Source organism: Paraburkholderia fungorum (genome assembly GCF_900099835.1).
In the GTDB taxonomy this organism is placed as follows: Bacteria; Pseudomonadota; Gammaproteobacteria; order Burkholderiales; family Burkholderiaceae; genus Paraburkholderia; species Paraburkholderia fungorum_A.
Window position 1 is genome coordinate 1,609,606 of sequence record NZ_FNKP01000002.1, and the last position, 230,686, is coordinate 1,840,291.

The 230,686-nt window shown below is 60.4% G+C and carries 189 protein-coding genes, 1 pseudogene and 1 riboswitch (2 of these 191 running past the window's edge); of the genes and pseudogenes, 89 read left to right on the forward strand and 101 right to left on the reverse strand.

The genetic code is table 11. The features are described from left to right. Positions 1–1,265, reverse strand: the 5' portion of a protein-coding gene (locus BLS41_RS23090) for an HNH endonuclease (RefSeq protein WP_143026349.1). Its footprint begins 580 nt before the window's first position; the window shows 1,265 of its 1,845 coding nt (coding positions 1–1,265); it begins with the start codon at positions 1,263–1,265; its stop codon lies off the left edge, out of view. Positions 1,266–1,287: 22 nt separating this feature from the next. Between BLS41_RS23090 and BLS41_RS23095 the strand changes: the two genes are divergently transcribed. From BLS41_RS23095 to BLS41_RS23125, 8 genes are all read left to right on the forward strand, one after another. Then, positions 1,288–3,060 carry a hypothetical protein gene (locus BLS41_RS23095; protein ID WP_143026350.1) on the forward strand — a complete coding sequence of 591 codons (1,773 nt, stop codon included), beginning with the start codon at positions 1,288–1,290 and terminating at the stop codon, positions 3,058–3,060. A gap of 739 nt (positions 3,061–3,799) precedes the next feature. After that, positions 3,800–3,928: a hypothetical protein gene (locus BLS41_RS39995; protein ID WP_290439532.1), complete on the forward strand. Its 129-nt coding sequence runs from the start codon at positions 3,800–3,802 to the stop codon at positions 3,926–3,928. Positions 3,929–3,934: 6 nt separating this feature from the next. After that, complete coding sequence (locus BLS41_RS23100; protein WP_074769042.1) at positions 3,935–4,921, forward strand: hypothetical protein; 987 nt, start codon at positions 3,935–3,937, stop codon at positions 4,919–4,921. A gap of 445 nt (positions 4,922–5,366) precedes the next feature. Continuing rightward, positions 5,367–5,735 carry a hypothetical protein gene (locus BLS41_RS23105; RefSeq protein ID WP_143026351.1) on the forward strand — a complete coding sequence of 123 codons (369 nt, stop codon included), beginning with the start codon at positions 5,367–5,369 and terminating at the stop codon, positions 5,733–5,735. A 644-nt stretch (positions 5,736–6,379) separates the two neighbouring features. Next, complete coding sequence (locus tag BLS41_RS23110; protein WP_171910294.1) at positions 6,380–7,792, forward strand: site-specific integrase; 1,413 nt, start codon at positions 6,380–6,382, stop codon at positions 7,790–7,792. Then, positions 7,779–9,638 carry a hypothetical protein gene (locus BLS41_RS38570; RefSeq protein ID WP_143026352.1) on the forward strand — a complete coding sequence of 620 codons (1,860 nt, stop codon included), beginning with the start codon at positions 7,779–7,781 and terminating at the stop codon, positions 9,636–9,638. The genes BLS41_RS23110 and BLS41_RS38570 overlap by 14 nt, the downstream gene beginning before the upstream one ends. Then, positions 9,635–11,545: a tyrosine-type recombinase/integrase gene (locus BLS41_RS23120; protein WP_074769048.1), complete on the forward strand. Its 1,911-nt coding sequence runs from the start codon at positions 9,635–9,637 to the stop codon at positions 11,543–11,545. Before BLS41_RS38570 ends, BLS41_RS23120 begins: the two co-directional genes overlap by 4 nt. Beyond that, positions 11,542–11,901 (forward strand): hypothetical protein, encoded by a 360-nt coding sequence (locus BLS41_RS23125; protein WP_074769050.1) that lies wholly within the window; start codon positions 11,542–11,544, stop codon positions 11,899–11,901. Before BLS41_RS23120 ends, BLS41_RS23125 begins: the two co-directional genes overlap by 4 nt. Before the next feature lie 266 nt (positions 11,902–12,167). Here BLS41_RS23125 and BLS41_RS23130 read toward each other — a convergent pair. Further along, positions 12,168–12,998: pseudogene (locus tag BLS41_RS23130) on the reverse strand (malate/lactate/ureidoglycolate dehydrogenase); the annotation flags it as partial. 84 nt (positions 12,999–13,082) lie between these two features. After that, positions 13,083–14,546, reverse strand: a complete 1,464-nt coding sequence (locus BLS41_RS23135; protein WP_074769052.1) for a M20 family metallopeptidase — start codon at positions 14,544–14,546, stop codon at positions 13,083–13,085. A gap of 219 nt (positions 14,547–14,765) precedes the next feature. On the opposite strand from BLS41_RS23135, the gene BLS41_RS23140 reads away from it, so the two are divergent. After that, entirely contained in the window at positions 14,766–15,077 is a 312-nt protein-coding gene (locus BLS41_RS23140) for a superinfection immunity protein (protein ID WP_074769054.1), read from the forward strand. A gap of 153 nt (positions 15,078–15,230) precedes the next feature. Here BLS41_RS23140 and BLS41_RS23145 read toward each other — a convergent pair whose 3' ends face one another. The 4 genes from BLS41_RS23145 to BLS41_RS23160 all read right to left on the reverse strand — a co-directional run bounded on the left by BLS41_RS23145 (position 15,231) and on the right by BLS41_RS23160 (position 18,883). Further along, complete coding sequence (locus tag BLS41_RS23145; protein WP_074769056.1) at positions 15,231–15,503, reverse strand: YodC family protein; 273 nt, start codon at positions 15,501–15,503, stop codon at positions 15,231–15,233. A gap of 478 nt (positions 15,504–15,981) precedes the next feature. Beyond that, positions 15,982–17,538: an MFS transporter gene (locus tag BLS41_RS23150; protein ID WP_074769058.1), complete on the reverse strand. Its 1,557-nt coding sequence runs from the start codon at positions 17,536–17,538 to the stop codon at positions 15,982–15,984. Positions 17,539–17,569: 31 nt separating this feature from the next. Next, positions 17,570–18,208 (reverse strand): TetR/AcrR family transcriptional regulator, encoded by a 639-nt coding sequence (locus tag BLS41_RS23155; RefSeq protein ID WP_074769060.1) that lies wholly within the window; start codon positions 18,206–18,208, stop codon positions 17,570–17,572. Between the two features lie 249 nt (positions 18,209–18,457). Continuing rightward, positions 18,458–18,883 (reverse strand): OsmC family protein, encoded by a 426-nt coding sequence (locus BLS41_RS23160; protein ID WP_074769062.1) that lies wholly within the window; start codon positions 18,881–18,883, stop codon positions 18,458–18,460. Positions 18,884–19,237: 354 nt separating this feature from the next. Here BLS41_RS23160 and BLS41_RS23165 point away from each other — a divergent pair, with 354 nt between their 5' ends. Then, positions 19,238–19,546, forward strand: a complete 309-nt coding sequence (locus BLS41_RS23165; RefSeq protein WP_074771132.1) for a DUF4148 domain-containing protein — start codon at positions 19,238–19,240, stop codon at positions 19,544–19,546. A 278-nt stretch (positions 19,547–19,824) separates the two neighbouring features. On the opposite strand, the gene BLS41_RS23170 is transcribed toward BLS41_RS23165, so the two are convergent. From BLS41_RS23170 to BLS41_RS23190, 5 genes are all read right to left on the reverse strand, one after another. Next, positions 19,825–20,379: a carboxymuconolactone decarboxylase family protein gene (locus tag BLS41_RS23170; RefSeq protein ID WP_074771133.1), complete on the reverse strand. Its 555-nt coding sequence runs from the start codon at positions 20,377–20,379 to the stop codon at positions 19,825–19,827. Between the two features lie 49 nt (positions 20,380–20,428). Then, the gene (locus BLS41_RS23175; protein WP_074769064.1) at positions 20,429–21,757 is read right to left on the reverse strand and encodes an aspartate aminotransferase family protein; all 1,329 of its coding nucleotides are present in this window, start codon (positions 21,755–21,757) and stop codon (positions 20,429–20,431) included. 13 nt (positions 21,758–21,770) lie between these two features. Continuing rightward, positions 21,771–22,838 (reverse strand): C45 family autoproteolytic acyltransferase/hydrolase, encoded by a 1,068-nt coding sequence (locus tag BLS41_RS23180; RefSeq protein ID WP_171910295.1) that lies wholly within the window; start codon positions 22,836–22,838, stop codon positions 21,771–21,773. Between the two features lie 134 nt (positions 22,839–22,972). Beyond that, positions 22,973–23,827, reverse strand: coding sequence for a MurR/RpiR family transcriptional regulator (locus tag BLS41_RS23185; RefSeq protein ID WP_074769066.1), 855 nt, complete (start codon positions 23,825–23,827; stop codon positions 22,973–22,975). A gap of 744 nt (positions 23,828–24,571) precedes the next feature. Continuing rightward, positions 24,572–25,198, reverse strand: coding sequence for a TetR/AcrR family transcriptional regulator (locus BLS41_RS23190; RefSeq protein WP_074769068.1), 627 nt, complete (start codon positions 25,196–25,198; stop codon positions 24,572–24,574). 342 nt (positions 25,199–25,540) lie between these two features. Between BLS41_RS23190 and BLS41_RS23195 the strand changes: the two genes are divergently transcribed. Continuing rightward, positions 25,541–26,716: an MFS transporter gene (locus BLS41_RS23195; RefSeq protein WP_083380127.1), complete on the forward strand. Its 1,176-nt coding sequence runs from the start codon at positions 25,541–25,543 to the stop codon at positions 26,714–26,716. Between the two features lie 247 nt (positions 26,717–26,963). After that, positions 26,964–27,311 carry a hypothetical protein gene (locus BLS41_RS38575; protein WP_143026353.1) on the forward strand — a complete coding sequence of 116 codons (348 nt, stop codon included), beginning with the start codon at positions 26,964–26,966 and terminating at the stop codon, positions 27,309–27,311. A gap of 131 nt (positions 27,312–27,442) precedes the next feature. On the opposite strand, the gene BLS41_RS23205 is transcribed toward BLS41_RS38575, so the two are convergent. From BLS41_RS23205 to BLS41_RS23215, 3 genes are all read right to left on the reverse strand, one after another. After that, the gene (locus BLS41_RS23205; protein ID WP_074769074.1) at positions 27,443–28,282 is read right to left on the reverse strand and encodes a phytanoyl-CoA dioxygenase family protein; all 840 of its coding nucleotides are present in this window, start codon (positions 28,280–28,282) and stop codon (positions 27,443–27,445) included. 36 nt (positions 28,283–28,318) lie between these two features. Beyond that, positions 28,319–29,095, reverse strand: a complete 777-nt coding sequence (locus BLS41_RS23210; protein WP_074769076.1) for an ABC transporter substrate-binding protein — start codon at positions 29,093–29,095, stop codon at positions 28,319–28,321. A gap of 101 nt (positions 29,096–29,196) precedes the next feature. After that, positions 29,197–30,360 (reverse strand): M20 aminoacylase family protein, encoded by a 1,164-nt coding sequence (locus BLS41_RS23215; protein ID WP_074769078.1) that lies wholly within the window; start codon positions 30,358–30,360, stop codon positions 29,197–29,199. Between the two features lie 202 nt (positions 30,361–30,562). Here BLS41_RS23215 and BLS41_RS23220 point away from each other — a divergent pair, with 202 nt between their 5' ends. Next, positions 30,563–31,513, forward strand: coding sequence for a LysR family transcriptional regulator (locus tag BLS41_RS23220; protein ID WP_074769080.1), 951 nt, complete (start codon positions 30,563–30,565; stop codon positions 31,511–31,513). A gap of 255 nt (positions 31,514–31,768) precedes the next feature. Here the strand turns inward: BLS41_RS23220 and BLS41_RS38580 are convergent, their stop codons facing one another. Next, positions 31,769–31,948 (reverse strand): hypothetical protein, encoded by a 180-nt coding sequence (locus BLS41_RS38580; protein WP_143026354.1) that lies wholly within the window; start codon positions 31,946–31,948, stop codon positions 31,769–31,771. A gap of 354 nt (positions 31,949–32,302) precedes the next feature. On the opposite strand from BLS41_RS38580, the gene BLS41_RS23225 reads away from it, so the two are divergent. Both BLS41_RS23225 and BLS41_RS23230 read left to right on the forward strand, forming a co-directional pair. After that, on the forward strand, positions 32,303–32,716 hold the full coding sequence (locus BLS41_RS23225; RefSeq protein WP_074769082.1) for an ester cyclase: 414 nt from the start codon (positions 32,303–32,305) through the stop codon (positions 32,714–32,716). Beyond that, positions 32,713–33,174 carry a MarR family winged helix-turn-helix transcriptional regulator gene (locus tag BLS41_RS23230; RefSeq protein WP_253189739.1) on the forward strand — a complete coding sequence of 154 codons (462 nt, stop codon included), beginning with the start codon at positions 32,713–32,715 and terminating at the stop codon, positions 33,172–33,174. The genes BLS41_RS23225 and BLS41_RS23230 overlap by 4 nt, the downstream gene beginning before the upstream one ends. Positions 33,175–33,570: 396 nt before the next feature. On the opposite strand, the gene BLS41_RS23235 is transcribed toward BLS41_RS23230, so the two are convergent. Continuing rightward, on the reverse strand, positions 33,571–34,590 hold the full coding sequence (locus BLS41_RS23235) for a MurR/RpiR family transcriptional regulator (protein ID WP_253189740.1): 1,020 nt from the start codon (positions 34,588–34,590) through the stop codon (positions 33,571–33,573). 144 nt (positions 34,591–34,734) lie between these two features. Between BLS41_RS23235 and BLS41_RS23240 the strand changes: the two genes are divergently transcribed. The 13 genes from BLS41_RS23240 (at position 34,735) to BLS41_RS23300 (ending at position 46,837) form a co-directional block, all read left to right on the forward strand. Continuing rightward, positions 34,735–35,583, forward strand: a complete 849-nt coding sequence (locus tag BLS41_RS23240; RefSeq protein WP_074769088.1) for a transporter substrate-binding domain-containing protein — start codon at positions 34,735–34,737, stop codon at positions 35,581–35,583. Between the two features lie 15 nt (positions 35,584–35,598). After that, positions 35,599–36,213, forward strand: a complete 615-nt coding sequence (locus tag BLS41_RS23245) for a DUF1989 domain-containing protein (RefSeq protein ID WP_074769090.1) — start codon at positions 35,599–35,601, stop codon at positions 36,211–36,213. Further along, positions 36,129–36,872, forward strand: coding sequence for an urea carboxylase-associated family protein (locus BLS41_RS23250; protein WP_253189741.1), 744 nt, complete (start codon positions 36,129–36,131; stop codon positions 36,870–36,872). The genes BLS41_RS23245 and BLS41_RS23250 overlap by 85 nt, the downstream gene beginning before the upstream one ends. 18 nt (positions 36,873–36,890) lie before the next feature. Then, positions 36,891–37,586, forward strand: coding sequence for an amino acid ABC transporter permease (locus BLS41_RS23255; protein WP_074769094.1), 696 nt, complete (start codon positions 36,891–36,893; stop codon positions 37,584–37,586). After that, positions 37,583–38,257 (forward strand): amino acid ABC transporter permease, encoded by a 675-nt coding sequence (locus BLS41_RS23260; RefSeq protein WP_074769096.1) that lies wholly within the window; start codon positions 37,583–37,585, stop codon positions 38,255–38,257. The genes BLS41_RS23255 and BLS41_RS23260 overlap by 4 nt, the downstream gene beginning before the upstream one ends. Before the next feature lie 5 nt (positions 38,258–38,262). After that, entirely contained in the window at positions 38,263–39,066 is an 804-nt protein-coding gene (locus BLS41_RS23265; RefSeq protein ID WP_074769098.1) for an amino acid ABC transporter ATP-binding protein, read from the forward strand. Then, positions 39,063–39,731 (forward strand): DUF1989 domain-containing protein, encoded by a 669-nt coding sequence (locus BLS41_RS23270; RefSeq protein WP_074769099.1) that lies wholly within the window; start codon positions 39,063–39,065, stop codon positions 39,729–39,731. The genes BLS41_RS23265 and BLS41_RS23270 overlap by 4 nt, the downstream gene beginning before the upstream one ends. Positions 39,732–39,771: 40 nt before the next feature. Beyond that, on the forward strand, positions 39,772–40,776 hold the full coding sequence (gene alc, locus BLS41_RS23275) for an allantoicase (RefSeq protein ID WP_074769101.1): 1,005 nt from the start codon (positions 39,772–39,774) through the stop codon (positions 40,774–40,776). Between the two features lie 520 nt (positions 40,777–41,296). Continuing rightward, positions 41,297–42,601, forward strand: a complete 1,305-nt coding sequence (locus tag BLS41_RS23280) for an MFS transporter (RefSeq protein ID WP_074769103.1) — start codon at positions 41,297–41,299, stop codon at positions 42,599–42,601. Positions 42,602–42,751: 150 nt separating this feature from the next. Then, positions 42,752–43,966: a porin gene (locus BLS41_RS23285; RefSeq protein ID WP_074769105.1), complete on the forward strand. Its 1,215-nt coding sequence runs from the start codon at positions 42,752–42,754 to the stop codon at positions 43,964–43,966. A gap of 54 nt (positions 43,967–44,020) precedes the next feature. After that, positions 44,021–45,448 (forward strand): M20 family metallopeptidase, encoded by a 1,428-nt coding sequence (locus BLS41_RS23290; RefSeq protein WP_074769107.1) that lies wholly within the window; start codon positions 44,021–44,023, stop codon positions 45,446–45,448. A gap of 42 nt (positions 45,449–45,490) precedes the next feature. Then, positions 45,491–45,805, forward strand: coding sequence for an MlrC C-terminal domain-containing protein (locus BLS41_RS23295; protein WP_290439538.1), 315 nt, complete (start codon positions 45,491–45,493; stop codon positions 45,803–45,805). A 72-nt stretch (positions 45,806–45,877) separates the two neighbouring features. Beyond that, positions 45,878–46,837, forward strand: a complete 960-nt coding sequence (locus BLS41_RS23300) for a LysR family transcriptional regulator (RefSeq protein ID WP_074769111.1) — start codon at positions 45,878–45,880, stop codon at positions 46,835–46,837. A 230-nt stretch (positions 46,838–47,067) separates the two neighbouring features. Here BLS41_RS23300 and BLS41_RS23305 read toward each other — a convergent pair whose 3' ends face one another. Continuing rightward, entirely contained in the window at positions 47,068–48,276 is a 1,209-nt protein-coding gene (locus BLS41_RS23305; RefSeq protein ID WP_074769113.1) for a D-amino acid dehydrogenase, read from the reverse strand. Positions 48,277–48,452: 176 nt separating this feature from the next. Further along, a riboswitch (glycine riboswitch) is annotated at positions 48,453–48,545 on the reverse strand. 704 nt (positions 48,546–49,249) lie between these two features. On the opposite strand from BLS41_RS23305, the gene BLS41_RS23310 reads away from it, so the two are divergent. The 4 genes from BLS41_RS23310 (at position 49,250) to BLS41_RS23325 (ending at position 52,702) form a co-directional block, all read left to right on the forward strand. After that, positions 49,250–50,662, forward strand: coding sequence for a DUF3300 domain-containing protein (locus tag BLS41_RS23310; protein WP_074769115.1), 1,413 nt, complete (start codon positions 49,250–49,252; stop codon positions 50,660–50,662). A 12-nt stretch (positions 50,663–50,674) separates the two neighbouring features. Then, a complete protein-coding gene (locus BLS41_RS23315) occupies positions 50,675–51,592 on the forward strand; it encodes a DUF2950 domain-containing protein (protein ID WP_074769116.1) in 918 nt (305 codons plus the stop codon). Further along, complete coding sequence (locus BLS41_RS23320) at positions 51,589–51,930, forward strand: hypothetical protein (protein WP_074769118.1); 342 nt, start codon at positions 51,589–51,591, stop codon at positions 51,928–51,930. The genes BLS41_RS23315 and BLS41_RS23320 overlap by 4 nt, the downstream gene beginning before the upstream one ends. A gap of 130 nt (positions 51,931–52,060) precedes the next feature. Beyond that, the gene (locus BLS41_RS23325) at positions 52,061–52,702 is read left to right on the forward strand and encodes a hypothetical protein (protein WP_074769120.1); all 642 of its coding nucleotides are present in this window, start codon (positions 52,061–52,063) and stop codon (positions 52,700–52,702) included. A 116-nt stretch (positions 52,703–52,818) separates the two neighbouring features. Here BLS41_RS23325 and BLS41_RS23330 read toward each other — a convergent pair whose 3' ends face one another. From BLS41_RS23330 to BLS41_RS23350, 5 genes are all read right to left on the reverse strand, one after another. Then, a complete protein-coding gene (locus BLS41_RS23330; protein ID WP_074769122.1) occupies positions 52,819–53,406 on the reverse strand; it encodes a BPSL1445 family SYLF domain-containing lipoprotein in 588 nt (195 codons plus the stop codon). A gap of 203 nt (positions 53,407–53,609) precedes the next feature. Then, complete coding sequence (locus BLS41_RS23335; protein WP_074769124.1) at positions 53,610–53,801, reverse strand: DUF2964 family protein; 192 nt, start codon at positions 53,799–53,801, stop codon at positions 53,610–53,612. Between the two features lie 23 nt (positions 53,802–53,824). Beyond that, the gene (locus tag BLS41_RS23340) at positions 53,825–55,480 is read right to left on the reverse strand and encodes a bifunctional aspartate transaminase/aspartate 4-decarboxylase (RefSeq protein WP_074769126.1); all 1,656 of its coding nucleotides are present in this window, start codon (positions 55,478–55,480) and stop codon (positions 53,825–53,827) included. A gap of 57 nt (positions 55,481–55,537) precedes the next feature. Then, on the reverse strand, positions 55,538–57,283 hold the full coding sequence (gene aspT, locus BLS41_RS23345) for an aspartate-alanine antiporter (RefSeq protein ID WP_074769128.1): 1,746 nt from the start codon (positions 57,281–57,283) through the stop codon (positions 55,538–55,540). A 251-nt stretch (positions 57,284–57,534) separates the two neighbouring features. Further along, a complete protein-coding gene (locus BLS41_RS23350) occupies positions 57,535–57,933 on the reverse strand; it encodes a hypothetical protein (RefSeq protein WP_253189742.1) in 399 nt (132 codons plus the stop codon). A gap of 670 nt (positions 57,934–58,603) precedes the next feature. Between BLS41_RS23350 and BLS41_RS23355 the strand changes: the two genes are divergently transcribed. Next, on the forward strand, positions 58,604–59,029 hold the full coding sequence (locus BLS41_RS23355) for a glycine zipper family protein (protein ID WP_074771136.1): 426 nt from the start codon (positions 58,604–58,606) through the stop codon (positions 59,027–59,029). Positions 59,030–59,063: 34 nt separating this feature from the next. Continuing rightward, positions 59,064–59,660 (forward strand): hypothetical protein, encoded by a 597-nt coding sequence (locus BLS41_RS23360; RefSeq protein ID WP_074769130.1) that lies wholly within the window; start codon positions 59,064–59,066, stop codon positions 59,658–59,660. Positions 59,661–59,728: 68 nt separating this feature from the next. Here the strand turns inward: BLS41_RS23360 and BLS41_RS23365 are convergent, their stop codons facing one another. The 14 genes from BLS41_RS23365 to BLS41_RS23430 form a co-directional block, all read right to left on the reverse strand. Beyond that, complete coding sequence (locus tag BLS41_RS23365; protein WP_074769132.1) at positions 59,729–59,986, reverse strand: hypothetical protein; 258 nt, start codon at positions 59,984–59,986, stop codon at positions 59,729–59,731. Positions 59,987–60,192: 206 nt separating this feature from the next. Continuing rightward, complete coding sequence (locus tag BLS41_RS23370; protein ID WP_074769134.1) at positions 60,193–60,780, reverse strand: PqiC family protein; 588 nt, start codon at positions 60,778–60,780, stop codon at positions 60,193–60,195. Continuing rightward, positions 60,777–62,408: a PqiB family protein gene (locus BLS41_RS23375; protein ID WP_074769136.1), complete on the reverse strand. Its 1,632-nt coding sequence runs from the start codon at positions 62,406–62,408 to the stop codon at positions 60,777–60,779. Before BLS41_RS23375 ends, BLS41_RS23370 begins: the two co-directional genes overlap by 4 nt. Beyond that, positions 62,392–63,675, reverse strand: coding sequence for a paraquat-inducible protein A (locus tag BLS41_RS23380; RefSeq protein ID WP_074769138.1), 1,284 nt, complete (start codon positions 63,673–63,675; stop codon positions 62,392–62,394). Before BLS41_RS23380 ends, BLS41_RS23375 begins: the two co-directional genes overlap by 17 nt. Beyond that, positions 63,672–65,207, reverse strand: coding sequence for an efflux transporter outer membrane subunit (locus tag BLS41_RS23385; protein ID WP_083380056.1), 1,536 nt, complete (start codon positions 65,205–65,207; stop codon positions 63,672–63,674). Before BLS41_RS23385 ends, BLS41_RS23380 begins: the two co-directional genes overlap by 4 nt. Positions 65,208–65,209: 2 nt before the next feature. Then, the gene (locus BLS41_RS23390; RefSeq protein WP_074769140.1) at positions 65,210–68,401 is read right to left on the reverse strand and encodes an efflux RND transporter permease subunit; all 3,192 of its coding nucleotides are present in this window, start codon (positions 68,399–68,401) and stop codon (positions 65,210–65,212) included. Between the two features lie 13 nt (positions 68,402–68,414). Beyond that, a complete protein-coding gene (locus BLS41_RS23395) occupies positions 68,415–69,695 on the reverse strand; it encodes an efflux RND transporter periplasmic adaptor subunit (protein ID WP_083380057.1) in 1,281 nt (426 codons plus the stop codon). A gap of 254 nt (positions 69,696–69,949) precedes the next feature. Further along, complete coding sequence (locus tag BLS41_RS23400) at positions 69,950–70,336, reverse strand: response regulator transcription factor (RefSeq protein ID WP_074769144.1); 387 nt, start codon at positions 70,334–70,336, stop codon at positions 69,950–69,952. A 192-nt stretch (positions 70,337–70,528) separates the two neighbouring features. Beyond that, complete coding sequence (locus tag BLS41_RS23405) at positions 70,529–71,152, reverse strand: response regulator transcription factor (RefSeq protein WP_074769146.1); 624 nt, start codon at positions 71,150–71,152, stop codon at positions 70,529–70,531. Next, complete coding sequence (locus BLS41_RS23410; protein WP_074769148.1) at positions 71,149–72,375, reverse strand: PAS domain-containing sensor histidine kinase; 1,227 nt, start codon at positions 72,373–72,375, stop codon at positions 71,149–71,151. The genes BLS41_RS23405 and BLS41_RS23410 overlap by 4 nt, the downstream gene beginning before the upstream one ends. A 1,319-nt stretch (positions 72,376–73,694) precedes the next feature. Then, the gene (locus BLS41_RS23415; protein WP_083380058.1) at positions 73,695–76,037 is read right to left on the reverse strand and encodes a mechanosensitive ion channel family protein; all 2,343 of its coding nucleotides are present in this window, start codon (positions 76,035–76,037) and stop codon (positions 73,695–73,697) included. A gap of 93 nt (positions 76,038–76,130) precedes the next feature. Beyond that, positions 76,131–77,831, reverse strand: coding sequence for an aspartate-alanine antiporter (aspT, locus tag BLS41_RS23420; RefSeq protein WP_366486654.1), 1,701 nt, complete (start codon positions 77,829–77,831; stop codon positions 76,131–76,133). Between the two features lie 232 nt (positions 77,832–78,063). After that, positions 78,064–80,712: an aminotransferase class I/II-fold pyridoxal phosphate-dependent enzyme gene (locus tag BLS41_RS23425; protein ID WP_253189812.1), complete on the reverse strand. Its 2,649-nt coding sequence runs from the start codon at positions 80,710–80,712 to the stop codon at positions 78,064–78,066. 345 nt (positions 80,713–81,057) lie between these two features. After that, positions 81,058–82,161 (reverse strand): AI-2E family transporter, encoded by a 1,104-nt coding sequence (locus BLS41_RS23430; protein ID WP_074769152.1) that lies wholly within the window; start codon positions 82,159–82,161, stop codon positions 81,058–81,060. 357 nt (positions 82,162–82,518) lie between these two features. Here BLS41_RS23430 and BLS41_RS23435 point away from each other — a divergent pair, with 357 nt between their 5' ends. Next, entirely contained in the window at positions 82,519–83,022 is a 504-nt protein-coding gene (locus tag BLS41_RS23435; protein WP_074769154.1) for a hypothetical protein, read from the forward strand. A 165-nt stretch (positions 83,023–83,187) separates the two neighbouring features. Here the strand turns inward: BLS41_RS23435 and BLS41_RS23440 are convergent, their stop codons facing one another. Next, positions 83,188–84,780: a PqiB family protein gene (locus tag BLS41_RS23440; protein WP_074771140.1), complete on the reverse strand. Its 1,593-nt coding sequence runs from the start codon at positions 84,778–84,780 to the stop codon at positions 83,188–83,190. 28 nt (positions 84,781–84,808) lie between these two features. Beyond that, on the reverse strand, positions 84,809–86,104 hold the full coding sequence (locus BLS41_RS23445) for a paraquat-inducible protein A (protein WP_074769156.1): 1,296 nt from the start codon (positions 86,102–86,104) through the stop codon (positions 84,809–84,811). A gap of 322 nt (positions 86,105–86,426) precedes the next feature. Between BLS41_RS23445 and BLS41_RS23450 the strand changes: the two genes are divergently transcribed. Next, positions 86,427–87,089, forward strand: coding sequence for a DUF3313 domain-containing protein (locus BLS41_RS23450; protein WP_074769157.1), 663 nt, complete (start codon positions 86,427–86,429; stop codon positions 87,087–87,089). A gap of 357 nt (positions 87,090–87,446) precedes the next feature. Continuing rightward, on the forward strand, positions 87,447–88,025 hold the full coding sequence (locus BLS41_RS23455; protein WP_074769159.1) for a TetR/AcrR family transcriptional regulator: 579 nt from the start codon (positions 87,447–87,449) through the stop codon (positions 88,023–88,025). 146 nt (positions 88,026–88,171) lie between these two features. Here BLS41_RS23455 and BLS41_RS23460 read toward each other — a convergent pair whose 3' ends face one another. Next, entirely contained in the window at positions 88,172–91,351 is a 3,180-nt protein-coding gene (locus BLS41_RS23460) for a bifunctional diguanylate cyclase/phosphodiesterase (protein WP_074769161.1), read from the reverse strand. A 551-nt stretch (positions 91,352–91,902) separates the two neighbouring features. Between BLS41_RS23460 and BLS41_RS23465 the strand changes: the two genes are divergently transcribed. From BLS41_RS23465 to BLS41_RS23495, 7 genes are all read left to right on the forward strand, one after another. After that, positions 91,903–93,120: a hypothetical protein gene (locus BLS41_RS23465; protein WP_083380060.1), complete on the forward strand. Its 1,218-nt coding sequence runs from the start codon at positions 91,903–91,905 to the stop codon at positions 93,118–93,120. A gap of 455 nt (positions 93,121–93,575) precedes the next feature. After that, on the forward strand, positions 93,576–95,459 hold the full coding sequence (locus BLS41_RS23470) for a sensor histidine kinase (RefSeq protein WP_171910297.1): 1,884 nt from the start codon (positions 93,576–93,578) through the stop codon (positions 95,457–95,459). Continuing rightward, positions 95,456–96,151: a response regulator transcription factor gene (locus tag BLS41_RS23475; RefSeq protein ID WP_074769165.1), complete on the forward strand. Its 696-nt coding sequence runs from the start codon at positions 95,456–95,458 to the stop codon at positions 96,149–96,151. Before BLS41_RS23470 ends, BLS41_RS23475 begins: the two co-directional genes overlap by 4 nt. A 107-nt stretch (positions 96,152–96,258) precedes the next feature. Beyond that, positions 96,259–97,245 (forward strand): formylglycine-generating enzyme family protein, encoded by a 987-nt coding sequence (locus tag BLS41_RS23480; RefSeq protein WP_171910298.1) that lies wholly within the window; start codon positions 96,259–96,261, stop codon positions 97,243–97,245. A gap of 96 nt (positions 97,246–97,341) precedes the next feature. Then, a complete protein-coding gene (locus BLS41_RS23485) occupies positions 97,342–98,853 on the forward strand; it encodes an arylsulfatase (protein ID WP_074769169.1) in 1,512 nt (503 codons plus the stop codon). 94 nt (positions 98,854–98,947) lie between these two features. Further along, a complete protein-coding gene (locus tag BLS41_RS23490; RefSeq protein WP_083380062.1) occupies positions 98,948–99,811 on the forward strand; it encodes a bile acid:sodium symporter family protein in 864 nt (287 codons plus the stop codon). Between the two features lie 10 nt (positions 99,812–99,821). Next, a complete protein-coding gene (locus tag BLS41_RS23495) occupies positions 99,822–100,283 on the forward strand; it encodes a YidH family protein (protein ID WP_074769171.1) in 462 nt (153 codons plus the stop codon). Positions 100,284–100,417: 134 nt separating this feature from the next. Here BLS41_RS23495 and BLS41_RS23500 read toward each other — a convergent pair whose 3' ends face one another. Then, on the reverse strand, positions 100,418–101,341 hold the full coding sequence (locus tag BLS41_RS23500; RefSeq protein WP_253189743.1) for a hypothetical protein: 924 nt from the start codon (positions 101,339–101,341) through the stop codon (positions 100,418–100,420). A 519-nt stretch (positions 101,342–101,860) separates the two neighbouring features. Here BLS41_RS23500 and BLS41_RS23505 point away from each other — a divergent pair. The 6 genes from BLS41_RS23505 to BLS41_RS23530 all read left to right on the forward strand — a co-directional run bounded on the left by BLS41_RS23505 (position 101,861) and on the right by BLS41_RS23530 (position 117,686). Further along, positions 101,861–102,628: a bestrophin-like domain gene (locus BLS41_RS23505; RefSeq protein ID WP_074769173.1), complete on the forward strand. Its 768-nt coding sequence runs from the start codon at positions 101,861–101,863 to the stop codon at positions 102,626–102,628. 185 nt (positions 102,629–102,813) lie between these two features. Next, on the forward strand, positions 102,814–103,176 hold the full coding sequence (locus BLS41_RS23510) for a response regulator transcription factor (protein ID WP_074769175.1): 363 nt from the start codon (positions 102,814–102,816) through the stop codon (positions 103,174–103,176). Positions 103,177–103,285: 109 nt separating this feature from the next. Continuing rightward, the gene (locus tag BLS41_RS23515; protein WP_074769177.1) at positions 103,286–104,698 is read left to right on the forward strand and encodes a DUF2252 domain-containing protein; all 1,413 of its coding nucleotides are present in this window, start codon (positions 103,286–103,288) and stop codon (positions 104,696–104,698) included. A gap of 82 nt (positions 104,699–104,780) precedes the next feature. Next, positions 104,781–105,956, forward strand: coding sequence for a transporter substrate-binding domain-containing protein (locus BLS41_RS23520; protein WP_074769179.1), 1,176 nt, complete (start codon positions 104,781–104,783; stop codon positions 105,954–105,956). A gap of 388 nt (positions 105,957–106,344) precedes the next feature. Continuing rightward, positions 106,345–115,911, forward strand: a complete 9,567-nt coding sequence (locus BLS41_RS23525) for a YDG domain-containing protein (RefSeq protein ID WP_171910299.1) — start codon at positions 106,345–106,347, stop codon at positions 115,909–115,911. A gap of 119 nt (positions 115,912–116,030) precedes the next feature. Then, positions 116,031–117,686, forward strand: a complete 1,656-nt coding sequence (locus BLS41_RS23530) for a ShlB/FhaC/HecB family hemolysin secretion/activation protein (protein WP_253189744.1) — start codon at positions 116,031–116,033, stop codon at positions 117,684–117,686. On the opposite strand, the gene BLS41_RS23535 is transcribed toward BLS41_RS23530, so the two are convergent. Next, positions 117,683–118,648, reverse strand: a complete 966-nt coding sequence (locus BLS41_RS23535; RefSeq protein WP_074769183.1) for a LysR substrate-binding domain-containing protein — start codon at positions 118,646–118,648, stop codon at positions 117,683–117,685. The two genes, BLS41_RS23530 and BLS41_RS23535, sit on opposite strands and share 4 nt — an antisense overlap. A 106-nt stretch (positions 118,649–118,754) precedes the next feature. Between BLS41_RS23535 and BLS41_RS23540 the strand changes: the two genes are divergently transcribed. After that, positions 118,755–119,789: an aldo/keto reductase gene (locus BLS41_RS23540; RefSeq protein ID WP_074769185.1), complete on the forward strand. Its 1,035-nt coding sequence runs from the start codon at positions 118,755–118,757 to the stop codon at positions 119,787–119,789. 1 nt (position 119,790) lies between these two features. After that, positions 119,791–120,222, forward strand: a complete 432-nt coding sequence (locus tag BLS41_RS23545) for an SRPBCC family protein (protein ID WP_074769187.1) — start codon at positions 119,791–119,793, stop codon at positions 120,220–120,222. 84 nt (positions 120,223–120,306) lie between these two features. On the opposite strand, the gene BLS41_RS23550 is transcribed toward BLS41_RS23545, so the two are convergent. Beyond that, on the reverse strand, positions 120,307–122,589 hold the full coding sequence (locus BLS41_RS23550; RefSeq protein WP_074769189.1) for an amylo-alpha-1,6-glucosidase: 2,283 nt from the start codon (positions 122,587–122,589) through the stop codon (positions 120,307–120,309). Positions 122,590–122,932: 343 nt separating this feature from the next. Beyond that, positions 122,933–124,231, reverse strand: coding sequence for a citrate synthase (gene gltA / locus BLS41_RS23555; RefSeq protein WP_074769191.1), 1,299 nt, complete (start codon positions 124,229–124,231; stop codon positions 122,933–122,935). A 428-nt stretch (positions 124,232–124,659) separates the two neighbouring features. On the opposite strand from gltA, the gene BLS41_RS23560 reads away from it, so the two are divergent. Continuing rightward, the gene (locus BLS41_RS23560) at positions 124,660–125,061 is read left to right on the forward strand and encodes a hypothetical protein (protein ID WP_074771145.1); all 402 of its coding nucleotides are present in this window, start codon (positions 124,660–124,662) and stop codon (positions 125,059–125,061) included. Positions 125,062–125,291: 230 nt separating this feature from the next. On the opposite strand, the gene BLS41_RS23565 is transcribed toward BLS41_RS23560, so the two are convergent. The 3 genes from BLS41_RS23565 to BLS41_RS23575 all read right to left on the reverse strand — a co-directional run bounded on the left by BLS41_RS23565 (position 125,292) and on the right by BLS41_RS23575 (position 128,285). Continuing rightward, positions 125,292–126,155, reverse strand: coding sequence for an alpha/beta fold hydrolase (locus tag BLS41_RS23565; protein ID WP_436972021.1), 864 nt, complete (start codon positions 126,153–126,155; stop codon positions 125,292–125,294). 229 nt (positions 126,156–126,384) lie between these two features. After that, entirely contained in the window at positions 126,385–127,437 is a 1,053-nt protein-coding gene (locus BLS41_RS23570; RefSeq protein WP_074769193.1) for a rod shape-determining protein, read from the reverse strand. A 188-nt stretch (positions 127,438–127,625) separates the two neighbouring features. Continuing rightward, positions 127,626–128,285, reverse strand: coding sequence for an alpha/beta hydrolase (locus BLS41_RS23575; RefSeq protein WP_074769195.1), 660 nt, complete (start codon positions 128,283–128,285; stop codon positions 127,626–127,628). A 343-nt stretch (positions 128,286–128,628) separates the two neighbouring features. Between BLS41_RS23575 and BLS41_RS23585 the strand changes: the two genes are divergently transcribed. After that, complete coding sequence (locus BLS41_RS23585; protein WP_074769199.1) at positions 128,629–130,215, forward strand: DHA2 family efflux MFS transporter permease subunit; 1,587 nt, start codon at positions 128,629–128,631, stop codon at positions 130,213–130,215. A gap of 64 nt (positions 130,216–130,279) precedes the next feature. Here BLS41_RS23585 and BLS41_RS23590 read toward each other — a convergent pair whose 3' ends face one another. The 4 genes from BLS41_RS23590 to BLS41_RS23605 all read right to left on the reverse strand — a co-directional run bounded on the left by BLS41_RS23590 (position 130,280) and on the right by BLS41_RS23605 (position 133,696). Continuing rightward, positions 130,280–131,032 carry an AraC family transcriptional regulator gene (locus BLS41_RS23590; RefSeq protein WP_074771147.1) on the reverse strand — a complete coding sequence of 251 codons (753 nt, stop codon included), beginning with the start codon at positions 131,030–131,032 and terminating at the stop codon, positions 130,280–130,282. A 479-nt stretch (positions 131,033–131,511) separates the two neighbouring features. Then, positions 131,512–132,252, reverse strand: a complete 741-nt coding sequence (locus BLS41_RS23595) for an SDR family oxidoreductase (protein ID WP_074769201.1) — start codon at positions 132,250–132,252, stop codon at positions 131,512–131,514. Between the two features lie 35 nt (positions 132,253–132,287). Next, positions 132,288–133,271 carry an aldo/keto reductase gene (locus tag BLS41_RS23600; RefSeq protein ID WP_074769203.1) on the reverse strand — a complete coding sequence of 328 codons (984 nt, stop codon included), beginning with the start codon at positions 133,269–133,271 and terminating at the stop codon, positions 132,288–132,290. After that, a complete protein-coding gene (locus BLS41_RS23605) occupies positions 133,268–133,696 on the reverse strand; it encodes a (R)-mandelonitrile lyase (protein WP_074769205.1) in 429 nt (142 codons plus the stop codon). Before BLS41_RS23605 ends, BLS41_RS23600 begins: the two co-directional genes overlap by 4 nt. 100 nt (positions 133,697–133,796) lie before the next feature. Between BLS41_RS23605 and BLS41_RS23610 the strand changes: the two genes are divergently transcribed. Continuing rightward, positions 133,797–134,711, forward strand: a complete 915-nt coding sequence (locus tag BLS41_RS23610; protein ID WP_074769207.1) for a LysR family transcriptional regulator — start codon at positions 133,797–133,799, stop codon at positions 134,709–134,711. 133 nt (positions 134,712–134,844) lie between these two features. After that, positions 134,845–137,049, forward strand: coding sequence for an OsmC domain/YcaO domain-containing protein (locus BLS41_RS23615; protein WP_074769209.1), 2,205 nt, complete (start codon positions 134,845–134,847; stop codon positions 137,047–137,049). 255 nt (positions 137,050–137,304) lie between these two features. On the opposite strand, the gene BLS41_RS23620 is transcribed toward BLS41_RS23615, so the two are convergent. The 4 genes from BLS41_RS23620 to BLS41_RS23635 form a co-directional block, all read right to left on the reverse strand. Further along, positions 137,305–138,186, reverse strand: coding sequence for an NmrA family NAD(P)-binding protein (locus BLS41_RS23620; protein ID WP_074769211.1), 882 nt, complete (start codon positions 138,184–138,186; stop codon positions 137,305–137,307). Between the two features lie 157 nt (positions 138,187–138,343). After that, positions 138,344–139,192 carry an NAD(P)-dependent oxidoreductase gene (locus BLS41_RS23625; protein WP_074769213.1) on the reverse strand — a complete coding sequence of 283 codons (849 nt, stop codon included), beginning with the start codon at positions 139,190–139,192 and terminating at the stop codon, positions 138,344–138,346. Between the two features lie 30 nt (positions 139,193–139,222). Beyond that, positions 139,223–140,218: an alpha/beta hydrolase gene (locus tag BLS41_RS23630; RefSeq protein ID WP_216350617.1), complete on the reverse strand. Its 996-nt coding sequence runs from the start codon at positions 140,216–140,218 to the stop codon at positions 139,223–139,225. Positions 140,219–140,276: 58 nt separating this feature from the next. Beyond that, positions 140,277–140,702: an EthD family reductase gene (locus tag BLS41_RS23635; protein WP_253189745.1), complete on the reverse strand. Its 426-nt coding sequence runs from the start codon at positions 140,700–140,702 to the stop codon at positions 140,277–140,279. Positions 140,703–140,764: 62 nt separating this feature from the next. Between BLS41_RS23635 and BLS41_RS23640 the strand changes: the two genes are divergently transcribed. Beyond that, complete coding sequence (locus BLS41_RS23640; RefSeq protein WP_074769219.1) at positions 140,765–141,616, forward strand: LysR family transcriptional regulator; 852 nt, start codon at positions 140,765–140,767, stop codon at positions 141,614–141,616. A gap of 260 nt (positions 141,617–141,876) precedes the next feature. Here the strand turns inward: BLS41_RS23640 and BLS41_RS23645 are convergent, their stop codons facing one another. From BLS41_RS23645 to BLS41_RS23660, 4 genes are all read right to left on the reverse strand, one after another. After that, positions 141,877–142,302 (reverse strand): RidA family protein, encoded by a 426-nt coding sequence (locus BLS41_RS23645; protein WP_074769221.1) that lies wholly within the window; start codon positions 142,300–142,302, stop codon positions 141,877–141,879. Positions 142,303–142,522: 220 nt separating this feature from the next. Further along, on the reverse strand, positions 142,523–143,104 hold the full coding sequence (locus tag BLS41_RS23650) for a VOC family protein (RefSeq protein ID WP_216350618.1): 582 nt from the start codon (positions 143,102–143,104) through the stop codon (positions 142,523–142,525). 216 nt (positions 143,105–143,320) lie between these two features. Next, positions 143,321–143,719 carry a nuclear transport factor 2 family protein gene (locus BLS41_RS23655; RefSeq protein ID WP_074769225.1) on the reverse strand — a complete coding sequence of 133 codons (399 nt, stop codon included), beginning with the start codon at positions 143,717–143,719 and terminating at the stop codon, positions 143,321–143,323. A 140-nt stretch (positions 143,720–143,859) separates the two neighbouring features. After that, complete coding sequence (locus BLS41_RS23660) at positions 143,860–144,615, reverse strand: SDR family NAD(P)-dependent oxidoreductase (RefSeq protein WP_074769227.1); 756 nt, start codon at positions 144,613–144,615, stop codon at positions 143,860–143,862. A 141-nt stretch (positions 144,616–144,756) separates the two neighbouring features. Here BLS41_RS23660 and BLS41_RS23665 point away from each other — a divergent pair, with 141 nt between their 5' ends. The 3 genes from BLS41_RS23665 (at position 144,757) to BLS41_RS23675 (ending at position 150,734) form a co-directional block, all read left to right on the forward strand. After that, complete coding sequence (locus BLS41_RS23665; RefSeq protein ID WP_074769229.1) at positions 144,757–145,689, forward strand: LysR family transcriptional regulator; 933 nt, start codon at positions 144,757–144,759, stop codon at positions 145,687–145,689. Positions 145,690–146,181: 492 nt separating this feature from the next. Beyond that, a complete protein-coding gene (locus tag BLS41_RS23670; protein ID WP_074769231.1) occupies positions 146,182–147,720 on the forward strand; it encodes a winged helix-turn-helix domain-containing protein in 1,539 nt (512 codons plus the stop codon). Between the two features lie 422 nt (positions 147,721–148,142). Then, positions 148,143–150,734 (forward strand): ATP-binding protein, encoded by a 2,592-nt coding sequence (locus BLS41_RS23675; RefSeq protein ID WP_074769233.1) that lies wholly within the window; start codon positions 148,143–148,145, stop codon positions 150,732–150,734. Positions 150,735–150,746: 12 nt separating this feature from the next. On the opposite strand, the gene BLS41_RS23680 is transcribed toward BLS41_RS23675, so the two are convergent. Continuing rightward, a complete protein-coding gene (locus BLS41_RS23680; RefSeq protein ID WP_253189746.1) occupies positions 150,747–151,424 on the reverse strand; it encodes a P-loop NTPase family protein in 678 nt (225 codons plus the stop codon). A 398-nt stretch (positions 151,425–151,822) separates the two neighbouring features. Here BLS41_RS23680 and BLS41_RS23685 point away from each other — a divergent pair, with 398 nt between their 5' ends. The 7 genes from BLS41_RS23685 (at position 151,823) to BLS41_RS23720 (ending at position 161,204) form a co-directional block, all read left to right on the forward strand. Next, positions 151,823–152,578, forward strand: coding sequence for an SDR family NAD(P)-dependent oxidoreductase (locus tag BLS41_RS23685; protein ID WP_074769237.1), 756 nt, complete (start codon positions 151,823–151,825; stop codon positions 152,576–152,578). Then, the gene (locus BLS41_RS23690; RefSeq protein WP_436972022.1) at positions 152,579–153,271 is read left to right on the forward strand and encodes an NADPH-dependent F420 reductase; all 693 of its coding nucleotides are present in this window, start codon (positions 152,579–152,581) and stop codon (positions 153,269–153,271) included. A gap of 320 nt (positions 153,272–153,591) precedes the next feature. Next, positions 153,592–154,605 carry an alpha/beta fold hydrolase gene (locus tag BLS41_RS23695; RefSeq protein ID WP_083380064.1) on the forward strand — a complete coding sequence of 338 codons (1,014 nt, stop codon included), beginning with the start codon at positions 153,592–153,594 and terminating at the stop codon, positions 154,603–154,605. Positions 154,606–155,837: 1,232 nt separating this feature from the next. Continuing rightward, positions 155,838–156,893 carry a PadR family transcriptional regulator gene (locus BLS41_RS39665; RefSeq protein ID WP_253189747.1) on the forward strand — a complete coding sequence of 352 codons (1,056 nt, stop codon included), beginning with the start codon at positions 155,838–155,840 and terminating at the stop codon, positions 156,891–156,893. Between the two features lie 180 nt (positions 156,894–157,073). After that, positions 157,074–157,898 (forward strand): siderophore-interacting protein, encoded by an 825-nt coding sequence (locus BLS41_RS23705; protein ID WP_074769241.1) that lies wholly within the window; start codon positions 157,074–157,076, stop codon positions 157,896–157,898. A gap of 490 nt (positions 157,899–158,388) precedes the next feature. Then, positions 158,389–159,348 carry an oxidoreductase gene (locus BLS41_RS23715; protein ID WP_074769245.1) on the forward strand — a complete coding sequence of 320 codons (960 nt, stop codon included), beginning with the start codon at positions 158,389–158,391 and terminating at the stop codon, positions 159,346–159,348. A 215-nt stretch (positions 159,349–159,563) separates the two neighbouring features. Beyond that, complete coding sequence (locus BLS41_RS23720) at positions 159,564–161,204, forward strand: class I SAM-dependent methyltransferase (RefSeq protein ID WP_253189748.1); 1,641 nt, start codon at positions 159,564–159,566, stop codon at positions 161,202–161,204. Positions 161,205–161,709: 505 nt separating this feature from the next. Here BLS41_RS23720 and BLS41_RS23725 read toward each other — a convergent pair. Then, on the reverse strand, positions 161,710–162,444 hold the full coding sequence (locus BLS41_RS23725; RefSeq protein WP_253189749.1) for a hypothetical protein: 735 nt from the start codon (positions 162,442–162,444) through the stop codon (positions 161,710–161,712). A gap of 624 nt (positions 162,445–163,068) precedes the next feature. On the opposite strand from BLS41_RS23725, the gene BLS41_RS23730 reads away from it, so the two are divergent. Then, on the forward strand, positions 163,069–164,577 hold the full coding sequence (locus BLS41_RS23730; RefSeq protein WP_074769249.1) for a DUF1254 domain-containing protein: 1,509 nt from the start codon (positions 163,069–163,071) through the stop codon (positions 164,575–164,577). Positions 164,578–164,742: 165 nt separating this feature from the next. Beyond that, entirely contained in the window at positions 164,743–165,522 is a 780-nt protein-coding gene (locus tag BLS41_RS23735) for a hypothetical protein (RefSeq protein ID WP_074769251.1), read from the forward strand. A gap of 229 nt (positions 165,523–165,751) precedes the next feature. Here BLS41_RS23735 and BLS41_RS23740 read toward each other — a convergent pair whose 3' ends face one another. Next, positions 165,752–166,504 (reverse strand): transporter substrate-binding domain-containing protein, encoded by a 753-nt coding sequence (locus BLS41_RS23740; RefSeq protein WP_074771150.1) that lies wholly within the window; start codon positions 166,502–166,504, stop codon positions 165,752–165,754. Between the two features lie 290 nt (positions 166,505–166,794). Here BLS41_RS23740 and BLS41_RS23745 point away from each other — a divergent pair, with 290 nt between their 5' ends. Beyond that, the gene (locus BLS41_RS23745) at positions 166,795–167,847 is read left to right on the forward strand and encodes an AI-2E family transporter (protein ID WP_074769253.1); all 1,053 of its coding nucleotides are present in this window, start codon (positions 166,795–166,797) and stop codon (positions 167,845–167,847) included. Between the two features lie 263 nt (positions 167,848–168,110). Here BLS41_RS23745 and BLS41_RS23750 read toward each other — a convergent pair whose 3' ends face one another. The 17 genes from BLS41_RS23750 to BLS41_RS23825 form a co-directional block, all read right to left on the reverse strand. Beyond that, positions 168,111–168,965, reverse strand: coding sequence for an alpha/beta hydrolase family protein (locus BLS41_RS23750; protein WP_074771151.1), 855 nt, complete (start codon positions 168,963–168,965; stop codon positions 168,111–168,113). Between the two features lie 23 nt (positions 168,966–168,988). Continuing rightward, positions 168,989–170,179 carry a glycosyl transferase family 8 gene (locus BLS41_RS23755; RefSeq protein WP_074769255.1) on the reverse strand — a complete coding sequence of 397 codons (1,191 nt, stop codon included), beginning with the start codon at positions 170,177–170,179 and terminating at the stop codon, positions 168,989–168,991. Next, positions 170,176–172,296: a tetratricopeptide repeat-containing sulfotransferase family protein gene (locus BLS41_RS23760; protein ID WP_074769257.1), complete on the reverse strand. Its 2,121-nt coding sequence runs from the start codon at positions 172,294–172,296 to the stop codon at positions 170,176–170,178. Before BLS41_RS23760 ends, BLS41_RS23755 begins: the two co-directional genes overlap by 4 nt. A gap of 103 nt (positions 172,297–172,399) precedes the next feature. After that, the gene (locus BLS41_RS23765) at positions 172,400–176,125 is read right to left on the reverse strand and encodes an autotransporter domain-containing protein (RefSeq protein ID WP_074769259.1); all 3,726 of its coding nucleotides are present in this window, start codon (positions 176,123–176,125) and stop codon (positions 172,400–172,402) included. 561 nt (positions 176,126–176,686) lie between these two features. After that, positions 176,687–177,211 carry a hypothetical protein gene (locus BLS41_RS23770; RefSeq protein ID WP_074769261.1) on the reverse strand — a complete coding sequence of 175 codons (525 nt, stop codon included), beginning with the start codon at positions 177,209–177,211 and terminating at the stop codon, positions 176,687–176,689. Between the two features lie 9 nt (positions 177,212–177,220). Then, a complete protein-coding gene (locus BLS41_RS39670) occupies positions 177,221–177,925 on the reverse strand; it encodes an alkyl sulfatase C-terminal domain-containing protein (protein ID WP_366486886.1) in 705 nt (234 codons plus the stop codon). 54 nt (positions 177,926–177,979) lie between these two features. Continuing rightward, positions 177,980–179,215 carry an alkyl/aryl-sulfatase gene (locus BLS41_RS39675; protein WP_253189751.1) on the reverse strand — a complete coding sequence of 412 codons (1,236 nt, stop codon included), beginning with the start codon at positions 179,213–179,215 and terminating at the stop codon, positions 177,980–177,982. Between the two features lie 503 nt (positions 179,216–179,718). Next, on the reverse strand, positions 179,719–181,383 hold the full coding sequence (locus BLS41_RS23780; protein WP_074769263.1) for an ABC-F family ATP-binding cassette domain-containing protein: 1,665 nt from the start codon (positions 181,381–181,383) through the stop codon (positions 179,719–179,721). A gap of 496 nt (positions 181,384–181,879) precedes the next feature. Further along, positions 181,880–182,578, reverse strand: a complete 699-nt coding sequence (locus BLS41_RS23785; protein ID WP_074769265.1) for a glutathione S-transferase family protein — start codon at positions 182,576–182,578, stop codon at positions 181,880–181,882. 59 nt (positions 182,579–182,637) lie between these two features. Further along, positions 182,638–183,723, reverse strand: a complete 1,086-nt coding sequence (locus tag BLS41_RS23790; RefSeq protein ID WP_074769267.1) for an AI-2E family transporter — start codon at positions 183,721–183,723, stop codon at positions 182,638–182,640. A gap of 148 nt (positions 183,724–183,871) precedes the next feature. After that, positions 183,872–184,114, reverse strand: coding sequence for a CsbD family protein (locus BLS41_RS23795; protein ID WP_074769269.1), 243 nt, complete (start codon positions 184,112–184,114; stop codon positions 183,872–183,874). Positions 184,115–184,189: 75 nt separating this feature from the next. Then, positions 184,190–184,372: a CsbD family protein gene (locus tag BLS41_RS23800; RefSeq protein WP_074769271.1), complete on the reverse strand. Its 183-nt coding sequence runs from the start codon at positions 184,370–184,372 to the stop codon at positions 184,190–184,192. A gap of 612 nt (positions 184,373–184,984) precedes the next feature. Then, the gene (locus BLS41_RS23805) at positions 184,985–186,142 is read right to left on the reverse strand and encodes an enoyl-CoA hydratase/isomerase family protein (protein ID WP_074769273.1); all 1,158 of its coding nucleotides are present in this window, start codon (positions 186,140–186,142) and stop codon (positions 184,985–184,987) included. Positions 186,143–186,185: 43 nt separating this feature from the next. Further along, positions 186,186–187,097, reverse strand: coding sequence for a 3-hydroxyisobutyrate dehydrogenase (mmsB, locus tag BLS41_RS23810; protein WP_074769275.1), 912 nt, complete (start codon positions 187,095–187,097; stop codon positions 186,186–186,188). A gap of 38 nt (positions 187,098–187,135) precedes the next feature. Next, positions 187,136–188,686 (reverse strand): CoA-acylating methylmalonate-semialdehyde dehydrogenase, encoded by a 1,551-nt coding sequence (locus BLS41_RS23815; RefSeq protein WP_074769277.1) that lies wholly within the window; start codon positions 188,684–188,686, stop codon positions 187,136–187,138. Positions 188,687–188,740: 54 nt separating this feature from the next. Next, positions 188,741–190,432, reverse strand: coding sequence for an AMP-binding protein (locus BLS41_RS23820; RefSeq protein ID WP_074769279.1), 1,692 nt, complete (start codon positions 190,430–190,432; stop codon positions 188,741–188,743). Between the two features lie 283 nt (positions 190,433–190,715). Beyond that, the gene (locus BLS41_RS23825) at positions 190,716–191,849 is read right to left on the reverse strand and encodes an acyl-CoA dehydrogenase family protein (RefSeq protein WP_074769281.1); all 1,134 of its coding nucleotides are present in this window, start codon (positions 191,847–191,849) and stop codon (positions 190,716–190,718) included. A gap of 284 nt (positions 191,850–192,133) precedes the next feature. Between BLS41_RS23825 and BLS41_RS23830 the strand changes: the two genes are divergently transcribed. The 7 genes from BLS41_RS23830 to BLS41_RS23860 all read left to right on the forward strand — a co-directional run bounded on the left by BLS41_RS23830 (position 192,134) and on the right by BLS41_RS23860 (position 199,432). Further along, positions 192,134–193,234, forward strand: coding sequence for an AraC family transcriptional regulator (locus BLS41_RS23830; RefSeq protein WP_083380065.1), 1,101 nt, complete (start codon positions 192,134–192,136; stop codon positions 193,232–193,234). Between the two features lie 80 nt (positions 193,235–193,314). Further along, positions 193,315–195,039, forward strand: coding sequence for an NfeD family protein (locus BLS41_RS23835; protein WP_083380066.1), 1,725 nt, complete (start codon positions 193,315–193,317; stop codon positions 195,037–195,039). Continuing rightward, on the forward strand, positions 195,036–195,809 hold the full coding sequence (locus BLS41_RS23840) for a slipin family protein (protein WP_074769283.1): 774 nt from the start codon (positions 195,036–195,038) through the stop codon (positions 195,807–195,809). The genes BLS41_RS23835 and BLS41_RS23840 overlap by 4 nt, the downstream gene beginning before the upstream one ends. 127 nt (positions 195,810–195,936) lie before the next feature. Then, a complete protein-coding gene (locus BLS41_RS23845) occupies positions 195,937–196,197 on the forward strand; it encodes a DUF4148 domain-containing protein (protein ID WP_074769285.1) in 261 nt (86 codons plus the stop codon). A gap of 495 nt (positions 196,198–196,692) precedes the next feature. Then, positions 196,693–197,190, forward strand: a complete 498-nt coding sequence (locus BLS41_RS23850) for a YaiI/YqxD family protein (protein ID WP_074769287.1) — start codon at positions 196,693–196,695, stop codon at positions 197,188–197,190. A gap of 267 nt (positions 197,191–197,457) precedes the next feature. After that, positions 197,458–198,759 (forward strand): NCS2 family permease, encoded by a 1,302-nt coding sequence (locus BLS41_RS23855; RefSeq protein ID WP_074769289.1) that lies wholly within the window; start codon positions 197,458–197,460, stop codon positions 198,757–198,759. 142 nt (positions 198,760–198,901) lie between these two features. Continuing rightward, positions 198,902–199,432: a cytochrome b gene (locus BLS41_RS23860; protein ID WP_074769291.1), complete on the forward strand. Its 531-nt coding sequence runs from the start codon at positions 198,902–198,904 to the stop codon at positions 199,430–199,432. 263 nt (positions 199,433–199,695) lie between these two features. Here the strand turns inward: BLS41_RS23860 and BLS41_RS23865 are convergent, their stop codons facing one another. Further along, positions 199,696–199,986, reverse strand: a complete 291-nt coding sequence (locus BLS41_RS23865) for a DUF1488 family protein (protein ID WP_074287282.1) — start codon at positions 199,984–199,986, stop codon at positions 199,696–199,698. 402 nt (positions 199,987–200,388) lie between these two features. Between BLS41_RS23865 and BLS41_RS23870 the strand changes: the two genes are divergently transcribed. Then, positions 200,389–202,389 carry a sigma-54-dependent Fis family transcriptional regulator gene (locus BLS41_RS23870; RefSeq protein ID WP_074769293.1) on the forward strand — a complete coding sequence of 667 codons (2,001 nt, stop codon included), beginning with the start codon at positions 200,389–200,391 and terminating at the stop codon, positions 202,387–202,389. Positions 202,390–202,698: 309 nt separating this feature from the next. After that, positions 202,699–203,010: a 2Fe-2S iron-sulfur cluster-binding protein gene (locus tag BLS41_RS23875; protein ID WP_074769295.1), complete on the forward strand. Its 312-nt coding sequence runs from the start codon at positions 202,699–202,701 to the stop codon at positions 203,008–203,010. A gap of 76 nt (positions 203,011–203,086) precedes the next feature. Here the strand turns inward: BLS41_RS23875 and BLS41_RS23880 are convergent, their stop codons facing one another. From BLS41_RS23880 to BLS41_RS23890, 3 genes are all read right to left on the reverse strand, one after another. After that, the gene (locus BLS41_RS23880; RefSeq protein WP_074769297.1) at positions 203,087–203,281 is read right to left on the reverse strand and encodes a YqaE/Pmp3 family membrane protein; all 195 of its coding nucleotides are present in this window, start codon (positions 203,279–203,281) and stop codon (positions 203,087–203,089) included. A gap of 120 nt (positions 203,282–203,401) precedes the next feature. Then, positions 203,402–203,593: a DUF1653 domain-containing protein gene (locus tag BLS41_RS23885; protein WP_074769299.1), complete on the reverse strand. Its 192-nt coding sequence runs from the start codon at positions 203,591–203,593 to the stop codon at positions 203,402–203,404. A 53-nt stretch (positions 203,594–203,646) separates the two neighbouring features. Further along, positions 203,647–204,291 carry a helix-turn-helix transcriptional regulator gene (locus BLS41_RS23890; protein WP_074769301.1) on the reverse strand — a complete coding sequence of 215 codons (645 nt, stop codon included), beginning with the start codon at positions 204,289–204,291 and terminating at the stop codon, positions 203,647–203,649. 200 nt (positions 204,292–204,491) lie between these two features. Here BLS41_RS23890 and BLS41_RS23895 point away from each other — a divergent pair, with 200 nt between their 5' ends. The 3 genes from BLS41_RS23895 to infA all read left to right on the forward strand — a co-directional run bounded on the left by BLS41_RS23895 (position 204,492) and on the right by infA (position 206,014). Next, positions 204,492–204,710 (forward strand): hypothetical protein, encoded by a 219-nt coding sequence (locus tag BLS41_RS23895; RefSeq protein ID WP_074769303.1) that lies wholly within the window; start codon positions 204,492–204,494, stop codon positions 204,708–204,710. 613 nt (positions 204,711–205,323) lie between these two features. Continuing rightward, a complete protein-coding gene (locus tag BLS41_RS23900; protein WP_035557986.1) occupies positions 205,324–205,605 on the forward strand; it encodes a hypothetical protein in 282 nt (93 codons plus the stop codon). A gap of 133 nt (positions 205,606–205,738) precedes the next feature. Then, on the forward strand, positions 205,739–206,014 hold the full coding sequence (gene infA, locus BLS41_RS23905) for a translation initiation factor IF-1 (RefSeq protein ID WP_074769306.1): 276 nt from the start codon (positions 205,739–205,741) through the stop codon (positions 206,012–206,014). A gap of 346 nt (positions 206,015–206,360) precedes the next feature. Here the strand turns inward: infA and BLS41_RS23910 are convergent, their stop codons facing one another. Then, positions 206,361–207,104, reverse strand: coding sequence for a GntR family transcriptional regulator (locus BLS41_RS23910; protein WP_074771152.1), 744 nt, complete (start codon positions 207,102–207,104; stop codon positions 206,361–206,363). A gap of 296 nt (positions 207,105–207,400) precedes the next feature. On the opposite strand from BLS41_RS23910, the gene BLS41_RS23915 reads away from it, so the two are divergent. The 3 genes from BLS41_RS23915 to BLS41_RS23925 all read left to right on the forward strand — a co-directional run bounded on the left by BLS41_RS23915 (position 207,401) and on the right by BLS41_RS23925 (position 210,580). Then, a complete protein-coding gene (locus BLS41_RS23915) occupies positions 207,401–208,666 on the forward strand; it encodes a cyanate transporter (RefSeq protein WP_074769308.1) in 1,266 nt (421 codons plus the stop codon). 179 nt (positions 208,667–208,845) lie between these two features. Next, entirely contained in the window at positions 208,846–209,421 is a 576-nt protein-coding gene (locus BLS41_RS23920; RefSeq protein WP_074769310.1) for an ANTAR domain-containing response regulator, read from the forward strand. Between the two features lie 10 nt (positions 209,422–209,431). Then, entirely contained in the window at positions 209,432–210,580 is a 1,149-nt protein-coding gene (locus tag BLS41_RS23925) for a CmpA/NrtA family ABC transporter substrate-binding protein (RefSeq protein WP_074769312.1), read from the forward strand. 60 nt (positions 210,581–210,640) lie between these two features. On the opposite strand, the gene rhaS is transcribed toward BLS41_RS23925, so the two are convergent. The 6 genes from rhaS to rhaM form a co-directional block, all read right to left on the reverse strand. Continuing rightward, the gene (gene rhaS / locus BLS41_RS23930; RefSeq protein ID WP_074769314.1) at positions 210,641–211,648 is read right to left on the reverse strand and encodes a rhamnose ABC transporter substrate-binding protein; all 1,008 of its coding nucleotides are present in this window, start codon (positions 211,646–211,648) and stop codon (positions 210,641–210,643) included. Positions 211,649–211,737: 89 nt separating this feature from the next. Further along, positions 211,738–212,754, reverse strand: a complete 1,017-nt coding sequence (locus BLS41_RS23935; RefSeq protein ID WP_074769316.1) for an ABC transporter permease — start codon at positions 212,752–212,754, stop codon at positions 211,738–211,740. Beyond that, the gene (locus tag BLS41_RS23940; protein ID WP_074769318.1) at positions 212,747–213,805 is read right to left on the reverse strand and encodes an ABC transporter permease; all 1,059 of its coding nucleotides are present in this window, start codon (positions 213,803–213,805) and stop codon (positions 212,747–212,749) included. Before BLS41_RS23940 ends, BLS41_RS23935 begins: the two co-directional genes overlap by 8 nt. After that, the gene (locus BLS41_RS23945) at positions 213,802–215,331 is read right to left on the reverse strand and encodes a sugar ABC transporter ATP-binding protein (RefSeq protein WP_074769320.1); all 1,530 of its coding nucleotides are present in this window, start codon (positions 215,329–215,331) and stop codon (positions 213,802–213,804) included. Before BLS41_RS23945 ends, BLS41_RS23940 begins: the two co-directional genes overlap by 4 nt. Positions 215,332–215,394: 63 nt before the next feature. Beyond that, positions 215,395–216,288, reverse strand: a complete 894-nt coding sequence (locus BLS41_RS23950; RefSeq protein WP_074769322.1) for an amidohydrolase family protein — start codon at positions 216,286–216,288, stop codon at positions 215,395–215,397. An 80-nt stretch (positions 216,289–216,368) separates the two neighbouring features. After that, positions 216,369–216,692, reverse strand: coding sequence for an L-rhamnose mutarotase (gene rhaM, locus BLS41_RS23955; protein WP_074769324.1), 324 nt, complete (start codon positions 216,690–216,692; stop codon positions 216,369–216,371). 138 nt (positions 216,693–216,830) lie between these two features. Here rhaM and BLS41_RS23960 point away from each other — a divergent pair, with 138 nt between their 5' ends. Continuing rightward, the gene (locus tag BLS41_RS23960) at positions 216,831–217,829 is read left to right on the forward strand and encodes a LysR family transcriptional regulator (protein WP_074769326.1); all 999 of its coding nucleotides are present in this window, start codon (positions 216,831–216,833) and stop codon (positions 217,827–217,829) included. Positions 217,830–217,844: 15 nt separating this feature from the next. On the opposite strand, the gene BLS41_RS23965 is transcribed toward BLS41_RS23960, so the two are convergent. From BLS41_RS23965 to BLS41_RS23975, 3 genes are all read right to left on the reverse strand, one after another. Beyond that, positions 217,845–218,627, reverse strand: coding sequence for an L-rhamnose 1-dehydrogenase Lra1 (locus tag BLS41_RS23965; RefSeq protein ID WP_074769328.1), 783 nt, complete (start codon positions 218,625–218,627; stop codon positions 217,845–217,847). Positions 218,628–218,703: 76 nt separating this feature from the next. Further along, positions 218,704–219,882 (reverse strand): L-rhamnonate dehydratase, encoded by a 1,179-nt coding sequence (gene rhmD, locus BLS41_RS23970; RefSeq protein WP_074769330.1) that lies wholly within the window; start codon positions 219,880–219,882, stop codon positions 218,704–218,706. Positions 219,883–220,173: 291 nt separating this feature from the next. After that, entirely contained in the window at positions 220,174–220,926 is a 753-nt protein-coding gene (locus tag BLS41_RS23975) for an SDR family NAD(P)-dependent oxidoreductase (protein WP_074769332.1), read from the reverse strand. A gap of 296 nt (positions 220,927–221,222) precedes the next feature. On the opposite strand from BLS41_RS23975, the gene BLS41_RS23980 reads away from it, so the two are divergent. Then, the gene (locus BLS41_RS23980; protein WP_074769334.1) at positions 221,223–221,612 is read left to right on the forward strand and encodes a response regulator; all 390 of its coding nucleotides are present in this window, start codon (positions 221,223–221,225) and stop codon (positions 221,610–221,612) included. Between the two features lie 28 nt (positions 221,613–221,640). On the opposite strand, the gene BLS41_RS23985 is transcribed toward BLS41_RS23980, so the two are convergent. The 6 genes from BLS41_RS23985 to BLS41_RS24010 form a co-directional block, all read right to left on the reverse strand. Then, complete coding sequence (locus tag BLS41_RS23985) at positions 221,641–222,711, reverse strand: DUF1254 domain-containing protein (RefSeq protein ID WP_074769336.1); 1,071 nt, start codon at positions 222,709–222,711, stop codon at positions 221,641–221,643. Between the two features lie 14 nt (positions 222,712–222,725). After that, the gene (locus tag BLS41_RS23990; protein ID WP_074769338.1) at positions 222,726–222,959 is read right to left on the reverse strand and encodes a DUF2964 family protein; all 234 of its coding nucleotides are present in this window, start codon (positions 222,957–222,959) and stop codon (positions 222,726–222,728) included. 83 nt (positions 222,960–223,042) lie between these two features. Continuing rightward, entirely contained in the window at positions 223,043–223,654 is a 612-nt protein-coding gene (locus tag BLS41_RS23995) for a copper-binding protein (RefSeq protein WP_074769340.1), read from the reverse strand. 41 nt (positions 223,655–223,695) lie between these two features. Next, positions 223,696–224,118 (reverse strand): hypothetical protein, encoded by a 423-nt coding sequence (locus BLS41_RS24000; protein ID WP_074769342.1) that lies wholly within the window; start codon positions 224,116–224,118, stop codon positions 223,696–223,698. A 157-nt stretch (positions 224,119–224,275) separates the two neighbouring features. Further along, positions 224,276–225,238 carry a SphA family protein gene (locus BLS41_RS24005; protein ID WP_253189752.1) on the reverse strand — a complete coding sequence of 321 codons (963 nt, stop codon included), beginning with the start codon at positions 225,236–225,238 and terminating at the stop codon, positions 224,276–224,278. 110 nt (positions 225,239–225,348) lie between these two features. Beyond that, positions 225,349–226,782 carry a DUF1254 domain-containing protein gene (locus BLS41_RS24010; RefSeq protein ID WP_253189753.1) on the reverse strand — a complete coding sequence of 478 codons (1,434 nt, stop codon included), beginning with the start codon at positions 226,780–226,782 and terminating at the stop codon, positions 225,349–225,351. An 886-nt stretch (positions 226,783–227,668) separates the two neighbouring features. On the opposite strand from BLS41_RS24010, the gene BLS41_RS24015 reads away from it, so the two are divergent. Then, entirely contained in the window at positions 227,669–228,073 is a 405-nt protein-coding gene (locus tag BLS41_RS24015; RefSeq protein ID WP_074769344.1) for a helix-turn-helix domain-containing protein, read from the forward strand. A 33-nt stretch (positions 228,074–228,106) separates the two neighbouring features. Here the strand turns inward: BLS41_RS24015 and BLS41_RS24020 are convergent, their stop codons facing one another. Both BLS41_RS24020 and BLS41_RS24025 read right to left on the reverse strand, forming a co-directional pair. Beyond that, positions 228,107–228,616, reverse strand: coding sequence for a low affinity iron permease family protein (locus BLS41_RS24020; protein WP_074769346.1), 510 nt, complete (start codon positions 228,614–228,616; stop codon positions 228,107–228,109). 104 nt (positions 228,617–228,720) lie between these two features. Further along, entirely contained in the window at positions 228,721–229,998 is a 1,278-nt protein-coding gene (locus BLS41_RS24025) for an MFS transporter (protein ID WP_074769348.1), read from the reverse strand. Between the two features lie 427 nt (positions 229,999–230,425). On the opposite strand from BLS41_RS24025, the gene BLS41_RS24030 reads away from it, so the two are divergent. Further along, positions 230,426–230,686: the 5' portion of a hypothetical protein gene (locus BLS41_RS24030; protein ID WP_074769350.1), read on the forward strand. It continues 21 nt past the right edge of the window; the window shows 261 of its 282 coding nt (coding positions 1–261); its start codon is at positions 230,426–230,428; the stop codon falls past the right edge of the window.

Genomic DNA, 230,686 nt, shown 5'->3' on the forward strand with positions numbered 1-230,686 from the left:
TGTCCTGCCAACACCAGCACCGACATCAGATGGAGCGGGAATACCGAAACTACTTCCGCCTGCGCACCGCCATATGTAGCACCTGTAAGACGTGCTCGTAACGCCGGGATGTCCATGCGCGCCCACTGGTCAAACTGCGTCTCCCAAAAATGCGGCGACGAGCCATCTCCCATCTCGTTGCCGTTGTAGGCAAACCAGAATGGCTTCCCGCCTGCCGGCCGCAGCTTTGCAGCGCGCATCGCTTCCTCGGCCCGACGCTGGTCAAAGACCACCGACTGATTGAGGATGTTTCCGCCGACCACAATCATGTACGACGAGGGAAAGCGAAGACTGCGAAACAGGCTGGCAACCTGTTCGACGTTGGCTGCGCGCATCCCATTCAACGTATCGACGGAATACTCGTCGGGAGATACACGGTCGATGAGGCGATGACACTTGTCGCACAGAAGCATCACGTTCTCGGCCGTGTCGAATAACCGCCCCGACAACTTTGCATGACCACGCGGCCCGTCCACCGACGATGCGATGATGTGCGCGAAGTAGCTGAAGTTGCCTAGCGTATCCGTGTTTGCGTCCAGCCAGAGATTCTCACCGCACCCCTCAAACTGACAATGCCAGCCGGCCTCCGCCCCGACGCGCTTGCGCGTATCCGCCGAAATCTCCCCTGTCCTGCCCCGGTCCTGCGCCTTCGGCCTCTTGAAGCCCGTCAATATGTCGCGGCGCTCCGTCCACCGCGACACGTCCCCTTTCCGATAGACAGTTGCGCTCGCAGCGGCATCGAGTCCAGTTTCCAATGAATCAACTTCGAGCCATTTGAAGTTCTTCATGGCCCCCTCAACTACTGCACGGGACTGGTCTCCGAAATCTCCGCTTGCCTCGAATCGCCATTCAGCGTTCTGCTCACGCTGCGACGCAACGGCTACCCGCTGCTTGTCTGCAATCAAGACAACCGGATTCCCTCTCCGGAGGATTCCGCGGAGCGCCAAAGCTAACTCGCCGTCCGAAATACCGCGGATTATCTCGGCATTCGAATCCGCTTCAGAAACGGTGTTTTCAAGGTCGCCCATAGACGCAACAGGTTGTGTCATATTCAAAATATAGTGCAATAAAACACAAGATATAGTAATTTTACAAAATGCGCAATCTGTGAACATTCTGTTTAAGAAATCGGACTGAAGGCGCAGAGGCGGAGTAAATCTCCGTCTTAAAAAATTTTCTAAAAACTCGTTTAGCAAACGTTTGCTATTCGTCAAAAAAGCTTCCACATCGTTACTCGAGGATGTATTGATGCGTTTTGAATGGACAAAAAACTCGGGGCGCTCTGAACTGATTGAAGGTATTCCAGATAGGGAGTTCCCGATTGCAGTTCGCGGCTATGGCGGCATGTTGCCAACCCTGCGCGGCGGGACTACGCGGAAGGTTTTCGTATCTTTTCAGAATCTGGATGAGCCGGACACGCCACCGTTCCACGAGGAAGTGTCATTCAGCCACCTTCGCGCGCTGCGCGTCGGCACGGTCTGGCAGAAGCGGCGCTACGTCGGAGAAGTGCAGTATCAGGAGCTGGGTCCCACGGAGGTCAATTTCACACGTGGCGAATGGCGGCTGATATCACCGATAACGGAAGTGCAGGCAGGGCGTCCGGCTCCATTCAACGGCCAGTACCGAGCGTCGCGCCAGAGCGAAGATAAAGAGCGAAGCTGGATGCTCGAATTTGGGCTACCAGGGAATCGCACTCTCCTCGTCCCGTGCCTGGAGTTCCTGCTTCGCTGTTACGGAATCTCGGAGGCTATCCCGCGTGCGTTGTGCAGCATGCCGTGGAGCGACGCGATGAAGCAGTTTCTAACGAGCCTGACGCCTGAGGTGAATGCGGAGGACAAGCTCATTATCCGGCTCACGGAGCGCGCGCAAGACGGCGACCGAAACTTCCTTGCACACGTACTTCACACTGAACTAGGACGGCAGGTAACGCAGGATATTTCCGAGCAATGTCTGATGGAGGGGAAAAATGAAGACCTCATTTTCCCTCGCGTGCAGCCTTGGTTTGAGGGCAAGCTGCCGGTCGCAGCCCAAGGAGTCTGGGTGCGGCCCGGACAAACTTTTCTGGCGCTTCGCATCGAGCTACGTGGTCATCCGAAATGTAAAGGCATCGTTTGCTACAAAACCAGAAAAAACGAGGTCGTTCGAAGGTCGGACGACCAGACCGACGAGCATGCGCGTGAGGGCAGCAGGAGCTACGCATTGTCACCGGAAGCGAACTTAAAAGTTCACGTTCCTGGCGTCGAGCATAGCTACGGCAACCTGCATGTCGAAAGCCGAGAAAGACGGGGTGTCCACTTCCCATTTGGGCCAGAGCCTGACATTACGAACATCTTTGAATCTAAGCCGAGCGTTATCGTCCCACCCGGAGGCGTAGATGCGCCGGGCATCAACATCAATGGTCAAGATGCGACGGATGCTCCAGTCGCGCATCGTATCGTGGTGGCTGACGGGACGCTGCTTGAAATGTGGCGCGCGCTCCAGGTTTTAAAGACTCAGCACTCCAAGCACATACACAGCCTCAAGTGGCTTCACGCTACCCGGGGTTTCGTCGACGACGAGACCCCAGAGCTTATCGCGCTGCGCGAGTTTAAGGAGCATGACCAGGTCAAACCAGAAATACGCAACTGGGTAACGCGCAATGCCAAGACCGAGACACCGCGGGGTGTCCTCGTGCTGCGCATAGTTGCTTCGGTTCCCAAGACCAAAGAAAGGAGGACTGTTTACGTCCTCGAAATCGAGCGGCGGCTTAAACGGAGCAAGGTCGGTAAGAAGACAATAAGCGAAGAAGCGGATAGCTACCGCGGCCTATCGGCAGTGCTGGCTCCGGCAACTGACTTCGATGATTGGCTGCAGAAAACCCTGTCGATGATTCGCCAACTTGCTGGCCATGTAGTCGAACTCGAATCGACACATCCAGACCTCATCGAAGCCTTCAAGCACAGTCAGTCCAAGTCAGAGACTACTACCCCATTTCGGTCAGCGGCTCTCCTTGCTTTGAAGAAGGGGGGAGTCGAACTGTAATCGTTCGTGCTCGTCGCCAGAGGGCGAGCACGCGCGACCCATCCCTCCACAACTGAACGGCGGCTATGAGCGGTCGAGTGTGTACTCAGCTGAGTCTCATCTCGATGAAAACCGTCAAATCGGACATTCTGCTCGGCGAACTCATGAACTCTTCTCATAGGGGTATGCGGGTGCGGCACCTTTTTTGGACACCACGTTAAGAAGTACACTGCCTCATCCTAATACCCCTCCAAGGCCTTCGGCAGCGGTCAGCGGATGCGTCTCGTGGATACTCCGGCGCAAACTTTGAATTCGCTCATCGGCAACCGGTCCGAGCATTCTTTGGGACGCGCCCAACGCTACCCCTACGGACCGTAACGCGATTATGCAAACCACGTCATTGTTCGAAGTTCGGACACGGTGGTGCCGCTCCGAAAAACGCGAATCTTGACCGCTTGCATATACGCAATAGTCACTACCGACGAAACGTTCTCATTGTCCCGGCCACGTTGCGTCGTTGTTCGGTTCGACCTACGGTTAATAAACGTCTCCTCCATATCTCCCCGATATGGATTTAGCCCACCCACCCTGCGGGCTTTTTTTTTAATGTTCCTCGAAGAACGGTTGCGGTTACCGCCCCTTCAGAAACGCCCTACGTCTCAACTTCCACTTGTCGCTTCCAATGTGCCGAAGGGTCGGAGCAAGTGCTCTTTTACATCGCCAATATGTGCGGCGGCCCACATATGAAGAAGCACGAGGCATGGAAGAAAAATCAGCCGTCGTCTTTAATTCACTCGACCAGCACGCTTATTTCTCGTTGGTCGCTGCTATCTCATCCGCGCTTGAGCACCGCCGCACGGCGTTCGTGGCGAGCCTGTCTGGAGACTGAACCATCATGCCAACCATGCTGGATTACTTCGCGCCGTCTCTGGCCAGCTTCGAGGTGCAGCGAGCACAGGTCGCACCGATGCTCGCGGGACTGCGATTTGTAAACTCGATGCTCGATTTTGCGTTCTATGACGTACCGATGTTCAAACGGGTCTTGGAAAAGGACGGCGTTGAAATTGAGTGGACCGACGGCGCAACTGGCGCACCGGTGCAACCGCTGACAGACCTCAGCGCTCTGATGAACCCCGAAGGTTCCATTCTTGTCATTGACGCGGCTAACAGCCCTCATATCCGGCGTTTCAGCGATGTTGAAACCTTCCTCGAAGCGAGCACTGGAGGTGTCAGCCTAATCGACGCAATCTCAGTGAGCGGTGTTGGCAGCTCTGCACTTGGCTCGGCCGCGCTTGCATGGAACGCTTCCACTGCGCTGGAAAAACCGGTTGCAGCTATCGTTCCCGGTTACGGACTCGCTGATGTCATCCAGCAAGCGCTCGGCGGGTGGTTTGGATTCGAGATGTACAGCTACTGGATAAAGCAGCCCGTGCAAAACGTGCTTGCGCAGATAGCGCCGGGTGCTGCGTCGGTCGGACGCAATCTTCTCGCAACCACTCCAGGTCATGCCGAGGCACCCGGTACACAGGTACCGGTCTTTCGCCATGGCAGTGGTTCCTCCGACGTCCTGCACGCGATTCTTGAAGCCACCGACAACGTGACGACTCTGCTCGGCCATAGCAAAGGCGCGCTTGTCATCCAGAATGCGATTGCGGACATTCCCGCTGCCCACTTATCGCGTCTTCATGTCATGACCTTTGGTTGTGTAATCCCCGAAGATGCTGCAATTAAGCGCTATGACCAGTTCCTTGGGACGTTCGACGCACTTGGATTTTTGAATTCAGGTGGAAATTGGCCCGAACACAGTGTGTCGACATGGCACAGCACCAACACGGTCTCGCATCTCTCGATGCGCGTTTCGACTTTGGCAAAACACTGCTAGCAAGAGCCATTTTCTGCTTGAACGTAACGCCTTCGAATGAAGAGAGGTCGGAATGCCATTGAATCAACTCATAGAATCCGGCAATCCGATTTCGCCGCTGCCCGATGTTCAACGCACGACGTTCTCGCTCGATGTTCTGGGGAGGTTCGTTTCTAGTATTCGTAGCTGCGATTGAATCGCTCGTGCAAAAATTCCTCGACACTCCCCCGGGGGTGGGTAGACGTTGACCAGCGGAAAAGCAAGCCAATTAACGATGCGTTAAAAAACGCCACCACGGATGTCTCAAGTGCTGCAGGGGAAGCCATCCTTAGCGGCGTACACGTAGCGATGAAGGTTTCAGGAATTCTCTCTTGCGCATGTCGGTGACAAATTCTTTCGTGATGATGCGCAAAATCTATTTGCCATCCTAGGAAACGTGACTTGGCCATTGCGCTGAAGAGCGTGTATGAAAACTCGCTCGAGATATATCCATACGTTAAAGTCCGTTCCTCGATTGCTCGCGCCTCCCCGTTTCCTCACGGAAGTAATGCACATCGACGGCACTCCACGCCTAACGTTCGAAGGCTTAGCGAGGGGCGCGCGCTCGGTCATTCTCGAGTTCATCCGTAGAGCGCCGACCAGCAAGCGTGAAGAATTCGATTACACCAACGATTATCCAAATCTGCTGAGAATGCCGTTGGCGCCGAACATGTGGATACGAAATCCAGAGGTTCTCACAACCGACACGACCCATTTGTACCTCAACGGATTTTTCATCGAACGCGAACAACAGCGGTTACATCCCACAACGCCCATCACCGGTCCTCAAAAGTAACCGAGAAAATTGGGCAGTTGTCGCCAGTCCGCGCGATGCCGAAAACAATGCTTGCCATTAGTGACACTGCACTACTGGTTCGCTCAATGGCTAGCGGATGCAGAAAGGTCTGACGCTATAGCAAAAGCTCGGTAGATAACCTGTTCTCAAACTCCCCCTGCTTTGCACTGCTCTCAAGAACGACTCCTTGTGACCGCGCTTAAACAAGAGAATGAGAAGTCACACATGCGCTAGGTAGCGTGAAACCGAGTACCTTGATGCGCCGATTTTTTCTCGAGAGTTCGCACTATAGCGAAGTGATATCAAGCCGGATACCAGCAGGGAGACCGGAACGCAAAACGCAAAGTTCGCACATCGGTCGAGAACTTAACTCACCACAGTCTCAACATTAAACTAAATAAACTATCTCTTTAAATTCAATGCTCTAACTCTATTCACCGGGATTTATTGTGTTACAAAAATAGAACACTCTCACCCCGCTTATTTATTGTGTTACAACAAATCAACTCGCATAAATTCGCATGTGCAAGTCAGTTTTAGTGGACATTTTTAAACTCTTGTTTATCCTATATTTCTATTAAATTGGATTAACGGTTATTCAGATGCCAAATACAGCGAGAAAGACAGTGCTGAGTGAGTTCGTAATGACAACGGTAGCTGAGGAGACAAGCGCTGGGGCAGCTTGCGTGTCTCTTGCACTAGGTCAAGGAGCACGCGAACGGTACTACACAACCCCTGACATAGAGTACATGGAGCAGTGTGGATATGACGCGCTTCTTCATTTTCCAGCGGTATTTTGCGGCGATGGCTCACTTTGGGCAGAAGCAACCATGTGGATAGTCGACTTGGTCGGGGACGCGACTAATCCGAACATGCTTACATATTCAAATGTGGCTGACGACCTCGCTGCCTATAGGCGATTTCTTGAAGAGATGGATATCGACTGGCTCGCATTCGGGAAAATGAAGCAACGTCGCCCGACGTACAGATACAAGGCATGGCTTACGACATCGGCGCGGGGACGCATCATCTCTGTCAGCATCGCGAAACGACGAATGTCTACCGTTGTCCGATTTTACCGATGGTTGTTCGACGACTTAGGCTTCAGGCCCGAGAATCAGATGTGGATTGAATCACCCAGTCAAGTCCGCCGAGAAAATGAATCTGGCTACAACTGGAGCTATCCTATTCGAACCACCGATTTATCAATAGACGTCCCTGCCTCTGTCGACCCATTTGACACACGCATCCTTGATGGGCAGAAACTTCGAGCTCTCCCCCACAACGAACAGGTACATCTAGTCGAATCATTAATTTGCCTAAGAAATACAGAAATGAGCCTTATCTTTATCCTCGCACTACATACAGGTGCAAGGATTCAGACCATCCTGACAATGCGCGTGTCGCATTTCGAAACCGCGCCAGAGCTATTTGCGGGTGATGACATCCGCCTTAAAGCTGGACTAGGTACATCGATTGATACGAAGAAAGAAAAGCGAGGCACGATTCACTTGCCTCTTTGGCTATACGAGACGTTGCACACCTATGCGCTCAGCGAGCGCGCTCGCAAGCGCAGAAGCCGTGCGACCGATGGTGACCATAGCGAGCAACTTCTATTTCTTAGCCGAAGCGGAACGATGTTTTATCAACCACGAAACACAAGACATCGCTCCATCAGTCCACATACAGTCCGACATTTAAAAACGGGACAAGCGGTACGGCAATTCATTAAGGAAAAGCTCTTACCCGAGATGAGAAAACGTCTCTGCGACGACAGCTATACGTTCAAATTTCATGACCTCAGAGCAACATTCGGCCGAAATTTTCTGGAGGCATTACAACCTGCAATCCAGAGAGGTGAAACATCCCAATCCACAGTATTAGACTTCTTGCGACAGTTGCTGTGGCACTCGAGCGTCACTATCACGGTTCGATACCTTAAAGGGAGCACAGGCGCCGCGGCTCTGAAAGCAGCACAGGAAGGCTGGAATCAAGAACTCAACAACCTGGCAAAACAGGCCTTCAATTCTTCCGTAGCTAACGATGCCAATTCTTGAAGATATTGATATGCCCTTAGCAAAAGGAACTATCCTTTTGCATCCTGAGAGAGCCTTGCTAGTCTTTGAAGGCATAAATCACCGAATTTTCATTGGACAACTTTGCTATCTGGCTCGAAATACATCTTCACCAGCACGAAAAAAACAGACATTTGATGAAGATAGCTTAAGCCAAGAGCGAATCACTGCCGTTCGACGAATTATTTGCATACTCAGCGATGAACTCGAAATCAACTATCTACGGCCAATTACCGTACGGAATCACGCACAGAAAATCATCGAATTCTTGAATTGGTCTGATAACAATGAAAAATCTTCAGTGCTTTGTGACGAGGCCGAAACAGAAGTAGCTCTATCAATCTACTTCAAATTACTGAATAGAGAAGTCAAGGTAGGACTAAGAAAAACAAATGGCACATCAGATACACAAAGCACTCTCAAGAATTTTTTTACTCTATTTTTCGAAAATGAAGATTTCGGCGCCGACTTGCAGCCAACAAAGAGAGACGCTCGCGACACAAAAAACTCTGAGATTCCTAGAGCACATGACCAGGGCATTGTAATTTATTGGTGTCAGACATGGTATAAAGTCATCACGGATTTATTGCTCGAATTCAAATCATATCCAATTTCAATCAAAAGCGCTCCGGGTCACCCCGACATTGTCATACATCCGCTCTATTATAATGAGGATGCCAATATAGTTAGCGGATGGGATTTTAAGAAATGTGAAGTAAAAAGTATTAAAACGCTGACCCTAGAGTACGAAGAAAATCAGGGATTTAACCCTCTCCTTCAAGCGAAAAACAGTCGGGCATCCGCCATCGCGATGCTTAGAGAGGCAAACAGCAATAGAAATTCTTCAATTCGGATGTTCCATTCCGCCATCGCGATATACTGCTTTGCGGCGTTGTTTTTTATAGAGCTTGCGATGAATCTTGCGCAGTTCCTTGAGCTTCCATGGAGCAATGAATTAGAGACCAATATAGATTCTGGTCAGATATTGAAACAGTCACTCCGCCGCATAAAATATCGAGCAAAAGGTCGACTGGTTAGCTTTGATGTTTCATTGCAATTCATCCCTTCTCTGAAATTATTCCTTAAACTTCGAAAATACATCCTCGGCGGAAAAAAATTTCCATACCTTCTTGTGATGCTAGGCCGAGATAACAGGCCGACCAAGCTCAACCGGGATATGTTCAAGATGTTGGAGCAACGCCTACGCGAGTTCGGTATTACGTTGCCCCATATAACATCTAGGCAGTGGCGAGCCACAAAAACCCATTGGGTTGCTCGTAATTATGGAATTCCAGTGGCCGTCGATATGGCACAGCACTCGCTCGCAGTGGCGCTGAAGAGCTACTCAAGTGGTACCGATACCGAGCACAAATCCGAGATGGGGGTTCTTTACGATGCTATTGACCAAATCATTACTCGACCAAGATACAGCGAAACCGGCGGCAAGGAAAATGGCATAGGTATTTGTAAAAGTTTCAAACAACCCGAGAAAATAATTGACAACCCGCCGGTCACGCCAGATTGCAACTCAACAGAAGGATGTTTGTTTTGCAACAAACATCGTGCTTTTTCCGATGAAGTCGATATACGGAAAATTTTAAGTTGCAGATTTTGCGTTCGGTTAGTCAGCAACAGAGTTCGCTCGATGGAGCACTATGAGGAAACTTATAGCCCAATTATACGACGGCTTGATTTTCTCATCGAGGAACTGCGGAAGCGCGAACCTGCACTTGTTGCAAAAGTGCAGGAAGAAGTGGAGACGACGGGAGAGTTGGACCCTTTTTGGAGTAACAAACTAGAAATGCTCATTGAACTAGGACTAGCATGAAAAATAATACAATCAACAAAAACATATTGCGCACGCCATCTGCGAGCGATGAGAGCTGGCGAAAAATTTCAGATGAATCCTGTGCAACAATTGACGAAAAAGGTCGTCCGAGGTCATTATTTGGCGAATCAATTTGGAACATCGAAGCATATGGAAACTACCGGGCGATTAGTTTTTTATATTTTACTCAACTTACACCGCTCGGCACAGATGATTCGATTTATCGCGCATCCGCGATTCAAGTTAAACAAGTAATGTTTTTCTTGATTAACGACAATGGCCCGAGCGGCGTGGCCCCAAGTACGCTTCGTGAGAAGTTAGGCGCAATCAGAGATTTTTGCATTTTTTCTGCTTTTCGTGGACAAACTCTGTATGAAGCGATGGGTGATATTGACTCAATAAAAGATTTTGCATCAATCCCGGGAGTCGAAAACAAATGCAGCAGATTGCATAAAATATTTAAAGATTTATCAATCTTAGGGAAGGACCACACTGGCGTTGAAATACCATTCAAACAAGCGCAAAAAATTTTTGTTAATAAAATAAATCAGAAAAAGGAATCCCGACAATTCGCGGTTATCCCCACCAGAATATACAGCAAGATTCTTTCGATTTGCAATATAGAGTTAGATATCATTGAAGCGGCTGCATCCGACTTGGTTTCACAAATCAAACATGTTCGGTTAAATAAACAACCAAATTCCCTAGCGTCAGACGTACTGGTCGAGCTTTTCAATTATCATCAACAACCAATTACAACGAAGGGTTTATTTAGGGTTATAGGGGAAGTAAAAAATGTTCTGCAGATTTTGATTTTGGCTTACACAGGCATGCGCCACGATGAGGTCGACAGTCTTCCTTACGATTGTCTGAAAGTTGAGCCCCTCGATGGCGTCGTTCATTACATCGTTGAGGGCGTTAGCTCAAAAACTAAAGGCCGGAACATCCGCCGCGCCCGTTGGGTCACCAGTCGCTCAGGCGCTCGCGCAATAACAATCGCGAAGCTCATTTCGTCTGAAACTCACAGTCATTTTGGAAGTACCAAATTCTCTGATTCCATTGACGGTTCACACCTTCTTTTCTGTCGCTCTGGTCTATCTCGTTCAACCTATTTCGCCAATTTACCTCAGACTGGAATTGACCGTTATCTCGACGCACTATGCGCGCGCGCCGAGCTTGTCATCACGAAGGAAGATGTCATCGAACTTAAGCGTATCGATTTCTTTCGTGCATGGGATTCTGAAAAGGAGTTTTCCGTTGGAGCAGCGTGGCCCTTCACAAGGCATCAACTGCGACGCACACTTGCGGTGTATGCCCACCGAAGTGGACTGGTCACGCTCGATACATTGAAGCGCCAATTGCACCATCTAACAAATGAGATGGCGATGTATTACACCAACGGCTCGGCTTTCGCCGAAAATTTCATCGGTGAAATTGAGGACCATTTCGCCTTCGAATGGCGAAGCGCACTGGCAGGAGCACAGTTTCTCGGTTACACGATAAACGTTCTACAGTCAGAAGAGAAACTGTCTGGTGGACATGCGAAATGGGTTCAAAGTAACGCGGTAAAAACCTCACCTGTCTCGGTTTATTCGAGGGAAGAGGCACGACGGATGTTTAAGGAGGGATTGCTTGCTCATCAAGATACACCTCTAGGCGGATGTGCGAGCACCACTCCCTGCAAGATGCCACCGCTAGAGTGGTTACAGCTCGAATGCCTAAAGAAAGATTGCAAGCACCTCATTATTCACCTCTCTCGCTTGCAGCGCGTTGCGAAAGCACAAAAAGCGCGTGTAGAAGCGCTGCTCAAACATTCACCCGACTCCGTCGAGTACCGAATTGAATCCGAAACGCTTGAGACACTCCTCAACGTCGAAGCAAAAATTCTTTCGGAGGGGCAAGCATGAGGTCCTCACTTGACGACTACTTCGCCGCGCTCGACCGGCTTAGGGCACGGAAGGCAAAGATAAACAACGACACGGTCGCCATCGAGGCCGGGCGCAAGAAGGGAAGTATCAAAAAATCGCGCCCGCAGTTCGCCGCCTTGATTTCAGCCATAGAACAGGCTAACCAAGAGATGCAGTTGGTCAATGATGATGGGGCTATGCGACTTGAGGAGCTGAAGGGGAAAATCGAAGAACTGCGCCTACGCTACGAGGCAGCAATCTCGCGCGAAATATCGCTACTACGACAGGTTCGAGAGCTAAAAACAGAACTCGTCAATCTAAGAGGCGGGAGCGTTGTTCCGATTCGCAGTAGATGACTACGAACATTGGCATACTTCGAAAGTGCAGTTCTCTCTGCGCAGAGGGGCCCGCGAACCACTGGGTAACGCGACACTGGTAGTGAAGCTCAATGATGTATCACTACGAGGCCGGGATAGCAAAATAGTGCATCTTTTTGAATGGACATGCCGTGCGTGCTTACGTCCATTTTTTGTGCCAAACAGGTGGACAACTCCAAAAACCTAACTCATTGATATGCAAGAAATTCCAACTGTCCATTTCGTACGTACTTGTGCATAAACGAACAGTTGATGATCGCGTTCGTCGTGCCCAACGTGGTCGCGTGAGTCGTGAAGCCGCCCGACAACGCACCCGCAAAAATCTCGCACATCGCCGCGAGGCCGAATCCCTTGTGACCGCCGAACGGCGTCAGCGAACCGAACGGCGCTTCGTGCATGACTTTCGGATCGCGGGTCGGCATGCCTTCGTGATCGATCAGCGAGCCGGGGGGCACCTCTCTGTGCTGGTTGTACGCGACCCGCGTCTTGCCGTAGGCGACCGTGCTGGTCGCAAAGTCGAGCACGAGCGGCGGCTTTCCGGGGCGCGGATAAGCCGCGCAAAACGGATTCGTGCCGATGCGCCGGTCCACGCCGCCGAACGGCGCAACCAGCGGATCGCCCGCCACGTTGACGAAGTGAAACGACACGAGACCGGCGCGCGCACACTGCTCGGCCCAATGCCCGATACGGCCGATGTGATGCGAGCCGCGCAAGCCGACCGCGCAAATACCGAGCCGTTTCGCGCGCTCGATGCCCTGCTCCATCGCCTCGAACGCGACCACCTGACCGAAGCCCTTGCCGCCTTCGACGCTCAGCACCGCACCTGCGTCTTTCACGACCTCGGCATGCAGGTTCAGTTTCAACTCGCCGTCGGCCAGCGACGCGACATAGCGCGGCGTCATGCCCACGCCGTGCGAGTCGTGACCGGTCAGATTCGCCGCCACCAGATGATCCGCGACCAGCGCCGCCTCGCGCGGCGTGCTGCCCGCCTTCTCCCAGATCGCCTCGATATAGGCGTGCAGTCGATCGGCTGGAATCCGGGGCGTGGCGGGCTGAGCAGTCGCGCGGGTGGTCATTCGGTCGGTCATTCGGCGTGTTGAAGTTGGCGTGTCAGTTGAAGTTGCGGACGGGAAACAAAACCGCCTCGCGACTTCAAAAACTCACGGCGCGGCGGCGATCACCTCGGCCACCGCTGCCGTCAGCTTCTTGCCGTACGGCACGTGCAGGAACTCGTTCGGCCCGTGCGCGTTCGACTTCGGCCCAAGCACGCCGCACACCATGAATTGCGACTTCGGGAAGCCCGCCTTCAACACGTTCATCAACGGGATCGTGCCGCCCTGGCCCATGTAGGCGACGTCCGCGCCGTAGTGCTGGCGCGACGCGTCGTTCAGCGCGGTGGCGAGCCACGGCGCGAGGTCAGGCGCGCTCCAGCCGCTGGCCGCGCCCGCGTCGGGCCTGAACGTCACCTTCGCGTTGTACGGCGGATCGACTTCGAGCAGCGCCTTCAGTTCGGCGACGGCCTTCTCCGCTTCGATCGTCGGCGGCAGACGCAGCGACAGCTTGAACGCGGTACGCGGACGCAACACGTTGCCCGCATCGGCGAGCGCGGGCAAACCCGCCGCCCCCGTCACCGACAACGACGGGCGCCACGTCGAATTCAGCAGCGCCTCTTTCGGATCGGTCGTGGTGGGCAGGACCTGACGGCCATCCTGACCGCACGCCCACGGCAGTTTCTTCCAGACGTCGTCGCCGAGAATCTGCGCGGTGGCTTCCGCTTCACGCAGACGATCGGCGGGGATCGGGCAATGAAAACCCTTCGGCAACAACGTGCCGTTCGCGGCGTCTTCGAGACGATCGAACAGTTGACGCATGATGCGGAAGCTCGACGGCGCAATACCGCCATAGCCGCCCGAGTGAATGCCTTCGTCGAGCACGTGAACTTCGAGATCGCCGGCGACCAGGCCGCGCAGCGACGTGGTGAGCCACAGTTGATCGTAATTGCCCGCGCCCGAATCGAGACACACGACGAGGCCGACGTTGCCGAGCCGTTCGCGCAACACGTCGACGTAGGGCAGCAAGTCGTAGCTGCCCGACTCTTCGCAGGTTTCGATCAGACCGACGCAGCGCGGACGCTCGACACCTTGTGCGTCCAGCGCCGCGAGCGCGGTGATGCTCGCGTAGATTGCGTAGCCGTCGTCCGCGCCGCCGCGGCCGTACAGCTTGTCGTTTTCGAGCTTCGGCGTCCACGGGCCGAGGTCGTTGCGCCAGCCGTCGAATTCCGGCTGCTTGTCGAGGTGACCGTACAGCACGATCGTTTCGTCGCTACCCGAACGCGTGGCGGGCGTTTCGAAAAAGATCACCGGCGTGCGGCCCGGCAAACGAATGACTTCGAGCTTCAGACCGCGCACGGATTGCTGTTCGGCCCATTGCGCGGCGTCGGTGATCACGCGCTCAAGGTAGCCATGCTTGACCCACTCGGGATCGAACGCCGGGCTCTTGGCCGGCACCGCGATGTAGTCCGTCAGCGCGGGCACGATCTCGTCGTTCCACTTGCGGTCTACGAATTCGCGTAGCTTGTCCGGATTGATGCGCTGGGCCTGCTGGGTCGTATCGTCGGAGATCATGATGGCGTCCGTGGGGGGATCTGGTCAGTCGAAACGATCATGATAGTCTGGATGCGGGATCGGCTGAACCCCCTGTCATATATCAGGGCTGGCGGAGGGGCTGCTGGCTTGGGATAGCGTGCGCGGCGGCGGTGCCTGACAATGCGCCCTTCGGCGCCGCGCAATTGACACCGGTTCGCGCGACAATCGGAGCATCTTTCACACATCGGGAGCGGTTTCATGAGCGGCAACATCATCGTTCAGGCTATCGCCGCCGTGCTCGCGCTAACGCTGTATTTTCTGCCGGCCATACTCGCCGACCGTCGCAAGCGCCATGACGTGCTGACGCTGGCGCTGTTCAACGCGTGTCTCGGCTGGACCGTGTTCGGCTGGCTGCTCGCGCTCTACTGGTCGCTGCAACCGAATCCGCCGAAGAACGTCGCGGGCGAAGTCGTACAGACGCGGAAAATCGTGCGGATGCGGGCGTTTTCGTCCGCCTTGATGGCGCGCGTGCAACGTCGCGAGGCGACGCGGGACCATCCGGAAAATTAAGCGAGTTGCGGCGGGCGCAGCATGGGGCAAGCAGCAAACGGCATGCGGCAAAACACGCGCAAAAAAAAGCCGGCCGAGTAACCGGCCGGCCAGGACAAAGATCGGGTTTAATCGTGTTGCGCGAATTATCGGACCACTTCGCCGTACAAGCTGTCAGGCAGCCCGGCCTACGCGATTCCACAGCACGGAACCAGCCGGAATGGACCGGGGCTCAGCGCGCATGTTGGCGGGCGCGAACATCTCGCGGCGCAGTTCGCCGTGTTCGTCGAACCACTCGCAAATCAGCCAGTCGCCGGGATTGAGCGCAACCGGACCTGCATAGGTCACGGTCATGCGCGGGCCTCCTTCCTTCAACGTAACGACGTCGCCGACGTTAAAGCGTGCGGCTGGCGGTGTCTCGAATGCGTCAATGGTAGCGGTCAGCATAATTACCCCCTACGGAACCGTTGAGCTTTATTAAGTCATTGCACCGGGTTTCTCGACTCTAGCCCTACTGAAGGAAAACTCTAAAAGTTCGCCAAGATTAACAATTGAATTTATTCGCAGCAAGTGCTTTTTATAGATACCGTTTTCAGATTCACGGGAATAACGATCCAGCCGAAGCTGCACGAGTTGAAACCAGGAAAATCCCTGAATAATCCGCCAGATGCGGCTGTGTGCGGCACCGCACGACCGTCAAGCCTGCCGTATGCACGCTGTCGCCCAACGTGGAAAGCGCGCCCGGTTTCTTCATATCCAAACTCCCGGAAAACCGTAGGGTTTATTCCCGACCATCTAAAATTGAAACTTACCTATGAACAGCCGACTCATCGGTAAATACGTGGCGCTTAATTATGTTTTTGTTTAAACCGGATAATATTTTCCGCAATGCAACCACTGAAAACGATTACGGTCCGGTTATTTTTCAAACGGCTTGCGTGGCGCGACGCAACACAAATTGCTGATGCCGAACCAGTAGCACGCTCAAACCAATACATATAAACATCAGCAACGCGTTGATTGCGAGGCTCACCTGAAAGCCGTGGGCATACGCCGCAGGCGCGGTGCTGCCGCCAATTGCGCCGAAGAACGCGCCGCTGATCGCCGCCGTGCCGAACGCCGAGCCGATCTGCAAGGTCGACGACACCACGCCCGAGGCCAGCCCCGCCTTTTCCGGCACGACTTCCAGCAAGACGATGCGCATGATCGACGGCAGCAGCAGGCCATGGCCGACGCCTGCGCACAACAGCCCGCAGTAAAACAGCAGGTCCGGCGACACGGTCTGGGTCGAGGCCCAGCCGGTCACGGCGAAGCCGACTGTCATCATCGAGAAGCCCAGCGTCAGGACGTGGCTGCCAATCCGTTTGACCACCGCCGGCGATGTCAGCGGCCCGAGCACAAAACCGATCGCAAACGGCATGATCGCGATACCTGACGCAAGCGGCGTCCAGTGCAGACCGGTCTGCAGGAAAATCCCATAGGTCAGGAAAAACGCGCTGTTGCAGTAAAACAGGAACGCGAGCACAAGACCCAACGCGAAGGCCCGGTTGCGAAACAATTGCAGATCGACCAGCGGATGACCACCGCCGCGTTCGACCCGACGCTCGGTCGCCACGAACAGCGCGAGCACAGGCACCGCGAGTGCGAACATCACGAAGGTCCACGTCGGCCAGCCGGCTTCGCGGCCGTGCGTCATCGGATAGATGACGAGCAGCAATACCGCCGACAGCAACGCCACGCCTTTCAGATCCACGCCCGTGCTTGTCGCGGGCTGGTTCTCCGGCACGAACTTCCATGTACCGATGAACGCCGCGATGCCGATCGGGATGTTGATCAGGAAGATGATCCGCCAGTCGAGGCCGAACGGGTGGTACGTGATCAACGCGCCGCCGCCGAGTTGACCGACGATCGACGACAAGCCGAACACGAAGCCATACAGGCTCATCACTTTGGTTTGCTGATGCAGCGGCACCACCGCGCGGATGGTCGCGAGCACCTGCGGCGCCATCACGGCGGCCGCGATGCCCTGCACGATCCGCGAAATCACCAGCATGTGGCCGCTGGTCGCGAAACCGCACAGCGCCGACGCAACCACGAACGCCGCCATGCCGGTCATGAACATGCGGCGCCGGCCGAACAGATCGCCGAGGCGCCCGCCGGTGATCAGCAGCACCGCATAGGCCGATGCGTACGCGGACACCACGAGTTGCAATTGCGCGTCGGTGGCGTTCAGGCCGGTGTGAATCGAAGGCAGCGCGAGGTTGACGATGAAGTAATCGAGCGGCGCGAGGAATGCGCCGACGAACAGTACGGCAAGCGCGAGCCCTTGCCGCTCGAAGCGAGGCACGGCCCTTTCCACGTGCTTTTCCGCCGATCGCGCCATGCCCGCAGCGACCGCGCCCGGACAGGTCGCCACGCCTGCCGTCGCGTCGGCGGGTCCAACGAATGCCGCCGCAGCGGACTTGAGGGATTCGTCTTTCATGACCGATCGTTCAAAAATTCGACAAAAAAATTTAGACGAGGGCGCGCATTGCGACGTCGACTATTCCGATTAACGCATCTTCCTTGTGGGCGACCCGCCCTAACACGCGCAGACCCTGCATCACGCACAGCAGGAAATCGCCGACCGCTTTTTCGTCGAGCGTCGAATTGAATGCGCCGCTCGCCTGCCCGCGTATCACCGATGCCGCGAGCAACGTGGCCATGCGACGCTGGATCGCGGCGACGCGCGTGCGTAATTCTTCGTCGCCGGGCTGCATTTCCAGCGTGGTATTCGTGATGAAACAGCTACGCTCGCCGGTCAGCGCGCAAGCGACTTTCGCGTAGTGCAGCAAGGCGTTTCGTAGCGACTCTTCGGCCGGCACCGGCGCGTTCAGCCGTTCGGCCAGGCGCGCGACCGAACCTTCCGCATAGTGATCCAGCGCGGCGAGCATGATGCCGTGTTTGTCGCCGAATACGCCGTACAGGCTGCCGCGCAACAGGCCGGTGGCTTTGCACAGGTCGTCGATCGACGTGGCGTGGTAGCCATGGTTCCAGAACACCTGGCTCGCGCTGGTCAATACCGTGGCGGTATCGAACTCGCGCGGGCGCCCACGGGAACACACGTCACCCGCTTTCTTGGTGGATTGTTTTGGATTGCCAGTTTGCTTCATGTGACGGATATTATGACTAACCGTTCAAGAAAGCAAGGGCGGGTGTTTGATACGGTGCCCGCGAGGAAGTGTGGCCGTTGCGTAAACCGTTGATTGTCGGCCCGAAACAAATGGCTCACGCCGATCCATTTGTTTGCCGACGACACGCCCCGTCCAGGCGTCCGCTAATGCAGCCAGCTGAAATAAAAACCGGCGACGGAGATAACCCCGCCGCCGGCTTCATCAAACTTGCGTCAACTCAAAAGCGCCTCAGGTTTCGAGTTTCGCATCCATCGTGATCGTCGCGTTGAGCACCTTCGACACCGGACAACCCGCTTTCGCGTCCGCGGTGGCTTTTTCAAAAGCCGCCTTGTCGCCGCCCGGAATTTTCACTGCCACGTCGAGATGCACCGCCGTGATCGAAAAGCCGCCGCCGTCCTTGTCGAGCGTGACGGTTGCGGTCGTGCCGATACGCTCCGGCGTGATGCCGGCCTTGCCCAATTCCGCCGACAACGCCATCGAGAAACAGCCCGCATGCGCAGCCGCAATCAGCTCTTCCGGATTCGTGCCGATGCCGTCCGCGAAGCGGGTCGAGAACGAGTACTGGGTTTCCTTGAGGACCCCGCTGTCGGTGGAAATCGAGCCCTTGCCGTCCTGCAGGCCGCCTTGCCAGACTGCTGATGCCTTGCGCTTCATCGCTCTCTCCTGTTAATGCCCTGCTTCGCGCGCAGCACGACGACGAAATGACACCCACTGCAACAGCCACGCCCCGGATGGTTTGCGGTTGGGTATCGGTCGCGAGTTCCTGCGCGGCGCCGCAGATGCGGGCGTGGACCGAACTCCATCATAGGCGCTTCCCCATGCTGGCGTGATGACGGTGAGTCAAACGTCGGCAAGGAAAATTACCCAAATCGATTAAACCTGAAAACGTAACAATCATTTCGAAAAAAGTTGCTTTATACCTTACCTTACAGAAAATAAACTGAATTCATCGGATCGGGAAACGTGATTCAAACCGGTTCCATCAACAATCTAATTCTGGAGGTCATCATGAAATCGCTTATTTCAGCCGTTCTGGTTGCATCGGCTCTGGTCGTTCCGGCTATCTCGTTTGCGCAGCAGGCCAACGCGCCGCTGACTCGCGCTCAGGTGCGCGCCGAAATCGTTACCGCGCAAAAAGCGGGCCTCCTGTATCAGAACGACACGCAATATCCGAAGGCCGTCCTGCAAAACGGCGCAGCGGTGCTTGCTTCGGCACAGGGTTCGCAGGATGTGGGCGGCGTGAACGCGGGTTCGTCGGAATCGGGCGCGTCGGCTTCGGTGCAACACGGTCCGCTGTCGATTTATCGCGGTCACTGATGCGCGCCGTGGCCTGGTAAGTGACAGGTCAGCCGCGCGGTTGCGGCTAGAGTGGACGGGTCGCTGAAGATGGTTGAAGCGGGTGATGTCACTACTGCACCCTGAAGCGCTCCGGTTGCCGAGTTTTTCGCAACCGGGGCGCTTTTATTTTGCGCACTGCGTATCTGCGCGTTGGGTCGATAACCCGGTGTCGCAGCGAAGTAGAAATAACGGCGCGGTTTGAAAGAACTCCATCCAGATCGGACGCAATGCCCGACACGGCACTCCCGCGCGTCCGGTCATTCGGTGAATGGCAAACTCTGCTGCCCGATGGCCCGCATGTCGAACACGTTCAACGTCATCGCCACCAGCGCGTAGTAGCCCAGCAGGCCGACCAGGTTGATCACCACCTGATGCCCGAAACGATCTACAGCCTTCGCATACGTCGCGTCCGACACGCGTTTCGTGTCATACAGTTCGCTTGCGAAATCGTGGATCAATGCGTCGTCGGCATCTGCGAAAGTGGGACGGTGCCCCTGACGGATCGCCTCCGCGTCCTCTTTCGCGACACCGGCCTCGAGTGCGATCGGATAGTGAATGTGCCATTCCGCCTGCGCCTGCCAGCGCGCCGCCGTCACCAGAATCGCCAGTTCCGACAGACGCAGCGGCAAGCCGGTCCGATAGCGGCAAAACGCGCCGAGACGCTGTGCCTGCTGCGCCAGCTCCGGGCTATGAATCCAGCCGAGAAACGGCCCATTCAGATTGCCGCGCGGACCGGACAGAATTTCGTCCAGCACGGCCTGCTGTTCGGGCGTGGCGTTGGAGATGTCGAAGTGAGGCAAACGCGGGGTCATGATCGTGCTCCTGCTCGCGATAAACGATGTGTTCAGATTAACCGGCTGCTCAAAGGCCAGCCAGCGCACCGTCGATTGCATCGGCAAGCCGGCTGACAATCTCGTCGATATCGCGCGCGGTGCAGATGAACGGCGGCGCCAGCAGTACGTGATCGCCGACCTTGCCATCGACGGTGCCGCCCATCGGATACACCATCAGGCCGCGCGCGAACGCTTCACGGCGAATCGCCGCATGCAGTTTCAGACCCGCGTCGAACGGGGTTTTGCTCGCACGGTCCCTGACCAGTTCGACGCCGACGAACAGCCCGCGCCCACGCACATCGCCGATATGCGGATGCTGCGCGTAATGCTCGCGCAGTCGTCCGCGCAACTGCTCGCCGCGTGCCTGCACGTTTGCCAGCAGTTTCTCTTCATCGATCACGCGCTGCACTTCAAGCGCCGCCGCGCAGGCGGTAGCGTGGCCGATATACGTATGTCCGTGCTGAAAAAATCCGGATCCGCCGACGATCGCCCGATAGATCCGGTCGCTCACCAGCGTCGCGCCGATCGGCTGATAACCCGCGCCGAGCCCCTTCGCGATGGTCAGGATATCGGGCGCCACGCCGTCTTCTTCGCACGCGAACAGATAGCCGGTGCGGCCCATGCCCGACATGATTTCATCGAGAATCAGCAGCACACCGTAGCGGTCGCACACCGCGCGAATCTTGCGGAAATACTCGCGCACCGGCGGCACCGCGCCGGCCGTCGCACCGACCACCGTTTCCGCGACGAACGCCGCGACCGTGTCCGCGCCGAGTTCGAGAATCTTCTGCTCGAGTTCATCGGCGAGACGCTGTGCGAACGTCTCTTCGGTTTCGTCGGCGCGTTGCTCGCGATACGCGTAACACGGGCTCACGTGATGCGCTTCGATCAGGATCGGCAGAAACGGCTCGCGACGCCATGCGTTGCCGCCGATCGCCAGCGCTCCCAGCGTATTGCCGTGATAGCTCTGCCGACGCGCGATAAAGTGCCGGCGCTGCGTTTGCCCCGTCTCGACGAAATACTGGCGCGCGAGCTTCAGCGCGGCCTCGATCGCTTCCGATCCGCCCGACACGAAGTACACATGCTCCAGCCCTTGCGGCGCGCGCGAAACCAGATAGTCGGCGAGTTCCTCGGCGGGTTCGGTCGTGAAAAACGAAGTGTGCGCGTACGGCAGCTGTTGCGCCTGCCGTTTGATCGCGTCGATCACGCGCTGGTTGCTGTGGCCGAGACACGAAACGGCCGCGCCGCCGGATGCGTCGATGTAACGCTTGCCGGTCGAGTCGACGATTTCGATGCCGTCGCCTGCAACGGCCACAGGCAACGTCTGCTTCGGCGAACGATGAAAAACAGTGGACATGATGGGCTATTCCTTATTGTTTCGGGTCGCGCTCAGGCCGGGCAATGAAGGTGTCGAACGCACATTGCTGCTGGCGGAATATTTTCATCGACACCCCTGCTTCGCCAATCTCGAAGAGCGCGGTGGCGAGCGTGTTTTCGTCGTCGGGATCGAGCGGATCGTCGCGGTAGATTGGCAAGCCCGTTGGCGCGCGATCGTGCAGCACGTCGAGCAATGCCGCAGGTTGCAACGGCGTGGCGAGCGCGAGCGCTGGCAGCAATGCCTCCACTCGCAATTGCCGGTCACGCGACGAATCCGTGACGATTTGCGCTTCCGCTTCGCAGCCGGGATGAATCATGTGATTCGCGTGACCGGAGAGCCGCGAGACGCGCTGCACCGAACACCGCTGCGTGGTCGCTTCGACGCTGAACAAACGCGCGTCGCCCGCACGACCTAGCGTGTGATGAAAACCACTCGCTGACGGCACTGTACGCAGGATTTGCAATGCTTCGTCGAGCGAGGCTGCGTCGAGCACGGCGCGCGCGAGGATCATCCTGGGCACGCCGACACGTGGCGTGCGGATACGCAGATTGTTGATCGCCTGCGCGATACCGGCGCGATTGGCGGCAAAGGTGTGACCCGGCAACGAACCGGGATAGTAGAAACTGACGAACCCGGGTTTACCGACAGGCTGCACGTCGACCATCGCACAGCGCTCGCGCAGAAACGGATCGCCGTCTTCGTTGTGCGCGATGAAAAGTGCGGTAGCGTTGGTTTCAGCCGCCGCCAGTGTCGTGCAGCCGTCCGGCGCGTTGTGGATCAACTCGCCACGGCAATTCCACAAAAACACATCTTCCGCCGACCACTCCAGACCTGCCGCCATGCCGTCGAGTTCGGCCAGTAAGGCTGGAAAATGCGCATGTGCCGCCTCGCGCATTTTCTGCACGAAAGGATTGCCGCGCCAACACCGCACCGCGCGCCACGCGCTGCTTTGCTCCATGTAATCGGCGAATACCGGCCGCGCGATTTCACCGAGCCGGTAGCCGATTTCATACGGCTCGCCGCTCACCTGAAAAAGATTCAAATCCTGCTTCGACGTCACGACTCGCACCCAATCAACAATCGGTACATATTTATACGTCAAAACAACATTTGTTGTCAAATCACGTGACGCGACTCCAGACGATGACACCGCTGATTTCAAGCGGTATCGTCTGAAGGTCTAGACGGAAAAACTCAAGGCACGTACGCGCCCTTCGCGTGCAACGACTGTTCGGCAATGGCAAGCTGTTCGACCGCGCCCGCGCCTTCGAGCGCAAGCAGATGCGCGACCAGCGATTCGGCGATCGCGGTTGCCGCCACCAGCGACGGAAAAAACGAAGGACTCTCGTGCGAGAAGATCAACACTTTGTCGGCGTTCAGCGCGATCGGGGAGACCGCGCTATCCGTGATCGCGATCAGCTTGCTGCCCTTTTCAAGCGCGGCCTCGGCGACCCGCGCCGCTTCGACTGAATATGGCGCGAAGCTGACAACAATTGTTGCGCTGTCTCGTTCGACAGTGCGCAGTTGCATTTCGAGCGTACCAGCCTCGCCGTTGAGCAGCGACACCGATGGCCGGAACAGCCGGTAGCCGTACACGAGGCCGAAAGCCACCGCATAACACGACCGGAACCCGGCCACGTGCACGTGCGACGCGCGCCGCAACAGACGCGCGGCTTCGACGATCACGCGACCATTGTGCGCGGCCGTGACATCGAGATTATGTTGCTGCGCAACGAGCAGATCGTTCGCCAATGCGTCTTTCGATTTGACCAGCGAACGCGCGCGGCTCGTAAGCGGTTCGGGCCGCGTACGCACGCGCGCGACGAACAGGTTGCGCAACTCGTTCCAGCCGGGAAAACCCAGTTGCTGGGACAGACGCACCAGCGAAGCCGGTTGCACCTGGGCGCGCTCGGCGACCTTGCGCATGGACGAGACCGCGACCTCGTCGGGATGATCGAGCAGGAAACCCGCTCCCATCTGGAACTGCGGACTCAGTTCGGCAAAACGTGCCCGGATCAGGGCGGCGAGCTGGTCAAAACTGTCTGGCATGCGATGGTCCGGACGAGCCGTCGATATGGATGACAACAAATGTTACCACCGGGTCTGGTGGGGTCAACAGGTGGGAAAAACGCTGGTGGTGAGAGGTAAACGAAAGCTGGTTTGCGACAAACAAAGTTGATCTTGCCTTTTGATGCAATTAAAACTGGTCTGGCAACTCGCCTGCAGATCACAGCTCCTTGTGCGATAAGGTATTCGAGCCAACTCTATTCTGCGTTGCGGATGCGTTTTCTAGCGTTGAAAAACCTACGAGCGTCTTTTGGAGGGCGGCCATTGCCGACGGCTGCCTTCCGAGAAAGGTACGGCGTAGAGAGTGCTTTGCCAACATTCGTCGCTCAAGTGCGGTCGATATCGGCTTTCCGCAATGGCGAATGGGTCTGTGGGCAAGTTCGCGCCCCTCGACTGGAACGTACAACGGTCATTGGACCGTCCAGTTCTGTTTGAAACCAGTCCGTTGCTCAACCAGTACATATAGGCCGAAGCGGACACTGGGAACGGCAGGCGGCTACGTCGGCAGTGTGGCTGAAGGCAGTCGGTGGCATGGTCCGGTCAGGCAGCCAAATTGCCGCTATTCCAATGAATGAACTCACCCTTCCGACCCAACCGAGCCACTCGGCAATGAAACTTTCTACTGTCTCTTCCTAACGCATAACGGTCAGATCAAGATCTTCGCAAACGGCAGCGACGCTCGTTAGCATTGTCAACAAGCGGTCGGTAGAGTGCAGCTAGAGTCATCTACCGACTAGTCTGTTTGGTTTTCGACGTATCCCACAGCAACATGACCTGAGTGATTGAAGCATCCATGACGGTGTTGCGAATACCGTCGCGGGCCAAGGTGGAAAGTCCTAGCAGGAACGAGTCGAAAACGGCCACCAACGCTCGAGCATCAATATCGGCGCGCAACTCGCCACTGTCGACACCCCGTTGCACACACAAGGTGAAGCCCGCTCGTGTCCGCGCCCGTGAGCGTTTCAACGGCGCGGTCACGTCTGCGTTTTCTTCGGTTGGAGCGCTCATGACGGCGAGCCCGACCATACAGCCCTTCGGATGTCCTGGCTCGCACTGCATCTTCGCAGACCTGCGCAATGCCGTTTCGATGGCATCACGAGGCGCCAGATTGGTGTCCCATAGGCATTCCGTGACCCGCGCATAGGTAGACAGGTAAAGCGTCGTACATTCCTGAAACAGCGCCTCCTTGGAGCGGAACGCCGCGTAAAAGCTCGGTGCGGAGATCCCATTGCTGATTCCAGCCTTCAACTGACTCAACGACGTCGATTCGTAGCCGTTCTGCCAAAAAATGTGCAGCGCCTGCTCGACCGCCTTGTCTCGGTCGAACGTTCGTGGGCGTCCCATCGTCGACATGTCGAACTCCAGCAAATCTCGAAGATTTATATACTAAACGATACATAAGTTGTTGACAACTTTGCTTTCGGACAAGTAATGTACCGATCGATACATATTATGACGATCGTCATAAGCTCGTTGCAGCGAGCAACGGCGGTCTCCTGCTTCTCGGTTTTAGCTTGTCTGCAAAGAAAACTTTTCGTCCATATATGTACCGAACGGTATATATATGGACGGTATTGAGGGCTGAACTCACGAAGCTCTTTCATCATTGAGAAAAACATTGTGACGACTCTGATTTCAAAGACTGCCACGACTTCGAAAGACCGTTTGCCCATCACTGCGCTCCTCGCGCTGGCAATGACCGGCTTCATCTGCATCATCACCGAAACCTTGCCGGCAGGACTGCTGCCGCAAATAGCGGCCGGCCTCGGCATTTCAACCTCGCTGGCTGGCCAGACTGTCACGGCGTATGCCGTGGGTTCCCTGCTTGCAGCCATCCCCCTGACCATCGTCACGCAAGGCTGGCGACGACGCAACGTGCTACTACTGACTATCCTGGGTTTCCTTGTATTTAACTCGATCACGGCAGTATCGTCGAACTATTGGCTAACGCTTGCGGCGAGGTTTTTCGCTGGCGTGGCAGCGGGACTGGCGTGGAGTCTGCTGGCCGGTTACGCCCGCCGAATGGTACCGGTGTCCCAGCAAGGCAAGGCGTTGGCCGTGGCGATGATCGGCACGCCGATCGCGTTGTCGCTAGGCGTTCCGCTTGGAACATGGTTAGGCACTGCCATTAGCTGGCGCAGTGCATTCGCCGTCATATCGGCGTTGACGTTGGTGTTGATCGTATGGGTACTTGCGAGGGTACCGGATTATCCAGGGCAGGCTGGTCATGAGCGGCAGTCGCTGCGCAGCGTGTTCACGACACCGGGTGTGCGGCCCGTGCTCGGCGTCGTAGTCACCTGGATGCTGGCGCACAACATCCTTTACACCTACATCGCACCGTTCGTCGCGCAGGCTGGACTTGCCACGCATGTGGACGTGGTGCTACTGATCTTCGGTCTGGCTGCACTATTGGCCATCGGCGGCGCTGGCCGCCTTGTCGATCACCATCTCCGCGTCGCCGTGTTAGCCAGTCTGGCGGTCTTCGCCGTCGTGTCGCTGATGTTCGTCTGGTTGGCACGCGTACCTGGCGCCGTGTACGCCGACGTGATCGTGTGGGGCCTGACATTCGGCGGTGCGGCAACGCTTCTGCAAACCGCGCTGGCTGATGCCGCAGGTGATGGCGCCGATGTGGCATTGTCCATGAACGTGGTGGCCTGGAACGGTGCTATTGCTGGTGGCGGCCTGGTGGGCGGCATGCTGCTGGATGCGTGGGGTGCACAATCTTTTCCGCCGACTGTAGTGCTTCTGCTTGCAAGCGGACTTGCAACCGCCTGGCTGTCGCGAGCGCACGGCTTTAAGGCTGGATCGCGCCACGCACACCTGAAAACACCAGCGCCGTCAAATAAACCACATCGACGAGTCAATCAATGAAATCTTCGTCGCTCTGCAAATCCCTCATTTCACTTCGTGGCTGAGAAAGCTGAAGCGCCGCGGCCGTGATCACTGATTGTGGGATGAACGTGCAGTTACCTGAACGAGTCCGCAACCAATTTTCTGAATTCAACCAGAAGCGTTGACCAACGTTGGCGTTCGTCACTCTTTCCGACCGACATTGGTCAAGGCGTAAGGATCGAGCATTTGCATCGCGGTGCATCGGTAGCAAAAAACGGATCGACCGATGTCGTCGTGTAGTGGCGAACGACCGTTGCCAAGCGGAAGCCTACGTCTGGATGTCGAATCTTCAGGTTCAGCGAATGTCGCAAAGTGGCCGACAGATATCGGATTTTTGACCGCTGGCAAGCTGGCAAGCTGGCAGGCTGCAGCAACGTTGCGGGAGCCTGCGATGAAGCCGGACACAACTCTGGCGAGTCTGAACATGCGTGAACTGGACATGCTGAAGGTCATTCAGGCTTCAACGAAGGTCGCTAATTCATCTGCATACCGATCGCCCATGGTGTTTGGCTCGGAGGATGATGCTTCTCGCTCCCTGAACCAGGCGGAACCGGAAATAGATGTCGCGACGTAGCTTCTATGCCGCGGGATCGCTCCGCCGGATCCGTTCTGAACCGGGACGAGACCCACCCACGCAGCAAATGCGCGACGTGACCAAGAGGAGCTCAGCGTTACCCGCGAAATTCAGAGCTACTGTGCCTTCTTCTAGCCTCTCCGGGACCAAACCACCGGAAACAAAGGACTTTCCATCTGTGCCCCTTCTCGCAGGGTTTCGACGAGGCCAGGAAACTCCGGCGATGTGCGCCATTTCCGCGGTGCATGACGGATATCGTCGCCAATGAAGCGGACCGAAAACGCGCGGCGCCGCGACGCCCCGCCGACGCCGCCCGACGCGTGCAGCGTCAGCATGTTGAAGCACACCATATCGCCGGGTTCGAGCGCCCAGCCGATGATCGGAAACGCGTCCCGATTTGCTTCGATATCCGGGAGGTCGGCGAGGCTTCCTTCCGGAAACCACTTCGCCTGATTGTCCATGAACGTGCGCGGCATCAACCAGGGCCCGAGATGCGAACCTGCGACAAATTCGAGCCGCGACGCGTGCGCGACCGGATCCACTGGAATCCACATGCTGACGTTGTCGCCGCCGCTGATGTTGTAGTACGGCTGGTCCTGATGCCAGGGTGTACGTTGCCGCGTGTTCGGTTCCTTCACCAGCAGATGATCGTGATATAGACGCACCGTTTCGCTGCCCGTCAATGCGGCGGCGACCGCGGGCGCGGCCGAGTCGAAAATGAAGCGGCGGTATGCATCGATTTCCGACCAGTTGCAGAAATCTTCGAAGAACCAGCCGGGGTCGTCGGGACGGCTTGCCACTTTCGCACGCGGACTCGGCGAAGCGATATTGCGCTCAATGCCGGCGCGCAACAGCTCGATCTCGTCGGCATTGAATATCTGCCTGACACACACTGCGCCATCGCGACGAAAATCGTCGATCAGCTGCGGCGTGACCGCGCGCGCGATGCGCTCGTTCAAAGACTCAGCCATTGTTTTTCTCCTCCTGAAATAACGTGGCCCAGCGGTTCAATCGCCGAAGATATTGAAATTGAAGTATTTCGCGGCGACTTTCTGATAAACGCCGTCCTGCCGGATCGCCACGATCGACTGATTGATCTGCGTCTCGAGTGCAGTATCGCCCTTGCGCAAGCCGATCGCGACATCGCCCGCCACACGGCTGTCGCTAACCGGCTTGCCGACGAGCGCGAAGCCCGCGCCACGCGGAGTCTTCAGAAAACCGAAATCCGCCTGCACGGCTGCCTGGAACGCCGCATCGATCCGGTGCGTCACCAGATCCTGATAGATCTGATCCTGCGTCTGATACGCGACCACCGTCACGTTTTTAGGCGCCCATTCGGCGTTCGCATAACTTTCCTGCGTCGAGCCCTGCACCACGCCCACGCGTTTGCCTTGCAGCGCCTGCGCCGTCGGCTGAAGACTCGAACCCGCAACGGCAATCAGCGCCGAGCTGCTCATGTACAGGCGATCGCTGAAGTCGATCTGCTGACGGCGCGTCGGTGTTGCCGACATCGCCGACAGGATCGCGTCGAACTTGCGAGCCTTCAGCGCGGGAATCATGCCGTCGAAATTCTGCTCGATCCATACGCACTTCTTGTGCAATTGCGCGCACAACGCGTTGCCGAGATCGATATCGAAGCCGACATACGATCCGTCCGGCGCTTTCGATTCGAACGGCGGATAACTCGGATCGACGCCGAAGCGCAGCGTTTGCGGATCTTGCGCATGCGCGGCGAACGACGCCATTGTCAGCGCGCAGAGGGTTGAGTAGATCGCTTTTTTCATGGCATTCCCGGTGGGGTCGTGTCGAAAGTAAATGGGCATCCATTTGCCTGCGGCGCCGGATGGCAATCAGCGCAACAAACTGGACAATGCAGGCATGCGGCTCAGACGAGAAAGTGCTCGACCAGTTCGACCCAGTAGCGTGCGCCGGTCATCAGAATGCTGTCGTTGAAATCGTATCCCGCGTTATGAAGCATGCAACTGCGTTCGCCTTCGCCGTTGCCGATGATCAGATAACAGCCTGGGCATTGCTGAAGGAACCACGCAAAATCTTCGCTGCCGGTGAACGGCTCTACATCGTTAAGCACAGCGTCGGCGCCGAACGCTTCGAGCGCGACATCATGAGCGAAACGTGTCATGTCCGCGTCGTTGACGAGCAGCGGATAACTACGCTCGTAGTTCAGCTCGGCGTGCGCGCCGTACACGGCGGCCTGCGCATGAATCACTTCGATAATGCGGCGCTCCAGCGTTTCGCGCACCTCCGCGCGCAATGCGCGCACGGAAATCTTCATATGCGCTTCGCCAGGAATCACGTTCGACACTTCGCCCGCGTGAATCGAGCCGACCGTGATCACCGCCATGTCGAGTGGCGCGACGTTGCGCGACACGATGGTCTGCAACGCGAATACGATCGCCGCACACACCACGACAGGATCGACGCTCTTGTGCGGCATCGCGCCGTGACCGCCGTGCCCCGTCACGCGCACCGTCACCTGATCCGCCGACGCCATGAACGGCCCGGCGCGAAAACCAAGCTTGCCGGCCGGGAATCCCGGCATGTTGTGCATCGCGAACACTGCGTCGCACGGATGCTGTTTCAGCACGCCCTCTTCCAGCATGCGGCGCGCGCCCGCCAGTCCTTCTTCCGCGGGCTGAAAAATCAGGTTCAGCGTGCCGTTGAAGTTGCGCGTTTGCGCCAGATGCGCGGCGGCGGCAAGCAGCATCGCAGTATGGCCGTCGTGACCGCATGCGTGCATCTTGCCGGGATGCACACTGGCGTACGGCAAACCGGTTTTCTCGGTGACCGGCAGCGCGTCCATGTCGGCGCGCAATCCGATATTGCGAGCGCCATCGCCTGCCTTCAGCGTGCCGACGAGACCGGTCGCGCCAAATCCGCGTTCGACGCTGTAGCCCCATTGCGTGAGGCGCTCCGCGATCAGATCGCTGGTCATGAACTCTTCGTAGCCGAGTTCGGGATGCGCATGGATCCGCTGGCGCAGCGCAATCATCTCGTCGCCGCGGGCGAGAATATCGGGAGTAGAGGTCATTCGCGCTGGGTCGCCTTGTTTCGAAAAGTGAACACGTAGCGCTAACGTAGCCTGTCAGAAAAAGGACCGGGAGAGCTAGAATCGTGAACGCGTCAACCAAAAGTGAACACTTCGTCGCCGAAGGTTCGGCGTGCGGCGTCCCGCCTGCGCGCCCGGGCGTGCAGGTCGTCTGGCTGCCGCCGGATCCTGTTCAAGGAAAAGCATGAAACTGCACCACCTGCGAACCCTCGTCGCGATCGCCGAAGCTGGCGGCGTGCGCGGCGCGGCGCGCGCGTTGAACGCGTCGCCGGCTGCGATCACCAAGAATCTGCGGCAGCTCGAAGAGAGCGTGCAGATGTCGCTGGTTACCCGGACTTCGTCCGGTGTGACGCTCACTGAGAGTGGCCAGACGTTGCTGGTTCATGCGCGGCTGATGGTCGGTCAGCTCGCGCGTGCGCAGGAAGCAATGGATACGTTGCGCGGTGTCACGCACGGCAAACTCACGATCGCGGTGACGCCATGGATCGCGATGACGTTCCTGCCAGACGCCGTGACGCGCTTCTGCGAGCGTATGCCGAACATCCGCCTCGAATTTTTCGAGGGATTGCTGTCCAATGCGAATCCGCGTTTGCGCGACGGCAGCCTCGATCTGTTCATTGGCCGCCCGACGCCGGGCGCATCGGGCACGGAATTCGACTGTCGCCTGCTGTTTTCGTCGACATGTGCGTTGGTCACACGCGACCGGCATCCGCTCGCGAACGCCCGCTCGCTCGCTGATCTGGTCGATCTCGACTGGCTGTTGACGTGGGATCCGGAGACCGACACGCCCGGCTCCAACTCGATGTTCCACCGCTACAACGTCGCGACGCCGCGCAAGATTCACGTCACACATTCGTTGTCCATCGCGCTGTCGTTGCTCAGGAAAACGGATATGGTCAGCGTGTTTCCGTGGCCGCTGGTCGAGGTGACAGCGGCTCGCGAAGGACTGTGCGCAATCCCGCTGAGAGAGGACGTCGAAGACGCGATGGTTGGTGTGATTTACCGTAGCGGCCATCCGCTGAGCGCCGCGTCGACGTGCTTTCTGAATTGCATGATCGAGACGATTCGAGAGGGCGTCGCATCGACATCATCGGAGACGCAGCACGTTCTGCGATCGGTGGAATTGTTGATCTGATTTCGACCTGGCCTTGCCGACCCAAGTCTTTGACACGTGTGCAGTTGCTGCGTCACAGCGTCGATGCAAGGTCGCGGATCGACTCGCGCAGGACAAGTCCGGTGACGTGGCGATGCATACCCCTGGTTCGCGTTCACGTCGGCAGCCGCCTTACTGCCCCAGGTAGGACTGAGCCGGGTTTGTCAGACGTCCTGCGGCGCCGACCGGATCTCGCAGTCAAATAAGCGGGCATGTCTACACGCTTACAGGTGTTGATCATTTGAGAAATTGCGAATGGGTCTTGTCGACGGCGGATTCAACAGGTCGATGCAACATCTGAAATCTGCGTGAGCAGCGGAGAGGTTGCAAATCAACCATCGGGCCTTCTGGGGCAGGATGTCCCCGGCGGCTTCGAATTGCAGCCACTGCCACGTGCGCGTCGATCATTTTCTTCATGGCCCATTCCTGCCGATCAGGGATGAACGCCGCCGGCCAGGCCTGCCGTTCAGGCCTCGCCACCGTGAGACAGTTTCCGACTTCTTTTCAGCGGTTCAGCCAGCCGTGATATCGAATGTCTCGCTTATAGCCGACAAATGAGAACTCAAGAGCCAAGTCGACCTGTTAAAGCACTGATCGGAACGCTCGACTGCAACAGCAAACTCCTCTCATCAGACGTCAACAAGTAGTCCGGTCAGTCATACAGATCAAGCTACGGCACTTAGCTTCTTGAAATATACAGCATTGCTGTATATTATCGTCACGCGCTCTCCTGCGGGAGTCGACGAATTTTCAAGGTAGTTAAGGACTGGCATGTACACCAACGACCCCAAAGCTGTTGTCAAGCGATTCAATTACGAAGTAATCCGCGACGGCAATCGAGAAAGCTTCGAAGCACTCATGGCACCCGACTTCGTCAACTGGTCTGCGCCAAGTGAGGCGACGCGAGGCGCCGAAACCATGTGGGCGACATTTGCTTCGGTGTTGCGCCCAGCAATCGCGGGCCTGGAGGTCCACATCCATGAGCAACTTTGCGACGGCGATAAGGTCACGACGCGAAAGTCGATCTCCGGCAAGCATGTTGGGACGCTGCTTGGCGCGGCGGCCACCGGCGAAAATATTTCCATCGACGTAATCGATATCGTCCGTATTCGGGACGGACAATACGTCGAACATTGGGGCGTGAATACGCTTGCAGCTGTCGTTGCGCGACTTCACAAACAGTGAGTGCACCCAACATGAGTCGAAGTGACGTCTCAACCGCCCGCGCCGATGACCCCGCATTCCTGGGCGAGTCAATTCGCGATGTCGTGAGCCGCCTCGTTAAGGTTGTCCGCGCGCAAAGTGGCACGCACTCGAACGCGCAGAACGAGACACTTTCGCTGCTGGAGCGGTCCGGCCCTGTCAGTATTTCAGCCTTGGCCGTGGCGAGGTCGGTGACACATCAAACGATGCGGCTGGTCGTCATGAAACTGGTCGAACAAGGGGTGGTAATCCTGCAACAGGACGCTGAAGACCGCCGCGCTTACGTCGTGGACCTGACCGACCAGGGACGCGCACAGATTGCGCATGACCGGTCTGCACGTTCGCAATGGCTGACAGAGCAACTGATAAAAAAGACGAGTCGTGAAGAGCGCGCGGCATTGGCAGTTGCCGTTCGAACCCTTCACAAGCTGGTTGACTGATCCGACCTCGCGGCGACTCCGTTGGAGCTAACCCGAAGTTGCCGGAGAGTTGGAAACAGGAGATGACAAGGAAGGTTGCTAGCAGCGATGACCGGTAGGTCGATACGGCAACCAGGATAGTCCGTCTGGCAGGGCGAAGAAATCATCCAGCGATTCAAAGGGACGCCGATGCACATTTGAGCTATAAAACGACAAGACGTCCTCCATATTTCGTAGAGCTTGTCGAGACTCGCGAGCCATTACCTCGATTGGATTGCAGGTCGGATCGCGGAAAAACATGGTTGCCCATTAATCTGGCTTGCCATCGAAACGTATCGTGGGTCATGTTCAGACGCGCGAGGCTCGACTCGCTCAAGATGAGCAATGTCGGCTCGCACGAGTGCCGACGCTCTCTCACTAGTCGAGCTCTCTCAAACTATCGTGCATGATCTCGATACGCTGCAAGTGATTACTGCCGTGCTCGAGCAGTCGCTGCGCAACCAGCGAGCAGATCAGATTCACGACTGCCGTCAGACCAATCAGGCTATCGAACAGCATCAGGCCGTCGGTCTGGCATCGGATAACCCATCGCGCCAGTTTCGCCGGTTTTCCCGCAATCACGTCGGACATGTAAAGGATGGGAACGCCCGCCTGCGCCAGCGCCGTAGCGATATGGCCGACAGCGGGCACCCGTCTACGTAAGCCGACCAGAACAACGATATCTTTTTCGCCCAGATCGGCCAGATACTCTCCGACCGTGTCACCTGGCGCGGGCAGAAGAACGACATCTGAGCGTACCTGGATCAGCTCGCGCCGGATCATCGTCGCCACCGTATAGCTGTGACGGTAGCCGATGACAACCACCCGCCGTGCGTGCGCCAGCGCATCGACTACCTCGCTCACTACCTGTGTATCGAGCGATCGGTACGTGTTGGCCAGGTTTTCAACTTCGTGTTGCAGATGCGCCTGAATCAGTTCATCGAGCGTGCTGTCTGCGCTTTTCCGGCCACGCCCCTGCAAGTACAGCGGCGAACCGCCGACCTGCGCCGCACGGGCAATCGCGCGGGCGTCGTCGTAGGACGCGTACCCCAGCTTCTGGAAAAAACGGGTAGCGGTCGCCTTCGACACCTGTGCACTCGTCGCGAGTTCGGTTGCCGTCTGCATCGCCAGTTGACCAGGTGCACTCAGGATCACGTCAGCAAGACGCTGATCGATTTCAGACAGCTCGTCGTAGCTCTCCGCGATACGACTTTCGACTGACTGCGCAACGCGCTCATCTTTTTTTGATTGGGCTTTCGGCATTCTGGCTATGAACAGGTTAGCGCGCGGAATCGGTGAGCAAGCAGCACCGGGATAGTGCGCACAGCGTGAAGTTGCACACATCGAGTGCAACTCGATGATTAATTTCCGGGATTCATTATAGATCGGTTGCTGCAAACGTGAAACTCATGTTTCTTAATTCACCTTTTAGAAACGTGTGTTTATAAGTAAAAACAGATGAAACACGCGTTTCACGACATCGACTGGTATGGATCATGCATTACGTCCTGCATCATCCATCTGTCAACGGGAGTTCCATCGATGTCGAAGCGCCGCCTCTCCATTACCCACCTCGCAGCGTTGTTGTCGTTTTGCACGTTGATCCACTCCGCCACCGCTAGCGCGGACACCCTCGACGACATCAAGAGCCGCGGCACGATGACCGTCGGCATAGACCCGACTTTTGCGCCGTATGAATACACCGATGCCAATAACAACATCGTCGGTTTCGATCCCGCGATTCTTGCGGCGGTCGCGAAACACCTGGGCGTCAAGATCGAATATCAACGCATGGCATTCAGCGGCATCATTCCCGGACTGCTTGCGCATTCATTCGATATCGAGGGCTCGGCGCTGAACGTCACCGCAGAACGTGCGAAACGTCTCGCATACGTCGTGCCAACCAGCAAGACCGTCAACGGCGCACTCGTGCGCGCGGATTTCAAGAAGATCCCGGCGAATCCCACTATCGAATCGCTTGCGGGCCTGACTGCCGCAGTGAAAAGTGCAAGCGCCCCCGAAAAGATCCTCACGCAGTTCAACGAAACATTAAAGGCCAAGGGCCTCGCACCGATCACGTTGATCAGCGTGGACAGCGTCGATCAGACAGTCGCTGCATTGATGACTCGCCGCGCCGATTTCGTATTCGACGATATGACCGTGCTTGCGGGTGTGGTCAAGCAGAACCCTGGCAAACTCAAATCGACTGGCGAACTCGGCCCGGCGCAATGGATCGCATGGGCGACCCGTCCTGACGATGCTCGTCTGAACAAGGCCATCAGCGACCAGATAATCGCAATGAAGAAATCTGGCGAACTCGCACAGTTGCAAAAGGCCAATCTCGGTGTGAGCTTCAATACGCCGACCTCCGACTTCATCCCCCAGCAATAAGCGTCGGCAAATCAAATGAAAGATCAAGCTCAGACTCTCACCGTCAAGGCCGGACATGGCCGGACATTTGAAGTAAAGGCGGGCCAACGCCTGACGATCATCGATGTCGAAGGGCAACAGGCAGCCGATTTCGTTGCAGTCGTTTCATCGAATCATGCCGAGAAACTTTCTCCGACCCATACCCGACGACAACTTGAAACGCTCTTTTTCAATGTGGGCGATGCGCTGTATTCGTCGCTGGGACGGCCGCTGTTGCGGGTCGTCGTGGATACCGTCGGCGTTCACGATGCCAATGTTCCCGCCTGTGACGATACGCGCTTCACGGTCGACTTCAATGTGACGGGCCATCGCAATTGCCTCGACAACATGCATGCGGGCCTTGCGTTGTACGGGCTTTCGCCATTCGACGTGCCCGAGCCGTTCAATCTTTTTCAGAACGGCCCGGTCACCGCCGACTGCCGGATGCAGGTGACTGATCCAACGAGCAAAGCTGGCGATCACATCACATTCGATGTCCTGGAAGACCTGGTGTGTGCAGTGTCGTCGTGTCCACAGGACATTATTCCCGGCAACGGGCTGAAAGTGACCGATATCGCCATCTCCATTCTGCCTTCGGCAGGCACCGCCTGATCAAACCTGAAAAGAACTCGACTATGTTGCTTCTTAAAGAATCGCCTTCACGTGCGGCGCTTGCGCCGCAAACCATCATCGTGCCTGCTGGCGAAAGCCGCGCCATTGAAGTTAAAGCCGGCCAGATCCTTCGCATAGAAGCAAAAGAAGCGGGTGCGGTCGCCTCGATGTTCGGCTTCAGCCGCACCAGCGACGACATCTATATGTCGGTCCATCACACCCGCGTCTTCAGCAATTCTTATGTGCTGGCAGCAGGCATGCGGATCGTTAGCAACCGCCGACGCGCGATGATGGTGTTGGGTAAGGACTCGTGTGGCAAGCACGATCTGCTTTTGCCCGCATCCACGACTGCGTTCCTCATCGAACAAGGCTATACCGGACAGACCGGATGCGTTGAGTCAGTCAGCGAGGTGATCAGTGCACTCGGGCTGAAGCCGCCGAAGATGCCCGATCCGATCAATCTGTTCATGCATGTCGCGCTCCATCGGGACGGACGTATCGAACCACTACCCAATGCTACGCGCGCGGGCGATTTCGTCGCATGCCGCGTCGTGACGGATATGGTGTTCATCGTGTCGGCGTGCTGCACCGGAATCGCTGGCAACGATAAACCCGGCGAGCTGGAACTGTCGTCCGCAGAAGAACTCGACGAACTCTAATTCTGGGAAAACGCCGCGATGGGCTTCGACCCGCAAGTGATCCATAGCCTGCCTACGCTGGTCGACGGCTGGCTGATAACCGTGGAACTGACACTACTCGGCGCGACCGGCAGTGTCGTGTTCGGGCATCTCGCACTGGCGATGCAACTGACACGCGTCGCGCCATTGCGCTGGATCGCTCGCCTCTACATCAGTTTCATGCGTGGCACGCCAGCGCTCGTCCAGTTGTTCGTGCTGTTCTTCGCACTACCGCTGATCGGTCTGGGCGGCCGCCCGATGCTGGCCGCCGCGCTCGCACTCGGGCTGAACAGCGGCGCCTACACGGCTGAAATATTGCGAGGCAACATGCGCGTGATTACGACTGGGCAGTATGAGGCCGCAATTGCGCTCGGTATGCCTCGCTGGCGTATTGCAGCACGAATTGCGTTGCCGCAGATGTTAAAGGCGAGTCTGCCTGCGTTGATCAACGAGTTCACCATTCTGCTGAAGACGACGCCGCTCGCGTCGGTAGTCGCTGTGACGGAACTGACGTATGCCGGACAAATGGTAATCGCGCGGACCTATACGTCCACGCAGGTCATGCTGCTGGTCAGCGTGGGATATCTGGCTGTCGCATTGCCGGTTATCTACGCTGCACGGCACGTACAACAGCGGTCGCGGCCACGCGTGCCGGTAGTTAGCCGCGCGGTCACTCTCACCGGGGAAGCGCGATGACGTTCGATCTCGGTGTTCTATCCGGCTACTGGCAGACGTTAGCGAGCGGATTCGCCAGTACTGTCTGGCTGTGCATTGCCGGTGCGGCGATGGCGGGCGCGCTCGGCATCTTGCTGACGATCGGTCAACGTCGTGGATCTCCGTGGATCGTTTCGCTCATCCGAGCCTATACGGCACTCACGCTCGGCTTACCGCTACTCGTGCTGCTCTACGTGATGTTCTTCGTCCTGCCGGATTTCGGCGTGCTCCTGCCTGCTCCGCTAGTTGGCACGGTGACTCTCGCGATCTATTACGGCCCCTATGTTGCCGAAGTCATTCACGCTGCTGTCGCCGCCGTACCCGCGGGCACCATCGAAGCAGGTACCGCGATCGGCATGTCGCCGGCAAGAATCGCGCGACGCATTATCGCGCCTCAGGCGTTGCCGTTGCTGCTCCCTACGATGACCGGATTGCTGATCGGCCTGATCAAGGATTCTGCGCTGCTATCTGTGATCTCTGTGCATGAGTTCATGTTCGCCGCGAAGGGCGTCGTGTCGGACACGTACGCGCCACTCGAAGTCTATTTCGTCGTAGCGATGGTTTACTGGGCCGCGACATCGATCATTTATTTTCTGACCCGTTTCTGGGAACGCCGGCTCGGCAGTGCCCTGCGGGTTTCCTTGCCCAGGTGATCCGCATGAAATCTGTTCCTGCTTCCCCGGCCGTTGCGATCAAGGCAGCCGGTATCGTTAAATCATTCGGGACGAACCGTATTCTCGACGGAGTCGATCTGAACATCGCTCAAGGCGAAACGGTCTGCGTACTCGGACCGTCCGGCTCGGGAAAATCGACGCTGCTACGTTGTCTGAACTGGCTGTCGCCGCCCGACGAAGGTGCGATCTGGATCGGCGATGAACGGGTCGGCGTGCGCGAGAACGCAAGCGGCTCGACGAGCCCCCGCCCCGACCGTGAGATAAGCGCGCAGCGCAGCCGGATTGGCATGGTATTTCAGAGCTTCAATCTATGGCCGCACATGACGGCGCTGGAGAATGTGATGGAAGGATTGTTGTCGGTGAAACGTATGAGCCGTCTTGCCGCCAGCGATGTTGCAATCGAAGCGCTGCGGCAAGTAGGTTTGGGCGGCAAACACACTTCGATGCCCGCAAATCTCTCGGGCGGTCAGCAGCAGCGCGTGGGGATCGCGCGCACGCTGGCGATGGCACCGGAAGTGATTCTTTTCGACGAACCGACAAGCGCACTCGACCCCGAACTGGTTAGCGAAGTGCTCGCGGTCATGCGCGGCCTCGCCGCAAAGAATACGACGATGATCGTCGTCACCCACGAGATCGGCTTCGCGCGCGATGTCGCCGACCGGGTGATCTTTATGGACGGTGGACGCATCATCGAACAAGGACCGCCCACCCACGTTCTCGATGCGCCCGCGTCCCCTCGTCTGCAGCAATTTCTCCACCGCTTCAACATGGAATCGAAACACTCATGAGCGACACGAATCAAACCACCTTGACCGTTCCCGCCGGCCACGGCAAAGCAGTTCGACTGCGTGCTGGCCAGGCAGTCAGCGTAATCAACTCGTTCGGCACCCAGGTAGTCGATTGCTGGGCCTGGAATGCGTATGACCTGAACGAATATATGTGCATGGAAGCGACGCGCGTCTGGAATCAGCGACTCAATCCGGTCATCGGTGATAGCTTCGTCACTAATCAGCGCCATCCGATCCTGACCGTCGTTGAAGATACGACACCCGGCGTGCACGACACGTTCATGGCGGCATGCGATCGCAAACGTTATGAACTGCTTGGCGTGCGCGGCTATCACCGCAATTGCTGCGACAACATGTTCGAAGGGATGTTCGAACTTGGCGTCACGCCGCCGAGACAGAACCTTGCATCGTTCAATATCTTCATGAATATTCGGGTGCAGCCCGACGGCATCACGCTGCATACGCTACCCACTGTTACGAAGCCCGGCGAGTTCATCACGTTGCGCGCTGAAATGGATTGCTTCGTTGCGTTCTCGGCCTGTCCGCAGGACATCGTCAAGATTCAGGGACAAGGCGATAACACACCGAAATCAGTGGAAATCGCCGTACTCGATAAAGTCGAGTCTGAATTGCGAGGCACACAATCCTGGGTTCCGGCCGCCTGATTTTTTGCCTCTCAAGAATACTTATATCGAGTTTCAAACCATGGCTAATTCCAATCTCACGTCGAATGCACCCGCATTTTCGCGGACGGCGATCAATCTCGCCGATCCTCGACTCGGTGCCCGGACGGTGCTGAGCAGCGACGATTTCTTTGCGCCTATGTCACGGATGCTGGACCCGGAACCCGCCGTGTTTATTGCCGGGAAGTATGACGAAAACGGTAAATGGATGGACGGCTGGGAATCACGTCGCAAACGGGTGACGGGCCATGATTTTTGCGTAGTCAAGCTGGGGGTGGCGGGTCAATTGTTCGGCGTGGATATCGACACGAGTCACTTCACCGGCAATTTCCCGCCGGCAGCGTCAATCGAGGCGTGTCAATCGGATGACGACATACCCGGGCCGCAGACCAGGTGGGTGGAAGTACTGCCCGCCGTTGCGCTCAATGGAAATGCTCATCACTTTCATGCGATTGAAGAAAGCGACGTATATACCCATATCCGGCTCAATATTTATCCGGACGGCGGGGTCGCGCGTCTGCGTGTCTATGGACGTCCGCGTCGAGATGTGTCACGCGATTCAGATGTCGATCTCGCGTCTGCGATGAACGGCGCTCGGGTCGTCACGGCTAATAACGAGCACTACGGTTATGCATCAAACCTCCTGCTGCCAACCCGTGCGGCGAATATCGGCGAAGGTTGGGAAACGCGCCGTCGCCGGGAGCCTGGTGCTGACTGGTGCATCATCGAACTGGCGGTTCCTGGCGAGATTCACACAGTTGAAGTTGATACCGCGCATTTTAAGGGCAACTACGCTGATCGCTGTTCGCTGCAGGGTGCAATCGTCAAATCAAGCACTGACGAATCGCTTGTTACTCAATCGATGTTCTGGCCTGTTTTGATGAGCGAGAAAAAGCTCGACATGGATCGTTTGCACGCGTTCACGCCCGAACTGGTCGAGCCGGTCACTCATGTGCGGTTCAACATATTGCCGGACGGAGGCGTGTCGCGACTTCGGCTACGTGGTCGGCCATCCTGTTCCGCTTGAATACTATCCAGGACTTATTGGGTATAGATCAGAGACCATCTGAAGAAATCCACTGCCTGAAACTCCTCTATTCAAGCGGCCAAAAGATTGTTAGCCAGAATCCCTGAGGCTAACAATGCGCCACCCGCGGTATCGGCCGATACCGCGGCGTTCTGATTATCAAATGGGGCTGGTCTGCGGACTTTACACTACCTCAACTGCCCCGCCCCCAGCCTGATGTGCCTGCTCCCGTCGGGACGTGCCTGGTCTGGTAGGCCGTCACGACGCCGGGCGAGAATTAACCCAAGTCCAGCGGCGCATGCCATAGCGGTTGCTGAAACGTCCTGAGCCAGGGATTGGATCTGCAACGGAGCGTGGCATGGCCGGACTGCATACAAAAATTTATCACCCCAAAAATAAGTGAATAGCGTCGGCTTTTTGTCCCGGAAATACTGGCTTCAACTCAAGCCGATGCCGGTTCCCTGCGTTATGAATCGCTGCTGTGCTTGCCATCAAACCGTCGCCCTCCCCCGGAATTTCGATGAGCAATGTCACCCTGCAATCCGCCGACACGTCCATTGGCGTTCACCGTAGCCGGTCAAATTCCCAGTTCCGCACCATCGCGGCATGCTCGATTGGCAATGCGCTCGAAATGTACGACTTTACGGTCTACAGCTTCTTCGCGATGCTGATCGGCAAGCTGTTCTTCCCCGTCAGTAGCGCCTATGGCTCCCTGCTGCTGGCGGTTGGCACGTTCGGCATCGGCTTCGTGATGCGGCCGCTCGGCGCGATGGTGATCGGCAGTTTCGCCGACCGGCGCGGCCGCAAGGCAGCGATGACGCTGACGATCTCGCTGATGGTGTGCGGCACGCTCTGCATCGCCTTTGCGCCGACCTACGCCACGGCCGGAACTCTGGGCACCCTCGCCATCGTGTTCGGCCGCGTTTTGCAGGGCTTTTCGCTCGGCGGAGAAATCGGCGCATCGACCTCGATGTTGATGGAGTCCGGAAGTTTCGGCAGCCGCGGTTTCCGGATCGGCTGGCAAGGGGCGAGCCAGGGGTTCGCCGCCCTGCTGGGCGCGCTGAGCGGCGCCGTGCTGTATGCAAGCCTGTCGCAAGCGGCACTCGAATCCTGGGGCTGGCGACTGCCGTTTCTGCTCGGATTGCTGATCGCGCCCGTGGGTCTTTATATCCGCGCTCATCTCGACGAAACACTGGACGGGGAAGCCGCGGAGGCTCATCCGTTAGCGACGGTGTTCTCCGAGCACGGCAGCAAGATCGTGCGTGGCGTGCTGTCTATCGTCGCGGGAACGGTTGGCATGTACCTCGTCGTGTTCTTCATGCCGACCTACCTGGTGCGCGTGTTGCACCTTCCCACCTCGCTCTCGCTGATGGCAGGATGCGTGTCGGGCGCGACAATGACGGTCATGTGCCTTGTTTCGGGGTTGATCGCCGATCGAACCGTATCGCGCAAACCTCTCGCGATTGCGTCCGTTGCACTGACGACGCTGCTCATCTATCCCGTGATCTGGGCAATGAACATGTATCCCAGTGTGCCGCTGGCCCTCGTCATGATCGCGCTGGTCACCGCCGTGAGCAGCTTCGGCAGCGCACCCATGTTGCTGTTGCTGATGGAAATGTTTCCGGCCAGCGTGCGGGCGAGCGGACTGTCTGTGATCTACAGCATCGGCGTTGCGCTGTTTGGCGGATCCGCCCAGTTCATCGTGACCTGGCTTCTCGCTAAGACCGGCAATCCGATGTCGCTGGCGCTCTACATGGTCGCCTGTGGGATCGTCACGGTCTGCGCAATGTCCAGCCTGCCTGAACCGCGCAAACGCGCCTCATAAAACAGGCCAGCCGGCCCACAACCAGTCCGCCGGCTGCCTCCCCGCTATTCATCACTCTGACTGAATCGATTTCGCGCTCGAAAGAGACGCGAGGGAGCGGCTCGCCCGTTCACCAGCGCATTTATCAAAACACGCAAGTGGAGATCTGCAATGAGAAAGACGTTGAGTGCGCTCGTCGCCTCGGTAGGCACGCTGGCTTATGCCGGAGCTTTCGCGGAAGTGTCGCCGGGCGCGCCGCCCGATGCAGCGGCTGCCGCCTATGCGACCACCTCGCAAATGCAGTCGATCTTCCAGTACTGGGGATCGGGCCTGGGGCCGCAAACCCTGGGAGTGGCTTCGGAGCGCACCTTCGTGACGCTATACGGCACCGTGGATATGGGTGTCAACTACACGAAGGACGGTCCCTACAGCATCACGCGAGTGCAATCGGGCGGCGCGTTGACATCGAAATTCGGCTTGTACGGCCAGGAGTATCTGGGTAACCAGTGGACCGTGTTCTTCCGGCTCGAAAATGGCTTTCTGGGTAACACCGGCGCGGTTCAGGACTCGACATCTCTTTTCAACCGCGCCTCCTACATCGGGATCCAGAACCGCATGTACGGGCAACTGACGCTCGGCCGTCAATATACGTCCGGCGGCGCTGCCGCGCTTGGTGCAGACCCGTTCCTCGGCGTCGCGCACGAATCGGTCTACACGTACTTTCTCGGCACGTCGGATCTGGGGCTTGGTGCAAACAGCAGCGCGCTGGGACGTCTGCCCAACACGGTGCGCTATATCTCGCCGCGATTCGGTCCATTCGGCTTCGACCTGAGCTACTCGCTCAAAGGCGATCAATCGATAGGTCCCGCCGTCAGTCAACGTTCAGCGATGGTTTCCTACGTCGACAAACGCGCGGTACTGTCGGTCGCTGTCGGGCAAAGCTGGTGCGACCCGTCGATCTCCGGCAGTTGTATCGGCGACGCGACTATCGCCCCGGGCAAACGCACCGACACCTATCTCGCTTCGCTGCTCTACGACGTCGGCCCATTCATCGCCCAGGGCGCCTACATCCGGTACGTACCGCAGGCCGCGGATAGCGCGATCGCCAGTACCTATCTGCTGGGCCTGCAAAAGTGGTGGCGGGGTAATTTGCTACGGGCTTCGGTTGCGTATCGCGACACGACGAAATCGCAGGATTACGCGTACGGCACGACCCTCGGCATCGATCACTTCCTGTCGAAACGAACCTCGGTGTATGCACGGGTCGGTCTCATGCGCAACGGCCCGAATTCCAGCGTCACCTACAACTACGACAGCGGCTCGCCGACGCCTGCGGCAGGACGCACCATTTCGAGCGTCACGCTGGGTATCAATCACCAATTCTGAGCGGGTGCGCGGCTCCGTCGCGTCACCATTTTTTCCTTCACTGAGGAGACATCCGTGTCGATCGAACTGGTTCAAGACTTTATCGAAAGCAGCAAAGACAAATACATCCGGCTATCGGACGAAATCTGGCAGTACGCGGAGTTGGGCTACACCGAACAGAAATCCACCGCTGCGCACATCGCCTTTCTGAAAGCCGCGGGATTTACGGTACGCGAGGGTGTGGCCGGTATTCCGACGGCGTTCGTCGCGGAAGCCGGCTCCGGTGGCCCGGTGATCGGCATCCTCGGCGAGTTCGATGCCCTGTCCGGGCTGAGTCAGGAGAGCCTCGCACTTAACTGCTGTCCGTCGACCGAGATCTCGAATGGCAACGGCCACGGTTGCGGCCACCATCTGCTCGGCACCAGCGCTCATCTCGCGGCAGTCGCGGTCAAGAATGCGCTGGAACGCAATGGAATCGAAGGTACGGTGCGCTTCTACGGTTGTCCCGCCGAAGAAGGCGGCTGGGGTAAAACCTTCATGACCCGCGCAGGTCTGTTCGACGATGTGTCGGCCGCGATCACCTGGCACCCCGGCGTCGCGAACACGATCATGAACCTGGAGAGCCTCGCGGTTAAACAGGCGTACTTTCGCTTCAAGGGCGTGGCGGCACATGCAGGCGCGTCGCCGCATCTTGGCCGCAGCGCGCTCGACGCGCTCGAACTGATGAACATCGGCACCAACTTTCTGCGCGAACACATGATCCCGGACGCGCGCGTGCATTACGCCATCACCGACGCCGGGGGGATTGCGCCGAACGTCGTGCAGCCGAATGCGGCGGCGCTGTACATGATCCGCGCTCCGCGCAATCGCGACGCGAGCGAACTGTACGAGCGAATCTGCAATATCGCGCGCGGTGCGGCGCTGATGACCGATTGCGAACTGGAGATCGAGGTTCACTCGGCGTGTTCCAATCTGTTGCGCAACACCACGCTGAACGAATTGATGCAGGCGAAACTCAAGCAGTTCGGTGCGCCGCAGTATGACAGCGAGGAGTTGCAGTTCGCCGAGTCGATGCATCGTACGACACGCCCGGAGGAGATCGAGATGGCCGGCCGGATGCTGGCCTCGGCGTGGCGCCAGCCAAAAGCGTTGTTCGACGGTGTCGATGAGCTTTACAACGACCGGCCGTCGAAAATGCATGGTTCGACGGATGTCGGCGATGTGAGCTGGGTCACGCCGACCGTGCAGTGCATGACGGCGTGCTTCGCTTTTGGGACGTCACCGCATTCGTGGCAGTGGGTCTCGCAAGGCAAAAGTGCACTGGCGCACAAGGGGATGACGCTGGCCGCGAAAACGATGGCCGCCACCGCACTCGAGCTATACACGAACCCTCTGCTGCTCGCGGCCGCGCGCACTGAGCTGATGGAGCGTCTGGCCGAAGAGCCGTATGTGTGCCCGATCCCGGCAGAGGTGCAACCGCCGATTCCCGGACGTGCCGCCTGATTTTGTCCGGCTGTCAAACCTCCCTCAATTTATCGGCGGAGTATCAGGCTCGGCGGCAAATGCGGGCCCACGTCGGCGGACCCGCTCGATCTCGACGTGGAGGTCATGGGCGTGGTGCATGATCACACCGGCGGAGCATGGGGAGGCCGAATTCCGATGGGATTGTCCGTGTGGCTGCGCACCGGCGGCATCGATATTGCGGTGTGCTCGATCCGCACGCAGCTAATCGAACGCGATTCGCTGACAGGGCTGGGCATCGATCTCGACGGCAAGCGCCTCATCGTCGTGAATCCATGGGCGGAAGACGGCACGCCGCCCACCATTCTGTTCGGAGGCAAGACGGTGACGGCGAACTGACACCTGTTGCTCTGCACGGTCGTATTTTGTCCCGCTAAGCTATGCCCTTGGCAATGAGAATAGAGGGCGCTTGTGAAGTTGAGACAACTCGATTCGCTGCGTGCGGTCGCCGAGGCCGGCAGTCTTCATGAAGCCGCCCGGCGCCTGTTCCTGACGCAACCGGCAATCAGCCGCTCCATCCGCGAGCTGGAAGTCGAACTGGGCATGCAATTGCTCACCCGATCGGCGAATGGCGCCACGTTGACGCCATTCGCCCACCAGGTGCTGAAACGCGCGCTCGTCGTCCAGCGGGAAATCGGTCGCATCGCGGAAGATGCGCAGACAGCGCGTGGGGAACTCGGTGGCCGCCTGACGCTCGCGATCACCCCTCCTGCCTCTACCCGTGCGCTCGCCGACTCCCTGCTCGAACTCACGACCGCGCGCCCGGACGTCAAACTCGAAGTGATCGAATGGCGTGGCGCAAACATCTCGGACGGACTGCGAAACGGCACGATCGATGTAGCGATTTTCACGCAATATGGCGAACCTAAAAACGCGGCGTTCGAATGGACCAGGCTGTACGAGCTCGACGTGCAATTGACGATTGGGGCTTCATACCTGGGTAGCGAGTCTTTATCGATCGAGCAGATTCACGCGCTCCCGTGGCTTTTGCTCGATTCCCCGACCGATGAATCGAGCTTCGTAGCAACGCTATTCGGCGAGTACGGTATGCCGCCGCCGGAGCGGATAACGCGGTGTTCCTCGATGAACCTATACCTCGAACTGTCGATGCAGATGCAGGCGGTCGCGGTCTTTACGTCGCTGGCGACGCCGCTGCTATCGCAGCGTGCAAACGAGGGCATGCTCAAACTACTGCGGCTGACCGAGCCGACGCCGAAGGTCGGCATGTACCTCGCCTACTCCAGCGAGGAACTGCTGACCGCGACCGCCGAGGATTTCATCCGGCGCCTGCGCGCCAAGCTCGATGGCCGCGACGCGGGCCGCTTGCCGGCTGGCATTCCGTACGACGACAACCGGGTTAGCGCTCGCTAGTCACGAGATTGCCGTCATTTGCAGAGCGGCCGACAAGAACGTTGGCGCGCGGATGAGGCCATCTCGCACGATGCACAGGACATATGCCACGAGGCGATACCGCAGCACGCGCGGTATCGCCCAATCGACAGCGAGCGGCGATCATCGCATCACCGGCGGTAACGCCGCCCGATGGTGGCGCCACGCCGACCGACAACGTAGCCGGCCACACGACTCAGCGGCGCGACCCTCTATACCGCGCTTGCGACGACCTGTGCCGTGGCGGCTGACAAGGTCCACCCCAGATGCCCGTGCCCGGTGTTATAGAACACGCCAGGCCGTTTGCCTCGTCCCACCTTGGGCAACATGCTCGGCATCATCGGCCGCAGACCTGCCCACGGAATGACGCGCGAAGTCGACACCTCGGGAAAATGCCGACGCGTCCAGTCCACCAGCGGAGCAATCCGGTCCGAACGAATGTCGCGGTTAAAGCCGTTGATTTCAGCCGTACCGGCCACCCGAAAACGATCCGCACCGAGCCGGCTCGTGACGATCTTCGCGCTATCGTCGAGCAGACTCACCCATGGCGCGCGCTGCTGACTCGTCTCGTCGTCGAGACAGACGGTGATCGAGTAGCCCTTCACCGGGTAGATATTCACGTGGTCGCCCAGCATCGACGCAAACTCGCGGCTCCTCACACCCGCGCACACCACGATCCGTTCGAACGTGAAGCACTGTGACTCGCCTTCGAGATTGACCATTAGCGAGAAGCGTCTGTCAGCGGCTGGCTCGATCGACGTGATCTCCGCGTCGTAGTGAAATTCGACGCCCTTCCGCGCGCATGCTTCAGCAAGGCCGCGCGTGAATTTGTGAATATCACCGGTCGAATCAGACGGGGTAAAGAAGCCACCGAAGAAGTCGCCATGCAGCGTAGGTTCGATTCGTTGCAGTTCACTTGCGCTCACCGCGCTGCGGTCGAGTCCACCTTCGCGCAGCATTTCGTTGACCTTGCTGGCGGCGTCGAATTCCTTTTGCGTCTTGTAGATATGCAGAATGCCGCGCCGCTCCAGATCGAAGTCGATGCCTTCTTTTTCGGCGATCGAAAACAGATGCTCTCGTGCGGCGATCGCGAGCCGTACGGTTTCGACCGTGTTGGCGCGGTAATGCGGAATCTGCCGCAGGAACTCGCCCATCCACGAATACTTGTGCCATGTGGGCGTGGGGTTGAGCAATAGCGGCGCGTCGCGCGTAAGCATCCAGCGCAGCCCTTTCATGACGGTGGCGGCACTGTTCCAGACTTCCGCATTACTCGCAGACAACTGACCGCCATTCGCGAACGAAGTCTCCATCGCCGCATAGCGATGGCGTTCGAATACGGTGACGTGGTGGCCGAGTTGCGCGAGGGCGTGAGCCGTGGTGACGCCGGTAATGCCGGCGCCGATGATGGCGATTCGTGACATGACATGGTCCAGAGTAGTTGAGCATCACCGGTGTCGATTTCATATCGAAACCGGCGCTGATGCCCCATCTGTCCATGTACCTGAGAGTTTCTTCCCAGCGTTTTTTCGACGGCATGCGAGCCGTGGAAGCCGGGAATCCCCTTCGGTGGGCGCGCATAGCGCCGCTCTCCAGATGTTCTCGCGGTGCGGTCCTTTTGCCTGAGAGTTTCCGGGGCGGTTGCTCCGTCGGCGTCGTCACGGCCTCTGACGATCTCTCCCGCACTGCATGACTGAACGGTTCGACAATACCGGGTCAAATTTTTTACCGCAAGTATTTCGTGTATCGCAATGCGTGCGCGGTGCTCATGTCTGCGCATTGAAATCACCGGATCGCCAACCGGTATTCTCAAGATTGATCGATCGCGTTTCCAGGATTGGCGTGAGTACACCCTTCAATGTCGAGGCGATGGTCGTCACCTCGCGATGCGCACTGAGTCATCATTCTTTCATGGGTTCACTCCAAATTTACACCCTTAAGTGGGTCAGTTCTGCGTGAACATCAACGGTCCGACTTGCTGGAGGAAGAGCCTCAGCGTCGACGACAGTTATCGGAAGGATTGCAGTCACTTGAGTGACTTCGTGTCGTCAATGCTGAATGGCGGAAATTGGCCGACTGCTATACGACCAAAGGCTCATTGTGACCAGGTGAATCGAGGTCCAATAATAAAAAAAGCAGTGAGACCAGTAAGCCAGAGTTCGACTCTGCATCGCGACGGCGTTCATTAGCGAATGAACTGAAAACCGGCTCCTGCCGAGGGCGACAGTTTGCTTCGTTTACTGCCCCATTTCGCTTGCTGCCCTGCAACGCGTCATCGCTTTCTGATCGTGTTGCCTCGAGTATGAGTCTGGACAAATGCGGTCACCAGTCTCTGACAAACCCGCCTACAAAAATCCGCATACCGTCTGACAGTGTGTTCAGTTGGGAGAACCAGCCATGTATCGGTGGACCAAGAGACTGGTGCGAGCGCTCTGCCTGGCGCTCGCCGCGATACCGATGATGGGTTCGATCGATGCAGTCGCCCAGGACCAGGCGGCGAAACCCACATTTAAACCCGAGGAAATCGAAGCACTGGTTGCACCGATCGCCCTTTATCCTGACTCCGTGCTGTCGCAGGTACTGATGGCCTCGACTTATCCGCTGGAGATCGTGCACGCCGCGCGCTGGGTCAAGGCCAATCCGAAACTCAAGGGCGATGAGGCGGTGAAAGCGGTACAGGACCAGTCGTGGGATGTCAGTGTGAAATCACTGGTCGCATTTCCGCAGGTGCTCGAACCGATGAACGACAAACTCGACTGGACCCAGAAGCTTGGCGACGCATTCCTCGCCCAGGAGAAGGATGTCCTCGCTGCCGTGCAGCGCTTGCGCGCGCGGGCGCAGGAATCGGGCAACCTGAAGTCCAATGAGCAACAGAACGTCAGCGTCGAGCCAGCGCCGGCGGGCGCCCAGGCAACGCAGACGATCGTGAAGATCGAACCGGCGAATCCGCAAGTCATCTACGTGCCGGCCTACAACCCGACTGTCGTGTACGGCACATGGAGCTATCCAAGCTATCCGCCCTACTACTGGCCGCCGGCACCCGCCTATTACCCCGGGGCCGCGCTCGCCACGGGCCTCGCATGGGGCGTCGGACTGGCCGCCGCAGGCGCCATCTTCGGCAACTGCAACTGGGGCGGCGGAGACGTCAATATCAACGTCAACAAGGCCGCCAATATCGATCGAAATTTCGATCGCAGCAAGGTTCAGGGCGGCAAGTGGCAGCATGATGCAAGCCATCGCCAGGGGGTTGCCTATCGCGACAATGCGTCTCGTGAAAAATATTCGAGAAACGTCTCCGGCTCCGATGCACGGGGTGATTTCCGTGGTCGAAATGGCGACGCGGGTGATCGGGGTGATCGCGGTAACGCAGGCAATCGCGGAAACGGACGCGATAACGGTGGCGTGGGCGATCGCAACAATGGCGGCGCAGGCGATCGCAACGGCGGCCGGGGTAACGCCGGGGTCAGCGACCGCGCGAGTACACGAAACAACGCAGGCGGAGCCAACCGCAACGGTGGCGCAAACCAGGCCGGCATAGCTGACCGGGCCGGTGGCGGCAACGCAGCCGGCAACGGAAACCGGGCCGGCGCAGCCAACAATGCCAGCGTCGGCAATCGCGCCGCAGCGTCCGCACGGCCCAGTACCGGAGGCGGCAACCGCGACGGAGCCTTCCAGGGTGTCGGCGGCGGTGGCCGTTCACAGCAGGACTTCAACCGCGGCCGATCCAGCGCGCAGTCGTCGAATTTCAGCCGTCCGAGTGGCGGCGGTGGCATGCGGGCGGGCGGCGGTGGCGGACGCGGCAGGCGCTAAGGAGACACCAGCATGAAGTCATTACTACGATCTCTGGCGGCCCGCCTGATCTCGCTCGGCGCCGGGGCCGCGCTTGTTCTGACGCTCTGCGTCGGCGCACCCGGTACGGCCTACGCGCAGAAGCACTTCGAATCGCCCCAGGAAGCGATGACCGCATTTGGTAACGCGGTCGCCGGTAGCGACGAAGCAGGCCTGAAGGTCTTGCTCGGCGACCGGTTTCGCGACCTCATTCCGCCAGTCGGTTCAGACATTCGCAGCCGCTTCCTGACCGCCTGGGAGGACTCGCACACGATTCAGACTGTCGACGACGACCATGCCGACATCGCCGTCGGCAAAGATGGTTGGACACTCCCCATTCCTTTGGTGAAATCGGCGCAAGGCTGGCATTTCGACACGCGCGCCGGCGTCGAGGAAATGCGCCTGCGCCGCATTGGGCGCAACGAGCTGGCCGTCATCCAGACGATGCTGGCCGTCTACGATGCGCAGCGCGAATACGCGCAGGTGGATCACGACGGCAGCGGCGTCCTCGCTTATGCCAGGAAGTTATCGAGCTCGCCCGGCAAACGGGACGGCCTCTACTGGCCCACCGGCCCGGACGATCCGCCAAGCCCGTTAGGGGTCGCATTCGCCAGCGCGGGCTCGCGTCAGGCCGATCACGCCGGCTACTACGGCTACCACTTCAAGCTGCTTACCTCGCAAGGCCCACACGCCCCCGGAGGCGCGTACGACTATGTCGTGAACGGCAAGCTGTTTGGCGGTTTCGCCGTCGTCGCGTGGCCCGTTCGTTACGCGGATACCGGCATCAAGAGCTTCATGGTCAGTCACGATGGACAGGTCTACGAGCGGGACCTCGGACCCGACGGTGCAGCGAAGGCAGAGGCCATGCAATCCTTCGATCCCGGTCCGGGCTGGGTAAAGGTTTCACCTTGACGCGCGCCCTGCTCGCCGTCGCATGTAGCGCCCAGTTCGTTTTGTCGGCCTGCGCTGACTACGCCGCACCCGCCGGCACCGTGGTCATGACACCGGCCAGCTTTGATCGCTCGTTTTCCGCTGCGGCCGGGGCCATGCGTGACGAGGGGCTGGCCATCACGGTCCAGGATCCGGCGCGCGGCGTGGTGGTGGGCAACAGCAACGGCAGCGTCGTGATGGCCAGCATCAGTCAGCAGGCCGATGGCAGCGTGCAGGTGCGCTTCGACGCCAGTGACTCACGCGACCCGGTCCTGCTGCAGCGCATCTCACGAAATTACGATCGGCGGATGGGTCGATGAGTGCGCGGCGTCTCGACGCGCCAGAGGAGTAACCGCCCCCTTAGCCTGCGAATACTGGTCCAGCGAGTCGCGCCCCATGAAGCCCGACTCATTCCTCGCGCAGTCAATCCCCAAAAAATGAGGAGCAACCATGCAGCGCGAAGTTCTGCTTGATCCGATCGATCGGGTATCCGAAATACTGTTTGGTCTGATCATGGCAGTCACGATCGTCGGCTCCGCGTCGATCGCCTCCACGTCGGCGACGCCTGGGCGAGTCGCGACCGTTGCGGCGCTGGGCTGCAACATCGCGTGGGGCCTTGTGGATGCGGTGATGTACCTGTTACGCACGGCGACGGAGCGATCGCGTCTGCGGAACCTGGGCTATCAGGTCATCCAGTCCGACAAGGAAGCCGCACGCGATATCATCAAAACAACCCTGCCCGACTATGTACGCGCGATCGTCGGCGAAACAGAGATTGAAGTCATGCGCAGCCGGATCCACACCCTGCCGCCCAGTGGCCGCCGCACGCTCGAACCACGGGACTTTCTTGAAGCTCTGGGCATCTTCCTGCTGGTGGTCATCGCCACCTTCCCCGTCGTCCTGCCCTTTCTGATGCTGCGCTCCACGCCGCTGGCACTGCTCTCATCGCGTGTGATCGCGATCAGCATGCTGTTCATTCTCGGCTTCGCACTGGGACGGTACGCGGGTTATCGCGCCCCGCTATACACAGGACTGGCGATGGCCGCTCTCGGCATTGCGCTGGTTGCGGCGGTCATTGCGCTCGGCGGATAGTGCGAACGTGGTGGCAGCACACGGACACCAACACACGGGCGCTGCGCACTTTACGTGCGGTGCAGCGCGCCCTCCCGGAGTCGAACACCAGCGCATGACCGAAAGACCGCCCTCACTCACAAATTCATCCGCGTCACCTTGGTGCCGTTGAGCGACGCGTCGGCCATCAGCCCGGTATTCGTCAGCACGAGGGCGACGACCTGAGAGGATGCCGACGTGCTGTCGATCGTACCGTTCGCGCCGACCTTGATGACCGACACGGCGGCGTCCCCGCCAACCGACCACCCGGCGGCGTTACGGAACGAATCGAGCTTGTCACGCGTCATGAACATGAAAATGATGGCCGTCGACTGCGCTCCTGCCTGAAATCCAAAAGAAGCCGCCGCCGTGCTGTAGTAGCCGACTGTCGCGCCGCCCACACGTAACGCGCCTTCGCCATACGCCGCCCCGACGATGAAGGCCGCCTTCTTCACATCCGGAAACACCAGAATGCCCTGGGCCTTCGCCGCGAGTTCGTGAGAACCCTGGACCGTCGAGAAAAGCCGGCTGAGCGTGCCGTCGACACTCGCGTCGATCGCCTGACGCTTCGACGCATCGGTTTGAGCGCTGTCGCCGCTGCCCGACGTCGTGGTGCAACCGGCGAGCATCAATCCGCCAGCGATGCCGGCCACCGCTGCCTCAATGACGAAATTCCTTCTGTTCACGATCCACCTCCAGTGAGTTTCCGAGGTGCGTCCCCGGGTGAGCAAGTCTTGCGGTTGCCTCGTTCGATCCGTGTTCGGACTGAGCGGCCATCGCTGTGGGCGATACGGCGAGCCGCATCGCGTCGTGCCGCAACGGAGTGATTCAACGGAACCGCACGTCGCCGAAGCCGATGCGTACGTCTGGGTTGCCACATATCCCCGGCTCACTTGCCGCCTTCTTTCCCTGGCCTGAGAAAGAACACGAAACCGGCGATGCCGATTACCATCGCAAACACACCGAATTCGACGAGCTTCGGCCGTTCGTACAACAGCCCGCGGATCGACGAGGCAAGTCCTCCCAGCGTCACGAACACGGCAATCGCCGCCAGCACGATCCTGCCTTCCACGCGGGCCATAACGGGTTCTCCTGCCTCACACGCTACAGGACCCGGTTCTTGTCCAGCTTCTTGCCGGTCGCCGCGTTGTAGCGTTCGACATAGTCGGACAGCAGCGAGCGAATCGCGCGGCCGATCTTCCGGTAATCCGATTCGTTCAGATTGGCGAGCGACACCCGCCCGGACGGATGCGGCGTGCCGAAACCACGTCCCGGTAACAGCACCACGCGCGCTTCTCTGGCGAGCCTGAAAAGCAGTTCGGCCGGCTCGGTGTGCTTCAGCAGCCATTCGACGAAATCGCGGCCATAGGCGCGTTCGCCAAGAAATTCCATGTCGAGAATCGTGTAGTAATCGACCTGATTCACGTCATCGTCGTCGAACGAAATGCCGATTTCTTCATAGAGCGCACGCTTGCGGTTGCGAATCAGCTTCTTCAGCGCGCGCTTGTACGCGTCGGGCGTATCCATCAACGAAAACAGCGAGAACAGCACCATCTGCACCTGCTGCGGCGTCGACAGACCCGCTGTGTGATTCAGTGCGACGGTGCGGCTGTCTGCCACCAATCGGTCGATGAACTTGAGCTTGTCCGGTTCGGTCGTGATCGATTCATAGTGGTGATGCAACTGCTTTTTCGCGTCTTTCGGCAACTCGCCGATCAACCTGTCCAGCACGTTGTCGCGATGAGTGGCGATTGCGCCGAGCCGCCAGCCCGTTGCGCCGAAGTACTTCGAATACGAGTACACGAGAATGGTGTTCTTCGGCGCCAGCGCGAACAGCGAAACGAAGTCGTCGGCGAACGTGCCGTAGACGTCGTCGGTCAGGAGAATCAGGTCCGGCCGCTCTTTAACGATACTGGCAATGTAGTCGAGACTTTCGTCGCTGATTCGAACCGACGGCGGATTGCTCGGATTGACCAGGAAGAACGCTTTCACCGCAGGATCGCGCAGCTTGTCGAGTTCCTTGTTCGAGTACTGCCAGTTTTTCTCGACGCCCGCATTCAGTTCGACGACTTTCAACTGATAGTCGTTCAGGCGCGGTATCTCGATGTACGGTGTGAAGATCGGCATGCCGAGCGCAATCGTGTCGCCCGGTTTGATCAGGAAGTTCTCGCGCATCGTGTTGAAGATGTACGTCATCGCGGCGGTGCCCCCTTCGACCGCGAACACGTCGAACTCGCCAACGAACGGATGATTGCCGATCATTTCGCGGCGCAGATACTGCCCGACGATGAGTTCAGAGAACTTCAACATCCGGTCCGGCACCGGGTAGTTCGATGCCAGAATGCCCTCGCACATCTCGTAGAGAAAATCGTCGGCCGAAAGACCGAGTTGATCGCGCACATAGGACACAGCGCTCGCGAGAAAGTCGACGCCCGGCACCCCTTTATTGCCGCGCAAAAACAGTTCGAAGCGCTCGATCAGTCCGTCGCGCCGGGGGAAGCCGCCAAGGCCCTCAGGCATATACGCGAACGACCGCTCCGCCTCCTGCATCGCAAACAGGCCGAGTTGCCAGAATCCGTGGCGCGGTATGGTGGCGAGGAAGTTCGGATTACCGCGACCGGCGTTGAGCATGGAAAAGTTCGCGGCCCGCTCCACCGCGCCGCCGCCCGCGGCCTTGATCAATTCGTCTTTCAACTCGAACGGACTCAGCGCCGCGAGGCTCGCGGCATGTTCCGATTCCGATTTATCCCGCTTGGCCATGTGCTCTCTCCAGTGTGAAGTTGACCGGTAACGCGCGGTCGATTGCAAAGCGCCGGACTAGGCCAGAATCATCACGATCACCATGCCCCAGATCGTGAGGAGCGTATTGCCGACTGCGTACGTGACGGTGTATCCCAACCCGGGTATCTGGCTTTCTGCCGCGTCGCAGACCATGCCCAATGCAGCGGTGGTGGTTCTTGCGCCCGCGCACACACCGAGCAGGATGGCCGGATGAAACTTGAATACATAACGCCCGATGAACATGCCGAGAATCAGCGGAAGCGTGGTAGCCACGATGCCCCAGATAAACAGACCGACCCCAAGACGCTGCAGCCCCGCGACGAATCCAGGCCCCGCCGTCAGACCGACAACTGCAATGAACACGTTCAGACCGACCGAGTTCATGAACCACACAGTCGGTTCCGGGATCCGGCCGAACGTGGGGCGGATAGCTCTCAGCCAGCCGAAGATCAGACCGGCGATCAACGCGCCGCCCGCTGTCGACAGCGTGATCGGAATGCCCGCGACGTTGATCACAATGGCACCGATCATCGCGCCGACGGTGATCGCGAGACTCACGAAAGCCACATCCGTTGCGCTGGTCGGACGGTCCAGCACACCCATTACTTTCGCGGCTGCGCTGGTGTCCTGAGTTCGTCCGACGATCGTGATCGTGTCGCCGCGATGCAGCTTCGTGCTGGGCAGAACGGGAATCTGTGTTTCCGTCGGTCCGCGCTTGATTTTTCGAAGGAAGACGCCGCGCGACAGCGGCATTGCAGCCAGTTCGACCAAGGTCTTGCCGTCCACTTCCTTGCTGGTGACGTAGACGTCCACGCCTTCTGCGGGTACGGCGAGCAGTTCGGGGTCGTCCACTTCCACGGCCTTGACCTCGCGAACCGTGCCGGATTGATCGCCGGTAGCGGGCACTGTTCTGCCAGCGGCGCCGAGCACGGAAACCAGCTGGTCGCGAGGACCGGCGATCGCCACCACGTCGTCGGCTTGCAGTACCTGGTCGAGCGTGGCGTCCTGGATCGTGCTGCCGCGTCGGATCCGTTCAATGAACAGTCGGTTGCCTGCGGGCTGAAGCGCTTCCACCTGGCTCACGTTCAGGCCGCAAACCGGGGCGTCCGGCAGCACGCGATACGCGCGTAGTTCATACCGGTGCCATGCCTGGTCTGCACCGCCCATCTCCTTCGTGGCGCCGAGACTTGCTTCGTATTCCTTGCAGGCGGCCACCAGGTCGATGCGCAGCAGTCTCGGCCCGAGCGTCGCGAGAATCAGCGCCGAGCCGACCGTGCCGAAAATGTACGAGATGGCGTAGGCGGTCGGCATCGCATCGAGCATGGCTTTGGTCTGGTCTGCCGGTAGTCCGAGCCGGTTGATGGCATCCGTCGCGAGTCCCATTGAAGCCGAAATGGTTTGCGAACCCGCGAACAGTCCCGCTGCCGAGCCGAGATCGTAGCCGGCCACCTTCGCCGCCAGAATCGCTGCCCCCAACGACAGCACGCATTGCACGACGGCGAACAGCGCTTGCGGCAAGCCGTCCTTGGCGATGCCGCGGACAAATTGCGGCCCCACGCCATAGCCGACGGCGAAAAGAAAAATCAGGAAGAAGATGGACTTGACGTTAGGCGAGACGGTGATATTGAGCTGCCCGATGACAACCGCCGCCAGTAAGGTCCCGGTGACCGCGCCCAGACTGAAGCCCCTGAAACTTTTTCCGCCCACCCAGTAGCCGATGGCAAGCGAGAGGAAAATAGCAATCTCGGGATACCGTTGAAGCGTTCCAGTGATCCATGCCATTGTCGCCCTCTTCTACGGTTCGCCCGTCGACACCGGTGTGCGGGCAGGTGTGTTGTCGATCCATCACGGCCGCGAACCCAAGCCCGGAGATTTGCAAGGTGTCAGCGGCGGTCTCTCTGACTCAATACAATGGTTCTTCTGCCCGCTTCGAACAATACGACCTTGGTCCCATGAATCGAACGCATCGCTTGCAGGGCTCGCAGCGAACTTCGGACTACGGCAAGTCGCAGCGTCACGGGTCATGGCCGAGGTTATTGCCTGAGGATCTTCCAGGGTCCGCTGCCCTGTTTGCACACCGTCGGCGTCCAGCTCTGGGACTGGCCCTTGGCGATCGCGACAAGCGTCGCGGCGCGGCAGGTTCGATCGCCCTGCTTCAAGGTATCGTGCGGTGTCACCGTGCCGTGAATCGCGACGGAATTGCCGGTGCCCGCATTGCTCCATGTCAGCGACTCGCCATCCTTCAAGGTTTCGAGCGCCACCTGACCCGCGTCGTTGAGCGCTCTGCGATCGGCCTCTCTCATGTAGCTGATGGGCGTGTGCCTCAGGAAATTCAGGTTGCTCGCATGGCAGGGCGTCACGGCAATCAGCAACGCGATGGCCAAGAACGATTGCGGGAACATCTGGACGAACGGGTCGGTATGCACGCGCATAGGTCATCTCCATTGATAGCTGATCCGGTCACGCGCCCCGGCTCCGACCGTCAGGTCGCGTCGTTGACGAGCCATCGGCGCCGACAGGCGCGCAACCACCGAGCGGGAGGGAATACGTTGCGCCATCCGCACTCTGCACGATCGGCGGAGTCCGAATCTGTCACGCGGGATTCAAGAATCAACGTAGCGCCTCGCATGGGAAGCAGACTCGATTGAGATACGGGCGAGATACTGGCGCGATACGGGCGCAATACGGGCGCACGCCGTCCGGCGATCCGGTCGATGCCGCCCTGTGGCCACTCCGTTCAGCCTCAAGCGTAGTCAGCGACCTGCGCGATTCACATCGGACCTTGGTCCTAGGTTTTTTCGACACGGCTGTGCCCCAAAACCGTCTGGTCCGGCCTCCTGCCGGATCGCACATACGACCTTGGTCCGATTGCGTCCGGCCTGCCCCCACGCAATGATGAAAGTGAACATCACCACGGCGCACGCACCGCACCCTGCGCAAGATCAGGACGGGATGCTACGGTCCACCCAGAGCTGAAGTTCGCGCGTGCCGCCACGCCTCGAGGGCGCAAATAGCGGTCCACCTGGGCGAAGGATCGCGCAAGGAGTCGCTGTGAACATCACCTTGACAAAGTATCTCTTCGTCGCCGCTGTCGCCGGTTCGATGTCAGTCGATGGCCTGGCGCAAGGCAAACCCATTGCCTACCCCGCGAAGGGACAAAGCCAGCAAAAGCAGCAGCAGGATGACGGCGCCTGCTATTCATGGTCAAAAAGCCAGACCGGCGTAGACCCCGCTGCGGTGGCCAACGCGCCGCCTCCTCCATCCGGACCGGCGGTCGGCGGCGGGGAGCGTCTGCAGGGCGCCGCACGTGGCGCGGCGGGCGGCGCAGTGATCGGCGCAATCGCGGGCGACGCGGGCAAAGGCGCCGCGATTGGCGCCACGACCGGGACCGTGGTCGGCGGCTCTCGCGCGCGCCAGAACCGGCGCGCGGCCGCTGCGTCGAACCAGGCGCAGAGCCAGGGCGCGATGGATACCTTCAACCGTGCCTACGCCGCGTGTATGGAAGGTCGCGGCTACACGATCAAATGAACGACGACGCACCTGGGCATTCAAGGAGAGCAGCATGAGAAGCAGCGCGAATAGCGGCAAACTCATCCTCATGGCGGCGGTCGTGTGTCTGACGAGCGCCGTCTTCGCGCAGACAGCGCCCGACATCAAGACGACGAGCACGCCAGGCAAAGTCTCCGTGGCCGGCACGCTCAAGACGACCTCGACAATCGTCGGGATCGAACCGGCCACGCGAACCGTGTGGCTGAAAGACCCCAAAGGCAAGGTTGTCGAAGTCGTGGTCGGCGACGAGGCCCGCAACTTCGAGCAGCTCAAGATCGGCGACGTGGTCAAGGCAGAATATTCGCAGGCCATTACCGTCACGCTGAAGAAAGGAGGCGGCGCCGCGTCCGCGAACGAAAATCAGACGTTGGAACGCGCGCCGATGGGCGCCAAACCCGGCGGCGCAGCGAGCCGGGAAGTGACGATCATGGCCAACGTCACGGCTGTCAATCACCAGACCGGTGCGATGACGCTCAAAGGTCCGCAAGGCAATTCGCTGGATGTCGTCGTGGAAGATCCCGAGCAACTCAAACTGATCAGGAAAGGCGATCAGTTGGAGGTGGTCTACCACGAGGCCCTCGCGATTTCCGTCGAACCGCAAGCGAAATAGCCGCGCAGCGGGGGCAGCCATTCGTACTCGGCCTGCACCCCGCCAACCCATTCGCCGAACCCCGCGAACTACGATTCGTCGCGATCCGGCATCAACAATGCGGTGATCACGCGGCTCTTCCAGTACATGTTGTGAACACGCGTCTGAAGTACCCGCAAGCGGTCCGCGGGGATGTCGTCGAAAATCACCATTGCGGCAGGCCTCGAACCCGCGCCGGGAATACGCCGGATCGAGCTGAACTGGGGAAATCCATACCGGATCAGGAACTCGCCGATTTCTTCGTCGGCGACACTTTCTTCCACGTTTCCAAGCAGTAGTTCAGCCATGATCCTGACTCCTCGACAGTCGCAATCGCTTCATTCCCGATGAAACAAACAGGCGCGTATCCAATTCGCGCCACGCCACAAGCGGTAGCGATCGCGCTCCTTGGTACGCCCTCTCCCACTTTCCACGTAACGAAGACGATCACATCGCCGCGTGCCGGACTCGCAGGACCGCTGGCTTCACAGAGGCCACGCCACCGCACGCCATATCACTGGACCGGAGCCGAATCCACCGCCGCCGCGATATCGCGGCTGACCGCCGCCAGCGCCCGGTCGTGCGCGGCGATCAACGGCGCGAAGCCCGGCTCCGCCACCGGCTCATGAACCACCGAGCGGCCCGTTACCGCGCGACCCTTGCCAGGTGCCCGCACGACCCACTGCACGTCGACGGTCACGTCCCGCCCCGGGACGGACTCGAAGCGCATCACGTCGATCCGCACATGCCATACGCCGAGCGGATCGTGGGTCGCGTCGTACACCGATATCTGCGGCGAGTCGAGCAGCACGGCAAGATTCGCGGCGATCACGCGGCCAATGTCGCTGCTCAACGGTTGCGCCCACCGCGCAAATTCGTTGATGGCGACCTCGCCATCGCCGACCCGCGTCACGATCTGCGGACGATTCACCGTCTCCGGTATCGTCACCGGACCCACCACCGCAACCACCGGCCGGGCCATACCGGCAGACGTCAGCGAAGGGGCCGGGTCCAGCGTATAGAAACTGGCCGGCGGCGACTTGCATCCCCCGAGAGTGGCGCCGACGAGTGTCATGACAAAACATGCCGTCGCAGACTTCATGGCGTGTCCTCCGGCTTGCCGCGAACCAGCGCTTCAGGATGCCGCGCCAGGTAGTCGGCCAGCGTGCGCAATGTCGCGGCAGTGCGGGTCATTTCCTGCATGGCCTGCTCGGTCGATTGCTGCAGGGACGAATCCGGCTGCAGCATGCTGTTCGCGGAATCCAGCGTGGTTTGCGCCGAGTTGAGCGTGCTCTGGGCCTTGGGGACGACCTCGGAATTGATCTGCGAGATCAGCGCGTTGGTCGTGCGCAGCGTGGTGCGCGCATCGTTGCCGATGCCCTCGAACGGAATGCTATTGAGCTTGGTCAGCAGCCGCGTGACCGAGTCCTGAATCGATTGAAGCGTGCGCGGAATAGCGGGCAATTCAGGCGGCGACGCGGTCCAGTCGATGGCCGCTTTGGGTGCATCCGGGAAGTAATCCAGCGCAATATAAAGCTGCCCCGTCAGAGGATTGCCGCTCTTGAGCTGAAAGCGGAAGCCGTGCTCTACCAGATAGTTCGCGATCCCGCGCGGATCGTCACTGATACGTCCGCCTGCGTGACCCTTCTGATAGCGCGACGTAAAGCGTTCCGGATAGATTTCTATTTCGACGGGAATGCTGAAACGATTGTGCGCCTCGTCGAAGCGCGTATAGATCGCCGTCACTTCTCCAATCACCACGCCGCGAAAATCGACCGGCGCACCCACCGTCAAACCGCGCACCGAATCCAGAAAATTGACCACATATCGATCGACGATCCGGTCGTGCTTCTTCATCGCGTCGGCACGCGTGTCGTATAGGCGGAACTGCGTATCGGGCGTGGCGGCCGTCTCGTTCTGCAAGCCGGTGGCCGACTCGGGCGGCGACTCGAACGCCACCCCGCCGATGATGATCGACACGATCGACTGGGATTCGACCCGCAGCCCGTTCGTATCGAACGCCATGTCCACGCCGCTGGCATGCCAGAAGCGCGTATCCGTTTTCACAAACTGGTCGTACGGCGCATTGACGAACACCTTCAGCGTGACACCGCGCCCATCCGGGTCCAACTTGTACGAGGCGATCTGGCCGACCCGCAGCCGGCGGAAATAGACTGGCGTGCCCACGTCCAGCGAGCCGAGGCCCGTCGACTTCAGGGTGAACTCGCGCCCCGGCACGTCGCTGGCAAAGACCGGCGGCTCTTCGAGTCCGACGAAATCACGACGCGCCTTGCTTGCGTTGCCGACATCCACATCGATATACGAACCGGAAAGCAGCGTGCCGAGCCCCGACACCGTGCCGCCCGAAATGCGCGGGCGCACCACCCAGAAGCGCGTATTGTCGACCAGCAGACTCGCGACATCGCGCGCCACTTCCGCCGTGGCCAACACCCGCTTGTGATCGGCCGAGAGGTTCACGGTTTCGACCACGCCGATATCCACATCCTTGAACTTGAGTTTGGTTTTGCCCGCCTCCAGACCTTCGCCGGTCTTGAAGCTGATCGTGACTTTCTCACCGCGTTCGAGGATCGCCTTGGTCGCCAGCCATCCGCCGATCAGCACCGCGACGATCGGCACGAGCCACACCAGTTGCATGCGCCAGCGCGAACGCGGAATCGTCTCCGCCGAGGGCAGCCCGGCGCCATCAGGCTCGTCATTCAACCCGGACATGTCGCCTCTCCGCTGCGTCCCAGATGAGACGCGGGTCGAACGACATCGCCGCGAGCAGCGTCAGCACGACGACTGCCCCGAACGCTATCGATGCCGGCCCGGCTTCGATCGTCGCCAGCGCCTGGAATTGAACCAGCGCGACGAGCATCGTAATCACATAGATGTCGAGCATGGACCATCGCCCGACCAGTTCGATCACCCGATAAATCCGCGTGCGCTGCTCGGGCAGCCATTGAGAACGAAGCTGCGTCGAGACGATCAGGTACACGAGGCCCAGAATCTTGAGCATCGGCACGACGATGCTCGCGATGAACACGAGAACCGCCAGTAGCCACGAACCGGAGGTCCACAGATAGACCACGCCGCTCATGATCGTGTCTTTCTGTGCGCCGAATAGCGAACTGGTGTTCATCACGGGCAGCACATTCGCGGGGATATAGAGCACGATCGCCGCCACCAGATACGCCCATGTCCGCGAAAGGCTGGCAGGTTTGCGCAGATGCAGGGGCGATTTACAGCGCGGGCAAACCTGCGCTCCCGAACGCGCCGGATCGCGAACCAGCAGGCCGCACTTTTCACATAACGCCAACCCTTGAGCGGATGCCGTGACCGCACCGCGCGACGGTTTCAGGTGCGGATGCACCCCTGCATGGCTGACGTTCCTGAGGGCACAGATGCGCGCCCAGATCTCGCGCGGATCGAATGCCGACGACGCGGCGGCCAGCAACAGCATCAGCACGACGAACGACCACAGCGCCGTTCCCGGCACGACCTTCGCGATGTGCGCGAGCTTGACGAGTGCGACGAGCAGACCGAGGATCAGCACTTCGGTCATGCCCCAGGGACGCGCCAGTTGAAACAGCCGGAAGCCTTCGATCGCGTTCGGCGGCACGCGTCCCAGATGCAGGGGCAGGAGCAGCCAGAGCATCGCCAGCGTTTGCAACGCGGGCATGACGATCGTCGTCAGCGCGACCAGCACGGCGAGCGGCCACGTCCCATGGCTGTACAGCATGCGGACCGAGCCCGCCAGCGTGGTTTGAACCAGATTGCCGTTGACCGATAATCCGACGATGGGAAACACGTTCGAGATCACGAACAGAACGGCCGCTGCCACGGTGAAGGCGAGCGCATATTCCGGCCCGTTGCTGCGTCCTCTTCGCAGCTCGGCGTGACAGCGCCGGCAACGCAGCGAACTGCCGGGGGTCAACGGTGCCGCGAGCTGAAGGAGATCGCACTCCTCGCACGCAATGATCTCCGGTCCGCTCATCTCGCCTCCAATGCAACGGGCGTCGTTTCTGCCGACGCCGATGCTGGAGCCGAAGCCGCTGCGGGCACGGACGCGGCGACCGGCGGCACCGACAGCTTCTCCGCCTCGAGCACCCAGCCGCCCCCCATCGCCTTGTAGAGACTGACGAACGACGTCAGTTGCGCGCCCTGCGTCTGCGTATAGCTGAGTTGTGCATTGAAGAGGCTACGCTCGGCGTCGAGCACTTCGATGTAGCTTGTATAACCGCCTTCGTAGCGCAGACGCGCGAGCCGCGCGTAAGTGTGCAACGCCTCGACCTGTTTGCCGACCACGTCCAGCTGTTCGCGCGTTTTCTGCACGGCGACCAGCGCGTCCTCGACTTCCTGAAACGCCACCTGAATCGCCTTCTCATAGGCGAACAGTGCTTCCTGCTGGCGCGCCTCGGCCTGATGCACCTGGCCCGTGATATTGCCCGCCGTGAAAATAGGCTGCGTCACGCTCCCCGCAAACGACCACACTTTCGCCGGCCCCGTAAAGAGGTCGGAGAATTGCGAGCTGACCGTGCCGAACAGGCCCGTCAGCGAGATCGACGGAAAATACAACGCCCTGGCGGCGCCGATCAGTGCGTTTTCCGCTACGAGCGTCTGCTCGGCTTGCAGCAGATCGGGACGTCGTTCCAGCAACGCGGAGGGCAAGCCGTCGGGAATGGGCGGCGTGCCCATCGTTCCCAATTCGCGGCCACGCAGAATCGCGCCGGGATTCGTGCCGATCAGGACGGACAGCGCGTCTTCCTGCTGCGCGATCTGCATCTCGAGAAGGGGGATCGTCTGCTTCGCCGCTTCGTACTCCGACTCGCTTTGCGCCAACTCCATTTGCGACACTTCGCCGCCCTTGAATCGCAGCGTGAATACGCGTACCGATTCGTCACGGCTCTTCACGGTTTCATTCGCGATTTCCAGTTGCCGATCGAGACTGCGCAAGTTGATATAGGACGACGCGACTGAGCCCACCAGCGTCAGGATGGTGCCCCGGCGGCCCTCCTCGCTCGCCAGCAGATTGGCGCGCGCAGCCTCGGTCTGACGGCGCACCTTGCCAAACAGGTCGATCTCCCAAGCCACCGACACGCTTGCGTCGAACTGGTTGTAGATCGGGCTCACGCCATTCGGCACAGGGATTCCCGCTGCCTGCGACGCACGTTGGCGCGACGCATCCGCCCCCGCGCCCAGTTGCGGGAAAAGCGCGGAACGCGTCGTGACGAACTGGGCCCGAAACTCGTCCACCCGCGCGGCCGCCATCTTGACGTCGCGGTTTTCCAGTAGCGCCGTGGCAATCAACTGATTCAGCACGGGGTCCTGAAACTGCTCCCACCACGCCATGTCGGCAATCTGCGCGGACTCGCCCTGCGCGAAACGGTAGGTCGCCGGCACATCGATTTTGGGCCGCGCATAGTCGGGGCCGAGCAGGCAACCGCCCAATGCCAGAACCAGCGCCAACACCGGCAGCGCCAGCACGACGGCGCGAGCGGGCAGACGCGGCAGCACTCTCCCGTCCATTTTCAGTGACCCTCTTGAGATGACGCGCCAGGCGGCACGCCAGGGTCCGCCGGACCTTTGTCCGGCGTCTGCTTGCCGCTTTGAGAGCGCGACGACATCGATTCAAGCAGGTAATAGAACATCGGAATGAAGAACACCGCGATCACCGTTGCGCCGAGCATGCCGCCGATCACCCCTGTGCCGATCGAATGGCGGCTGTTGGCCGACGCACCGGTCGCGATGGCGAGCGGCACGCAGCCGAGAATGAATGCCAGCGACGTCATCACAATAGGACGCAAGCGTTCCTCGGCTGCGGTCATGGTCGAATCGAATACCGACGCGCCCGTCTCCCGGTTCAGCACCGCGAACTCGAAGATCAGGATCGCGTTCTTCGCGGCGAGCGCGACCAGCATGGTCAGCCCGATCTGGAAGTAGACGTCGTTGCTCAGGCCGCGTATCAGAATCGCCAGCAGCGCACCGAACAGTGCGAACGGCACCGCCATCAGCACGCCAATCGGCAGGCTCCACTTCTCGTACTGGCCGGCGAGGATCAGGAACACCATCACCAGACCGAACACGAACACCAGTCCCGAGGTGCCGCCCGATTGCCGCTCCTCGTAAGCCTCACCGCTCCACGCGACGTCGTAGCCGGGCGGCATCTGCGTCGCCAGTTCCTCGAGAGTCGAGATCACCTGACCGGAACTGAAACCGGGGGCGGCACTCGCCGTGATCTTGATCGCCGGAAAATTATTGAAGCGGGTAACCAGATCCGGCCCGACGACAAAGCTGTAATTCGCCACCGATGTGACCGGCAGCATCGAGCCTGTCTTGCTGCGCACGAAAATCTGGTCGAGGTCGTCGGGCTTCAACCGGTACGACGGCTCTGCCTGAAGGATCACCTGCCATAGCCGGCTCGAACGGTTGAACTGCGAGACATAGAGCGAGCCGAACATGGTCTGCATCGCGCTATACGCATCTTCGACCGGCACGCCCAGCGTCTCGGACTTGTCGCGGTCCACCTGAAACAGCAATTGCCGGGACGACGCGTTGAAGGTCGACGTCACCCCGGTGAGTTCCCGCCGCTGCTTCGCCCGCAGGAGGAAGTCCTGCGCGACCTCCGCGAGTTGCGCGATGCTCGCGTCGCCCTTGCTCTGAATCCACACCTCCGTGCCGCCCGTGGTGCCGAGACCTGGAATCGACGGCGGATTCACCGGAATGACGACGCCTTGTTTCACGTTCGCGAAATACCGGGCCGCGTCGACTAAAACAGAGCGCGCATTCTGCGTTCTGATGTTCGCCGACGAGTAGCGCTCGTCGAAACTTTTGAAGCCGACAAAGAACGTTCCCGAGTTGTTTTTGTTCTGGCTATCGAGCAGGCTGAATCCGTCGACCACGGTGATGCTGCCTACCGCAGGCTGCTTCATGAAGTAGTCGGTGACCTGCTGGGAGACTTCGCCGGTACGGTCGAGGCTGGCCGCGTCGGGCATGATGACCGCGCCGAGCAGATAGCCCTGATCTTCCGGCGGCAGGAAGGCCGAAGGAACGGAGCGCAGCATCAGTACCGCGAGCACGATCATGCCCACGAAGAACAGCAGGCCAAAGATAAAACGCTTGATGATGAGCCTGACCGCACGCGTGTAGCCCGAGGTCATTTTCGCGAAAGCATTGTCGAACCAGCGGAAAAAGCCCTTCTTTTCGTGATGGGAACTCTTCAACAGCAACGCGGCGAGTGCCGGCGACAAAGTCAGGGCCACGACGCCGGACAACACCACCGAGATCGCGATCGTAATGGCGAACTGCTTGTACATCTGCCCCGTGATGCCGCCGAGAAACGCCACCGGCACGAACACTGCGCACAGCACCAGCACGATGGCGATGACCGGTCCGGCCACTTCGTCCATGGCCTTTTTCGACGCATCTTTTGGATTCAGCTTGTGGACCACCATGTTTCGCTCGACGTTCTCGATCACGACGATCGCATCGTCCACCACGATCCCGATCGCGAGCACCATCCCGAACAGGGTCAGCATATTGATCGAAAAGCCCAGCAGCAGCATGAACATGCAGGTGCCGACAATCGAGACCGGCACCGCGACGATCGGAATCAGCGTTGCGCGCAGGCTTTGCAGAAACACGAACACGACGATCACGACAAGAACCAGCGCTTCGAAAAAGGTATGAATCACATCGGAGATGGAGGCCCGGGTGAACTCGGTCGTGTCCATCGCGATTTCGTAGGTCAGCCCCTCGGGAAACGACTTTTTCAGCTCGGCCAGCGTCGCGCGAACCTGCTTCGACACGTCGAGTGCATTGGCGCCCGGTTGCTGATAAACCGCGAGGACGGTCGCAGGTTTTCCCTGAAACCGGCTGCGAATCGAGTAATCTTTTTGCCCGAGTTCAGCCCGCCCGATGTCCTTGATCCGCACGATCGCCGCACCTCCGTTCGCCGCGCGCACGATGATGTTCTCGAACTCTCTGGGCTCGGTCAGACGGCCCGTCGTCGTCACCGCGAAGGACTGCTCGACCGACTTTCCTGTCGGCGATTGACCGATGCTGCCGACGGCAAACTGCTGGTTCTGATTGGCGACAACCCGCTGAACATCGGCGGCGGTCACACCCAATTGCGCCATGCGATCGGGCTTCAGCCAGATACGCATCGCGTAGTCCGGGTTGCCGAAAATACTCGACTGGTTCGCGCCCGGCACGCGTTTGATGGCATCGAGCACGTACACGTTGGCGAAATTGGCGATATAGACAGGATCGTAGCGATCGGTAGGCGAATAGATCGAGATCACCATCATGAAAGCGGACGACTTCTTCTGCACCTGAATGCCCTGCGCCTGGACCGATTGCGGCAGTTGCGGCAGCGCCAGATTCACGCGGTTCTGTACATCCACCTGGGCCAGTTCGGGGTTCGTGCCGATCTGGAAAAACGCGTTGATCGTCAGGTTGCCCGTCGATGAACTCGACGAGTTCATATAGATCATGTTGTCCGCGCCGTTGACCTGCTGCTCGATCGGCGCGGCGACATTGTTCGCCACGACCTCCGCATTGGCACCCGGATACGTCGCGGAAATAGTGATCTGCGGCGGCGTGATGTCAGGATATTGCGAGACCGGCAGAGAGAACATTGCCAGTGCTCCACCCAGCGTGATGACGATCGAAATGACCGACGCAAATATCGGGCGATCGATGCAGTAGTGCGAGATGCTCATATCGGTTGCCCTTTCATTGGGTCGCACCGCTGCTACTGGCTCCCTGCTCCTGCCCCCCGGCCTGCGAGGCAGACGCTGGCGCCGCGCCGTTCGCTTCAGTCAGCGCCTTGACAACCTTGACCTGCACCCCGGCCGCGACCCGCAGCGCACCGTCTACGACAATGCGCTCGCCCGCCTTGAGTCCTTCCGACACGAACCAGTCGTCGCCGTGCCAGTCGCCGACTTCGATCACTCGCTGACGCGCCTTCGACTGATCGTCCACGACCCACACGAAATGGCTCTTCGCGCCCTGCAGGACGGATCGCTGCGGCACCAGAATCGAATTCGGCCGGATCGCACCGGAAATGCGCGCCTTCACGAATTGGCCCGGCCGCAGGACGCCCTTCGGGTTGTCGAAGACCGCACGCACGAGGAAGGTGCCGGTTTCAGTGTTGAAGGCAGGATTCGCAAAGTCGATGTGCCCCCTCTGCCCGAACTCCGAGCCATCGGCGAGAATCAACTGCACTTCAAAATCGTTGTGTTCGGGAAACCGCAATTGCCCCGCTGTGATCTGATCCCGGTACTTCAACATTTCATTTTCCGAAATGCTGAAGTTCACCCACATCGGGTTCAGTTGATAGACATAGGTCAGCAAGCCGTTGGCATTCGCCGTGACATAACTGCCGTCCTGCTGGCGGGCAAAGCTCGACAGACCCGTGAGCGGCGACTTGATCGTCGTGTAGCCGAGATTCAACAGCGCCGAGTCGACTTCGCCCTTCGCCGCGATAACTGCCGCTACCGACTGCTTTTCGTTGCCGACGGCATCGTCGAGATCTTTCTTGCTCAACGCGTTCTGCGCGGCCAGCGGCTCAACGCGCGCGAGATTCGCCCTGGCGACTTCGAGCCGGGCCTGCTGCTGCGCCAATTGTCCTTTGGCGGTTTGCAACGCGGCCTCGAACGGCTTGCTGTCCATCTGGAACATCGTCTGACCGGCTTTCACTACCTGCCCTTCGACGTACAGACGTTTGTCGAGAAAGCCATCCACTCTCGAACGGATCTCCACCTCGCGGGAACTCTGGGTTTGCGCGGTAAATACGAAGTCGACCGGGGTGTCCTGCTGAACCACCGTCGTCACCGTCACCTCCGGTTCGACAGCCGCGGGCGCGGCGGGTGGTTTCCTGCATGCAGCCAGCAACGTGACGCTCGCTGCGATCAGCAACAACGCGCGTCCTGCCCGCCGCCGCAAGAGCGATGCATGCGCAAGCGTGCCTATCTGCCACCACGACGCGCGGCGAACAACAGGAGGGGTTTTCATGGCGCGGCCCGCATGATCACGAGGCCGTCGAGTTGTCGAACGGCACTTGTGTTGCCCATAGATCGACTGCGGCAACACCGGGCAAAATCGCAAGTACAACGGACTTGAATTTCATCACGCACGCTCCCGGATTTTCTTTCGAACGATGCCGCCCAGCGCACCGAAAACCGCGTTGGCTACGTGAAGAATGGATGGCTGGAGAAAACGCGACAATCGGACCTTAGTCTCATATCGCTTTGCCGAACCGGCGCGCGTCATTCCGACGATGCGCCACCAAGCGCCGTCTCCACGGCCCTGATCAGAATCGCGCCGTTCAATGGCTTGCGCAGATAGGCTTTAGCACCGGACGCCATGGCAGCCTCCCGGGCGGAAGTTTCGTCGTAAGCGGTAATCACGATGACGGGCAACGACATCGGCAAAAGTTGACGCTGAACTTCGAGGCCGTTGATGCCCGGCATCTGGACGTCCAGAATCACACACGCCGGCCGGTACGATGGGGCGGCTGCGAGAGTATCGAGAAACTCGGAACCGCTGGAAAACGTCTCGGCTTCGATTCCAGCCGAGCGCAACAAACGCTTGATGGAGCGGCAGACCGATTCGTCGTCGTCGATAACAGCAACGATAGGCTTGAGAGTGGCCATATGAGGGCGCGTACGGTTCCCCGTAAATGAGCTTGCGACTCAAGCGTAGCGGCAGATGACAAATTGCGATATAGGGCTTTGGTCCGCTGTCGCATCTGACGAAGTGAGCCCGCCCCGGGCAGGTTAACTGACAGGCGTCGGGTTGAACGCAGAAGATTGACGGAGCGCCTTTCTGCGGGAACAGCGAGGAAGTTAATCGTCGTCGGCTGCGTGCACGCCGCCTTTTTCCGCCAGCCGGACAAGTTCGACGATCGACCTCGCTTTCATCTTCTCCATCACCCGCGCGCGATGAATCTTGATGGTCTTCTCGGCGGCGCCGAGTTCGCTCGCGACCTGTTTGTTCAGGCGCCCCGTGAGAACCAGCGCCATGACTTCGCGTTCGCGACGGGTTAGATGATTGACGCGCTCTTCGATTTCGGTTCGCTGCTGCCGCTTCGCGCACTCTGCCCTGGCACGCGTGAGCGCCCGCTCTATTGCGGCAAGCACGAGCGATTCGCACACCGGCTTGACCAGAAAATCGACCGCGCCCGCTTTCATCGCATCGGCACACGAACCGACGTCGCCGTGCCCGGTAAGAAATATGATGGGCAGTAGCTGATTGAGCTTGGACTGCACTTCGAGCCCCGTCAAACCGGGCATCTGCAAATCGAGCACGACGCAGGCGGGTGTCTTCGTCAGATCCGTTCTTTGCAGCAACGATTCGGGGCTCTCGATGGCTTCGACGTGGTAACCATTGGCACGGAGTAACCGGGCCAACGCGCATCGCACGGGTGCGTCGTCGTCGACGATAAAGACGCGCGCAGCGGTCTCGTTCATTGCGGCCGGGATCTGCTGTCCTGTTGTGCACCGGGTGCCGCCGGCAACGTCAGGTGAAACGACGCCCCAACACCCTCGTTGTTCTCCGCCCATAATCGGCCTCCGTGACCAGTGATGATCGTGCGACTAATGGAAAGACCCAGCCCCAGTCCCAGAGGCTTCGTTGTGTAAAAGGCTCTGAAAATCTTGTGCATCTTGTCGTCCGTCAGACCCTGTCCCCAATCTTTAACCGTAATCCGCACGCCGCCGCCCGGTTCTTCCCGCACGATCGTCTCGACCCGAAGTCTTTCGGGTGCGCTCTGCCTGACCGCATCGAATGCATTCAGCAATAGATTCAGTACGACCTGCTGAAGTTGTACTTTGTCGCCGTACACCAGCGCCAGATTGTCGGCAATATCGAAGCGGGTTTGAATGCCGCGAGTTATTGCGTCGCTATGAACGAGCTTCGCGGTATCGCGTATCACCTCGCCAACATCCAGAAGACGAAAATCAATATCACCTTTGCGCGCAAACGTGCGGATCTTATGGATCACTTCACTCGCGCGACAGTTGTCCGTCACGATGTCTTCTAACGCGTCGTGCAATTCGGCGGCGTTGTCCGTCTTCGATTCCATGAACTTCTGCGCCGCCTGAGCATTGAACAGCATTGCCGTGAGCGGCTGTTTCAACTCATGGGCAAGAGACCCTGCAAGCTCACCCAACGAGGACACTCGCGCGAGATGTTCGAGGTTCTCACTGCTTCGATCCACTTCCGCGCAAGCGCTGCGATCCAGTACCACGACAATCTTGACTATGTGGTTCAATCTTCCATGTCTCGTGGTGTTCACCTCAGTGGGAAAGTCGATTCCATCACGGCGGCGCGCGACGAGTATCTGGGTCGTTGCCGTCTCCTCCATTCTGTTTTCGACGTTGTTGTCACCGCCTGTCAAATGAGAGTCACAAACGGCATGAATGGGGAAAAGCATTTCTGTCGATGCCGCCGTTAGCTCTTCCCGGCTATAGCCGAATAGCTTTATTGCTTTAGCATTGGCAAAGAGAATACGAGTGTTCTGGTCGGTCATGACGACCGCTACAGGCATCATTTCAAGCGCCTGCCTGAATGGCATCTTTGAGTCCAGGGCCTGGCGGGCGCGACGGCTACTTCCCCGGAGCCAGGCCGCACATGCCCCCACATTCGCCAGCCATTTCAATCTTGATTCAGCAAACACATAGGTACGGGACATTGGCTGCCTCTGCGACAGTTAAGTACCACGGCGGACAGAAGATAACGAGACCCATGTACATTTCCAGGGCGATTATCCGCGAAGCTAGTCGTCTGACCGCTGGTTCGCAAAGCAGAAATCATTTGGGGGATGACTGTCGGGAAATCTACTCTTTCGCAGAACCTGGGCTATGAGATGTTCTATTACGTCTAGCCCGAGGTATCTGACCTGCTCGATCAGATTGATCATCGGAATCTCCGAACCCGGTTCACACAAATGCGATGGTGCCGGGCTTCTGGTCTATGAGATTGAACGAACTGATTTGACTGCATGGTGGATTGCCGTGGCCAGCGGCAACTGCACCAAAGTATAGATGATGCAAAACAAATTACGTTGTACCAACGTCATTTTTTTAGACCGCCTCGATTTCCGTATGTATAGAGATAGTTAATTATCAAAACATGGGAATTCATGCCGAAAGCGTCGAAGTTTGAGCCTTTAATTTATCCGCATTTTGCGTGTACGTTTAATAAAAATCGCTTCATCCGACACGTTAAAAGTACTCGGATAGGCCCTCGAATTATGCAAAATGAATTTGCTTGATGATCGTCGACACAGTCTGTTCTAGTGAAAGATGCTCAAGCTGCTATTAAAAATAGCTTCAGGGTTATCCCGGAACAGATACGCGGGTTGGCGATAACCCTTAGAGTGGTAACGCACAGATAACGATATTTTTTTGGGCAGGCTCTCGTACAGATTCGAACCAGGCGTATGACCCGCTATGTATAGAGCCGCGATTCTCCAGACCTTGCGTTTACCCTCGTGTCGGCTTCCATCTGCAGCCTCCTCAAACAAGGCCCACTTATCCTTTGAAATCCGTCAATACTCGCATCAAATGGAAAGATTAAATTTTTAATTGCATCGGATAATCGTTCTATCGATGCGTTAGCAAATCCACGTCAGGCGAGAACCATACTCAATTGACTCCTGGAGAAAGCCGCACGCCAGTCGCGTCTGTTTGTCTGGAAAGCAGAAGTGTTCGTTGATGACAACATCGACTATTGGCAAATAACGCAGACCACAGGGCCGATTTCAGCTACGTCGATTTGCCCACGAGTTTCGCGAGCATCTATCAGTTCAGCCCAACAAAACCAAACCGGGATTGAATCGTCGTTGTCCGCGCAACACTACGATCCAACATCGCTTATTGCAGTTCGCACGTAACATTTCTGGAGCAACTCCGCGCGCTGCAATGTATAGGACCGTGGCTTAGCAAACTGTCCGAAATGGTCCCGCGCACAAGCAGAACATAGCGGCGGAATTTTGCACAGCTGTCGTACTTATCGGTTCTTCTGATCGACGGAAGCATCATCTGCCAGTGACGACGGGCCCCGGCTTCCGGCCGATGTATTGAGCAGCATCTGCGGCACTGGAATTTCAATTCCAGCCTCGTCCATCTTCCGCTTGAGTCTCGCGTTGAAAGCGCGCGCGATGCTCCACTGCTGCAATGGCCGCGTCTTGATCTGCGCTTTCACCACGATCCAGTTGGCTTCGAAGCGGTCGAGCCCCCACACCTCGACGGGCCCGAGAATTTCCTTGCGAAGGTTGAAGTCGGTGAGCAGCTCGGCACTCACCTCGACAATCATTCGCGTGACGTTTTCCAGATCGGCATTGAACGGCACGCGTACCTCGAAGACCGCGTTGGCAAAGTCGCGCGACAGGTTCTTTACGATCTTGATCTGCGAGAAAGGAATGGTGTGAACCGCGCCTTGTCCATCGCGTAACCGCACGGTGCGGATTGTGAGGTCCATGACCGTGCCGGCATGCTCGCTGCCGACCTCGATCCAGTCCCCTACCGAAATCGTCTCCTCGACAATGATAAAGAGCCCCGTGATCAGATCGGTGACGAGCGCCTTCGCACCGAACCCCACGGCAAGACCGATCACGCCGGCGCCGGCAAGCAGCGGCGTCAGATTGATGCCCAGGCTAGCCGCGGCGACCACGGCAGCCAGGCTCGCCACCGTTGCGAACACGCCGTTACGCACGAGAGGCAACATCGTGCGTGCGCGCACGCCGGGATCAAGTGTCCTGTTACGCGAACTGTTTGGCCCTATTGCCTTGAGGATGACGGTGTCGCAAATGATCCACATGAACCAGGCGCCGAATACCGTTGCAATGACGACGATCAATCCATGTCTGAAGCCAGGTGTCATCGCACTGTGCCTGATCGTGCGCGCGATCGGACCGCTCCAGAGGTCCAGTTCGAACCGGATGAAGGCGAGCCACGTCGCGAAAACGACCAGCGTACTGGCGAATCGCAACAGCCTCATCAGATGCGGCGCACGGCGATGTATGCGCGTGTCGCTTCGCCGCGTCACGTGCAGCAGCAGCGCGGAGATGAAAAGCGTGAGGACGAGCAGGAGCGCACTGAGCAGTGACGGCTGCAAAACGCTCTCTTCCGAGCCGCGTGCATCGATAATCGCCACCACCGACGCAATCGCGATCAACAGGATTGGAATATGCCAAAGCGAAGCGAGTATATCGAGCGCTTCCGTGGCGAGTTTGTGATCGCGCCTTTGCGCATACGGGCGGTTGCGTATCAGATGCGTAACAGGCCGTCGGAAAGCGAGCGCGAAATATCCGATCAGAACGGCCGCCGTCACATTGGCGGAGGCCGACACGACCCCGGCGAGGTTCGCACCAAGCAGGCGAATGACGTCAGGATTAGCCGTCGCGTCGCCAAGTGCACCCGATGCTCCGATCACAAAAAGCGGCCAGCGGCTTCGGGTGAGCAGCTGATGTAATGCAACCCGCCGATGCGCGGTGTTAAAAATCGAGAAGGTGATCATGCAGATCGCCGAAAAGATCGCGCCCGCGACGATCGCGTAAGCGATCACGAGTCCCAGCGTGCTGCCCAGCGTGTCGAGCACCTGTTGCACGAACAGCACGACCGCCACAAATGCGACGACCCACGGCGCCGTTCGCCAGACAGCGAAGATCAACAACTCAAGTGATGTCGGATTCGGTTCGAGTGCGACCTTCCAGCGATACCTCGCAACAATGCGCGTCTGCAAATAGATCAACAGGCCTGCGCACGCGCCCCAGCATGCGAGCGTCGCGGTCATCCAGAGCAGGACATGGCCGAACGACTCCCCGTTCCTGCCGGCCAGAATGGCCCGCAGCTCGCCGAGCGCGGCGGAAGAACGGGTTGCCCAATAATGCAAGGGTGTGCGGCCCTCGCTCAGGTCCGTCTCGACGGACGCAATGCCCGAAGCAATGGCTCCGAGCAGATCGCTACTGGGCTGAGCGGCGGACGCGGGCGCCTCGGGTGCGGCACTGCGCGAACCTGCACGCAGTCCCTTCAAATGGGAGACGAGCGCTTTTCGTTGCGTATCGTTTTCCAGCGTGGCGATCAGGGTATCGAGCGCGCGTGCCTGCTCGGCCTGACTGGCCGCCGACGGTGCCGACGCAGCTTGCGCGGTCGAGGCTGACGCGTTACCGCTCAGTTTCGGCAGGCCCGTGGCCAGTGGCGCAGCAACCGCTCCATGCAGACCCAGTAGACACAGAACCAGAAGGCTGACTAAAGCCAGACGCACGGCCCAGATCGCACTCGATCCAAGCTGTAAAACAGCGCAGGTGTACGGCCGGGTGAACGCGTGAGCATGGTTGGATTCTCGCTGCATAGGATATGACGCGCATGCGGTCCCCGTACGAAACAGCGTTGATATCGGTGCCCCCCGCGCCCGCTCCACGTCTGCAAGGCCACGGTGACCGGCCTACGCCATCAACGCGACCATGATCGATCCACCGGTGGTCAGCAGGATATTCGACGTGGCATAGGGCACCGTGTAGCCCAGCACCGGAATGCGGCTGCCCGCCTTGTCCTGCACGGCAGCCAGAGCGGCGGTAAAGGTCTGTGCGCCGGCCAGTGCGCCCAGCAGCATTAATGGGTTCATCCGCAATACGTAGCGGCCCACCAGAAGCGCCACCGCCTGTGGCACCAAAGTCACTACCGCACCGGCCACCAGAATGCCGAGTCCCAGTTCCCTCACCGCGCGCACGAACTCGGGACCCGCCTGGAGACCCGAGCACGCAACGAAGGCTGCCAGCCCGAAGTTGATCATCAGATCGAGTGCCGGCTGGGGAATGTCGCCAAGCGTCGGCCGCAGCGAGCGAAACCAGCCCAGCAGCAACCCGGCGACCAGCGTGCCGACGCTCACGCTCAGCGTCAGCCTGATGTTGCCGAGCACCACGTAAGGCAGACCAATCAGCGCACCGCACACTATGCCGAGCCCGAGTATGGACAGACTGGACGCATGGCTGGGACGCAGTGCGTAGCCGATCTCCGTCGTCGCCCGTTCGACCGCGCGTTGCGGGCCGACCAGTTCGAGCACGTCGCCACGGTCCAGGAGCGTTCCAGTACCGATCGGGATCTGCTGCGCTCCCCGCATGATCGAGCGCAGCCCGACGCTGCGAAAGTCGAATTCCGGTACCCGCATCAGCGCTTCGAGCGGAACCCCGCACAGTGCTTTGTTCGTCACCGTCACTTTCAGTATTTCGATAGGAAACTGCAGCAATTCCGGGTCGTGTAACTCGGTGCCGAATCGCGGACCTATCTTCACCAGAGCAGGCATCTGTCCGTAGAGGGTGACCGTGTCGTCTGTATGCAGCACGGTTTCCGGGCGAACCTCGATCGCATTGCCGTCGCGCAGGATGTGCTCGACGAAATAACGCAGCGGTGCTTCGCTACGCTCGGCCTCGTCGACCCGCCTGCCTGCGAATCCGCTACTGGAAAGACGATACGAACGCACCGCAAATTTTTGGTGTGCTGTAAATACGCCCGCCGTTTCGCGCCGGATGCCGAATTTTTTCTCCAGCGCGGCCGCTTCCTCGCGCAGGTCGACGCGCAGAAGACGCGGCGCCAGCGAACTGACAAACAGGATCATGCCGATAGCACCGAAGAGGTACGTCAGCGCATCGGCGACGGCCACGTGATTGGCCAGCAGTTTGCGTTCAGCAAGAGGCAAAGGCAGGTTCATGATGGCATCGGTTGCGGTACCGATTGCGGCTGACTGCGTGAGTCCACCGCAAAAGATTCCGGCGGCTATCCCCAGGTCGAGCCTGAACAGACGCGCCATCGACCATGCGGTGGCAAGCCCCACCACCATCACCGTGACGGACAGGAGCATTGGCTTGACGCCGTCCTCCTTGAGTGCCTGAAAGAACTGCGGACCGGCAGCATAGCCATTGGCAAACAGAAATAGCAGGAATAATCCCCAGCGGAGTTCGCGGCTGACTTCCACATGCAGTTGCCCGATCCCCAACGCGACGATCAGCGACGCGGTGACCGTACCCAGTGAGAACTTGCCGAACCTGATACCGCCGACCCAGTAGCCGATGCCCACGGCAAGAAACATCGCCAGCTCCGGCGCACCCTGCAGCGACTTTGTCAGCCAGTCTATAAGCACTTTAATCACCGCCTCGACATGCGATGAGGTTCGTCCTCAAACTGCAGGCTGAGCCCGTTGTTGAACCGGCGCGTTGGCCACGATGGCCGAAGCCGTCGGCGATAAACCGCAACTTGCGTGGCCCTACGGCGATGCCCGTCATAAGGAACGGCAGGCTTTAAAAACTCGCCGCCAGCCGCTTGAGTCGCCGCTCCATTACACCCCTCGCGTCGCGGTGCAGGTATGGCTGCGGTCGGCGCATCTAGCGCCGAAGTGCGTCCAACGCATCCGGCTTGAGCAGTTCCAGTCCCCGCGCGGCGTTGTAGCCGTGAATTTCCTTCACATCCAGCTTGCGCATGAACGCAATGGTTTCCGGCGTAATGACCTGACCGGGGACCATGATCGGGAATCCCGGCGGATACGGAATCACGAATTTGGCCGACACCAGTTCCGGACCGTTCTTCAGACGATCGTCGATCAGCCCGTCATTCAAACGGATCCACTCGCATGCCTCCGGGTTGTAGGCGAGATAGAACGCTGCGCGCATGTCGCCTTCGGATGTCGCGCTCGCGCTGTTCTCGCGCAACGCATTGTGGAAGCGGCTGAAGTTCGGCAGTTCCGGGACATCCTCGACGAGCGCCTTGACGCGCGCCTCGAAGCCCGCGCGCACGCTTTCGCCGCCTTGATCCAACTCCCGTTCAAGCGAGCGTGAAATGTCGGCGAGCGCCTTGATCAGATGCGCCATGTCGCTGCGGGTGTTATTGATATTGATCTGCACCAGCACACTGTTACGCGAGGTCTTGTTGATCTGGATGTCGTAAGACTCGGCGAGCAATCCCTTGAAACGGGTACCGTCGTAACCCGCGTTGCCGCACAGTAGTGTGATGCGCGTGGGATCGAGAAAGAACTCGTCCTCGCGCAGCGCTCGCGTGGCATCGGAGATGGTCTTTCCGGCCATTCCGTAATCCGCGAAGCCGGACCTCCGATACTCGTCGGGGATCATCTCCGCCGGGGTGGCCGCACGGAAGAAGCGGGAAATCAGCGGATGATGGTTGATTTCCTTGCGGATCTCGATCGCCAGTTGAATCGCGCGTTGTACGAGTTCGTATCCCTCCAGCTCCATCTGCCGCCGGGCCACGTCGATCGACGCGATGATCTGCAGGTTCGGCGAAGTCGACGTATGGGTAAAGAAGGCCTCCTTGAACTGTGCCTCGACGGTGTGAAAAGCTTCGTCGGCCACGACGATGATCGACGCCTGGCGCAAAGCTGACATCGACTTGTGAATCGAGTCGGTCTCGTAGACCCGGATGCTGGCCAGATCCGGGTCAGGCAGAAGCGGCATGTCGAGCAGCCGGGAGTCGGTCGGTTCGAAGTCGGCAGAGGATCGTTTGAAGGCTTCGTATTTCTCCCGGTACGCGGGATCGCGCATCAGCTCGCGCAGTTTCGCGGCCCCGCCCATCGCCGTGCGCATTCGCAGCAGCGGCGAAAAGCGGGCATAGCCGAACCAGGCTTCATCCCAGAGGAAAATCAGGTCGGGCTTGATGGCCAGACATTCGAGCATGGTCTGTTCGACATTGGCCACGTGGCCATCGAAGGTGCAATTGGTCAGCACCAGCATCCTGGCCCGATCGAGCTTGCCCTCGGCCTTCAGCGCGAGCAGCGCCTGTTTGATGGGGCGTATCGCCAGGCTGCCGTACATCGAGTACTGGGTGAGCGGATAGGCGTCGATATAGAGAGGCTGCGCACCTGCCAGCACGATGCCGTAGTGATGCGACTTGTGGCAGTCGCGGTCGATCAGCACGATATCGCCCGGCGTCAGCAGCGCCTGATGCACGATCTTGTTGGCCGTGGAGGTGCCGTTGGTCACGAAGAAGGAGCGGTCTCCCCCCAGCGCACGCGCAGCCTTGTCCTGCGACGCCTTGATGTTGCCGGTGGGCTCGAGCAGGCTGTCCAGCCCGCCCGTGGTGGCCGACGATTCGGCGAGGAACAGGTTGGCGCCATAGAACTCGCCCATGTCCCGGATCCAGTTCGATTTGAAGATCGACTTGCCTCTTGCCACCGGCAGCGCGTGGAAGGTTCCGATCGGGCGTGCGGCGTAGTGCTTGAGGTTGTCGAAGTACGGCGTTTCATAGCGGTCCCGGATGCCGTCCAGGATGGCCAGATGAATCTCCATCGGTTCTTCCGCGCCGTAGAAGATCCGGCGCAGGGGGGCGGCGGCATCCGAGCCCGCCAATTGGGCCACGTCGCGATCGGTGGAGAGAAACACATCGAGTTCCGGGCGCAGCCCCCGCACGAGCCGAGCCAGCGCCGAACCCATGTCGTCCATCCGTGCGCCCGTTCCTGCAGGCGTATTGCGCACGATGATGTCGCGCAATGCAGGAGACGTATATTGCGACGCAAAGCTGAAACCATCGACAATCACCACCGACTGCAGGTTGTAGTTAAAAATCGTAGCGAGTATCGCGTCCTCGAAGCTGCCGACCACGACCATTTCGTAGACGAAGCTGTCGTCGTTGCGACGCAGGCGGTGAAAGCTTTCGCGGATATCAGGCCACGTAGACCGTTCGCCGGCGGCCACCACGAGCGTTTCGAAATAGGGCTTACGGCTTTGCCCGTGGCCGATGGAAGGCGGAAGGAAATCCGGCAGGCGCAGTTCGCCTTCCTCCTCCGCTTTCCACGCTTCCTTGTCGTCCCGGTAGCTGTTCGACATCAGTGCTGCACTGATTCGCTGCACGAGACGCGACAGGGTATCCCACTCGCCCGCTGCGAGTCGTTCATGCAGCTGCGCCATCAGATAGGGGCCCGGATAGCCGTTCAGATCTTCCAGCGGCGCGAGGTCATTGAGCACTTCCAGCGCCTGATCGCGCAGGCCGACGGTATCCTGCTGCGGCTGGGTGGCCAACGCACGCACGATCCGGTTCAGGCTGCGCCAGTGATCGACCCGCGCCTCCGCAGCCGAAAAGAACTGATTGAGGCCGAACGCCGGTACAAGCCTTGCGGCGGATTCCATGTCGAGTCTCCTGATATTCCCTGAGCGGTGACAGCCTGTCGTTCACGGGGGTGCTGGGAGCAGTGAGTGTTCGTGGTTCACTTTTGACCTCACCACGATGACGACTCTCTGCCGACGCGTAAATCGGCCTTTGGTCTTATGCCCGCACCGAGCCGGCCGCACCCGCTGCGAGGTGGACAGACGTTCTGTCCCAATGTCGTTTTCGACCGGCAGCGTGGATGCACTGACGGGCGAACCCCGTCATCGTCAGCCGGGCGTCGTTTCCTTCAGGCGCTCCGGGCTGGCGTCGTCTCTGACCCAGCGCCAGAACAGCTGATAGCCCACCGAGAGCATCACGGGACCGATGAACAGGCCGATGACGCCTCCCGTCACCATGCCGCCGAGCGCGCCGATCAGCACCACCGGCATCGGCACGGCGACCCCGCGGCCCAGCAGCAATGGCTTAAGGACGTTGTCGGCCAGACCCGCGACGAACACATACACGGCGAAGATGACCGTGACGGTGCTCACCCCTTGCGTGGCGATCACGAAGACAATCACCGGAATCGTGATCAGGGTGGCGGGCAACTGCATGATCCCGAGCAGCAGCACGGCGAGCGCAAGCAGACCCGCCCCCGGAATACCCATGACGACGAATCCGATACCGATCAACAGCATCTGGATAAACGCGATGCCGACCACGCCCTGAGCGACCGCGCGAATGGTGGCGGTGCACAGGTCGGCGATCTGCGGGCCGTTCTCCGGGCCTGAGATACGCGACGCAATCTGCACCGCGCTGTTGTGGCCTTTCTCACCGTGCGCCATCAGGATCCCGGCGACAATCAACGCGACAAAAAAGAGCAGCAGCCCCGCGCCGAGCCCGGTGACCATTCCGAGCAGCGCGAGCCCGGCATCCTTGAGTTGGGGTGCGAACTTCTGCGCGAGGCCGGTGAGGTCTGTCGTGGCCTGCAGCCAGTAGTCGTACAGGAGCTTGCCTACCAGCGGCCAGCTGGCGATTGCCTGCGTGGGTGGCGGAACGCGGAAGGTGCCGGCTTTGAACGCGGCCATCGCATGATCGATCGATGCAGCTACAGCGACGCCCAGCAGATAGGTCGGCACGAGAATCACCGCAAACGCGACGAGAACGATCAGCGAGGCGATCAGGCCTTCCTTGCCGCCGAAGGTGCGCCTGAGTCTCACCTGAACCGGATACAGCGTGATCGCGAGGATTAACGCCCAGACCATGAGGTTGAGGAACGGAACGAAAATCCGGAAACAGAAGATGGCCAGAACAGCGACGAGTCCCGCGCGGATCAGAACATCGAGCAATTCTCTAGCCCATAACCGTCGGGTAGCCGGTGCGATCAACATAACTTGTCTCCCCCGCAGGTGACCACAACCCTCTCTCTGGCGACCAGTCGTGGCGGGCCCAGGACCATGCAGGCCGCGCAGTCGAACCACGCTGCGACGTGCGTCGGCAAGCAATCACGTCAAGAATGAGCCTCCCGGGCACCGGCTGGCATCGGACCTTGGACCTATATCAAGCAGGGAATGCTTTGCGATATATGAAAGGCGGGGTATTTGAAGCATGACGGAGTTCCGTGCCCGGACCGGCAGCCTACCGTCCGCGATTAGGTCAAACAGATGACACGCCCGCTCATAAGCCACGGCGCGATACTCCGCGAAACCGACTATGTTCGGGGCCGATCATGTTAGCGGAGTACTTCCATGCTTAAACGACTCGCATTTCTCAGCGCGTGCACTGCGGCGTTAATGCTCGCGAGTTGCACCGAGCCGCATCAACGGGTTGAGGCGGGAGCAGACCAGTCCGAACTGATTGCCCGGCTGGGACCGCCCAAGGAAACCTACGATCTGCCGGATGGGGGAAAGCGCTTGATGTGGCCGACCCAGCCCATGGGTTCGACGACAACGGCGGCCGACCTCGACGCTTCCGGCAAAGTGCTAGGAGTTCGACAGGTACTTCGGGACAGCGAATTCCATCGCGCCGAAATCGGCAAGTGGACCCGGAATGACGTGCTCGTCAACTTTGGCCGCCCTTTCGAAACCGGCTACTTCAAGAGAACGAACCGGGAGGTGTGGTCATACCGGTACATGGAAAACAACATTGAACATCTGATCTATCACTTTTACTTCGACGATCAGGGCGTGCTCCGCCAGACACAAAGATCGCCCGATCCGAAATTCGATCCGAGCCAGCGCAACCGGTTCTAGCGGCGGCGGGCTCTTTGCGCTGCGCGGCGCGTCAGTTTGTCAGCGGGTAGTTCTTGAGCTGTTTTCCAAGCCGGGTATCGGGCGTCCAGCGATTCGCTATCCGGCCATCAACGCATTCGAGCGGCTTGTCGCGACCTGATGCGCCTGGAAATTCTGGCTTTCTGATCATCGCGCATCCGCCTTCTTGCCGCGAATCAGCGACTCTGGATGCTGCTCCAGATAGTCCGCCAACGAGCGGACCGACACAGCCGCACGCGACAACTCCTGCATCGTTTCGACCGTGTTTTGCTGCAACGGCGAATCACTTTGCAATGCACGATTTGCGGATGTCAGCGTCTCGCGCGCCGCCGCCAACGTTGCCTTGGCATCGGGCGCAAGATCCGAATTCATCGTATTGAGCAGTCCGTCCGCGTCATTGATTGTCTTGCGTAAATCCTTGCTGATTCCGTCGAAAGGAATGGCATTCAGCTTAGCGACCAGACTCGTGATGGATTCCTGCAAACCCTGCAGATTCCCCGGTACAGTCGGCAATTGCGGCGTTTCTTTGTGCCAGTCCACAGCCGCCTTCGGCGCTGACGGAAAGAAATCAATGGCGACATAGAGCTGCCCCGTCAGCAGACTTCCGGTACGCAGTTGCGCACGCAATCCCTTCGACACCAGGTAGTCCGCGAATTGCTTGCGCTCCGATGCCGTGTTCTTGCGACTCGGGTCCCAGTTCTCTCGCGAGATCAGACGCTCCGGAAAAAGTTTGACCACGACCGGAATATCGAATGACTTTTTCACAGGATCGAAGCGCGCGGAAATAGCCGCCACTTCTCCCACTACGATGCCCCGGAAATCTACCGGCGCACCGACAGTCAATCCGCGTACCGACTCGTTGAAATTCAGCACGTACTGGTCCACTATCGTGTCATGCTGTTTCATTGCATCAGAGCGGTTGGCGAACAGCACATACTGATGTCGTGTATCCGCTTCGATTTTTTCGGTCGATTCCGGCGGGTTTTCAAAAGCGAGCCCACCGATCAACACCGATGCCATCGACTCCGTATCGATCTTCACGCCCGACGTGTCCAGCGTGACATCAACGCCGCTCGCATGCCAGAAGCGGCTGTCGTTCGTGACATATTTATCGTACGGCGCGTTGATGAAGACGTGCAGCGTCATCCCTGCGCCGTCGGGATCGAGCGCATACGAGATCACCTGGCCGACCTGGAGCCGCCGGAAAAATATCGGCGAGCCAATGTCGAGCGAGCCGATATTTGCGCTCTTCAGTACATACTCCCGCCCTGGGGTGCCGGATGCGAGCACAGGTGGCGACTCCAGCCCTGTGAAGTCGCGCCGAGCCTTGCTGGAAGCGCCGATATCCATCCCGATGTGAGAGCCGGAAATCAACGTGCTGATGCCCGACACCGTGCCGCCTGCAATACGCGGACGAACGACCCAGAAGCGCGTGTCGTCGACCAGCATGCTCGCCGCGTTTCGCGACATATCGGCCCGCGCCAGCACGGTTTTGTGATCGTCGGAAAGCGCGAGACTTTTGATCACGCCAACATCGACATTCTTGAACTTGATTTTGGTTTTACCGGCTTCGATGCCATCTCCGGTTGTAAAACGGATGACGATAGTCGGCCCCTCGTTCATCACGGACTGAACTGCGAGCCACCCGGCAATCAGCACCGCGACGATCGGCACGATCCATATCAACTGGATACGCCACTTCGATTGCCCGGTCGCAACCGCCGTGGGGAACTCGGGCATCTCGTGATCACTGTTCTCTTCGGGTGCCTTATCCACGTTCCGTCTCCACGGCATCCCATATCAACCGTGGATCGAACGACAATGTCGCGAGCATGGTCAGTACGACAACCGCGCCAAACGCTATCGCGCCGGGGCCTGCATTGATCGTTGCGATAGAACCGAATTGCACGAGTGCGGCCAGAATCGTAATGACGTAGATATCGAGCATCGACCAGCGGCCGATCCGTTCGAGCAAACGGTAATTGTGCGTCCTTTGTTTTGGAATCAGCGTGGAACGTAGCTGGACGCTGCCAGCGAGAAAAGCCAACGAGAAGATCTTGAGCATGGGTACCACGATACTTGCGATGAAAACGATAGCGGCGAGCGACCACGATCCCGAAGTCCAGAGAAATACGACACCACTGAGTATCGTGTCGGACTGGGTTCGGAACAGGGTTTGCGTCACCATCACCGGCAACGAAACAGCAGGGATATAGAGAACGATGGCGGCGATAAGAAACGCCCACGTTCGCGTGAGACTGCGCGGTTTACGAACGTGCAGGACGTTGCTGCAACGCTGACATTCCGGGCGTGGAATGGAACCGAACGGTGCGCACAGCGAGCCGCAGTCGGTACACGCGGACACGCCCGCGCGCGCTGCAGTTTTCTGCGCACGAAGTCGAAGCTTTTCTGCAACCGGCCCGGAATCTGAAGTGCGAGTGCGCGTCAGACGAACCCAAAGCTCGCGGAAGTCCAGTTCAGCCGTGGTCGCCGTCAGCAGTACCGCAACCGCGCCGAATGAGCACAAACCCACACCCGGAACGACAGTCGCGACGTGCTGGAGTTTGACCAGTGCGATCAACATCGCAAGCATCAGTACTTCGATCATTCCCCACGGAGCAACATGCTGAAGCAGACGCAGAACAATGTCGGGGCGAAGCGGCAACGCCCGGCGACGCGTTGGAAAAAGCAGCGGGACACGAATCGATAAAAGTAGATAGATCACCGCCAGCATGTGGACCGAAGGCATCACGATCGTGGTCAATACGACGAGACCGGCGATTGGCCACATCCCTTCCGTATAGAGCGCCGACGCTGCGCCAGCCAGCGTGCTTTCCATCAGTTCGCCCTTGACCCAAACTTCCACGACCGGGAACAGATTCGCCACGACGAACAGAATCGCGGCGGCCACCGTAAGTGCGAGAACGCGATCGTGGTTTGCCGTGCGACTACGGTAGAGCGCTGCATCACAGCGATGGCAACCCACGCGACCGCCGTCCGGCGGCGAGACTTTCCACTGCAACAGATCGCACTCCCGACACGCGATCAAGGTGGCTTTACTCATTCTGGGCATCCGCTTTCACGCGTCGGTTGACCGCGTGCACGCCCTCTTGCAGGCGCCGATTTATATGAGGCGCAAGACTATCATTGTGGAAATTCTTTGTAAACCGTCCGTCTGGTTTGTTTTTATATAAAAATCAACTTTGGTGCTCCCCACCGGGGTAACACACAAAAAAGACAAATTTCACGGTTCAGCCAATCTCATAAACAGACCGGGCAGACGGTTTACATCTGAATTCTACAGTGTTACTGTGCGGGCTTCGATGGATCCTCCATGTACCGAACCACACGTTCGGCATCCAATTCGCCCATCTGGAACAGACAAAATGATGAACACCCGACTCGCCGCAGCACTCGTGACTGGCGCCACCGCCTTGACGCTTTCCGCCTGCGCAGGCGTGCAACCGGTTGCTTATAGCGGCCTTTCGTCCACGTCGCAAATGACGAAGAACCGCGCGGGCGATTCAGACAAGGTGCCGTACCAGTACGCCGCGCCGGTCGTGTGGTCGCGATACACCAAGGTCACGGTGGACCCTGTCGTTGTCTATCAGGGCAGCGACAATCAGTTTGGCGACATGAAGGCCGAGGACAAAACCGTACTGGCCGAGTACATGCAAAAAACCTTCTCCGACGCGCTCTCCAAACATTTCGACGTCACGACGCAGGCGGGTCCGGACAGCCTGCGCGTCAAGCTGACGCTCACCGGCGCGGAAACGACCACGCCATTCGTTGGACAGTTCACTCACTTCGACATTGGCGGAAATGTCTATAACGGCGTGCAGGCGATTTTTGGTGGGAAGGCCGCATTTAGCGGCTCCGTTTCTTATGCCGTCGAAGTGTATGACGGTACGAACGGTCGTCTGTTGAAAGCGTATGTGTCGAAACAGTATCCGAATGCGATGAACCTGGCCGCCGCGTTCGGCTCGCTGGGCGCGGCAAAAACCGGCCTGGACAAGGGAGCTGACGCGTTGGTGGCTCAACTGCACTGACCGGCATCGGCGGAATACCTGGAACGCCGCGTTTTGTTTCTGCTAAAGAGACTGCGGAGTTGCGCGACTGCCGGTCGCCGATGCATGGGCCGGATTGCGAGGGGCCTGTGTGATGTCGTCACTGGCCGGCTTTAACCCTGCGTGGGCGTGAGCGCCCCTAACAGGCGCAGTTATCTCTCAGCGACAGAAGCACGATCGAACGCAGTGGTTCGCAGCGCGTCCAGCCTGCCCCTTTCGGTATCAAACCTGATTCCCGATGTGATTCCCGTGCGGGTCAATCTGTTAATCTCGCGGTTTTGACCCGGGCGGCACAGTGACCGCCGTTGGTGCGTACACTTTTACATCACACAGGAAGACATGGACAACGCGACCCGTTCAGAGCGATCCCGCAGCGCCGCCATCAGGGCTGCTTTGGCAATCTTGACGCGCGATGGTCCCGGTGGACTGACTTTCGACTCGCTCTCGCGCGAAAGTGGAATCAGCAAAGGCGGCCTGCTGCATCAGTTCGGCACCAAAGCCGGCGTCCTCAAAGCCCTGCTTGCTTATCAGCGGGAACATTTTGAGTCGTTCGCCGCCGGTTTTCTCGCTGCCAAAGGGGAGTCGCTCCCTCATCCCGTGCTGTCTTCGCAGATCGCTGTCATGCGGGAGACCATCAACCAGCCGAATTCGGTCGCGCGATCCATTCTGGCCGCACTCGTAGAAGATCCCGCTTTGCTGGAGGAGATTCGCGTGCAGGATCAGGTGAACATGCGCAAGATTCGTAGCGAAGCGGAAGATCCCGATATGGCGCTCGTGCGCCTGGCCGCGGCACGAGGTCTCGCTTACACCACCTTGCTCGGAATGAGTTCGTTTTCCGATGCGCAGCGCGAGAGACTTTTCAAGCTGCTGATGGATGACAAGCGCTGGCAGTCTCTCGAAGAGTCTCAGGCGAAATAGAAACTGGCGGCACTGTTAGTGCAATTCGCGAAGGCAGTCGAGTTGCCTGAACATGACCCAGCCAGCGCTTTCCCTTCCAATTCAGTTACCAGAAGAAGTCCGCGCACGATTGCAGGAACACCATCGTGCATCGAGCGCGGAACCACTCACGCCACCATCCGCGCGCTACTCCAGTACCACAATTCAGCAGGCGACAAAGCTTTCGAGAAAAGGAAACCCTGCAGTTCATCGCATCCGATATTGCGCAGAATGCGCGCCTGATGCTCGCTCTCGACACCTTCGGCAACCACCCGAAGACCCAGTTCATGTCCAAGCTCGACGATCGCCCGAATGATCGCGAGATCGGCCGGTGCATCGAGCATGTCCTGTACGAACGCACGGTCGATCTTCAGGCGATCGAGAGGAAACCGGTTCAGATAGTTGAGACTCGAGTAACCAATACCAAAGTCATCGAGGGAAATCTTGACGCCAAGCTTGCGGATCGCCTGAATCGTTTGAAGATAGTTCTCCGCGTTGTCCATCAGCACCGTCTCGGTAATCTCGAGTTCGAGCCGCTCGGGTGCGACGCGATATTGCGCGAGACTGTCCGCGAGAGTCTCCAGCAGATCTGGATCGCGCAGTTGTATCGCCGACAGATTGATCGACACGCGCAAATGCATCCGCCCCTCTTCATCCCACTCGGCGAGTTGCCGGCAGGCTTCGTCGATCACCCATGCACCGATCGGGATGATGAGCCGCGTATCTTCCGCGACCGGAATGAATTGCACCGGCGACACCGTGCCGATCTGCGGACTGTTCCACCGCAATAGACCTTCGACGGCAACCAGTTCGCCCGTGCGCGCATCGACGCACGGCTGATACGCAAGCCGGAACTCGCGCTCCGTAATCGCCGTGCGCAGACACGCTTCGAGCGTCAACCGGTAGCGCGCGCGTTCGGCCATATCGGGCGAGAAGAACTTGACGAGATTGCGGCCGGCCGCTTTCGCCTGATACATCGCGGCGTCCGCGTTCTGCATCAGGGTTTCGATGTCTTCGCCGTCGTCCGGGAAAAGCGCGACGCCGACACTGCACGACACCGGCAACGCAGCGCCGCCAAGTTCATGCGGCTGCCGCACGAGCGGCAACAGGCGGTCTTCGATGGCGCGCGTCACGTCCGCCGTGTTGCTCACACCGTTGAGGATCACGGTGAACTCGTCGCCACCCAGCCGGCTAACCGTGTCGTTGCTGCGCACAGCTTGCAGCAGTCGTCGCGACACCGAGCGCAACAGATTGTCGCCAATATGATGACCGAGCGAATCGTTGATGTTCTTGAAACGGTCCAGGTCGATGAAGAGCACCGCGGCGCGTTGGCCCGTGCGCCGCGCATTGGCGAGCGCGACGCCCAGGCGCTTCACGAACAGTTCGCGGTTCGGCAATTCCGTCAGCACGTCGTGCTCGGCGAGAAACTGGATGCGCGCCTCGCTTTTCTTGCGGTCCGTGATGTCGATCAACGTGCAGATGTAGTGCGACAGATTCGCCCGGCGGTCGCGCACGGCGCTCACCATCAGCCACGCCGGATAGTCGCTGCCCGCCCGCCGCCGCACCTGCGCTTCGCCGTGCCACGCGCTCAGACGGTCGACGGAATCGATGACGGACGGGAAAATATCGCCCTGCTCCTGCGCGCCGAAAAGGAAAGCCGGCTCCTTGCCGGCGACATCGTCGGCACGGTAGCCAGTGGCCCGATAAAACGACGCGTTGGCGGTCACGAGCCGTCGTTGTGCATCGAGAATCAGAATGGCCTCGGATGATGCTTCGAACACCTTGCCCCACAATTCCAGCCGCTGCTCCATCAGCTTGATCTGGTTGATGGGAGTGAAAGCCGTCAACACCGCGTCGCGTCCCTGGAAGTCGAGGCGCCGCGCCGACAGCATCGCCCACGTGGGTTCACCACTGGCCAGCCAGCGCACCTCGAATTCGTCCACGGCGTCGCGGTCGGAGAGTTGCTGGAAAAACCGCGCGCGCACTTCGGAGTCGAGCCCGTAGCCCCATGGGTCAACCGTGCAGCCGTTCAGCCAGGCCAGCGCGGGCCGGTTCGCATGCAGCACCTCGTGGCCGGGAATCGCGGTCACGACCATCGGCACCGGCGTCGCTTCGACGAGCGCGTATTGCGCCGCCGACGCTCTCGCGGTCGCAGCGAGTTCCTTCTGCACGTCGCGCTCGCGGTCGAGCTGCGCCAGCATGTCGTTGAAGCCTCGCACGAGCTGGCCGATCTCATCCTGACTGTGCCAGTTGGCGCGCAATGAATGGTCGCCTGTGCGGCGTACGGTATCCATCACACGCGCAAGCTGGCGCAACGGGCGCGACACCTGCTGGGCGACGAAATACACCATGCTGAGAATCGCGCACAGCAGAAAAAATGCCGTCCCGAGGTGTAGCCACATGCGCTGAAAAAGACCGCGCACGCGGGCATGCAGAAGACTTTCGAGTTGACTGCCGGTCATACTCCACGCGTCGCTCACGCTCGTGATGACCTGCTGCTGCGCGGCATCGAGCGCGGCCAGCGTGGCCGTGTCCGCGCCATTGTCGACCGCTGCGCCAGCCACATGGCGATAGGTTTCGATGGCGGCGAGCATGCGTGCAATCGACGGTCCGATCGTGCCGCTCAGCGTGCCGTTCGCCGCCGAAGCTTCCGCGTAGTCGGAGCGTAGCCCCTGCAGTACTGCATCGAGTTGCCCCTCCAGCACGAGGTAGCGGGTACGCATCTCGTCGCGGCTCATCGGTGCGTCGTGCAATCTCGCGCCGGCATTGTGCAGATGACGGCCGATCCGGTTGATGTCGTTGAGCAGTTCCGGGTAGCGCAGAATCGACAGCGACATCGCGTAGTAGCTGTCGAGGTCCGGGTCCAGAATCAGGTTGGACTGGTTGCCGATTCGCGTCACCAGCGCGCGCGTCGCTTCGAGTCCATCGTCCACCGTCGCTGCGCTCGCGTGCGGTGTCGAGATCGCGGCGAGTGCCGTGCGGACCTTTTCGTTTATCTCCGCGCTTTGCATGTTCGCGCCGAAGCGGTGCTCGGCGTCGGCGAGCTTACTCGCGGTTTCCTGCGAGTGAGGCGCGGTCCGCGGCTGGCCCGCCCCCGCCATGGCAAAGTCGATGACCGCATCGTGCACGATTGCAACGTAGGCATTGCCAACCAGTTCCTTGTCGGAGAAGTCGATCGCAATGTACTTCTCGTGGATCAGAATGCCGCTGATGTAGACCACCGCGCTGAGGTCGAGCAGATAAATCAGCAGCAACTTGCGGCCGACGCGAAGACGTCCGAGAAAATGGAAGAACGGGTTGCGATTCATCGGCGAAAGCACTCGATCGCAAAGCGTTTATTCAGGGTGCGGTATGCCTGACGTTTCACTGCTTGTCTCCGTGCACGGAACGTCGAACCCGGGTTGGGTCCGACTGAGGGAACCCCCTCAGTCATCCTATCGACCAGCGAAATTTTTTCTTTAGCATTTGCTTAAAATTCGCCAGAACGGTGCCTGAAATGCGACAGCACGGTGCGAAAAAGCCAGTGCACGCCTTGTTTTGGGTCGATCGCTGGACCCGGTTTTCGAGGGGCGGTCTGTAATGAGACCTTCGCTCGATGAGGAGCGAAGGCGCACGTCCCATCCTGATCCGAGCGTTCGATAGAAAGGCGGGAGATCTTCACGCACAGGCTCAGCGCACGACCTGACAGCCACGCGAATATGACGGCTGAGTACGCGGATCTGACACAGGTACCGCCTTGCGAACCGAACACGTAGCCAGTTGCAGTTCGACGGCAACCGGCGCAGTCTTCTGATCGGGAGATTCATCAATCTGATCGCCGCGGCGGTGCGAGCAAGCGGATCTTGCAACGGAGCAGCACATGGCCATTTCCGAAGACCGTAGCGCCGCCGAACCCGACACGTCCAGTGACGTCTCTGGAGTCGAACTCTCACTGGTGCGCGACGACCTCGCGTTTCGCTTCCAGCGCAAGCTTGGACTGATTCCTGCAAAAGGGATGGGGACGGCCCGTCGCGCCGTCATCTTCGCTGCGATCACCTGGCTACCACTCGTGATATGGGCCGTCGCCACCGGTCGAGGCAACTCGATCGACGGCGCGGACACTCTGTTCGGTCATTTCGGCATTCACGTGCGCTGTCTCGTGGCGATTCCGTTATTCATCTTCGCAGAAGACGTAGCGCAGAAATCCGTGCCGCCGTTGCTGCGTTACTTCGTGCAGTCGGGTCTCGTACCAACGGAGAAGATTCCGCTATACCGGGCCTTGATTGCCAGCGTGATCAAGCTCAGGAACGGTGTTCTCCCGTGGGTGCTCATTATCGGCGCAGTGATTGCATGGTCCAGCGCGGGCGCTGTCTTCCGGCAATTCGAGGACATATCGTGGGCGACTGCCGGTGGCGAAGGCGGCGCGGAGATGACTTTCGGCGGCTGGTGGTTCGTGCTGGTAATCCGGCCGATTTTCACCGCGCTTCTGCTCGCCTGGTTATGGCGCGCGTGCCTCGTCTGCGTGCTCACTTTCAGACTCGCGCGCTTTCCGTTGGCGCTGGTGCCCACGCACCCGGATCGCGTGGGCGGCCTCGGCTTTTTCGAGCGCATCATGTTCGTCTTCAGCCCGGTCGCGTTTGCTGTCTCCGCAGTCACAGCCGCGTCGTTCGCGCACGAAGTCGTGTATCACGACGTGCAGGTAATGGCGATCAAAGGCGCCCTGGTGGCTAGCGCGGTATTGGTCACGATCGTTTTTCTTCTGCCGATGGTGCCGCTTGCGCTAGTGTTGGGAAGCACGAGGCGCAAGGCAATGATGGACTACGGCAGCCTCGTGGGACACCACGGCAGGCTGGTGCATCGACGTTGGGTGCAAGGTGAAGAGATCGGCTCGCCCGCTATTCTTGACGCGGCCGAACTGGGCCCCGTTGCCGATGTGCAGACCATCTATGCGGCGGTCCAGAATATGCGCTCATTTCCGATTGGCAAGCGCGGCATCGTTGCTATCGCCGTTCCGGCTGTCTTGCCCATGTTATTTGTTGCAGGCATGCAGTTGCCGATGCAAGGCCTCGTATTGAAGGTTCTCAAGACGCTGATTTAATTTGCGCCTGACTTATACCATTGCCTTCTGCCAGCGCCCCCATTGCCTGAATAGAAATGCGATGCCGGCTTTTCATAGAATCAACTCTCGAACCAATTCTTTAGTTACTGAATAAAGCAAAACCATTCCCCCATTTCATTCCGCCCCCACAAAGCACCTTGTCATTATGTAAAGGACTAATATAGGATGATATGGATACCGTAACGGCACTACTTCGCAAAACCAAGTGATTAAAAAATCACTACTCTGCGAAGGAAAAATCGACCAGAAAAACGATAAGACCACATTGTCACGATGTTAAATAAGCTTACAAGCCGCCCGGACATAGCGTGGACATGCGCGACTTCCCTGAATTCGTGTACGAGGACATTAGCAGGAAAAATTCGGCCCAAATAATGCGCCAGGGCAGAGTATTGCCGCGACACATCATTTTCCTTTTTCTGGTTGCGCTGATATTGAGCGCCTCGCCCGGTGCTTACGCGCATCCATGGCGGGTGGTTATTTTGCCAGGTGCCGACCCCTCTCTACCGGCGGCCTTCGAACAGATCCAGACTCTTCGTAGCACGCTCTCCGCAGTTGCGCCCGACGGTGTGGATTTTTATACCGATTCGCTCGACGGCTTGCGCTTCGACAGTGCCGCGCTAATGCCCGACTTCCTTGCCTTGATGAGACGGAAGTACGAGCACCGGCAGGTCGACATCGTCATTGGACTGGCCGACTTCGCGTTGGAGTTCACGCGCAAATATCACGCGGAAATCTGGCCTGGCGTGCCGGTCGTGATTTCCAGCATCGATGATCGCCGGCTCGCGGGACTGCCCCCCGACTTCGCGCATGTGCCGATGCGACTCGACATCGACGGTACGCTGGCCATGGCCGAAAGCCTCCAACCCGATGCGCACCGTCTGGTGGTAGTAGGCGGCGTCAGCGAGTTCGATCGCGACGGCGCGGACCGGGCTGCCGCCGTCGCGGCGCAACGCACTAGCCACAAATGGCGGGTCGAAGTCTGGCGAGGTCTGTCGTTGCCCGAACTGCGCCAGCGTCTCGCAACGCTCGACAGGCACAGCGCGGTCCTGTACGCAGGCATGTTCCGCGATCGTGAAGGCCGTACTTATTTTCCCTACGAAGTCGTCGGCCCAATGGCCGAGGTGTCCGGCGCACCCATCTATAGCTGGTATCCCACGTATCTTCCGTACGGCCTGACGGGCGGGTCCGTTATCAGCTTCAGGAAAAACGGCCAGATCACGGGCGAACTTGCTGCATCGATATTGCTCGGCAAGCAGGCGGCACCGGGTGCCATGACGTCGATGGGAGCGTCGCATTGCGTCGCGAACGTGACACGGCTGGAAAAACTCGGGCTTCGCGCCGATTCGTTGCCGCCGGATTGCGAATTGATCGACGTACCGCCGTCGATCTGGCGTCAGTATCGTGGCGCCGTCGTGCTCGCGCTGGCGGTTTTAGCCATGCAGGCCCTGACGATTGCTGCACTGCTCTGGCAGCGTCGCGGGCGGCATGTCGCGGAGGATGAGGCCACCCTTCGGCGCGCAGAACTGGCGCGTGCAGCGCGCTTCGCGGCTGCGGGCGAACTGAGCGCTTCGATTGCCCATGAAGTCGGTCAGCCGCTAGGGGCCATTCTCAGCAACGCGGATGCCGCGAGCATGATGATCGACAAACCCGAGCCTAATCTCGAGGAATTGCACGCCATCCTGGCCGATGTACGGCGCGACGCGCTGCGCGCCAACGAGGTGGTGCAACGTCTGCGTACCCTGCTGCAAAAACAGTCGGTGGCATTCGGTCCGGTAGGTATCGACGATACGGTCGCTGAAACGCTCGCCCTGCTCGGCCCGGAATCGCGGCGCCGCAACGTGACAATCGAAGCGAGCCTGGACGCGGGCGGGATTCAACTTCAAGGTGACCGGATCCAGTTGCAGCAGGTCCTGCTCAACCTCGCCATCAACGCACTGGACGCGATGCAGGAGACGCCGCCGTCTGCACGCATCCTGTCGATCTCGACACGTAAGAGCGGCAACGGGCTCGAAATAACCGTGGCCGATCGCGGCCACGGCATTCCGGCGGGAGAAAAAAAGCGACTGTTCGAGTCGCTCTATACGACCAAGCCGCACGGTATGGGCCTGGGCTTATCCATCGTCAGGACCATCGTCGAGGCCCACCGTGGCCGCGTCACCGTTGCGGATCGGGACGGCGGGGGCAGCGTCTTCAGGGTGTGGCTGCCGGAGCGCGGCACGCCGGCTCATGCTGCGAACCGCCGGGCCAGCCGGCATGGCGCCGCCGAGACGAACCTGACCCAGCAGCATCCAACGATACAGGGAGGACGCTTGTGAGTGACCCTATCGACACCGTCGTTCACGTAGTCGACGACGACGAATCCATGCGCACCGCGCTGACCCGACTGCTCACGCAGGCCGGGTATCGGGTAAAGGCTTACTCGTCAGCCGGAGAGTTTCTGGTGGCCGAGCCCGATGTGCGGTCTGCGTGCCTGATTCTGGACCTCGAGCTTCCCGGCCCCGGCGGCCTCGAATTGCAGCATGCGCTTCATCGGCTGGGACGCGAAATGCCGATTGTTTTCATCAGCGCGCATCGTGATATTCCCAGTACCGTGCAAGCGATCAAGGCAGGGGCCCGGGATTTTCTCCTCAAGCCGATCAACACGCAGATGCTTCTCGCTGCGGTCGAGAGTGCGGTCGCAGTAACGGCTCCAGAGTCGCCCCCGGAAAGCACGGCCGAACCCTTCGCAACGCCCTTGACCGATCGCGAGCGGGCGGTGCTGCGTGGCGTGGTGACCGGGCGGCTCAACAAACAGATCGCCGCCGAACTGGCATTGAGCGAGCGGACCATCAAGACATGCCGGGCTCACCTGATGCACAAGCTGAACGCCCATTCGCTTGCCGAACTCGTGAGGCTGGCCGAGCCGATCTTCCATATCGGTAGGAGCAGGCCCGGTCAGATTGCCCCAACGGGCAATTTCGTTGCCCCTTCCCCGGATAGCGTAAGCGTCCCGCCGCTCCGATACTGATGATCCGTACGAGGCGCTCCCGACGCTAGTCGAGCGGACTCGCCATACGTGTATGGCGCGCTTCGTCTTGCCCGTTCCGTCGTTGCAATCCAACTTGCTGGCTGATCATGGTCCATCCCTCACCCGAAGCGACCAACGACAACATCGAGCCCAATTCGCCCGCCGCGCCACCGGGTATGGTCCAGATTGGCGGCGACCTGTTTGTCATGGGATCGGATCATCATTACCCGGAGGAAGCGCCGGCGCACAAGGTGCGCGTGAACGACTTCTGGATAGACCGCCATGCCGTGACGAACGCCGAATTCGGGCGCTTCATCGACGCTACCGGACACATCACGACAGCCGAGCGCCCCGCTAATCCAGACGACTATCCGGGCGCGCTGCCCGAGTTGCTGCAGCCGTCCTCGGTCGTGTTCGCCCGACCGCCCGGGCGTGTGGATCTGCGCAATCACTACAACTGGTGGACCTATATGCGCGGCGCCGACTGGCGCCATCCGCGCGGCCCCGCCAGCTCGCTTGACGGGCTCCTCGACCATCCCGTCGTGCATGTCACTTACGAAGACGCCGAAGCCTACGCAAAGTGGGCCGGCAAGGACCTGCCCACCGAAGCCGAATGGGAGTTCGCCGCGCGCGGCGGTCTCGACGACGCCGAGTTTGTCTGGGGCGCCGAATTCACACCCAACGGCCAGCAGATGGCCAACACGTGGCAAGGCGAATTCCCGTGGCAGAACCTTCTTGAAGACGGCTACGAATGGACCGCGCCGGTCGGCTCTTTTCCGCCGAACGGCTATGGGCTGTACGACATGGCGGGCAACGTGTGGGAGTGGACCAGCGACTGGTATCAGGACCACGGGAAGATCGTGAAAGCATGCTGCACGCTCGACAATCCGCGCGGCGGAACGCGGGAGGCAAGTGTCGATGCGCGCTCCCCTCAAGTCAGGATTGCACGCAAGGTGATGAAAGGCGGCTCGTACCTGTGCGCGCCGAATTACTGCAGGCGCTATCGGCCGGCCGCCCGGATGGCGCAACCGGTCGATACATCCACCTGCCATGTCGGCTTTCGTTGCGTCGTTCGCGACACGGTTCCCGGTTAAGTCCGACAGCCAATACGACCTCTTGCAGACCCGTCGACGACAGGGTCGCGAGAGTTTCGCTACCGGTTACGGTGGCTCTACGCAAAGGAGTTTTTCATGGCGGCGAAGAAGAAAACCAACTTCCTGATCCTTTGGGGAGACGACATCGGTCAGTCCAACCTCAGCATCTTCAGCAAGGGCGTGATGGGATACCGCACGCCCAATATCGACAGCATCGGCGAGGACGGCATGGTGTTCACCGACTATTACGGCGAACAGAGTTGCACGGCCGGTCGCGCGTCGTTCATCACGGGACAATGCGGATTGCGCACGGGACTGACCAAGGTCGGCCTGCCTGGCGCGCCGCTCGGCATGAGCGCCGAAGATCCGAACATTCCCGAGTTGCTCAAGGGTCTCGGGTACAGCACGGGCCAGTTCGGCAAGAACCACTTCGGCGATCGCGACGAGCATCTGCCGACCGTGCACGGCTTCGACGAATTCTTCGGCAATCTCTATCACCTGAATGCCGAGGAAGAGCCTGAATTGCCCGATTATCCCGATCCCAAAGAGTTTCCCGACTTTCACAAGAAGTACGGCCCGCGCGGCGTGCTGCACTGCTGGTCGGACGGCAAGGGCGGCCAGAAAATCGACAATACCGGTCCGCTCACGCGCGAGCGGATGAAAACGGTCGACACCGAGTTTCTCGCGGCCGCCAAGGAATTCATCCAGAAGGCGCACAAGGAAGACAAGCCGTTCTTCGTCTGGTTCAACACCTCGCATATGCATTTCCGCACGCATATCGAGGACCGGATTCGCGGTCAGGCGGGACGCTGGCAGTCGGAGTATCACGACTGCATGATCGAACACGACAAGCATATCGGCGAGATGCTCGCGCTACTCGACGAACTCGGCATAGCAGACGACACGATGGTCATGTACAGCACCGACAACGGTCCGCACATGAACTCGTGGCCCGATGCCGGTATGACACCGTTCCGCAACGAGAAGAACTCGAACTGGGAAGGCGCATACCGCGTGCCCTGTCTGGTTCGCTGGCCGGGCGTGATCAAGCCGGGCACGGTGTGCAACGAGATCGTCAGTCACCTCGACTGGCTGCCGACCATCGTCGACGCGGCGGGCGACCCCGACGTCAAGGACAAACTGACGAAGGGCTTCGAGGCCAATGGCAAGACCTTCAAGGTGCATCTGGACGGCTTCAGTCTGATGCCCTACTTCACCGGTAAGGCGAAGAAACCTGAACGTAAGGGCTTCTTCTATTTCACCGACGACGGCGACCTCGCCTGTCTGCGCTTCGACAACTGGAAAGTCGTGTTCATGGAACAGCGCACGGCAGGCACGTTGCGAATCTGGGCGGAGCCACTGGTCACGTTGCGCGTGCCGAAAATCTTCAACCTGCGCACGGACCCCTATGAGCGGGCGGATATAACGTCCAACACCTATTACGACTGGCTGCTCGACCACACCTTCATCCTTGTGCCGGCGCAGGCTGGCGTGGGCGAATTTTTGCAGACGTTCAAAGCCTTCCCGCCAAGGCAGAAAGCGGCCAGCTTCGGCGTGGATCAGGTGATCGACAAGATGACCGACGCCGCCGGCGGTGGTCATCGCTGATTGCTCCTTCGTGCTCATTGCGCACGGCCTGGCTCGGGTGGCGTCGTTGCTAATGTCCCCCGAGTCCGTTCTTCCCCGGACACCAGGATAGGCCATGGACGCCAAGGCCCTGATTCTCCTCGCGCTCAAGATCGCGATCGCAGGGACGGTGTTGACCTACGGCCTTCAGGCTAAACGCGACGATATGCTGTATATCGTCCATCGGCCCGGCCTGCTTCTACGCTCGCTCATCGCGATGCTGGTGCTCATGCCGCTGCTAGTGGGCGTGTGCGTCTATTTTCTGGATCTGCGGCTGCCGACAGCCGTCGTGCTCACGGCGCTCGCCATTTCGCCCGTGCCGCCGATGCTACCCAAAAAGCAGGAGAAAGCGGGCGGCATCGCACCCTATAGCCTCGGCCTGCTCGTCGTGCTCGCGCTGGTGTCGATCGTCACGGTGCCGCTTACGCTCGTGCTCCTCGACTGGCTTTTCGCGCTGCCACAGGGCGTCGGACCGGTCGCGATCATGGCAATCGTCCTGAAGATGATCATCTCGCCGCTCGCGCTCGGGCTCGTCGTCGCGAAGCTGATGCCAGGTATCGCCGCGAGCGTGAGCCGGCCCATCCACCGCTTCGCCACCGTGCTGCTGCTCGCGGCGTCGCTCGTCCTGCTCGCGACGACGTGGCACGCGATCTGGCTGACCACCAGCCTGTGGACCGTGGTGTCCATCGCGGCGTTCGTGGTGGTCGGTCTTGCCGTCGGTCACTGGCTCGGCGGTCCGGCGCCGGAGCATGCGTCGGTGCTGGCGCTGTCGACCGCTTCGCGCCATCCCGCCATTGCGCTGGCCATCTCGACGGCCAGCTACCCTGGCGAGCAGTTTGCGCCCACGCTCGCGCTTTATCTTCTGCTGTGTACCGTGCTGGTCATTCCTTACGTGAGATGGCAACGCCGCCGTTCGGCCCTCCTCTCCGGCTCGCCATGAAGGAGACGACATGACATTGCCTGGCGGCCGCGATCCTGCGGCGATACCGAGCACCGATGCCGCCGCAGTCGTGAAGCCCGACGAGGGCACGCTGCAAACGCGGGCGAGAACCTCGCTGGCGGTCGAGCGCACTTTTCTCGCCGTCGAACGCACACTGATGGCATGGCTTCGCACATCGCTGTCGATGATCAGCTTCGGCTTCACGCTGGCGAAATTCTTCGAATACCTGGTGCATGAGAACGGCGCGCCCATCGTCGGCCGATTTGGTGGAACCTGGTCGCCGCGCATGGTGGGCACGGCGATGGTCGTAATCGGTACCGTGGCCCTGCTTGCCGCCGTCGTTCAGCACGCGCGCCGGGTCAGCGCGTTACGTCGCGAGGGGCTCGTGCCGCAATGGAACCTCGCTTTCTGGATCGCCATCGCCGTGTCGGCTCTCGGCACGTTCGCGCTGGTCTCTATCGTGCTCGACTGAAGGCGGCAACGTACGGCCGCGAAAGCGAAATGCACATGCGCTTGCTGCGAGTACGCGCGGCGGGTGTATGAGGCAACCACGCCCGACTCGCAGCGTCGTTTGGTACGGTCCTTTGCGAATAGACTATTTCGCGCCTAGAAGCTGAGCGCCAGCCCCAGCGATGCACCCGTCACGTCCTTGCCGAACGCATAACGCGCGACGATTCGAAAGCGCGAGAAGAGCTTCGTCACAGCGCCCGTATCGATTTCAAGACCCGCGCCCAGCGACGTGAGCTGATTGAAACCGAGGATATTCGCCTGACTGCCGAGGTAGGTGGAATGGGACAGCTCGAGCACGTAACGCAGTGGCCGATGCAATGCGAGCAAGCCGGTCGGCGCGCGCCAGCGTGCATAAAGATTGGTGGACTGCGCGCTGGCCGAGCCCCGCACCGCACTGGAAGAGCCAAAGCTTTGCAGATAAATGTTCGTGTAGCGCAGTTCCAGATCGAACTCATAAGGCTCCTGGCGAGGGTACCAGCCGAGCATCAGCGAGCCGCCAAGGCCATACGCACTGAGGGAACCGTTGCGGATGAAGTCGATGTTGCTGTCCGTCTTGTGGTTGATCAGGAATTGCGCGGCGCTCGCATCGCTCAACACCTCGCCCAACGAAAAATTGAAGATCGGCCGGATGACCAGATCCTTCTTTTCGTTCAGCGGAAAGTCCCAGCCGATTCCGCCCGTCGCTGCCACGTTTGTCCAGCGTGTAGGCAGCGCGCGCTGCTCCTGCCCGTTCGAGGTGACAAACGTCGGATCGTAACGAGACCCGCCGAGCGCGCCTTCCAGGTACAGCGGAAAGCTCTGGCTCAGCGTAAAGCCGCCGCCGAACTGGGTCATGTTCAACGAGGGGTTGCCGGTCGAACCATTGCGAATGCCCAGCGTACTCGCCGACAGATCGGGCGTGACTGAGAAAGACAGTAGCGCGAGCACGGCGTTCGCGCGACGTTGCACGTCCGGCCCGGTAAAAGTCGACGCGCTTTGTGCCACGGCACTGCCAGGAACGAGCCATTGAGCGCTCGCCAAAAGCAATCCTTGAACGAGAAGCCGGATGCACCGGTGGCGAGCACGTCGATGGCAATCGATGGTCGCGATTTGCGAACCGGTGTCAGGCGCTGTGCCGCTTTGCGACACGAATCGCACGACGGCGCGGAGGATGGAATGCCGGCTCAGCTGCATGGACGAAACAGACCGCAGTGATCGATTGCGTTAGGCAATATCTTTCCCGGCAGATGGCCTGGATCCAGATGCGCGGACGGCTACGACTTTTTCCAACGAGCTTTTCGGAGTGTTGTTCATCCACCCGCACGTCACCATAGGTAGTTAGGGCAATCCGGTTGCCCCGTGGGGCAACATCGGATCCAGTCCTTTCCTTTCAGGGGGATGATCATTTACATTGGTTGCGCGATCGCGCTTTTAAATCGCACCTCTGGTGTCGTGCGTTCCGACCGCTGCCGGTGTAAAACGCGGTAACCGGACCACCGCGATGCGAGCCGCCCGCTCGCGCATGGCGCTGCGAGCAACCAGCAACTTATGGGAGGACGCATGCAGCAACTCATAAGACATCCCATCGTCCTGTTCTTTATTTCGCTCGTGCTGATGTCGGCTGCGGGCTGGATCGGCAGCGCGGTGCTGCGTCCACGCATGCCAATCGGCGATACCTCGCGCGACGACTTCAAACTGGTTCAATCCGCGACGTTGACGCTGCTCGCGCTGGTCATCGGTTTCAGCCTCTCCATGGCGGTGAACCGCTACGATCAGCGGAAAAATTATGAAGAGGAAGAAGCCAACGCCATCGGAACCGAATTCATTCGGGCCGATCTTCTGCCGGCCAGCGCGGCCGCGGCGATTCGCACGGATCTCGCCCGGTATCTCGACTTGCGAATCCAGTTCTACCAGGCCGAGGACGAACAACGACTCGCGGAGATCAACGCCGCCACGGCGAATCTGCAAGGCAAATTGTGGAACGCGGCGGCCAGCGGAGCCCTGACCCAGCCGAATCCCGTTTCCGCGCTCGCGGTCGCGGGCATGAACGACGTCATCAACACGCAGGGCTATACGCAGGCTGCGTGGTGGAATCGCGTCCCGGTGGCCGCGTGGATATTGCTGCTCTCGATAGGCGTGTTCGCCAATATGCTGGTGGGCTATGGCGCGGAAAATTCGAAACACCAGGGACGTCTTCTGCTAATCATGCCGATCACCGTATCGCTGTCGTTCATGCTGATCGCGGATATAGACAGTCCGCGACACGGCATCATTCGGGTGGTGCCGCAAAACCTGATAAGTACGACGTTATCGCTGCCTAAGCCCTGATTCCGCGAGGGGCGGTGCTGCTGCCTGTTCACTTGTTGGCCGACCCCGCGCGACAGGTTCCATCAGGGTGCAGCCAACGCCGGGGACTGGTCGTGGTTTGCCCCGAGGGGCAATCGGATTGCCCGATTCCCGGATAGCCCCGAAGATTGGCGCACGCGATACTTGACGCAAGGATCTTGCGGCCAATGGAAGAAATCAGACACCTGATCGTGATCGTCGAAGATGACGCGGGCATGCGTCGCGCTCTGCAACGCCTGTTGCGCGTATCCGGGTTCGACACGCTGCAATTCGACAGTGCTGAGGCTTACGCGCAGTCGAACGAGCCTCGCGTGCCGCATTGCCTCGTACTCGACGTTCAACTGCCCGGCTTGTCGGGCCCGCAATTCTACGAACAACTCGCTGATCCACGGCCGCCCGCCGTGTTCATCACGTCTCACGACAACCCGGCGACGCGCAGCGCGGTCGCGACCGCCGGTTCCCAGGAACTCCTGATCAAGCCGTTCATCGCCAAGGCATTTCTGGATGCTATTGCAAGAGCCGCGCAATGAGATTCGCCACTTCGAGCCAATGGACACGTCATCAGGACGATGTGCACAACACTGGCCGTATTGCCTGCGAATCAATGCCCGAATCAGACAAAGGATAAAGGAGACCAGCATGGCCACAGTCCAGTCGGTAGCTGAGAGGCAGGCAGCGGGAAAGCAGGCGCGGGAACGTTCGCCACGCTCGAATAACGCGATGATCGGCAATGTAGACCGGGACCCCGTCCAGTTGTTGCAGGAGAATAGCGAGGGGCGAGTCGTCTCGCTGGTTCCGTTGCGCTATGGCCGCATGTCCGTCTCGCCGTTCACGTTTTATCGCGGCAGCGCCATCCTCCAGGCTCATGATCTGTCCGGCACGAGCTATTCGGGCATCACGATTCCCGTTTGCGGCGACGCCCATCTGATGAATTTCGGAGGCTTTGCAACACCCGAACGGCAACTGGTTTTCGATCTCAACGATTTCGACGAAGTCGCACCCGGCCCGTGGGAATGGGATGTCAAACGGCTCGCGGCCAGTTTTGCGGTGGCGGGCGAACAGATGGGTGTCGATCGAGGATCGATCAAGGATATCGTCGCGACGGCCATTCACGAGTATCGGGACCGGATGCACAAGTACGCCGAATGCAGCGCGCTCGAACTCTGGCACGAGATCGTCACGTTTGAACGGATGCTCGAGACTGCCGCCACCAGCGAAGGACGCCAGTTGATCAACCGGGCCATGGAAAAGGCCGCTGGCCGCACGCACGAGAGCATGTTGGGCAAGATGGCCACCGAGCGCGACGGCCGCTGGACGATTCAGGATGCTCCGCCGGCCCTGTTCCATCCTGGCGGCCCGAATTCGTTGCTCGGCACCGAGCAGAAATGGACCGACAGCGACGAGTGGAAAGGCGCACTTGCCAGCGCGTTCGATCGCTATCTGCAAACCATTTCGCCCGAACGCAGGCAACTGATCGCGCAGTTCGAGCTTCAGGACACCGCGTTCAAGGTCGTCGGCGTCGGCAGTGTCGGCACTTTCTGCCTGGTCATGCTGTTTATCGACAGCCATGGCAAGCCGCTTTTCCTGCAGGTGAAAGAGGCTCGACAGTCGGTCGTTGCACGCTATTTCACGAGCGATATCCAGGCGCACGAAGGCGAGCGTGTGGTGACCGGTCAGCGCCTGCTGCAAGCCGCGAGCGACTCGTTTCTCGGCTGGACTACGGGTCCGGCGGGTCGCTATTTCTATTTCCGGCAGTTGCGCGACATGAAAATATCGGCGGAAGTCGAGCGGATGAGCAGCACGATCCTGCAGGGCTATGCCCGCCTGTGCGGCTGGGCGCTGGCTCGCGCGCATGCCAAGGGCGGCGGCAAGGCCGTGGAAATCGCGGCTTACCTGGGCAGCGGCGGACGGTTCGCCGACTCGCTCACGGATTACGCGCTGGCCTACGCCGTCCAGAATCTGAAAGACTATGAAACGTTCATTCGGGCATGCCGGAGCGGCAAGCTGGAAGCGCGCAGCGACGAAGACATGGCGGCGGATTTCCGCGTCTGATGATGTGGAGCGTGTCGGGTGTGCTGGCTTGCCTATCGCTCAGCGGCGCAGCACGCAGCCCAGAACGTTCAGGAGAAGCGCGATGACCAGGCCGACCTCGTGGCTCGTCGCGCTGAGTTACCTCGCGCTGTCATCCCTCGCGATGGGCGCTGGAAACACGCGTTCGGCACCGTTGATGCATGACGGACTGACCTACCCAAGGCACGTCGCTGCCGTCGTCTACGCAAACCAACCGGACGCCTCTGAGGCCGCAAGCCCAGGCAACCCGTTGCGCGTCGCGATTGCCCCGGTTGCTCCCTTCGTTCTGCCGCAAACTTCGACGCCGGAAGGCTTCAGCATCGACCTCTGGAACGAGATAGCACGCCGCCTGCACCTCGACTTCACGTGGAAGATCCTGCCGGAGCAGCCGGCGCTATTGCCCGCGCTGCAACGCGGCGACGTGGATGTCGCCATCGCCGCGATCACCATGACTCAGGATCGGGAGAAGAAGGTCGATTTTTCCCTCCCCTATTTCGATTCCGGCTTGCAGATCATGGTGCGCACGCAGAACGAAAACTCGTTCACGAGCACGATGTTGTCGATCCCGTGGCTGGCTCTGGCTCAACTCGTGGGCATCACCATTGCCATCGTCTTTGTTCTCGCCAACCTGGTCCTGCTTACCGAGCGCAAGCGCGATCCTGCTTTCCAGAAGCCCTATTGGCGCGCACTCGGCGAAGGCTTATGGGTCACCATGCTGATCATTGCAACGGGCGAACACGGCGAACGCGACGCCCCGGGCGTATGGAAGCGGATTCTCGTTCCGTCGATGTGGCTGATCGGCGTCGTGCTGATTGCCCAACTGACGGCGACAGTCACGTCATCGCAAACCGTTGCGCGTCTGCAGTCGAACATTCGCGGTCCCGACGATCTGCCAGGCAAAAAAATCGGCACGGTGCCTGGCACCGTCGCGGCGGAATACCTGATTCAGCGCGGCATTCCATACCTCGACGTGCACACTGCCGCCGACGGCATCCGAATGCTGACACAGGGAGACGTGCAGGCCATTGTGTATGACGCACCCACCTTGCAGTACTGGACCGCGAGACGCGGCAATGGCGCGCTGGCCATCGTGGGACCGATATTCAGGCCCGAGAAATATGGCATCGCGGTGGCGAATGGCAGTCCGTTGCGCAAATCGATCAACGAGACCCTTCTTGCCATGTACGAGGATGGAACTTACGAACAGATATACGGAAAGTGGTTTTCCTCGAGCAAATAGTGGCTTGGCGATAAAGATATTTCGGATATCAGAAGATATTTATTTTCAGAACGGATTTAAATGCCGGGATAAAAAACAGGCAACATTAACGCCAATAAACAGGCACTAATGTTGCATTGACAGAGGCATTTTTTCCGACATGCCAATTCGTCATCGACCAATCATTGTTGCGTGAAAAAAATAATTCCTGGCGTTGCCCTTTATCCCTATAGAAACACGCCTCCGTTTAACTAAAACTGATGTGATCAGCCACTGGGCAGAATGGCCTGAATACAGCGAATGGGTCTGAACCGGCAGACCCCACGACTTGAGGAATCGCGGCTGGCGACGAGGCTGGCGCAATGTCGTGGCTGTCATGTCCATTCTGCCGTCGAGGATGGGCGATGCCATGAATCACATTTATCGCTTGTGCTGGAGCCGTTCGTTGAGGCAATGGATCGTCGCATCGGAGCTTGCGCGTCGACGCTCCGGCAACGGCGGGAGCACGGTCCGTCACGGCGTGCGACATGTGATTACCGTCCTCGCGACCTGCGCCCCGTTCCTGTGGTCCGGTACGGTGTACTCGGCGGGCGGTCCGATTGGCGGCCAGGTCACTGCAGGCAGCGCAACGATCAGCCAGTCGGGCACGAAGACCACCATCCAGCAAGGCAGCCCTACCCTCCAGCTAAGCTGGCAGAGTTTCAACGTGGGCGCGGCCCAATCCGTGGATTTCGTTCAGCCCGGACGCAGTTCAATTGCCGTCAATCGTATTTTGGGCAGTACCCCCAGTCAGATTCTCGGACGCCTGAGCGCTAACGGGCAGGTGTGGCTCATCAATCCGAACGGCGTGCTGTTCGGGCCGTCGGCGCAAGTGAACGTTGGAGGAATCGTCGCCTCCACGCTCGATCTCGACTCAGGCACGCTCAACAGCAATAACCGGGTGTTTGCGGGTAACGGCAAAGGCGCGATCGTCAATCAGGGCTCGATTGTCGCGGCCGACGGCGGTTACGTGGCGCTGCTCGGCAATCACGTGTCGAACCAGGGCATCGTCAGCGCGCGGCTTGGCACGATTGCACTGGCTGGCGGCAGCGCGGCCACGCTCACCTTTGACGGCTCGCAACTCGTTCACATACAGGTGAGCGCCAGCACGCTCGACAATCTCGCCGAGAACCGCCAGCTTCTGGTGGCCGATGGTGGTCAGGTCATCATGACCGCCGGCGCGAAGGATGCGCTACTCGCCAGCGCGGTGAACAACACCGGCAAAATCCGCGCGCAGACCGTCGCGGATCATGACGGCAAAATCGTGCTGCTTGGCAGCATGACGGCGGGATCGGTCAACGTCGGCGGCACGCTGGATGCTAGCGCGCCGAATGGCGGCAACGGCGGGTCGATCGAAACATCGGCGGCGCAATTCAACCTCGCGCCTGACGCGCACATCACGGCGGCGGCGCCGTCAGGACGCGCGGGCACCTGGCTGGTCGACCCAACCGATCTGACCATCGACGCCACCGCCGCGAGCCAGATTTCGAGCACGCTGAACGGCGGCACAAACGTGGTCGAACAAACCACGGCGTCGGGCGCGACAGGCGCTGGCGTGCAAACGCCGGGCGCGGGCGACATCAACGTCAATTCCGCGATCGGCTGGACCAACGCGTCGGCGAGCCTCACGCTGCAGGCGCTCAACGCAATCAACGTGAATGCGGCCGTCACCGGCGCGGGCGCGGTGACCATGCAGGCGGGCACCGGTAACCTGACGATCGCGGCGGGCGCGGCGATCACGGGAGGCGCAGGCGTCACGCTGGCGACGAACGCGAATTTCATCAACAACGCGGGCGCGGCGGCCGTCAGCACAGGCACTTCGGCAGCATGGCGCATCGACTCGACCGACCCGCGGCTCGACACCCCAGACGGGCTCACACCCTCGTTCATCCAGTACAACGCGACGTCCAGTACGACCCCGGCAGCCTCCGGCAACGGCTTCCTCTACAGCCTCGCGCCCACCATCACCCTGACCGGCCTAACCGGCAGCGTGACCAAGGTGTACGACGGCGCGCCCACCGCCAACCTGACCAGCGCGAATCTGCAGACGACCGGGCTCGTCAACGGCGATGTCGTGGCCAGCGCAACGGGCACGTATGCGACCTCCAACGCCGGCACGGACATCGTGGTGAGCTCGCCGACGACCTTCGCCGGCGTCGTCATCCATACGTCGACCGGCATCACGGCGTATGGCTACCAGGCGAGAGGCCAGGCGTCGGCCGACATCGGCACCATCACGCCTGCACCGCTCACTGCGAGCATCGTCAACAATCCGACGACGGTGTACGACGGCACCACTTCGGCGTCGCTCACGGCCAGCAACTATAGCTTTACGGGGTTTGTTGCCGGCCAGGGCGCAAGCGTCAATCAGGCCAGTTCGGTTGCCTACGCGAGCGCCGACGCGGGCACCGGTATTGCCGTCAACGCCGCGTTCACGCCGAGCAATTTCGTCGCCAATAGCGGCACCAATCTGGCCAATTACACGTTGCCCACTGCGGCGACCGGACCCGGCACCATCACGCCCGCGCCTTTGCTGATCAGCGGGCTCATCGCCAGCAACAAGGTCTATGACGGCACCCGCGCCGCCACGCTCGACTCGACCGGCGCGTCGCTGTTCGGCGTGATCAGCGGGGACAGCGGACAGGTCGCGCTGCAAACAGGCGGCGCAACGGGCACCTTCGTTTCGCCCAACGTCGGCAACCACATCTCCGTCGTGCCGTCGGGCTTCACGCTGACGGGTGCCAAAGCAGGCGATTACGAGATTTCGCCACCGGCCTATCTCGCCGCCAACATCACGCCGAAGACCGTCACGATTACCGGTGTCACCGCCAACGACAAGGTGTATGACGCCACCACCACGGCGACGCTAAACCTGGGCAGCGCCACCGTCTCAGGGCTCGTGCCGTCCGACGCCGGCACTGTCACGCTCTCGACGCTCGCGGCCACCGGCACGTTCAGTCAGTCCGATGTCGGCAACGCGCTGCCTGTTTCGGCCAACGGCTTCTCTCTGGGCGGCCCGGGGGCCGGCAATTACACCGTGGCCGGGATCAGCGGCCTCGCCGCGAACATCACGCCGGCACCGCTGACGATCACGTTTGTCGGCTCGCCGACCAAGGTGTATGACGGCAGCGCCACTGCCACGCTGACCCAGTCGAACTACACCATCTCGGGTTTCGTGGGCGGACAGAGCGCCGCGATCGGACAAAATTCGGCTTCCTATGCGACGGCTAACGCAGGCACCGGCATTACTGTCACCGCTGCGCTCAGACCTTCTGATTTCGTGCCCGCCGCTGGCACATCAATGTCGAATTACACGTTTCCGGGGAGCCTGTCGACGCCGACCGGCATCATCACGCCCGCGCCCGTCGAAGTCGACATCATCAACAATCCCACCAAGGTATTCGACGGCACGGCGACCGCGTCGCTTGGGGCCGGCAACTATCAGGTGCTCGGCGCGATTCCGGGCGAATCCATCGCCCTGAATCCGGCTCCGGCGACCGGTGCTTATGCCACCTCCAACGTCGGCTATCAGGGCGTGAGCGCGACACTGGGCGTGGGCAATTTCCAGGCGGGCGCGAACACCCTGCTCTCCAACTACGACCTGCCGGCCACCGCAACCGGCATGGGCACCATCGTGAAGCGGCCGATCAACGGTGAAGTGACGGCGTCGATCACCAACAATCCGTCGAAGACCTACGACGGCAACACGATCGCCACCATCCCCGCCAACGACTTCACGTTCAGCGGCTTCATCGGCACGGACAGCGCGACGGTGTCGAACACCATCACCGGTCAGTACGCGACGAAGAACGCAGGCTCGCAGGCAGTGACAGCTTCGCTGGCGCAAGCTGATATCACCCCGGGGGCGGGCACGAACCTGAACAACTATTCGTTCCCGATCTCGGCATACGGGACGGGCACCATCCTCCCGGCCCAACTCGTCGTCACGATCATCGGCAACCCGACCAAGGTCTATAACGGCGACAACGTCGCGCGAATTGGCAGCAGCAACCTGCAGACCACCGGATTCGTCAGCGGCGAAGGCGCGAGCATCACGCCAAGCGCGCAATTCAGCTACGCGCAGGCCAACGCGGGCACCTGGGCGATTAATGGCTCGCTCGTGCCGGGCAACTATACGGCCAACAGCGGCACGCTCCTCACCAACTACCTGCTGCCGACGATGGCGTCCGGTCCCGGCACGATCACGCCCGCGCCGGTTTTTATCCTCAACACCTTCGCGAGCAACAAGGTCTATGACACGACGACCGCCGACACGCTCAATGTCAGCAGCGCGTCGCTTTCGGGCGTGATTGCCGGCGACACCGGCAACGTCACACTCAATACCTCCACCACGGGTACGTTCGCGCAATCCAGTGTCGGCAACGGAATTGCCGTGGCGGCGAGCGGCTTCAGCATTTCGGGCAGTGCGGCGGGCAATTACACCTTGCAGCCGCTCACCGGGCTCACCGCGAACATCACGCCCGCGCCGTTGATCGTGAACGGCGCCGTGGCGAATAACAAACCCTATGACGGCACGACCGCCGCCACGATCAACAGCAGTAACGCGACGGTGTCCGGCGTGCTCGGCACCGACAGCGTCACGCTCGCGTCGGGCAGCGCCAGCGGTCAGTTCCCCACGTCGAACGTGGGCACCAATCTTCAGGTCACCGCGAGCGGCTTTACGCTGAGCGGCGCCCAGGCGGGTAACTATGCGGTGTCGCAGCCGTCGAACCTGCTCGCGGACATCACGCCCGCGCCGCTCACGGTGACGATCATCGGCAACCCGGTCAAGGAATACGACGGGACAAAATCGGTGACGCTGGGCGCGTCCGACTTCGCGATTACGGGCTTCGTCGGCAACCAGAGCGCCACGGTCACGCAGACTGCATCGAGCGGCTATCTCTCGCCGAATGTCGGCACGAACGTCGGCCTCGGTGCGACGCTGGAACCGTCGGACTACACCTCGGCGCTGGGCACCAACCTGTCGAACTACAACCTGCCCACCCAGGCGAGCGGCACGCTCGGTCAGATTACGGCAAGGGTCATCAACCTGACCGGCACGCGTGTTTACGACGCCACCACCAATGCCGATGCCAGCCTGTTCTCGAGCGCCGGTCAGGTTAGCGGCGTCAACGGCGAAACATTGACGGTGAGCGGCGTCGGCACGCTGTCGACGAAAGACGTCGGCAGACAGATTCCTTTCTCCAACTTCGGCACGCTGGCGCTGGGCAACGGCACCGGACTCGCGGCCAACTACACCCTCGCGGGCGGCACCGACTGGGTGACCATTACGCCCGCGATGCTCACGGTGCTCAATACGATTGCGCTCAACAAGACCTACGACGGCACGACCACGGCAACTTTGCAGAACGCACTGCTGAGCGGTGTGCTGGGCAGCGACAGCGTCGTGCTGGGTAACAGCGCAACCGGCAACTTCAACAACAAGAATGTGGGCACGGGCAAGCCGGTGAGCACAGGCATGACGATCTCCGGCACGGACGCGGCCAACTACACGCTGGCGCAGCCCACTGGCGTCACGGCCGATATCACCGCCGCGCTCATCGGCGTGACGGCCACCGGCATCAACAAGCAGTACGACGGCACGACGGCCGCCCAGGTCAACCTGGCGAGCCCCGGACTGGTGGCGGGTGACAACGTGAGCTTCTCCGGCTACACCGCCACCTTCTCGCAGGCCAATGTCGGCAGCAATCTGCCGGTTGCGGTGATAGGCATCGGACTGAGCGGCGCCGATGCAGGCAACTACACGTTGCTGAATTCCACAGCCAACACCACGGCGAATATCACGCCGCGCGTGCTGAACCTTCAGGGCACGCGTGTCTACGACACCACGACCAATGCTGTCTCCAGCCTGTTCGCGACGAGCGGCTCGATCAATGGCGTCAACGGCGAGTCGTTGACCCTGAGCGGCACCGGCACGCTCCCCAGCAAAAACGTGGGCAACCAGGTGGCGCTTTCCAGTTTCGGCACACTCGCGCTCAGCGACGGCACCGGCCTTGCGAGCAACTACACGCTCACCGGCGGCACGGATTGGGTAACGGTCACCCCTGCCACGCTGACCGTGGCGAATACAGTGGCGCAGAGCAAGCAGTACGACGGCAACACCAACGCCCAGTTGACCGGGGCCACCCTGCAAGGTGTATTGGGATCGGACAACGTCGTCCTCGGCGCCGACACAGTGGGTCAGTTCAACGACAAAAACGTGGGCACCGGCAAGCCGGTCACCACCAGCATGACGACCTCGGGCACCGATGCAGGCAACTATCTGCTGGTGCAGCCGGCCGGCCTCACCGCGAGCATTACGACGCTGCCGATCATCGTGGTCAGCGCGACCGGCAGCAACAAGGTCTACGACGCAACGACGACCGCCACGGTCGCACTGACAAGCGCCAACGTCGTGCCCGGCGACAACGTGACGTTCAGCGACAGCGCCGCGAATTTCGCCACGAAAAATGTCGGTACCAACATCGGCATTACGGTGTCGGGCATCAGCGTGAGCGGTGCCGATGCAGGCAATTACGCGCTGCAGACCACCTCCGCGACCACCAGCGCCAACATCACGCCCTTCGTGCTGAACCTGCAGGGTGCGCGTGTTTATGATTCGACGACCAGCGCAAACGCCGCGCTATTCGGCAGTAACGGCGTGCTCACCGGCACCGGCGGCGAAACGCTGACGCTGTCCGGCGCCGGCACGCTGGCCAGCAAGAACGTGAACGCGGCGCAGCCGTTTGCCACGAACGGTCTTGGCGGCTTCACGCTCACCGGCAATAGCGGCGCGCTGTCCAGCAACTACACGTTCGCGGGCGGCACCGACTGGGTCAACATCACGCCTGCGACGCTCGGCGTGACCGGCACAACGGTCAACCCGAAGGTCTACGACAGCACGACGGCGGCCACACTCAGCGGCGCCAGCCTCACCGGACTCTTCGCGGGCGACGCCGTGACGCTCGGCAACGACACCACCGGCACGTTCGCCGACAAGAACGTGGGCAACGGCAAGGCCGTCACGCCGTCGACGATGACCATCAGCGGCAACGACGCCGGCAACTATGTGCTGACGCAACCGGCAGGCCTCACCGGCAACATCACGCCGCTCGGCATCACCGTGAACGCAACGGCCCAGAACAAAACCTACGACGGCACCACCGCCGCCACCACGAGCGTCGCGAGCAACGGCGTGCTGCCTGGCGACACCGTCAACTTCAGCTTCACGCCCGGCAACGCGAACTTCGCCACGCCGAACGCGGGCAACGGCATCCTGGTCACCGTCAACGGCATTGCAGCGAGCGGCGCCGACGTGGGCAATTACACGTATAACGCCACCGCGACGACCACCGCAAACATCCTGCCCTTCGTGCTGAATCTCACCGCCACGCGCACTTACGACAGCACGGCGAGCGCCAGCGCCAGCCTGTTCGGCAACAACGGGGTGCTCACCGGGACGAATGGTGAAACGCTGACGCTCTCCGGCACCGGCACGCTCATCACGAAGAACGTGGGCTCGCAGATACCGTTCACCGCCACCGGCCTCAACGGCTCGCTCACGGGCAACGGCGGCGCCTTGCCCGGCAACTACACGTTCGCGGGCGGCACCGACTGGGTGACGATCATCCCGCTTGCGATCACAGTCAACGCGAGCGCCGAGAACCGCTATTACAACGGCTTGACCAGCGCCACGGCGGCGATCATTGCCACCGGCGTGCTGCCAGGCGACACCGTGAATTTCGCCTTTACCGGCGCGAACTTCGCCACGCCGAATGCGGGCAACGGCATTCCCGTCACTGTGAACGGCATTTCGGCGACCGGCGCGGCCGCCACGAATTACACGTACAACACCACCGCGACGACGTCAGCAAACATCCTGCCGTACGTGCTGGGTCTGCAGGGAACGCGTGTCTATGACGGCACCACGGGTGCCAACGCCGCGCTGTTCGGCAACAACGGCGTGCTGACCGGCGCGGATGGAGAAACGCTGACGCTATCGGGCAGCGGCACGCTCGCGGGCAAGAACGTGAACAGCCAGCAGGCGTTCGCGGCGAACGGCATCGCGGGCTTTACGCTCAGCGGCAACAACGGCGCACTGGCGAGCAACTACACGCTCGGCAACGGCATCGGCGACTGGGTCAGCATCACGCCGAAGCCGATCTCGATCACCGCCATCGGCGACAACAAGATTTATGACGGCACGACGGCAGCACAGCTCGCGAGTTTCAACGTGACAGGCCTTATCGCTGGCGACAACGTATCGGTCGGCTACACGGGTGCGAACTTCATCACGCGCAATGTCGGCACGAATATTCCGATCACGGTCGGCCTTTACGGCGACGGGACGGACATCGCCAACTACACGTTCGGCAGCACGGTGGTGGTCACGAGCGCGAACATTACCCCGCGCGCATTGACGATCACGGCCGGTGCGCAGAACAAGACTTACGACGCCACCACGACCGCGCTGCTCAGCGGACTGACCGTGAACGGCCTCGTGGCGGGCGACAGCGCCACCTTTACGGCCGGCAGCGCAAACTTCGCCACGCCCAACGTGGGCAACAACATCAGCGTGAGCGTGGCGGGGATAGCGGGCACCGGCAGCGACCTCGGCAACTACACCTACAACAATACGGCCACGACCTCCGCCGACATCCTCCCGGCCGTGCTGAACCTGACGGGCAGCCGTGTCTACGACGGCACGAATCAGGCAGGCGCCAGCCTCTTTGGCAACGGCGGCCAGCTCGCGGGTGTCGCTGGCCAGACACTGACGCTGACCGGCAGCGGCACCGTATCGAGCCGCAACGTCGGGCAACAGCAGCCGTTCTCGGCGGGCGGCCTCTCGGGCTATACGTTGACCGGCAACGGCTCCACGCTCGCCAGCAATTACACGCTGGCTGGCGGCGTCGACTGGGTCAGCATCACGCCGCTGGCGGTCACCGTGACCGCGACAGGTGCGAACAAAATCTATGACAGCACGCGCACGGCGACAGTCAGTCTGGCCAGCAGCGGAATTCTGAGCGGTGATAGCGTGAGTTTTAGCGCGCAGTCGTCCAACTTCGTCACGCCCAATGCAGGCAACAACATTCCCGTTCTGGTGACGGGAATCGCGGGCAGCGGCGCGGATGTGGGCAACTACACGTTCAACAGCGTGGCAACCACCTCGGCCGCCATTACGCCGTTCGTCGTCAACCTCACCGGCAGCCGCGTGTACGACGCGGGCACCAGTGCGACGGCGAGCCTGTTCGGCACGCAAGGCACGCTGGAAGGCGTGAACGGCGAAACCCTGACGCTGTCCGGCACTGGGACGCTGTCCACGAAAAACGTCGGCAACCAGGTTGCGTTCGCGTCCGGCGGCCTCGGCGGGTACGCGCTCACCGGCAATGGCGCGGCGCTCGCGAGCAACTACACGCTGCTGGGCGGCGTTGACTGGGTCAGCATTACGCCCGCGACACTCACCGTATTGGGAACCCGGACAACCAACCGGACCTACGACGGCACCGTCCTCGACGCGCTTTCCGGCGACCGACTTTCCGGCGTGCTGGGCAGCGACGGCGTGGCGCTCGGTAACGATAGCGTGGGCTATTTCAAGGACCCCAGCCCCGGCATCAACAAGCCGGTCGGCACGGCAATGACGATCAACGGTCCCGACGCTGGCAATTACGTCCTCGTGCAGCCTTCGGGCCTGAGCGCCGACATCGTGACGCCGGTCGCGCCGGTACCTTCAGGAGCGCTCGCGAATGTACTGGCGCCGCTCGGGGCAAACGGCGTGGATACGCCCTACGGCACTGCCTCTGATTCCGCGCGGGGCCATTACTCCGGCAATCAGATGGAGTCGGATCAGTCCAACCAGCGCAACGTGTCACGGTCCGACTTTCAACCGGGCCTGGCGCTGACGGTGCTCAACGGCGGGGTTCACCTGCCCGCACATTGATGAAGTCTGAACGCACGCAATCGACCCGGCGCGCGCTGCGCGGCCCACGACATCTTCGAACCGTCGACATGACCGAGATTCGCACGAACCGCTTACGCAGAACCCGAATCTGTGCCGCCATGGCTCTTGCCACGGCCGCGCTTGCCGCGCAAGCTCAGGTCCGCGCGACGGCACCCCCGAACAGCGGCAGCGGCCAGCTGCTTCAGCAGGTGCCGCAGCGCCCGGTTCAACCACCGCCCTCGAATCTCGATCTGACGATCCAGCCGCAGAACGCGGCCCCGGCGGACAACACGAAAACTTTCCCGGTCCGCACGATCGAGATCACCGGCAACACGGAACTGCCGACCGAACTGCTGCATCAGGTCGTGGCGTCGAGCGAAGGCCGCGACCTCACGCTGAGCGATCTGAACGCGCTGGCCGAGCGCATCAGCGACGTGTATCACCAGCATGGCTTTCCGCTCGCCACCGCCTACGTGCCCGCGCAGACGATCGACAACGGGATCGTGCGGATCGACGTTGCCGAGGCGCGTTATGGCGCGGTGTCGATGAACAATCAGAGCGCGGTATCGAACCGCGTACTGAACAGCACGCTCGCGGCTCTCCAGTCCGGGCAGCCCGTCAGCGAATTCACGCTCGAACGCACGTTGCTGCTGCTTCAGGACATCCCCGGGGCGCAGGTGAACTCGACGCTACGGCCAGGCGACGAGGTGGGCACCTCCGATCTGCTCGTCGGCGTGACGCCGGCGCAGCGTTTTACCGGCGACGCCGGGGTCGACAACTTCGGCGACCCATACAGCGGGCGCGTGCGCGGCAGCGCCAATCTCAACATCAACGGGCCGTTCAATCAGGGCGACCTGCTCGACTTCAGCGCGTTGACATCGGGCCACGGCATGACCTACGGACGCATGGACTATCGCTACCTGCTCAACGGTCAGGGCACGACGCTCGGTGCCACGGTGTCGGCGCTCGACTACCACCTGGGCAACGATCTGTCCGATCTCGAGTCGCACGGGTCGGCCTTCGTGGGCGGCGTGGTGCTCGCGCAGCCGCTGATCCGCAATACGCGCGGCAATCTGTATGGACAGGTCGAGTACGACTTCAGAAGACTCAACGACAACATCGACGTGATCGGGCTGCAGAACGACCGTCACACGAACAGCGTGACGACCACGCTGGCAGGCGATGAACTCGATGCAACCGGCGTGATCAACGCGCATCTGGCGATGACGTATGGCGTGCTCTCCGCGAATAATCTCCAGACCGACATCATCGATCAGCTCGGGGCGGACACAGCGGGCCATTACGTCAAGCTCGCATTGTCGATGTCGCGTCTGCAGCAACTCGCGCGCGACGACGCCCTCTACTTTGGCTTCTCAGGACAACTGGCGAGCAAGAACCTGGACACGTCGGAACAGTTCTACCTCGGCGGCCCGGATAGCGTGCGAGGCTACGACGTGGGTGTCCTGTCGGGTTCGCGCGGCTATTTCGCGACGCTTGAATACCGGCACGATATGACGTTTCAGCAGATCCCCGGTATCTGGCAGTTTTCCGCGTTCGTCGATACCGGCTGGGTGCAGCTGTTCAAGAACACGTTCGTGCCGGGGCCCAACACGGGTCAACTGAGCAGCGCGGGGTTCGGCGTGCAGTGGAACGGGCCTTACAAGCTACTCGTTACGGCCAGCGTCGCGTTTCCGTTCGGACGCACGCCGGAAATACTCGGCACGAATGCCAACACGTCCGTGCATTGCTGGTTGCAGGCGCGCAAGTCGTTCTAGTCTGACGTTGTCGTGAAATTCGCGGCGTGCGGGAGGTTGATTGCCGCTCCCGTTTCCCGCGCATTGATTTCCCGCGCATTGCCCAGCAGCACCTCGCGAAATATCGCCACCAGCGGCCGCAGATTCACCTTATGCCAGGCGGCCCATAGCGGCGTGCGATACGTCATCCACGGGACCTCGCGCAGCACTACGCCCACAGGCGCCTGACGGCGCAGCCCGCTCTGGATCATCGTCGAACCGAGTCCGGCGGCCACCAGTCCCAATGCGGTGAGCGGCTCCGTCGCTTCCATCGAAATCCTCGGCGTGAAACCGGCCCGCGCACACGCGGCGACGAAGTTGTCGTGCTTCAGCGCGCCCTCTTTCTGCAAAACCGCAATCCAGTCGAGCGCGGCCAGCGCGTCGGGCGTGAGATCGCGCGCCGTCGCCAGCGGATGCGAATCCGGCAGCGCTAGCAACATGGGATCGTCGAGCAACAGCGCGCTGTCGAGGTCGGGGTCGTCGCCGACCGGCGGCTCGCACACCAGTGCGATGTCGAGACTGCGCTGCCGCAAGCCCTCCAGTTGATCGACCGATTGCATGTTGTAAAGCGCGATATGCACGGCAGGCCGCGTTTCCCGAAGCGTGCGCAGCGCGTCGGACAGCACGCCGGAATGCATCGCGTTTTCCAGATAGCCGATGCACAGTCCGCCTTCGTCGCCCCGCCCCAACCTGCGCGCGAGCGATTCGAGACGCGTGGCGTGCGTCAGCAGCGCACGCGTTTCGGCCAGGAACGTGCGACCGTCCGCAGTGAGGCGAATGCGCTGCTGGCTGCGCTCGAACAGCGTCAGACCCAACCGCTCCTCCAGTTGCGCAATCTGGCGGCTCAACGGCGATTGCGAAATGTGCAGACGTTCCGCGGCGCGGCCCACGTGCTCTTCTTCCGCGACGGCGACGAAATATTGAAGCTGACGAATATCCAGCACTTAAGACTCCACAGGACATAACCTTAGCCAATTATGTCTTGGACGGACTGACAACGCCACCCTAAACTTGCCTCACCTTCACAGAGTTATCAGGCAGGGAAACATCATGGGAATCAGAAATCGACTGCAAGGCAAGCTGGGCTTCGGCACGGCGCCGCTGGGAAATATGTACCGCAATATCCCCGAAACCGAGGCGATGGCCACCGTGGACGCCGCGTGGGATCACGGCGTGCGCTTTTTCGACACCGCCCCGTTCTACGGCGCGGGTCTGGCCGAAATCCGGCTCGGCGCGGCGCTGCAAAAACACCGTCGCGACGACTATGTGCTGAGTTCGAAAGTCGGCCGTCTGATCCTCGACGAAATCGAGGAACCGGCCAGCCGTGATCTCGGCGAGAAAGGCGGCCTGTTCGAGCACGGCCGCCCGAACAAAATAATCAACGACTATTCCGCCGACGCCACGCTGCGCTCGATCGAAGACAGCCTCAAGCGCCTGAATACCGACCGCCTCGACATCGTCTGGGTCCACGATATCGCGCAGGATTTTTATGGCGATGAATGGCTCGCGCAATTCGACATCGCGCGCAAGGGTGCGTTTCGCGTGCTGACGCGTCTTCGCGACGAAGGCGTGATCAACGCGTGGGGACTCGGCGTGAATCGCGTGGAGCCGTGCGAACTGACGCTCGACCTGAGCGAAGCGCAACCCGACGCGTTTCTTCTGGCCGGACGCTACACGCTGCTCGATCATGAGCGCGCGCTGCAGCGTCTAATGCCTGCGGCTGCGCGCCACGACGTGGATATCGTGGTCGGCGGTCCGTACAGCTCGGGCGTGCTCGCTGGCGGTACGCACTTCGAATATCAGAAGGCTTCGCCGGAGATTCTGGCGAAGGTCGCGCGCATCAACGCAATCGCGCAGCGCTACAACGTGAGCGTGAAGGCCGCCGCTTTGCAGTTCTCGCTGGCTAATCCGGCCGTCGCTGCGGTTATTCCGGGCGCTAGCCGTCCCGAACGGATCACGGAAGATTTCGCCGCGCTGTCGGCAATCATTCCGGCAGGCTTCTGGCATGAATTGCGCGAAGAAAAACTCATCGCGGCCGATGCGCCTGTGCCTTCATCTTCGCTTTCAAACGCAGCGGGAGCATGAAATGCCGACTACCTCTGCTTCTATCGAAGTTCCCGTTTCCGCGAGCCGCGTATGGCAGTTGATTGGCGGATTCAACTCGCTGCCGGACTGGCTGCCGTTCGTCCCGCATAGCGAGTTGAGCGAAGGCGGTCGAGTGAGGAATCTGAAGACGGTCGACGGCGAGACGATTGTCGAGCGCCTGGAGGCTTTCGACGAAAAAGGCCGCTCGTACAGCTACTCTTTCGTTCAAGCGCCGTTTCCCGCGAAGGACTATCTCGCCACGCTTAGCGTGCAGGACGTTGCGGGCAAGGAGGCATCTGTCGTGCAGTGGTCGGGGAGTTTTACGCCTGTCGGCGTCAGCGACAACGAAGTGACGGAACTCTTTCACGGTATCTACGTGGAAGGTCTTGCCGCGTTGAAGCAGTCGCTCGCGACTCGATCATCGATCGACTAAAAACTGCTTTTTGTAGCGGGCTGGCGCAGATATAAAAAGACCGTCCATGATCTGGACGGTCTTTCAACCCGCTTCACTTCAGGCTCAAAGCAGCGCCACTACCCGCACATCGCCCTGTTCCGCCGACGCCACCACCTTCTCGCCAATCCGGCGGAACGTGATCGACACCGACGAATCGCCGACCCGCAAATCGCCGATTTCAAGCCAGTCGATACCTTCGGGCAGCATCGGCTGTTCGATCACGACTTCGCGCCGTTCGGCATCGATCGTGATGCCGAGACACGCTTCCAGCATCATGAACGGCGACCCCGCCGCCCACGCTTGCGGCAGACACGCGACCGGATATGCAGTAGGCGGCTCGCCCCGTCGACGCGGAAAGCCGCAGAAGAGTTCGGGCAAACGCATGTCGAAATTCACGGCTGCCTGGAACAGCGCCTGCAACAGCCGCACCGCCGACGCCTTGCCGCCGTAATGCGACAAACCGCGCGCGCACAGCGCATTGTCGTGCGGCCAGACCGAGCCGTTGTGATACGCCATCGGGTTGAAACGCGCCTGGCTCGCCGCCAGCGTACGCACACCCCATCCGGTATGAAACAGCGTGGAATCGAGCGCGCGCACCACCGACTCGCCGCGCTCCCGCGAAGGCAGCCCGAAAGCCAGCAGATGCCCCGCATTCGATGCCATCACGCGACACAGTTCGCCATGACCGTCGAGCGCGATGCCGTAAAAGCCGGACTCTTCCATCCAGTACTTTTCTTCGACGCATTGACGGATTTTCTTCGCGCGTTCGCTGTATTGCGCCGACTGTTCGCGCAGGCCGCGCAACTTCGCGAAGCGCGCCATCGTGTCGAACGCGGCGCTCGCGTAGGCCTGCACTTCGACCAGCGCGATCGGGCCGTCGGGGAAGCGTCCGTCAGCGTGAAAGACCGAATCGTGACTGTCTTTCCAGCCCTGATTCGCGAGACCGCCATCCGACTCGCGCTGATAGTCGAGCAGGCCGTAGCGGTTCTTGTCGCACACGCCCGCGACCCACTGCGTCGCGCGTTCGAGGGCCGGCCACAATTCGTCGATCAGCGCGAGATCGCCCGTGCGGTCTGCGTATGCGCCGGCCAGCACGACGAACAGCGGCGTGGTGTCGACGCCGCCGTAGTACAGCGCGAACGGCACTTCGCCGGCGGCAGCCATTTCGCCCTTGCGCATCTCGTGCATGATCTTGCCAGGCGCCGCGTCGCGGAACGGCGAGTTCTCGCGCGCCTGATGTTCGGCCAGAAAACGCAGCACGCCTGCGGCAAGCTCCGGTTGCATCCACAGTGTCTGCAACGATGTGATGACCGCATCGCGGCCGAACGGCGTCGAGAACCACGGAATGCCCGCATACGGATACGGACCGGTGGCGAGGTCGGTGGTCAGCAGGCCGAGGTCGGCGAGCGACCGGTCGATCCACGCGTTGAACAGCGGGTTGCTGGAGCGCACGCGCGCTGTGGCGCGGCGGCGTTCGCGCATCACCAGGTGCGCGTCGACCAGCGCGGCGCGCACGGCGGCACGGCCCACGCGCGGACGCTCCGCATCGATTTGCGACAGATGTCCTTCGCTCAACGCATGCATCGGTTGCGAGACATCGGCACCGGGCCGGTCGGCGTTATTCGCGACCACCTGCACCGACACCGACAGATAAATCGACACACACGCCTGCGCCGGCAGTTTCACCGTGTAGTCGGCGCGGTCGGCGAACAGCTTGTCGGGTTCCGGCGAGAACGCGATCTGCACGTTGCGGGTGACATCGTCGAGGCCGAGATAGCTGAGCAGCACCTCGCGATTTTCGATACGCGCCGGCTCTATGCGCCCCTGTTTGTCGCGTTTCAGACCGCGCACTTCGAACATGTCGCGGAAGTCGCTGGAAAACGAAATGGACAGCGGCACCACGGCGTCGCTCGTGCCGTAGTTCGTGAGTTCGATAGCCTCGTTGAGCACCGTGCCCGACAGCACGCGCACGCGCTCGACGTGGATCACGCCTTCCGGCGTGCTGTCGCCGCCGAGCGGCGGCAACGGACGGTTGGTCAGATGGGCGGTGAATGACGTGTTGTCGCTGCTGACGCTGCCCGACAGCAGCGACGGCGCGCGTCCGCCGAAGGTCAGACGCAATTGCGACAGAACGCGGGTGTCGTTGACGAACAGGCCGTCGTCATGACCGGTGATATCGCCGAGCGGGTCGTTGACGATGAAGGTATCGCCCGACTTCAGCACATGCTGGGCCGCACTCGCGACATTGAGATTTTCCGTCGGGATGAATACGCCGTCCGGTTCGGGCTCGCGGTGATCGATACCGCCCGCAAGGGACACGCCACCGAGGGCTTCTGGCTGCTGCATCAGGGTCACTCCTATGAATTCGCTTGTACGTTCGCGCTTGTGCGTCCGGCCTCACATTCGGTTACCGCTGGGTGTGCCGCCTGGCGTTGTCTGCTGCTGCCTGCTGCTGCCTTGTCATGCCGCGCCGCACCCGGTCGCTTCCGATTGTAGAGGGTCTGTTCGCGTCAGACGAACTTATCACAGGGGAGTTTCAGTTTTTTTAGTGGCACAGGACGTGCAGGGATTTGAGCGCGTAAACGCAGCGCGGCGCTCCTTTGTGGGGAGCGCCGCGTGGGTGCCGGGCCAATGACAGCCCGAGCGTTTGAAGCGTTAAAAACGCGCTAGAAGCGTATTGAAAGCCGGTTTATCGTTGTGCGATCGGCTTCGCTTCACGTTGCGTTTCGCCGACGAACAATTGGCGCGGACGGCCAATTTTCTGTTCGGGATCGGCGATCATTTCGTTCCATTGCGCAATCCAGCCCACCGTACGCGCCATCGCGAAGATGCAGGTGAACATCGCGGTCGGAATGCCCAGTGCGCGCTGCACGATGCCCGAGTAAAAGTCGACGTTCGGGTACAGCTTGCGCGACACGAAGTATTCGTCTTCCAGAGCGATCTTTTCCAGCGCCATGGCGAGCTTGAACAGCGGGTCGTCATGCAGACCCAGTTCTTCCAGTACTTCGTGGCAGGTTTCACGCATCAGCTTCGCGCGCGGATCGTAGTTCTTGTACACACGGTGACCGAAGCCCATCAGCTTCACGCCGGAGTTCTTGTCCTTCACCTTCGCGATGAACTCGGGGATGTTGTCGACCGAGCCGATTTCTTCGAGCATGTTCAGCGCGGCTTCGTTCGCGCCGCCGTGCGCCGGGCCCCACAGACATGCAATACCCGCTGCGATACACGCGAACGGATTCGCCCCCGACGAACCCGCAAGACGCACGGTCGAGGTCGACGCATTCTGTTCATGGTCTGCGTGCAGGATCAGGATACGGTCGAGCGCGCGCACCAGCACGTCGTTGACCTGGTACTCTTCGGCCGGATTCGCGAACATCATGCGCATGAAATTCGCGCTGTACGACAGGTCGTTCTTCGGATAAACGAACGGCTGACCCACCGTGTACTTGTACGCCATCGCGACCAGCGTCGGCAGCTTCGCGATCATGCGCACGGCCGAGATTTCGCGGTGCTCTGCGTTATTGATGTCGAGCGAGTCGTGATAGAACGCCGACAATGCGCCGACTGCAGCGACCAGAATCGCCATCGGATGCGCGTCGCGACGGAAGCCGCGGAAGAAGAAGTGCATCTGGTCGTGCACCATCGTGTGATTCGTCACAGTCTTGACGAACTCTTCCTTCTCTTTAGCATTCGGCAGTTCGCCCTTCAGCAGCAAATAGCAGCTTTCGAGGAAGTCGGCGTTCTGCGCGAGGTTCTCGATCGGGTAGCCGCGATACAGCAGCTCGCCCTTGTCGCCGTCGATATACGTGATGGCGGAGTTACAGGCCGCCGTCGACATGAAGCCCGGGTCGTACGTGAACTTGCCGGTCTGGCCGTACAGCTTGCGGATGTCGATTACATCCGGTCCAAGCGAGCCTTGATAGATCGGCAGTTCGATTGTCTGGTCGCTGTCGGAAAAGCTCAGCGTTGCGTGTGTCTTCGAATTCATCTATGCGTTCCTTTTACTTTCACATCGCACTCGTGCCGGCATGCGCGGCCTGCGTATCGTATGAACTTGCGATACAGGGATTGGCGCAATGCATGCTCAGGCTCCGGTTGGCATTCTAAGGTCCAGAGCGCCTTTGATTGCGACGAAACGTCGCAACAATCCATCTCGGCTGGCGCAACATTCGTTGTCCAGCAAGGCTCCAGATACATCGGCTGCAAAAGAAAGCAGCAGCTTGAGCTGGATTGCCAGCTAAATGAAAGTTAGAGCATTGCCAGCAACAATGTTTTGCGGTAGTCAAGCTGCGTTTACCCGTGTGCATCTGCGATACTGGTTGCGTGTTTTGCTTCCCCTAGTAACTCACACGCTGTCTTTGGCCCGCCGTCCTACGGCGGGCTTTTTTAATCAGCTAAAAGAACAGGATGGACCAGATGAATGCCTCTCTCGAAACGCTGTTTCCGGATCATGTCCACACGGAAGACAACATTGTCACCGCGCTGAATCACCAGGACATCGTGGTTGCTTTGTCGGCAGCGCTCAAGAAGCAGGACGTTGCGGTACTGCACATGCTCTACCCGCGCACCGACGCACGCACGCATCGCAGTCTCGATACGCTCGTGAATGTCATGCGCGGCCACGGTCTGCATGAAGTCGCGGATCTGATCGCTGAAGAAGCGCACTATCTGCTGTTCAGGGACCCGGTGAAGGCGTGGAAAGCGTTCCACGAAATTCGCAACGACTCGCTCGCGATCGGCGTGCATCTGTACTATCACGGCCTCGTTGGCGAAGCAGCGGAAGTCGCGCTCGATAAGGACGCGCATCGCAAGGCCTGAGGTTTGGCGCTGACAGGCTAGCGCCAGCAATCGAAAAGATCGGGCACTCGGGGTAGAGTGCCCGAGTTGAATAGCGCGAACAGATCGAGTCGTTTGACTGTTTGAATGAGCGACTCAAGCGGATCGACACGCGTGCATTAAAAGCAGGCGCGCAGTGCATTTGCAGCGCGCGCTTTCACTGCATGAACTGCACGACCGAGCTGCAGTTCATCGCGTCGATATTCAATCGCTTATTGCGCGTTCGCCGCTTTAATAAAGCCGTCGAGAAACCGGTTGAATGCACCCGGATGCGCGAGGTTCATCCCGTGCGACGCGCCGCGCACCGTCTCGCGACGTGCATCGGGTAGCCACGTTTGCAGGGTAGCCGCCGTCCTGCGGAACATATCGGGACTCTTCTCTCCGTCGATCAGCAGAACCGGGCAACGCACCTCGGCTGCCTGCTCCTGCGCGTAACCCGGCAACGGGTCCTGCAATTGCAGTGCGAGCGTGTGCGCATTATCGGTAGCCATTCTGCGGAAGGCGGGCGTGCTCATCGCCCATGAACCGGGCCGGCTGACCGAATCGACGAACAGGTTCAGGCCGCCTTCCACATCGCCCGTTTCGATCAGTTGCGCCGCTTTCGCACGCAACGCGTTCACCTTCTCCGGAAAACGCGAGGCCGGCTGACCCGCTATCCGCAACTGGCCGCCCGGATCGGCGAGCGTCAACGTGCGCAGCCGCTCGGGATGACGCCGCGCCAGCTGGAACACGACCGAGCCGCCGCGCGAATGCCCGACCACATGCGCTGCTCCAGCACCGAGACGGTCGATAAATTCCGCGACTTCGTTGGTGTGCGCGCTCCAGCTGAACGGATGGCCGGGTGCGGTCGCGGTCTGCGGCCAGTAATGCGACAGACTCACCGCGACACAGCGATACTGCTTCGACAGCCCGTCGAGTTGCGGTTGCCAGTAGCGGTAATCGCACAGCGATCCATGCACGAACAGCAGCAGTTCGCCCTCGCCTGCTTCGATATACGGCATGCGCAAACCGTTCTGCAATTCGATGAAAGACGGCGAAGACGATGAAATGGACGAAGCGGAAACAGGTTGATTCACGGGCGGTTCACATGCAGCGCATCAGCTTCGGCAAGCGTTGCGCGAGCAAGAATCGAAGGTGGTTAAAAGAGACGGACGTTCCGTCGACTGTTCTCTCCCGCGCGCGTTGAATTGCAGCGCGGCGGCTATTGTCACACAGTCAATTGCAGCATGTCAGAAGCGAGATCGTGCGCACGCCTCCCCTCTCCTCGCCTCGCGCAAGCTGACAAAAAGCCTTCATCGAAGCATCTTATTCAAACGCCGCGTCATCCAGCAAACCTCGGGCAGCGGCCGCGCTTGCGCCTCGCACCGCGCAGGTCAGCGGTTCGTCGGCGACACGCACGTCGAGTCCAAGCTCCTGGGTCAAACGGGTTCCGAGGTGGTTAAGCAACGCGCCGCCGCCCGTCAGCACGATGCCGTGGTCCGCGATGTCCGTCACCAGCTCGGCGGGCGCCATTTCGAGTCCGCGCTTGACTGCGCCGATCACCTGACGCAACGGCCCGTCGATGGCCTCGGCGATATCCTGATTGCTCAGTTGCACCGTGCGCGGCAGGCCGTCGTCGACGCTGCGTCCGGTCGCGTTCATGTATTCGCGCGGCACGTCGCGCAGCGCCGAACCGATGCTCTTCTTCACGTGTTCGGCGGTCTGCTCGCCCAGCAGCACGCCATACAGATTGCGCACATAGGTGACGATGGCCGCGTCGAACGTGTCGCCGCCCACGCGGATCGAGCCGCTATACGCGGTGCCGCCCAGCGCGATCACGCCGACTTCAGTCGTTCCGCCGCCGATGTCGACCACCATCGAGCCGGTCGCGTCCGACACCGGCAAACCCGCGCCGACCGCCGACGCCAGCGATTCGCCGATCAGGCTCACCTTCCATGCGCCCGCGGCAACAGCGGCTTCCCGGATCGCGCGCAATTCGACCTGAGTCGCACCGGCCGGCACGCACAGCGTGAACGCGGCGCGGCGGCTAAAGAACGGCCGTGGCCGCGCCATGTGGACGAACTGACGGATCATGTGCTCGGCGGCGGAGTAATTGGCGATCACGCCATGGCGCAGCGGCCGCACGGCTTCGACGTTGCGCGGCGCGCGGCCGAGCAACCGGCGAGCCTCGGTGCCGACCGCGGCAACGCGCCGGGGTCCCGCAGCGGAGTCGTTCTGGAAACAGACAACGGAGGGTTGATTGAGCAGCATACCGCCGTCGTCGGTATAGATAAGGGTGTTGGCCGTGCCGAGATCCATCGCCACGGAATGACGGAAAAGCCGCTCGAAAAGCGGGTAATACGGCGTTGGTCTGGCCATATGAAGGCTCTGATGTGTCGTTATCCGCCCGTTCAGGCAGTATGAAATGCACCCCCGGTCACGCGGATCGCACGGTACGCCTGCCCAGGCGTGGTGCGCTCCGCGAAGCGGCGGGTGATTTTCATGCTAATGAGCAGTTAACGACAAGCAGATCGAAATCTTTAGAGCCGCTTTTATTCAGGGCCGTGTCAACCGCGCGACAAAGCACCCAGCGCGCGTTCCAGCGCTTCGTGGCCGAGCGCCACGCCGTCGGCGTTGATGGTGTGGCCGATGCCGGGCAACGCGTACGCGTCGATCGTGTAGCCGGCCTGGCTAAAGGCGTCGGCGGCGTCTTCGAGTTCCTTGACGGGGATTACTTCGTCGTCCTCGCCGTGGATCAGCGTGAGCGGCGTACCGTTCTGCGCGGTGATCGGCGAAGCGAGCCGCCCCGAATACGCGACGACGCCCGCCGCGCCTTCCGCGCTGGTCGCGACGTGGTGCATCGCCATGATCGAGCCTTGCGAGAAGCCGACCAGCGCGAGGCGGCCGAACGGCACCTGCCAGTGCGCGAGTTCGGCTTCGAGCATGCCGCGCAGCGCCGGATAGGCAGCGGCCACGCGTGCCTCGCGATTGCCGGGCGTGACGTCGCGCAGGCTGAACCATTGACGGCCGCCGAAGCCGCCGTCGAACGGATCGGTGCCGTCGAGCGACGTGAACGCCACGTCGGGCAGGCTCTCGCTCCAGATGTCCGCGAGCGGCATCAGATCGCGCGCATTGCTGCCGACGCCGTGCATCAGCACGACGAGGCCCCTGGCCGGCGCGGCGGCGGGTGCGCGCCGCCAGCCATGTTCGAATTGCTCCCAGGCCATAACTGTTTCCTTTCTATCGCTTACTTCTGTTGATGAATGATTCGTTGCGCGCCCACGCGCGGCGTTCTGCGTTCTGCGCCTTGCGTGTCGGGTTTCGCATTTCGCGTATCACGTGGCGGCGGATCGATCCGCTGCAGCCGTGACGACCCCAGCCGCGAGCATACGCTGGCAGATTTGTTTCTGCCGCCGGGCCTGCAGCGCCGACGACGCCGAAAGCCGAATACAGGTATGCTTTTGCGAGCATTCGACGGACCTGGCGCCGCGCGCATCGACTGAGCAGCGCGCCCGCAGGAAATCAACCGTCCGTCCACGACATTCGCAGCACCCCGATCCGGAGAACCCCTTGAGCCAGCCCAACGCCGCGCCCGCTTCCGCGCCGCCGACGCCACCCTCGCCGCCCCCGCCCCTGCAAGGCGGCAAACTGGTTCTGGCCACCATTGCCGTCGCGCTTGCCACGTTCATGAACGTGCTCGACACGTCGATCGCAAACGTCGCGATCCCGACCATCTCGGGCAACCTCGGCGTTTCCGTCGACGAAGGCACGTGGGTCATCACCGTGTTCGCGGCGGCCAACGCGGTGTCGATTCCGCTGACCGGCTGGCTCACGCAGCGTATCGGCCAGGTGAAGCTGTTCGTCGGCGCGATCCTCGCGTTCGTGCTGGCGTCGTGGCTGTGCGGGATCGCGCCCACGCTGCCGATCCTGCTGCTCGCGCGGATTTTCCAGGGCGCCGTGGCCGGTCCGCTGATTCCGCTGTCGCAGGCTATTCTGCTCGGCTCGTATCCGAAGGAGAAATCGTCCACCGCGCTCGCTTTGTGGGCGATGACGGCGACCGTCGGCCCGATTGCGGGCCCGGCACTCGGCGGCTGGATTACCGACAGCTATAGCTGGTCGTGGATCTTCTACATCAACATTCCGGTCGGCATTTTCGCGGCCGGCGTCACGTGGATGATCTATCGCACGCGCGAGTCGCCCACCCGCAAGCTTCCGATCGACCTCGTCGGCCTCGGTCTGCTGATTACGTGGGTTGCGTCGCTGCAGGTCATGCTCGACAAGGGCAAGGACCTCGACTGGTTTTCGTCCCCGGTGATCGTGATTCTCGGCATTACGGCGCTGATCAGTTTCGCGTTTTTCCTCGTGTGGGAATTGACCGAACCCAATCCGATCGTCGATTTGCGGCTGTTCCAGCAGCGCAATTTTCTCGGCGGCACGATCGCGATTTCGGTCGCGTACGGCGTGTTCTTCGGCAACCTCGTGCTGTTGCCGCAATGGATGCAGGAGTACCTGAACTACCGTTCTGTCGACGCCGGTCTCGTCACCGCGCCGCTCGGCGTGTTCGCCGTGCTGCTCGCGCCGGTGATGGGCCGCGTGTTGCCGCGCTCGGACGCGCGCGTGATCGCCACGCTCGCGTTCGTCGGCTTCGCGATCGTGTTCTACATGCGCTCGAAGTACGTGATCGAAATCGATACGTGGCATCTGGTGCTGCCCACGCTGCTGCAAGGCATTCCCATGGCGTTGTTCTTCGTGCCGCTGACGTCGATCATCCTGTCAGGGCAGCCGCCGAACAAGATTCCGGCAGCAGCGGGTCTGTCGAATTTCGCGCGGGTGTTCTGCGGCGCGGTGGGCACGTCGATCGCGGGCAACGAGTGGAACAACCGCACGGTGCTGCATCACGCGAGACTGACCGAACAGGCGTCGATCAACAATCCGCTGTTCAATCAGCAGATGGATACGACGCAGACGCTGCTGCATCTGAATCCGCTGTCGGCGCACGCGCTGTTCGATTTCACCGTGAATACGCAGGCTGCAATGATGGGTCTGAACGATATTTTCTTCATATCGGCGATCATTTTCATTCTGATCATCCCGCTGATCTGGATTACGCGGCCGGCAAAGGGCGGCGGCGGACCGGATGCGGCGGGCGCGCATTGAGCGTGACGGTTTCTGTGCCTGGCTTCATGGGCGCGCGCGCTAAGGCACTGCGCTGCGCGCCGCGTCAGCGGAAAAAACGCGCGGGCGTGTCGCCGAACGCGTCGCGGAACACCGCGATAAACGACGACACGTCGGTGTAGCCCACTTCAACCGCCACCTGCGAGACGCTGGCTCCCGCACCGAGATGCTCAAGCGCGATCAGCAGGCGCAGTTGCTGGCGCCACTGGCCGAACGTCTGCCCCGTTTCCTTGACGAACAGACGCGCCGCCGTACGAGCCGTCACGCCCGCCGCCACCGCCAGGTCTTCAAGTATCGCGGACTGCGCCGGATCGGCGCTCAGCGCATCGGCGATTCGCTGGATGCGCGCATCGCGTGGCCAGTTCAATTCCAGCGGCGCGCGCGGCAACGTCGGCAGACGGTCAAGCAGCACTTGCACGAGACGGGCGGCGGCTTCATCGAATGGGTGGTCGAGCGGCAGAGCGGCGGCGGTGCCCAGCAACGCCTGTACGAGCGCATCGGTCGAGACCGCGCCGCTTTGCGCGGGCAACGGCGCGGCGTCCGTACTCGCGTAGAGCGAATACAACTTGACCGGACGTGTCGCCGACAGATTGTGCAGCGCGTGCGCGACGATCCAGACCGCGTGCCCGGGCGGCACGACCCAGCGGCTGTTTTCCGTGCGCACGGTCAGCACGCCGTCGCCGACGTAAATCAGCCGTGCGCGACGATGCGTGTGCCACGGCTCGTCCAGCGTCTCATGGTGTGTGCCGACCACGAAAACCGCTTGTTCGATGCCGTCGGGATCGAGGGCTTCGTTCATGGCGTCCGTTTTGCCCTGTTGCGTCGGGAAAGGCAGCAAGATTAGCACGGTTGCGCCCGTGCTTTCTTACGGCGACGAGGGCGTCGCGACGTGTTATTGATCTCTTTGCGTTGCCGATGAGAAACGCCAGCAAACGGACCATCCTGCGCCCATGACTCGTAGCACATGGGTCGCATTGTCTGATGCCGGCATGTTCTTCAACGAAGTCCGACGCCGCACGAACGATTACCGCAGACACTGTCGTCCAGAAGAACAGCCAGACGCAGTCCTCTGCGATCTAGCCGCTTTCGTTAGAAATGCGGACGAGTGAGGGAAAGAGATGGCGGTCAAATAACCGTCAGTTTGAAGGTGTGCGCGCTGATAGCGCGCACTTCGTCGGCGGCACCACGGCGAGGCCCGGCCGCGCAGTCCAACTGCTGCGCGCCGCCGACCATTCGCGTTTGAAAACCACGATTCTTCCTCCAGACCCCGCCCCCGCTTCACACCTCCTGCGCGGTCGGACGGAACAGAATTTCGTTCACGTCCACATCGTCAGGTTGCTCGATCGCGAACGCGACCATGCGGGCGAAACTGTCGGCCGGAATCGCAAACTTCTCGTAGAAGTCGGCGACGCCCGCAGCCACGTCCGCTTCGGTGACGCTCTGCGGCAGTTCGGACTGCACCGCGCCCGGCGAAATAATCGTCGTGCGGATGTTGTACGGCTTGACCTCCTGCCGCAGTCCCTCGGACAGCACCCGCACTGCCGTCTTCGTCGCGCAATACACGGCGTTGTTTTTGCCGACCTTATGACCCGCCACCGACGACACGTTGATGATGTGCCCGCTCTTCTGCCGCGTCATGTGAGGCAGAGCGGCTGCGATGCCATACAGAACGCCCTTGATGTTCACGTCGATCGTCCGGTCCCAATCGTCGATCTTGCCGCGCTCCAGCGGCGAATGCGGCATCAGACCGGCGTTGTTGATGAGCACGTCGACGCGGCCATATTTCGCGACCGCAGCGTCGACGAGCGCCTTGACCTGCTGGGCGTCGGTGACGTCTGTCTCGACTGCCGCGTCTTCGGGAAGACCGAGTTCGACGGCAAGCGCCTTGAGCCGCTCGACCCGGCGAGCGCCGAGGATCAGCTTTGCGCCGCCCGCGGCCAGGCGGCGCACGGCTGCTTCACCGAGCCCGCTGCTCGCGCCGGTGATGACGATAACCTTGCCTGCAATGTTTTCCGACATGTTGGTCCTCTGTGTGCGTGATCGACGGAGACGGCTTACTTGCCGACCCGCGCCTGAAGATGGGCGGGATAGCGGTCGCCTTGCACCGTGACGTTCGCGAGCTGGGCGTCGATGTCGCTCAGATTGGCGGCCGTCAGTTCGATAGCCGCCCCGCCGACGTTCTCTTCCAGCCGATGCAGTTTTGTCGTGCCCGGAATCGGCACGATCCACGGCTTTTGCGCGAGCAGCCACGCGAGCGCGACTTGCGCCGGAGTCGCGTTCAGACTGGCGGCAATCTGCTTGAGCACATCGACCAGCGCCTGATTTGCGTTGCGGTTTTCTTCGGAAAAACGCGGCACGACATTGCGGAAGTCGGTTTTATCGAAGCCGGTGCTGGCGTTGATCGCGCCGGTCAGAAAGCCCTTGCCGAGGGGGCTGAACGGCACGAAGCCGATGCCGAGTTCTTCGAGCAGCGGCAGGATCTCTTTCTCCGGCTCGCGCCACCACAGCGAGTATTCGCTTTGCAGCGCCGCCACCGGCTGCACCGCGTGCGCCCGGCGGATCGACTGAACGCCCGCTTCGGACATGCCGAAATGCTTGACCTTGCCCTGCTGGATCAGGTCCTTGACCGCCCCGGCGACGTCTTCCATCGGCACGTCGGGATCGACGCGATGCTGGTAAAGCAGGTCGATGCGATCCGTCCTGAGCCGCTTGAGCGCCGCTTCCGTGACCGCGCGAATATTGTCGGGCTTGCTGTTGACGCCCTTCTGCACGTCGCCGCCTTCGAAACCGAACTTGGTCGCGATCACGACCTGATCGCGGAACGGCTCCAGCGCTTCGCCCAGCAGTTCCTCATTCGCGCCCTGCGCGTACGCTTCGGCGCTGTCGAAAAAGGTGACGCCCTGCTCGTAGGCCGACCGGATCAGCGTGATCGCGTCGGCTTTATCGGTTGCCGGGCCGTAACCGTAGCTCAGTCCCATGCAGCCCAGCCCGATCGCCGACACTTCCAACCCGCTCTTTCCGAGAATACGTTTTTTCATCGTGCAACTCCTTGATCGCTTGCGTTCATGTGGGTCCGATACTGCTCGTCCGTGACCTTCTCCATCCAGTCGACCGGACTGCCATTCAGCTTTTCAGCGATGGCGATATGCGTCATTGCCGTGTTCGGGGTCGCGCCGTGCCAGTGCTTCTCGCCAGGGGCGATCCAGACCGTGTCGCCCGGCCTGATTTCCTCGACCGGTCCGCCTTCGCGCTGCACCCAGCCACAGCCTGCGGTCACGATCAGCGTCTGACCGAGCGGATGCGTGTGCCATGCAGTCCGCGCGCCCGGCTCGAACGTGACGATGGCGCCGCCGATTCGCGCTGGCTCCTCGCCTGCGAACGGCGCGTCGACCCTGACCGTTCCCGTGAAATAGTCCGCCGACCCCGTCGTGGATGGCTGCGAACCGCATTGGGTGATTTGCATGGGCGCTCCTTGCCGTGATGACCGTGAGTGCCAATGTAGCAGCGCGGCTTCCTGCGATTAAGAGCTAAAATCGGCATGAAGTTAGAAGCTGGACTTATAAATGGCACGCTCCGATCTATCCGATATCACCGCATTTCTCACCGTCGCTCGCGAGGGCAGCTTCACGAAAGCCGCCGCGAAGCTCGACGTTTCGCAGTCTGCGCTGAGTCAGACCGTGCGCAATCTCGAAGCACGGCTCGGGCTCCGGCTCCTGACCCGAACCACGCGCAACGTCTCGCCGACGGAAGCCGGAGAGCGGCTGATACAGTCCGTCGGCCCCCGGCTCGATGAAATCGAGGCCGAACTGGCCGCTCTTACGGCGTTACGCGACAAACCGGCGGGCAAGGTGCGGATTGCCGCAGGCGAACACGCGGCGGAATTGCTGCTCTGGCCGGTGATTGAGCGGCTGCTGCCCGACTATCCCGACATCCGGATCGAAATCGTGATCGACAACGGACTCACGGACATCGTCGAACAACGGCTCGATGCGGGCGTGCGGCTCGGCGAGCAGGTGGCCAAAGACATGATCGCGGTTCGCATCGGGCCGGATGTGCGCATGGCCGCGGTCGGCACGCCCGGCTACTTCGCGAAGCATCCGAAGCCGAAGACGCCGCAAGACCTGACGGCGCACAACTGCATCAATATCCGGCTCCCGACCGCCGGGGGCATTTACGCGTGGGAGTTCAAGAAAGGGGGGCGCGAGATAAACGTGCGCGTCGAAGGACAACTCGTTTTCAATACGGGGACAATGGCCGCGAAGGCCGCCATGGCAGGCGTCGGCCTCGCGTTGATCCCGGAGGAACGCGTCTTGACGCAACTGGCGAACGGCAGCCTGGTGCGTGTGCTGGCCGACTGGTGCCCATTGTTCCCGGGCTTCCATCTCTACTATCCGAGCCGCCGGCAGCCGACTCCGGCGTTTGTCGTGGTGGCGGACGCGCTGCGTCAGGAATACAGCGCTCGCACCACCCGACGATAGACGACAAGGTGTTGTGCTGCTCACCACTTCCGCCAGCCATGTTCGCCGCCAACCGCCGATCTGCAACAGCAACGGCACCGGGGGACGCATAATAGCGGCTATGCCGTTTTTGGCACCGTTTTAGGATTCCCCCATGGAAATTAAAGTCAACTTTCTCGATAAGCTGCGCCTTGAAGCCAAGTTTGATGACTTCACGGTCGTGGCCGACCAGCCGATCCGTTATAAAGGCGACGGCTCCGCACCGGGTCCTTTCGATTATTTTCTGGCCTCGTCAGCCTTGTGTGCAGCTTATTTTGTAAAGTTGTACTGCGTCAGTCGCAATATTCCGACGGAAAATATCCGTCTTTCACAGAATAATATTGTCGATCCGGAAAATCGCTATAAGCAGATTTTCAAGATTCAGGTCGAATTGCCGGCGGATATGTCGGACGCGGACCGCCGCGGCATTTTGCGGTTTATCGACCGCTGTACCGTGAAAAAAGTGGTGCAAGCCGGGCCGGATTTCGTCATTGAAGAAGTCGAGAATCTCGACGCCGACGCCCAGTCGCTGCTGACTTTGAAGCCGGCTTCCGACGCCAGCACGTATATCGTAGGCAAGGATCTGCCGCTGGAACAAACCATCGCCAATATGTCGGGCATTCTGGCGGGTTTGGGCATGAAGATTGAAATCGCTTCGTGGCGCAATATCATTCCAAATGTGTGGTCGCTGCATATTCGCGACGCGCATTCGCCGATGTGTTTTACCAACGGCAAAGGAGCGACCAAAGAAAGCGCATTGGCGTCGGCATTGGGAGAGTTTATCGAGCGTCTGAATTGCAACCATTTCTATGGCGGTGCATTTTGGGGCGAAGATATTGCCAATGCGGATTTTGTCCATTATCCCGATGAACGCTGGTTCAAGCCGGGGCGTAAAGACGCATTGCCGCCTGAGATTCTGGATGCGTACAGTCTGGAAATTTATAATCCCGATGGCGAGTTGCGCGGCTCGCATCTGTATGACACGAACTCCGGCAATGTGCAGCGCGGCATCTGTTCGCTGCCGTTTGTACGGCAGTCGGATGGCGAAACGGTCTATTTTCCGTCGAACCTGATCGAGAACCTGTACGTCAGCAATGGCATGAGTGCCGGTAATACGCTGGCCGAAGCGCAGGTGCAATGTCTGTCCGAAATTTTCGAGCGGGCGGTAAAGCGCGAAATTATTGAAGGTGAAATCGCGTTGCCTGATGTGCCGCACGAAGTGCTGGCGAAATATCCGGGCATTCTGGCCGGGATTCAGGGCTTGGAAGAACAGGGCTTTCCGGTATTGATCAAGGATGCGTCGCTGGGTGGCATCTACCCGGTAATGTGCGTCACGCTGATGAACCCGCGAACCGGCGGTGTCTTTGCGTCGTTCGGTGCACACCCGAGTTTCGAGGTCGCGCTGGAGCGGAGTCTGACGGAATTGCTGCAGGGGCGCAGCTTTGAAGGTCTGAACGATTTGCCTCAGCCCACCTTTGTCAGTAACGCGGTGACCGAGCCGAATAACTTTGTCGAGCACTTTATCGATTCCAGCGGTGTGGTGTCGTGGCGCTTCTTCAGCGCCAAAGCGGATTACGAATTCGTCGAGTGGGATTTCTCCGGCCACGGTGAAAACTCCAATATCGACGAAGCCGCGACGCTATTCGGCATTCTCGAAAGCATGGGTAAAGAGGCTTATATGGCGGTGTATGACCAACTCGGCGCCGTCGCCTGCCGGATTCTGGTGCCCGGATATTCAGAGGTTTATCCGGTAGAGGATTTGATCTGGGATAACACCAACAAGTCGCTGTTATTCCGCTCCGATATTTTGAATGTGCATCGCCTGGACGACGCCAGCCTGGAAGCCATGCTTGAACGCCTGGAAAACAGCGAACTGGACGAGCACTCCGATATTGCGACTTTGATCGGCATCGAGTTTGACGAGAATACCGACTGGGGCCAGCTCACCGTTCTCGAGTTGAAACTGCTGACTCATCTCGCCTTGCAGCAATTCGAAGAGGCGCAGGAACTGGTGGGCGCGTTCCTGCAATACAACGACAACACGGTCGAGCGCGGCCTGTTCTACCAGGCGTTGAATGTCGTGCTGGAAGTCATGCTCGATGACGACCTCGAACTGGACGATTACGTGGTCAACTTCCGTCGGATGTTCGGCGACGCGCGGATGGACGCGGTATTGGGCTCGGTAGACGGCAGCGTGCGTTTCCATGGCCTGACGCCGACGAGCATGAAGCTGGAGGGTCTCGAAAGGCATCATCGTCTGATCGACAGCTACAGGAAATTGCATAAGGCACGGGCTGCTGTTGCGGCTACGGCGAGTTAGACCTGCAAGCCATGGCTGAATGCGGGGATGCGGGTCATCCCCCGCCTGAAGCCTTTCACCTGTGCCGGCGTGCATCAATGTTGACGCCCGGCACAGGTGGCCGGATTCGAAGGACAGGTTGCAGGACTTTGATCGGCTTTCCATCTTTCCATCTTTGCGTCGTCGTGTTGCCGTTCGTTAGGGCGCAAGAGCGGGAGCATAGGCTCCCGGCCCCTGCCCATCTTCAGCGCTTGTTTCCAGCAACCTCCGTCAGCCTTATCCCACCCGTCCGGCCAATTCCGCCAGCACCGTTTGATACGAGGTCGCACCGGTCACCCGCTCGTTCACGCCATCCTCGAAATCGATCCAGCCGGAGTTGAGGGCGTCGATCATTTCGATGCGCGGCGTCGGCCACGCCGTCCCCTGCGCCTGAAACAACGCGTCCCACTGATCGCGCGGCACTGCCTGAGCGCGCACCGCCCGCCCGAGCACGCCGCCCAGCAGCGCCGCAATCTCCTGCTGCGTGTAGCGCTGCGGCCCCTCAATCTCGATCACGCGACGTCCCTGCCACGATTGCTCAAGCGTTTGCGCAATCACCCGGCCGATATCCGCCGTTGCGACCATTGGAAACTTCCGATCCACCGGATGCAGAAAAGCCGGCATCACGCCCGTCTCGCGCGACGGCGCGATGTCCCAGAGCGAGTTCTCCATGAACAATGCCGGGCGCAGAATCGCAGTCGGGATCGACGTGCTGTCCGCCAGAGCCGCAAGCGCTTCTTCGAGAATATGCACCTGCGTGATGAGCCCGAGCCCGGACTCACGCTGCGCGCCAATCGACGACAGCGCCGCAATCCGCTGCGGACGCGCCTTCGTCAGCGCCTCGGTCAGCACCGCAGCCGCTGTATGCGCGTTCGGATAGCCCGGCTGCGGCGCGAAATTCGGCGCGATCATCACGAAGACGCCCGCTGTATCGCGAAATGCGGCGGTGAGCGCGTCGGCATCTTCAAACGATGCAATCGCCACTTCGGCGCCGCGCTCCACCCACTGCGCTGCCTTGCTTTCATCGCGCAACACGGCACGAACCGCGTGCCCCGCGTCCAGCAATGCACGCGCCGCCGCACCGCCAACCTGCCCTGTCACTCCGGTAATTGCATACATGTTCGTCGCTCCTTGATTACGGCCGATGCCGTGTTGAAGCGTATTTTCAGCGCCTCGAATCAATTTCACGAGAGCATGAATGTCATTTGTTTAATGATAATTTGGCATTTAAAGATATTTGCTTAACTAGCTCATAAAAGGGATCGACGCTATCCCGTCAGCCGTGATCTATGGTGAACTTCGCGATTGCGGACCAGTCAAGATCACCGTGGCCCGCGTTCACGACTTCCCGCATCCGGCCGTGAACAACATCGAGCATTGGTAGTACGCGGGCAGCATCGGTGGCCGCCTCCTTCGCCAGACGAAGATCCTTGAGGCCAAGCGTTGCCTTGAATCCGGGCTGGTAAGTGTCCCGGATGATATTGCCGGAATAGCTCTGATAGGGGCGACTGCCAAACAGCGTACCCAGGATCAATTCGAAAAAGCGCTCTCGCGAAAGTCCGTTCGTCTCGGTTAGAACGACGGCTTCCGCCATCGCCTCAATGGCCATCGTGATCATCATGTTGCAGGCGATCTTGGCAGCATAGGCCGTGTGCGGTTCATCGCCCATGTCCCAAACCTGTTTGCTGATGACGTCCAGCGCCGGTTTCACTCTTTCCAGCGCGCCGGGTGCGCCCGCGGCGAGGACGTTGAGTTCGCCCCTCGCGGCGACATCCGGCCGTCCGAGCACTGGAGCCGCCACATAAGCGACGCCAGCCGCGGCATGAATTTCTACCAGTTCCTGCGCAAACGCCACGGAGATTGTCGATGCCACGACATGCACCAGGCCCGGCCGAGCCTGAGACAGCAGATTCGCGTCAAGCAGGACGCCGCGGATTGCCGAGTCGTCGGACAGCATCGTCAAGGTCATGTCGACCTGCAACGCTTGCACCGGCGTCTCTACCATGCGTACGCCTTCGACATTCCCGCCTGAACGGTTCCAGGCGGTGACCGCATGACCGGCAGCGACCAGATTGCGGGCGATTTCCCGGCCCATCGCGCCTAAACCAATGATTCCAATTTCCATTTGAGTTCTCCTGGTAAAGATTCGTCTCGCTCAGTTGGGGGTTTCGGTGTTTTCGACCAGCCACTTCAACACCGGCACCAATGCATCATCCGAATTCTTCTCGTAGATGAGCCCGTGGCCGTTGCCGAACACGCCATGGTCGGGTAGATGCAACAGTTCCGCGCGGCTGCCAGCCGCTCCCAGTTGCTCAATTGCGGGGCGACTGGCGGCGGCAAAAGCTGAGGCTTCGGCAGTGACGGCGACGATCGGCAACCCGGCAAGCGCGGGCAGGCGATGTTTTCCGGGCGGGGCCGCGCGCAGTTCTTCCGGCGAAGCGACGGGAGGCTCCCAGTTCAGCGGCGCGGCCGCGAGACCCCACGTCAGCGACCCGATATTGGGGATATCGGCGAACGGAGGGCCCATTGGCTCGACCGCGACGATCGCTTTAAGTAGCCCAGGCCGACGGTCTGCTACCAGCCAGCCGACCGGCCCCGACGCTGAGTGCGTCACGAGGATCGCCGGGCCAATCCTGTCCAGTAGCCTGGCGAGCCTGTCCGCCTCCATGTCCTCCGAAAACGCGAGGTCTGCGGGAAGCGGCCCATAGCCAGCGATGAACTCGTCCATCGCTGCGTCGTCGTCGCGGGCAAAAGGCCATTGGGTGTGCTGACCTTCATATTGTGTCGGGAAGTAGATATCGCGCCCGTGTTCATACGAGAACCCCGGCCCCATCGGTCCCATCGTCTCGACGTGGTACGGCGATCGCCCTTGTCCGGGACGATCGGCCACGAGAACCGCGTAGCCCGCCTCCACCAGACGTTGTGCCCAACCCGGACGGCCATCCGGCGTGTCAAACCACTCGGTTCCCTGATAGCCGCCACCGTGTACAAGCACGATCGGCCAGGGGCGCGTGACCTGCTCCGGTGCCTCCCATTCGACGAAAAGCGGGCCGCATTGGTAGGTCTCGCCACCTCGTTCGATGCGATCGCCAGCAATCCACATATGTCCGCGACGCACGGTGCGGGGCGCTGCATTTTTCCAGAAGGCCAAGATTTTTCTCCAGTTTTTGCAAGTGAGAAGCGCGTAGCGCCGAGATGGAATTGACCCTTCAGAGCAGCGTGATGCGCAAGCGCGTTGGTGCGAGATCGGTGAACCTCGGAACGTCGGCCATGACCGCTGCGGCTTCCTGAGATCCGAAGGCTGTGTCGATTGCCGCCTCGTCCCGGAAACGACATTCACAAATCACGAGGGTGCCGACATGCGTAAGCGGCGGAAAAAAGGCCGCAACGCTTTCAAGCCCGTATTGCTGCCACGCCCGCATCACGAGAGGCAAGTGATGTTCGACGTAGTAGCTCCGGTCAAAACGGTCGGCTGGCGCACCTTCGTAGGTGACATACACGGTCGGCGATGCAATGTGCGACATGACGATCTCCTCTGCCAATTTCTCCCGGATCGTCCCTGCCAGGATGCTGGAATGCCGATCGGGTTGGCCGCGAGGGCATGTCGACATGGAACGGAGCGAAGTTTCGCGCATTCACTAATGTTCGACAATTCACTAAAATGAACATTTATCGTTCATTTTTGTGGGTACCGACTATGGAGTGGAGCGATGTCCGGATTTTTCTTGCGATAGCGCGTAGTGGAACATTGGGTGCTGCCGCCCGGCTGCTGCACCTTAGCCACCCGACCATTGGAAGGCGGCTTCGCGCGCTGGAAGATGCCACGGGACAGGTGCTCTTTCAGCGAACTGCCGAAGGCTTTGTGCTGACCGAAGAAGGCACCGCGATCCTGCCACTTGCCGAGCAGATGGAGGACAGTGCGCTGACCATGGAGCGGCGACTGGCTGGTGAACAGCAACAGCTGGAAGGCACGCTCAGGGTGTCATCGGCCGACTGGTTTGGCGCCTATGTCCTACCGCCAGTGATTGCCGACTACTCGCGCGAGTATCCACATGTGGAGATCGAGGTCCTGACGGGAGCGCGCCTGTTCAACCTCGCGCAGCGTGAAGCGGACGTCGCTTTCCGGATTGTTCCGTTCGACGGGCCCGATATCGTGCAAAGACGGCTGACCCAGATGCGATATGGCGCTTACGTGGCTAACGCAAGCGCTGATCCAGTGGAAGGCAATGGCACGGGGAGCCGTTTGATCGCGATGGATACGTCGACCGGCACTTTTCCCGATATCGATTGGCTGAAGACCCGTTTCCCGAACGCGAGCGTCGCAATGCAATCGAATAACCGCAATGTTCAGGCGCAAATGTGCGGCAGAGGCTTAGGCATTGCTGTGTTGCCGCGGCCTGTCGGAGACCAGGTCAACACCATTCGCCGGCTCGATCTGAGCGAAGATCCACCGGGTCGCGAGATATGGATGGGCTATCACCGCGATCTCCGGCGACTGCATCGTCTGCGCGCGTTCGTGGATATCGTCATCAAACATCTGGCCGACTAAGCCCACGGAATAAAAATTTTCGACGCGCGCACTCATTCTTCATCCCGGCAAAACACGCTGTCAACGCAGCGATTCACGGCAATGTGAAGCGTCGGCGAAGCTTCCGTCATTCCGTTCGATGATCTTCGCAATCGCAATCGCAATTGCAATCGCAAGCGCAGTGCCGGGACTGACTGCATGGCAACCTCAACCGCGACCGCGACCGATGCCGACCGTGTCTCGCGGATGCTGGCAATACGTGAGGACGAGTGCCGGCCTGTTCAGCCGATAGCAGACGAACCGTCTGTGGCCGGCTCCCGCTTCACGGCCACGCACTTGATCTCGACGAGCAAGCCTGGATGTGCAAGTTCGGCCACGCCGATAGAAGTCCATGCGCACGTGCCGCGTGGAAATAACCGATTTTTGACTTCGCGAAATACGGGCATATGCGTGTGCATTTGCACGTGATACGTCGTCATATCGACGACATCCTCGAAAGTACACCCGACCGCCTCAAGAACTACCCGCAGGTTTTCCCAACACGCCACAAACTGCGCGTGCGGATCGGCGATGACTTCGAGGTCGACGGTACGCCCAACCTGTCCAGCGCAGAACACGGTTGCGCCAACCTTCACCGCAGGTACATAACCTGCGCGTTCAACAATACGCTGCATCGTCGGCGGGACGATCAATTCTCGGTCTGCCATGTGTTTGTCCGTTATGGGAGGAAGTGCTCAGTGACTGCGCGTTAGATTATGACCGAGCATGGCGACCCACCGACCGGGAGTTTTTGCGCGCACACGGCGCACCTTGTTATCAACAGCTTGTTGTTTGCAGGCTTCTTGAGAAACTATCTGCGCGTGGGCGGCACTATCGGGCCGCCCACGCCGACATATCGCCGATTTCCATGTACTCAGCGTTATCGCGCTATTTCGATTGAGACGCGAACACGAGTTCGAACTGCGAGTCCCACGGGGTCAGGAAATAGAACCACCGCTCGCCATCCGGTAACGTAACCGGATCGTTGAGAATTCGCAGTCCCCTGTTCTTCAGAACGGCGATGCTGTGATCGATATCCGTCGTCTTAAGCGCAATGTGTGTTTCTGCCGCGTCGTCTTCATGTGGTCGCACGCGGGAGATGTCGGGGCCGGAGTATTGGAAAAGCTCAATCTTCGAGCCATCCTGCAACTGCATCATCACAATCCGGTCGATCTCACTCGATTTGTGCCAGTTGAATGCCTTCTTCCATCCGTCTGGAATCTTCCCCGGGCGCATGTCGGACACAACGCGCGCGCCGAGCAGATCTGCAAAAAATGCACTGGCTACATCAACGTCAGGCACGTTGATCCCAACGTGGTCAATCCCGGCGACGGCAAGACGTTGCTGTGATGCAGGCTGCGCAATTGCCTGAACCGGACTGGATACATCTGCGGAGAATGCGGGAACAGACAAAGAGCTTCCCGCCATGATGAGTGCCGGGAGAAGCCGGCGATAAAGAACTTTTTTCACAACTGACTCACTTCAACTAGATCAGGAAATCATTCGTTTCAGGACGCGGATTGATCGCATTGCCCCAGCGCGCTGCGTCTGCCAGCGGAAAACCGACAACCCGGTTATCGGGAGGCACCTGGTTGCACAGGTGCTCCTTCATCGTTACGAAAACAGCTTCAGCAATAAAGACACAAAGGGATTGAAAACTGCTTCCGGGCGTCGCGCTGTTCGAGCCTAGCCCGCAGCGGTGAAAGCCTTCTGCGCCGCCACCGTGTCGAGCGACTCACGAAGCAGTTTGATCTTTCCATTCGCGGCGACGAGGCGACCTGCATACATCTGCTTGTAGACGTTCCCCGTGGACGGTACGAGTGCCTCTACCGAGTACTCTCCGAATACCTGAGTCGGCGTATCGATCAGAATCTGGACGTCTTTGAACTTGAAATCCGGCACCTTATCAAGAAGACCCGCGATGAATTTTTCGATGGCCGCCGGGCCTTGCGCGCCCGTGGTCGGGCCAAGGCTACTCAGATAAGGCAGTTCAAGAATGCCGTCATCCGCGAACAGAGCAGCAGCAGCCTTGGGATCACGGATTGACTCGAGGTACTTGTTAAGCAGTGTTTTTGCGGTATCCATTTTTTGCGCCTCTTTAGTGTGTGACTGCTGGGCAGTGGTGTTCAATTGGGCTGGCTTCAGAAAACACGTTAAAAAGCACTGCACTGGCAACGCGGATCAACCTGCTGCCGTGCAGCGCTCCCGTATCTTCCGTACGCCCTTTAGACCTGAGCCTGGCCACCGTCGGCGGTAATCTCCGCACCGTTGATGAAGCTCGAATCGTCCGAGGCGAGGAACGTGACCACCTTGGCGATCTCCGACGGGTCGGCAAGGCGGCCGATCGGAACGAGTGACGCGAGGTAGCCGAGCAGGCCGTCCTGACCTTCCTTGGTATCGCCACCGAGTTCAGCGAGGCCAACCGTGCGCGTCGATCCCGGGCTCACGACATTCACGCGAATGCCACGGTCTTTCAGGTCCAGGACCCAGCTGCGAGCCAGCGCACGAATAGCCGCTTTCGATGCGCCGTAGATGCTGAATGCCGCCGTCCCTGTCGAGCCCGCGATCGAGCCGGTCAGGATGATCGAACCACCCTTCTGAATCAGCGGAAGTGCTTTCTGCACCGTGAACACAACAGCGCGCACATTGCGATTGAACGTGTCGTCAAAATGCTGCTCGGAGATTTCGCCAAGCGGTGCCATCGTGCCGCCGCCTGCGTTCGTGTACAGGATGTCGAGACGACCCTCGTTCCTGCGAATTTCTTCGAACAGTACGTCGAGGTCTTCGGCACGCGTGACATCGCCCCGCACGCCGCGAGCGCCGTGCCCGATTGCTTCGACTGCGCTTTCCAGCTCTGCCTTGCGGCGACCCGTGATATAGACCTTCGCGCCTTCCGCTGCGAGATCTTTTGCTGCGGCCAGACCGATGCCGCTCGTGCCGCCAGTGACCAGTGCTACCTTACCTTCCAGTTTTTTGCTCATGATTTGCTCCGGGTTGTTGAGTGCTGATGGGTGCAACGATAAACGCCTGTGAGACGCAGAAAAACAGCGAAACGGCAAATTGATTTTCCACGTACATGGATAATCGCTAAACTGGTGACTGACCTAACACGGAAAGAACCAATGGATCAGCTACAAGCGTTGCGTGTGTTCGTGCGAATTGCCGAATCGGGAGGCTTCAGCAAAGCCGCCGACGCCCTGAACGTGCCGCGAGCGACAGTCTCCAAGCTCATTCAGGAACTCGAAACCCATCTTCGTGTGAAGCTCTTTCAGCGCTCCACTCGCCGTGTGGTCGTGACGGAAGAAGGTCAGACCTACTACCAGAACGCGGTCAAGCTTCTCGCCGACATCGACGAGATGGATGGGCTTTTTGCGGACTCTCGCGGAAACCCGCGCGGCCGCATTCGCGTCGACATCGGCTCGTCTTTGGCTAACCTCATCCTGCTGCCGCATCTGCCGGCCTTCCGCAAGCGCTACCCCGAAATACAGCTCGACGTAGGAGTGAGCGACCGTCAGGTCGACCTGATTGGCGAGGGCGTGGACTGCGTAATCCGTGGCGGCGAGCTGACCGACACGTCGCTCGTCGCCCGGCGTCTGGCCGGGCTGGAATGGGGAACGTATGCCGGGTCCGCCTACCTTGCCGAGCGCGGCACGCCATCGCATCCCGACGACCTGCTCGCGCGTCACGAAGTGGTGGGTTACTTTTCATCATTGACCGGTCGGGTATTTACGCTGCTCTTCGAACAGGGCGAGGAGTCGATAACCGTTGATCCGAAAGGCGCCAGAGGTGTCTTCGTGAACGAAAGCACGGCCCATCTGACTTCGCTGGTCAGCGGCCTGGGCGTCGGCCAGACCTTTTCGTTCATGGCACAGCCCTGGTTGAAAAACGGCGATCTCGTCCAGGTCCTGCCGCAATGGAATCGCCCGCTCCACCCGATGCACATCGTCTTCGCACAGTCGAAGTACAACAGCGCCCGCCTGAAAGTTTTCGTCGACTGGGTCATCGAAATTTTCAGGCCTTATGACAGCACGCCTGCTCCGGTTCGACCTGCGTAGCGGAGGCCCGCAGTCTGGGAGGCGCGAACGATCCCCGCCCTCCCCGAAATGATCCGTTGCAGGCAGACCGCGACAACAGAAGACAGGAAACACGACCGGGAAGGCAGAATCCAGGCCGTCGCATTGATGCCTGAAGTATTCCAAATGCCACACTTAAAGGGCGTGAGAGTTCCTTAACTTTTATGAAAACGTGGAACAAGCGGGCATATGACGTTGCAAATTCATTATGTGAAGACATAATGACGTCAGGATTGAAACGGATATCTGGACGCTGCGCCACGGACAGCCACAGAGTGCTGACCTGAATCTGTTTCGCTCATCGCTGACGAGCCAGGGCGGACACGCGGGCCGGTAACGCGCCTTCTTCGTCACACATGTAGCTTCCGCAAACTGTTCAACTGGGACTGCCGTCAGCGCCTTCGCGTGAGGGCAGGCGTAAGCGTCCCTCATCCGTGAACGCGGTGTTCTGATTTCAGTATCGAGGTTGCCCTGATGAAAATCGGTGAACTGGAAGTCGTGCGTGATTCGCGCCAGGTCCTGCGGAACGGCGTCGCCGTCAGTCTCGGCAGCCGCGCGTACGATCTGCTCCAGGTTCTGCTGGACGCGAACGGTGAGGTCATTCCAACCCAGGAGATTCTCGCGAAGGTGTGGCCCTCCACGGTTGTCGAGGAAAACAATATCCAGGTCCATATCTGCGCGCTCAGACGTCTGCTCGGTGAAAATCGCCACCTGATCCAGACTGTCTCAGGACGCGGTTACCGCATGGCGCGTCCCGCATCCGTTGTTGCCGAGCCTCCCGCTCCCGCCGGCAACCCGCACGCAGAGATCATCACCCAACCCGACTTCAGCCTTCCGCACACAAGCGGCCCACTATTTGGCCGGGAAACATGTACCGAACGGCTGATCGCTGCAATCAGCGAGGGGGAAGATGCCGTCATTACGCTCGTCGGTCCCGCAGGTGTCGGCAAATCCCGCCTTGCGCTGGAAGTCGCGCGACATTTTGCGGATCATGGCGAGATCGGCGTTTCCTATCTTGCGCTCGCGTCGCATTCCAGCGAGAAAGAGGTCTATGACATGATTGGCGCCGCGCTCGAACCGGTGGGCGCCGAACCCGTTACTGCGTGCACCGTGAGACCTTCCGGGCCAACCGCCCTCCTCGTGCTGGACGACTGCGACCGGCTTTGCCATGCAGCAATACGGGCGCTTTCCGACAGCGAGACCTTCAGGCGATTGTCCCGGACCGTTGTTCTTCTGACCACTCGCACTCCGCTAAGGATGTCGATGGAGAGGGTCGTCAAGATCCCGTCGCTCCTCGCTGTTCCCCGGCGCGGAACCGTGGACGCTGCCCTTGAAATGTTTGTCTCGCGCGTCCGGTGTTTCGATCCACGAATGGACCTCACGGACGCGTTCATGGAGAGCGCCCGCCATCTGGTTGAGCAGATGGATGGTCTACCGCTCGCGATCGAACTCGCGGCACACCACACGTCCATGCTCGGCATCGAGTCGATCTCGCGTCTGCTCGAGCAGAATGTCGACCTGTCCAGCAGCGACCTGCGCCGCATGACGGACAGTCGGCACGAGTCACTAGGCATGGCGCTGATGTGGACCTGGCCGAGCCTCGGCGTACTGCCGCGGACAATACTCACTGCCCTGCTGGACGCAGGTGCCGAGGCCGACCTCGGGGAATTGCACAACATCGCAGAGAGGTCGGGACTGCAACCGGAAAGTGCACTGGAGGCTATCAGCGATCTCGTCGAGAATTCATTTCTCAACCCTGCTTATAAGGGACTGTCGGTGACATACCGGATCCCCAACACGGTGCAGCGATTCCTGTCGCAACAACGGCAGGCGGAGCCAACTTCATCCGCTCCGACTTTGGCGGATCTCCGTGCTCCGAATGGTGTCCGGTCTGCCCCACTGTTGCCTGACAGGCACGCCGGCAAATCGCCGGACAACTCTAGCGACAACGCGATTTCGCGCAAGCGTCACGCGGCGGCGTCAAGGCCGGGTGGCACCGTTCGGCGCTCCTGACCTGCACGGCCGGGGGTCATTCCGGGCCGCAGTGTGATGGCAACGCTATGACCATAACTGACACGAATTGCACGGGCGTATCTCCCGCATAGGGCCTCGCATAGCCGAGGCAGCAGTCAAACCAAAATCAATAAAAATCCTGCAATTCCGCGCATTGCACCGGGTGTGCTGATCGATGATCGTTCAATTCAAATATCTGAAAGTAAATCCGCATAAAGATGTGACGAATTACCCTTGTCTATGTGAGGGCATCTAAGATTAATTCATAAAATTGACCTGTTACGATAGACAATGTTATTAGTTCCAGATCTATCGTTCCTGCCTGATCAAATTATGTTCAACCTGTTTTCCGCGCCGACTTCGACGCCCCTGCCCTCAGGACAATCCTGGCACCTTAACTCGCCAGCGAACGGGAAATCCAGGTGATCGAGGTAGGCCCGCTTCGCGTTTCGATCGAGGATAGAACCGTCTTGCTGGGTGGGCAGCCTTGCCCGCTCAGCAGCCGTGCGTTCGCCATTCTCGAAGCGCTGATCGCCGTCCGCGGCACCGTCGTATCCAAGGACGCGCTGCTCGAACACGCGTGGCCCGACACGATCGTCGAAGAAAACAATCTTCAGGTCCAGATCGTCACGCTAAGGCGCGCACTCGGACATTCCCGTGATCTCCTCAAGACCGTGCCGGGCCGCGGCTACATCCTGCTGCCGCAACCGCAGTCGGCTTCACGGCAGAGCAAGGTGTACTCGCTGGGACTACCGTTCGTCGATACCCTCTTTGGCCGCAGCAGCGCTGTCGACGATCTTCTGCATCTCTTCGAGTCCAGCCAGGTCGTCACGCTCACCGGCGCTGGAGGCATCGGAAAAACCAGCCTCGCAATCGAAGTCTGTCGCGACACGGGCGATCTGTTCCTCTGTATCCGCTATGTCTCGCTTGCGGCTATCCAGAACGACCACCAGGCAAGAGAAGCGATACTGGCTATCTTCTCCGACGTGGTAAAAGGCAGTGCGATGAGCGTCGAAGAAATGTCCAGAAGCTTGCGCAAGTCGCAATGCCTGGTCATTCTCGATAACTGTGAGCATCTGATTGAAAGTGTTGCCTGTATCGCGCAGACGATTACGGCGGGCAACCCGGGTGTACGCGTGCTGGCCACCAGTCGTGAAGCGCTGCGCATTGCGGCAGAGACGGTCTATCCCGTGCAGACCCTCGCCTGTCCTGCCCGCACGGCGGAAAATGACGAAACGCTCGAATCCGACGCGGTAAAACTCTTCCTCCATCGACTGCGCCGGTTGTCGGCGAACTTCGACCTGAACGAATCGACCGTGCCGGTAATCGGAGAAATCTGCCGCCGTCTCGACGGTATTCCTCTAGCCATAGAACTTGCGGCTGCCCGTGCAGCCACGCTCGGGCTCGATACGGTTCGCGCCCATCTCGACAACCGTTTTGCGATCCTCACAGGCGGCTCCCGCAACGCGCTGCCGCGCCACCAGACGCTGAAGGCCGTGTTCGAGTGGAGCTACAGGCTACTGTCGGAAACCGAGCAACTACTATTTCGGCAGGCGAGTGTTTTCGCAGACGGCTTTTCGCTGGAAGCACTCGCCGCCATCATGGACGGGCATGGGATATCGAACGTGGGCACCGCCCAGACCCTCGCCGGACTCGTCGCCAAATCTCTTCTCTACATAGACCGGCAGAACCCGCGCCGTTTTCGTCAGCTGGAGAGTTCACGCGCCTATGCGCGCACCCTGCTTGACCAGAACGGCGAGACGGCTGCGGCATCTCACGCTCACGCCAGGTATTTCCGCGATTTTTTCGAAAAAGGCCCCTACAAGTCCGAACAGATCAAAATCGAGGATGCGCATGACGTGATCAGTGCCGAGATTGGCAACATGCGGGCAGCAATGTCCTGGGCGTTTGGGGTCGCCGGGAATGTGTCTCTCGGCATCGAGCTTGCCGCGACGGCTGTACCGATGCTGTTCGAACTGCCACGCTTCGAAGAGTGCGAATATTGGGCATCCATTGCCATTGGTGCGCTTCGGCCCTTGTTGGCAAGTCCGCGATTGCAACAGACACGACTCGGGATCCTGTCTGCTCGCGCATCGGCGCTTGTTTATACCGAAGGCCCGCAGCCGTCTGTCGAGACCGCCTGGCAGGAGGTCCTGGCACTGGCCGAATCAGCGAATGATCCCAGCGCGCAATTGCGGGCGATCTGGGGGTTGTGGAACCTGGAGCTATATGGCGGTCGACCGAAGAGCGCACTTGTCTACGCGCTGCGGTTCCAGAGCGCCGCACGGGAGTTTGGCTCGCCACTCCAGGTTGCGCTGAGCCGAAGGATTATCGGCATGACGCTGCACTATGCAGGCAGGCACGCCGATGCGCGCGACGAACTGCTTGCTGCGTTGGCGACGCCTGAAATGAAGGAGCTCAGATGGTCGACGACCGGCGTCCGGACCGATCAGATTGCCGCGACGCGTGCTTTGCTCGCCCGCATTCAGTGGTTCCTTGGCGACCGGGCTGGAAGCCTGGAACAGATAGAGACAGCCGAGGAAACTGCCAGAGCAACGGGACATGAGTTGACCTTGGCCTACGTTCTCATGGAGGCCACCATTCCGCTCGCGATACTCCAGCGGAGTGCGGATACGCTGATGCTTGCTGTCGAAGAACTCGAAAAGGAATGCCGCAAGGTCGGCCTGCGTGCGTGGCTCGCGTGCTGTGATGCGTTCGAATGGATTGCGCGGGCGATGGAAACCCGCCTGACTTCCGACGAGCTTTCCGCGATGGGACGCTCGGTCGAGCGGCTTCGAAAGACAGGCTATCTGGCGCCGCTACCCATGGTCCTCGGTGAATTTGCGGCAGCACTGGAGGCGGGTGGTCAGCACGATCAGGCTCTGGCGACCATCGACGTTGCGCTCGAACACTGCGCGAAACACGGGAGCTGGTGGTATCCCCCCAGGCTCGAGGAATTGCGCGCGTCGATGGGGAAGCCGGCCACCGCTTCGTCGGCGGCAGAACTCCTGTGAGCGCCGGCCGGCCTATTCGGCTTCCCAGCGCGATCCGAGCACGCGACCACAAAAGTTCGCCCGATAGAACGTCGAACTGTATCGCTCGAGCACGTCTGCGCTGACGGCGCCAAAGGTCGTCTCCGGACGGTGCATGATTGCCCGCCCCACCGCTTCCAGATATTCGCTCGCGAAGTCGCCACCGCGCGGAAACTCTCCGAGGATTTCCATTCGCAGCGGCTGCGAGAGGCGCTCGATCCCGTCACCGAAAAGATCGGCTCGCACTCCGTATGCCAGCAGTCGTGTGAGCCCGTTCATTCGCTCCGTTACGCCTGGCGTGGTGTGAAGACTGATGGCTTCCCACACGGCAACACTGAGCCTATGCCTCACGCCTTCGTTTTCCAGAAACTCTTTGGCTGCGTCGGCACCGTCTACTTCGTAACGCTGAGTCGAGTTTGCGTAGCTTGAACTCAGCCCCATGTGGGCAAAATGGGCTGAAACGAAAAGGAGATCCGCCGTGACCGGAATGTCCAGTCTCCTGGCTTCCAGAGACGCGAAGACGAAAGCCCTATAGGCGTGCCGCACCACGACCGCGGGCAACGACGCCCGCGCGATGTCGGCGGCGTAGTGCGCGAATCTTCTGCGGGGCATGCTGATTCCCGCCAGCTGCAAAGGAAATCCAGAAACAGTGCTCGATTTCTTGGGACTCAAAAATGCCTCCTCGGGTGTCGACGCCGATTCGTCACACCGGAACGCCCGCACCCGCGTGCCACCGTTGCTCGACGCTCACGAATCGCGTTCACCACGTTATTTGAATGCGGGACCTTCTTTTAAATCCTGGTCGCACGAACCGGGTTGATCGGCTCGGCGCGGGGCCCGGCTGATCATCGCAATTTACCGGGGTCGGCTGGATAAAGCATTCGCCGGACGCTGATTTTTCATGAAAAAAGCTTAAGCACTTCAAAGGCTTATGGCGCGTTTTGCGGCGCGCGGGACGGCGTACCGATTATCCACGGGAGTGGAAAGTGAATTAGGAGAAAGGGTATTTTTCAACGAGACGCTCATGTCTAAAGTTGCACCTACCCACTCTCAACAACCCGGAGCAAATCATGAGCAAAAAACTGGAAGGTAAGGTAGCACTGGTCACTGGCGGCACGAGCGGTATCGGCCTGGCCGCAGCAAAGGACCTCGCAGCGGAAGGTGCGACGGTCTATATCACGGGTCGCCGTCAGGCGGAACTGGCAAGCGCTGTTGAAGCGATTGGACATGGCGCTCGCGGCGTGCAGGGCGATGTGACTCGTGCTGCCGATCTCGACAATCTGTTCGAACAGATCCGCACCGAGCAAGGCCGGCTGGATGTCGTATTCACCAACGCAGGTGGCGGCACGATGGCACCGCTTGGCGATATCTCCGAACAGCATTTCGACGACACGTTCAATCGCAATGTGCGTGCTGTCGTGTTCACGGTGCAGAAGGCACTGCCGTTGATGCAGAAAGGTGGCTCGCTGATTCTGAATGGATCGATTGCAGGTTCGACGGGTACGCCGGCGTTCAGCATCTACAGCGCCTCGAAAGCCGCCGTTCGCGCGCTGGCTCGCAGTTGGGTACTGGACCTGAAAGACCGTGGCATTCGCGTGAATGTCGTGAGCCCGGGTTCGACGCGCACGGTTGGCCTGGCCGAACTTGGTGGCGATACCAAGGAAGGTCAGGACGGCCTGCTCGGCTACCTCGCGTCACTCGTGCCGATCGGCCGTCTTGCCGACCCGTCGGAGATCGCCAAAGTGGTCACGTTCCTCGCATCGGACGATTCGAGCTTCATCAACGGCGCTGAGATTACCGCCGACGGCGGCCAGGCTCAGGTCTGATTGCCGGATCGACATTCATCCCGGGTGGACAGCAGATTGCATTCATCAAAGGCTGTCCACCCGGAAGAAATGCGGATTCAGAGGAGTTTTCCCATGAAAGTCGGCTTCATTGGTGCGGCCAATATCGCACAGACATACTCGAAACATTTATTGCGTAGCGGCCATTCCGTCGTATTGAGCAACCGGAGCGGCCCGGAAACGTTGACGGATCTGGTAGCAGCACTTGGCGCACGCGCTTCTGCCGCATCCGTCGAGGTTGCGGCGAAGGCCGACGTGGTCGTGCTGGCGTTGCCCTGGACGCAGCTTCGGTCCCTTCAGCAGAGAGACATCGACTGGAGCGGCCGGATCGTGATCGACGCAACCAATGCGTTGCTGACGTATGCGCCGGACTTCCGTCGGGCAGACCTGGGCGGCAGGACGTCGAGCGAGATAGTCGCGGACATGCTGCCGGGCGCCCGGATCGTCAAGGCGCTCAACACGCTCTATTTCAAGGTACTCGAACGGGCCCCCTCGGAAGCAGGCGGCCGCCGTGTCATGTTTCTCTCCGGTGACGATAGCGAAGCCAAGAAGACTGTGTCGTCCATTCTGTCGTCAACGGGATTTTGCCCGATCGATCTTGGCGGACTCGCCGAGGGAGGCCGGATCCAGCAGTTCGGGGCGCCACTGGCGGGTCCCAATCTGCTAGCGCTGTGAGCAACTGGCCGCACCGGGGATATGCGTCCTTAATGGGTCTGCCGCGCAATGCGTCGACAAACTGGCCAGCCTGGCAAACTTTGTTGAGGAGCGGGCTTTCGCGACGGCTACCGAATGGGAGGAACCTGTCCCGCAGCACCCGGAATGAGGGTCTTCGGGTTAGCGGATACATGCGCACAACCGCCCCGCTCGCTATACGTTTTAAGAAATTTTAAGCGTGTCAAAAGGACATTGCGCATTCAACGTCTGTACCGTTGCACGTCAAGGGTAAAGACGGTCTGTCGGCCCTTTCCACACATCCACTGCAAACGGAGAACAACATGAATATTGAATCTGCAATCGGGGGAGCCAAGGTTTCCCGGCGCAAGCTGCTATCCGCAACGGTCGGCGTTGCCGGAGCGGTGGCCGCTGCCGCCACCGTGCCGGCGAGCGCCGCTGCACCGGCGACCGGCAAGTCCGGTGCCGGCAAACATGGCGCGGGCGGTCATGGTCACGACGACAACTTTGTGCAGGCGAAAGACGGCACGCTCATTTACTACAAGGACTGGGGTCCGAAGGACGCACAGCCGATCGTATTCCACCACGGCTGGCCGCTATCGTCCGACGACTGGGACGCGCAGATGCTGTTTTTCGTCTCGAAGGGCTATCGCGTGGTAGCACACGACCGCCGTGGCCATGGCCGGTCCGCGCAGGTGCCGAACGGCCACGATATGGATCACTACGCATCGGATGCATTCGCGGTCGTCGAAGCGCTCGATCTGCGAAATGCGGTTCACATCGGTCACTCGACCGGCGGGGGCGAAGTTGCGCGCTATGTGGCGAAATTCGGCCAGCCGTCTGGACGGGTCGCAAAAGCGGTGCTGGTCAGTGCCGTTCCGCCGCTGATGCTCAAGACGGAAAGCAACCCCGAAGGATTGCCGATCGACGTATTCGATGGCTTCCGCAAGGCGCTGGCCGAGAATCGCGCGCAGTTCTTCCTCGACGTCCCTACCGGTCCGTTCTACGGTTTCAACCGCACGGGCGCAAAAGTCTATCCGGGCGTGATCCAGAACTGGTGGCGTCAGGGCATGATGGGTAGCGCGCTGGCACACTACGAAGGCATCAAGGCGTTCTCCGAAACGGATCAAACCGACGACCTCAAGGCAATCACGGTTCCGACGCTGGTGCTGCACGGCGAAGACGACCAGATCGTGCCGATCGCGGATGCAGCCTTGAAATCGATCAAGCTGCTGAAAAACGGCACGCTCAAGACCTATCCTGGCCTTCCGCACGGCATGTTGACTACGAACGCCGATACGCTGAACGCGGATCTTCTGGCGTTCGTGCAGAAGTAAAGCGGCACAGAGGTTGAGAGCTGGATGATGGTCTGACTCTCTACATCGCAGGTTGTCGGCAGGAGCCCGCTGTTCGTGAGGACGGCGGGCTCTCCTGCGTGACTCTGCATGGAGCGAAAGCGATTATCCGGCCGACGTGTCAGTAGATTCAACGCGCTGGATCAATGTCAAGCCGCAAGCTTGCTCGTCGTTAATTTCGTTCAGAGATTCGACTTCGGCATCGGTTGATATCGCCGACGTACAAACCGGGTGTCCGAACGTTAGCTATGGCCGGCAATGAGTCGCTGATGCGACCTTCATCCCGACTACTTGCACACGAGAATCCCGCCTGTTCCTCTCAACGTGGAGACAGACACCGCATCTCGCGCATGGAAGGTCCCATAGGCTCAACGAACTCCTCACCATTCCACTGGCGAGTCATCTGCTCGCAACCGTTGAGTTTGCGGCCCCACATTGAACCGGCAACGCGGATGAGCCGGCCAGACCACTGGTTGCGATATTCGCGGGCGTCGCACGCGACGGAAAAATGGTGCTGAACCCGCAGCCATTCGTGACCACTTGCGGCACGCGTCGATTTCAAACGCTTCCACCTATCTTCAACGCAGCAGCGCGAGCTCGATTGGCATGCTGCTGTGGGCTTAGCCGCAATCAGGCCGGTCCGATCAAGCCATTCCCTACGCTGTTTGATCGACGCCGACACGCGCCTCGCACGTCCACTGCCTATCCGCTGACATCAGTTCGGTCCAGGGACAGGTCGCTTCGAAAGCGCCCTGTTGAGTCGGACAGTTCAATCAACTGGAATGACGTGTCCAGCCCTTGGGCCAACGGGGTTTTGCCCTATCCCGCAATCTCCGGTTGACCGTCTGGACTCTATCTCGCGATCGATTGCACGACGCGTGATGCGCGTTCGCCTATTCAAGAGAGTCGCGTGCGAACTGGAAGTGGACCACAGGAGAACCGCCCCATATTTTGCAAGCGCGGCTAACGCGAGCCATGGAAGCCTCGCCTTTCGTCTCTTTCTTTTGATCTCGCCGCCGATCAGCCGCGGCTAAAAATTTGGGCAACACTCTCAAAGAATTCCGGGCCACTGCAGCCTTTGTTGCATCAGAACGGCCGTTTTCGGCTTCCCGCAAACTTTGTTGTCTCCCCATAGCCGCAAAAAGAAATTTGACAAACTATCTTAAGATATATATCTTAAGATACATCTTTAGACACTCACGGGGAGTACCCAGATGCGTCATCACCATCGTTTTTCCCGTCCGCGCAGCGCGGACGAGCATTTTTCCTCCAGCGAAGCGCGTGCGTCGCTCCACGCTCTCTGGCATGCGGTTGTCCGCCAACAACGGGCCTGGCGCGGCGAAGCTGGCGGCGAAGGCCGTGATATGGGGTTTGGCCGTCATCATGGCGGACGTCGCAATGAACAGGCCTTCCGCGGCGAAGAACCGGGCCGGGGCGCACGACGCGAATTCGCGGGCGGCGAACAAGGCCGTCGCGGAGAACGCGAGTTCCGAGGCGCAGGGTTCGGGCGCGACAACCGTCAGGATTTCCAGCCGGAATCGCAAGGAGAACGCGGTCTACGCGGCGAAGGCCGTGGCCGCCATGGCCGCGACCGCTCTGAGCGCGGCATCTGGCAAGCGGGCGGGCGCCAACACGATCCACGTGGCGGCGGGCGCGGCGGACGCTTCGGTGGCGGCCCCGGCGGTTTTGGCGGTGGCGGTGGCCCTGGCGGTTTCGGCGGCGATGGCGACGGCTTTCCGCGCGGCCGCAAATTCAGCTCCGACGATCTGCAACTGCTGCTGATGTCGATGATCGACGCGCAGCCCAGTCACGGCTACGAACTGATCAAGGCGCTCGAAACGCGTTCGAACGGCTTCTACAGCCCGAGTCCGGGAATGGTTTATCCGGCGCTCACGTATCTGGAAGAACTGGGCTACGTGACCGTGCAACTCGAGGGCAACCGCAAGCGCTACGAACTCGCGGATGCAGGCCGCGACTATCTGACCGCCAACCGTGAGCGCGTCGAGCTGATGCTGGCCCGATTGGCGCACATCGCGCGCAAGATGGATTCGGTGCGCCGCGCGTTTGCCGGTGAAGAACCGGCCGATATCAGCGAAGGTGGTTGGGCGCCGGAACTGAACGAAGCACGCCGTACGCTGAAGCAGGCGATGCTGCGCCGCGATAACGCACCGGCCGCCGAACAGCGCCGCATCGCCGAAATCTTGATGCGGGCGGTGAAAGAAATTGAAGGTGACGGTAAGTCCGGCGATGCCGTGGGCGAAGCGGAGTAAGCGCTAAAGCGCTAACTGAACCAACCAGTTCATGGGACCGGAGTAAGCGCTAAAGCGCTAACTGAACCAACCAGTTCATGGGACCGGAGTAAGCGCTAAAGCGCTAACTAAACCAACCAGTTTATGGGACCGGAGTAAGCGCTAAAGCGCTAACTCCGGTCGACACAGGAGAATTACTTTATGCAGAGCAATGATCATCAAGCCGACCTGGCCGTGCAACGCGTGCGGCATCCGCTGAAATTCCGTCTGCTGCAGGTCAAACAGGTCCAGGCATTGACGCCTCACCTGATCCGCGTCACGTTCACCGGCGACGATCTGCACGACTTCGTCTCGGCCTCGTTCGACGACCACATCAAAGTGTTCTTCCCCGAACCCGGCGCGGACAAACCGACGCTACCGGAAGCCGGTCCCAATGGCCCGATCTTCGCCGAAGGCACGCGCCCCACTGCGCGCGATTTCACGCCGCGTCGCTACGACCGTGAAGCACGCGAACTCGACATCGAATTCGCGATGCACGAAGCCGGCCCCGCCGCGACCTGGGCAGCGCAAGCGAAAGTCGGCCAGTATCTTGGCGTCGGCGGCCCGCGCGGCTCGTTCGTGGTGCCAACCGGCTTCGACTGGCATCTGCTGATCGGCGACGATACCGCGCTGCCCGCCATCGCCCGACGCCTCGAAGAAATGCCGGCCGGCAAGCGCGTTGCGGTGGTGGTCGAAGTGGCCGATCCGTCCGCGCAGATCGAGTTCAGCACACAAGCCGAACTGCATCTGGTCTGGTGCTATCGCGACGGTTCCGGTCCGCGCGGTGAAGCGCTGTTGCGCGCGGTCCGCGACACCTATCTGCCGAAGGACGGCGAAGGCTATGTGTGGGCCGCCGGTGAATCCGCCACGATCCGTGCGGTGCGTCAACATCTGTGCACCGAACGCGGCGTCGACAAATCGCGGATTCGCGCGTCGAGCTACTGGAAACAGGGTGCGCAAGCCGTACACGAATCGCTCGACGACTGAACGCTCGCGCCTTTTGCGGGCTTGTTGCGACGTTTTGCATGAGCCTCGCTCGACGTGACTGCACGACCCCGGCGATGCAATAAACAGCTAACGGCACTGTCCGCGTGAAGCACGCAGACGGTGCCGCATCGTTTGAATACAACGAAGAACACGCAAAGGCGAACCGTCGCGCGCAGCTACAACAACCCGGTTCGAACGATGTTTTCAATCAGCGCAAAGCACAAACGCCATTTGCTGTGGCCGCTCGCGCTGACGCAGTTCACCATCATCGCCTTTTCTTCAGGTCGGCGGGCATCAACTTGATTTAGCGAAGCACAGCAGCATTGAATCCACGCAAACGTCGCGAGTGCGTGACGAACCAGCCAATACTTTCACCGGTTGAATTCGACGCCGCAAAAACGATTGGCGAAGTTGACTGGTCTGCCGAACGGTCGACTCACGCAAGTGATACGCTGAGTACCCGACCATCACGCCTGAAGCAAAATCCTATATGAAAGTAACGTGGACGCCTGCAGACATCCCGTCACTGAACGGAAAACGAATTCTGATCACTGGCGCAAACAGCGGCATCGGTTATCACGCCGCGTTGGTGCTCGCGCAAAAGGGAGCGCACGTCATTCTGGCATGCCGGGATTCGCGCCGCGCAGAAACCGCCCTAACCCGACTGAAGACCACCGCGCCAGAAGCAAGTGCCGAGGTGAGTTCTTTGGACCTTGCATCGCTTGAATCGATTCGGGAATTCGCGCGTCGCGAGCTTGCGGAGCAACGTCCGCTTCATATGCTCATCAATAACGCCGGGGTGATGGCGCCGCCCAAAAGGCTCGAAACCGCCGACGGTTTTGAGCTTCAGTTCGGCACTAACGTGCTTGGGCATTTTGCGCTGACAGGCTTGCTGATGCCGCTGCTCGAACGGGCTGCCGTGTCTGAACCTCCGCGCGTGGTAACGGTCGCGTCGATTGCCCACAAACGGGGGCGCCTCGACTTCGACGACCTGCAATCCACTCGACGCTATTCGCCGATGCAGTCGTATCAGCAATCGAAGCTCGCGAATCTCATGTTCGCACTCGAACTCGACCGCCGCTTACGCGCGAATGGCTCCCGTGTGATGTCGGTTGCCGTCCATCCGGGCGTCGCAAATACCAACCTGTTTCGCGCCGGGGAGCGTTCCGCGCTGGATAGCGCCATGCGCGCCGTGGCAAGCCATCTGATCGGCGCATTTCTGAATAGCGACGACGCTGGGGCCCTACCGACGCTGTATGCGGCAACCTCGCCGAACGTCGCCGGTGGTGGGTATTACGGTCCGACAGGTTGGATGGAGATGCGCGGTGACCATGTCGGCGACGCTGCAATTGCGCAGCAGGCACAAGATGTGGAATCAGCGCGACGGTTGTGGGATGTGTGCGAGACGCTGACGGGTGTGAAATTCCCATTGCAGCCGTCTGAAGCGTAATGTCCGCTGTATCAACTGTGGCTGTCCGCACTCGCCCCGAGGGCGAACAGCCGGGTCCAACGCACTCCGTGCAGGGCCGATAACGTAAAGCGACGTCGGCCCTATTCAACTGACGATGTTTCAGTCGACGCCGGACAAGAGGCAACGGTCGAGCGCACTGCCTCGCTTAATGCACGAAGCAGCGATACTTTGCATTCCATGCCGCTCGCGTTATCGTGTCGGGCATTGCCGGACAGCCGGTTCCGCAATCTGCAGAGCCGATGCGGGTACCCGCGCAACGAACGGGAGCGAACAAGGTGAGCGCGTCGGACACAGGTTACGTTGATGAGATTGCATACACATTCGGCTATTGCGACGAGCTGAATCCGCTACGGCTGGGCCTCCCCTTATTGCAGACCGGACTTGCTGCGCCAACCGTCCATACCGCTTGCGAACTGGGCTTTGGCCACGGCGTGAGCGTCAACATTCACGCTGCCGGATCGCCTTCCAGATGGTATGGCACCGACTTCCACGAGGCTCACGCGAACTTCGCCCAGGGACTGGCGGACAGTGCCGGATCAGACGCGCAATTGTTCGGCGAGCCTTTTTCGGCGTTCTGCCAACGCGACGATTTGCCGGAGTTCGACTTCATCGGCGCGCATGGTATCTGGAGCTGGGTTTCCGAAGAAAATCGCGCGCTGATTGTTGAATTCATACGCCGCAAGCTCAAGCCCGGCGGCGTGCTGTACCTGAGTTACAACACTCAGCCGGGATGGACTCCGATGCTGCCCGTGCGCGAATTGATGCATCAGCATTTTCAACTTAGTATGGTATCCGGGCCGCGCGAAGGTTCGGTCGCCGAAGGGCATACGCAAACGCGCATCGAAGCCGCCGTCGATTTTGCGCGGGCAGTATTTGCGACCCAACCGGGCTATGCACTGGTTAATCCACTGCTTGCCGAGCGCGTCGACGCATTGTCGGGGGAGAGCCCGAACTATCTCGCGCATGAGTATTTCAACCGTGACTGGGACCCGATGACTTTCTCGCAGGTCGCCTCGTCGCTTGTTGAGGCGGGATTGACTTATGGCGGGTCCGCGGACTATCGCGATCACGTCGATGAGATCAACCTCAACCCGGCCCAGCGCGCGTTGTTATCAAACGTCGCGGATACGAATTTGCGAGAAACGGTGCGCGATTTCTGCGTGAACCGCTCGTTGCGGCGCGATTACTGGATCAAGGCCCCAACAGCGCTCAATGACGACGAGCGGGACGCGAGCTTGCGCAATCATCGGGTGATTCTGGCGGTGCCGAGAGCTTCTGTGGTGCTGAAGGTGCGCGGTGCGCTCGGCGAAACGCAGCTACCGGAACCGCTATACGGCCCTATTCTCGACGCGCTGCACAGCTATCGCCCGATGACTCTGTCCGATATCGAGAACAGCATTAGTGGACGGGGCATCGTCCTGGCGCAAATCGTCAAGGCCGTGACGCTACTGGTTGGTATGGGCGTGTTGCTGAATGCCCAGGATGATGCACAAATCAGTGCCGCCCAGGCGTCGGCTAATAAGCTGAACGCGACGATTTGCGAACAGGCCCGGCATCATGGCGAAGTTCAGTTTCTGGTGAGTCCGGTTTCAGGCTCGGGTATTTTGATGCCGCGTGTGGCGCAACTCTTTTTATTGGCGAGACTGCTTCACATGCAGCAGCCGGCGCAATGGGCTGAGTTCGCTGAGACAGTGCTGCGCACAACGCCCCCGTCTGCGGGTGCAACAACAGGGCTGGCGCCGGGCGCTGCGGCTTCTTTGGCCGATCTGACGGAGAAAGCGAACCGCTTTGCTCAGATTCATCTGCCGATATTGCAGGCGCTGGGGGTCGGTTGAAATGAGATCGGCGTAGTGCGAAGGATAAATTCACAGGAAGAGATTTCCTGATGATTATCTTTAACATTGATACATCAGCCACATCCGCAATTTCCGCCCTAGTTGTGCTCGATCCAGCTCCAGGTTCGCAACGTCAAGAGAACGTTCTTCATCTATGACACGAGTGGCGAAACTTTTCACATTACAACGCAGCCAGTGTCCTACGACTGCCACTATCGGTGAAAAAAATCTTTGCGTTCAACCTGGCGCATTTCAGTTTTAGCATCACGCGACACATGCAGCGGCGTGCGCAGCAGGCGCAGGCCACATGCACATGTCGCGCCGCGCTCAGGCGAGCATGTCCGTCGACACCTGACGCGATACGTATTTCAATTTATGGTACGGAAGTACACCATGCTACAAAATAAATTTCCGCCTGCTTGGTTACGTTAGTGCGAAAACAATCAGCCCACCAATTCAGATCGATCGCAACGGATGCACTGGGCGCATTGCGAACAGCGCGTTATTACCCGCCAACCTTATAAGCTTCGAGTTCGCTTGAAAAGCGCTGGCTACGCACACCGTTGCTGCCGTAATACTCCTCCACCGACTTCACCCAGCGACCCACTTCGGGCGCATACCAGAACGCTTTGTAAGTGCTGCCGGCCGTCGCTTGAGGGGTGACCCGCCGCGCCTGTGTAACCATCGTCGTCTGACCCGACTGCACCTGAGCGGCCTGAACGACAGTGTTCGAGGGCGCCAGCTCGCCACGCCAGTCGCCTTCAGCTTCGATTTTCAGCGCATGAAACTTGCCCGCCGGGACTTGTACGTCTTCGTAGCCGACGACCTTGTATTTTGTCGTCCAGGTTGCTGAACTGAGCCTCACATTTCCGCTCGGATGCGGCTCCGTATACTCGACCTTCCAGGTCTTGCCTGTCTCCAGAGGAAACGCCAACGGCTTGTTCACGACGACTTCGCTGCCGCCAATTTCACGAGTGCGACTCCAGTCTGCGTCGACAATTGTTTCGGGACCCTCACCAGAAGATCCCGTCTGTTTCGACACAACGTAAATGTGCGCGCCAGTTACGCGCTGTACCGTGACCGCGTCGTGAGTTTGACGCCATCCTGTCGGGCCGGTTTCAACGGTGTCTACGTATGTCCAGCTATCCCCTTCCTTCAGAGTGGGTGCAGTTACTGTCTGCGCCATTGCCAGATGAGGGGCACTGAAGACTAAAAGTAAGGCGAATGTTTTCTTATTCAATTTATTTTCCCCGAAGATAATAAGTGGACAGATTTTAACTACTCTTCTGGCGCATTGATTTGCAATTTATTTCCGTCAATAAATCGTAATGATATCGTCAGCATTGCTTCTGACATTCGCCATTTGCAGTGCACATAGGCTCATTCTGCCAGTCGTCGCGTGCTGGCGCGCGCAACTATCCGATCTACGTTCGAAACCCGGTGGGAGTGGCTGTTGATAGCGGGAAGGCCAGGTGGACAGCTGAATGAACGGAAGCTGACACGGCAGCCCAAACTGTCAGCGATCTGGGTGACGATGTCGAATGTCCGTAGATGGTGGCAGATTCAATCGGTCGATGCCGATTGGATGCAGTTCTCGCCAGCGTTCGACTCGCGTCGGAGCGTCGGCGACCCGGAAGCAGCCAGTCTAGCTAAGACACGTGCAAAGGCCGCTATCAGGGCTTTCCGGTCAAATCCTCACTCTAAATACATCAAAGCACAGTCTCATTTCCCCTACGGGCAATTCTGTTGCCCTTTGTCCCGATAGCAATACTTCGAAAAAAAATCGATCCTCCGAGGAGTAAGCAACCCGAGAATATCCATAGGGCATGCATCGAAGATTCGATGTTCCTCAGAGGACGTAACGATGACTCTTTCGCGTAGAGATTTTCACAAGGTCAGCATGGCCATGGTGGCCGGGATCGCTGCCGGTAAAGTCCCCGAGTCGGCAGCCGAAGAAGCGCCGACACCGCTGGCGGTCGGAGCGGGCAGCCCGATGCAGCCGCTCGGCGGCCAACCCCCGGCCGGATCGACGCCATCGGTGAAAGACTTCGACTATCAGATCAAGTATCAGCGCGCGTTCGAAGCGGTTCTCTGGAACATGCCCGCCATCGCGATCTACAGCTTCCGGCGGGCCGCGTTCGACAATCTGGGCGTCAAGGATAACGACATCATTTCCTATTCCGCCCCAGCCACGCCCAAGCTTGAAGCGATTACAGCAAACAGCACGACACCCTACATCACGGCATTCACGGATTTGCGAAAAAGTCCGGTGGTTCTGGAAGTCCCCACTGCCGGCCCAGAGGGCAGCGTGTATGGACAGGTTGTTGACGCGTGGCAATTCACGATCGCAGACGTCGGGCCATCAGGGCTCGACAAGGGTAAAGGCGCGAAGTTTCTTTTCACGGCTCCAGGGTATAAAGGCGCCGTTCCGAAGGGATATCTGCACGTGGCGTCGCCGAACTTCAGGATCGCGCTGGCATTCCGCTCGGTTCGCGCGCCCGGCAAGAGCGCAACCGACGCTTATCACTATGCCCAGCGGCTGCGGATGTACTACCTGTCGGAAGCCGCCAATCCGCCGAAGCAGCGCTTTATCGATCCCATCAACGATCGTTACCCCACTCTGCCGTTTTTCGACGAACGTCATTTCGACGACATGTACGCCATCATGAGTGTCGAGCCCGTGAACGATCATGACAAGGTCATGATGGGGATGCTCACCTCACTCGGGATCGAAAGAGGCAAACCGTTCGCGCCGGATGACACGACAAAGAAGGCCATGCGCCAGGCGGCGATCGACGCGTGGTTCTTCCTGCAGGACTGGTTCGACCATTTCCCGCGTGAGAAGCTGTTCTGGCCGGACCGTCATTACGCGTCGCTCCTTCAGGCGGACGCGAACAAAACTTTCACGTTCGTCTACGACGACAGGATCGATCTGATCAATCGGGCGGCCGAGTATTTCTGGTGCACGTACATGCCGCGCGTTCTGACCGACGATCCCGCCACGCAGTATCTGATGGCGCTGGCGGACAACAACGGCAATCTGCTCGAGGCAGGCAAACTCTACAAGCTCGACGTGCCGGCGAAGATGCCGGTCAAGCAATTCTGGGCACTGACAGTCTATGACCGGGCCACGAATGCATTCATCTACAGCGATTCCAATCGCACGACGCTCTCTTCATACGATCTCGATTCGATGAAGAAGAATGCGGACGGCAGCGTCACGATTTATGTCGGCCCAAATGCTCCCGAAGGCCTCGCGTCCAACTGGATACCGACATCCGGACGACGTCCGCTACCTGCAATGCGTCTTTACGGTCCCACCGAAGAGATCAACAACAAGACTTTCAAAATGCCGGATTTTCAATTGGCCTGATGGTCACCCGCACTGGCCGGATTCGCTCGACGTCGTACCGAATCGGCTGGATGCGCGGCATTCCCACTCGACCCAATTTCTTACTGCGAGGGCGATCCGATCATGATGGCGTTTGGCTTCGGGCAAGCGTATGGCTCCAGTGGTGGCAGGAAGGCAACCCCTGCCATGCTCGCGGCCGCCCTGATGGTTGTGGCGGCATCGGCGCAAGCTCAATCCGACGAGGACCTTGCCAAACAACTGAGTAATCCCGTGGCAGCGCTGATCAGCGTCCCGTTCCAGTTCAACTATGACGATAATATTGGCCCGGAGCGAGGCGGCAACAAGTTCCTGCTCAACTTCCAGCCGGTCATTCCGTTTCATCTGAACGACACGTGGAACCTGATTTCCCGCACCATTGTGCCGGTCGTCTCGCAGAGTGACATCACGCCGGGCTCCGGGTCGCAAACGGGGATAGGCGATGTGGTTCAGAGCCTTTTTCTGTCGCCGCAAAAGCCGACCGCAAGCGGGCTGATCTGGGGAGTGGGTCCGGCGTTCCTGCTTCCAACCGGGAGTGATGCGTTGCTGTCCAGCCGCAAGTGGGGTGCCGGACCGACCGCGGTCGCCCTCATGCAATCGGGCGGATGGACCTACGGCATGCTGGCTAACCATATCTGGTCGTTTGCCGGTCAAAGCAGCCGCGATAGCGTCAGTTCGACATTCCTCCAGCCATTCCTGAACTACACGACCAAAGACGCGTGGACTTTCGGCATCGATACCGAATCGACGTACGACTGGTCGCACAGACAGTGGTCGACGCCCATCAACGGCACGGTCACCAAACTGATCAAGGTGGGCGGCCAGCACATCAGCATCGGCGGAGGCGTTCGGTATTGGGCAGCGAGTCCCAGCTCTGGCCCGCACGGGTGGGGAGGCCGCGCGATCGTCACGTTCCTTTTCCCTGCGTGAAACTCATTCCTCACACATCTCTGCGCTGCACCTGTACGACCGCTTCTGAAGCTTGAGGAGCCATCCGCATGACAGATTTGGCGCAGGTCTAAGCGGCCGCCATTGCGCCGAACGCTGCCAGATACAATCGACGCATCTCGTCCCTCAAAAAACTTTTTGGCCGACTGTCATGTATCGACTGTTGTTCCGCGCAAACTGAAACGCTCGATTTATAAAACCAGAATCTACGTCACCGATCGCCGTCCCCTGCTGACATGCGAAGGGCTGGGTCGATTTCATTGTGCGTCACACCGAATCCCTCCATAAAAACGCGATGGGCCGGTGAGCCGAGATACAAGCGAAGTTGCGCGTTAACCGCATCGCGCAGCCTAATGTTTCTTCGGGCAAAAGAGAACGCTCCCAATGGGCGTGATTGCTGAGCGTCACTAGCTTCCAGCTTGTGCTCGACAGCCTCCAGAAGCGATTCCCTCATTCTCTGCGCCAGAATCCGATTTCCTAAGGCCGTACTTGCATACGCATCAATATCCCCAGAGCGTAGTGCTTCAATAGCCCGGGCTTGATCCGCGAAAGTGGAAATCTGATGCTCATGAATACCCGACGCCTTTGCCGATTCATGCTGTACCTGTCCGGCGATGACGCCGAGTCGTGCATCCGGTTGTCTGGCCAATGCCGCATAACTGTCGAGCGCTTTCGGGTTTCCTGCACGAACCAGAAACCCGTCTCCTATCGCCCACACGGGCACGCTGAACGCGACCCGGTCCGCGCGTTCCGGCGTAACGAAGAGCGGAACATTCATATCCCACAGTCCAGCCTCCACGCCGGGCAGCAGTTCACTGAATGTGGTCTTGTGATGCTCGATCTGTGTGACACCCATCGCACGGAGAACCACGTTGGCTAGATCAATGTCGGCGCCTCTGACGTTGCCGCCCGCTTCTGTCCACCCAAAAGGAGGCTCTTCGATATAAGCAACAGTTACCTTCACGGTATCCCTCGCGAAATTGAAACGGGCATTGGGCGGCATTCGCCAATTGTTGACGATTCTACTTGCAAGCATGAACGTCGAATTGTGTCAGCGTGCCGAATGATGCAATTGAATAAGATTTTTTCGGCGTCAGCCAATATCCCATTTGCCAGAGTGCGCCGCGCGGAAGACGGTCGCGCCTCGCTATACCGTGTGCGCAAATCGAATCATTCCTGCTATCCTCGCCGACGGAAAAGCTGCGCGATCGATAGCAGCGCATTTATTTGCTCGAATCATTGAGAGATTTAATCATGACGACAACACCGGGTTCTGTCGCACAGACCACTACCGGCGTCGCGGCGGGTCTGGCGATTCTGTATTTTTTACGCCCCGTGCTGGTCCCTTTCTTCCTCGCGGTGCTGCTGCGAATCCTCATCGCGGGCATCGTGTCGCTCGTGGTCCGTCTGCTTCCTCGTGCGCCCAGATGGCTGATCCTGATAGCGACGGCGGTGATTGTCGCCTTTAGCGCCTACAGCATTTTCATTGTCATCCTTCAGGGCATGAGCGATCTCGCCAAACAGGCTCCTCTGCTGCCGGCTCGAATCGACAGTCTGATTCGATCGGTCAATGTGGGATTCGGCCGGCGGTTCGATCTCGCCACCGTACTCGGGTTAATCGACATCCGGTCGCTGGAACACGGTCTCGCTTCCGGCATCGGCGATGCCGTGTCGAAAGCATTCCTTACATTATTTTTCTTCGTGTTCATGCTTCTGGGGCCAGGCACTGACTCCGATCCGAAGATCATCGGCATCACGAGCAACGGAGCGAGAGCAAACTCACAACGCGTGGTTCTCTCGAAGATCGCAAGCCGAGTGCAGATGTACCTGATTTCTCAAACCGCGATCAATCTGGCAATTGCTGCGATTTCTGCTGCGGTCTTCCGTTTTGCCCAGTTGCCCGACACGGCGTTCTGGTCGGTGACCGTATTTCTTCTCGCATTCATGCCGGTGGTCGGGCCTTTCGTTGCGAGCATCGTGCCCGCGTTGTTTGCGGCCATCCATAGCGGATCGATTGCGTTGCCCCTCGGCGTATTCGTGATCGTGCTGACTGTGTTCCAGATCGCGCACAATCTCATCATGCCGAAAGTCCAGGCCAAAAGCACCAACACCGACCCACTCGTCGGGATCTTTGCTCTGGGCATCTGGACGCTTCTCTGGGGCGTGCCCGGCGCGATCCTCGCGACGCCCTTGACCGTGCTGATGATGGTGATAGCGGCTCAGTTTCAAAGTACGCGCTGGCTGGCGATTCTGATGTCGCACGATGGCGTGCCCGACGCAGTGGACCCTCAATCTTCTGCCACGTAACGCAGCCGTTTTAACCATTGAGCGCTCGCGAAACCCTCACGAAGACCGCCGCCCCAACGACCGTTTCTGGAAGACAGCGGCGCGCGGTAAGACACCAGATCGAGCGCCTCTGCCAGCGTACCTACCGCGCGGCCTCGACGCCAGGCGGCGACATGCTTAATCGTGCATCTCGCGCGAACGAGCGCGGCCTGACAGACTGCCGCGGCGTTCTCATTGCAGCCGAATTCAGCAAACGAATTCCGGTTAATTGGTGCCTGGCAAGCCTACCTTGCTGCACACCGAGGCACACGTCGCAGCAGATCGGGCCACCGACTCGCCCAGTCGCCATCGTGCGCGAGACCGGAGACGACGCTCGACTGTGCACAACGTGGCCCAGTCGCTTCGACGAAACGGCGAGAGACCTCAGGTGTCACGATATGGTCCTGATCACTCGTGTAGTGAATCTGCGGAATGCCCGCCACCCGTGAAGCGAAGTCGATGGGATTCAGCGAATCGGGCATTGCCGAGACGTGATGGATGCGATTGATGTACTCATCGTCGAGATTGCCCGCGACCGTGCGAATCGACTCGATATCGCTGCGGCGCGCGGCAACCAGAATTGCGATCGCCGCACCACCAGAATAGCCGACGAGATTGATACGCTGGCCCGGCGCTTTCGCGGCAATTCGACTGACCGCATCGTCCATCGCAGCGACCACATCCGGTGCGAAACGCTTCGCTGTCCAATACGGAATGCCGCAATGCGTGTTCTGATCCATCGGTGTGAACTGGCAGGGCCTCGCAAGATAAGCGACATTGTCGGCCGGATCGGCGGCAGCGAGCGCAAGCCCGGTCGCTTCGCGCGGCGTCGGATCGAGCGAGGGCTGAGTTCGCGATACCCAGGCCAGACCGTCGCCTTCGATATAGAGATCAATTGGCCGGTCTTGCCGCGTGACTTTGACGTACGCGGTCAGCACGAAACCGGCGGTCGTGATCTGCTCGCGTTGCAAGCCCGCTGGCGCGGCGAGCGCATCGGCGTGCGCGTTGCGGTCGGGTTCTGCGCACCCGCCAAGCACGAGCGCCGCCCCGAAGATCGCGATCAACGACACGTGCGATCTCGCCCGCCAACCCGAAAGCATCTGGAAACACGTCGGCAACGAGTTCACGAACCGTGTTCTCCTCGCGCAAACCGTTGCTTCAGTTCTTCGCGCATGCTCGCCATGACGCCCTCCCAATCGCCCCGTTTCGGCTGCCGGAAGAGCCTTGTGGCGGGATACCACGGAGTATCGGTGCGTCCCATCAGCCAACGCCAGTCAGGCACAAACGGCAGCATCACCCACGCCGGCACGCCCATCGCGCCGGCAAGATGAACCGGCGACGAATCCACCGAAATCAGCAGATCGACGAGGCTCAGAATCGCTGCAGTATCCTCAAAATCGCGAATGCCATCGCTCAGCGAGAGCAGCGACATGCCCTCAGGCGCCGACGCCGCCTGCGACTCGGCAGGCCCCTTCTGAATGGACACGAAACTCACGCCAGGCATCGCGAGCGGAGCTAGTTGGTCCAGCCGCAGCGACCGGTTCGCGTCGTTGGTATGGGTCGGCCTTCCGGCCCATACCAGCGCGACCAGCGGACGCCGAAGATGCGCGAGCTTCAAACGCCAGTAGTCGACCCGCGCCGGATCGGGCGTCAGATACGGCATCGGACCGGGCAGATCGGCGAGCTGGAGGTTCATCGCCATCGGCAGGCTCATCATCTCGCAGTGCATGTCGAAGGCTGGCGGCAGGCTGCCGCGCACCACGATATCGTCGTAGCCCGTGAGTCGCTTTGCCAGCGACACGCTTTCTGCGTTCACTTCCAGCACCACGCGCGCGCCGCTCTTCGCTTTGGCCCAAGGCACCATTCGCATGAACTGGAACGTGTCGCCATAGCCCTGTTCATCGTGGATCAGCAGTGTCTGTCCGGGAATCGGCTGACCGCTCCAGCGCGGCCTCTGCACTTTGCGCTCGTACTGCGTGGTGTGCGCGAGGCTGTAACGGTAGCGGTATTCGCGCCAGCCTCTTCCGAATTCGCCCATCAGCAGCAATGTTTCCGCAAGGTCGAAACGCGCGGAGAAATCACCGGGAACGTTCGCGACCAGCATCTCCTGGATCGCGCGGGTCGCTGCAAGTTTGCCTTGCGGGCGAATCGCCGAGACCAGCAGACGCCACACCGCGAGCGGTCCGGTGCCGGACGCAAGATACGGCGCCAGCAGCGCTTCGGCCGCTTCATATTGCCCGGCCTTCAGTAGCGGCCGGACCTGCTGCTCCAGCGTCGCAAATCCGGCCGGCGTCGATACGTAAGGTCTGTTCATGATGTGCGGGACGGGTCGGCTTCGTCATGTGCCGGTTGCGCAATGCCGAGCGCCGCGAGCAAAGGCTTGAGGTGCGGCGCATAGCGCTTCCAGCGTCCCTTCGACGTCGTGTAGATCGGCTGACGCACCTGATTGACGCTCGCCGTGCGTACCACACGGCGGTTCTCATGGAACGAGAGACATGCATCGTCCCACGGCAGCCCGATGAAGTGAATCAACCTGCGCGCTTCGTGCTCGACATCGCCGATCACGGCCTCGTAGTCGACTTCGATAAAACGTTCGGGCGGCAACACGGTGCGCAGGTGCGCCATCAGCGTGTCGTAGTAACGATAGAACTCACCGAGTTCGGTCTGGTTGAACGTGAAGCGCTGTTCTCCGCCGAACAGCTTGGTGTAGCACGACAGGCAGGTGTCCACCGGATCGCGCCGCACATGAACGATACGCGCGCCGGACAGGATCAGCGGAATCAGTCCGGCGTACAGGAAGTTGGCGGGCATCTTGTCGACGAGCCGCGCGCGCCCTTCGGCGAGCGGCGTCACGCGCGCCAGATAGTCGGCCCCGATGCGCGCGAGATCGTCGCGCGTCATCGCGGCAACATGGTCCGGGTACGGTCCCGCCGCTTCGAGCGCGCAACGCAATGCGGACAACTCGCCAGCGCCCGTCACCTGCGGATGCGATGCGAGAATCTGCTCGATCAGCGTCGTACCCGAGCGCGGCATACCGAGCACGAACACCGGCAACTCCGATGCCGCGCCCGAACCGACCAGATCGGCGTAGCGCTGCGCGGTGAACGCCTGGGCGATTCGCGACATCCATGCGCCGGTGGCAGCACCGTCGTAGGCGAAATCGGCTCGCTTCAGGCGGTTGCCCTCGTCCAGATGCGCGAACGCGCGAGGCCCGTCGCCGATATCCATGTAGGCCTTGCCGAGCGCGAAACGCGCCGAGACGTGCTCGATCCGCGAACGGGCGTTGCCTTCTCCGACGAAGGCTTCAAGCCTGGCGATATCGGGATCGTGGCGGGTGAAGGTGCGCGCATCGGCACGGCTCGCCAGCGCGCGCACCGAGTCCGGAAACGCATCGAGCGCGGCGTCGAAGGCGGCCAGCGCGTCGTCCTTGCGACCCGCTTCCAGCAGCAGCGCCGCGCGCCCCAGCAAGGCATCCTCGTTGGCAGTGCCTGGGAGCGCGACAGCCTGTTCGTACGCATCGAGCGCGGCGTCGGTCAAGCCAAGCGATTGCAGCACGACGGCAAGCGTGTGATGCGCATCGGCGCTTTGCGGCGCGAGCGCGACCGCCTCGCGCGCGCAGCGCAGCGCGGCGTCGAGCCGTTCGAGCTGGCGCAGCGCCTTGGCGCGCGCAATCAGCCCGGCGGGATTCCGCGGCGCGAACGCATGCAGCATGTCCAGCGCACGCAGCGACGCGTCGCCACGGTGCCGCGACATCTCGATGTCTGCGAGATTCAGATACGCATCGACCAGACGCGGGTCGAGATCGATTGCGAGCCGCGCTGCGGCGGCGGCTTCGTCGAACCGGCCTTGCGTGGACAGCAGAAAAGCGAAGTTGCTGTGCGCCTGCGCGTAATTGGGATTCAGCGTGAGCGCACGGCGGTAATAGTTCTCAGCCAGATCGAAACGACCCAGCCGGCGATAAGTGTTGGCGAGGTTGTTGCACGCCTCGGCCGAAGCGGGTTGAAGCTCGACCACGCGCTCGAGACAGTCGCGGCTTTCCGCGAATTTGCCCGTTTCCTGAAGCGCGATGCCGAGATTGTTCCAGCCCGCGACGAGCTTCGCATCGCGTGCGACAGCTTGCCGTCCGGCTGCCTCGGCTTGAGCGAGCATGCCATTCTGGCGGCACATTTCCGCGAGGTTGGCCCAGTAAGCGGCGGGCGCCTCGCGCGCGTTGCAGGCGGCCTGCAAATGGGTAATCGCGAGGTCGAGCTTGCCGTGCGCATGAGCCATCAAGCCGAGCAGATGCAGCGCGTCGGCTTGACCGGGAACAGCGGCCAGCACGCGCTCGCACAACTGTTCGGCCTGGCTTGCCTGTCCGGCAGTCCAGTGCGCGTGAGCCCGGGTCAGCGCCTGGTGGAGAGTGAGGGTCTGGCCGGTATTGGGATGTGACATGAAAGCAGGGCCCGGCAGGTGAAGTACCGGAATGATACGGGATGCATGAGATGCAATGACGGACCAGCCAATTGGCCGGTCCGTTCGATGCAGCTAGCTTCGATCAGAACAACTGACGCAGTTTCAACGAACCCGCTTGCGACACGTAGCCCTTGCCCGCCTGCACTTCGTAGCGCACATTGAGACTCAGGTTGTTCGCGCGCAGCAGCGTGACGCCCAGCGTCATGTCGGCAAGGTCCGAAACCGGTGACGAACCGAGCGTCGTAAAGCTCGTCGCGCCGGTCGGATCGCCGACGTAGCTTGCGGCGCTCGACGCTCGTGTGTGGTCGTACTCGTGACGCCACGCGAGCGTCAGTTCAGGGACGACAACCCCATACGACGAAGTGAAATCGCGCGAAAGCTTCGCGCCGAGATCGCTCTTGACGGAAGTCGAATGCGTCGAGCCCACCGACAGCGCCGCACCGTTACCGCCGCTTTCCGTGTAGCCGTTCTGATGCAGATAGCTGTAAGTCAATGCAGCCAGCGGCGTGACCGTGTACGGACCGGCCGCGAGCGGCATGCCCACTTCGCCGCGCATCACGTATTGCGTCCCGCCGAAGCTCGCGTTCGCAGCGCCCGAGAAACCGCTGAAGTCGACCTGACGGTCGGCGTCGTAGCGTTGCAACACAGCACCGCCCGACAGGTTCGCGTACCAGCGGCTCGCTGTGTAGCTGCCGTAGCCGAGCAGGCCGTACGAGTTCACGCGGGTGGTGTCGCCCGCGGTGTCGCCGGTGTTGTTGATCGCGCTGTTGGTGTAGCTGAACACGCCGCCGACGCGCCATGCATCGCTGACCGCGCGATCCATACCGAACATCAGGCCCGCGAAGTTCGCGCTGTAGCCATCGACGGAATCGCGGGCGTCCTGACTTGCGTGACCGCCGAACGCCTGGCCCCAGATGCCGTTCGCGAGCGTGCCTTCACCCGTCGACACGCCGGTCGCGCCGTCGTTTTGCGCGAGCCGGAAGCCGTTCAGGTGAGTCGAGACGATATCCAGCACGTTATACGTCGGCGCGGCCGCGGCGCGTGCCGTCGATGCCTGCGAGATTGGCGCGAGCTGTGCGCCCGCGTGGTTCACGTCGGCGACGGTCCCGTAGGTCTGCAACGCGATGGCCGCGTCGTACAGGTTCAGCAGGCGCGCATCGCTGACGCCCGTGTAGGCGGTCAGGCCGCTCATTGCGCTGCGCGCATTCGACGTCGTTGGAGTAATCCGGCCGGTGCTTCCGCTGCTTGTGCCCGTGTCGGTACTGGTGCCGCTACCGCTAGTGTCGGTGCCACCCGTGCCCGTGCCACTGGTGTCCGTTCCCGTCAGGCTGTCGACCGTGACGACGAGATCGGTGTGGCCGTCCGACGTGGTCACCGAGGTGCCGCTCAACGATGCGGTGTAGCCCGCGATCGAGTAGTTCAACGCACTTGCGTTGTAGGTGCCGGTGCCCGCCGCGTCGACCACGACATAACGCTGCCCCGCAGCGAACGAATACGCGCCCGTGGTGCTCTTGAGCGTGACCGTCGAGCCCGCATCGATCTCCGCATTGCCGCTCACGACCAGGCGGCCATAACCGGTGTCGCTCAGACTACCCGCTGCGATCGCGCCGCTCGACACGCCGATCAGTAGCGTCGCGGCCTCGCCTTGCGAGTAATTGCCGGTGATGGTCGTGATGCCGTCCACCTCGAGCGTCGCGCCGCTGTTGTAGACCGTGTTCGTGCCGACGTCGATCGAATCGTTCAGCAGAAGATTGCCTGAGCCGAAAGTCAGATCCGCGGCGGTGCTCGAAATCGTGCCAGCCGCGCCGTCGTAACCCGTCAACGTGCCGAAGATCGTGCCGGTGCCGCCGTCAATGGTCAGCGCCGAACTACGGATGTTGTTGATGTTGCCGGCGATGACGCCTGCGTTAACGATGGTGCCGATCGATCCGCCGTTCTCGATCGCATTTTGCGAGCCGGTGATAAGGCCGGTATTGGTCAGCGTACCGATGCTCCCCTTGTTCTCGATCGCCGTACTCGTTGCGCTCAACGTGCCGGCGTTTGTCATCGACGTGATCGTGCCGGAGTTGTACAAGCCCTCGTAGGTGGCGGTGATCGTACCGGTCGCTTCGTTGACGAGCGAGTCGATCATTCCCTGGTTGGAGAAGCCATTGCTCGCGCCGGTCATCGAGCCGCTGTTGTCGACCGAGCCGATCGAACCGACGTTCACCACTGCGTCGTTGTGGCCGTACAGCGAACCTTCGTTGAGCAGAGCGCCGATCGTGCCCGTCGATTCGTTCTTGAACGCGACGAGCGTTCCGTTCGCGCTGCCCGTGTTGATCAGCGCGTTGATCGTGCCGGTGTTGTCCAGCGCATATTCATCGGCCGCGATCGTGCCGCTGTTGGTCAGCGTGCCGATCAGACCGTCGTTGGCGATCGCGGTTTCGCCCGAAATCATGCCGGCGTTGCTGAGCGTGCCGATTGTGCCGATGTGAACGACGCCAGCCGTTTGCGTCGAGTTTGCGTTGTAGATGCCGACCGCGCCGCCGGTGATCGTGCCGCCCGTCTGGTTGTCGAGCACCGAAATCGTGCCGCCCGCATTGACCACGCCGCTCAGGCCGCCGCTGATCAGGCCGCTGTTGGTGAGGGAACCAATCGAGCCGAGATAGGTGGCGCCACGGCTCGTGGTCGACGCCTGGTTGAGCACGGCGGTATTCTGCACACTGTTGATCTCACCGCTGTTGCTGAACGCGCCGATGGTGCCGAGGTTGAAGACCGCGCCGTTGGTGTCGCCTTGCTGGTTGATCGTGCCGAGGTTCGACAGCGAGCCAATGGAGCCCTGGTTCTCGATGACGGCCCATTCGCCGTTGATATACCCGCTCGCTTCGTTCGTGAATGTGCCGATCGTGCTGGCCGCGCCGCTATTGAGCAGACCGTAGCTACTGCCGAGCATGTCGCCGGAGTTGTCGATCGAACCGATCTTGCCCTGGTTCAGCACGGCTTCCGCGCCGCCGCTCAGATTGCCTTCATTGGTGATCGCGCCGATCGACGACAGCGTGCCGCTGTTCAGGATCGCACTGGTAGTCAGTCCCTCGAGGTCGCCGTCGGCGGTGTTGTCAATCGACGTGATCGTGCCGAGATTGCGAATCCCGACGACGCTGCCGGTCATCGAACCGCTATTGGTGATGCTGTCGATGGTGACGGCGGACGTGTTGTTCCCGACGATCGTGCCGGCGCTCATCAATCCACCATCGTTGTCGATGGAGTGAATCGTTCCCCAGTTGTCGACAGCCTGCGCAGACGCGGTTATCGTGCCGGCGTTGTGAATCGTACCGATCGTCCCGTCGTTATAGATACCCTCGGATATCGAGGACATGTCGCCCTGATTATCGATAAGGTCAATCAGACCACTATTGAGGACGACCACCGGCGAGCCGTTGATCGTGGTCGTCGAGGACAGTGTTCCGAGGTTGCTGATCGTGCCGATCGTCCCGGAGTAGTCGAGCAAGACCGGTTGCCCGCTGGCGATCGACTGGGTGCTCGAAACACTGAGGGTGGTGCCGTCCCAGGTATAGTTGGCGGCGATCGTGCTGCCACTCACGCCAACGTTGCCGACATAAAGCGTAGCCAGCGGGACCGCGTTTGCGGCAGCAGAGTGTGCGCCCATTGCCACCATGGCGGCGGTGGCAAATGCGTGAAGGTGCGATCGCCGCAATGCAAGGCGACGCTCGCTGCGCGCCGAAGCATGTCCGTGAGCAGTCGCGAGTTCAGAGACAGCCTGATAAGCGCCCAGGCTTGGATTCCAGACGGTCCGATAGACGTGATTCATACTTCCCCGAGTTGGTCTTGGCGCCCACGTCCGGTCGTTCAATTCCGGGCGATGCGTGGCAACGTCCAGCAGCGATTGATACGTGTGCGCTCGATTAATAGTCGAAGTGGGTTTTCCGTCTGGGCAAGTTGGAACCGGGAATTTTTCGAATGAGACGGCGGCATCCCTCTTGCACAAACCGATGATGAGACGGTCGCTACAGCCCAAACGCCTCTCATCGTGCCCTTTAATTCGCTACATACTTAATTTACATTGCGGCCGATTATTTCGATTAATAACCGCCGATGTCAATAATTTACTTATTGAGGAAATTCGCCCATTTGCGGACGTATAGCGGCTTGGCGCAGCCATTCAATTTGCAGTGTCCGCGGGGTTCCCGCATTTTCTCTGCGCGTTAGATTAGTTTTGAAGTCGTTTTCAAACAGCAGTCGATGACTTGATAAATACTTACAGAAAATCAGCAATCGTTTGCGCGTGTTGGGGAGCTGTAACAAAAGTGTTGGAAATCTAAGACAGTGCCGCTGTGATCTTGCGCAAGGCCGCGCGGGGATCATCGCTATATCAACCACCTACGATCACCGGGTCCGAAACGGTGAGCATCTGCGTTAGAGCAAGCACGGAATGTTCAGGGGCGTCGAACATAAAAAGCTCATTGTGTAGCGCCGTTTCGATACTGAAACCGCCATCCATCCACGCACGTGTACCCGCCTCGGACGTGATGATGATGTTGCTGCGCTTTGTCTCATCGTCCGTTGTCAGATCAGGCATGTCGGGGACAATGTCCGGATCGAAGCCACTTGTCGTGGCGTGGAAAAATCCCCAGGTGTCGTTTTCGATCAGCAACACGTAAAAATCCGGAAGCGTTAGTAGTGCATCTTCGCGATGGGCACCTTCAATGCGTGCCTGGAGCAGATTCAATGCTTCAATGGAAGAAATGCGTGTGCGTGCGGCGGATAGCGCGCCCGTTGTAGCATCGATCGGCTCTACCATCCCGGACTCGATCGCCTTACGGGTAGCCACCGCGACTGACAATGCCAGCGGATGACCGACGCCGAAGTCGATTTTAAAATTGCAGATTGCGCACATGACCGCACCTCAAGGCGTGACAATATTGAACCAGAAGTCGAAGTTGTCGAGCCACGACACAAACTCTCCGAGCTTCTGACTATTCCCGTCTATTTTTGCGTTCCCCGCCATAACAAGTTTCTGCATGGTGGTTTGACCCATCATGATGCTATTGAGGTCCGCACGCGTCATCGTGACCGTTGCATCCGCCGACTGCGAACCTTTGCCTTTCGAATAATGCAACGCGCTGTTCTCGACGCCGAGTACACAATTCTCTTTCGTGTCGGTAAGCACGAGATTGAACGACGCGGTCTTTCCATTGGCCCGATCTGCGTTGAGCCGGATGCCGAGATAGTCGAGGAACATGTCGAGCGGCATCGCCTGGATGGTGTCGGGACTTTGCGGTGCGGGGGCCTGGCCTTTCTGGACGCCGTTGCGCAATTCCATCGCACCGGTCAGATAGAAGTTGCGCCACGGAGCCGACTCCGACTGATAGCCGAGCTGTTCGTAGGTATCCGCCAGAAGCTGTTTGGCGGCAGTGTTCTGGGGGTCCGCGAACACCACATGGTTGACGACTTCCGCCACCCAGCGATAGTCGCCCTTGTCGAAAGATTCATGTGCTTTTCGTAGAACGGCGTTGGCGCCGCCCATGTAATCGACGTATCGTTTGCCGCTTTCGGTCGGCTGTAACCGATGCAGATTCGCAGGAACGCCGTCGAAAAAGCCCAGACGCAGGTTGTACTGCGCAACGGCGTCGTGATAGACCGTGCCGTAGTAACTTCTGCAATATCAATGTTTCGCGAGACTGTCCGGCAGGCGGATCACTTCACCGATTTCCAGCGGTGTGTGACCGAGGTTAGACATGCGCATGACCTGGTCATGCAGATAGCGATACATGTCACGCTGTGCGCGCAGGAAGGCGACGATGCGATCGTTGCCCCACGTCGGCCAGTAATGCGAGGCGAAGATGACCTGCATGTCGTCGCCGTGCATGTCGAGCGCCGTCTGAAGATACTTCGACCAGAGCAACGCGTCGCGCACTTTCGCGCCTCTCAGCGTGTACAGGTTATGAAGCGTATGAGTGGCATCTTCCGCTGCACAGAACGCTTTGAATTTCGGCAGATAGAACATGAATTCAGAGGGCGCTTCCGATTCGGGTGCCATCAGCACTTCAATCTCGACACCGTCGAGCGTCATCTTCTGCCCGGTTTTTTCGGCGAACATCGAGGGCACGGCCAGCGTGATCGTGCCGACCGACGTGGTCTTGCCAAGTCCACCGTCGACAATGCCCACAGGACTACGCGGCAGAAGCGAGCCGTACATGTAGCTGGCGCGTCGGCCCATCGCATTACCTGCGATGATGTTTTCGCCGACGGCCGCTTCGGTAAATCCGACTGGAGCCACAATCTGCACCTTGCCCGCTTTCAGATCGTCGTCGCTAACGAGTCCTCGCACTCCGCCGTAGTGATCGACGTGACTATGCGTATAGATGACGTGGGTAATCGGCTTATCGCCCAGATGCGGAACGACAAGCTGTTTCCAGACGGTGGATGAGACCTCGGTGGTGATAAACGGATCGACCACGATATAGCCGTGATCGCCCCGGATGATGCTCATCACCGAGAGGTCGTAGCCGCGAACCTGCCAGATACCGTCGACCACCTGGTACAGCCCGTGGTTCATGTTGAGCTTGGCATTACGCCAGAGGCTCGGGTTGACAGTCGACGGGGCATTGTTTTCAGGACCGCCGCTCACAAATGCGAACTGCTGCAGATTCCATGCTGAGAACTTGCCTTGTCCCTTGATGATGACGGGCTCCGGGAGCGTCGCAACGAGGCCGCGTTTGGCGTCTTCAAAGTCCTGAGCGTCTGCGAAATTAAGGAAGTCGGCGTACTGCTTGTTCAGTGCGATGGTCGCAGGAGTAGCAGGTTTGGGAGCAGCTCCGGATTGGCTTGCACCGCCAGTTTGCGCGAACGTTTCGCCGACGACGCCCGAAAGGCCGGTAGCCGCGCTGGCCACCGCCACGTTTTTCAGAAATGCCCTGCGCGACCCCGTTTTTTCGCTGCGTCATCCGACTGCGACATGACCACCTCCGGAAGTTGACTACGGCGGACGCCGGCAGACACATCACCTGGTGGCGATTCGGCTTCTGACTGCGACGATCGATGCTCGCCGGGCAAACATAGCGCGTGGGGTTGGGTCCAGTGCGTGGCTTGCTTTTTTTGATCGGCGACAGCAGTCCTTTTCGCATAGGCGCCGTGGCGAAACCATAGGGAGTTGGGGCAATTCATCTGCCCCGAGGGGCAAAACAGGGACAGCGTTCGCAGACTGGTAGTGTCTGCGCCGGCGCTTTGGGTCTGAGGTCGCACGACGGAAAGTCCAAGGGAGGCGGACTCTCGAGTGACTGCGCTGCGAACTGGTTTGAAGACTGCAATTGGCCGACATCTCACGTCGGCGCGCTTCTCCGCACGACTGCTGCCCCCTTGGCGAACCTGCCAAGGAGGTATCCCAGTCGATAACTTCCTTCCCTACCCCGCCGCACCCTGCTCGCGCATGCGACGGGCTTCGTCGCGCAGGAACTGCTGGTAATCGTCCAGATCGCCGTCGAAGGGCTCGACGCCGCCTTTCGTGACCAGCCAGAACTCATCGCATACAGCGCGCAGCAAAGCCCGGTCGTGACTGACCAGCATCACCGTGCCTTCGAATTCGTTGAGCGCCATGGCCAGCGCTTCGCGTGTGGCCAGGTCGAGGTGGTTGGTCGGCTCGTCGAGCAGCAGCAGGTTGGGGCGCTGCCACACGATCATGCACAACACGAGCCGCGCCTTTTCGCCGCCGCTCATCGTGCTGACCGCCTGATGAACCGTGTCGCCACTGAAATTGAACGTGCCGAGGAAGGTGCGCAGCGATTGTTCGGTGCCGCTCTGGCCAGGGGCGCGCATGTTCGGCGGCGTGTCCTTGGCAAGGCGGATCATATGTTCCATCGGCGTATCGAGCGGGCGCAGCACGTCGAGTTCCTGCTGCGCGAAGTAGCCGATATTCAGGCCCTTGCCTTCGCTGATTTCGCCGGCAATCGGCGCCAGCGAGTGCGCCACCGTCTTCACCAGCGTGGACTTGCCCTGGCCGTTGGCGCCGAGAATGCCGATGCGCTGCCCCGCCAGCACGGAGCGGTTGATGCCCTTCACGATGACCGTAGGCGGCGTGCCCGGCGCTGCGTCGGCCGGGGCCGGGTAGCCGAAACTCGCGTCCAGCATCGACAGCAGCGGGTTCGGGACGTTGAGCGGCTCCTTGAACTCGAAGGTGAACTCGGCATCGGCCAGCACCGGTGCGATCTTCTCCATGCGTTCGAGCGCCTTGACCCGGCTCTGCGCCTGTTTTGCCTTCGAGGCCGTGGCCTTGAACCGGTCGATAAATTTCTGCAGGTGGGCGATCTTGTCCGCCTGCTTCGCCATCGCGGCCTGCTGCAGCACGAGTTGCTCGGCGCGCATCTCTTCGAATTTGCTGTAGTTGCCGCCATAACGCACGAGTTGGGCGTTGTCGACGTGCACCGTCACCTGCGTCACCGCGTCGAGGAATTCACGGTCGTGGCTGATCATCACCAAGGTCCCCTGATAACGCTTGAGCCAGGCTTCCAGCCAGACCAGCGCGTCGAGGTCAAGGTGATTGGTGGGCTCGTCGAGTAGCAGCAGATCAGACGGACACATCAGGGCGCGTGCCAGTTGCAGTCGCATGCGCCAGCCGCCGGAGAAACTGTTGACCGGATGGTTGAGCTGCTCTGTGCTGAAGCCGAGGCCGAGGATCAGCGCCTGTGCGCGTGCGGGGGCGTCGTGTGCACCGGCATCGTGCAGAGCCATGTAGGCGTGCGCCATGCGCATGCCGTCGTCGCTGGCTTCGGAGGCGGCTACTTCCGCCTGCGCGGCCAGCAGCACGGTGTCGCCCTCGACGACGAAATCGGTCGCGCCCTGCTCGGTCTCGGGCATATCCTGCGCGACCTGGCCCATCTTCCATGCAGCCGGAATCGAGAACTCGCCGCTATCTTCGTGCAGCGTGCCGTTAAGAAGCCCGAAAAAGGAAGATTTGCCGGCGCCATTGCGGCCAACAAGACCAATTTTTTCGCCAGGGCTGAAGGTGACGGATGCGCGGTCGAGGACGACATTGACGCCGCGGCGCAGCGTGAGATTACGGACGGAAATCATAAGAGGCTACTTCGAAGAGGATAGGCATGATAGCCGACCTGACGTTCGGGGCCGTCGATTTTCCGAGCTTATCCCTTCGCCCGCTGCAGTCGGTCGCACCGCCGATCGTCCAAAGGCAGCAGCTAGCGCCTGCGATGATCGAGCACATCGTCTCCGCATTCGACGATCACACAACCGGTTCTGCAAATGGCTGACAGGCCAGCGGCGCATCGTGAAGTGGTCGACCGCAATCGCACGTCCGGCCATCATTTCCGGGCGATGGCATAACCCAAGCTACGCGGATAGGAGACGGACCAACGCACGCAGGTCACGCTTTACTTCCAGCGGAGAGCGCAACCGTTTAAGCACCCGTGCCACGCTTAAATCCAGCATTCCGTCACTCGTTGGCCACCCAAACCGTTTCGATCCAGTGAGATTTTTTGTCCACCTCGCATACTGCGCACACACCCGGTGTGTCCCGCTGCCCGGGACAATAAAAATCAGCTACGCACTGCGCTCACGGCGCGTTGCGCATCCGCTCGCGCATCGCTTCGCAATGGTTCACGAGATTTTCCTGCGTAAGAACATAGCGTTTGAGCGGCGTGTCGATTTCGTAGAAATAGATGCTCGCAATGAACCCGTACAGGCCCGCGTCTGTACTCGACGGTTCTGCGCCGAATATAAATGGGCCTTCGCCGAGCAAGTGCGAAATCGCGCGTAGATCTGCCAGCCCGCGCGCATACGCCGCGTCCGCTTCATAGCGGCCGATACCCTGATAACGATAGCGCTCGAAGTTATAGCGGCGCGCGTTGTCGAGTACTTCAGCGGTGAGTTCCGGGTGTTGCGCCAGCAGCGCATCACGGAAGCTGGGCCAGTAACGATCGTCGCGCCAGCGTGAATACGACATGACCCAATACAGGTCGTCCAGCGTGCGTCGCACCAGCAAATCGATGCACTGGTTTTCCGCGCTCAAGGCATCGTCCAGTCGCAGCTTATAGCGATGTTTCAGATGCGCGATGATCGCGTCGCTATCGCCGATAATCTCGCCGTCGTCATCGAGGTAGGGCAACTGCCCTCGCGGTGCAGCGGTCGTGTCGAGTACATGTCGATGGTCGAACGACAGCCCGTTCATGGTCAGAAACGCGAACACCTTTAGCCCGTAAGGATTGTTGTCCTCAAGGCCGAAAAGCTGCGGATACGAATAGAGTGTGATCATGTCGCCTCCTGGTGTCGCGATGCTCGTGCGTCTCCCGATCGTAAAGACATCCTGCAACGTCAGTCGGTTTTCCCGGTCAACGCCTTGCGCGCAGCTTCTCCTTCAGCGCGCGAAGCCGCATAAAAAACCCGGGCTCTGCCGATCACGATCTTCAGCATCGCGATCACCGGCACCGCCAGAAAAATCCCGGCCACGCCGCCCAACTGATCGCCCGCCAGCAATCCGACGATAACGAGAAACGGGCTGACTTCCACCCCCTCGCTCATCAGATACGGATTGAGCACGTAGTCCTGAAACAGCCGGTACAGTCCGATAAAAATCACCAGCCACAGCAGATGCGGATAGCCGCTGAACACGGCGACCACCAGCGTGATCGCGACCGCGCCGAGCGGTCCGGCGAACGGCACGAACTCCAGCAAGCCCGCGCTGACAGCGAGCAAAAACGCATACGGCACACCCAGCAGCGAGAACGCCACGCCGTAACAGATCAGTGTCGCGAGCGACAAAAACAGCAGCGCCCGCACGTATTTCGACAGCAGCACATTCAGATCGGTGACGATCTCCGCCCACAGCACGCGATGCCGGTCATTCAGCAGATCGAGAAACGAGTCGCGCATTTGCGGCCCTTCCTTGATCAACAGAAAGCTCAGAATCGGAATCAGCACGAGGTAGATCAGATTGCTGGCCGCGTGGACCACACCGAGGCCGACACTGCGCGCCATCGGCACGGCTTTGTCGGAGCCGGTCTCGATCTGGCTGCTAACGAAATCGACGATACGTTCGCGCAGCGGCTCGAGAAAATGCGGCAGCGGAAAGCGATTCTGCACATCGGACTTCATCAACGTGGGCAATTGCGCGAACAGATGCGTCGCCTGGTCCTGCAACTGCACGCCGAACACCGACCCGACCACGGCGATCACCGCAACGACCACGATGAACACGAGCGCGATGGACGCGACACGCGGCACGCGGCGCGGCCGTATGCGATCGACGAGATCGACCATCGGGTAAATCAGGTAACTGAAGAACACCGCGAACACCACCACCAGCACCGTGGACGACGCGATATAAATGACGAAGAACAGCAGCGCGATCAAAAACGCGGTCCAGACTTTCCTGGCCGTGGAAACATCGAATCCCAGCATGAACCTTCCTCGAATAGACGATGAGATCCGACGCTTCGAACGCGCCGGGAACATCGGACAAATAAGGCGCCCGCGAGGCAAAAAATGCAAGCGCCGCGTCACCCGTGCCGCACACCGCCATGGCACCGGCGACGCGGCGCGCCAACGTTTACAGCAAACGACCCAGCAGGAAGCCAACGCCGACCGCGATCACCAGCGCGCCGAGCGGGTTGTTGCGGGCCGTCTGCGCGATCTGCTCGACACTGTCGCCGTACTTCGCCTGCGCCTTGCCGGCGAGCTGGCGTGCCTTGCCTTCGGCTTGCAGATCGAGATCGCCGGTCAGTCCGCCGACGGCGTCCTGCACCTTGCCTGCCGCATCCTTGAGGGTTCCGTCGAGCTGGTTGGTATTCATCGTTATTCTCCTTGAACTGATTTGCATGCGGTTAGCCGGCTTACGACGGCTCGCTATTCAGACATGGCGTGCGGCCTAACGCTTCCTGCGCTCGCGCACGGCATCCGCCGCTTCGCCGATCCTGCTCTGCACCCTGCCCGCCAGCTTCTCGGCTGCGCCTTCGGCCTGAGTCGTGCGATTGCCGGTGACTTTGCCCATCGCTTCCTTGACGGAGCCTTTGACCTGTTTCGCTGCACCTTCCATACGATTCTTGTCCATGACGGTTTCCCAGAACGGTTGAGTTGCAAACAGACGACGTGAGGCGCTGCACGCGTTTTTCACCTGTGACCGTGTTCGCGCGGGCAGTCGACATGGGACTCATTGTCCCGCTGTGTCATGTCCGTTCGCGGTCAGGAATACGCATGATGGCGCCGCGCATCTGCACGGAGAATCGCCCGTGTCGTTTCGCGGATAGCTTCGCTTTTTGCGAGCCACTTTCAGACGGCTTTCCGGTCAAGCACGGTTCGTTCCTGCTTGAAACGTTGGCTAGGCGATCGGAGGAGAAAGCGTGGGGATTGAGCTAGACGCACGCGCTTAACGCACGCGAACACGCGGCGCTCTGGAGCGCACGTTTTAGGATGAGAGGGACATCAGGACCGTCCGATGACGGTGCGTCGGAGGTTTCAGATCACGTGCCGACGGGGCACGGCCAGTCGGCAAAAATCACGCTATCGTCGGACGAAATAACGTGAACAAGCGGCACATCGTCGGAAAAAAATACACAGGCCGGTGATAGCGCGCGGCCTCGCGAATTGCGAAGGCACACGGCCGCCGCCGCGCGCCCGCGAAAAACTGCGGGCCGCCGTGAACCTGCGCAGCGGACCCAACCCATCACCCCTGCTCAGCCCCCAACCCGGCCAGCGGATGCGCGTCGCTTTTCCACGGCGAAGTCAGAAAGTGTCTGACGCGCTCGGGCCGCACCTGCGCGATCGTAGCGGGCGCCCAGCGGCTGTTGCGATCCTTGTCGATCAGTTGCGCCCTCACCCCTTCGCAAAAGTCGCCTTCGTCGATCACCCGTTTGACGATGCCCAACTCCATCCGGAAACATTCGGCGAGTGTCATCTGGCGGCCGCGCAGCAATGCTTCGCGCGTGACGTAGAGCATGGTCGGCGAATGGCCTGTCATTGCATCGTAAGTGGCTTGCAGCCACTGCTTCGCCTCGCGCGGCGGCTCGCGCTCGAGGTCCTGCCGCAACGTCGCGACGATCCTCTCGATGCTCGAACGCCGGTCGAAGTGCCGCAGAATCGACTGCGTGAACGATCCCAGCGCCGCGTGCGGAACGATGTTGCACGGCGGCTCGAAGACTCCGCGCAACGCGTTCATCAGATCGCCGTCGTGCGACATGCGCTGCAAGCGTGTTTCGAAACTGGCGAGCCATTCGGCGGGCACGCACAGATCGGCGAGTTGCAGACGCAATGCATCGGCACCGGACAACGTCGCGCCGGTCAACCCGACATACAACTCGACTTCCGCCTGCATCACGCTCAGAAAACGCGTTGCTCCAACATCCGGCAGAAAGCCGATGCGCGTCTCAGGCATCGCAATCTTGCTGCGTTCCGTGACGATCCGCAGACGCGCCGCCTGACCCAGCCCCATGCCGCCGCCCATCGCAATGCCGTCGAGCAGCGCGACCACCGGCTTCGGAAACGTATGCAGCGCGTAATCGAGCCGGTATTCGTCGATAAAGAATGCGAGCCACCGGCTGTCGCCGCTAGTCGCCAGCCGATGCACTTCGCGCACATCGCCGCCCGCGCAAAAGCCCTTCGCGCCCGCGCCTTTCAACACCAGCGCGACGATGCCGCTATCGGTGCGGCAATGTTCGACCAGCACCGCAAGCTCGCGCACCATCGCGTGCGACAGCGCATTGAGCGCGGCGGGACGGTTCAGCGTGATGATCGCCACACGGTTAACGACGCGAAACAGAATCTCACGTTCCGCCTCAACGACGGTGTCGGCGATGTCGGGCAATGCGCTTTGCGAGGCGCTCATCGAGGAGTCTCCTCGCGGGTGATTGAATATTCGTATTCGAACATCATGCGCCAGTATCCTTACGGTCTTTTTCGTCCGGGCGATACAGCTTGATCACCGCCGAAAAGTCCAGACGTCCCGCGCCTTTCGTGCTCATCGTCTGATAAAGCTGTTGTGCGAGCGCACCGAGATAAACCGGTTGACGCGCGGATTTCGCGGCGTCAGTGGCCAGGCCCAGGTCTTTCAGCATCAGATCAGTGCCGAATCCGCCGGTGTATCCGCGTGTCGACGGTGCGGTTTCGATGACGCCGGGCATTGGGTTATACGTGTCCGAACTCCAGCAACGCCCCGTCGACGTATTGATGATTCCGCCCAGCACTTTCACGTCGATACCGAGCGCTTCGCCGAGCGCCATCGCTTCGGACACGCCCGCCATCGTGATGCCGAGCACGAGGTTATTGCAGATTTTCGCGACCTGTCCTGTTCCTGTGTCGCCGCAATGCACGATGTTTTTTCCCATCACCGACAACACCGGCTTGACCTGTTCATACGCGCCCGCACTGCCGCCGACCATGAACGTCAGCGTGCCCGCCGCCGCGCCGCCGGTGCCGCCCGACACGGGCGCATCGACGAAGGGGTTGCCGTGCTGCGCCGCGAGTTCCGCGAACGCCTTCACGCTGGCGGGATCGATGGTGCTGGAATCGATGATCGGCACGCCCTTCGCGATGCCGGCCAGCACACCTTCGTCCGAAGACAATACGCTGCGCACGTGGGCCGCTGCCGGCAGCATCGTGATCACGTATTCGACATCGGTCACGGCCGCTTTCGGCGAAGAAGCCGCTTGCGCACCCGCATCGACCAACGCCTGAACCGCTTGCGCACTGAGGTCGAACACGTTGACCGTGTGCCCCGCCTTGAGGAGGTTGTGCGCCATCGGCGCACCCATGTTGCCGAGTCCGATAAAGCCTATTTTCATGATGTCGTCTCCGTTTTTCGACTAGCTCGCGGATGGCTTCAGCGCAGACTGATTGTCGTGTTGACGCCGTCGTTGACGGTGTCGTCGTCGAACCAGCGGGCGGTGACGGTCTTGGTCTGCGTGTAGAACTGGACGACCTGCTTGCCATACGGGCCGAGGTCGCCGAGCTTCGATCCGCGCGAACCGGTGAAGCTGAAAAACGGCACCGGCACCGGAATCGGAATGTTGATGCCCACCTGGCCGATATCGATTTCGCTCTGGAATTTACGGGCCGCCGCGCCGCTTTGCGTGAACAGACCAACGCCGTTGCCGAACGGATTGCGATTGACGAGCGCGATGGCGTCGTCGAGTGTGGCGACGTTCAGCACCACCAGCACCGGCCCGAAAATTTCCGTACGGTAGATTTGCATCTCGGTCGTGACGTCGGTGAACACGGTCGGCCCGATGAAGTTGCCTTGCTCATAACCCGGCACTTTCACGTCACGGCCATCAAGCGCGAGCGTCGCGCCTTCCTTCACGCCTGTTTCGATCAAGCCCAGAATGCGCTGCTTCGCCGCACGCGACACGACCGGGCCGATGTCGGTATTCGGCTCGCTACCCGCGTTGATCTTCAGCGTCTTTGCTTTGGCGACGAGATCGGGCAACCACTTTTGCGACGCGCCCACCAGCACGACCACCGAGGTTGCCATGCACCGTTGACCGGCCGCGCCGAAGCCCGCCCCCGCAAGCGCATTCAAGGTCTGCTCGCGATTCGCGTCGGGCAATACGACGGCGTGATTCTTCGCGCCCATCATCGATTGCACGCGCTTGCCGTGTTCGCTGCCGAGGCGATATACATGCGTGCCGACCGCCGTCGAGCCGACAAACGAAATCGCTTTCACCAGCTCGTGCGAGCACAACGCGTCGACTACTTCCTTGCCGCCGTGCACGACGTTCAACACGCCTTTCGGCACACCGGCTTCGAGCGCGAGTTCGACCAGTTGCATCGTCGACATCGGGTCCTGCTCCGACGGTTTCAACACGAACGTGTTGCCGCAGACAATCGCCATCGGGAACATCCACAGCGGGATCATCGCGGGGAAATTGAACGGCGTGATGCCCGCGCAGACGCCAAGCGGCTGACGCAGCGTGTAGGTATCGACGCCGCCCGCGACGTTCTCCGCGAATTCGCCCTGCTGCAAGGTGCCGATCGAACAGGCGTGCTCGACCACTTCGAGTCCGCGAAAAATATCGCCCTCGGCATCGGGAATCGTCTTGCCCTGCTCCGCGCTCAAGGTTTTTGCAATGCGCGGCATATGTTCGCGGATCAACGCCTGGTACTTCAGCATGATGCGCATGCGCGCGCCAACCGGTGTGTCCTTCCACGTTTTGAACGCCGCGTGCGCGCTGCGGATCGCCGCATCGACTTCATCGACGGTCGCGAACGGCACGCGCGCCAGCACCTGCTGCGTCGCAGGGTTCACGATATCGCGCCATTCGGCGGTTTTCGATTCGACGAACTCGCCGTTGATCAGCAGCTTGACGGTGGCAGCGTTGTTAACACCGGCGGCAACATCGTGCCCGGCCTGGTTCGAAGCAATGGTGCTCATGCTGAAACTCCTGTGCAGTGGCCGCGCGGCGGCCGGACAGTCATGAAGAAAAGATCAACGCAGATCGGGGAAGTCTTCTTCCCAGTATTCATCGGGCAGGCGCGCGGGTTCTGCTGTGCGCTCCATTTCGCGGCGTCGCAATTCAACACGGCGAATTTTCCCGGAGATGGTTTTCGGCAGATCGCTGAATTGCAGGCGGCGAATCCGCTTGTACGGTGCGAGCTTTTCGCGAGAAAACGCGAACACCGCGCGCGCAAGTTCGGGGCCGGCTTCGTAGCCTTGCCGCACGGTGACGAACGCCTTGGGCACCGACAGACGCATCGCGTCGGCGCTCGGCACCACCGCTGCCTCGCCGATCGCCTCGTGCTCGATCAGCACGCTTTCGAGTTCGAACGGACTGAGCCGGTAATCGGACGATTTAAAAACGTCGTCCGCGCGGCCGACGTACACGTAATAGCCGTCGTCGCGACGCAGCGCGACATCCGACGTGCGGTAGAAACCGTTGCGCATGGCCTGCGCGGTGGCATTGGCGATGTTCGCGTAGCCGGTCATCAAACCGAGCGGGCGTGCTGCGAGCGGCAACGCGATTTCGCCTTCGGTGACGGGCTGATCGTCAGCGTCGAGCAGTTCGATCGTGTAGCCGGGCAACGGGCGTCCCATCGACCCCGCCACCACCGGCTGACCCGGCGAATTGCCGATCTGGCAGGTGGTCTCGGTCTGGCCGAAGCCATCGCGAATCGTGATGCCCCACGCGTGCTTCACCCGCTCGATGATCTCGGGATTCAACGGCTCGCCCGCGCCGACAATCTCGCGCAGGCTGACCGGATAGTCGGCGAGCGGCTCCTGCACCAGCATGCGCCACACGGTAGGCGGCGCACACAGCGTGCTCACATTGAAACGGACCAGCGCGTTCAGCGTGTCCTTCGGCACGAAGCGCGCGAAGTTGTACACGAACACGCAGGCCTGCGCGTTCCACGGCGCGAAGAAGCAGCTCCACGCGTGCTTGGCCCACCCGGGCGAACTGATGTTCCAGTGAATGTCGTTTGGCTTGAGGCCGATCCAGTACATCGTCGACAGGTGGCCGACCGGATAGCTCTGATGCGTATGCTCGACCAGCTTGGGTTTGGACGTGGTGCCCGACGTGAAGTACAGCAGCATCGGATCGGTGGCGCGCGTGATGCCGTCCGGCGTGAATTGCGGCGACGCCTGGTACGCCGCGGCCAGATCGATCCAGCCGTCGCGCGGCGCGCCCACCGAAAAGCGCGTGAGGGGAACATCGAGCGAATCGAATTTGGTAAGTTCCGCACTGTCGATCACCGCGAACTTCGCGCCGCCTATCTGCACGCGGTCGCGCACGTCGTCGGCGGAAAGCTGGGTGGTGGCGGGCAGCACGATCGCACCGAGTTTCATCGCGGCGAGCATCACGTCCCATAGTTCGACGCGGTTCGGCAGCATCAGCAGCAAGCGGTCGCCGCGCCCGACGCCCGCTTCGCGCAGGAAATTCGCCATGCGCGCGGAGCGCTCCGACATCTGCGCATAGGAAAGACGCAAGCCGTCGCCAGCGGGGTCGTCGACGATCCACAGCGCGGGATTGTCGTTATCGCGCGCGATCACGTCGAAATAATCGAGCGCCCAGTTGAACTCGCCCAGGGCCGGCCACGTGAATTCGCGGTACGCGCGCTCGTAGTCGGTTCGATGGCGCAACAGCAGATCGCGCGCGTCGAAAAAGGCCTTCGCTGCAGTCATCGTCGTCTCCTGATGGCGCGGTATAAGCTCCGCTTTTATGTGCCGTTTTGGGTGCTGCTTTGTGTTGCGTGGTGTGCTGCTGGTTTGCTGCTTACGTGCAGAGTTTTAGTGCTGCATTTGCGTGCTGCGCTTCAGGTTCGTGCCTGTTTAGTTTCCCTGTCTAGCTTCCCTGCTTTGCCTGCCGAACCGCACACTTCGCGCGCCCGCAACCCGAAGCTTCCAGCAATCTATTTTGCGCCGAAATCACCGTCCAATCCGCGTTTAAACAGCATTTGAACCGCGCTTAGACATTCCGCGCGATCACCATCCGCTGCACTTCGCTGGTTCCTTCGTAGATCTGCGTGATGCGGGCATCGCGGTAATGACGCTCCACCGCGTAGTCCTCGAGATAGCCATAGCCGCCGTGAATCTGGATCGCTTTCGAACAGACTTCCTCGGCCATCTCGGATGCAAACAGTTTCGCCTGCGACGCTTCCGACAGGCACGGCAAGCCCTCCGTGCGCAGCCGCGCCGCGTGATGCACGAGCAGGCGCGCGGCATTCAAACGCGTGGTCATGTCGGCGAGCATGTTGGCGATGCTCTGATGATCCTTCAGCGCGCGGCCGAACTGGACGCGCTCGCTCGCATAGCGGCGCGCGGCGTCGAACGCGGCGCGCGCGATGCCGACCGCCTGCGCGGCAATGCCAATCCGCCCGCCTTCGAGATTCGACAGCGCGATGCGCAACCCCTCGCCCGGCTCGCCAAGCAGATTCGCTTGCGGCACGGCGCAGTCTTCGAGGGAAATCGGGCAGGTGTCGGACGCGCGGATGCCAAGCTTGTGCTCCGGCTTGCCGACGTTGAAGCCCGGCGTACCGGTCGGCACGATGAACGCCGACAAGCCGCGCTTGCCCAGATCCGGGTCGGTGACGGCAAATACGATCGCGATGTCGGCGCGGCTGCCGTTGGTCACGAACTGCTTGCTGCCGTTGAGAATCCACATGCCGTCCCGCAGCACGGCGCGGGTGCGCAGATTGTTGGCTTCGGAACCGGCCTGCGGTTCGGTCAGGCAGAACGCGCCGATCAGGCGGCCGGTGGCGAGATCCTGCAGATAGCGTTCCTTCTGCTCGTCTCTGCCGAACGCGAGAATCGGGCCGCAGCCAACCGAGTTGTGCACGCTCACGAGCGTCGCGCAGGACGCGCAGCCTGCGGCGATCTCCTCGATGGCGAGCGCGTAGGCCACGTAGTCGGTGTAGGAGCCGCCCCATTCGGCCGGCACGATCATGCCGAGAAAACCGAGTTCGCCCATCTGCGTGACGACGCTTGCGGGCAGTTGCGCGTCGCGGTCCCATTGCGCCGCGTTCGGCGCGAGCTGTTCGGTGGCGAAGTCGCGAGCGGCGTCGCGGATCATCCGCTGGTCGTCGGTATAGAAGCTGTCCATGGGCTCGGTCCTGTCCGGTGCGTGTGTTGCGGTGCGAGGCTTGAGTCGCGGGTCGCGCGCTCTTTCGTGACGATTCGCGATGCATCGGGTCGACGCATCCGCGCTCGTTCGACAACCAGTGTAAGGAAGCGGTCCGCTGCCTTCGATGCTCAGCCCGATCAATCTCGCTGAGCGCTTTTGCCATACTGCTAACATTCAAGCAGGCTGACAGGCGCGATTTCAAGGGTTAGGTGAATCGCAATAGGGAAAACACTGAGCGCTTTTGCAAGACAGGCTAGCCATCGATGAAAAACGACAAGGGCACTATTTCGGTCAGCCTGGTCGCGGAGACCCTCGCGCTTGCGCGCGCACGCGGTTTCGACGCGCGTCCGCTGGCCGAGGCGGCCGGCATTGCCGCGCCGATGCTCGCGTCGCCTAAAAGCCGGGTTACGTCGGCGCAATACGGCGCGTTGTGGGTTGGCATTGCGCGCGCGCTGGACGACGAGTTCTTCGGCCAGGACTCGCATCGCATGAAAAGCGGCAGTTTTGTCGCGATGACACAGATGGCGCTCGGCGCGCGTAACGGCGCAAAAGCGCTGTCGCGGGCGGTCGGCTTCATGCGGCTGGTTCTCGACGATCTGAGCGTGCAGATCGATTTGCAGGGCGCAGCGAATCCGCAGCGCGTGCGGCTGCGTTTCGTCGAGCGCGAAGGCGCGCCGGCTCCGGCCATGTTTGCGTATGCAACCTACTTCATCCTCGTCTACGGGTTGGTGTGCTGGCTGGTCGGGCGGCGCATTCCGCTGCTCGAAGCGCGCTTTCGCTGTGCCGCGCCGCCCGCCGCGCACGAATACCGGCTGATGTTCTGCGATCACATGACATTCGATCAGCCCGAATCGTACGTCGATCTGGCGCCTGATTTCCTCGACCTGCCCGTCATCCAGACGACGCGTTCGGCGCGAGCCTTTCTGCGCGACGCGCCCGGCAGTTTCATCGTCAAGTATCGGAACGTGGATTCGCTGGCGGCACGCGTGCGCAAGCTGCTGCGTTCGACGCCGATGGCCGCGTGGCCCGCCGCCGATCAGATGGCCGCGCGCCTGCATGTGGCGGAAGCCACGCTGCGGCGGCATCTGAAGCAGGAAGGCTATACGTATCAGTCGATCAAGGACGATTTTCGGCGCGACATTGCGATCGGTGAACTGCAACGCAGCGAGCGGACGATTGCCGACATCGCGAGCGCGGTCGGATTTGCCGAGCCGAGTGCGTTTCATCGCGCGTTTCGCAAATGGACGGGGATGCGGCCGGGCGATTACCGGCCTGCGCGTGAGCCGTCCCACACGCTAATGGATCGGCCGGTGAGCCAAAGCACCCGGGACTCACGCGCCGCGCCGAATCGGACTAAGCTGTAAGGAGCAGGCCAGCAGCCTTCTTCTGAGGTATCGGCCCGCGCCGTTCGATCACCGTCGATGCAGCGCGGCAGCCGTCAGCGATGAGCACGACTCCGCGTCTCCCGTTCCGGCAGTCTGGTTCGCGTCATCCGCTTATCCGTGGCGGTCTCGCGGGCCGGTTGATGCGCGGTTTGACCGCGCTTGGCGTCCTGTTGGCGTTCGTGTTCGCATCGTGCGAATCCTCCGCCCCGCTGCGGGCGGCGATTGCACCGGATAGCGTGGTGGTCGTTCCGGTGAATGGCGCAATCGGCCCGGGCAGCGCCGATTTCATCGTTCGCAGCCTGCAGCGCGCCGCCGACCAGCATGCGCAACTGGCAATTCTGCAACTCGATACGCCCGGCGGGCTGGACACGTCGATGCGGCAGATCATCAAGGCGATACTCGGTTCGCCGGTTCCGGTCGCCACCTTCATTGCGCCGAGCGGAGCGCGCGCGGCGAGCGCCGGGACTTACATCGTCTACGCGAGCCATATCGCGGCGATGGCGCCGGGCACGAATCTCGGCGCGGCCACGCCGATCCAGATGGGAATGGGCGGAGCCGAGCCTCCCGGCGGTGGAATGCCGGGGTTGCCGTCGGCGGGAAAACCGGGGTTGACGGGTGACGATGGTGCGTCCGGCGCAGCCGGGATCGCCTCCTCTTCCGCTACGGCTGCGGCCGCGTCAAATCCGTCGCCGTCTTCGGCCGCGCTTCCGCTCGACACCCAATCGACCGAACTACGCAAGCAGGTTCACGACGCCGCCGCCTACATTCGCGGGCTCGCGCAGATGCGCGGGCGCAACGCCGACTGGGGCGAACGCGCGGTCCGCGAAGCCGTGAGTCTGTCGGCGCAGGACGCGCTCGCGCAGCACGTCGTCGATCTGATCGCGCGCGACGCCCCCGATCTGCTGCGTCAGATGGACGGCCGCACGGTCGCAGTCGCGGGCGGCAACGTCACGCTGCACACCGCGCACGCGCCGCTCGTGATCGTCGAGGCCGACTGGCGCAGCCGCTTCCTCGCGGTCATCACCGATCCCAACGTTGCACTCGTCCTGCTGATGATCGGCATGTACGGCCTGTTCTTCGAGTTCGCCAATCCGGGCTTCGTGCTGCCCGGCGTGGTCGGTGCGATCAGCCTGCTGCTCGGGCTCTTTGCGATGCAGATGCTGCCGGTCAATTACGTCGGGCTCGGTCTGATCTTTCTCGGCATCGCGTTTCTGATCGGCGAGGCGTTTTTGCCGACTTTCGGCTCGCTCGGCTTCGGCGGCGTGGTCGCGTTCGTGATCGGCGCGATGATGCTGATGGATACCGACGTGCCCGGCTATGGCATCCCCCTGCCGATGATCGCCGCGGTCGTCGTCTTCAGCCTGGTGTTCGTGCTGGGCGTGTCGAGACTCGCGTTGCGCGCGCGTCGGCGGCCTGTGGTGACAGGTTCGGAGGCGCTGATTGGCAGCGTCGGTGTGGTGCTCGACGACGGCTTGCAATCGGAACAACCCGGTCACGCACCGGCTGGCTGGGCGCGCGTGCACGGGGAGCGCTGGCGGGTGTCCAGCACAACGCCGCTCGCAGCGGATCAACCGGTGCGCGTGACCGCGCGGCACGGACTCACGTTGAGCGTGGTGCCGGTCGCGACTGTGGCGACGGCGGCGACGGCGGCGGTGCCGATGACGACGGCCATGGCTGCATCGGGCGCATCGACTGCATCGCGCGCAGCGGGCGCGGGTGTTCCCGGTGTTCCGGCCGCTCCAGGCACCGCGCCCGGACAGACACAACAAGGAGAACCCTCATGATCGGTTTCACTTTCGGCTTCACCAGCATCCTGATTCTGCTGGCAGCCGCTCTGATTGCGTCGTCGATCAAGATTTTTCGCGAGTACGAACGCGGCGTCGTGTTCATGCTCGGGCGCTTCTGGAAGGTCAAGGGGCCGGGCCTCGTGCTGATCATTCCGATCGTCCAGCAATCGGTGCGGATGGATCTGCGCACGGTCGTGTTCGATGTGCCGCCGCAGGACGTGATCACGCGCGACAACGTGTCGGTGAAGGTTAACGCGGTGGTGTATTTCCGGGTGGTCGATCCGGAGAAAGCGGTGATTCAGGTCGCCCGTTATTTCGAAGCGACCAGTCAGCTTTCGCAGACCACGCTGCGCGCCGTGCTCGGCAAGCACGAACTCGACGAATTGCTGGCGGAGCGCGAGCAACTCAACGCGGATATCCAGAAAGTGCTCGACGCGCAGACGGACGCGTGGGGGATCAAGGTATCGATTGTCGAAATCAAGCACGTGGATATCAACGAAACGATGATCCGCGCGATTGCCCGTCAGGCCGAGGCCGAGCGCGAGCGGCGCGCGAAGGTGATTCACGCGGAAGGCGAACTGCAGGCGTCGCAGCATCTGCTGGAGGCGGCGCAGACGCTCGCGCGGCAGCCGCAGGCGATGCAGTTGCGCTATCTGCAAACCCTCACGACGATCGCCGCCGACAAGAACTCGACAATCGTTTTCCCGCTGCCGATCGATCTGCTGAGCGCGGTGCTGGACCGTTTCAGCAAGCCGTCGGGTCCGTGAATCGCAGGCGTCGCCAGGACGTTTGGATCAGCGGATGAAATGGTGCATTGCCTTACCTCGCCTTACTCGCGATATCGCCCAAAACTACAATAAAAGGGGCGCTTTAACCGCTCCAAAGGAGCCTGTCATGAAGATCGTTTCTCGAGTTGGACTCGGCGCGTTGCTCGTCGCCGTGAGCATCGGCAGCGCATTGGCGCAGACCACGGCGCAGTCGTCCGATCCATCGGCGCCGAAAACGCGCGCGCAGGTGCGGGCGGATCTGATCGAGTGGCGCGCGGCTGGTTACGATCCGCTGGACTGGATCGACTATCCGCAAAATGCGCAGCGCGCGGGCCGAATTGTTGCGGCGAGGCGCGCGCAGCAGGGCGGCGCGATGATGACGCAGTAGTGAGCTGGGTGGCGGCTGGCGGCCTGCTGAACGGTTGGTGGTGGATGCACACATGCTGAACGGTTACTGCGCGCATGGGTGCCGCTCGTTGATTGTGTGAGTGCTTGTTTGTTGCCGCGTGTTGCCGTGAGCGTGCCGATTGTTGCGCGCGCTGGCGCGTGTTGCCGTGCGCCTGCCACTTGTTGCCCACACGCCTACCGCTTGTTGTCCGTGCGCATGCCGCTTGTTACCGTGCGCCCGCAGCTTGTTGCCGTGCGTCCGCCGCTTGTCGCCGTGCGTCCGCCGCTGGTCGCCCGTCTGCCTCCCGCCCCAATTGCCCGCATACCGACCGCCCAAGACCGCACGAATCGCAGACGCAATTGGTCCCGCATACCTATCGGGCCCGCATGCGCATCTCCACTCCTCCACGCAATCCCCTTGCAACAACCGCCGCCGCGCGGGCAAGGTATCATCTCGCCCCTCCATTCTCTCCATCCCGCAGCCGGACTCCACACCATGCCAATCTGGGTTGATGCCGACGCCTGTCCGGTCGTGATCAAGGACATGCTGTATCGCGCCGCGCGCCGTACCGACATGCCGTTGACGCTGGTCGCCAATTCGTTTTTGCGCGTGCCGCCGTCGCCGCTGATCCGCGCGATCCAGGTGCCCGCCGGTTTCGACGCCGCCGACAACCTGATCGCCGAGCGCGTGCTGCCGGGTGATCTCGTGATTACCGCCGACATCCCACTCGCCGCTGCGGTCCTCGCGAAGAATGCACAGGCGCTCGATCCGCGCGGCAACTGGTACACGCCGGGCACGATCGAGGAACGGCTGCGCATGCGTGCGATGCTCGACCAGTTGCGCGGCAGCGGCGTCGACACGGGCGGCCCGGCCGCTTTCAGCGCTCGCGACAGCAAAACTTTCGCAGGCGAACTGGACCGCTGGCTCGCACGACAGCCGCCGCCCGCTGATGCGCCGACGCCACACTCGCCCGACCAGGCACCGGATTCTTAAGCTTTTACGCGCCGGTCCAGCGATGTAATGCGGGCCTGGGGCGTCAATCGTGATTACAATCCCGCCGTAACCCTGCGGCTGCGGCCGTTGCAGTTATCGGCGGTAATCCGCAGTGATGCCGCAGTGATGCCGCAGTGATGCCGCAGTGATAGCTTTACCCGGCACCGAACGCGAACGGCCGCCCAACGCCGCGCCGCCAACGGTTCGCTACGATTTTGCCCGCCTCAACCACAACAAACGCTTTCTGAACAACGAGAGACCCGTCCCATGGACTCGATAAAACGCTACTTCGGCTTCGACGCCGCCGGCACCAACCTGCGCACGGAAGTGCTCGCGGGCGTGACCACTTTCCTGACGATGGCTTACATCATCTTCGTCAATCCCGCGATTCTCGGCGATGCCGGCATGCCGAAAGACTCGGTGTTCGTCGCGACCTGCCTGGTGGCCGCGCTGGCGTCGCTGATCATGGGTTTCTATGCGAACTACCCGATCGCGCTCGCGCCCGGCATGGGCCTGAACGCGTATTTCGCGTACACGGTCGTCAAAGGCATGGGCTTCACGTGGCAGGCCGCGCTCGGCGCGGTGTTCATTTCGGGCTGTCTGTTCCTGATCGTCACGCTGTTCCGTGTGCGCGAGGTAATCGTCAAAGGCATTCCGCATTCGATACGGATCGCGATTACCGGCGGTATCGGCCTGTTCCTCGCGATCATTTCGCTGAAGACCGCAGGCGTCGTGGTCGGCAACCCGGCCACGCTCGTCACGCTTGGCAATCTGCACGACCCGCACGTGATCCTCGCGATCATCGGCTTCTTCACGATCGTCACGCTCGACTATCTGCGGGTTCGCGGCGCGATCCTGATCGGCATTGTCGGCGTGACCGTGCTGAGCTTTTTCTTCGGCGGCAACCAGTTCCACGGCATCGTTTCCGCACCGCCGTCGATTTCGCCGACGCTGTTCCAGCTCGACATTCGCGGCGCGCTGTCCACCGGCGTGCTGAACGTGATCCTGATTTTCTTCCTCGTCGAACTGTTCGACGCCACCGGCACGCTGATGGGCGTCGCCAATCGCGCGGGCTTGCTGGTCGAAGGCAAGATGCATCGGCTGAATCGCGCGCTGCTCGCCGACAGCACCGCGATCCTCGCCGGTTCGATGCTGGGCACGTCGTCGACTACCGCGTACATCGAAAGCGCGTCGGGTGTGCAGGCGGGCGGACGCACCGGCGTCACGGCGATCACCGTGGCCGTGCTGTTTCTGGCAGCACTGTTCTTCGCGCCGCTGGCCGGCGTGGTGCCGGGCTATGCGACCGCACCCGCGCTGCTGTATGTGTCGTGCCTGATGCTGCGCGAAATGCTCGACCTGCCGTGGGACGACGCCACCGAAGTCGTGCCGGCCGCTCTGACCGCGCTGCTGATGCCGTTCACCTATTCGATCGCCAATGGCGTCGCGTTCGGCTTCATCTCGTACGCGGGTTTGAAGCTGCTGACTGGCCAGGCACGCAAGGTGAAACTCGTCGTGTGGATCATCGCGGCGATCTTCCTGTTCCGTTACTTCTATCTCGGCAGTGAATAAGCGATAGAAAATCGCGGGCCGGTCACAGCGTGCGGACGGTGGTGTAAGGTGTTGGCCAATTCCGGTCGGTCACCGTTCAGCATCCGGTGACCGGCAGGAAGGCAAAGAACAATCGGTTGACCTCTGTCACAGGAGCCCCCGCATGTCCAGAAGCCTCTCCACGGATCGCTACACCACCCCCGCGATTTTCTTTCACTGGATCATTTTTCTGCTGGTCGCGCTGGCGTATCTGGCGATCGAAATACGCGGACCGCGAGGCTCCGACAGCCGGGCCTTCTGGACCGGCATCCATTTCTGGGCAGGCACGCTCGTGCTGGCGCTCTCTGTTCTTCGCGTGCTATGGCGACTGTGGGCCGACGCCCCCGCCGAACTCGAAGGCAATCGCTTCCTGACGTTTCTCGCGCGCGCCGCGCATCTTCTGCTCTACCTGTTTATCTTCGTGCAGCCGCTGCTCGGCATCCTGATGGTCAATGCAGGCGGACGCCCAGTGTCGCTCGCGTGGACCAATATCAGCTTTACGCTGGTGGGCGCGGATTCGATTGCGCGGCCCTTGCTGAAGGACGCGCACGAGTGGCTCGGCAATGCGTTTTATTGGGTGATCGGCTTGCACGCGCTGGCGGCCATCGCGCATCACGTGATCTTCAAGGACAGGACGCTGAGGCGGATGATCTGAGTTGACGCAAGGGTTTGCTGCGCGCAGCAGAAAGTGCCTGAAAACAGGGGCTTTTCTACACACCGGGTGCAAGCCACATAGACACATGCACGCACGCGTTCATTGACACGCTGCGCAACGAGCGCCGTCAATCTGCTTTGCAGATATCGACTTGCCGACGCCGCGCCCGGGTTTTCATCACCCTGTTCCGGTTTGCGCGGGCTGGTTGTTGGCGTGGCGTTACATGCCCGACTACGCCCTCGACGACGTGAAGAACAAACGTGTCAATTGCGCCAGTTCGCCTCGTAAAAGCGCACGTAACCGCTCCTGAGCACCAGACATTGCGCCCGCGTTTCCGACAGCAAACGGCGCGTGGCGGCTTCGATCCGCGCACGATGCGCGTCGAACGCATCGACCATGTCTTCCAGTCTCGGCGATGCCGCGCCGAAATGATCTTCGAGCGCCTCCGCCGTGATCATGCACTCCACCCTCTGCCCATCGACCATCGCGGGGAACGCCAAGGTGAGTTCGCGCCCTGAATATTCAGGAGTTTCATTGGGGAAAAGGATCTGCATGGGAATTCACCTGGAAGTTGGCTGCCGCGCATGATGTCGCATGGAAATGCGCGCCGGTTGCATCTGATCGCGCCTGCCGTTTTCTCCTCCCTGGTCCAATGCTTGCCGGCGCGGGCTCGTCACCTGAGCGCATCGGCGCTACGATTCGCGCCCTGCGGAGGTGAATTGATTCACTGTAGACGAGTTCGGGCGAGGCGCAAGTTTTCCTTTTTGTCTGCCTGATTTTGGTGCTGTGCGCGCTTTTTTCAGGTGCGCTATGCGCGCCGCCTCCGTCTTTTCCCTGCCGCGCACAGCGCGATTCGTCCTGTAATATCGGTATTCGGCTGCGAGCGTGCATGTTGCGCTGCGGCATCGAACGACGGGCAACGTATCCGTCGCGCGTCCGATCTACGGAGACATGTCTTGACTCATCGTCCTGCCTCGCCGGCCAGCATCGGTCGGCCTGATGTCATCACGCAAGCTCACGCGCGCTCGCTCGAAATCGGCCTGCGTGCGTCGGAAACGCCGGACTTCCATCCGCTGCGGCGTGTCGCGCTGCGCGAGCTGGTGGAGCGCAATCAGTCGCTGTATATCCACGCGTTGCCCGTCATGGAGACGCTGCACGCGCAGATCGTCGATACGCAAAGCATGGTGCTGCTCACCGACAGCCACGGTGTCATCCTGCACAGTCTCGGCGACAGCGATTTCGTCGAGAAGGCGAACCGCGTCGCTCTGTGTCCGGGCGTGTCGTGGGCCGAAGCGGATCGCGGCACCAACGCAATCGGTACGGCGCTGGTCGACGGGCAGCCAACCGTCGTACACGCCGACGAGCACTTCCTGCACGCGAACCGCATTCTCACCTGCTCGTGCGCGCCGATCGCGGACCCGTTCGGGCGCACCATCGGCGCACTCGACGTGAGCGGCGACACGCGTGGGTTTCACAAGCACACGCTCGCGCTGGTCAGAATGTCGGCGCAGATGATCGAAAATCATCTGTTCTCCAATCAATTCGCCGATGCGATCCGCGTGCACTTTCATGCTCGCGCGGAGTTCATCGGCACGCTGTTCGAAGGGCTAGCGGCGTTTGCGCCCGACGGCACGTTTCTGTCCGCGAATCGCAGTGCGCTGTTTCAATTCGGGCAACCGCTCGCGCAATTGCAAAGGCAGCCGTTCGACGCGCTGTTCGGCATCGCCTTCGCCCGGCTCCTGCAGCAGATCACGCGCGCACCGGGCGAAAGCATCACGCTGACGCTGCCTAGCGGCGTGCGTGTGGTGGCGCGCGGCGAATATGCCGCGCCGCGATATGTCGCACCGGGGGAAGACCTGGCCGGCGTCGCGGTGCGTCCGGTAAGTGCTGGTGCCAGCTTGCGTCCGGCAGCGCGATCCGCCGACACGACGCCCTCCGCGCCACCCGCCACGCTGGAAACACTCGATACCGGCGACGCCCAGGTTGCCACGATCCTGCGACGTGTCGCCAAACTGCGCGGCCGCGATATCCCGATGCTGGTGCTCGGCAAAACCGGCACCGGCAAGGAGTGGCTAGCGCGCGCGATCCATCACGATTCGCCGCGACGCTCCGCGCCGTTCGTCGCGCTGAATTGCGCGTCGTTGCCCGAGACGCTGATCGAAGCGGAATTGTTCGGTTACGAAGACGGTGCGTTCACCGGCGCCAAGAAACGCGGCAGCGTCGGCAAGATCGTGCAGGCCGATGGCGGCACGCTGTTCCTCGATGAAATCGGCGATATGCCGCTGGCCCAGCAGGTGCGCCTGATGCGCGTGCTGCAGGAGCGCACCGTCGTGCCGCTCGGCGGCACCCGCGCGATTCCCGTCGACCTGCGCGTTATTTGCGCGACCCACCGCAATCTGCGCGAGATGATCGAAGCGGGCACCTTCCGCGAAGACCTGTATTACCGGATCAACGGACTCGTCGTCACCTTGCCGCCGTTGCGCGAGCGTACCGACCTTGCCGCACTCGTCACGCGGATGCTGGCCGCACAAGCCGAAGGCGAGCGCTTGCCGACGCAGGTGTCCGCCGAGGTGCTGGCGCGATTTGCGCAATGCCGGTGGCCGGGCAATCTGCGGCAGCTGGCAAACGTGCTGCGCACCGCGAGCATCATGGCCGAAGGCGCCGCGCAGATCGAGGTCGAGGATTTGCCGGAAGACTTCCTGCAGGATTGTGTGGGTGTCGATCAGAGCGCAAATCCGGCCACCGCTGCATCTTCAAACAACAATGACGCCTGCAATCGAGACGGTGCCGCGTCTGCGCAGCAACACGCACCGGGCCGAATGGAGGACTGGCAAACCACGTTGATCGCGCAGACGCTTGCGCGGTTTGATGGCAATGTATCGGCGGCAGCGCGCGAGTTGGGGCTGGCGCGCAACACGGTGTACAGGTATTTGCGACGCAGTGAGGCCGCGCACTGAAGGTTGTCGCGTGAGAAAGTGACGGCTTCTTGCATGGCTTCGCGCTGAGCGCGTTGTGGGATCGACGGCTCGTTCCGCGAGTTTCGTGCGAAGCGGCGTGGCGACGCGCGGTACAAATATCCCGCGGCACACCGCGCGTGGCATTGCAGCCATCACGGCGAGACAACGCAAAGATTTGCGTACGCCGGGTGCGCCATCGCGGATACAGTCCGACGTATCAAACTCCAAGACTCCATCGCGCAGAACCGCCCGGAACGGGACTGCCTATAGCGTGTAAAGTGTCGCGCACGCAGCCACTCACGTCACACGATGTCCGACCCTACCCGCCCGCCTCTGGTTCGCGTCGAGCCGCTCGGCCAGAGCTTCGAAGCGCCCGATTCGCTGACCATTCTGGAAGCCGCCGGATTCGCGAATCTGCGTCTGCCGCGCTCGTGCCGTAACGGTACCTGCCGAACCTGCCTTTGCAAAATGACAGAGGGACGCGTGCGCTACACGATCGAGTGGCCCGGCCTTAGCCGTGAAGAAAAAATGGAAGGCTATATCCTGCCGTGCGTGGCAATAGCCGAAACTGACCTGGTGATAGAAGCGCCGGATACCGTCGATTTATCGTCGTCGAAATGAAACTTGTGGTGAGCGCCGCCATGCAGAACCGGTTGCATTGCTCGCGCTTTGAATAGCGCGAGCATGGCTGTCGGCGTTAGCGGCCGCCGCCCATTACGCGGGCGATTTTCTTGTCGGTGGTGTACTGGCTCAATGCATACACCGACCAGATGGCAGCCGGAATCCAGCCGATCAGCGTGATCTGCAAAATCAGGCAGATGATGCCTGCGAACGGACGGCCGATCGTGAAAAACTGGAACCACGGCAAGATGATGGCAAGCAATAAACGCATTCAGATTGTCCTGTTCATAAGCGTGACAGCGTGCGGTCGTAAAGGGCGATGGCAATGACGTTTTACGCATGTTCGCGACGGTCATCGCACGTGCCCGTTAATGCAAACGCGCGCGCCGGGTTAAATCGGTTCGAAGCGCGGCACCTTGACTCCGTCCTTGTCGATCAACTCGAAAAATACCGAAGCGGGACGCGTCCAGATCGTACCATTGCTCGCTTTGTAGACGATCATCGTGATCGTCGGATCGGACTCGAGCGTGGCCTCGCAAACGTGCTCGTAAATGCCGCCTTTGTAGTGCCGGTATTGCACCATTTCTGATTCCCCTGAATGGTTGAAATTGCAGTGGTTCCGTGCGAAAGCCGGCCTCACCCCGCCTCTTTCATCTGCTTGAGAATTTTGTAGACGGTGGCGCGGCCCATCGTCAGCACGGCGGCCACGTAGTTGGCGGAACTGCGTCCGCGAAACGCGCCTTGCGCATGCAGCGCCTCGACGATTTCGCGTTTGTGTTCGCGCGTGAGCGCATTGATGCCGATCTGCCGCTCGCGCAGCCAGTTGTGCAGATAGGTGTTGATGCGGTCCTGCCAGTCGTCGCGGAACAGGTCTTCGGCGGGTGCGTCCGTCAGCGTGCCGCCCTTGATGAACAGATCGAGCGTGGAGCGCACGTCTTCGAACACCGCGATATTGAAGTTGATGCACAGCATGCCGGCCGGCTTGCCGGTGTCGTCGAACAGGATATTGCTCACGCAGCGCATGCGGCGGCCGTCCCAGTTGAGCTTTTCGTACGGTCCGATGGTGCGGCCGCGCGCGGCGAACAGCACGTCGTCGAGCACCGATGGAGCGCCCACTTCCAGCCTCGACAGATTGTTGACCAGATAGGCGACGGTCTGGGTGCGCAAGTCGTGAATCACCACTTCGGCGCACGGGTAGAAGAGCGCGGCGATGCCGTCGGCGATCGGAGCATAGCGCTCCAGCAGCAGGTCTTGGACAGGAGGCACGTTGGTCTTGCGCATGAAAAAATCGACTCGCCATTGTAGCCACCTCGACTTGCGGCCGCGACCTTTGCGCCGGCTGGGTCCGCAAAAAGGCCGGCGCGCGGATACCGATATTTTTCATGCAGCCATGTTGCTTCACACTCGCGGCGATTTTTGTCCGCGTGGCGAGGCTTTTTTTTTCGTGCGATAACAGAAGCCTCTATTTCACGGAGCAACAGATGGCCACGCTCGAAGCGTTTCGCGCCGTGCTCGACGACGAAGGCACGCCGGAGATCATTCGCAACCACATCATCGATTCGCTGCAATATGCGCTGCGAAATTACGGCCAGGTATTCACGTCGAAGGAAGTCGAATGGCTGGCCAAATGGGACGACGCCCGTATTCCGCTCGCGGCTGCCCGCGAGTTGCAGAAACGCGTCGCGGAAACTGCCCGCTGACAGGTGATTCCCACCGCCCCTGTCCGGTAAACTACGCCAGCACTGCCCCGTTACAGCGCCTACTCGGCGTTTAGCTCATGTGCTTTGCGCGGCCAGCAACACCGATGATGCATACAAAGCCCCGCCTGGCGGGCGCTTTGCGCTTGTCCGGAAGTTTTTGCTATCCAATCAGGCCCATTTAGGGCATCATATTGGGAATAGTTGCAATCCGCATTCGTAGCACCGGAAGTATCTGGCAACTCGGGTAACCGAGGCAGTTTGGCAACTGCGGGCAACCGCGGGCAGTCTCAAACCGGCATCTCCGCACCACCCCCGACTGTTTGACCGCCGCCTGTCGGCGATCCCGTCAATCCGGCAATGCGCCGCATGCATTCGCCGTCGCGAGTTGTGCAGCTGAGTGTTCAGCTTGTACGCGTCCGATGTCTGCGCGACATCAGCGTGTTTCTTCTCCATCGAATCCGCGATTTTGCGCGGCCGCGCTCAAGCCCTTGCCATCGGGCCTGTGCCAACCTTTTTCCATGGCGGCGCGCCCTTGGGTGCTGCGCTGCCCGGCCTGTCTTGCCGCGCGTAACACGCGTGACATGCGGACCACGTAATACAGGACACGAGCTTTATGAATTCTGTTGTCAAGACGTACAAGGGTTACGAAATTCACCCGCTCGTTTATCCGCGCCGCCCGGCTGACGGCCAGACGAGCCGCAACCCGGACGCTGGCTACGACGCTTCGGTGCGTATCTGCCGCGTGGGCGCCAATCCGGCAGCCGACGGGCGCGTGTTCCGTCTGCAGTACCTGTTTCCGTTCGACGGCACGGGCAAGGCGCGCATTGCGTGCATGGCCCATGCAGAGCAACTGATCGACGGCCGCGTAGATGGCCAGTCCGTCGCCGATCTTTGAGCGGTAATATCAGCGTATTGGCTGATACCGCGACGCAACGGGCCTGAAAACCTGCTGCAAACTATATTTACCGCTGTGCCACCCGGCTTTTCCGGGGACCAGCCACCCTTATCCCATCGACCAGGAGTTATGCATGGCGAAAGAAGAACTGCTTGAACTTGACGGTATCGTCGACGAAGTACTTCCGGACAGCCGGTACCGCGTGACGCTCGACAACGGCGTCGTGGTTGGCGCTTACGCGTCCGGACGCATGCGCAAGAACCACATCCGTATTCTCGCGGGCGACCGCGTGACGCTGGAACTGTCGGTTTACGATCTGACCAAGGGTCGGATCAATTTCCGTCACAAAGACGAACGTGCTGGCGGCGGTGGTCCCCGTCCGGCCAATTCGCAATTCCGTCGCCGCTAAGGTTCTGACGGCGCACGGGTCGTGCTTTGCACGATCACTGCGTGACTGATTGCGAAGCAAGTTGTACGCGAAGCCTTTCGCGCGCCTTCTCAGGCTGAATTCGCTAATTTGCCGATTCTGTCCCGGGCGGCGCGCTGTGGCATCGCATGAGTTTTATCCGTGCGCTGTGTTCGCTGTGGATCGCTGAGGCGGTTCACGGAGTTGGCGCTGCCGGTTCCAGCCTTTCTGGCCCGGAGCTTGGGTGATTTTTGCCGCTCGGGCTGCCTCTCGCACTGCACCGTGCTTCACCACCCCATCCTTTCCATCGACGAGCGTTTCGCGCGCCTCGCGTAGCAACTTATCGTCTTTACACGCCGAACACCGTCCCGAGATCCTCTCCGGCGGCGCTTTTGCGCACCTGCTCGACCACCCGCCCCTCCAGCTCCGACAGATGCCCGCGCATGGCCGCTAACGCCGCGTGCAAATCGCCGGCGTCGAGCGCGTCGATGATTTGCGTGTGCTCGTCCGCGGAACACGTCGACCCTTTCGACGGATCGAATAACGCCTTATACAACTCCGTTTTCGCGACCAGTTGCCCGACCAGTCCGAGCAACTCGATGCCGCCCGCCAATTCCGTCAGTAGCACGTGAAACTGGCCGGCGAGGCGCACGGATTCCTCGATCGCTCCCGCGCGCAGCGCCTTTTCTTCGCTGCGGACATGCGCACGCAGGCGGCGCTTGTCCGCAGCACTCAAGCCGCCGCACAGTGACGCCACAATTCCCGCCTCGACAATCTGCCGCGCCCGATAAACCTGCCGGATGTCCTCCTCCGATGGCGACGGCACGAACGCGCCGCGATTGGCCGCGAGCACCAGCTTGCCCTCGAAGCCCAGCCGCGCCAGTACCTTGCGCAACGCGCCGCGCGTGCAGCCGAACGCCGCCGCGAGATCCCGCTCGACCAGTTGTGCGCCCGGCCGCAGTCGGCCCTGCAGCAACGCCGCGGTGATCGACGTGTAAATGCGCTCTTCGACGCTGATCGGGTCGTCCTCGATTGCAGCGGGAGTGGGCGTTTCAGTGTCGATGGGCGGGAGGCGCCGCGTACGTGTGGGCATGGATTCAGGGAGCGGAAACAGAGCGGGATCGGCGAGCATTCTAGCGGCCGACGATGGACGACGCCATCGGCTTACGCCGGAAGCTATACCGGACATTGGTAAAATGGTTAACCATTACAGGTTATTATGGTTGACCAAAATAACTGCGCCCAAGGGTTTTTTGATGCCCCGATACGGCGGGGATGTGCTGCAAACCATGAGCCATCCAGAGCGACGCCGATTCGAGGACAAGTCCGCATCCCACACGCTCAGGCCTTGATAAGGCCCACGTTTTCTGTCAACTCAAAGGTCTATCCGTGAATTCGCCTTCCCGCGCCACCTCCTCCCCTGTTCCCGCCGACAAAGCCGCCGCGCTGAACTGGCAGGACGTCGTCTGGCTGGGCGCAATCGTCGTGATCGGTATTAATCTGCGTCCGCTTCTGACGTCGATCAGCCCGCTGATGACTACCATCCGCGACGCCACTGGCCTCAGCTTTTATGGGGCGTCCCTGCTGACCAGCCTGCCGGTCGTCGCGATGGGTATCGGCGCGTTCGGCGCGGGCGCGCTGAACCGCAGCATCGGCGAGACTCGCGGTGTTGCGCTCGGCCTGCTCGCGATTGCGCTGGCCTGCGCGGCGCGCTGGGCGGCAGCAAGCGGCGCTGCGCTGCTTGCGACGGCGATCCTCGCGGGCGCGGGTGTCGCGGCAATCCAGGCGCTATTACCGGCAGTGATGAAACAGCGCTTTCCCGCGCGCGTACCGTTAGCGATGGGCGTGTTTTCAGCGTCGATCATGGGCGGCGGCGGCTTGGGCGCCAGTTTGAGTCCGTGGGTGAGTCGCACGATGCAGTCGTGGCACGCCGGGCTAGCCGTGTGGGCCGTGCCTGCTTGTGTCGCGCTGCTCGGCTGGTGGGTGTTGAATCTCCGACGCACGAACCGTGCGGCGGATCGACCCGGCACGGCGAGACAAACCGCTCAATCAGCCCAAGCAGCCCAATCAGCCACCGTATCGCTCTGGACCAACCGCCGCGCCTGGACGCTCGGCCTCTACTTCGGCATCGTCAACGGCGGTTACACGAGTCTCGTCGCGTGGCTGCCTGCGTTCTACCAGCAGCACGGCGCGAGTGTCGCGCAGAGCGGTTCGCTGCTCGCGGGAATGACCGTCTTCCAGGCGGCCGCCGCGCTGTTGTTGCCGCTGGCTGCGGCGTCGTTCCGCGATCGGCGTCCCTGGTTGATGCTCGGACTCGCCGCGCAACTGATCGGCCTACTCGGCCTGATCGTCGCGCCGGACGCCGCGCCGTTGATCTGGGTCGGCGTGGCCGGTGCGGGACTGGGCGGCACGTTCTCGCTGACCCTGGTCACCGCGATGGATCATGCTCACGATCACCGCGTGGCCGGCAAACTCGTCGCGTTCACGCAGGGAGTCGGATTTATCGTGGCGGCCGTCGCGCCGATGGTCGCGGGAATCGTGCGCGGCTGGAGCGGCGCGTTCGGCGCTGCGTGGATCATGCTCGCGGGTTGCGTCGTCGCGATGATGGCCGTGACGCTGCTGTTCTCGCCGCGCAGCTACGGTCGGTGGCGTTGACCGCATCCGGGCGCAAGGCCGTGCGCCACTTCGGTGCATTCGCCCCTTGCGCCCCGTGCGGGTGCAACAACGGCCGGCCATAGCGGCAGTAAGTCGATGATTGCACGACCGTCACCGCATGAAGACGCCTTTGGCGCGGTTATTGCTTTAACCGTAGCCAGTCGTCATAAAACTTCCCCATGCTGCGCGTTCTCCTCGTTACCGACACAGATAAGCCCATCGGCGATCTGCGCGATGCCCTCGCGCGGCTCGGCTACGAGATGCTGGCCGGCACCGCCACGCCGCAGGCGCTGCATCGCGTGGTGCAGAACGAGCGGCCCGATGTGATCATCATCGATACGGAATCGCCGTCGCGCGACACGCTCGAACAGCTCGCGGTGATGAATGCCACCGCGCCACGCCCGGTACTGATGTTCAGCCACGACGCCAACCAGCAGCTGATTCGCGACGCGGTCGGCGCGGGCGTCACCGCCTATCTCGTCGAAGGCCTCGCCACCGAACGGCTCGCGCCGATCCTCGAAGTCGCGCTCGCGCGCTTCGCGCAGGAGTCGCAGTTGCGCGAACGGCTCGCACAGGTCGAAAACGAACTCGCCGAGCGCAAGCTGATCGACCGCGCCAAGCGTCTGTTGATGGATCAGCAGAAAATCACCGAACACGCCGCCTACGCGAACCTGCGCAAACGCGCGATGAACCAGGGCGTCAAACTCGCCGAAGTCGCGCGCGCGATCGTCGCGCTGGCCGACTCGCTCAAATGAAGTGCCGCTTATGAACTCTTCCACTTCCGCTGCGTCGTCTGTCGCGTCGTCTTCCTCGGGGCCGCTCGAGAAGACCCATTTGCGGCTCGGTTTCGTCGCGCTGTCCGACGCCGCGCCGCTGGTCGCCGCGAAGCTGCTTGAATTCGGTCACGCGCATGGATTGACGCTCGAGTTATGCCGTCAGCCGTCGTGGGCCGCCGTGCGCGACAAACTGCTGTCCGGCGATCTCGATGCGGCTCACGCGCTGTACGGCCTCGTCTATGGCGTGCAACTCGGTCTCGGTGGACCTCGAACCGACATGGCCGTGCTGATGGTGCTCAACCGCAACGGCCAGGCGATCACGCTGTCCACCCGTCTCGCGGATGCGCTCGCCGAACACGGCACACTGCGCAAAGCACTCGCCACGCTCGGTCGAAAGCCGGTGTTTGCGCAGACGTTCCCGACCGGCACGCATGCGATGTGGCTGCAGTACTGGCTCGCGTCGCAAGGGGTCGATCCGTTGCGCGAGGTTGAAAGCGTGGCGATTCCGCCGCCGCAAATGGTCGCCGCGCTCGCCGACGACAAGCTCGACGGCCTGTGTGTCGGCGAGCCGTGGAATGCGCTGGCCGAGGCGCAAGGGGTCGGCCGGACCGTCGCGCTGACTAGCGATATCTGGCCCGAGCATCCCGAGAAGGTGCTGGCGGCGCGGCGCGATTTCGTCGACGCGAATCCGAATACCACACGCGCCCTCGTTCAGACAATGCTCGAAGCGTGCCGCTGGCTGGATGGCGCAGGGCATCGCGAGGAGATCGCGCGGTGGCTCGCGCGGCCTGATTACATCGGTATTGATGAGGCGCTGATTGCAGAAAGATTAGGCGCCGATGTCGAAACAGGTCTGCCGGTCCGTTTCTTCGACGGCGGCGCGGTGAACTATCCGCATCCGTTCGAAGGCGCGTGGTTTCTCACGCAATTCGAACGCTGGGGCATGATCGACGCCCGCACGGATTACGCGCAGATCGCCGCGCGGATCAACCAGACGCAGTTGTATCGCGACGCCGCCGCTCGCGTGAACGTCGCGGTGCCGGGCGATGATGTGACGCGGACGCTGATCGATGGAGAGGTCTGGGGCAGCGGCACGCAGTCCGCCGATTACGCAAAGCACTTCACGATCCGCCGATAAAAAAAGCCCCGGGCATTTCATTGCCCGGGGCTTGTCACGCATCGCGCGCAGCGTTCGCGTTTAGAAGTTGAAGTTGTCGATATTGCTTGCGTCGAATGTGGTCGGCGGTCCGAGGATGATTTCGCCTTGCGGCCCGATCGTGCGCTTGCCGAGCTTGCCCGCATCGAACGACTCGCCTTCCTTACCCGTGATCTTGCCCGATGCCAGCGCGGCCGCCGCATACGCCGCGAGATAGCCGAGCTGGTTCGGATCCCACAACTGGAACGCCGTCACGGTGCCGTTCTTGACGAACGCGCGCATCTGGTTCGGCGTGCCGAGACCGGTCACCGCGACCTTGCCCTTGCTCGACGACGTCGAGATATAGCGCGCCGCGGCCGCGATACCGACGGTGGTCGGCGCGACGATCGCCTTCAGGTTCGGATACGCCTGCAACAGACCCTGCGTTTCAACGAACGACTTCTGGTCGTCGTCGTTGCCGTAGGCGATCTTCACGAGCTTGATCTTCGAGTACTCCGGCTTCTTCAACTCCTCCTGCATCCACTTGATCCACGTGTTCTGGTTGGTCGCGTTCGGCGTCGCCGACAACACCGCGAACTCGCCCTCGCCGCCCATCAGCTTCGCGACGAGTTGAACCTGGCCGCGTCCAATGCCTTCCGCGTTCGCCTGATTGACGAACAGCTGACGGCCTTCAGGCGCGGTGTCCGAGTCGAACGTGACGACCTTGATGCCCTGACCCATCGCCTTCTTCAGATACGGCACGACCGCGTTCGCATCGTTCGCGGCAATCACGATCGCGTCCTGATGCTGCGTGATCAGCGTGTTGATGTATTGCACCTGCGACGACGCGCCCGCATCCGACGGCCCCACCACCTTGCCCACGCCGCCGAATTCCTTGATCGCGGCCATGCCGCCGTCGTCGGCGATCACTTCATACGGGTTGTTGATCTGCTTCGGCACGAAGGCGATTTTCAGGCCGCTCTTCAGATCGGCGGCGGATGCGGCGCAACTCATCGCGATCAGTGCGACGCAAAGCGCGGCCTTGCCGGTGTGACGTAGAGGTTTGAACATGTTGCGTCTCCTGCTTTGTTGTTGGACGTGGTGGTGTCCGGGTTATCAGTCGTTGGACTTTCTTTTCGTGAACAACTCTCAAGACAGCGTTAGGAAGAAGCAGCGGACTTCGCGATGAAACGCCGGTCGCGCGCGGCACGCCAGCGGGCCACCAGGTTCGGGATCAGCACCGACGCGAGCAGCAGCACGCCGGTGACGACGGTCAGCGTTTCGCTCGATACGTCGTCGAGCGTCAGCGCGTTTTTCAGCACGCCGATGATCAGCAGCGACAGCAGCACGCCGATCATCGAACCGCGTCCACCGAAAATACTCACGCCGCCGAACAGCACCGCCGCGATCACCGACAGTTCGAAACCTTCACCGTTATCGCCGCGCGCGCTGGTGAAGCGCAGCGTGTAGACGACACCGGCCAATGCGCTCATCGCGCCGGACAGCACGAACAGACGCAAGCGGATCTTCGCCACTTCGATGCCGGAGAAAGCGGCGGCGGTCGGATTCGCGCCAATCGCATAGAGGCTGCGGCCGAACGCGGTGGACTGCAACAGCACGGTGAACACCACCGCGCCGACGATCACGATCACAAACGGCAGCGGAATGAAGCTCGCGCCGAGCGTGTCCATGCCGAACGCGGTGTATCCGGCCGGGAAGTCCGCGACGGCCTGATCGCCGAGCAGCACATAGGCGAGGCCGCGAAACAGCGCGAGCGTACCGATCGTGACGGCAAGCGAAGGCAGATTCAGCTTGACGATCACGAGGCCGTTGAGCAGCCCTGCCAGCGCGCCCGCCATCACGACCAGCACGATCACGACCGGCATCGGCAAGCCCATGTGCCAGAGCACGCCCATCAACGCACTCGATGCCCCCAGTACCGACGCCACCGAAAGATCGATTTCAGCGGCGACGATGATCAAGGTCATCGGCAACGCCATCAGCGCGATTTCGGTCAGATCGGCCAATACGTTGCTCAGATTCGCGCCCGTCAGAAATACCGGCGACAGCACGCGTCCAAGTACGAGCGACAACACCAGCACGATGACAAGCAGCACTTCCCATTGCAACGGTGTTTCGCGTTTGCGCGTCAGCAGCGCGGAATCGGGTTTAGCCATGATCGCGTTTCCTCATCATGCGTTTGGCGACGGAGCGGGCCAGCAGGGTATCGGCGGTGATCGCGGCGACGATCAGCGCACCCTGAATGGCCTGCTCCCAGAAAGGCGATACGTGCAGCACGACCAGCGCAATGCTGATTACGCCGAGCACCAGCGCGCCGAGCGTCGCACCCAGAATCGTGCCCACGCCCCCCGTAATCGCGACACTGCCGACCACGGCCGCGGCGACCACCTGCAATTCGATGCCCTTGGCGGTGCTCGCGTCGACGGTGCCGAAACGGGCGAGCCACAACGCGCCCGCGAACCCGGCAATCGCGCCGGACAGCAAAAAACCCGACATCACGCGACGCTCGACGTTCACACCGGCAAGACGCGCAGCCTCGGGATTCGAGCCGATCGCGTAGTGTTCGCGACCCGCGCGGAACTGCTTCAGATAGAAGGCCAGGCCGAGCAGAACGACGATGGCGATCAGCGCGAGATTCGGAATACCGAGCAACGTGCCGGTGGCGAGATGTGAATACGCGTCGGGCAGACTGGTCGCGTTGATCTGGCCGCCGTGAACCCACGCGTAATCCGCGCCACGGAAGATGTAGAGCGTGGAGAGCGTCGCGACCAGCGACGGCACGCGCCCCACCGCAACCAGCACCGCGTTGATGCCGCCCGCGACGAGACCGATCGCGAGTCCGGCCAGCAGCGCGACGAGCACCGGCATATGCGGGAACGCAACGTACAGACTGCCGACCGCGTACGCGCTGATACCGACCGTCGAACCCACCGACAGATCGATGTGCCGCATCAGGATCACGACCGTCATGCCTGCCGTCAGCAAGCTGATGATCGACACATTGAGCAATACGTCACGCAGATTCTGCAGATTCAGGAACTGCGGCTTCGCGAGCCCGGTGCCGACGATCAGCAGAATCAGCACGACGAACAGCGTCGTCTCGCGGCTTTTCGCGAGACCGGCGACGAAGCCGCCCGGCGTGCTGGCGGTGTGCTTGGGCAGCGGCGGCTGCACCGGTGCGGGATGAGTTGAAGAATGGCGCATCATGCGGCGTGTCCCAACGGTGGAAGCGGTTGACCGAGCGCGGCGCCCATGATGCGCTCCTCGTCGGCTTCGGCGCGCGCTATATCCGCGCTGATACGGCCTTCGTGCATCACCAGCACACGGTCGGCCATGCCGAGGACTTCCGGCAATTCGCTCGAGATCATCAGCACGGCCATGCCTTCGCGCACCAGTTCGGCGAGCGCGCTATAGACCTCGGCCTTGGCGCCCACGTCGATACCGCGCGTGGGTTCGTCGATGATCAGCACCTTCGGCCCGGTGGCGAGCCATTTGCCGAGCACCACTTTCTGCTGGTTGCCGCCCGACAGCGTGCCGACCGGCGCATTCGGATCGCCCGCTTTCAGCCGCAGACGCGTGCCCCACTGATTCGCGAGTTGCGTCTCGCTGCGCGTGGAAATGAGGCCGTGCCTGACCAGCCGTCCGAGCACGGTCATCGACGCATTGCGCGCGATGCTCAACTCCAGCGCCAGCCCTTGTTGACGCCGGTCTTCCGGCACCAGCGCGAGACCCGCACGCACTGCGGCGGCGGGTCGTCCAGTCGTCATCTTTGCGCCGGCTAGCCACACTTCGCCCGAGTCGAGCGGATCGATGCCGAATATCGCCCGTGCGACTTCGCTACGCCCTGCGCCGACCAGACCCGCCAGCGCGACGATTTCTCCCGCGCGCACGTCGAAGGAAATATCTTTGAATACGCCGATCCGCGTCAGATTCCGCACGGACAGACGCACTTCGCCAGGCGGCCGGTCAGCTTTCGGATAGAACGTTTCCAGATCGCGTCCGACCATTTTCGCGACGATCGATTCGGTCGTGAGATCGACGGTGAGTCCGTCGAAAACCTTGGCCCCGTCGCGCATGATCGTCACGCGTTGTGTCAGTGCGAATACTTCGTCGAGCCGGTGCGTGATGAACAGAATCGCGACATCGCGCTCCCGCAGTTTGCGCACGATGGCGAACAGCCGCTCGACCTCGGGTAGAGAAAGAGCCGCCGTTGGTTCGTCCATGATCAGCACGTTCGCGTTCAGCGACAACGCCTTCGCAATTTCGATCACCTGCTGATCGGCGATCGACAACCCGCGCACCAGTTGATCCGCGCGCAGATCGACGCCGAGCGACGCGAGCAGGCCATCCACCTCGCGGCGCATCGCATCGTATTGAATCCGGCCGATCCGGTCGACCGGCTGGCGTCCCATGAAGATGTTCTCGGCAATCGACAGATCGAAGAACAGCGTTGGTTCCTGATAGATCACCGCGAGACCCGCATCGCGTGCTTCGGCGGGTGTCGCGAAACGGCGTGCCGTGCCGTTCACCAGCAATTCGCCGCCGTCCGGTTGATGCACGCCCGCGAGAATCTTCACGAGTGTCGACTTGCCCGCGCCGTTCTCGCCGAGCAATGCGTGAACTTCGCCAGGCCACAGCGCGAGGTCGCCGTCCGATAAAGCACGCACGCGGCCGAATGATTTACTCGCATGCCGTAGTTCGAGCCGTGGCACTGCGGATGTTGTCTGCTGCACTGCCTGTCTCCTTCTTTATTCGCGATTCTGATTACTACCTGCTACCCGCGAGTTGGTCGCCCGTCAGATCCGGTAGTAACGCTCCGCATTGCGGCGAAACAGCGCCTCTTTTTCACTCGTGCTCGCACCGTCGACGATCGCCGCATACGCGTGCCACACATCCGTGTACGAGCCGAACAGACGATCGACCGGAAAGTTCGACGCGAACATCGCGCGCCCGACGCCGAACGTATCGATCGTTTCGAGCACATAAGGCCGCAGACTTTCCACCGTCCATCGATGATCGAACATCGCAAGCCCGCTGATTTTCACGACCACGTTTTCGCAGCCTGCCAGCAGGCGCAACCCGTCACGCCAGGCGCGATAACCGGCGACGCTATTGCGATCCACGAACATGCCCGCGTGGTTGACGATCAGCAGCGTGTCGGGATGCGCGCGCGCCAACGCGGTCGCCTCTTCCATTTGCGACGGATACAGTTGCAGATCGAACGACATGTCATGACGACGCAGCAACGCGAAGTGCTCACGCCATTGCGGCTCGCGCATGAAATGACGGCCGACGTAATCGAACAGCTTGTCGTCGTGCACATTCAGAATCTGGCGGATGCCGCGCGTATTTGCGAACGACGCGTGCGCTTCGAGCAACGCAGGCGCATTCGGCGACGACAGATCCACACCGGCCACGATCGCGTTCGGCATGCCGCGCGATTCGCTGCGATCCGCGATGGACTGCAGCCAGCGCGTTTCTCCAACCGGATCGGCGGGATCGTAATTCGCTTCGACGTGCACCAGTTTCAGCACCTCGATATCGCCGGCTTCGCGCAGCAGATCGTCGAGCAGGTAGTCATGCTTCAGCTCGCGCGCGTCGCCGACGAACGACACGCCCGGATTTTCGAGCCACGGATAACGATGCGTCTTCAGATCCCACAGATGGATATGTGAATCGACAACCTGCATGCAACACTCTCCGTCCAGTGAAAGTCACTTCGAAGTCAATCAACTCGAACCGGTATAAACCCGTGCAAGGGCGACAGCCGTCAACTTAGCGAATTCAGATGAAAGACCGGCTCCAGCGCTTGCTGAAGCGGCGTGTGATCCGGCGCCGTGTGCATGATGTCGGCCATGTAATCCCACCATTTGCGCATCACGTCGAGTTGCGGCAATTCCTCCATGGTGTGACTGGAGGCGCGCGTCAGCACGGCGAAAAGATAGTTGGAATCCGGGTCGAAGAAAATCCGGTAGTCGCGCACCCCTGCGTTGTGCAGCGCATCAACCAGCTCGGGCCAGATTTGCGCGTGACGTCGTTCGTATTCCTCGCGCATGCCGGGGTTGAGCACCATGCGGAAAGCGATTGTCTCCATTGCGGCCTGTCTCCCGTCGTATCCGGGCGCTTTCCTGTGAAACTTAGAAGCGTCTGATGCGACTATAATTCCTGCGTCGATAGCATCTCAATCCGTTGTTGGGATTGGGCGATCCACAAACCGAATCGCACCGCATCCATGAGCCAACATTCCGCTGCCGTCGCACTCGTCAATCGGCTCAAGTTCAAGCACCTCGCGCTGCTCGTCGCACTCGACGACACGCGCAATCTCCACCAGGCCGCCGAAGCCGTCAACGTCGCCCAGCCCAGCGCGAGCCGCATGCTCGGCGATATCGAAGAAGCGTTCGGCTTCCTGCTGTTCGAGCGCAACGCGCGCGGCATGACGCCCACGCCGCTCGGTGTCGTCACCCTTGCTTACGCCCGCCGCTCGCTGACCGAATTGACCCGTTTCGCCGAAGATCTCGACGTCAAGCGGCGCGGCGGTCACGGGCAATTGACGGTCGGCGCGATCATGGGCGCCGCGCCCGATCTGCTCGCCATGTCCGTGGCTGCGTTGAAAACCGAAAGCCCGCTGCTGAACGTGCGCATCCTCGGCGAAACCAGCGACCAGGTCGTGCAATTGCTGCATCGCCGCGAGATCGATCTGGCGCTCGGGCGGCTGACCAGTCCGCTGCAGCACAACGATTTCAGCTTCGAGCCGCTCGCGCGCGAAACCCTGCTGCTGGTCGTGCGCTCGGTGCATCCGCTGGCGCAGCGCTCGCGCATTACATTGCGCGAACTGATCGACTGGCCGTGGGTGGCGCAGCCCGTCACCAGTCCGGCGCGCGTGCTGTTCGAAGAAGAACTTGCGCGCGATGGACTCGCCACGCCGGTGAACCTGACCGAATGCGCGTCGATTTTCGCCACGCTGCAACTGCTCGAAAATTACGATGCGGTGGCGATGCTGCCCGAGTCGGTGGTGCGCGATCACTTGCGCGGCAAGCTGCTGGTCGCGTTGCCGCTTGAAATCGGCAAGAGCCTCGCGGGCTTCGGCATTCTGACGCGCAAGGGAGAAACGCTCGCTGAACCCGCGCTGCGTTTCATCGACCTGTTGCGCGGTTTCTCGCGCAAGCTCACGCGCGACGATACCGCCACGCCCGAACCGGACTTGCGGGTCGTGCCGGCTCCGGTGCATTGAACTCGGCATTGCACGTTATTGCAGGTTGACGAACAGACCGCCGTCGACCAGCAACGCCGCGCCGGTGACATAGCGCGCGCGGTCCGAGGCGAGAAACACGACGCACTCGGCCACGTCTTCCGGGCGGCCGAGACGGCCTAGCGGAATGCGTTTTTCGAAGTACGCTTTCTTCGCTTCGTCCGCGAGATCTTCAGCGTTCAGGTCGGTGGCGATCGTGCCCGGCATCACCGAATTGCAGCGGATGCCATACGGTCCCAGCGCCACCGCGCACGACTGCATCAGCGAATGCACGCCTGCTTTGGTCGGCGTGTAGTGCGTTTGCATGCCGCCGCCCACCAGTGCGCTAATCGAACTCGTCGCCACAATCGCGCCACCTGTTCCCTGCTTTTTCATCTGCTGCGCGGTGGCTTGCGTGACATAAAACGCGCCGTTCAGATTGACCGCCACCGTCGATTCCAGCACTTCCGGCGGCATGTCGAGAAACGCATGAAACGGACAGATGCCGGCATTGCTCGCGAGCACGTCCACTTTGCCAAATGCATCGACCGTATGACGCACGAGTTCCTGGCCCGTTTCGCGGGCAGCAACATTGCCTTCGACCGCGATCACGCGCCGCCCCAGCGCCTCGATTTCGCCGACCACTTCTTCAACGGCCGAACGGCGTCCATAGGATGCGTCGTTATCGCCCCAGTAGTTGATCGCCACGTCCGCCCCTTCGGCGGCGCACGCGACGGCAATCGCACGGCCGATACCGCGCGAACCACCTGTGACGATCACGACCTTGTCCTTGAGCAGCACGTCATTCTCCTTTGCGGGTCAACACCAATACTGATTGAAAGCGGTACGAACATCGATTCGATGCGTGCCGCGAAAATCAACGCGGATAAGGCCGCACCAGTGCGCATTCCGGATTCAGGCGCACGCCGAATCCCGGCGTGTCCGGCACCTTCATTCTTCCATTCACCGGCACCGGTTCGTCGAGCAGAAGCGGTGTGAACATCGGCACGACTTCGTCGGCTTTCGGCGCCATCATCAGGAACTCGGAGAACGGCGAGTTGTGCCGCGTGACGACGAAGTGATAGCTATAGACCGACGAACCGTGCGGCACGACCATCACATTGTGAGCATCGGCGAGTGCCGAGATCTTGATCAGTTCGGTGATGCCGCCGCACCAGCCCACATCGGGTTGAATCAGATCGCAGCACTGCATCTCCAGCAGCATGCGGAAGCCCCAACGTGTCGCTTCGTGTTCTCCGGTGGACACCATCATGCCGCGTGGCACGTTGCGGCGCAGTTCGGCGTAACCCCAGTAGTCGTCGGGCGGCAGGCATTCTTCGATCCACTTCAGGCCGTATTCGTGCGCACCCTGCGCGAGCTTCGTGGCGTACGGCACATCGAGACTCATCCAGCAGTCGTACATCAGCCAGAAGTCGTCGCCGACGCGGCTGCGCATGTCCGCGAGTTTTTCCAGATTCTTCTTCAGACCCGCTTCGCCTTCAGCCGGTCCATGCTGCAACGGCAATTTCCCGCCGATAAACCCCATCTCTTTCGCGAGATCGGGCCGCGCGCCGGTCGCGTAGAAGATAAGTTCGTCGCGCACCGGGCCGCCCAATAGCTGATACACCGGCTCCTTGCGCACCTTCGCGAGCAGATCCCACAGCGCGAGATCGACGCCCGAAATCGTATTCAGCACCACGCCTTTGCGGCCGTAGTACAGCGTGGAGAAGTACATCTGGTCCCACATCTTCTCGATGTCGGTGACGAGTTGCCCTTCGAGAAAGCGCGCCAGATGTTTCTCGACGATGAACGCGCCGATCTCGCCGCCCGTCGTCACCGCGAACCCGACCGTGCCGTCGCTCGCCTCGATCTCGACGACCAGCGTGCCCAGCACGTTGATACCGAACGACTGACGGCTCTGGCGATACTCGGGATAACGCGCCATCGGCGTGGCGATGTGATCGTCGATCCAGTGTCCACCGGGTTGATCGTGATAATCCGCCCCGCCGCCGCGGACGATGAAGGCACGCACGTGCCGGATAGTAGGCATGGCCATGAAAAAGGCTCCGTTAGGGATGCGTCGAACGTGCAGTCGACAATGCGCCTCGCGGGCGCGATGCAATAAGTTCTGGAAAGATTGTTTGCCGGTCAGACGGCGTCTCGAAACAGCAGCGCTGCGGATCACGAACACGACGAATACGAAGGGTTTCGCTCACGGACGCCGCGCCAACGCGCGACACACCGCCTTGCTCGCGCCAGGCGTGCAAATTCATGTCGTCTCCTTCGCGAAGCACGCGTGACGTGCTTCACCTTTCTTGTATTCGATACCCGCTTACGCCACCGCGACTCAGTAAGTCGCCCGTCCGCCTGACAGATCGAACACCGAGCCGGTGCTGAACGCGCAGTCTTCGGACGACAGCCAGAGAATCAGCGACGCCGCTTCTTCCGGCAACAGGAAGCGGTTCATCGGAATCTTCGAGAGCATGTAGTCGATGTGCTGCTGCGACATAGAATCGAAGATTTCGGTTTTGGCCGCAGCCGGCGTAACTGCATTGACGAGAATGTTCTTCGTCGCGAGTTCTTTACCGAGCGATTTGGTCAGCCCGATCAGACCCGCCTTCGACGCGCTGTAGTGCGACGCGTTCGGATTGCCTTCCTTGCCCGCCACCGACGCGATATTGACGATCCGGCCATAGCCCTGCTTGAGCATTTGCGGCACCACGGCGCGGCAGGTGAGATACGGTCCGATCAGATTGACGTCGATCACGCGACGCCACATATCGGGCTCCAGCTCCCACGTCGTGCCGTTGCCGCCGGTGATGCCGGCGCAATTGACCAGCACGTCGATCGCACCGTGATCGGCGACGGTCTGACTAGCGGCCTGCGCGACGGCGGCTTCCTGAGTCAACTCGACCGTGACGGCCGTCACCTTGCCCAGTTCGGCAAGCTCGGCCTGGCTGCGCGCGAGACGCTCGCTGTCGACGTCCCATAAGGCCACCGATGCGCCAGACTTCAACGCCCGTTGCGCCACCGCGTAGCCGATACCGCGCGCGCCGCCCGTAATGGCGACTACGCGCCCCTCCAGATCGATCCGATTCATCGCTGTGCTCCTGTGGGCCGCCCGAGCGGCGTGCCTCTGTAAGTTGTTGTGATGCTGCTGCGACTACCTAGGTTGCTGCCAATATACGGGCGGGGCGATGTGGTAACAATTCGAGTATTGGAGGGGGTGATAACAAAAGCGGATCGGGATGGCCGGGCGAGTTTTGCCGGATAGCGAGTCGAGAGAACGACAGCGACGCAACAATAAACGCCCGCTTGAAGTCTGGTCTGAACTTTGGCTTGAACTTGGCCGGCCTCCGATTGCCAAACCCAATATTGGTAATCGGGAAATCTGGCATGGCAAGCGTACTACTCGTAGACGACGACCCGGAAGCTCTCGCTGCATGGAGCGCAAGCTGCACGGCTGACGGTTTCGAAACAAGAATCGCAAACGACGGTCAATCCGCGTTGGCGATGTTCATCGACTCCCCTGCCGACATCGTCGTTGCCGACTGGCGCATGCCGGTCATGTCGGGTAGCGAACTCTGTCATCGACTGCGCAACCTGCCTGGGCTGGCGGACGTCGTCTTCATTCTGGTGTCGGGAGAACCGAGCCCGCCGGCCTTCATCAGTTATGACGGCTTCCTTCGCAAGCCGGTAGACGGGGCCATGCTGCTCACGACCATGCGGCGACTGCTGGCCGATCACGCCACCCATCGGCAAATGCAGCACGGCGGCGCGACGTAGCCAGACGCATCGAAACAACCCGTACTATTTACTGCACCGGCTTCGCATCCGGAAAAACCCACGCGCCACTTAAAATTTCCTCGCGCGGACGATAAAGCCGCACGGTGTAGTTCCAGCCGGAAACTACGGGCACGCAGTTGGCGATTTTTCCATCGCATCCGCCGAACTGGATGTCGATCGAACCGTCTGCGCCTTTCTTCGCCGTCAGGTTATTGAGCGTGTAAGCGTTATACGCGTTCTTCTGAAAGTAACCCTCGGCGTTGTACACGCTCACCGACCAGAACGCGTCGACCGGAACGTCCTTGACGTTGAGACGATAAATCGTCTGCCCGTCGTTACGCTGTGGGGTGATGTTGAGATAAGTTGCATCGCGGTCGGGATTGCCACCCCACGCCGCCGCCGTTCCGATCAGATGCCTGACCGGATCGACCTGCTCTCTGGTACCGAACGACTTTTTGAAATCGGGAAGAGTCGTCGCGAGAACCAGCAGAGCGTCGCGCATTTTCTTCTGACTGACCGGGTCCCAATTCGACGAGTCGAGCTTGCCCGGCGACCGCTGGCTGACCTTGATCGCATCCTGCAACGCGTGAACTTTTTTGATGTCGTCCGGGTTCGCCGGGTCTACGAGCGTACGGATTCCAATCACCACATAACGTGTACCGACGTTATCGCGGGTCAGCGTATGAGCGCCGGGGCCATAGAACACGTTCGGCACATAGTGGTCCTCGTTGATCACCTGAAGCGACATGAAACGTGTGCCGGGATCAGGCATCGTGATCGTCACCGGTCCGGCGTCGAGGTCGAATATGCCGGACGTGTAAAGCGTGTCGCGGTTGAGCCGGATCACCGTCTGGTCGTCGATGGAGGCCGGCTCACGGTGATGATAGAGCTTACCCAAACCGCCCTGCTTCACCAGCGAAGCGATGTACTGATCCGATTCGGCGCGCACGAAGTTATCAACGGTAACGGGAATCGCCGCATTGCCCGATGACGGCGCAGCCGACTGCGCGTGAACGCTGAACGGTGCAACAAGAGGAACGACGCCAAGCACCGCGACCGCGGCGCCAGGAATGCACCTGCTGATCCGAGACGGCTTCATGAAAGTATCCCTTTCTACTCGTCGGCGTCGATAAAGAGCATCGAGATATAAAGAACGGTCGATACGACGATGATGCCCACGCCGACCAGTACCTTGGTCCGGTTGAATTCGAGTCCACCGTTGATCGCAACAGCAATTCCTGCGACTGCGGCCAGCGTGCCGAACGCGGCAAGTCCTACGTGTATCTTGCTGCGAATCAGCTTTCTACGCATCGACGCGTCAGTCGGTTCCGGTCGTTCCTGTTCCATTTCATGCTCCTTCACGCGAACCAATATGACATCGCCGATGCGTCGCCAAGCTTTCGATGAACTACCTGGTCACGCCATGCGGTTCACTGCGCCTGCGTATCGTTGCGCGCAACCGATGCGGCGATCGCGGTCACAAAAACCGCCCGCACCGAGTCGCCGACCTTGATCTTATCCAGTGCAACTTGCGGTGCCACGTCGAGCGTTTCCGTGCGCGTCGGTCCACGCAACGTAATCGTGCGATGCTTGCGATCGATTCTCTGCACCGTCGCCACCACTTCGACCCGACGAGCCGACGCCACCACGCCGCCGGAAGCAGGCTGTGCGAGTTCCGTGTCGACACGTTGACGGATTCCCTTCGACGCCAGCCGGTCCACGCCGATCAGAACTGCCTTCTGGTAAGCAATATTCAGAATTTCTCCGACGTGCAGTTTCTTCACGTCCGCGACGTCGGGATTCACGTCGAGAACCGCGATATTGCCTTCAGGGCCCTGAAGCGCGACGCTATTCGAATCGGCATCGATTTCGACGACGCGCGCCTGAAGATGGATCAGCGCCGCCGCGCCCACGGCCTGCGGAGCCGGTTCAGAAGCCGGGGCCTGAGCAAACACGGGCGGAGCAGCGATGAGAAGAACCGTCAGCGCGGCAATCGCGGTCTTCACCTGATATGAAAGCGGACTCGATGTAGAACAAGCCATGGAAACCCTCCGGTTGACTGCGTCGTTGACATAAGCAGATTTCACAAGCCATTGACTGCATAGCACTCGTTTTCGACAGGCTTTGCACCGTCGCGAAGATGCTTCGCCGCATGTTCGTACACGCGGTTGCGTTCCGCGGCGACGATCAGGCGCTGCTGCTTCATCGTCGCATTGTGATATCGCGGATCACCGACGATCCCTGTGTACTCGACTCGCCTGGTCGCCCGGTAGCGCCGGAAAAAATCGGGACCAGGCAGTCCGTTATCTCGCGCGAGAAGTACGCCATAGTCCGCATGCTGTTCATCGCAGATACTGCGTAACGCGTCGTCGAGTACCGCGTTTCTGACAACCAGCAGCGTGTTGCTCGGAAACAGCGCGTGAAAGCGCGCATACGGCAGAACGCCACGGTTCCTGGCGGTGCGCACAAGCGTGTCGATCAATCGGGCAGTAAGAGTTGCATCCATCCGGTTCCTCCGCTGAATTACGAGTCTGCACGCGCGTGGCCTATTGGCATGATTCTCTGACTCCATGCCGGATGCTCCACAGAGTGCGCAACGCGACTATCGGGCTATGAGTGACTGAAACTGAAATGCCTCGTCAAGATGATTCAAAAATTCGCCGCTACTGGAACGTCGCGCTAATGGAAAGCTGCACGGCATTGCCCTTCGGACGCTTGCTCGCCTCGAGTTCGTTGACCCAGCGCAGCGTCGCCGACACCGGTGTTTTGCTGATTTTTCCGGACCACGTGACCATTGGCCCGAGGCCCACCGAGTGTCCGCTGGTGCTGCCGATCAAATCGGCAACGCCGCCTGTGTCGTTACCCAGCTGTTCGATCCAGCCGCCCACCACGCCGACGCCCCAGCCGTTCCTGAAGCGTTTGAGCGCCAGAAGATCGAGCACGCTGACGGGCGCGTTCTTATAGTTGGTCTTGTTGTTGGCCGTGTAGAACTCGACGCCGTAATTCGCGGAAAGCTCGATGTCCTGCGAGGCAATCAGGTGCGTGTAGGCAATGGTCGGCGTGAACGTCCACGTGTTCTGTCCGGCGTTCGCAATCCGGCTCGTACTGTATGCGCCGGTCGGCGCGTACATCTGCACGCTCAATGCCACGTGATCGGTTTGACTGAAGTGATATCCGGCGATCACCGGCGTAAAGAAGATATCGGCGAATTGGGTCGCGTGATCGTTCGGCAATATTCCGTGAAAACTCGATGCGTTCGTGTACTGCACCGGCACGCCGAAGCTCGAAGCGAAATTCCATCCACCTGCGGTAATGCCCCATGTTTTAACCGCGTTGGCCATCACATACACGACCTGATAGTTCAACCCTGCTGTGATCGTGCCGGCGACCGGAATGGTCTTCGATGCGCCTAACGAACCCTCGTAATAGATGGACGTGAACGACACGATCCAGTCGGACGTGGGCGGAACGATACCCGCGTACGGCATGACCTGTTGCCCGGTAATAGGCCGCCCCACACCGCCTTCCGTCGCGAATGCATGCTGTGCGCAGCTCAGGCCGAACATACCGGCTGCAATGGCCAGACGCTTGAGCGGCCTGCTGGCAGAGCGATTCCATATATCCAAGGCAGTCTCCTGCGAGATGGGTCGATGCGTCTTCTGTGCCTCTACCGCGCCTGAACAGCGTGCAGGCTATGTCGGATCAGGTTGTCGATACACGATGCAACGCAACGACTTCAGCGCTTCTGCGGAACAGGGAATTTCCACGAACCATCGAACGCGGCCGGACCGGGCCCATAGATTCGTGCGATCACGTTATAGGCGCCCTCAGGGGCCGGAAGCCAGTTCGACTCCAGCTCAGGTCCCGGCGACGAGTGCTGCACGTAGATATCGAGTGATCCGTCGGCTCCATATTTGAGACCTTTGGTGCGGTCGCCAATCGAGTAGCGACTGATTCGATTGGCGACCAGATGGCGCCCCGGAAGGTCGTACATCGTCATCGACCAGAAGAATTTCGCGGGCGGCAACTCCGTCTTGTCGAAGTGGATCACGTAAGGTTGCGAACCCAGCAACTGCTCGTGATCGGCATTCAGACGCGTGCCCACATACACCGCTTCCTCCTTCGTGTTTCCATAAATGCCCATTGCGGCCGCTACAGCACGTTTCAGATAGTCGTCTTTCAGATCTTCTCGCGAGCCGAAAAGATCGAATGAACTGGTCGTGCTTTTTTCCGCTTCGGCCAGCGCATCTTTCGCGTCGGCGAGACCCGCCTCCATCGCCTGCCGCATGTCGGGCGACAACGACGCGGCGTCGAATTGCCTGCGTGGCCCAATGCCGATCGCGCCAAAGCGCCGCATAAGCTCTGCTTCCGAAGGCGCGGGAGGTTGCGTGAATTGCAGCAGGAAATTCAGGTACGAAATGAAATCGATCGACGTCGCCTTCTTTTCATCCCACTTTGGAAATGTCAGTTTCGGCGCGGCCGCCGGCGCGGGCCGGTGTTCGAACGACGAAAGCGGCGTAAGCGCGTAGCCCTTCTGAATGGCCTCGAGACGCGCGACGTCATCGGGGCCGCTAAGCGCCGTGCGTCCCAGCGTAAGAATGAAATCCGTCTCCGAACGAAACACCTTGTCGATGCCCGCCGGCTTGTCGCCGTGCCACGAGGGGCCGGCGAAAAGATAGTGGCCGGCGCCGTCGCCGGTGGTGCGTGACCCGACGTACGCGAAGTTATAGGTGAAAAGGTCGATCCACTGAAACACGTAATAGCGATCGTCAGGAATGGCAGGAACGGTCAGCACCCAAGGCTCCCGCCGCAGATCGAGCCATGCCCACGAGTAAGGGGTGTCGTTATTCGGCGTGACGATCTCGCGGTTTTCGGGGCCGTATGGCGTCGAATAATTGCGGAACCTGCCGAATCCGCCAATATAAGATTTCGACGCCGGATCGATGGCCTGGTCGTACATCGTCTTGTAGTTAAACAGCATCGGATAGGCGTAGATAAATGCATCCTTCACGATGCCGCGTGCTTCGTCGGGTGAGACGGTAGTGTTTGCCAGCGCCGTCGCGTCCGATGCTTCCGGTGATCCCGCGGCGTTTGCGCGCGCGAACAGGAACAGGCAAAGCAGTACGGTAGCCCCGGTTGCACTGGTCTTTGCGATGGTCCTGAATTTCACCGTTGCCTCTCCCGGTTCATCACCGCCATTTACCTGGCGTCGTATTCAGCCCGGCGAAAATCCGCGCTGCTAACTGCCGCGAAATGCTCCCGAATCTTCAACGTTGGGGGCGGATTAAGCGGATAGCGATTTTGTCCGCGCCGCAGGCTTCGCTTTTCGCGAATAGACTTTCGACAAAATCCGCCAAAACGGACGCCATTAAAAATCAGCCCGCCGACATAATAGCTTCAGCCATGCGAGGCCATCCTTTTAAAGCCAAAGGAAGTCACTGCATAATGCGCATGTCAAAATTAACGAACAGCGTCGCCCACGTCGCAGAATGCGATTCAGGGACAATTCCTATCAATAAGGAAACGCAAAGATTGGGCGTTTTTTCGCGCCGCGCTCATGCGAGCGTTAGCGAAAAAATGAGTGGCTAGCCATAACGCGTTCCTCGCAGAGACGTTGGCTGCCGCACTGGCACGCTGTGCGGGCTTGAAGCTGGCAAAGTTATGATTATTTCAAACTGTTACGGGATGCTAGCAAACGTATATGAGAATAGCAAGGACGATTACCCTGAACCTGTATTGCGAGAACTATTAAGCCAGCATTTATTTCGACGCATTCTACCAGTGCAGATATTTGCGCAAGGCATCATAGTTCTATTAAATTAAATTTGCACGACGATTGTTTTTGCCATAAAACTCCACACAAGATGCAAAAACGATTATTAGTAGTTTCATATACGGATTTCCGCAGAAACATTTTCATCGCCGCCGGCGTTATCGGCCAGCGAGACGTTAATCCGCTCCTATAAAGGACATTGACAGTCCACTGGAATCAGACACGAGGGGAATGCGCGCGCATTCCATTTTTTTTGTGCCCGGACTTCCCAGCAAGGTGGAATATGCCCTCCCGAACCGAAGAGCTGCCAAGCGTCATGCGACGGATGGCCGCCGGCCGGATGCTGGTGGACGGCGCGTCGGTCAACGAAGTCGCCGAAGCGCTGCATTTGTCGACCGATACTGTCCGCAAATACCGCAGCATCATCGCGGATGGCGGGCTTGAAGCGCTGCAGAAAATGAGTGTAGGCGGTCGCTCGCCATTGCTCGACGGCGCCGCGATGCAGTGGATTGCCGCGGCGCTGAACGGGTCCGCGTGCGAGCATGGTTTCCCGACCGATGCATGGACCAATGCGCGGCTGCGCGAGTTGATCAAAACCCGTTTTGGCGTGAGCTATTCGCGCGTTTATACGTGGCAGTTGGCGACCAATCTCGGCCTCGGGCACCGTTTATCCAAATCGAGTCGATAAGCCATCGCGTGAATTCGAGGCGGACGTCACGCGTTATCCGCGCGACTCTGCCGGGCGGTCCACACATGCATCCACGTCGACACTTTCGCCGCGAGCATTGCCGGCCTTGCTTGCCAGTCGCAAATACGCGGCGGCCAGGCGTCGAAGATCTTCTTCGGATGCATCCTCTATTCCGATCAACTGGTTATTCGCCGCGCGATGCGACGCAAGCAGTTCGTTCAGCTTCAGATGAACGGCCACGCTATCCTTGTTCTGACTTTGCTGAATCAGAAAGACCATCAGGAAGGTAACGATGGTCGTGCCCGTATTGATGACCAGTTGCCAGCCGTCGGAAAAATGAAATAGCGGACCCGTTACCGCCCAGACGAACACGGTGATCGCCGCCACGCCAAAGGCGACCGGCGAACCCGCAAGGCGCGTCACCGAACTCGCGAATGCGTCGAATGCGCGCGTGACAGGATGCGTTGCCGCGTAAGCGGGACTCGATGTATCTGGAACCGTGCTGAGGCTGTCTGCGTATGAGTTGGTCGATTCTTGCCGCATGGCGGTCTCCGTGGCTGGCTATCACATAAGCCGTCAGCACATTGCATGCCGACACCACGCGGGCGGCTGACGCAAAAGCCGTCAGACCGCCCTCAATCGAATGACTAGTCCACGCACGCAGGACAGGCCAACGCTTCCGCTTGTGCTTCCGTTTGTGCTACCACTTGCACCGCTGCGCTCTGCTCGCCGCGACCAAAGCTCGCCCATGCTGCCAGTCCCAACAGCGCGAGTCCGCTGCCGAACAGAAAGTCGGCGGGGACACCGGCATGGTCGACCACGACGCCGCCCACCAGCGAGCCCAGCGCAATCGCAATCTGGATGATGCTGACGAACAGGGCCGAACCCGCTTCGGGCGACTGCGGCGTCGCGCGCTGAATCCAGATGCTGAAGCACAGCGGCAATGCGCCGAACGAAACGCCCCACGCGAGCACGAATGCCGCAACGCCAATCGTCGAATGCTGCAAAAGCGGCAGCGACACCAACGCGAACATCAACAGCGAAACCATTGCGCCGACCGATGCTTTCAGATTGCGCGTGACGGTCGACGAAATCGCGAAGTTCGAGAAGAATCCGATAATGCCGAAGCCGAGAAGAAGCCACGTGATGGTCGACATCGTCAGATTGGCATTGCGCAGCAGGAACGGCGTGACGTAGGTGTACGACGAAAAATGTGCGCCGAACACGAGCGCGACCATCAACATACTGCGACGCGGATGCGGTTGACGCAGCAACGCCACCAGATCGCGCAAACGCAATGCGGCCGACGACGGCAGCGAAGGCACGAAGAAAAACTGCGCAACGAGCGCAATCGCGACGAGCACGCCGGTTGCCATGAACGACGCGCGCCACGATGCAAAGCTCGCGATGAAGGTGCCGAGCGGCACGCCGATCACGGTCGCACAGGTCACGCCGGTCAGGATCGTCGCCATGGCTTTGGCGGAATCCTTTGGCCGCACCAGACGTCCCGAGGCTGCGGTGGCGAGCGTCCAGAAGCCGCCCAACGCAGCGCCGAGCAGCGCGCGGCCGACCAGCATGATCGAGAAGTCAGGCGCAAACGCGGAAATAAGATTTGACGCGAGCAGCAACGCCGTGAGTAAAAGAAACACGCGCCGACGATCCATGCGCCCCGCCACGAGCATCAGACCCGGCGCAGATAGGGCAGCGATGATGCCGGGCACGGTCACCATCAGCCCGGCCGTGCCGGGCGAAACATCGAGATCCGCCGCGACGCGCGGCAGAAGTCCAACCGGTAAAAACTCCGTCGTCACAAAGGCAAATGCGCCGATCGCGACCGCGCCGACAGCGAGCCACGAACGCAGGGACGACGAGGTCCCATCGTCCAGCGAGGCATCGCTCGCCGGCAGATTATCTTCCATCAACATAGTATTGTTTTCTGATTACTTAACAACAGGTGGGATTGGAGCGGTCACACCGCACTAATCGATTTGAACGCCGCTTTTCGCATCGCAAACGCGGCTTTGCCTGCCGGATCATGCTGACGGCAGCGGCAAATCAGTGAGTGAAAACCCGAATAGGGCGTACCTTACCATTGCATTAATTATCGCGCTGACGGCTGCGTAAAATCGCAGTTTCGAGTGGGGGTATTCGGGCGCTGCGCGGGGACTTCGCCATCACTGCGTTGACGCGCCGCGACCGCAATGTGAATAGCGCGATCCTTGTTCTGAAACGGACCTTCTCCGGTCACGGTCCCGTGCGAAAAAGATAATGACGAACCCCGGGCACAGCGTTTGCTGATGCTCGCGTCAGCGTTTCGCACATTCGCGATCATTCATCAAAGGACTAACGGACATGCTCACCACACGCCCCTGCACCGCCACCTGCGTACTCGAAGGCATGCCTGTCACGCTGACGTTCTATCCGGACAACGGTGTGCTGCGCATCGCCGATCCAACGGGTACCTGCATCAGGGAAACGCGCTGGCATTCTTCGTGGCGCGCATTGCTCGATGAATTCAGCCAGTTTAATCAGCGGGCTGAAGCGGAAAATGCAGCAGAAGGATTCGGCGAAGTAACGGGTCGTCTCGACGAGCAGCGCAGCAATCAACCGATG

What these genes read in the sequence shown, in the direction of transcription:
- BLS41_RS23095 (WP_143026350.1), top strand. Translation starts at nt 1,288, where the DNA reads ATGCGTTTTGAATGGACAAAAAACTCGGGGCGCTCTGAACTGATTGAA.
- BLS41_RS39995 (WP_290439532.1), top strand. Translation starts at nt 3,800, where the DNA reads ATGGAAGAAAAATCAGCCGTCGTCTTTAATTCACTCGACCAGCACGCT.
- BLS41_RS23100 (WP_074769042.1), top strand. Translation starts at nt 3,935, where the DNA reads ATGCCAACCATGCTGGATTACTTCGCGCCGTCTCTGGCCAGCTTCGAG.
- BLS41_RS23105 (WP_143026351.1), top strand. Translation starts at nt 5,367, where the DNA reads ATGAAAACTCGCTCGAGATATATCCATACGTTAAAGTCCGTTCCTCGA.
- BLS41_RS23110 (WP_171910294.1), top strand. Translation starts at nt 6,380, where the DNA reads ATGACAACGGTAGCTGAGGAGACAAGCGCTGGGGCAGCTTGCGTGTCT.
- BLS41_RS38570 (WP_143026352.1), top strand. Translation starts at nt 7,779, where the DNA reads ATGCCAATTCTTGAAGATATTGATATGCCCTTAGCAAAAGGAACTATC.
- BLS41_RS23120 (WP_074769048.1), top strand. Translation starts at nt 9,635, where the DNA reads ATGAAAAATAATACAATCAACAAAAACATATTGCGCACGCCATCTGCG.
- BLS41_RS23125 (WP_074769050.1), top strand. Translation starts at nt 11,542, where the DNA reads ATGAGGTCCTCACTTGACGACTACTTCGCCGCGCTCGACCGGCTTAGG.
- BLS41_RS23135 (WP_074769052.1), bottom strand. Translation starts at nt 14,546, where the DNA reads ATGATCTCCGACGATACGACCCAGCAGGCCCAGCGCATCAATCCGGAC.
- BLS41_RS23140 (WP_074769054.1), top strand. Translation starts at nt 14,766, where the DNA reads ATGAGCGGCAACATCATCGTTCAGGCTATCGCCGCCGTGCTCGCGCTA.
- BLS41_RS23145 (WP_074769056.1), bottom strand. Translation starts at nt 15,503, where the DNA reads ATGCTGACCGCTACCATTGACGCATTCGAGACACCGCCAGCCGCACGC.
- BLS41_RS23150 (WP_074769058.1), bottom strand. Translation starts at nt 17,538, where the DNA reads ATGAAAGACGAATCCCTCAAGTCCGCTGCGGCGGCATTCGTTGGACCC.
- BLS41_RS23155 (WP_074769060.1), bottom strand. Translation starts at nt 18,208, where the DNA reads ATGAAGCAAACTGGCAATCCAAAACAATCCACCAAGAAAGCGGGTGAC.
- BLS41_RS23160 (WP_074769062.1), bottom strand. Translation starts at nt 18,883, where the DNA reads ATGAAGCGCAAGGCATCAGCAGTCTGGCAAGGCGGCCTGCAGGACGGC.
- BLS41_RS23165 (WP_074771132.1), top strand. Translation starts at nt 19,238, where the DNA reads ATGAAATCGCTTATTTCAGCCGTTCTGGTTGCATCGGCTCTGGTCGTT.
- BLS41_RS23170 (WP_074771133.1), bottom strand. Translation starts at nt 20,379, where the DNA reads ATGACCCCGCGTTTGCCTCACTTCGACATCTCCAACGCCACGCCCGAA.
- BLS41_RS23175 (WP_074769064.1), bottom strand. Translation starts at nt 21,757, where the DNA reads ATGTCCACTGTTTTTCATCGTTCGCCGAAGCAGACGTTGCCTGTGGCC.
- BLS41_RS23185 (WP_074769066.1), bottom strand. Translation starts at nt 23,827, where the DNA reads ATGCCAGACAGTTTTGACCAGCTCGCCGCCCTGATCCGGGCACGTTTT.
- BLS41_RS23190 (WP_074769068.1), bottom strand. Translation starts at nt 25,198, where the DNA reads ATGTCGACGATGGGACGCCCACGAACGTTCGACCGAGACAAGGCGGTC.
- BLS41_RS23195 (WP_083380127.1), top strand. Translation starts at nt 25,541, where the DNA reads ATGACCGGCTTCATCTGCATCATCACCGAAACCTTGCCGGCAGGACTG.
- BLS41_RS38575 (WP_143026353.1), top strand. Translation starts at nt 26,964, where the DNA reads ATGTCGTCGTGTAGTGGCGAACGACCGTTGCCAAGCGGAAGCCTACGT.
- BLS41_RS23205 (WP_074769074.1), bottom strand. Translation starts at nt 28,282, where the DNA reads ATGGCTGAGTCTTTGAACGAGCGCATCGCGCGCGCGGTCACGCCGCAG.
- BLS41_RS23210 (WP_074769076.1), bottom strand. Translation starts at nt 29,095, where the DNA reads ATGAAAAAAGCGATCTACTCAACCCTCTGCGCGCTGACAATGGCGTCG.
- BLS41_RS23215 (WP_074769078.1), bottom strand. Translation starts at nt 30,360, where the DNA reads ATGACCTCTACTCCCGATATTCTCGCCCGCGGCGACGAGATGATTGCG.
- BLS41_RS23220 (WP_074769080.1), top strand. Translation starts at nt 30,563, where the DNA reads ATGAAACTGCACCACCTGCGAACCCTCGTCGCGATCGCCGAAGCTGGC.
- BLS41_RS38580 (WP_143026354.1), bottom strand. Translation starts at nt 31,948, where the DNA reads ATGAAGAAAATGATCGACGCGCACGTGGCAGTGGCTGCAATTCGAAGC.
- BLS41_RS23225 (WP_074769082.1), top strand. Translation starts at nt 32,303, where the DNA reads ATGTACACCAACGACCCCAAAGCTGTTGTCAAGCGATTCAATTACGAA.
- BLS41_RS23240 (WP_074769088.1), top strand. Translation starts at nt 34,735, where the DNA reads ATGTCGAAGCGCCGCCTCTCCATTACCCACCTCGCAGCGTTGTTGTCG.
- BLS41_RS23245 (WP_074769090.1), top strand. Translation starts at nt 35,599, where the DNA reads ATGAAAGATCAAGCTCAGACTCTCACCGTCAAGGCCGGACATGGCCGG.
- BLS41_RS23255 (WP_074769094.1), top strand. Translation starts at nt 36,891, where the DNA reads ATGGGCTTCGACCCGCAAGTGATCCATAGCCTGCCTACGCTGGTCGAC.
- BLS41_RS23260 (WP_074769096.1), top strand. Translation starts at nt 37,583, where the DNA reads ATGACGTTCGATCTCGGTGTTCTATCCGGCTACTGGCAGACGTTAGCG.
- BLS41_RS23265 (WP_074769098.1), top strand. Translation starts at nt 38,263, where the DNA reads ATGAAATCTGTTCCTGCTTCCCCGGCCGTTGCGATCAAGGCAGCCGGT.
- BLS41_RS23270 (WP_074769099.1), top strand. Translation starts at nt 39,063, where the DNA reads ATGAGCGACACGAATCAAACCACCTTGACCGTTCCCGCCGGCCACGGC.
- alc (WP_074769101.1), top strand. Translation starts at nt 39,772, where the DNA reads ATGGCTAATTCCAATCTCACGTCGAATGCACCCGCATTTTCGCGGACG.
- BLS41_RS23280 (WP_074769103.1), top strand. Translation starts at nt 41,297, where the DNA reads ATGAGCAATGTCACCCTGCAATCCGCCGACACGTCCATTGGCGTTCAC.
- BLS41_RS23285 (WP_074769105.1), top strand. Translation starts at nt 42,752, where the DNA reads ATGAGAAAGACGTTGAGTGCGCTCGTCGCCTCGGTAGGCACGCTGGCT.
- BLS41_RS23305 (WP_074769113.1), bottom strand. Translation starts at nt 48,276, where the DNA reads ATGTCACGAATCGCCATCATCGGCGCCGGCATTACCGGCGTCACCACG.
- BLS41_RS23310 (WP_074769115.1), top strand. Translation starts at nt 49,250, where the DNA reads ATGTATCGGTGGACCAAGAGACTGGTGCGAGCGCTCTGCCTGGCGCTC.
- BLS41_RS23315 (WP_074769116.1), top strand. Translation starts at nt 50,675, where the DNA reads ATGAAGTCATTACTACGATCTCTGGCGGCCCGCCTGATCTCGCTCGGC.
- BLS41_RS23325 (WP_074769120.1), top strand. Translation starts at nt 52,061, where the DNA reads ATGCAGCGCGAAGTTCTGCTTGATCCGATCGATCGGGTATCCGAAATA.
- BLS41_RS23335 (WP_074769124.1), bottom strand. Translation starts at nt 53,801, where the DNA reads ATGGCCCGCGTGGAAGGCAGGATCGTGCTGGCGGCGATTGCCGTGTTC.
- BLS41_RS23340 (WP_074769126.1), bottom strand. Translation starts at nt 55,480, where the DNA reads ATGGCCAAGCGGGATAAATCGGAATCGGAACATGCCGCGAGCCTCGCG.
- aspT (WP_074769128.1), bottom strand. Translation starts at nt 57,283, where the DNA reads ATGGCATGGATCACTGGAACGCTTCAACGGTATCCCGAGATTGCTATT.
- BLS41_RS23350 (WP_253189742.1), bottom strand. Translation starts at nt 57,933, where the DNA reads ATGCGCGTGCATACCGACCCGTTCGTCCAGATGTTCCCGCAATCGTTC.
- BLS41_RS23355 (WP_074771136.1), top strand. Translation starts at nt 58,604, where the DNA reads ATGTCAGTCGATGGCCTGGCGCAAGGCAAACCCATTGCCTACCCCGCG.
- BLS41_RS23360 (WP_074769130.1), top strand. Translation starts at nt 59,064, where the DNA reads ATGAGAAGCAGCGCGAATAGCGGCAAACTCATCCTCATGGCGGCGGTC.
- BLS41_RS23365 (WP_074769132.1), bottom strand. Translation starts at nt 59,986, where the DNA reads ATGGCTGAACTACTGCTTGGAAACGTGGAAGAAAGTGTCGCCGACGAA.
- BLS41_RS23370 (WP_074769134.1), bottom strand. Translation starts at nt 60,780, where the DNA reads ATGAAGTCTGCGACGGCATGTTTTGTCATGACACTCGTCGGCGCCACT.
- BLS41_RS23375 (WP_074769136.1), bottom strand. Translation starts at nt 62,408, where the DNA reads ATGTCCGGGTTGAATGACGAGCCTGATGGCGCCGGGCTGCCCTCGGCG.
- BLS41_RS23380 (WP_074769138.1), bottom strand. Translation starts at nt 63,675, where the DNA reads ATGAGCGGACCGGAGATCATTGCGTGCGAGGAGTGCGATCTCCTTCAG.
- BLS41_RS23385 (WP_083380056.1), bottom strand. Translation starts at nt 65,207, where the DNA reads ATGGACGGGAGAGTGCTGCCGCGTCTGCCCGCTCGCGCCGTCGTGCTG.
- BLS41_RS23390 (WP_074769140.1), bottom strand. Translation starts at nt 68,401, where the DNA reads ATGAGCATCTCGCACTACTGCATCGATCGCCCGATATTTGCGTCGGTC.
- BLS41_RS23395 (WP_083380057.1), bottom strand. Translation starts at nt 69,695, where the DNA reads ATGAAAACCCCTCCTGTTGTTCGCCGCGCGTCGTGGTGGCAGATAGGC.
- BLS41_RS23400 (WP_074769144.1), bottom strand. Translation starts at nt 70,336, where the DNA reads ATGGCCACTCTCAAGCCTATCGTTGCTGTTATCGACGACGACGAATCG.
- BLS41_RS23405 (WP_074769146.1), bottom strand. Translation starts at nt 71,152, where the DNA reads ATGAACGAGACCGCTGCGCGCGTCTTTATCGTCGACGACGACGCACCC.
- BLS41_RS23410 (WP_074769148.1), bottom strand. Translation starts at nt 72,375, where the DNA reads ATGTCCCGTACCTATGTGTTTGCTGAATCAAGATTGAAATGGCTGGCG.
- BLS41_RS23415 (WP_083380058.1), bottom strand. Translation starts at nt 76,037, where the DNA reads ATGCAGCGAGAATCCAACCATGCTCACGCGTTCACCCGGCCGTACACC.
- BLS41_RS23430 (WP_074769152.1), bottom strand. Translation starts at nt 82,161, where the DNA reads ATGTTGATCGCACCGGCTACCCGACGGTTATGGGCTAGAGAATTGCTC.
- BLS41_RS23435 (WP_074769154.1), top strand. Translation starts at nt 82,519, where the DNA reads ATGCTTAAACGACTCGCATTTCTCAGCGCGTGCACTGCGGCGTTAATG.
- BLS41_RS23440 (WP_074771140.1), bottom strand. Translation starts at nt 84,780, where the DNA reads ATGCCCGAGTTCCCCACGGCGGTTGCGACCGGGCAATCGAAGTGGCGT.
- BLS41_RS23445 (WP_074769156.1), bottom strand. Translation starts at nt 86,104, where the DNA reads ATGAGTAAAGCCACCTTGATCGCGTGTCGGGAGTGCGATCTGTTGCAG.
- BLS41_RS23450 (WP_074769157.1), top strand. Translation starts at nt 86,427, where the DNA reads ATGATGAACACCCGACTCGCCGCAGCACTCGTGACTGGCGCCACCGCC.
- BLS41_RS23455 (WP_074769159.1), top strand. Translation starts at nt 87,447, where the DNA reads ATGGACAACGCGACCCGTTCAGAGCGATCCCGCAGCGCCGCCATCAGG.
- BLS41_RS23460 (WP_074769161.1), bottom strand. Translation starts at nt 91,351, where the DNA reads ATGAATCGCAACCCGTTCTTCCATTTTCTCGGACGTCTTCGCGTCGGC.
- BLS41_RS23465 (WP_083380060.1), top strand. Translation starts at nt 91,903, where the DNA reads ATGGCCATTTCCGAAGACCGTAGCGCCGCCGAACCCGACACGTCCAGT.
- BLS41_RS23480 (WP_171910298.1), top strand. Translation starts at nt 96,259, where the DNA reads ATGGTCCATCCCTCACCCGAAGCGACCAACGACAACATCGAGCCCAAT.
- BLS41_RS23485 (WP_074769169.1), top strand. Translation starts at nt 97,342, where the DNA reads ATGGCGGCGAAGAAGAAAACCAACTTCCTGATCCTTTGGGGAGACGAC.
- BLS41_RS23490 (WP_083380062.1), top strand. Translation starts at nt 98,948, where the DNA reads ATGGACGCCAAGGCCCTGATTCTCCTCGCGCTCAAGATCGCGATCGCA.
- BLS41_RS23495 (WP_074769171.1), top strand. Translation starts at nt 99,822, where the DNA reads ATGACATTGCCTGGCGGCCGCGATCCTGCGGCGATACCGAGCACCGAT.
- BLS41_RS23505 (WP_074769173.1), top strand. Translation starts at nt 101,861, where the DNA reads ATGCAGCAACTCATAAGACATCCCATCGTCCTGTTCTTTATTTCGCTC.
- BLS41_RS23510 (WP_074769175.1), top strand. Translation starts at nt 102,814, where the DNA reads ATGGAAGAAATCAGACACCTGATCGTGATCGTCGAAGATGACGCGGGC.
- BLS41_RS23515 (WP_074769177.1), top strand. Translation starts at nt 103,286, where the DNA reads ATGGCCACAGTCCAGTCGGTAGCTGAGAGGCAGGCAGCGGGAAAGCAG.
- BLS41_RS23520 (WP_074769179.1), top strand. Translation starts at nt 104,781, where the DNA reads ATGACCAGGCCGACCTCGTGGCTCGTCGCGCTGAGTTACCTCGCGCTG.
- BLS41_RS23525 (WP_171910299.1), top strand. Translation starts at nt 106,345, where the DNA reads ATGAATCACATTTATCGCTTGTGCTGGAGCCGTTCGTTGAGGCAATGG.
- BLS41_RS23530 (WP_253189744.1), top strand. Translation starts at nt 116,031, where the DNA reads ATGGCTCTTGCCACGGCCGCGCTTGCCGCGCAAGCTCAGGTCCGCGCG.
- BLS41_RS23540 (WP_074769185.1), top strand. Translation starts at nt 118,755, where the DNA reads ATGGGAATCAGAAATCGACTGCAAGGCAAGCTGGGCTTCGGCACGGCG.
- BLS41_RS23545 (WP_074769187.1), top strand. Translation starts at nt 119,791, where the DNA reads ATGCCGACTACCTCTGCTTCTATCGAAGTTCCCGTTTCCGCGAGCCGC.
- BLS41_RS23550 (WP_074769189.1), bottom strand. Translation starts at nt 122,589, where the DNA reads ATGCAGCAGCCAGAAGCCCTCGGTGGCGTGTCCCTTGCGGGCGGTATC.
- gltA (WP_074769191.1), bottom strand. Translation starts at nt 124,231, where the DNA reads ATGAATTCGAAGACACACGCAACGCTGAGCTTTTCCGACAGCGACCAG.
- BLS41_RS23560 (WP_074771145.1), top strand. Translation starts at nt 124,660, where the DNA reads ATGAATGCCTCTCTCGAAACGCTGTTTCCGGATCATGTCCACACGGAA.
- BLS41_RS23570 (WP_074769193.1), bottom strand. Translation starts at nt 127,437, where the DNA reads ATGGCCAGACCAACGCCGTATTACCCGCTTTTCGAGCGGCTTTTCCGT.
- BLS41_RS23575 (WP_074769195.1), bottom strand. Translation starts at nt 128,285, where the DNA reads ATGGCCTGGGAGCAATTCGAACATGGCTGGCGGCGCGCACCCGCCGCC.
- BLS41_RS23590 (WP_074771147.1), bottom strand. Translation starts at nt 131,032, where the DNA reads ATGAACGAAGCCCTCGATCCCGACGGCATCGAACAAGCGGTTTTCGTG.
- BLS41_RS23595 (WP_074769201.1), bottom strand. Translation starts at nt 132,252, where the DNA reads ATGTCGGAAAACATTGCAGGCAAGGTTATCGTCATCACCGGCGCGAGC.
- BLS41_RS23600 (WP_074769203.1), bottom strand. Translation starts at nt 133,271, where the DNA reads ATGAAAAAACGTATTCTCGGAAAGAGCGGGTTGGAAGTGTCGGCGATC.
- BLS41_RS23605 (WP_074769205.1), bottom strand. Translation starts at nt 133,696, where the DNA reads ATGCAAATCACCCAATGCGGTTCGCAGCCATCCACGACGGGGTCGGCG.
- BLS41_RS23610 (WP_074769207.1), top strand. Translation starts at nt 133,797, where the DNA reads ATGGCACGCTCCGATCTATCCGATATCACCGCATTTCTCACCGTCGCT.
- BLS41_RS23615 (WP_074769209.1), top strand. Translation starts at nt 134,845, where the DNA reads ATGGAAATTAAAGTCAACTTTCTCGATAAGCTGCGCCTTGAAGCCAAG.
- BLS41_RS23620 (WP_074769211.1), bottom strand. Translation starts at nt 138,186, where the DNA reads ATGTATGCAATTACCGGAGTGACAGGGCAGGTTGGCGGTGCGGCGGCG.
- BLS41_RS23625 (WP_074769213.1), bottom strand. Translation starts at nt 139,192, where the DNA reads ATGGAAATTGGAATCATTGGTTTAGGCGCGATGGGCCGGGAAATCGCC.
- BLS41_RS23635 (WP_253189745.1), bottom strand. Translation starts at nt 140,702, where the DNA reads ATGCGCGAAACTTCGCTCCGTTCCATGTCGACATGCCCTCGCGGCCAA.
- BLS41_RS23640 (WP_074769219.1), top strand. Translation starts at nt 140,765, where the DNA reads ATGGAGTGGAGCGATGTCCGGATTTTTCTTGCGATAGCGCGTAGTGGA.
- BLS41_RS23645 (WP_074769221.1), bottom strand. Translation starts at nt 142,302, where the DNA reads ATGGCAGACCGAGAATTGATCGTCCCGCCGACGATGCAGCGTATTGTT.
- BLS41_RS23655 (WP_074769225.1), bottom strand. Translation starts at nt 143,719, where the DNA reads ATGGATACCGCAAAAACACTGCTTAACAAGTACCTCGAGTCAATCCGT.
- BLS41_RS23660 (WP_074769227.1), bottom strand. Translation starts at nt 144,615, where the DNA reads ATGAGCAAAAAACTGGAAGGTAAGGTAGCACTGGTCACTGGCGGCACG.
- BLS41_RS23665 (WP_074769229.1), top strand. Translation starts at nt 144,757, where the DNA reads ATGGATCAGCTACAAGCGTTGCGTGTGTTCGTGCGAATTGCCGAATCG.
- BLS41_RS23670 (WP_074769231.1), top strand. Translation starts at nt 146,182, where the DNA reads ATGAAAATCGGTGAACTGGAAGTCGTGCGTGATTCGCGCCAGGTCCTG.
- BLS41_RS23685 (WP_074769237.1), top strand. Translation starts at nt 151,823, where the DNA reads ATGAGCAAAAAACTGGAAGGTAAGGTAGCACTGGTCACTGGCGGCACG.
- BLS41_RS23695 (WP_083380064.1), top strand. Translation starts at nt 153,592, where the DNA reads ATGAATATTGAATCTGCAATCGGGGGAGCCAAGGTTTCCCGGCGCAAG.
- BLS41_RS39665 (WP_253189747.1), top strand. Translation starts at nt 155,838, where the DNA reads ATGCGTCATCACCATCGTTTTTCCCGTCCGCGCAGCGCGGACGAGCAT.
- BLS41_RS23705 (WP_074769241.1), top strand. Translation starts at nt 157,074, where the DNA reads ATGCAGAGCAATGATCATCAAGCCGACCTGGCCGTGCAACGCGTGCGG.
- BLS41_RS23715 (WP_074769245.1), top strand. Translation starts at nt 158,389, where the DNA reads ATGAAAGTAACGTGGACGCCTGCAGACATCCCGTCACTGAACGGAAAA.
- BLS41_RS23730 (WP_074769249.1), top strand. Translation starts at nt 163,069, where the DNA reads ATGACTCTTTCGCGTAGAGATTTTCACAAGGTCAGCATGGCCATGGTG.
- BLS41_RS23735 (WP_074769251.1), top strand. Translation starts at nt 164,743, where the DNA reads ATGCTCGCGGCCGCCCTGATGGTTGTGGCGGCATCGGCGCAAGCTCAA.
- BLS41_RS23745 (WP_074769253.1), top strand. Translation starts at nt 166,795, where the DNA reads ATGACGACAACACCGGGTTCTGTCGCACAGACCACTACCGGCGTCGCG.
- BLS41_RS23750 (WP_074771151.1), bottom strand. Translation starts at nt 168,965, where the DNA reads ATGCTTTCGGGTTGGCGGGCGAGATCGCACGTGTCGTTGATCGCGATC.
- BLS41_RS23755 (WP_074769255.1), bottom strand. Translation starts at nt 170,179, where the DNA reads ATGAACAGACCTTACGTATCGACGCCGGCCGGATTTGCGACGCTGGAG.
- BLS41_RS23760 (WP_074769257.1), bottom strand. Translation starts at nt 172,296, where the DNA reads ATGTCACATCCCAATACCGGCCAGACCCTCACTCTCCACCAGGCGCTG.
- BLS41_RS23765 (WP_074769259.1), bottom strand. Translation starts at nt 176,125, where the DNA reads ATGAATCACGTCTATCGGACCGTCTGGAATCCAAGCCTGGGCGCTTAT.
- BLS41_RS23770 (WP_074769261.1), bottom strand. Translation starts at nt 177,211, where the DNA reads ATGTGCGCAATCTGCAATTTTAAAATCGACTTCGGCGTCGGTCATCCG.
- BLS41_RS23780 (WP_074769263.1), bottom strand. Translation starts at nt 181,383, where the DNA reads ATGATTTCCGTCCGTAATCTCACGCTGCGCCGCGGCGTCAATGTCGTC.
- BLS41_RS23785 (WP_074769265.1), bottom strand. Translation starts at nt 182,578, where the DNA reads ATGATCACACTCTATTCGTATCCGCAGCTTTTCGGCCTTGAGGACAAC.
- BLS41_RS23790 (WP_074769267.1), bottom strand. Translation starts at nt 183,723, where the DNA reads ATGCTGGGATTCGATGTTTCCACGGCCAGGAAAGTCTGGACCGCGTTT.
- BLS41_RS23795 (WP_074769269.1), bottom strand. Translation starts at nt 184,114, where the DNA reads ATGAATACCAACCAGCTCGACGGAACCCTCAAGGATGCGGCAGGCAAG.
- BLS41_RS23800 (WP_074769271.1), bottom strand. Translation starts at nt 184,372, where the DNA reads ATGGACAAGAATCGTATGGAAGGTGCAGCGAAACAGGTCAAAGGCTCC.
- BLS41_RS23805 (WP_074769273.1), bottom strand. Translation starts at nt 186,142, where the DNA reads ATGAGCGCCTCGCAAAGCGCATTGCCCGACATCGCCGACACCGTCGTT.
- mmsB (WP_074769275.1), bottom strand. Translation starts at nt 187,097, where the DNA reads ATGAAAATAGGCTTTATCGGACTCGGCAACATGGGTGCGCCGATGGCG.
- BLS41_RS23815 (WP_074769277.1), bottom strand. Translation starts at nt 188,686, where the DNA reads ATGAGCACCATTGCTTCGAACCAGGCCGGGCACGATGTTGCCGCCGGT.
- BLS41_RS23820 (WP_074769279.1), bottom strand. Translation starts at nt 190,432, where the DNA reads ATGACTGCAGCGAAGGCCTTTTTCGACGCGCGCGATCTGCTGTTGCGC.
- BLS41_RS23825 (WP_074769281.1), bottom strand. Translation starts at nt 191,849, where the DNA reads ATGGACAGCTTCTATACCGACGACCAGCGGATGATCCGCGACGCCGCT.
- BLS41_RS23830 (WP_083380065.1), top strand. Translation starts at nt 192,134, where the DNA reads ATGAAAAACGACAAGGGCACTATTTCGGTCAGCCTGGTCGCGGAGACC.
- BLS41_RS23835 (WP_083380066.1), top strand. Translation starts at nt 193,315, where the DNA reads ATGAGCACGACTCCGCGTCTCCCGTTCCGGCAGTCTGGTTCGCGTCAT.
- BLS41_RS23840 (WP_074769283.1), top strand. Translation starts at nt 195,036, where the DNA reads ATGATCGGTTTCACTTTCGGCTTCACCAGCATCCTGATTCTGCTGGCA.
- BLS41_RS23845 (WP_074769285.1), top strand. Translation starts at nt 195,937, where the DNA reads ATGAAGATCGTTTCTCGAGTTGGACTCGGCGCGTTGCTCGTCGCCGTG.
- BLS41_RS23850 (WP_074769287.1), top strand. Translation starts at nt 196,693, where the DNA reads ATGCCAATCTGGGTTGATGCCGACGCCTGTCCGGTCGTGATCAAGGAC.
- BLS41_RS23855 (WP_074769289.1), top strand. Translation starts at nt 197,458, where the DNA reads ATGGACTCGATAAAACGCTACTTCGGCTTCGACGCCGCCGGCACCAAC.
- BLS41_RS23860 (WP_074769291.1), top strand. Translation starts at nt 198,902, where the DNA reads ATGTCCAGAAGCCTCTCCACGGATCGCTACACCACCCCCGCGATTTTC.
- BLS41_RS23865 (WP_074287282.1), bottom strand. Translation starts at nt 199,986, where the DNA reads ATGCAGATCCTTTTCCCCAATGAAACTCCTGAATATTCAGGGCGCGAA.
- BLS41_RS23875 (WP_074769295.1), top strand. Translation starts at nt 202,699, where the DNA reads ATGTCCGACCCTACCCGCCCGCCTCTGGTTCGCGTCGAGCCGCTCGGC.
- BLS41_RS23880 (WP_074769297.1), bottom strand. Translation starts at nt 203,281, where the DNA reads ATGCGTTTATTGCTTGCCATCATCTTGCCGTGGTTCCAGTTTTTCACG.
- BLS41_RS23885 (WP_074769299.1), bottom strand. Translation starts at nt 203,593, where the DNA reads ATGGTGCAATACCGGCACTACAAAGGCGGCATTTACGAGCACGTTTGC.
- BLS41_RS23890 (WP_074769301.1), bottom strand. Translation starts at nt 204,291, where the DNA reads ATGCGCAAGACCAACGTGCCTCCTGTCCAAGACCTGCTGCTGGAGCGC.
- BLS41_RS23895 (WP_074769303.1), top strand. Translation starts at nt 204,492, where the DNA reads ATGGCCACGCTCGAAGCGTTTCGCGCCGTGCTCGACGACGAAGGCACG.
- BLS41_RS23900 (WP_035557986.1), top strand. Translation starts at nt 205,324, where the DNA reads ATGAATTCTGTTGTCAAGACGTACAAGGGTTACGAAATTCACCCGCTC.
- infA (WP_074769306.1), top strand. Translation starts at nt 205,739, where the DNA reads ATGGCGAAAGAAGAACTGCTTGAACTTGACGGTATCGTCGACGAAGTA.
- BLS41_RS23910 (WP_074771152.1), bottom strand. Translation starts at nt 207,104, where the DNA reads ATGCCCACACGTACGCGGCGCCTCCCGCCCATCGACACTGAAACGCCC.
- BLS41_RS23920 (WP_074769310.1), top strand. Translation starts at nt 208,846, where the DNA reads ATGCTGCGCGTTCTCCTCGTTACCGACACAGATAAGCCCATCGGCGAT.
- BLS41_RS23925 (WP_074769312.1), top strand. Translation starts at nt 209,432, where the DNA reads ATGAACTCTTCCACTTCCGCTGCGTCGTCTGTCGCGTCGTCTTCCTCG.
- rhaS (WP_074769314.1), bottom strand. Translation starts at nt 211,648, where the DNA reads ATGTTCAAACCTCTACGTCACACCGGCAAGGCCGCGCTTTGCGTCGCA.
- BLS41_RS23935 (WP_074769316.1), bottom strand. Translation starts at nt 212,754, where the DNA reads ATGGCTAAACCCGATTCCGCGCTGCTGACGCGCAAACGCGAAACACCG.
- BLS41_RS23940 (WP_074769318.1), bottom strand. Translation starts at nt 213,805, where the DNA reads ATGATGCGCCATTCTTCAACTCATCCCGCACCGGTGCAGCCGCCGCTG.
- BLS41_RS23950 (WP_074769322.1), bottom strand. Translation starts at nt 216,288, where the DNA reads ATGCAGGTTGTCGATTCACATATCCATCTGTGGGATCTGAAGACGCAT.
- rhaM (WP_074769324.1), bottom strand. Translation starts at nt 216,692, where the DNA reads ATGGAGACAATCGCTTTCCGCATGGTGCTCAACCCCGGCATGCGCGAG.
- BLS41_RS23960 (WP_074769326.1), top strand. Translation starts at nt 216,831, where the DNA reads ATGAGCCAACATTCCGCTGCCGTCGCACTCGTCAATCGGCTCAAGTTC.
- rhmD (WP_074769330.1), bottom strand. Translation starts at nt 219,882, where the DNA reads ATGGCCATGCCTACTATCCGGCACGTGCGTGCCTTCATCGTCCGCGGC.
- BLS41_RS23975 (WP_074769332.1), bottom strand. Translation starts at nt 220,926, where the DNA reads ATGAATCGGATCGATCTGGAGGGGCGCGTAGTCGCCATTACGGGCGGC.
- BLS41_RS23980 (WP_074769334.1), top strand. Translation starts at nt 221,223, where the DNA reads ATGGCAAGCGTACTACTCGTAGACGACGACCCGGAAGCTCTCGCTGCA.
- BLS41_RS23985 (WP_074769336.1), bottom strand. Translation starts at nt 222,711, where the DNA reads ATGAAGCCGTCTCGGATCAGCAGGTGCATTCCTGGCGCCGCGGTCGCG.
- BLS41_RS23990 (WP_074769338.1), bottom strand. Translation starts at nt 222,959, where the DNA reads ATGGAACAGGAACGACCGGAACCGACTGACGCGTCGATGCGTAGAAAG.
- BLS41_RS23995 (WP_074769340.1), bottom strand. Translation starts at nt 223,654, where the DNA reads ATGGCTTGTTCTACATCGAGTCCGCTTTCATATCAGGTGAAGACCGCG.
- BLS41_RS24000 (WP_074769342.1), bottom strand. Translation starts at nt 224,118, where the DNA reads ATGGATGCAACTCTTACTGCCCGATTGATCGACACGCTTGTGCGCACC.
- BLS41_RS24015 (WP_074769344.1), top strand. Translation starts at nt 227,669, where the DNA reads ATGCCCTCCCGAACCGAAGAGCTGCCAAGCGTCATGCGACGGATGGCC.
- BLS41_RS24020 (WP_074769346.1), bottom strand. Translation starts at nt 228,616, where the DNA reads ATGCGGCAAGAATCGACCAACTCATACGCAGACAGCCTCAGCACGGTT.
- BLS41_RS24025 (WP_074769348.1), bottom strand. Translation starts at nt 229,998, where the DNA reads ATGTTGATGGAAGATAATCTGCCGGCGAGCGATGCCTCGCTGGACGAT.